Source organism: Flavobacterium saccharophilum, from assembly GCF_900142735.1.
GTDB classification, from domain to species: Bacteria; Bacteroidota; Bacteroidia; order Flavobacteriales; family Flavobacteriaceae; genus Flavobacterium; species Flavobacterium saccharophilum.
Map to the genome: position 1 here is coordinate 57,672 of NZ_FRBY01000004.1, position 230,686 is coordinate 288,357.

General features: G+C 34.9%; 169 protein-coding genes, 1 tRNA gene and 2 pseudogenes (1 of these 172 running past the window's edge). 75 read left to right on the forward strand and 97 right to left on the reverse strand.

All coding sequences use genetic code 11. The annotated features are described in order from the left end of the window. Positions 1-6: 6 nt before the first annotated feature. The 5 genes from BUA98_RS13595 to BUA98_RS13615 all read right to left on the reverse strand — a co-directional run bounded on the left by BUA98_RS13595 (position 7) and on the right by BUA98_RS13615 (position 5,028). Positions 7-366: a c-type cytochrome gene (locus BUA98_RS13595; RefSeq protein ID WP_072973408.1), complete on the reverse strand. Its 360-nt coding sequence runs from the start codon at positions 364-366 to the stop codon at positions 7-9. 18 nt (positions 367-384) lie between these two features. Further along, positions 385-1,437, reverse strand: coding sequence for a sugar phosphate isomerase/epimerase family protein (locus BUA98_RS13600; RefSeq protein WP_072973409.1), 1,053 nt, complete (start codon positions 1,435-1,437; stop codon positions 385-387). Between the two features lie 112 nt (positions 1,438-1,549). Continuing rightward, positions 1,550-2,704 (reverse strand): Gfo/Idh/MocA family protein, encoded by a 1,155-nt coding sequence (locus tag BUA98_RS13605; RefSeq protein ID WP_072973411.1) that lies wholly within the window; start codon positions 2,702-2,704, stop codon positions 1,550-1,552. Positions 2,705-2,722: 18 nt separating this feature from the next. Then, positions 2,723-4,426 (reverse strand): GMC oxidoreductase, encoded by a 1,704-nt coding sequence (locus BUA98_RS13610; RefSeq protein WP_072973413.1) that lies wholly within the window; start codon positions 4,424-4,426, stop codon positions 2,723-2,725. 41 nt (positions 4,427-4,467) lie between these two features. Then, positions 4,468-5,028 (reverse strand): gluconate 2-dehydrogenase subunit 3 family protein, encoded by a 561-nt coding sequence (locus BUA98_RS13615; protein ID WP_072973415.1) that lies wholly within the window; start codon positions 5,026-5,028, stop codon positions 4,468-4,470. 723 nt (positions 5,029-5,751) lie between these two features. On the opposite strand from BUA98_RS13615, the gene BUA98_RS13620 reads away from it, so the two are divergent. The 3 genes from BUA98_RS13620 (at position 5,752) to BUA98_RS13630 (ending at position 10,494) form a co-directional block, all read left to right on the forward strand. Next, on the forward strand, positions 5,752-6,894 hold the full coding sequence (locus BUA98_RS13620) for a glycoside hydrolase family 76 protein (RefSeq protein WP_086065308.1): 1,143 nt from the start codon (positions 5,752-5,754) through the stop codon (positions 6,892-6,894). 33 nt (positions 6,895-6,927) lie between these two features. Continuing rightward, positions 6,928-8,064 (forward strand): aldose epimerase family protein, encoded by a 1,137-nt coding sequence (locus BUA98_RS13625; protein WP_072974080.1) that lies wholly within the window; start codon positions 6,928-6,930, stop codon positions 8,062-8,064. Positions 8,065-8,142: 78 nt separating this feature from the next. Then, complete coding sequence (locus BUA98_RS13630) at positions 8,143-10,494, forward strand: GH92 family glycosyl hydrolase (RefSeq protein ID WP_072973417.1); 2,352 nt, start codon at positions 8,143-8,145, stop codon at positions 10,492-10,494. A 263-nt stretch (positions 10,495-10,757) separates the two neighbouring features. Here the strand turns inward: BUA98_RS13630 and BUA98_RS13635 are convergent, their stop codons facing one another. Together BUA98_RS13635 and BUA98_RS13640 are read right to left on the reverse strand one after the other, a co-directional pair. Continuing rightward, a complete protein-coding gene (locus BUA98_RS13635) occupies positions 10,758-11,633 on the reverse strand; it encodes a pirin family protein (protein WP_072973419.1) in 876 nt (291 codons plus the stop codon). An 83-nt stretch (positions 11,634-11,716) separates the two neighbouring features. Further along, positions 11,717-12,187, reverse strand: a complete 471-nt coding sequence (locus BUA98_RS13640) for a Crp/Fnr family transcriptional regulator (protein WP_244279207.1) — start codon at positions 12,185-12,187, stop codon at positions 11,717-11,719. Between the two features lie 424 nt (positions 12,188-12,611). On the opposite strand from BUA98_RS13640, the gene BUA98_RS13645 reads away from it, so the two are divergent. The 3 genes from BUA98_RS13645 (at position 12,612) to BUA98_RS13655 (ending at position 13,868) form a co-directional block, all read left to right on the forward strand. Further along, positions 12,612-12,845, forward strand: a complete 234-nt coding sequence (locus tag BUA98_RS13645) for a thioredoxin domain-containing protein (RefSeq protein WP_072973422.1) — start codon at positions 12,612-12,614, stop codon at positions 12,843-12,845. A 78-nt stretch (positions 12,846-12,923) separates the two neighbouring features. After that, positions 12,924-13,187, forward strand: a complete 264-nt coding sequence (locus BUA98_RS13650) for a DUF2024 family protein (protein WP_072973424.1) — start codon at positions 12,924-12,926, stop codon at positions 13,185-13,187. A gap of 75 nt (positions 13,188-13,262) precedes the next feature. Further along, a complete protein-coding gene (locus BUA98_RS13655; RefSeq protein WP_072973426.1) occupies positions 13,263-13,868 on the forward strand; it encodes a MarR family winged helix-turn-helix transcriptional regulator in 606 nt (201 codons plus the stop codon). Here BUA98_RS13655 and pdxR read toward each other — a convergent pair. The 3 genes from pdxR to BUA98_RS13670 all read right to left on the reverse strand — a co-directional run bounded on the left by pdxR (position 13,863) and on the right by BUA98_RS13670 (position 16,931). Beyond that, positions 13,863-15,275, reverse strand: coding sequence for a MocR-like pyridoxine biosynthesis transcription factor PdxR (gene pdxR, locus BUA98_RS13660; RefSeq protein WP_072973428.1), 1,413 nt, complete (start codon positions 15,273-15,275; stop codon positions 13,863-13,865). The two genes, BUA98_RS13655 and pdxR, sit on opposite strands and share 6 nt — an antisense overlap. Before the next feature lie 157 nt (positions 15,276-15,432). Next, positions 15,433-16,170, reverse strand: coding sequence for an AAA family ATPase (locus BUA98_RS13665; RefSeq protein WP_072973430.1), 738 nt, complete (start codon positions 16,168-16,170; stop codon positions 15,433-15,435). A 29-nt stretch (positions 16,171-16,199) separates the two neighbouring features. Continuing rightward, positions 16,200-16,931 carry a YggS family pyridoxal phosphate-dependent enzyme gene (locus BUA98_RS13670; RefSeq protein WP_072973432.1) on the reverse strand — a complete coding sequence of 244 codons (732 nt, stop codon included), beginning with the start codon at positions 16,929-16,931 and terminating at the stop codon, positions 16,200-16,202. 305 nt (positions 16,932-17,236) lie between these two features. On the opposite strand from BUA98_RS13670, the gene BUA98_RS13675 reads away from it, so the two are divergent. Beyond that, positions 17,237-17,854: a hypothetical protein gene (locus tag BUA98_RS13675; protein ID WP_072973433.1), complete on the forward strand. Its 618-nt coding sequence runs from the start codon at positions 17,237-17,239 to the stop codon at positions 17,852-17,854. Between the two features lie 172 nt (positions 17,855-18,026). On the opposite strand, the gene BUA98_RS22640 is transcribed toward BUA98_RS13675, so the two are convergent. After that, positions 18,027-18,323, reverse strand: a complete 297-nt coding sequence (locus BUA98_RS22640; RefSeq protein WP_086065310.1) for a sulfatase-like hydrolase/transferase — start codon at positions 18,321-18,323, stop codon at positions 18,027-18,029. 497 nt (positions 18,324-18,820) lie between these two features. On the opposite strand from BUA98_RS22640, the gene BUA98_RS13685 reads away from it, so the two are divergent. The 16 genes from BUA98_RS13685 (at position 18,821) to BUA98_RS13760 (ending at position 55,692) form a co-directional block, all read left to right on the forward strand. Then, positions 18,821-20,539 (forward strand): glycoside hydrolase family 43 protein, encoded by a 1,719-nt coding sequence (locus BUA98_RS13685; RefSeq protein ID WP_072973437.1) that lies wholly within the window; start codon positions 18,821-18,823, stop codon positions 20,537-20,539. Between the two features lie 23 nt (positions 20,540-20,562). Next, positions 20,563-23,280 carry an alpha/beta hydrolase-fold protein gene (locus tag BUA98_RS13690; RefSeq protein WP_072973438.1) on the forward strand — a complete coding sequence of 906 codons (2,718 nt, stop codon included), beginning with the start codon at positions 20,563-20,565 and terminating at the stop codon, positions 23,278-23,280. Positions 23,281-23,314: 34 nt separating this feature from the next. Further along, a complete protein-coding gene (locus BUA98_RS13695; RefSeq protein ID WP_072974082.1) occupies positions 23,315-25,777 on the forward strand; it encodes a glycoside hydrolase family 95 protein in 2,463 nt (820 codons plus the stop codon). A gap of 49 nt (positions 25,778-25,826) precedes the next feature. Continuing rightward, positions 25,827-28,418 carry a xylan 1,4-beta-xylosidase gene (gene xyl3A, locus BUA98_RS13700; RefSeq protein WP_072973440.1) on the forward strand — a complete coding sequence of 864 codons (2,592 nt, stop codon included), beginning with the start codon at positions 25,827-25,829 and terminating at the stop codon, positions 28,416-28,418. Between the two features lie 36 nt (positions 28,419-28,454). Then, positions 28,455-30,398: a glycoside hydrolase family 97 protein gene (locus BUA98_RS13705; protein ID WP_072973442.1), complete on the forward strand. Its 1,944-nt coding sequence runs from the start codon at positions 28,455-28,457 to the stop codon at positions 30,396-30,398. Positions 30,399-30,602: 204 nt separating this feature from the next. Then, on the forward strand, positions 30,603-34,721 hold the full coding sequence (locus tag BUA98_RS13710) for a hybrid sensor histidine kinase/response regulator (RefSeq protein WP_072973444.1): 4,119 nt from the start codon (positions 30,603-30,605) through the stop codon (positions 34,719-34,721). A 526-nt stretch (positions 34,722-35,247) separates the two neighbouring features. Then, on the forward strand, positions 35,248-38,256 hold the full coding sequence (locus BUA98_RS13715; RefSeq protein WP_072973445.1) for a SusC/RagA family TonB-linked outer membrane protein: 3,009 nt from the start codon (positions 35,248-35,250) through the stop codon (positions 38,254-38,256). Between the two features lie 12 nt (positions 38,257-38,268). Beyond that, on the forward strand, positions 38,269-39,756 hold the full coding sequence (locus BUA98_RS13720; RefSeq protein ID WP_072973447.1) for a RagB/SusD family nutrient uptake outer membrane protein: 1,488 nt from the start codon (positions 38,269-38,271) through the stop codon (positions 39,754-39,756). A gap of 237 nt (positions 39,757-39,993) precedes the next feature. Next, positions 39,994-40,536 carry a hypothetical protein gene (locus tag BUA98_RS13725; protein WP_072973449.1) on the forward strand — a complete coding sequence of 181 codons (543 nt, stop codon included), beginning with the start codon at positions 39,994-39,996 and terminating at the stop codon, positions 40,534-40,536. A gap of 168 nt (positions 40,537-40,704) precedes the next feature. Continuing rightward, positions 40,705-42,201, forward strand: coding sequence for a vanadium-dependent haloperoxidase (locus BUA98_RS13730; protein ID WP_072973450.1), 1,497 nt, complete (start codon positions 40,705-40,707; stop codon positions 42,199-42,201). 44 nt (positions 42,202-42,245) lie between these two features. After that, positions 42,246-44,453 (forward strand): CRTAC1 family protein, encoded by a 2,208-nt coding sequence (locus tag BUA98_RS13735; protein ID WP_086065312.1) that lies wholly within the window; start codon positions 42,246-42,248, stop codon positions 44,451-44,453. A 19-nt stretch (positions 44,454-44,472) separates the two neighbouring features. After that, entirely contained in the window at positions 44,473-47,766 is a 3,294-nt protein-coding gene (locus BUA98_RS13740) for a VCBS repeat-containing protein (RefSeq protein ID WP_072973454.1), read from the forward strand. 407 nt (positions 47,767-48,173) lie between these two features. Next, positions 48,174-51,323, forward strand: a complete 3,150-nt coding sequence (locus tag BUA98_RS13745; protein ID WP_072973456.1) for a SusC/RagA family TonB-linked outer membrane protein — start codon at positions 48,174-48,176, stop codon at positions 51,321-51,323. A gap of 15 nt (positions 51,324-51,338) precedes the next feature. Continuing rightward, positions 51,339-52,787, forward strand: a complete 1,449-nt coding sequence (locus tag BUA98_RS13750; RefSeq protein ID WP_072973458.1) for a RagB/SusD family nutrient uptake outer membrane protein — start codon at positions 51,339-51,341, stop codon at positions 52,785-52,787. A gap of 149 nt (positions 52,788-52,936) precedes the next feature. Further along, positions 52,937-55,102 carry a beta-glucosidase gene (locus tag BUA98_RS13755; protein ID WP_072973460.1) on the forward strand — a complete coding sequence of 722 codons (2,166 nt, stop codon included), beginning with the start codon at positions 52,937-52,939 and terminating at the stop codon, positions 55,100-55,102. Positions 55,103-55,173: 71 nt separating this feature from the next. Next, a complete protein-coding gene (locus BUA98_RS13760; protein ID WP_072973462.1) occupies positions 55,174-55,692 on the forward strand; it encodes a hypothetical protein in 519 nt (172 codons plus the stop codon). 142 nt (positions 55,693-55,834) lie between these two features. Here BUA98_RS13760 and BUA98_RS13765 read toward each other — a convergent pair whose 3' ends face one another. Then, positions 55,835-57,301: an MFS transporter gene (locus BUA98_RS13765; protein WP_072974084.1), complete on the reverse strand. Its 1,467-nt coding sequence runs from the start codon at positions 57,299-57,301 to the stop codon at positions 55,835-55,837. Positions 57,302-57,691: 390 nt separating this feature from the next. Here BUA98_RS13765 and BUA98_RS13770 point away from each other — a divergent pair, with 390 nt between their 5' ends. The 7 genes from BUA98_RS13770 to BUA98_RS13800 all read left to right on the forward strand — a co-directional run bounded on the left by BUA98_RS13770 (position 57,692) and on the right by BUA98_RS13800 (position 69,609). After that, positions 57,692-59,710, forward strand: a complete 2,019-nt coding sequence (locus BUA98_RS13770; RefSeq protein WP_244279208.1) for a thioredoxin domain-containing protein — start codon at positions 57,692-57,694, stop codon at positions 59,708-59,710. A 689-nt stretch (positions 59,711-60,399) separates the two neighbouring features. Further along, positions 60,400-61,362: a glycoside hydrolase family 43 protein gene (locus tag BUA98_RS13775; RefSeq protein ID WP_072973466.1), complete on the forward strand. Its 963-nt coding sequence runs from the start codon at positions 60,400-60,402 to the stop codon at positions 61,360-61,362. Between the two features lie 26 nt (positions 61,363-61,388). Further along, complete coding sequence (locus tag BUA98_RS13780; RefSeq protein ID WP_072973468.1) at positions 61,389-62,936, forward strand: glycoside hydrolase family 43 protein; 1,548 nt, start codon at positions 61,389-61,391, stop codon at positions 62,934-62,936. Positions 62,937-62,951: 15 nt separating this feature from the next. Beyond that, positions 62,952-64,247: a family 8 glycosyl hydrolase gene (locus BUA98_RS13785; protein WP_072973470.1), complete on the forward strand. Its 1,296-nt coding sequence runs from the start codon at positions 62,952-62,954 to the stop codon at positions 64,245-64,247. Between the two features lie 25 nt (positions 64,248-64,272). Then, complete coding sequence (locus BUA98_RS13790) at positions 64,273-65,397, forward strand: alpha/beta hydrolase-fold protein (protein WP_072973472.1); 1,125 nt, start codon at positions 64,273-64,275, stop codon at positions 65,395-65,397. Positions 65,398-65,535: 138 nt separating this feature from the next. Further along, on the forward strand, positions 65,536-68,109 hold the full coding sequence (locus tag BUA98_RS13795; RefSeq protein WP_208857991.1) for a glycoside hydrolase family 9 protein: 2,574 nt from the start codon (positions 65,536-65,538) through the stop codon (positions 68,107-68,109). Positions 68,110-68,442: 333 nt separating this feature from the next. Beyond that, positions 68,443-69,609 (forward strand): alpha/beta hydrolase-fold protein, encoded by a 1,167-nt coding sequence (locus tag BUA98_RS13800; protein ID WP_072973474.1) that lies wholly within the window; start codon positions 68,443-68,445, stop codon positions 69,607-69,609. Between the two features lie 80 nt (positions 69,610-69,689). Here the strand turns inward: BUA98_RS13800 and BUA98_RS13805 are convergent, their stop codons facing one another. Then, a complete protein-coding gene (locus tag BUA98_RS13805) occupies positions 69,690-72,143 on the reverse strand; it encodes a glycoside hydrolase family 9 protein (RefSeq protein ID WP_072973476.1) in 2,454 nt (817 codons plus the stop codon). 646 nt (positions 72,144-72,789) lie between these two features. Here BUA98_RS13805 and BUA98_RS13810 point away from each other — a divergent pair. Then, a complete protein-coding gene (locus BUA98_RS13810) occupies positions 72,790-76,227 on the forward strand; it encodes a pyruvate carboxylase (protein ID WP_072973477.1) in 3,438 nt (1,145 codons plus the stop codon). 107 nt (positions 76,228-76,334) lie between these two features. On the opposite strand, the gene BUA98_RS13815 is transcribed toward BUA98_RS13810, so the two are convergent. The 6 genes from BUA98_RS13815 to BUA98_RS13840 all read right to left on the reverse strand — a co-directional run bounded on the left by BUA98_RS13815 (position 76,335) and on the right by BUA98_RS13840 (position 83,564). Continuing rightward, a complete protein-coding gene (locus BUA98_RS13815; protein ID WP_072973478.1) occupies positions 76,335-77,117 on the reverse strand; it encodes a GLPGLI family protein in 783 nt (260 codons plus the stop codon). 4 nt (positions 77,118-77,121) lie between these two features. Then, positions 77,122-79,920 carry an outer membrane beta-barrel family protein gene (locus tag BUA98_RS13820; protein WP_072973479.1) on the reverse strand — a complete coding sequence of 933 codons (2,799 nt, stop codon included), beginning with the start codon at positions 79,918-79,920 and terminating at the stop codon, positions 77,122-77,124. A gap of 843 nt (positions 79,921-80,763) precedes the next feature. Beyond that, positions 80,764-81,948, reverse strand: a complete 1,185-nt coding sequence (locus tag BUA98_RS13825) for a DUF3570 domain-containing protein (RefSeq protein WP_072973480.1) — start codon at positions 81,946-81,948, stop codon at positions 80,764-80,766. A gap of 17 nt (positions 81,949-81,965) precedes the next feature. Then, complete coding sequence (locus BUA98_RS13830) at positions 81,966-82,199, reverse strand: DUF4266 domain-containing protein (protein WP_056191669.1); 234 nt, start codon at positions 82,197-82,199, stop codon at positions 81,966-81,968. Continuing rightward, positions 82,196-83,089, reverse strand: a complete 894-nt coding sequence (locus BUA98_RS13835) for an FAD:protein FMN transferase (RefSeq protein ID WP_072973481.1) — start codon at positions 83,087-83,089, stop codon at positions 82,196-82,198. The genes BUA98_RS13830 and BUA98_RS13835 overlap by 4 nt, the downstream gene beginning before the upstream one ends. Before the next feature lie 40 nt (positions 83,090-83,129). After that, entirely contained in the window at positions 83,130-83,564 is a 435-nt protein-coding gene (locus BUA98_RS13840) for a thioredoxin family protein (protein ID WP_072973482.1), read from the reverse strand. A 317-nt stretch (positions 83,565-83,881) separates the two neighbouring features. Here BUA98_RS13840 and BUA98_RS13845 point away from each other — a divergent pair, with 317 nt between their 5' ends. Both BUA98_RS13845 and BUA98_RS22290 read left to right on the forward strand, forming a co-directional pair. After that, entirely contained in the window at positions 83,882-84,541 is a 660-nt protein-coding gene (locus BUA98_RS13845; RefSeq protein WP_072973483.1) for a BON domain-containing protein, read from the forward strand. Between the two features lie 18 nt (positions 84,542-84,559). Further along, the gene (locus BUA98_RS22290) at positions 84,560-84,739 is read left to right on the forward strand and encodes a hypothetical protein (protein ID WP_139257018.1); all 180 of its coding nucleotides are present in this window, start codon (positions 84,560-84,562) and stop codon (positions 84,737-84,739) included. Positions 84,740-84,815: 76 nt separating this feature from the next. Here BUA98_RS22290 and BUA98_RS13850 read toward each other — a convergent pair whose 3' ends face one another. From BUA98_RS13850 to BUA98_RS13865, 5 genes are all read right to left on the reverse strand, one after another. Beyond that, the gene (locus tag BUA98_RS13850; RefSeq protein ID WP_072973484.1) at positions 84,816-85,646 is read right to left on the reverse strand and encodes a universal stress protein; all 831 of its coding nucleotides are present in this window, start codon (positions 85,644-85,646) and stop codon (positions 84,816-84,818) included. Positions 85,647-85,714: 68 nt separating this feature from the next. Continuing rightward, positions 85,715-86,194 (reverse strand): hypothetical protein, encoded by a 480-nt coding sequence (locus BUA98_RS13855; protein WP_072973485.1) that lies wholly within the window; start codon positions 86,192-86,194, stop codon positions 85,715-85,717. Positions 86,195-86,243: 49 nt separating this feature from the next. Continuing rightward, the gene (locus BUA98_RS22365; RefSeq protein WP_159433467.1) at positions 86,244-86,414 is read right to left on the reverse strand and encodes a hypothetical protein; all 171 of its coding nucleotides are present in this window, start codon (positions 86,412-86,414) and stop codon (positions 86,244-86,246) included. A 112-nt stretch (positions 86,415-86,526) separates the two neighbouring features. Then, on the reverse strand, positions 86,527-87,195 hold the full coding sequence (locus BUA98_RS13860) for a BON domain-containing protein (RefSeq protein ID WP_072974087.1): 669 nt from the start codon (positions 87,193-87,195) through the stop codon (positions 86,527-86,529). 54 nt (positions 87,196-87,249) lie between these two features. Next, positions 87,250-87,774, reverse strand: coding sequence for a general stress protein (locus BUA98_RS13865; RefSeq protein ID WP_072973487.1), 525 nt, complete (start codon positions 87,772-87,774; stop codon positions 87,250-87,252). Between the two features lie 539 nt (positions 87,775-88,313). On the opposite strand from BUA98_RS13865, the gene BUA98_RS13870 reads away from it, so the two are divergent. After that, the gene (locus BUA98_RS13870; RefSeq protein ID WP_072973489.1) at positions 88,314-90,818 is read left to right on the forward strand and encodes a cation-translocating P-type ATPase; all 2,505 of its coding nucleotides are present in this window, start codon (positions 88,314-88,316) and stop codon (positions 90,816-90,818) included. On the opposite strand, the gene BUA98_RS13875 is transcribed toward BUA98_RS13870, so the two are convergent. From BUA98_RS13875 to BUA98_RS13895, 5 genes are all read right to left on the reverse strand, one after another. Next, positions 90,815-92,170, reverse strand: coding sequence for an MBL fold metallo-hydrolase (locus BUA98_RS13875; RefSeq protein ID WP_072973491.1), 1,356 nt, complete (start codon positions 92,168-92,170; stop codon positions 90,815-90,817). The two genes, BUA98_RS13870 and BUA98_RS13875, sit on opposite strands and share 4 nt — an antisense overlap. A gap of 1 nt (position 92,171) precedes the next feature. Beyond that, a complete protein-coding gene (locus tag BUA98_RS13880) occupies positions 92,172-93,002 on the reverse strand; it encodes an ATP cone domain-containing protein (protein ID WP_072973493.1) in 831 nt (276 codons plus the stop codon). Positions 93,003-93,139: 137 nt separating this feature from the next. Then, on the reverse strand, positions 93,140-94,189 hold the full coding sequence (locus tag BUA98_RS13885; RefSeq protein WP_072973495.1) for a response regulator: 1,050 nt from the start codon (positions 94,187-94,189) through the stop codon (positions 93,140-93,142). Then, on the reverse strand, positions 94,186-95,373 hold the full coding sequence (locus BUA98_RS13890; protein ID WP_072973497.1) for a PAS domain-containing sensor histidine kinase: 1,188 nt from the start codon (positions 95,371-95,373) through the stop codon (positions 94,186-94,188). Before BUA98_RS13890 ends, BUA98_RS13885 begins: the two co-directional genes overlap by 4 nt. Before the next feature lie 206 nt (positions 95,374-95,579). Beyond that, positions 95,580-96,587 (reverse strand): PEP/pyruvate-binding domain-containing protein, encoded by a 1,008-nt coding sequence (locus tag BUA98_RS13895; RefSeq protein WP_072973499.1) that lies wholly within the window; start codon positions 96,585-96,587, stop codon positions 95,580-95,582. Positions 96,588-96,901: 314 nt separating this feature from the next. Here BUA98_RS13895 and BUA98_RS13900 point away from each other — a divergent pair, with 314 nt between their 5' ends. Then, positions 96,902-97,324, forward strand: coding sequence for an MgtC/SapB family protein (locus BUA98_RS13900; protein ID WP_072973501.1), 423 nt, complete (start codon positions 96,902-96,904; stop codon positions 97,322-97,324). 59 nt (positions 97,325-97,383) lie between these two features. Then, complete coding sequence (locus BUA98_RS13905) at positions 97,384-97,824, forward strand: aldo-keto reductase family protein (RefSeq protein ID WP_072973503.1); 441 nt, start codon at positions 97,384-97,386, stop codon at positions 97,822-97,824. Positions 97,825-98,124: 300 nt separating this feature from the next. Here the strand turns inward: BUA98_RS13905 and BUA98_RS13915 are convergent, their stop codons facing one another. The 19 genes from BUA98_RS13915 to BUA98_RS14005 all read right to left on the reverse strand — a co-directional run bounded on the left by BUA98_RS13915 (position 98,125) and on the right by BUA98_RS14005 (position 130,258). Next, the gene (locus BUA98_RS13915) at positions 98,125-98,643 is read right to left on the reverse strand and encodes a 4'-phosphopantetheinyl transferase family protein (RefSeq protein ID WP_072973507.1); all 519 of its coding nucleotides are present in this window, start codon (positions 98,641-98,643) and stop codon (positions 98,125-98,127) included. Next, a complete protein-coding gene (locus BUA98_RS13920; protein ID WP_072973509.1) occupies positions 98,640-98,894 on the reverse strand; it encodes an acyl carrier protein in 255 nt (84 codons plus the stop codon). Before BUA98_RS13920 ends, BUA98_RS13915 begins: the two co-directional genes overlap by 4 nt. Positions 98,895-98,898: 4 nt before the next feature. Beyond that, positions 98,899-100,173, reverse strand: a complete 1,275-nt coding sequence (locus BUA98_RS13925) for a beta-ketoacyl-[acyl-carrier-protein] synthase family protein (protein WP_072973511.1) — start codon at positions 100,171-100,173, stop codon at positions 98,899-98,901. Further along, positions 100,170-100,607 carry a 3-hydroxyacyl-ACP dehydratase FabZ family protein gene (locus BUA98_RS13930; RefSeq protein ID WP_072973513.1) on the reverse strand — a complete coding sequence of 146 codons (438 nt, stop codon included), beginning with the start codon at positions 100,605-100,607 and terminating at the stop codon, positions 100,170-100,172. Before BUA98_RS13930 ends, BUA98_RS13925 begins: the two co-directional genes overlap by 4 nt. Positions 100,608-100,625: 18 nt before the next feature. Continuing rightward, positions 100,626-101,678 carry a type III polyketide synthase gene (locus BUA98_RS13935; RefSeq protein ID WP_072973515.1) on the reverse strand — a complete coding sequence of 351 codons (1,053 nt, stop codon included), beginning with the start codon at positions 101,676-101,678 and terminating at the stop codon, positions 100,626-100,628. Then, a complete protein-coding gene (locus BUA98_RS13940; protein ID WP_072973517.1) occupies positions 101,675-102,388 on the reverse strand; it encodes a methyltransferase domain-containing protein in 714 nt (237 codons plus the stop codon). Before BUA98_RS13940 ends, BUA98_RS13935 begins: the two co-directional genes overlap by 4 nt. Next, the gene (locus BUA98_RS13945) at positions 102,389-103,519 is read right to left on the reverse strand and encodes an NAD(P)/FAD-dependent oxidoreductase (protein ID WP_072973519.1); all 1,131 of its coding nucleotides are present in this window, start codon (positions 103,517-103,519) and stop codon (positions 102,389-102,391) included. A 484-nt stretch (positions 103,520-104,003) separates the two neighbouring features. Further along, positions 104,004-105,932, reverse strand: a complete 1,929-nt coding sequence (gene nagB / locus BUA98_RS13950; protein ID WP_072973521.1) for a glucosamine-6-phosphate deaminase — start codon at positions 105,930-105,932, stop codon at positions 104,004-104,006. Positions 105,933-105,963: 31 nt separating this feature from the next. Further along, positions 105,964-106,758, reverse strand: a complete 795-nt coding sequence (locus BUA98_RS13955; protein ID WP_072973523.1) for a gluconate 5-dehydrogenase — start codon at positions 106,756-106,758, stop codon at positions 105,964-105,966. Positions 106,759-106,790: 32 nt separating this feature from the next. Further along, positions 106,791-107,921, reverse strand: a complete 1,131-nt coding sequence (locus BUA98_RS13960) for a DUF4861 family protein (protein ID WP_072973525.1) — start codon at positions 107,919-107,921, stop codon at positions 106,791-106,793. Positions 107,922-108,182: 261 nt separating this feature from the next. Further along, the gene (locus tag BUA98_RS13965) at positions 108,183-112,226 is read right to left on the reverse strand and encodes a hybrid sensor histidine kinase/response regulator transcription factor (RefSeq protein WP_072973527.1); all 4,044 of its coding nucleotides are present in this window, start codon (positions 112,224-112,226) and stop codon (positions 108,183-108,185) included. A gap of 92 nt (positions 112,227-112,318) precedes the next feature. After that, positions 112,319-115,003 carry a DUF4962 domain-containing protein gene (locus tag BUA98_RS13970; protein ID WP_072973529.1) on the reverse strand — a complete coding sequence of 895 codons (2,685 nt, stop codon included), beginning with the start codon at positions 115,001-115,003 and terminating at the stop codon, positions 112,319-112,321. 22 nt (positions 115,004-115,025) lie between these two features. After that, positions 115,026-116,408: a sulfatase family protein gene (locus tag BUA98_RS13975; protein ID WP_072973531.1), complete on the reverse strand. Its 1,383-nt coding sequence runs from the start codon at positions 116,406-116,408 to the stop codon at positions 115,026-115,028. 225 nt (positions 116,409-116,633) lie between these two features. Next, on the reverse strand, positions 116,634-117,557 hold the full coding sequence (locus tag BUA98_RS13980; protein WP_072973533.1) for an ROK family protein: 924 nt from the start codon (positions 117,555-117,557) through the stop codon (positions 116,634-116,636). Between the two features lie 123 nt (positions 117,558-117,680). Next, positions 117,681-119,567, reverse strand: coding sequence for a RagB/SusD family nutrient uptake outer membrane protein (locus BUA98_RS13985; protein ID WP_072973535.1), 1,887 nt, complete (start codon positions 119,565-119,567; stop codon positions 117,681-117,683). Between the two features lie 16 nt (positions 119,568-119,583). Next, on the reverse strand, positions 119,584-122,739 hold the full coding sequence (locus BUA98_RS13990; RefSeq protein ID WP_072973537.1) for a SusC/RagA family TonB-linked outer membrane protein: 3,156 nt from the start codon (positions 122,737-122,739) through the stop codon (positions 119,584-119,586). Positions 122,740-123,477: 738 nt separating this feature from the next. Beyond that, positions 123,478-125,454, reverse strand: a complete 1,977-nt coding sequence (hepC, locus tag BUA98_RS13995) for a heparin-sulfate lyase HepC (RefSeq protein ID WP_072973539.1) — start codon at positions 125,452-125,454, stop codon at positions 123,478-123,480. 110 nt (positions 125,455-125,564) lie between these two features. After that, positions 125,565-128,912, reverse strand: a complete 3,348-nt coding sequence (locus BUA98_RS14000) for a heparin lyase I family protein (RefSeq protein ID WP_072973541.1) — start codon at positions 128,910-128,912, stop codon at positions 125,565-125,567. Positions 128,913-129,055: 143 nt separating this feature from the next. Next, the gene (locus BUA98_RS14005) at positions 129,056-130,258 is read right to left on the reverse strand and encodes a glycoside hydrolase family 88 protein (protein ID WP_072973543.1); all 1,203 of its coding nucleotides are present in this window, start codon (positions 130,256-130,258) and stop codon (positions 129,056-129,058) included. 1,705 nt (positions 130,259-131,963) lie between these two features. Between BUA98_RS14005 and BUA98_RS14020 the strand changes: the two genes are divergently transcribed. The 12 genes and pseudogenes from BUA98_RS14020 to BUA98_RS14070 all read left to right on the forward strand — a co-directional run bounded on the left by BUA98_RS14020 (position 131,964) and on the right by BUA98_RS14070 (position 144,381). Beyond that, the gene (locus BUA98_RS14020) at positions 131,964-132,581 is read left to right on the forward strand and encodes a heavy metal-binding domain-containing protein (RefSeq protein ID WP_072973549.1); all 618 of its coding nucleotides are present in this window, start codon (positions 131,964-131,966) and stop codon (positions 132,579-132,581) included. Between the two features lie 38 nt (positions 132,582-132,619). Beyond that, entirely contained in the window at positions 132,620-133,186 is a 567-nt protein-coding gene (locus BUA98_RS14025; RefSeq protein ID WP_072974089.1) for a DUF3347 domain-containing protein, read from the forward strand. A 1-nt stretch (position 133,187) separates the two neighbouring features. Further along, a complete protein-coding gene (locus BUA98_RS14030) occupies positions 133,188-133,676 on the forward strand; it encodes a heme-binding domain-containing protein (protein ID WP_072973551.1) in 489 nt (162 codons plus the stop codon). 2 nt (positions 133,677-133,678) lie between these two features. Further along, a pseudogene (locus BUA98_RS22535) lies at positions 133,679-134,008 on the forward strand (MerC domain-containing protein); the annotation flags it as partial. 69 nt (positions 134,009-134,077) lie between these two features. Beyond that, positions 134,078-134,278, forward strand: coding sequence for a GDCCVxC domain-containing (seleno)protein (locus BUA98_RS22540; RefSeq protein WP_244279213.1), 201 nt, complete (start codon positions 134,078-134,080; stop codon positions 134,276-134,278). Positions 134,279-134,290: 12 nt separating this feature from the next. Beyond that, positions 134,291-135,580: an efflux RND transporter permease subunit gene (locus BUA98_RS22590; protein WP_072973555.1), complete on the forward strand. Its 1,290-nt coding sequence runs from the start codon at positions 134,291-134,293 to the stop codon at positions 135,578-135,580. A gap of 1 nt (position 135,581) precedes the next feature. Further along, a complete protein-coding gene (locus BUA98_RS22595) occupies positions 135,582-137,519 on the forward strand; it encodes an efflux RND transporter permease subunit (protein ID WP_072973557.1) in 1,938 nt (645 codons plus the stop codon). Beyond that, on the forward strand, positions 137,506-138,759 hold the full coding sequence (locus tag BUA98_RS14050; protein ID WP_072973560.1) for a TolC family protein: 1,254 nt from the start codon (positions 137,506-137,508) through the stop codon (positions 138,757-138,759). Before BUA98_RS22595 ends, BUA98_RS14050 begins: the two co-directional genes overlap by 14 nt. A 2-nt stretch (positions 138,760-138,761) precedes the next feature. Continuing rightward, entirely contained in the window at positions 138,762-140,009 is a 1,248-nt protein-coding gene (locus BUA98_RS14055; protein WP_072973562.1) for a heavy metal-binding domain-containing protein, read from the forward strand. A gap of 2 nt (positions 140,010-140,011) precedes the next feature. After that, positions 140,012-141,226: an efflux RND transporter periplasmic adaptor subunit gene (locus BUA98_RS14060; protein WP_072974091.1), complete on the forward strand. Its 1,215-nt coding sequence runs from the start codon at positions 140,012-140,014 to the stop codon at positions 141,224-141,226. A 73-nt stretch (positions 141,227-141,299) separates the two neighbouring features. Beyond that, positions 141,300-141,722 carry a hypothetical protein gene (locus tag BUA98_RS14065; protein WP_072973564.1) on the forward strand — a complete coding sequence of 141 codons (423 nt, stop codon included), beginning with the start codon at positions 141,300-141,302 and terminating at the stop codon, positions 141,720-141,722. 121 nt (positions 141,723-141,843) lie between these two features. Beyond that, positions 141,844-144,381, forward strand: a complete 2,538-nt coding sequence (locus BUA98_RS14070; protein ID WP_072973566.1) for a heavy metal translocating P-type ATPase — start codon at positions 141,844-141,846, stop codon at positions 144,379-144,381. A 641-nt stretch (positions 144,382-145,022) separates the two neighbouring features. Here BUA98_RS14070 and BUA98_RS14080 read toward each other — a convergent pair. The 9 genes from BUA98_RS14080 to BUA98_RS14125 all read right to left on the reverse strand — a co-directional run bounded on the left by BUA98_RS14080 (position 145,023) and on the right by BUA98_RS14125 (position 152,832). Continuing rightward, on the reverse strand, positions 145,023-147,191 hold the full coding sequence (locus BUA98_RS14080; protein ID WP_072973570.1) for a TonB-dependent receptor: 2,169 nt from the start codon (positions 147,189-147,191) through the stop codon (positions 145,023-145,025). Positions 147,192-147,711: 520 nt separating this feature from the next. Next, on the reverse strand, positions 147,712-148,272 hold the full coding sequence (locus tag BUA98_RS14090) for a hypothetical protein (RefSeq protein ID WP_072973573.1): 561 nt from the start codon (positions 148,270-148,272) through the stop codon (positions 147,712-147,714). A 72-nt stretch (positions 148,273-148,344) separates the two neighbouring features. After that, the gene (locus tag BUA98_RS14095) at positions 148,345-148,917 is read right to left on the reverse strand and encodes a Crp/Fnr family transcriptional regulator (protein WP_072973574.1); all 573 of its coding nucleotides are present in this window, start codon (positions 148,915-148,917) and stop codon (positions 148,345-148,347) included. 23 nt (positions 148,918-148,940) lie between these two features. Then, complete coding sequence (locus BUA98_RS14100; RefSeq protein ID WP_072973575.1) at positions 148,941-149,675, reverse strand: metallophosphoesterase family protein; 735 nt, start codon at positions 149,673-149,675, stop codon at positions 148,941-148,943. 23 nt (positions 149,676-149,698) lie between these two features. Beyond that, the gene (arsB, locus tag BUA98_RS14105) at positions 149,699-150,769 is read right to left on the reverse strand and encodes an ACR3 family arsenite efflux transporter (protein WP_072973576.1); all 1,071 of its coding nucleotides are present in this window, start codon (positions 150,767-150,769) and stop codon (positions 149,699-149,701) included. 2 nt (positions 150,770-150,771) lie between these two features. Next, entirely contained in the window at positions 150,772-151,386 is a 615-nt protein-coding gene (locus BUA98_RS14110) for an arsenate-mycothiol transferase ArsC (protein WP_072973577.1), read from the reverse strand. A gap of 46 nt (positions 151,387-151,432) precedes the next feature. After that, the gene (locus tag BUA98_RS14115) at positions 151,433-151,906 is read right to left on the reverse strand and encodes a DUF6428 family protein (RefSeq protein WP_072973578.1); all 474 of its coding nucleotides are present in this window, start codon (positions 151,904-151,906) and stop codon (positions 151,433-151,435) included. 97 nt (positions 151,907-152,003) lie between these two features. Beyond that, positions 152,004-152,489 carry a GNAT family N-acetyltransferase gene (locus tag BUA98_RS14120; protein ID WP_072973579.1) on the reverse strand — a complete coding sequence of 162 codons (486 nt, stop codon included), beginning with the start codon at positions 152,487-152,489 and terminating at the stop codon, positions 152,004-152,006. 10 nt (positions 152,490-152,499) lie between these two features. Beyond that, positions 152,500-152,832, reverse strand: coding sequence for an ArsR/SmtB family transcription factor (locus BUA98_RS14125; RefSeq protein ID WP_072973580.1), 333 nt, complete (start codon positions 152,830-152,832; stop codon positions 152,500-152,502). A gap of 1,030 nt (positions 152,833-153,862) precedes the next feature. On the opposite strand from BUA98_RS14125, the gene BUA98_RS14130 reads away from it, so the two are divergent. Continuing rightward, the gene (locus BUA98_RS14130; protein WP_139257019.1) at positions 153,863-157,546 is read left to right on the forward strand and encodes a hypothetical protein; all 3,684 of its coding nucleotides are present in this window, start codon (positions 153,863-153,865) and stop codon (positions 157,544-157,546) included. Between the two features lie 40 nt (positions 157,547-157,586). On the opposite strand, the gene BUA98_RS22370 is transcribed toward BUA98_RS14130, so the two are convergent. Both BUA98_RS22370 and BUA98_RS14135 read right to left on the reverse strand, forming a co-directional pair. After that, positions 157,587-157,757 carry a hypothetical protein gene (locus tag BUA98_RS22370; RefSeq protein WP_159433468.1) on the reverse strand — a complete coding sequence of 57 codons (171 nt, stop codon included), beginning with the start codon at positions 157,755-157,757 and terminating at the stop codon, positions 157,587-157,589. Positions 157,758-158,044: 287 nt separating this feature from the next. Further along, positions 158,045-158,344 carry a 3'-5' exonuclease gene (locus BUA98_RS14135; RefSeq protein WP_072973582.1) on the reverse strand — a complete coding sequence of 100 codons (300 nt, stop codon included), beginning with the start codon at positions 158,342-158,344 and terminating at the stop codon, positions 158,045-158,047. A gap of 24 nt (positions 158,345-158,368) precedes the next feature. On the opposite strand from BUA98_RS14135, the gene BUA98_RS14140 reads away from it, so the two are divergent. After that, complete coding sequence (locus BUA98_RS14140; RefSeq protein WP_012026320.1) at positions 158,369-158,644, forward strand: hypothetical protein; 276 nt, start codon at positions 158,369-158,371, stop codon at positions 158,642-158,644. 349 nt (positions 158,645-158,993) lie between these two features. On the opposite strand, the gene BUA98_RS14150 is transcribed toward BUA98_RS14140, so the two are convergent. From BUA98_RS14150 to BUA98_RS14170, 6 genes and pseudogenes are all read right to left on the reverse strand, one after another. After that, positions 158,994-160,301, reverse strand: a complete 1,308-nt coding sequence (locus tag BUA98_RS14150; protein WP_035688725.1) for a site-specific integrase — start codon at positions 160,299-160,301, stop codon at positions 158,994-158,996. A 291-nt stretch (positions 160,302-160,592) separates the two neighbouring features. Then, positions 160,593-160,673: transfer RNA gene (locus BUA98_RS14155), tRNA-Tyr, on the reverse strand. 549 nt (positions 160,674-161,222) lie between these two features. After that, positions 161,223-161,609, reverse strand: a pseudogene (locus BUA98_RS22375) (peroxiredoxin family protein); the annotation flags it as partial. Between the two features lie 18 nt (positions 161,610-161,627). Beyond that, positions 161,628-162,389: a DUF4369 domain-containing protein gene (locus tag BUA98_RS14160; RefSeq protein WP_086065323.1), complete on the reverse strand. Its 762-nt coding sequence runs from the start codon at positions 162,387-162,389 to the stop codon at positions 161,628-161,630. A 257-nt stretch (positions 162,390-162,646) separates the two neighbouring features. After that, positions 162,647-163,087 (reverse strand): KTSC domain-containing protein, encoded by a 441-nt coding sequence (locus BUA98_RS14165; RefSeq protein WP_072973585.1) that lies wholly within the window; start codon positions 163,085-163,087, stop codon positions 162,647-162,649. Between the two features lie 310 nt (positions 163,088-163,397). Continuing rightward, positions 163,398-163,649 (reverse strand): hypothetical protein, encoded by a 252-nt coding sequence (locus BUA98_RS14170; protein ID WP_072973587.1) that lies wholly within the window; start codon positions 163,647-163,649, stop codon positions 163,398-163,400. Positions 163,650-163,736: 87 nt separating this feature from the next. Here BUA98_RS14170 and BUA98_RS14175 point away from each other — a divergent pair, with 87 nt between their 5' ends. From BUA98_RS14175 to BUA98_RS14220, 11 genes are all read left to right on the forward strand, one after another. Next, the gene (locus BUA98_RS14175) at positions 163,737-164,276 is read left to right on the forward strand and encodes a hypothetical protein (protein WP_072973589.1); all 540 of its coding nucleotides are present in this window, start codon (positions 163,737-163,739) and stop codon (positions 164,274-164,276) included. Then, a complete protein-coding gene (locus tag BUA98_RS22480; protein ID WP_086065325.1) occupies positions 164,276-164,425 on the forward strand; it encodes a hypothetical protein in 150 nt (49 codons plus the stop codon). Before BUA98_RS14175 ends, BUA98_RS22480 begins: the two co-directional genes overlap by 1 nt. 97 nt (positions 164,426-164,522) lie before the next feature. Beyond that, positions 164,523-164,756 (forward strand): hypothetical protein, encoded by a 234-nt coding sequence (locus BUA98_RS14180; RefSeq protein ID WP_072973591.1) that lies wholly within the window; start codon positions 164,523-164,525, stop codon positions 164,754-164,756. Beyond that, on the forward strand, positions 164,746-165,126 hold the full coding sequence (locus BUA98_RS14185; RefSeq protein ID WP_072973592.1) for a YchJ family protein: 381 nt from the start codon (positions 164,746-164,748) through the stop codon (positions 165,124-165,126). The genes BUA98_RS14180 and BUA98_RS14185 overlap by 11 nt, the downstream gene beginning before the upstream one ends. A gap of 106 nt (positions 165,127-165,232) precedes the next feature. Then, positions 165,233-166,351, forward strand: a complete 1,119-nt coding sequence (locus BUA98_RS14190; protein WP_056192394.1) for a vWA domain-containing protein — start codon at positions 165,233-165,235, stop codon at positions 166,349-166,351. 125 nt (positions 166,352-166,476) lie between these two features. Continuing rightward, entirely contained in the window at positions 166,477-167,940 is a 1,464-nt protein-coding gene (locus BUA98_RS14195; RefSeq protein WP_072973594.1) for a sigma 54-interacting transcriptional regulator, read from the forward strand. Positions 167,941-168,293: 353 nt separating this feature from the next. Next, positions 168,294-168,887, forward strand: a complete 594-nt coding sequence (locus BUA98_RS14200; protein WP_072973596.1) for a 2OG-Fe(II) oxygenase — start codon at positions 168,294-168,296, stop codon at positions 168,885-168,887. A gap of 57 nt (positions 168,888-168,944) precedes the next feature. After that, complete coding sequence (locus BUA98_RS14205; RefSeq protein WP_072973597.1) at positions 168,945-169,325, forward strand: hypothetical protein; 381 nt, start codon at positions 168,945-168,947, stop codon at positions 169,323-169,325. A gap of 47 nt (positions 169,326-169,372) precedes the next feature. Beyond that, positions 169,373-170,227: a DMT family transporter gene (locus BUA98_RS14210; protein WP_072973599.1), complete on the forward strand. Its 855-nt coding sequence runs from the start codon at positions 169,373-169,375 to the stop codon at positions 170,225-170,227. Positions 170,228-170,691: 464 nt separating this feature from the next. Next, complete coding sequence (locus BUA98_RS14215) at positions 170,692-171,978, forward strand: Glu/Leu/Phe/Val family dehydrogenase (protein ID WP_244279209.1); 1,287 nt, start codon at positions 170,692-170,694, stop codon at positions 171,976-171,978. Positions 171,979-172,112: 134 nt separating this feature from the next. After that, positions 172,113-173,336, forward strand: a complete 1,224-nt coding sequence (locus BUA98_RS14220) for a sterol desaturase family protein (RefSeq protein ID WP_072973601.1) — start codon at positions 172,113-172,115, stop codon at positions 173,334-173,336. 216 nt (positions 173,337-173,552) lie between these two features. Here BUA98_RS14220 and BUA98_RS14225 read toward each other — a convergent pair whose 3' ends face one another. Beyond that, positions 173,553-175,151, reverse strand: coding sequence for a DUF6377 domain-containing protein (locus tag BUA98_RS14225; protein ID WP_072973603.1), 1,599 nt, complete (start codon positions 175,149-175,151; stop codon positions 173,553-173,555). A gap of 483 nt (positions 175,152-175,634) precedes the next feature. Here BUA98_RS14225 and BUA98_RS14230 point away from each other — a divergent pair, with 483 nt between their 5' ends. The 6 genes from BUA98_RS14230 to BUA98_RS14255 all read left to right on the forward strand — a co-directional run bounded on the left by BUA98_RS14230 (position 175,635) and on the right by BUA98_RS14255 (position 185,604). Further along, positions 175,635-176,156, forward strand: a complete 522-nt coding sequence (locus tag BUA98_RS14230; RefSeq protein WP_072973605.1) for a DUF5004 domain-containing protein — start codon at positions 175,635-175,637, stop codon at positions 176,154-176,156. 92 nt (positions 176,157-176,248) lie between these two features. Next, positions 176,249-177,331: a hypothetical protein gene (locus tag BUA98_RS14235; RefSeq protein WP_072973607.1), complete on the forward strand. Its 1,083-nt coding sequence runs from the start codon at positions 176,249-176,251 to the stop codon at positions 177,329-177,331. A 28-nt stretch (positions 177,332-177,359) separates the two neighbouring features. Next, positions 177,360-180,362, forward strand: a complete 3,003-nt coding sequence (locus tag BUA98_RS14240) for a SusC/RagA family TonB-linked outer membrane protein (protein ID WP_072973609.1) — start codon at positions 177,360-177,362, stop codon at positions 180,360-180,362. Between the two features lie 24 nt (positions 180,363-180,386). Beyond that, positions 180,387-181,901, forward strand: coding sequence for a RagB/SusD family nutrient uptake outer membrane protein (locus BUA98_RS14245; RefSeq protein ID WP_086065327.1), 1,515 nt, complete (start codon positions 180,387-180,389; stop codon positions 181,899-181,901). A gap of 408 nt (positions 181,902-182,309) precedes the next feature. Beyond that, positions 182,310-183,554, forward strand: a complete 1,245-nt coding sequence (locus BUA98_RS14250; RefSeq protein WP_072973611.1) for a glycoside hydrolase family 99 protein — start codon at positions 182,310-182,312, stop codon at positions 183,552-183,554. A 25-nt stretch (positions 183,555-183,579) separates the two neighbouring features. Beyond that, on the forward strand, positions 183,580-185,604 hold the full coding sequence (locus BUA98_RS14255) for a glycoside hydrolase family 97 protein (RefSeq protein WP_072973612.1): 2,025 nt from the start codon (positions 183,580-183,582) through the stop codon (positions 185,602-185,604). Between the two features lie 335 nt (positions 185,605-185,939). On the opposite strand, the gene BUA98_RS14260 is transcribed toward BUA98_RS14255, so the two are convergent. Continuing rightward, positions 185,940-186,854, reverse strand: coding sequence for a hypothetical protein (locus BUA98_RS14260; RefSeq protein ID WP_072973613.1), 915 nt, complete (start codon positions 186,852-186,854; stop codon positions 185,940-185,942). A 170-nt stretch (positions 186,855-187,024) separates the two neighbouring features. On the opposite strand from BUA98_RS14260, the gene BUA98_RS14265 reads away from it, so the two are divergent. Continuing rightward, positions 187,025-187,501 (forward strand): MarR family winged helix-turn-helix transcriptional regulator, encoded by a 477-nt coding sequence (locus BUA98_RS14265; RefSeq protein WP_072973614.1) that lies wholly within the window; start codon positions 187,025-187,027, stop codon positions 187,499-187,501. 161 nt (positions 187,502-187,662) lie between these two features. Beyond that, complete coding sequence (locus BUA98_RS14270) at positions 187,663-189,084, forward strand: MATE family efflux transporter (protein WP_072973615.1); 1,422 nt, start codon at positions 187,663-187,665, stop codon at positions 189,082-189,084. Between the two features lie 631 nt (positions 189,085-189,715). Here BUA98_RS14270 and BUA98_RS14275 read toward each other — a convergent pair. Then, positions 189,716-190,150 carry a DUF6526 family protein gene (locus tag BUA98_RS14275; protein ID WP_072973616.1) on the reverse strand — a complete coding sequence of 145 codons (435 nt, stop codon included), beginning with the start codon at positions 190,148-190,150 and terminating at the stop codon, positions 189,716-189,718. Between the two features lie 436 nt (positions 190,151-190,586). Beyond that, entirely contained in the window at positions 190,587-191,075 is a 489-nt protein-coding gene (locus tag BUA98_RS14280) for a DNA-deoxyinosine glycosylase (RefSeq protein ID WP_072973617.1), read from the reverse strand. 206 nt (positions 191,076-191,281) lie between these two features. Between BUA98_RS14280 and BUA98_RS14285 the strand changes: the two genes are divergently transcribed. Continuing rightward, positions 191,282-192,313 (forward strand): helix-turn-helix domain-containing protein, encoded by a 1,032-nt coding sequence (locus BUA98_RS14285; protein WP_072973618.1) that lies wholly within the window; start codon positions 191,282-191,284, stop codon positions 192,311-192,313. A 222-nt stretch (positions 192,314-192,535) separates the two neighbouring features. Here BUA98_RS14285 and BUA98_RS14290 read toward each other — a convergent pair whose 3' ends face one another. The 17 genes from BUA98_RS14290 to BUA98_RS14370 form a co-directional block, all read right to left on the reverse strand. After that, positions 192,536-193,735 (reverse strand): NAD(P)/FAD-dependent oxidoreductase, encoded by a 1,200-nt coding sequence (locus BUA98_RS14290; protein WP_072973619.1) that lies wholly within the window; start codon positions 193,733-193,735, stop codon positions 192,536-192,538. 32 nt (positions 193,736-193,767) lie between these two features. Continuing rightward, positions 193,768-196,578, reverse strand: a complete 2,811-nt coding sequence (locus BUA98_RS14295; protein WP_072973621.1) for an AsmA family protein — start codon at positions 196,576-196,578, stop codon at positions 193,768-193,770. A 17-nt stretch (positions 196,579-196,595) separates the two neighbouring features. Then, positions 196,596-197,450: an MlaD family protein gene (locus tag BUA98_RS14300; protein WP_072973623.1), complete on the reverse strand. Its 855-nt coding sequence runs from the start codon at positions 197,448-197,450 to the stop codon at positions 196,596-196,598. Positions 197,451-197,476: 26 nt separating this feature from the next. Further along, positions 197,477-198,265, reverse strand: coding sequence for an ABC transporter ATP-binding protein (locus tag BUA98_RS14305; protein WP_072973625.1), 789 nt, complete (start codon positions 198,263-198,265; stop codon positions 197,477-197,479). Then, on the reverse strand, positions 198,262-199,026 hold the full coding sequence (locus BUA98_RS14310) for an MlaE family ABC transporter permease (protein ID WP_072973628.1): 765 nt from the start codon (positions 199,024-199,026) through the stop codon (positions 198,262-198,264). Before BUA98_RS14310 ends, BUA98_RS14305 begins: the two co-directional genes overlap by 4 nt. Before the next feature lie 273 nt (positions 199,027-199,299). After that, the gene (locus BUA98_RS14315) at positions 199,300-201,570 is read right to left on the reverse strand and encodes a glycosyltransferase (RefSeq protein WP_072973629.1); all 2,271 of its coding nucleotides are present in this window, start codon (positions 201,568-201,570) and stop codon (positions 199,300-199,302) included. Then, the gene (locus BUA98_RS14320; RefSeq protein WP_072973631.1) at positions 201,551-202,630 is read right to left on the reverse strand and encodes a glycoside hydrolase family 130 protein; all 1,080 of its coding nucleotides are present in this window, start codon (positions 202,628-202,630) and stop codon (positions 201,551-201,553) included. The genes BUA98_RS14315 and BUA98_RS14320 overlap by 20 nt, the downstream gene beginning before the upstream one ends. A gap of 313 nt (positions 202,631-202,943) precedes the next feature. Continuing rightward, positions 202,944-203,411 (reverse strand): DUF1440 domain-containing protein, encoded by a 468-nt coding sequence (locus BUA98_RS14325; protein ID WP_072973633.1) that lies wholly within the window; start codon positions 203,409-203,411, stop codon positions 202,944-202,946. 37 nt (positions 203,412-203,448) lie between these two features. Then, a complete protein-coding gene (locus tag BUA98_RS14330) occupies positions 203,449-203,958 on the reverse strand; it encodes a DinB family protein (RefSeq protein ID WP_072973635.1) in 510 nt (169 codons plus the stop codon). Between the two features lie 9 nt (positions 203,959-203,967). Then, positions 203,968-204,354: a VOC family protein gene (locus tag BUA98_RS14335; RefSeq protein ID WP_072973637.1), complete on the reverse strand. Its 387-nt coding sequence runs from the start codon at positions 204,352-204,354 to the stop codon at positions 203,968-203,970. A gap of 291 nt (positions 204,355-204,645) precedes the next feature. Next, entirely contained in the window at positions 204,646-204,855 is a 210-nt protein-coding gene (locus BUA98_RS14340; protein ID WP_072973639.1) for a hypothetical protein, read from the reverse strand. A 13-nt stretch (positions 204,856-204,868) separates the two neighbouring features. Further along, on the reverse strand, positions 204,869-205,249 hold the full coding sequence (locus BUA98_RS14345; RefSeq protein WP_072973641.1) for a DoxX family protein: 381 nt from the start codon (positions 205,247-205,249) through the stop codon (positions 204,869-204,871). 813 nt (positions 205,250-206,062) lie between these two features. Continuing rightward, complete coding sequence (locus BUA98_RS14350) at positions 206,063-207,481, reverse strand: TolC family protein (RefSeq protein WP_072974095.1); 1,419 nt, start codon at positions 207,479-207,481, stop codon at positions 206,063-206,065. A 130-nt stretch (positions 207,482-207,611) separates the two neighbouring features. Then, on the reverse strand, positions 207,612-210,782 hold the full coding sequence (locus tag BUA98_RS14355) for an efflux RND transporter permease subunit (protein WP_072973644.1): 3,171 nt from the start codon (positions 210,780-210,782) through the stop codon (positions 207,612-207,614). Between the two features lie 11 nt (positions 210,783-210,793). Beyond that, positions 210,794-211,936, reverse strand: coding sequence for an efflux RND transporter periplasmic adaptor subunit (locus BUA98_RS14360; RefSeq protein WP_086065382.1), 1,143 nt, complete (start codon positions 211,934-211,936; stop codon positions 210,794-210,796). Between the two features lie 263 nt (positions 211,937-212,199). Beyond that, positions 212,200-212,793: a TetR/AcrR family transcriptional regulator gene (locus tag BUA98_RS14365; protein ID WP_026983299.1), complete on the reverse strand. Its 594-nt coding sequence runs from the start codon at positions 212,791-212,793 to the stop codon at positions 212,200-212,202. Positions 212,794-213,383: 590 nt separating this feature from the next. Then, the gene (locus BUA98_RS14370) at positions 213,384-214,310 is read right to left on the reverse strand and encodes a ketopantoate reductase family protein (protein ID WP_072973648.1); all 927 of its coding nucleotides are present in this window, start codon (positions 214,308-214,310) and stop codon (positions 213,384-213,386) included. A gap of 98 nt (positions 214,311-214,408) precedes the next feature. On the opposite strand from BUA98_RS14370, the gene BUA98_RS14375 reads away from it, so the two are divergent. Then, on the forward strand, positions 214,409-215,245 hold the full coding sequence (locus BUA98_RS14375; protein ID WP_072973649.1) for a helix-turn-helix domain-containing protein: 837 nt from the start codon (positions 214,409-214,411) through the stop codon (positions 215,243-215,245). A 36-nt stretch (positions 215,246-215,281) separates the two neighbouring features. Here BUA98_RS14375 and BUA98_RS22490 read toward each other — a convergent pair whose 3' ends face one another. Together BUA98_RS22490 and BUA98_RS14385 are read right to left on the reverse strand one after the other, a co-directional pair. Continuing rightward, positions 215,282-216,202, reverse strand: a complete 921-nt coding sequence (locus BUA98_RS22490; protein WP_072973651.1) for a bifunctional helix-turn-helix transcriptional regulator/GNAT family N-acetyltransferase — start codon at positions 216,200-216,202, stop codon at positions 215,282-215,284. Between the two features lie 365 nt (positions 216,203-216,567). Next, positions 216,568-217,488, reverse strand: a complete 921-nt coding sequence (locus BUA98_RS14385; protein ID WP_072973653.1) for an SMP-30/gluconolactonase/LRE family protein — start codon at positions 217,486-217,488, stop codon at positions 216,568-216,570. Between the two features lie 415 nt (positions 217,489-217,903). Between BUA98_RS14385 and BUA98_RS14390 the strand changes: the two genes are divergently transcribed. The 3 genes from BUA98_RS14390 to BUA98_RS14400 all read left to right on the forward strand — a co-directional run bounded on the left by BUA98_RS14390 (position 217,904) and on the right by BUA98_RS14400 (position 220,890). Continuing rightward, on the forward strand, positions 217,904-218,917 hold the full coding sequence (locus BUA98_RS14390) for a zinc-binding alcohol dehydrogenase family protein (RefSeq protein WP_072973655.1): 1,014 nt from the start codon (positions 217,904-217,906) through the stop codon (positions 218,915-218,917). Positions 218,918-219,014: 97 nt separating this feature from the next. After that, positions 219,015-219,458, forward strand: a complete 444-nt coding sequence (locus tag BUA98_RS14395) for a cupin domain-containing protein (protein ID WP_072973657.1) — start codon at positions 219,015-219,017, stop codon at positions 219,456-219,458. A 10-nt stretch (positions 219,459-219,468) separates the two neighbouring features. Further along, positions 219,469-220,890: a gluconokinase gene (locus BUA98_RS14400; RefSeq protein WP_072973658.1), complete on the forward strand. Its 1,422-nt coding sequence runs from the start codon at positions 219,469-219,471 to the stop codon at positions 220,888-220,890. Positions 220,891-221,189: 299 nt separating this feature from the next. Here BUA98_RS14400 and BUA98_RS14405 read toward each other — a convergent pair whose 3' ends face one another. From BUA98_RS14405 to BUA98_RS14415, 3 genes are read right to left on the reverse strand one after another with little or no spacing between them, the layout of a single operon-like run. Continuing rightward, positions 221,190-221,630, reverse strand: coding sequence for a VOC family protein (locus BUA98_RS14405; RefSeq protein WP_072973660.1), 441 nt, complete (start codon positions 221,628-221,630; stop codon positions 221,190-221,192). Between the two features lie 5 nt (positions 221,631-221,635). After that, positions 221,636-222,133, reverse strand: coding sequence for an SRPBCC family protein (locus BUA98_RS14410; RefSeq protein WP_072973662.1), 498 nt, complete (start codon positions 222,131-222,133; stop codon positions 221,636-221,638). Then, a complete protein-coding gene (locus tag BUA98_RS14415; RefSeq protein ID WP_072973664.1) occupies positions 222,130-222,450 on the reverse strand; it encodes an ArsR/SmtB family transcription factor in 321 nt (106 codons plus the stop codon). The genes BUA98_RS14410 and BUA98_RS14415 overlap by 4 nt, the downstream gene beginning before the upstream one ends. A 699-nt stretch (positions 222,451-223,149) precedes the next feature. On the opposite strand from BUA98_RS14415, the gene BUA98_RS14420 reads away from it, so the two are divergent. Further along, on the forward strand, positions 223,150-223,698 hold the full coding sequence (locus BUA98_RS14420; RefSeq protein WP_072973666.1) for a type 1 glutamine amidotransferase domain-containing protein: 549 nt from the start codon (positions 223,150-223,152) through the stop codon (positions 223,696-223,698). Positions 223,699-223,991: 293 nt separating this feature from the next. On the opposite strand, the gene BUA98_RS14430 is transcribed toward BUA98_RS14420, so the two are convergent. The 6 genes from BUA98_RS14430 to BUA98_RS14455 all read right to left on the reverse strand — a co-directional run. Continuing rightward, on the reverse strand, positions 223,992-224,402 hold the full coding sequence (locus BUA98_RS14430) for a hypothetical protein (protein ID WP_072973670.1): 411 nt from the start codon (positions 224,400-224,402) through the stop codon (positions 223,992-223,994). Positions 224,403-224,413: 11 nt separating this feature from the next. After that, positions 224,414-225,088, reverse strand: coding sequence for a hypothetical protein (locus tag BUA98_RS14435; RefSeq protein ID WP_072973671.1), 675 nt, complete (start codon positions 225,086-225,088; stop codon positions 224,414-224,416). Between the two features lie 108 nt (positions 225,089-225,196). Further along, a complete protein-coding gene (locus BUA98_RS14440) occupies positions 225,197-226,921 on the reverse strand; it encodes an ATP-binding protein (RefSeq protein WP_072973673.1) in 1,725 nt (574 codons plus the stop codon). Beyond that, on the reverse strand, positions 226,921-228,153 hold the full coding sequence (locus tag BUA98_RS14445; RefSeq protein WP_072973675.1) for an SIR2 family protein: 1,233 nt from the start codon (positions 228,151-228,153) through the stop codon (positions 226,921-226,923). The genes BUA98_RS14440 and BUA98_RS14445 overlap by 1 nt, the downstream gene beginning before the upstream one ends. A 1,287-nt stretch (positions 228,154-229,440) precedes the next feature. Further along, complete coding sequence (locus BUA98_RS14450; RefSeq protein WP_072973677.1) at positions 229,441-230,529, reverse strand: efflux RND transporter periplasmic adaptor subunit; 1,089 nt, start codon at positions 230,527-230,529, stop codon at positions 229,441-229,443. A gap of 113 nt (positions 230,530-230,642) precedes the next feature. After that, positions 230,643-230,686 carry the final stretch of an efflux RND transporter permease subunit gene (locus BUA98_RS14455; RefSeq protein WP_072973679.1) on the reverse strand. 3,238 nt of this gene lie beyond the right edge of the window, so only the last 44 of its 3,282 coding nucleotides appear in the window; the start codon falls outside the window, past its right edge; it ends in the stop codon at positions 230,643-230,645.

The window sequence follows — 230,686 nt, forward strand, 5'->3', positions numbered from 1 at the left end:
GGTTATTTATTTTTTCAATGATAGAATGTAAGTTGCGATCTTTTTGGCGTCGTCTTTTTTCATTGCAGTATGAGCAGACATGGGTACTGCACCCCAGACTCCTGAACCTCCTTTTGTAATTTTTTCAGATAAATATTTGATGTTTTTATCATTCATTGGATATTTTTTAGCAATATCCAGATAAGATGGTCCGACTACTTTTTTGTCTATTTTATGGCAGGTAGCGCAATCTTCTTTTTTTATTAGTGCCTCCCCTTCAGATGACTGGATTTCTTTTATGGCACTATATCCTGAAGCTGATTCATAGTTTGTAAATGAGCTTAAGCTAGCCAGGGTTATAATGGCGGTTAAAATTTTAATTTTCATTATCGTTATGTATTTGTCTTATATTCCTAAATTTTTTCTATTCAGCTGTGTGTTTGTTTCTACCGCTGCAAAATCATCAAAGGCCTTATCCGTCACTTTGATAATGTGTTTTTTTATAAATTCAGCACCTTCGCGAGCACCATCTTCCTGATTTTTCAAACAGCATTCCCATTCCATTACGGCCCAGCCTTTATAATCGTATTGTGCTAATTTGCTAAAAATGGTTTTAAAATCAATTTGGCCGTCACCTGGCGAACGATAGCGTCCTGCACGATTTACCCAACTTTGATACCCTCCAAAAGTGCCTTGTTTTCCTGTCGGATTAAACTCGGCATCCTTCACGTGGAAAGCTTTAATTCGTTCGTGATAAAAATCGATATACTGAATATAATCCAGCTGTTGCAAAACAAAATGGGAAGGATCATAAAGGATACAGGCACGTTGGTGATTGTTTACTGCTTTCAGAAACATTTCGTAGGTTTCGCCATCAAATAAATCTTCTCCCGGATGAATTTCGTAACAAACATCCACACCGTTTCGATCAAATTCATTCAGAATTGGGAGCCAGCGCTTAGCCAGTTCTTTGAAACCGTCTTCAATTAAGCCCGGTGGTCTTTGTGGCCACGGATGAAAATATTGCCATAATAAAGAGCCGCTAAAAGTAGCATGTGCATTAAGTCCTAAATTTTGAGAAGCTTTGGCTGCATAATGCAACTGCTGCACTGCCCATTCTTGTCTTGCTTTTGGATTGCCTCGCAAAGCCTGCGGAGCAAATCCGTCAAAAAAATCATCGTAAGCAGGATGAACAGCAACTAACTGACCTTGTAAATGCGTAGAAAGTTCAGATATTTTTAATCCGTAAGAAGCAACAATTCCGGTGAGTTCATCAGCGTAGGTTTTGCTTTCTGCGGCTTTTTGTAAATCAATAAAACGGGAATCCAGAGTAGGTATTTGTATTCCTTTAAAATCAAGATTGGCAGCCCATTGGCAAATTCCTTCCAAAGAATTAAAGGGAGCCTCATCAGAAATAAATTGTGCCAAAAAAACGGCAGGTCCTTGCATTGTGGTCATTTATTGTGATTTAAATTTTTAATTAAGTTTCTAAGATGCTAAGATCCTGAGCTTCTAAGTTTCTCAGTTTAGAAATCATCTTAGTATCTAAGCATCTCGGCAACTTTGTATCTTAGACACTAAATTCGGTCCATTTTTGAGATGATTTTCCGGAAGCGATTACATTTTCTATAAAAGCCATTCCGCGAACACCATCTTGCACGGTTGGGAAATCCAGCATTAGTGCTGTTGGTTCTTTACCCTCTAATTTTGATTGTAAAGTCAGCGCAAAATTTTTATATAAATTTCCAAATGCTTCTAAGTATCCTTCCGGATGTCCGCTCGGAATTCGGGTATTAAAAGCAGCTTCAGGTGACAAATAACCATTTCCGGTACGATACAATTGAGCAGGGGAGTCCAGCCACTTTACAATTAAAGTGTTAGGTTCCATTTGGTGCCATTCCAGACCGCCTTTTTCTCCATAAACTTTAATTTTTAAGCTGTTTTCTTCACCGGCAGCAATTTGGCTGGCCACTAAAATTCCGTTGGCTCCATTATCAAACTTTAGCAATACATTTCCGTCATCATCCAGTCTTCTGTTTGCGACAACAGTATTAATATCGGCACAAATTTGAGTGATTTTCAATCCTGAAATGTATTCCGCTAAATGGGCAGCATGCGTTCCAATGTCTCCCATACAACCGCTAATACCACTTTTAGATGGGTCAGTTCTCCAGGCGGCCTGCTTGTTTCCGTTGTTTTCAAAGTCAGTACTCAACCATCCCTGAGGATATTCGACCATTATTTTTCTAATTTTTCCTAAATGATTTTCAGCTACCAGGCTTCTGGCTTGCTTTACCATCGGATATCCGGCGTAAGTATGTGTTAAGCAGAGATATAATCCTGTTTCTTTTACTTTTTGTTCTAATAATTTTGCTTCAGCCAGGCTCAAAGTCATTGGCTTGTCTAAAACAACATGAAAACCATTTTCTAATGCCAGCATTGCAGGAGCAAAGTGGGCATGATTTGGGGTTACTATTGAAACGAAATCCATTCTTTGTTCAGGAGCGAGTTTTGCTTCCGTTTCTATCATTTGGGTATAAGACCCGTAGCATTTATCTTCCGATAAACCCAATTCTTTACCCGATTCTAGGGATACCTCAGGATTAGAACTAAAAGCACCGCAATGCAATTCGATTAACCCATCCATGTTGGCAGCGATGCGATGAACTGCTCCGATAAAAGCATTTTTGCCACCGCCAATCATTCCCATTTTTAATTTTCTCATAATTGAATATCCTTGGATCTAAATATTTTTCTTTTTCAATTCTTTTACAGCATAATCGCAAGCTCTGGCCGTTAACGCCATATAGGTTAACGAAGGATTCTGGCAGGCACTTGAAGGCATGCAGGAACCATCAGTAACAAATACATTGCTCACTTCATGCATTTGGTTCCATTTGTTCAGTACAGAATCTTTAGGATCATTCCCCATACGCGCTGTTCCCATTTCATGAATTGTCATTCCCGGATAACAGCCATTGTCGTAAGCTTTTACATTTTTGACACCTGCAGCTTCCAGCATTTCAGCCGCATCATACATCATATCCTCACGCATTTTAGCTTCATTCTCTTTGTATTCACAATCGATCGCCAATACAGGTTGTCCCCATTTGTCTTTTTTAGAATGATCGATATATACTTTGTTTTCGTAATACGGAAGCATTTCACCAAAACCACCTAGTCCCATTGTCCATGAATCAGCCGGTCTTGATAAAATTTCTTTGAAATCACCACCAAAGTCTAATTCAGCTACTTCTTTATGCCAGTTGCCTCTGCTTGCTGCACCCTGATATCCAAAACCACGTAAATAATCTCTTTTATCATCTTTAAAATTTTGGTATCTTGGAATGTAAATACCGTTGGCTCTTCGTCCATAAGTATATTTATCCTCAAACCCTTCAACAGTTCCTTCAGCACCACATCTAAAATGGTGATCCATTAAATTGTGTCCAAGTTGTCCGCTTCCATTACCCAAACCATTAGGATGAGCTTCAGAAGTTGAATTCAATAAAACAAATGTTGAACCCAGAGTGGAACCGTTTACAAAAACAATTTTTGCATAAAACTCCATGGTTTCATTAGTCTGAGAATCAATAACCATTACGCCCTTAGCTTTTTTTGTATCCTTATCATAAATGATATGATTGACAATTGAATAAGGTCGAACAGTCAGTTTTTTGGTAGCCATAGCAGCCGGTAATGTAGAAGACTGTGTACTGAAATAAGCTCCAAAAGGACAGCCTCTGCTGCATAAATTTCTGTATTGACAGCTTCCTCTGCCTTCATGAGGTACGGTCAGATTCGCAGTACGGCCAATAGTTAAAATACGAGATTTGTTATAGTGCTTTTCAATACGTTCTTTTACAGATTTTTCCACACAGTTCATATCCATTGGAGGTAAAAATTGACCGTCGGGTAGTAAATCCCAACCTTCATTTTGACCACTTATTCCAGCAAATTTTTCAACATAATCATACCAGGGAGCAATATCTTTGTATCGGATTGGCCAGTCATTTCCATGACCGTCTTTGAGGTTATCTTCAAAATTGTGATCACTAAAACGGTAGCTTTGGCGTCCCCACATTAAAGATTTTCCACCAACGTGAAAACCTCTGTACCAATCAAAACGTTTGTCTTCTGTATAAGGGCATTCCAAATCGTTTACCCACCAGCTTTCATTTGCCTGAGTATAAGGATAATCTCTGGTTTGGACGGGATGCGTTCTTTTTTGTTCTTCAGTTAATTTTCCGCAATAGGCAATTTCCCAGGGCGCTTTCATTGCAGAGTCGTAATCTTTAATGTGTTCGATGTTTTCCCCGCGCTCTAACATTAAGACTTTTAGGCCTTTTTGAGTCAATTCTTTGGCAGCCCATCCACCACTTATTCCTGAACCTATAACAATTGCGTCATAAGTATTTTGCTTTTTTAGATCAGTATTGATATTCACGAATGTCTTTTTAGTAATTAATAATTAAAAAGGGCTTGTCTTTATATTGCCCAGGCTTTTTGTCCCGGAACGTAATCGACATTACCATCATATTTACCCGGTATTGGTAAATACTCTCGGGCGATTGTACAGCCAATTTCTGAAGAGAAATAACCTAATAAAGTTAAATCTCTGGCAATCAAAAAGAATGAAGGTTCTTTATTGTTATCTATAGACTCTTGCCTTAAATCAGTCACTAATAATTTTTTTTCTTCGCTATTAAGGCTTAAGAATTCTTTGTTGAATTTAGTTTTACTTTTTGCCAGCATCTTTTCAAATCCATTTTTAAAGACTTGTTGTAAATCCGGAGGATAACAATCTTTTATAACTAATGGAATAAAGGCACCAACTCCAGCTGCTTTCGCTCCGGGAGAGTTTGTAGTTGTTGGTAAAATTATTTCTGAAAATTCAGCTAAGATTTCTTCATCAGTAGCTGAAAAAGAATACGTGTTGTTTAGGGGATCAAATACAGTAAAACTTTCAAATAAAACGCCCATTGTTGTGGCCGAAAGTGCTCCACCCAACAAATAAGCAAACTTTTTAAGTGCTTCTCTTCTTTCCATTACAAAATATTAAAAAGGATGATTAATTATTGAAGATAATTTAATTATCAATCAATTACAATAATAGTAAAAAAACTGTTGTATCAATATTGTATGTATTAAATAAATAGTAAAAATTTATAATTGTTATTTAATAAAACGTTTTAGTAAAGATTTTTTAATGCAAATTCAATCTGGTTGTAATAAGTTAGGAAAATGCAAAATTTTAAGAATTTATTTTTTAGACTAAATTTTTAAAGACTATATTTTAATCAAAAAATTCTGATTTTTTTAAATTAAATTAGACTGTTTGTGCTGTGTTTGAAGAAAAACAGTGCGATTACTCTTAAAGAATAGTTCAAAAATGGACCAAATTAAAACGTTCTGGCTTCAACTATTAATAGTGTAAAAAATATAGCTTAAAATGTTTTCCTAATTCCTTCTTTTCCATCTTGAATTAAAGAAAAAAAAGAAACTTGATTTAGTATTTATACTTCAAGGTTCAAATATCTTAATTCATTACAAAATATGTAATTATACTGTCTTAAAATATTGTTTAAGTATAAAATTATAGATAAAAATAAATTTATTTAAAATTTATAATAAAAATTATATCAAATATGTAATTTTAATTCTAATTAGTAAAACGTTTTAGTAAGTTTGTACAGCAACTTATAATTATAGGCGGACTATATATAAGTCAAAAAGAATAGTAACAAAAACGTAAATTAAAATATTTTACCGATGAATAAAATAAACAGGAATATAGTACTTATTGTGGCAGTGGCACTTTTTTCGAGTTTTGCAGTAATAAGAAGAAGTGATAATTCAAAGAATAATTATTATAAAAGTGAGATGGAAAAGCTCCATACTGCAATTGAAAATAATTTTCATGATAGCGTTTCTGGTTATTATTTCGTCGATTTAGATCCCGCAAAAAGAGAAACAAAATTTGGTCATAAAAGAGAGTATAGCTGGTTGTGGGCACTTTGCGCCATGTTTGAAGCCACAAATGAAATTGAAAAAATAGATAAAAAGGCGGATTTAGTTGACAATATTTTCAAAAGTATGCAGCCGTATTACGATCCGGCACCGCCAAAACCGGGATATGGTGAATACATCGTAAACCTGAGTAAAGGACAAAGATATTATGATGATAACCAATGGATTGGAATAACCAGTTTGGATATTTACGAAAGAACTGGAAATAAAGCTTATTTTGATTTAGGAAAGTCAATGTATGATTTTATGATGACAGCATCAGACAATGCGCTTGGAGGTGGTTTGTACTGGAGAGAAAATGATTTTGAAACGAAAAACACCTGTTCAAACGGGCCTGGAATTATTGTTGCGCTTAAAATGTACAAAGCAACAAAAGACAAAGTTTACCTTGAAAATGCTGTAAAAATATACGACTGGACGTATGAAAAACTACAAACACCTACAGGTTTATTTTACGATAATATAAAGGTTAAAGATGGTAGTATTGGCGAAGCTGTGTTTTCTTATAATTCAGGTACAATGCTTCAGTCAAATGTTTATTTATATGAAATCACAGGTGATAAAAAGTATTTGGAAAGAGCGAATAAAATAGCAGACAGTTCGTTGGCCTATTTTTATTCAGGTGATAAATTTAGAGACGGTTACTGGTTTAATGCCGTGTTATTGCGTGGTTATCAGCATCTTTTGAAATATAATAAGGATTTAAAATACATCTCCGGATTTAAAAAGTGTCTGGATAATGTATTGAAGGAAAATAAAAATGAAAAAGGATTGTTTACAGGAAATGATGGTGTATATAATTTAGTAGAACACGGTGGAATGCTTGAGATTTTGGCTCGATTCGCATATCTTCAAGACCACTATAATTTAGCTGCTAAAAAATAATTTTATAGACGTTCTATGCAAAATAAAAATATCATGAATAAATTGCAATTAATTGTTTGCCTGTCTTTTTTATCATTGACCTGTTTAGTAACCGAAAATGTATTTTCTCAAAATTCGAATGCCACTAAAAAATCTTTTTTGAGCAAAGAGAAAATCGGGCAGGTTCAGGGACAAGATGTTTTTCAATATACCTTGCAAAATAAAACGGGTATGCAGGTTCAGTTAATTACGTATGGAGCAGCAATAACCAACATTGTAACACCAGATAAAAATGGTAAAATGAGCAGTGTGGTACTTGGTTTTGATTCACTCTCTCAATACGCAGGTAATGATAATTCCCTGATGGGGTCAACTGTCGGCCGTGTTGCAAATCGAATTTCAAATAAGAAATTCACGCTTGACGGACAAGAATATACGTTGTCTTCTGATATTCACGGCGGTGTAAATGGTTTTGATAAACGTGTCTGGAAAGGCAAAGAAATATCAAAAAAGAATGAACCTGCTGTTGAAATGAGTTACTTAAGTAAAGATGGAGAGGAAGGCTTTCCTGGTAATTTATTAGTTACGGTGACTTTTACACTCAAAAATAATAATGATTTGGTTATTGATTACAAGGCAAGTACTGATAAAGCAACTCCGCTTGTGTTAACGAACCACACTTATTTCAATCTTTCTGGCGGACAAGACAGCAAAGCATTAGATACAGAATTAACCGTTCATGCGGATCAATTTTTAGAATACGGAGACGGTAGTATGCCAACCGGAAAGATTTTGGATGTGAAAAATACCCCATTTGATTTTACTTCAGCCAAAACGATCGGAAAAGAAATAGAAAAAGTACAGCAATATACGCATGGTTACGATGTGACATTTGCTTTACGAAACCAAACAGGTAAATTAGCTTTGGCAGCAAAAGCTTACGAACCAGTAAGCGGAAGAGAATTAGAAGTTTATACCACCGAGCCGGGCGTGGTGTTTTATTCTGGAAATTGGCTTAGTGAAAAAGTAAAAGGACGAAACGGTGTACCTTATACTAAAAATGGTGCATTCTGTCTCGAAACACAACATTATCCAAATTCCATTAATACACCAGCTTTTCCAAATACTGTCGTAAGACCTCAGGAAACTTTTACTTCTCAGACTATTTACAAATTTCTTGTTAGGAAGTAAGCAGGCGTTTAAAATCAGGCAGGTATAATAAAATTCTACCATTCGTATAAATAAAAATAAATCACTTAAATTTCTATTATGAAAAAGATTTTAAGCATATTAATTATAAGCTTAAGTTGTATATTCAATACAGTTTATTGTCAAAAAGAGCAAAAAAAATTATCCGATTATGTAAATCCAAATATAGGTACAGCTCATAGCCGATGGTTTTTTTATACCCCGGCTGCCGTGCCATTTGGATTAGCAAAATTAGGACCTTCTACCAATGCTCACTATGGTAATGAGCAAGGTTGGGAAGCGACAGGGTATGACGATCGTGATACTTCTATTGAGGGATTTGCCTGCCTGCATGAATTTCAGGTTGGAGGAATAGTCCTGGCGCCTTCTGTCGGTAAATTACAAACAATTCCCGGAAAGCTTGAAAATCCGGATGAAGGTTACCGTTCCCGATTTGATAGAAAAGATGAATACGCTACTTCCGGATATTATTCGGTTTTACTAAAAGATTATAAAATAAAAGCAGAACTGACTGCTACAAAAAGAGTAGGTTTTCAGCGTTATACTTTTCCAAAATCAAGTGAATCTCATATTATTTTTGATATAGGAAACAGGCAGGGAGAAAGCGGTGCAGTAAAAGAATCAAAAGTAATGATGACCGAAGACGGCCGCATTGAAGGCTATGTAATTACCAATCCCGAATATGTAAAAAAATATCAGGCTGGTGCCGAAGTTGCCATGTATTTTTCTGCCATACTGGATAAGAAACCGAAAGCTTTTGGAGTATTCAACAAGCAAGAGACACAAGCCGCTAAAAAAGAGATTTCCGGAATTGGAGCTGGTGTATATCTAACTTTTGATACTAAAGAAAATGAAACAATTACGGTAAAAGTTGGACTGTCTTATACTTCAATTGCTAATGCCCGCTTAAATTTAAATTCCGAGGCTAAAAACACCAATTTTGATCAGGCAAAAAAAGAAGCATTATCCACATGGAATGAATATTTAGGCAGAATAACTGTTGAAGGGAAAAATGAAACAGATAAAATTAAATTCTATACTGGCTTATATCATGCGCTTTTGGGAAGAGGATTATACAATGATGTCAATGGAGCTTACCCAATGAACAATGGAGCTATTGGACAAATACCATTAAATAGCAATGGAACTCCTAAGCATAATTGTTACAATACAGATGCAATTTGGGGAGGATTCTGGAATTTAACCCAATTATGGGCACTAGCATATCCAGATTATTATGCTGATTGGGTACAGGGTCAGCTGCTTGTTTATAAAGATGCGGGCTGGCTTGGTGATGGACTGGCAAACAGTAAATATGTTTCGGGTGTTGGTACAAATTTTACAGGATTAGCAATCGCTTCTGCTTATAATTCAGGTATTCAAAATTTTGATGTCGCGCTAGGTTATGAAGCGGCATTAAAAAATGAAATTACATGGAAAGACAGGATTGAAGGTGCTGGAAAAATGGATGTGAAGCAATTTATAGAACAGGGTTACTCACCGCAAATCGACGATATCGGTTTTAATACAATTACTGAAGGCTCTGGATTTTCAGCTTCACATACATTAGAATATTCCTATAGCGCTTTTGCAGTTGCTCAATTTGCAAAAGCATTAGGAAAAACGAAAGACTATGAGCAATTAATAAAATTGTCCAAAGGCTGGAAATTGTTGTATGATAAAGAAAGCAAATTTATACGTCCTAAATATGCCAACGGAAAATTTGTCGACAATTTTGATCCTGCGCAACCCTGGCGAGGTTTTCAGGAAGGAAATGCGTGGCAGTATACTTTTTACGTTCCTCACGATATAGAAGAATTAGTACAAACACTTGGCAAAGACACTTTTAATGACCGTTTGGAAAATATTTTTCAAGCCTCTCAAAAAAATGTATTCGGCGGCGGTACCAAGATTGATGCATTTGCAGGATTATCAGGACTCTATAATCATGGAAATCAGCCTAATTTGCATATTTCATGGTTATTCAATTTTTCGGGAAAACCCTACTTAACTCAAAAATGGGTACATGCTATTTGTGATGAGTTTTATGGAACCGAAGGAATTCATGGTTATGGTTACGGACAAGATGAGGATCAGGGACAATTAGGATCGTGGTACGTAATGTCGTCAATAGGTTTATTTGATGTAAAAGGCCTTACCGAGATAAATCCATCTTACCAGATAAGCAGTCCGCTGTTTGATAAAGTAACCATTAAATTACCAAAAACATTGAACAGAAAAGATTTTACAATTCAGGTAGCTAATAATTCTAAAAAGAATATTTATCTGCAAGAAGCAAAACTTAATAATGTAGAATTAAAGAATTTAAAAATAAGTCTGGAGGATATTAAAAAAGGAGGATTTATAAAAATGGTGGTAGACGAAAAGCCAAATCAAAAATGGTCTAACTAATCTTTAAAAAAGACAGGCATAATTATATTGTCAATTCCGGCGGTAATGATACTGAATAAATACAGAACAAAATGTTACCATTTCAAAGGTTTTGGAATTTTTAAAAATTTGAATTTTTAAAATAAAAAAAAGTCCTAATGAAAATTAGGACTTTTTTAGTAGGGAGAGCAGAATTTGAACCATAAGCTTAAAACCCGCTTATTTCCTGCATTTTATTTTTTATTCACTCCATTATTAGGCTGATATTTTTTTTGCCAATCTCGCTAAAGAGTCATAGGTACTTCCATTAATAATATTTCAGAATCATTTGCCTGAGAAGTAACATCCAGAGTCTTCAAATCCCAAATCCCTAAGCCATCTTTTTCATTGAGAAGAGAACCGTTTATTAAAAAACTTCCCTTTATTATAAAGGCATAGACACCATTTCCTGCTTTTTTGATAGTGTAATTGGCAGCAAATTGATTATCAAAAGTACCCAAATGAAACCAAGCCTGTTGATGAATCCAGACTCCTTCATCATTGGAGTTAGGAGATAAAATCTGCTGAAATCTATTATGACGGTCTTTTAGTTTTAAGCTGATCTGATCATATCTGGGAGTTACATTTTTTTTATTTGGGTATAGCCAAATCTGCAAAAACTTAACTTGCTTGTCTGTGTTATTGTTAAATTCACTGTGGTAAATTCCAGTACCGGCACTCATAACCTGAATATCACCCTTTTTAATGATCGCCACATTATTCATACTGTCTTTATGCTGAAGATCACCTTCCAGCGGTATCGAAATAATCTCCATATTGTCGTGAGGATGAGTTCCAAATCCTTTTGAGGGATCAACAATATCATCATTCAGTACCCTGAGAACACCAAAATGCATTCTTTCCGGATTATAATAGGATGCAAAACTAAAAGTCTGATGGGTATCTAGCCAGCCGTGATTTGCATGGCCTCGGGATTCGGCTTTATGCAATACTGAATTTTCTGTAACGGGTGTGTCAGAAGAGGGCAGGTGGTTAAATCCAACAGGGTCAAGCGGTTTTATCTCATCAATATCATTTTGCATAATATTGGCAACTGCCGCCGATGCTACAAACATTCCAGTTCCTAATAATCCTTTTTTGATAAAATCTTTTCTGTCCATGATAGTTAAAGTGATTAATTATTTAAGACAAATTACCTTTATAATTTATTACTGTGCATTGAACTGGAACAAGATTTTGATCTTTAAGGTTTTAATTTTCTGGTTCTGATTTTCGAAAGAAATTCAGGGGAAATACCAAGATAGGAAGCGATATAATGCTGGGCTATACGTTTTGGTATTGAAGGATAACTTTTTAGAAATTCATCATATTTTTGTTCTGCCGTAAGGGTTATATTCTGCAGTAGCCGTATTTGGGTTACAGCCAGATGGCGTTGCATTAAAATCCGGAACGCTCTTTCAAATCTTGGCGCCTTTTCGAAAAGCTGTTCTTTGGTCTCAGGACTGAACATCAAAAAATCGGAATCCTCCAGGGTTTCTATAAAAATTAGACTGGGATCAGTTTCATAAATACTAAATGATATATCACTTATCCATGAGTTTTCTACAGCAAATTGCAAAACCACTTCAAATCCTTTCTCATCGATATAATATTTCCTGACACATCCTTTAACAACAAAACCTTCAAAAGTGCATTTATCACCTCTATGAAGCATAATTGTTTTTTTTGGAATCTTCTTAAGTACCAGCAAAGAATTAAAAACATCAAGTTCTTGCTGCGTGAAGCTTACATACCGCGAGATGGAAGAATTGATTTGTGCAAACATTTGTTCGTAGCTATTAATCTGGTTCTATTAATTAAAATAGGTATAAAGTTAATCAGAATATTAGTTGTCACAAATAGGTAAATGAAAATTGAAGGTATTGGATGCTTGGAGAAGATAGTTTCAAAAGAGAATACTTAAAAGGGGATAAAAAAAAACCTCTGTAATTGATTGTAATTTCAAAAAAAAGTTGGGTCTAATTTAAAGATGAACTGGACCAGTAATCTCTCATAAATGATAAAACTGGATTACTTAGTAGTTAGGTATCCTAACTAATTTTGTCCTAACAATTAAGTCAAACTAAAAACAGATCAAAATGAGCAAATCAATTTTTTATCACGCAGGCTGTCCGGTATGTGTTAGCGCGGAGCAAGACATTTTAAATTTAATTAATCCTGCAGCTGTTGAGGTTGTAAATCTCGATGTGGAAAAATCAAGAATTCCGGAAGCCCAAAAAGCAGGACTGAAGTCGGTTCCTGCACTGGTAACTCCAAACGGAAATGTGCTTCATATTAATTTTGGAGCGTCAATGGCAGATGTTATCGGTTAAACTTAATAACCTCCTTGTTTTTTGCCGGGAGGTTATCAGTGTCTTTAAAATACAATATATAAAACAGAAATATAAATTATGAAAGTAGCTGTATGGGATACTTATGTAACCCGAAAAGATGGAAAAATTATGCACTTTGATATTCTTGTTGACGAGAATACAGTTGATACAGAAAAAATTTTTGAATATGGAAAAACCTACCTCAAATCAGTTGCGCAGGAAGGCCAGCCCCTTACTTCAGAGGAGTGCAGGTTCTGTCACATAGACAAAGCACCTGACGATGTAGAGAATCAAATACTAAAAAACGGTTTCTCTATCATTGAAATGGAAGGCTGTTACTGATAATTCATTCAAAAGGATTATTAATTGTATAGACTGAAAGTGTGGGGGCTTTCAGTCTATTTTATTTGACATAATATGAAAAATATTTTCGATTTAGAAACACAAAATGATAGCCTGGATGCCAAAATTACAGCAGGTTTTGAACGCCTGTCTCAGGTTTTCAGAGTTTTGCTTTGGGAAAAAGCAAAAAACAATGATTTGAGTCCGATTCAGATCCAGCTTTTGATTTTTATAAAATATCATTCTGCAAACAAAGCAACGGTGAGCTACCTTGCCAAGGAGTTCAACTTGGCAAAAGCCACGGTAAGTGACTCTATAAGGGTATTGGAGCAAAAAAAATACATTACCAAAGTGCCACACACAGAAGACTCAAGAAGCTCAACTATAGCACTTACTCCCGAGGGAATTCAGGTGGTGGATCTGACCGAAAATTTTACAGATCCGGTCTATGATATCATAGCTTCAACAGCAGAAAAGGATAAGATTATTTTATGGAGAAGTATCACTTCTTTTATCCAGCAGTTAAATCACATTCAGATCATAAGTGCACAGAATAGCTGCAGTACATGCGATTATTTTGAACAGGAAAATGGCAGCAATCACTGCAGGCTTTTGCAGATCAGATTAAAAACGGAAGATATTAAACTGGACTGTCAGGAGCATAAGCCTGCACGCTTATAGATATACGGATAGGGCTGTAATTCCTTCTTCCATCTGTTGTTCGGTCAATGAAGCATATCCCAGACGAAATCCGCAGACGATATTGTCAAAACTAAATTTTTCTGGATGCATTATTTTTATTCCTTTGCTCAAAAGTTCGTTGCAGAGAAAATCGACATTAATATTTTTATTAGGTACTAACCAAAATGCCAGGCCTCCTTCAGGCTTAACAAAAGTAGCTTTATCGCTTAGATGCAGTCTGCACAGGCTTTCAAAATAATCTCTTTTTGCTTTATAAATAAGATTTGTTTTTTTAAGATGTCTTTTAATTTTTCCTTCATTGATAAGGCTCAGGACGGCTTCTTCCATAATATTATCTCCTTGAACATCAATGATTTTTCGGTGTTTTGCGATTTTTTGAATGTTTTCAGGTGAACTTACAACATATCCGATACGCAGTGCGGGGGCAACAATTTTGCTCAAAGTTCCTATGTAAATAAAATGTCTGGCACTGTCATAGCTCGAGATGGGAAGGATAGGTCTTTGTCCGAAATGGAATTCATTGTCATAATCATCTTCAATTATGGTGAATCCATACTGATTAGACAATTCAATAAGTCTTAATCGTTTCTTTAGGCTCATTGTCACTGTAGTAGGAAATTGATGATGCGGTGTTACATAGATTGCTTTGATACCGCTATATGTTTTTAGATAATCTTCAACCTGATCCAGATCCAGTCCATCAGAGACAACGCTAACAGGAAGTAGTGATGCCCCGGCATTTTCAAAGGCTTCCCAGGCTGGTTTGTAACCTGGATTTTCAATAATGACAAAATCACCTTTGGAGAGCAGGCAGTGTGCCGCCAGATACATTGCCATTTGGCTGCCGCGCGTTATACAGATCTGCTCGAATGCTACATTCATTCCTCTTTTAAAATTTAGCATCTGTACAATGGCTTTTCTAAACTCTATGTTACCCAGTTCATTGCTGTAGCCCATAATCTGCCATCGCGATTTCCTGTTGAATATTTCCCTGTACGCCCTAGCCAGATCATTCATCGGGGCAAGCCGGCTGTCGGGAAAACCATCATCAAATACCAGATGTGGCTTCAGTTTTTCAGTTGCTTCGCTTATGTGGTTCAGCTTTTGTGCTTCTGAAATAATTTCGGGAAGCACATCGGCTATAAAAGTTCCTTTTCTATCAATTGTAACCAGCCAGCCTTCAGCAATAAGTACGTCCAGCGCTTCGATCACTGTATTGCGGTTTACATTTAATAGTCCCGCAAGCTGACGGCTTCCGGGCAGAGCGTTGCCCCTGGATAATTTCCCTGATTTTACTGCACTGATAATCGCATCAGCGATTTGCAGATACACTGCCTTGTCTGATTTTTTATCTAAATGAATTTCGAATTGCCATGGTCTGAGCATGTGGACTATCTGTTTTTATGAAAACGGCATTGCGCCGATAGACCAAATTTACAATAATTTTGTATGGCATTCCTGTTAAGTTACAAAAGAACACAATCAATTTGGACAGAATAATCATTTGTAGCTAAGATTATTGCTGTTTTACTAAAGATTTTTGTTAGTCTGCACTAATGTTATCACGCTGCTTGCTGTTTTTTAATTCCAGTTCGGCGAGAATGTATTTTTTCATTGTTGTATTACTGTAATCTCTCGCTTGAGCATATGAAATGGCATACTGTCTTGGAATCTGTTGAAGATGTGAAGGAAAAACGCTGAGGAATTTATCATAATAACGGTCCAGTTCATTTCGATCAGGCATTTCGAATTTTAGTTGTACCTGAAATCTCCTAAGAAGGGCAGAATCAATTATGTCATAAAAATTTGTAGCACAGATCAATATGCTATTCGTAGGGAAGTAATCAATAAGTTGAATTATGCTGTTGACTAGTCTTCTCATTTCAGCGACATCCTTATCATCACTCTCCCGGCTTCTTGCAATCTGATCAAATTCATCCAAAAACAACACTGCATTTTCTCTTGCTGCTTTATCAAATAACAACTTGACATTTTTTGAAGTTTCTCCAATTCTGGCATTAATCAATGTACTAAGATTGATGATGATAATATTTTTTTTCAATGCTGCCGCCATAGCTTTTGCAGTAGCCGTTTTACCACATCCGCTTGGGCCATGAAGGAGAATTTTATTATCTATAGGAAGGTTAAACTCCTGTAGTTCTTTAAAGTATTTATGTTCTTTAATGATTTGTAATAGAGCAGTTTTGTTGTGCTCGCTGAAAAAAAGATCATCCAGTTGTATTTTTTCAATATCATTTATAGTTAGCTCCTGTAAGTTCATGCGGTTTACTTTAATATTATGTTTTGCACTTATGAAATCAGATTTTCATTCCAGATTTCTTTTCCTAAAAAACGATTTCCAAATATGGATGTGCCAATTCTCACCATATTTGAACCTTCTTCGATGGCCAATTCAAGATCCTGCGACATTCCCATGGAAAGCTTTAGATCTTTTAGATTGTTGTTTTTCTGCGTATAAATAAGATCTCTGATTTCTCGGAGCAGGGTAAGGGAGGGCCTCATTTTTTCCTTTTCCACATCCAAAAGTCCAATGGTCATTAGTCCCTTAATTTTAAGGGTTTCATATTTTTTTATTTGTTCAATAAAGGGAAGTATCTGATCGGGTGTAATCCCAAATTTGCTTTCTTCAAAAGAAGTATTGATCTGAATAAAAACATCAATTGACCTGTTTTCCTTTTGTAGTTGCCTGTCGAGTTCCTGAGCAAGACCCAACCGGTCAAGTGACTGAATACATGTGACATATTTGAGGACCTCTTTTACTTTGTTGGTCTGCAAATGACCTATGAAATGTCGTTCTATAGTAAGATCCTTCAAAGCAGCATGCTTAGCACTAAATTCCTGTACTTTATTTTCACCGATAAGATTTTCACCGGCCTCAATTGCTATGCGAATCAAATCAGGCGTTACTGTTTTGACAGCAAGAAGCAGCGTTACATCGGAACGTTGACGTCCTGACATTTTACATGCGTCTTCAATTCTTTGGTGCACCTGCCTTAAATTGGAAATAATCTTCTCTTTCATACACGCAAAGTTAACAGCATAATGGCTCATATAGCAGATCCAGTTTTGATTATTTGATATAGTCCAGTTAATCTTTCCATATGAAGGTAAAATGATCCTGCCGAAAACTTTGATTGTTGATGGTGAAGTTAATTTTGGGTTGTTACTTTTGAAGTTGCATAAAGTATTTTTACAAAAGCAATTGAAAGAAGATAATTAAAAACCAGAAAATTTGAATTATTGTAAAAACTGGACTATTAACAAGTTAGTAATCCTAATTACTTTTGTGGTGTAATAATGTTTACAATAAATAATTAATTTCAGCGATGTCAAAATTTCATCTCAATATTCAAGAATTAGTTCAAGGGGAATTCGTAATGAATAAAGTAAATATAGCATTTGTATTTCAGGTAAATTGTCCCGGCTGCTTTATATATGGTATTCCCATTATGAATGAACTTTATAGATCATTTAAAGATAAGATTGGCTTTATTGGAGTAGCTACTGCTTTTGAAGACTTTGAATATAATAATAAAGCAAACTTAAAACTGTTATTAAATAACGGTACACTAGTTGGAGAAACCAAAAAATATTACACTACAAATTACGGACTTTCTAACTATTTAGATATTCCGAACTTTCCAACAGCTTTTGACAGAATTACATCTTCTGAACAATTTATAGATGAAAATAAGATTGAGTTAATTTGTAATGCCATTCCTAATTTTATAAATTTTTCCGAAAAAGAAAAAGAGATTTTAGTAACAAAAGTAAAACAGTACTATTCTCAGATACCTGTAATAGCAGAAACATTTACACTCAATCAATTAAAAGGTACTCCATCATTTATTATTTTCGATGACAAATACAATATTTTAGAGCAATATTTTGGTCATCAAAATGGGGATATTTTAAAAACCAGATTAGAATATTTGCTATCTTAATTTAAGATTTTTTCGTACTAGTAAGTTTTACCGTAATGTCGCAAATTACAATTTGAAAAAATAATTAGTAACTCAAATTTTAGGTATACATTGGATATAAAATGTGCCAATTTTAATTCTATTTTCGGTCGCCAATGGCTAGAACTTTATCTGACCTGGCAGGGGTAATTTGCTAAGATTTTACCAGTAAATTCAAGACAATAGTACAACTTTTTGATACGATATAGATATATCCTTCATACCCTGTAGCTAGTTCCGTTATGCCTGCAAAGACAGTTGAATGATGATTACGACCTTTTATTAATGCTACATGCGTTGGACTACATAAGGCAGTAGTGTGAAAACGATTATAAGGCAAACCTTCAGATGCATCCTTGTCTATTGTCAGGGATGGAACTCCTCCTCCAAAAGTACTGAACTGTTCAAAAACCGCATCATCAATTAGGATTATGACAATATGTTGTTCTATGTGATAGTTTTAAAACGTTAGACTATTCAATTAATTAAATTTTTAAACTTACTTCTTCAAATTTAGTTTAAAAATGATCACGCGAGGAATTGCATCTTCTCGTTTAAAATTTAGTTATAGTATTTGAGCAATTTTAATTCCTATCGCTTTAGTAAAGTTTTTCTTTAAAATAACAGGAAATCTGTCAGTTAAAAATCTTACCCCTTTATTTTTATTCTTTTGTATTTTTTAATAAAAAAGCGGTAAAACGGTATTTTCGCTAAAATTAAAGCTGATTAAAATTGATAAAATAATTATTTTTTATCAATTTTATTACACAGACTGTTTTTTATAATAAGTTTTTCTATGTATTTATTAAAAATTTAAATAAGCAACCGGTTGTGTATTGAAATGTTTTTTTATATTTGTAATAAATACACTTATTAGCTTTAGATTCAATTATTTTTTTATATAACCTAAACATTTCCGAGAGATGTTGTAATACAAGAACAATTAAAATGAAACAGCGACAGATATTTTTATCATTATCCTTATTATTTCTTTTCTCTTTTAATGGGGTAAACTTTGAAGCTACACTTGGCAAAGGGCCTATCTTTTCTAATGTGGTCTACACAGGCGACGATACTATTTATAAAAATTATCCATTGAAAGCAGATGAATTTTATTCGCCTATTTTACAAGGATGCTACCCTGATCCTGCAATTACCAGAAAAGGAGATGATTATTATATGGTTTGTTCTTCATTTGCTATGTTTCCGGGTGTTCCGATTTTCCATTCTAAAGATTTAGTGAATTGGACAGATTTGGGAGGTGTATTAAATAATGTTTCAGAATTTAATCCGCATGACACAGGTATTAGTCAAGGCGTATATGCGCCAGGTATTACGTACAATCCGCACAATGATACTTTCTATATGATTGTAACAGCATTTACAGGTAATATGGGGAATATCATAGTAAAAACAAAAGATCCTATGAAAGGTTGGGGAAGTCCGATAAAACTAGATTTTAACGGAATTGATCCTTGTATTTTTTTTGATGATAATGGAAAAGGTTATATCGTTCATAACGACGCTCCGGATAAAGGAAAGGAATTGTATGAAGGTCACCGTGTCATTAAAGTGTGGGAATATGATGTTGCAAATGATAAAGTAATTCCGGGCACAGACAAAATTATAGTTGACGGAGGTGTAGATCTTTCTAAAAAACCAATCTGGATCGAAGCGCCTCATTTGTATAAAAAAGACGGTCATTATTATTTAATGTGTGCTGAAGGAGGTACAGGTGATAATCATAGTGAAGTTATTTTTATAAGTGATAGTCCAAAAGGACCATTTAAACCAGCATCAAACAATCCAATTCTTACACAAAGATACTTTCCACAAGACAGGCCTGAAAAAGTAGACTGGGCAGGTCATGCTGATTTAGTTCAGGGACCGGATAATAAATATTATGGTGTGTTTCTGGGGATTCGGCCAAACGATAAAAACCGCGTAAATACTGGACGAGAAACTTTCATGTTGCCTGTAGACTGGTCTGGAGTTTTTCCTGTTTTTGAAAACGGATTAGTGCCTCTGGAACCAAAAATAAAAATGCCTAAAGGTGTTACTGAAAACAAAACAGGAAAAGACGGCTTTTTCCCGAATGGTAATTTCATGTTTACTGAAAACTTCACTTCTCAAAAATTAGATTACAGATGGATAGGTTTGAGAGGACCTCGCGAAAAATTTATTTCGGTAACTAAAAAAGGACTTGAGATTAAGCCTTTTGCAGTAAATATTAAAGAAGTAAAACCAACGTCTACATTATTTTACAGACAACAACACAATACTTTTTCTTTTGCAACTACAATAGATTTTAAACCGGCATCTGAAAAAGATCTTGCAGGAATTGTTTGTCTTCAGAATGAGCGTTTTAATTATGTTTTCGGTATAACAAAAAAAGGAAAAGATACTTATATTTTATTGGAAAGAACCGAAAAAGGTGTTTCAACAATTATGGCAAGTACAAAAATCGAAATCAGGAAAAATATCCGTTTGCAGGTAAAAGCAAATGGTGACAGCTACGAATTTAGTTATGCGTTAAATGGTACTGATTTTGAAAATTTAGGAGGAAGCGTTTCAGGTGATATTCTTTCAACCAATGTGGCCGGAGGTTTTACAGGAGCATTAGTAGGATTATATGCTACGGCTTCAAATGATGCTCAGGTAAAATAAACAAAGACTTTAAAACATATACAATGAAATCAATAATTAGATTTTTCGCATTTACAGTTCTTTTTTTAATAGCACAAAAAGGATATTCTCAGGATCCAAATTTTCATGTTTATTTGAGTTTCGGCCAATCTAACATGGAAGGTTATGCTAAAATAGAACCGCAGGATAAAGTTGGTGTTGATGATCGTTTTCAGGTTTTACAAGTCGTAAATTGCCCTGATCTTAATCGTACAAAAGGAAATTGGTACACAGCAATACCACCACTATGTCGCTGTAGCACCGGATTAACACCAGTGGATTATTTTGGGAGAAATATGGTTGCAAATCTGCCAAAAAATATAAAAGTAGGTGTTATTAATGTGGCTGTGGGAGGTTGCAAAATCGAGCTTTTTGATAAAGATAAGACAGCAGAATACGTTGCAACAGCACCGGACTGGATGAAAGGAATTCTTAAGGAATACAATGATAACCCTTATGCCCGACTTGTGGAGATGGCTAAAATTGCACAGAAAAAAGGCGTTATAAAAGGTATATTACTGCATCAGGGCGAATCTAATACGGGTGATACACTTTGGCCAAAAAAGGTAAAAATCGTGTATGATAATTTGATGAAAGATTTAAATCTGGATCCGAAAAAAGTGCCATTGCTTTCAGGAGAAACCGTAAATGAAGACCAGAATGGCAAATGCGGAAGCATGAACAAAATTATTGCGACGCTGCCAAAAACAATACCGAATTCTTATGTAATTTCATCCAAAGGATGTACTGCTGAGCCTGATTTTTTACACTTCAATGCCGCAGGTTATAGAGATTTAGGAAGACGTTATGCCGATAAAATGCTTTACTTATTGGGTTATAAGTTCTCAGAAGGTAAAGCGCCTTTAAGGGTGCAGGCGCCTGTTGGTTTTGACGAGTTAAATTCTAATATTCCTTCCGGAAAAATAGAAACTATCAGTTACGAATCAAAAACAGTAGGTTCGGTAAGAAAGGTTACGGTTTATACGCCACCGGGATTCAATAAAAAGAAAAAATATCCTGTTTTATATCTTTTGCACGGAATAGGCGGAGATGAAAAAGAATGGCTCAATGGAGGAAATCCACAGGTTATATTAGATAATTTGTATGCTGAAGGAAAAATAGAACCTATGATTGTTGTCATGCCAAACGGCAGAGCGATGAAAGACGATAGTGCGACCGGAAATATAATGGCTCCGGATAAAGTACAGGCATTTGCGGTTTTTGAAAAAGATCTGTTAAACGATTTAATTCCATTTATCGAAAAAAAATATCCTGTTTACAAAGACAGAGAACATCGTGCTATTGCCGGTTTGTCTATGGGAGGAGGACAATCATTGAATTTCGGATTAGGTAATCTGGATAAATTTGCTTGGGTTGGCGCATTCTCAGCAGCTCCAAATACTAAAAAGCCAGAAGAATTAGTTCCGAATCCTGAAGAAGCAAAAAAGAAATTAAAATTGCTGTGGATTTCCTGTGGCGATAACGATTGGCTTATCGAAAATAGTAGAAGAACCCATGATTATTTAGCTAAAAATAATGTACCTCATATCTATTATATCGAGCCGGGAGTTCATGATTTTAAAGTTTGGAAAAATGGTTTATACATGTATTCACAGTTTCTATTTAAGCCTGTCGATCAGTCTCTTTTTTCATCCTATACTATTTTAGGAGAGCCGGCAAAAACTAATATTCGTAATGCCAATTATCCGCAAATATTGCCGGACAATCGTGTAGTTTTTAAAGTTAAAGCTCCGGAAGCGTCAAAAGTACAAATTGACTTAGGCAGAAAGTACGACATGGTAAGAGATTCAGAAGGATTATGGACCGTTACTACCGATGTGATCAATAAAGGATTTAATTATTACTCCTTAGTTATTGATGGGGTTGCTGTGGCCGATCCGTCAAGTGAAACGTTTTATGGTATGGGACGTATGGCGAGCGGTATTGAAATTCCGAATAAGGAGGGAGATTTTTATACCTTAAAAACAGTGCCTCATGGTGACATCAGAATTACAAAATACTTTTCGAAAGTAACAAATTCCTGGCGTGAAATGTATGTTTACACACCACCGGGTTATGATAATTCTGCCGAAAAATATCCTGTTTTATATTTATTGCATGGAGGAGGCGAAGACCAAACCGGATGGGCAACCCAAGGTAAAGCCAATCTAATTTTAGACAATTTAATAGCTGAAAACAAAGCAAAACCAATGGTAATTGCAATGCTTGACGGCAATATGGGAAATACCGGAGGAGTACCCGGTTTTAATGAAAATGCATTGAAAGCTTTTGAAAATGAATTAAAAATGGGCGCAATCCCTTTTGTAGAAAGTAATTTTAAAGTAGCAACAGATGCTAAAAACAGAGCTTTAGCCGGTTTGTCAATGGGTGGATTACAGACACTTTATGCGGGTGTTAAAAATTCGGATCTATTTTCGAGTATAGGAGTTTTTAGTTCTGGTTGGTGGGCTAATAATTCAACATTGTCAGAACCACAATATGAGTTCATGAAAAATAATGCCACAGCTATTAATTCAAATATTAAAAACTTTTGGATTTCAATGGGAGGCAAGGAAGATATTGCTTTTGAAAATTGCAAAATAATGATGAGTAAGTTTGATCAAATGGGTATTAAATACCAATATAGTGAGTATCCTGGTGGTCATACATGGCCGGTTTGGAGACATGATTTATTTATGTTTGCTCCGTTGTTGTTTAATTAATTCCGAATCAAGAAACCCGGAAAACGAAAAGATTATGAAAGTATATTGGATTGGCATAGTGCTGTTTTTTGGAGTTTCATTATCTGCACAGCAGACTTATGATTTAAAGCTTTGGTATAAAAATCCTGCCGGTGCGGTTTGGGAAAATGCTCTTCCAATAGGAAATGGTTTTCAGGGTGCTATGGTTTATGGAAACATTGAGAAAGAAATTTTTCAACTAAACGAGTCAACCGTATGGAGCGGAAGTCCGAACAGGAATGACAATCCCGATGCAAAACAAGCTTTGGGAGAAATACGAAAACTTATTTTTCAGGGAGAATATAAAAAAGCTGAAAAGCTGATAAATGAAAACATAATTACTAAAAAGTCACACGGACAGATGTTTCAGCCTGTAGGAAATTTAGAATTGAGTTTTTCAGATCAGCAGGATTTCAAAGAGTATTATCGTGAACTTGATATTGAAAAAGCTGTTGCAAAAACACGTTATAAAGTAGGTGATGTAACCTACACCCGTGAAGCATTTACATCTTTTCCGGATCGTGTTTTAGTTATAAAACTTTCTGCCGATAAACCCGGAAAAGTATCATTTACAGCAGCTTTTTCCTCGGAAAATAAAAAACAGGAAATAGCCATTAATGGCAATAATGAACTTTTGCTATCAGGAATCACAAGTGATCATGAAGGTGTAGAAGGTAAGGTGAAATTTAATGCACTGGCCAAATTTAAAGTGAAGGGCGGAAGTATAAAATCATCCGGAAATTCTATTAAAATTGAAGGTGCAGACTCCGTTGTCATTTATGTTTCTATTGCAACCAACTTTATTAATTATAATGATATCAGCGGCAGTGAAAAGGAACTTGCAAAATCTTTTTTGGATAAAGCATTTGATAAGAATTATGATAAAATGAAGCAAGCTCATATTGCTTATTATCAAAACTATTTTAAAAGAGTTAAACTTGATTTGGGAACAACAACGGCGTCAAAATTTCCAACGAATGAACGATTGGCAAATTTTAGAAATGTTTTAGATCCCTCTTTTGTTGCTTTGTATTATCAATACGGACGCTATTTATTGATATCTTCTTCACAGCCCGGAGGTCAGCCGGCAAATCTTCAGGGTATCTGGAATAAAAGCATGACACCTCCATGGGATAGCAAGTATACGATCAATATCAATACAGAAATGAATTATTGGCCGGCTGAGAAAACAAACTTATCAGAAATGCATGAGCCGCTCTTAAAAATGATTCAGGAATTGGCGCAAACCGGAAAAGAAACGGCAAAAGTAATGTACGGTGCCCGTGGCTGGATGGCGCATCATAATACAGATATCTGGAGAATTAACGGTGCTGTCGACGGTGCTACCTGGGGAGTCTGGAATGCAGGCGGAGGATGGCTGAGTCAGCATTTATGGGAGCATTATTTGTATACCGGCGACAAGGCTTATCTCGAATCTGTATATGAAACGCTAAAAGGTGCTGCCGATTTTTATGCTGATTTTTTAGTAAAAGATCCGTCAAATGGCTGGTTGGTTGTAGTGCCTGGCAATTCTCCTGAAAATGCTCCCGCAGCACATCAGGGTTCAGCAGTTACAGCTGGCTCAACGATGGACAATCAAATTGTTTTTGATGTTTTTAGTTCAGTCATAAAAGCATCAGAAATACTAGGAAAAAATAAACAATATACAGATAGTCTAAAGACATTAAGAAATATGCTTCCGCCTATGCAAATTGGCAAATACAATCAATTACAAGAATGGCTCGACGATGTGGATGATCCTAAAGATAATCACCGTCATATTTCACATTTATACGGATTGTATCCTTCTAATCAGATTTCTGCCTACAAAACTCCGGAACTTTTTGCAGCAGCAAAGAATACGCTGCTTCAAAGAGGCGATATATCTACAGGATGGAGCATGGGCTGGAAAGTAAATTGGTGGGCAAAAATGCAGGACGGAAATCATGCTTACAGCTTAATTCAAAATCAATTAACGCCGCTTGGTGTAAACAATGATGGAGGCGGTACTTATAATAATCTTTTTGATGCTCATCCGCCTTTTCAAATAGATGGAAATTTTGGTTGTACATCAGGAATTACTGAAATGTTAATGCAAAGTTCAGACGATGCCATTCATTTACTTCCTGCTTTGCCGGATGCTTTAAAAAATTATGGAGAGATAACTGGTTTAAAAGCGCATGGAGGTTTTGGAATTAAGAATATGAAATGGAAAGAGGGTAAATTAATTGCAGTAAGTATCCAGTCCAATCTTGGAGGAAACCTTCGATTGAGAACTCCAAATGAGATTCTTTTAAAAGGGAATGCAAATTTCAAGATAGCTTCAGGCACTAATTCAAATGTTTTTTATCAGGCAGACGATGTGAAAAAACCTGTTATAGCTGCTGCGTCTACTATAACACCTTTGGATATTGCTCCAAGTTATCTCTATGATATTGAGACTGAAAAAGGAAAGATTTACAACTTTTCAATTAAATAAAATAATTAAGATCAATTAAAAAGCCATACATTAATTTCAACCCAAAACCATGAAAATTAATTATCTATATCTCTTAAGTTTAGTTGCTGTTTTTAGTGTAAATGCACAACAATATCGTTTTAAAGATGCATCTCTTAGTTCAAAAGAACGTGCAGAAGATTTAATTTCAAGACTAACCCTTGAAGAAAAGGCAGCGTTAATGTGTGACCAAAGTGATCCGATACCGAGACTTGGAATTAAAAAATTTAATTGGTGGAGTGAAGCCTTACACGGGTACGCCAATAACGATAATGTGACTGTTTTTCCGGAACCTATAGGTATGGCGGCCTCTTTTGACGATCAGTTTGTGTATACTGTTTTTAATGCTGTTTCTGATGAAGCCCGTGCCAAATACAATCAATGGATTCAGAATGGTAATGAAAACAAACGCTTTTTGAGTCTTTCAGTCTGGACACCTAATGTTAATATTTTTAGAGATCCACGTTGGGGCAGAGGGCAGGAAACGTATGGAGAAGATCCTTATTTAACATCGCGAATGGGAATATCCGTTGTTAAAGGATTGCAAGGCCCGGCAGATGCTAAATACCGTAAACTTTTAGCCTGTGCTAAACATTTTGCCGTTCATTCAGGCCCGGAATGGAGCCGACATGAATTGAATTTAAATAATGTAGACCCTCGTGAACTTTACGAAACCTATTTGCCGGCTTTTAAAGCGTTAGTCCAGGATGCCGATGTACGTCAGGTAATGTGTGCTTATCAGCGTTTGGATGACGAACCTTGCTGCAGTAATACACGTTTACTACAACGTATTTTACGTGATGAGTGGGGTTATAAATACATGGTAGTTTCAGATTGTGGAGCTGTTACTGATTTTTACACGACGCATAAAGTTTCGTCAGATGCAACACACGCCGCCTCAAAAGCCGTACTTGCCGGAACCGATGTAGAATGTGTTTGGGAAAAGTATCCTTTTAAAAATTTACCCGAAGCGGTCGAGAAAGATTTAATTAAAGAAGCTGATATTAATAAAAGCCTGCTTCGTGTTTTAATTGGCCGTTTTGATTTAGGCGAAATGGATGAGGATGCCATTGTGCCGTGGGCTCAAATTCCGGCATCTGTGCTTAACAGTAAAGAACACCAACAATTAGCGCTTGAAATGGCGCAAAAGTCAATGACACTTTTGCAGAATAAAAACAACATTTTGCCTTTAAATAAAACAAATACAGTTGCAGTTATAGGCCCAAATGCTGATAATGAACCAATGTTATGGGGAAATTATAATGGAACACCGGTAAAAACAATTACTATTAAAAGCGGCATAGAATCAAAAGTTACGGTAAACAAAATCGTATATGATAAAGCCTGTGATTTAGTGGAGGATAAAGTAAATGAAACTTATTTTGACCAGCTTTCATTTGAAGGAAAAAAAGGAATGAAAGCCACCTATTGGAATAATCCAAACAGAGAGGGAAATAGTGTGGCAACGCAGCAAATTTTAAATCCCATAAAAATGACCACTGCCGGTCAGCACGAATTTGCTTCGGGAGTTAAATTAGAAGGGTTTTCAGCCAAATATGAAACAGAATTTTCAGCTAAAGCAAATGATACTTTGGTCTTTAAGACGGGAGCGACCGGAGCTTTTGAATTACTGGTTGATGGAAAATCAATAGCAAAATATACCAACTGGCGTACGCTTCCTGGTAAAATTGCATTTCCAGTTGAAGCCGGAAAAAAATATAAAATCGAAATTTTGTATGCCCAGTCAAACAACTGGCAGGCCAATCTTGAATTCGATTTTGGAAAAGAACATGATATTGATTTTGCAGGATTAATTCAAAAATTAAAAGGTATCGATACTGTAATTTTTGTTGGCGGACTTTCAACTTTGCTTGAAGGGGAAGAAATGCCGGTTTCGTATCCCGGTTTTAAAGGGGGCGATCGTACTAATATTGAGCTTCCGGCCGTTCAAAGAAAATGTTTGCAAGAGCTTAAAGCTGCCGGTAAAAAAGTAGTTTTTGTAAATTGTTCCGGTTCTGCAATTGCCTTAACGCCGGAAACAGCCAGTTGTGATGCCATTTTACAAGCATGGTATCCAGGAGAATCCGGAGGTCAGGCTGTCGCCGATGTTCTTTTTGGAGATTATAATCCTTCAGGAAAATTGCCGGTTTCCTTTTATAAAAACTCAGATAAATTAGCTGACTTTGAAGATTATTCAATGAAAGGTCGTACGTACAGATATACAACAGATGTTTTGTTTCCGTTTGGTTTTGGTTTAAGCTATTCTAAATTCAATATTAGTTCAGCAAATCTGAATAAGTCAAAAATAAAATCAAATGAAAATGCGCAATTAAACTTTTCAATAAAAAACAGCAGTAAACGAGACGGAACAGAGATTGTTCAGGTGTATGTTCACAAAGTAAACGATACAGATGGTCCTTTAAAAACATTAAAAGCTTTTAAACGAATCGATTTAAAAGCTGGTGCGAGTCAAAATGTGGCGATCGATTTACCGGCCTCTTCATTTGAATTTTATGATTCAAAAACAAGAGCAATGAATGTAACCTCAGGTGAATATGAAGTTTATTATGGTACAAGTTCAGATGCTAAAGATTTAAAAATGATTAAAGTAGCAATTCAGTAAATTAGCTATTCTATTGCAAACAAAAATAAATACACTATGAGTTTTAAATATATTCTATGTTTATGTCTATGCGGTTTTTTCAAATTAAATGCACAATCTGTTGTAAAGAGTCCTGATGGAAAACTTAAAGTTTCTCTTTCTGTCTCTAATGGATTGCCTTTGTATAGTATTACATACAATGAAAAAACGTTCTTAGAAAATTCTCCACTGGGTTTGAAAACCAGTGTTGGTGATTTTTCAACAGAATTAGTTTTAAATACAGATGTAAATCAGAATAAAATTGATGAAACATATGAGCTGCCTAATATTAAGCAACACAATGTACATTATGAGGCTAATGAAGCCGTATTTTCTTTAACTAAAGAAAATAAACCGGCAATTGATATAATATTTCGAGTAAGCAATAACAACGTAGCTTTTAAATATAAAATATATCCGCAAAAGGATATCCTTTCTTGTATTGTAAAGGAAGAAGTGTCTGGTTTTATACTACCGGAAGGAACTACAACTTTTCTTTGTCCACAAAGTAAACCAATGACAGGGTATGCCAGAAGCGCCCCAAGTTATGAAACTTCGTATGCTTTAGATGACATTATGGGCAAAAACGGCATTGGAGAAGGTTATACATTTCCATGTCTTTTTAAAGTAAAAAATAATGGCTGGGTTTTAATTTCTGAGACTGGGGTTGACGGCAATTATTGCGGTAGCCGATTAATTGGCCACGATAACGGATTATATACTATCGGTTTTCCAATGACGGGAGAAAATAACGGTAATGGAACTACAGCACCAGGAATTTCGCTTACTGGTGAAACTCCCTGGAGAACTATTACTGTTGGAGAAACCCTTGCCCCAATTGTAGAAACTACGATTCCTTTTGATTTGGTTAAACCAAAATATAAAGCCTCAAAAGAATATAAATATACTAAAGGTTCCTGGAGCTGGATCATAAAAATGGATGGTAATACCACTTTTCCAGTACAAAAACAATACATAGATTTTAGTGCTGCAATGGGATATGAAACCATCTTAATTGATGCGCTTTGGGATACTCAGATAGGAAAAGATAAAATTGCTGAACTGGCAGAATATGGAGCAGGAAAAGGCGTTGGTTTGTATTTGTGGTATAACTCGAATGGCTATTGGAATGATGCACCTCAAAGTCCCAGAGGAATGATGGATAATTCAATTATTCGCCGTAAGGAAATGGCCTGGATGAAAAGCATAGGAGTAAAAGGAATTAAAGTTGATTTTTTTGGAGGCGACAAACAAGTCACCATGAAATTATATGAAGATATCCTGACAGATGCCAATGATTTTGGCTTAATGGTTATTTTTCACGGTTGTACCTTACCAAGAGGCTGGGAGCGAATGTATCCAAATTATGCCGCCAGCGAGGCTGTATTAGCGAGCGAGAATCTGCATTTTGGGCAGGCAAGCTGTGATAATGAAGCGACAAATGCTTCGATACATACTTTTATTCGAAATACGGTGGGAAGTATGGATTTTGGTGGAAGTGCCTTAAATGAATTTTACAATAGTGACAATATTCCCAAAAAAGGTTCCAAACGAATGACTTCTGATGTATTTGCTTTAGCGACAGCAGTGCTTTTTCAAAGTGGTGTTCAGCATTTTGCATTGGCACCAAACAATTTAACCGATGCTCCGGTTTGGGCGATCGATTTCATGAAAGAAGTTCCGACAACCTGGGATGAAGTTCTTTTTTTAGAAGGGTACCCGGGTAAATATGTAGTTTTTGCACGCCGAAAAGGAACTAATTGGTATATAGCAGGTATTAATGCCCAAAAGGAAACGCTGAAAATTAAACTAAAACTGTCAATGATGACTTCCGGTACAACAGTAAAGCACTATTTTGATGATGAAAATTTAAGTGGGAAATTAAAAATAGTAAAGCTTAAAAATAATAATGAGTTGGAAATAAAAATTCCAAGTAATGGAGGAGTACTGTTAGTAAATTAGTCAACACATTTTTAATACCAATTGAAAAATAGTAGCGCAAACAGAAACGGGAATCAGCCAATTTTAATTTTTCTTTTTGTTAAATTATAAAAGTTTTTAATAAAAATTTAGGCAAAAAAAAACATAATATATTTAATTGAGAAACAAATATTTGATTTTCGATAAAATAGTATATATTTATTTCAAATTACTAACCATTTTATAATGTCCAAAGAAAATTGTTTTAGAGTCATTTTATTTTTTCTGATAAATAACTTGTTTTCTCAAAATACATTTGAAAACTATCAATTTCGTTTAGTAAATAAAGAGTCATCAAAAAGTGGCATTTATACTATTGCACAGGATCAATTTGGGATCATGTGGATGGGAACAAATGGTGCTGGTCTGTATAAATTTGATGGAGTAAATTATGTTGCGTATGAGCAAAACTCCAACGTTAAAAATTCGATCAATAGCAATCTTATTTATGTAACTTATGTCGATGTTCGCAACCGGTTGTGGGTTGGTACTGATGAAGGATTATGTCTTTATAATCGGGATTTAAATAGTTTTGAAAGTATTGATATTCAAAAAAAAGTAAATAAAGAAACTGTGATTTCTGTTAAAAGCATTATTGAAGACAATAATGGGAATCTTTTTTTGGGAACTTTTAACGGTGGTTTGCTAAAATTAAATATTAAAACACGGGCAGTTACTTCTATTAAATTAGATGTTCCGAATCACTCAAATTTCCTGATTAATAGTCTGGTAAAGGATAAAAAAGGAGTGATTTATCTGGGAACTAATTTTGGTTTAAAAGTATTTGATCAGGTAAAAAATGAGGTTAAAAAAGTAATAGCCAATAACGACGGTCAAATTTTATCCGGAAATATAGTATCTATGTTTTTGGATAACAGGGAAAACTTGTGGATTGGCAATGGTTATAAAGGACTGGTTAAAGTAAATCTTACTTCTAAGCAGGCTTTTTCTTATCCCATTACCAAAAAAAGAATTATGTCAATATTGGCAACAGATTCTAAAACGATTCTTTGTGCAACAGAAAATGATGGATTAATTATTGTAAACGATCAGGGTGTCGTTCAGGAAAAATATGTAAACAGCAAATTTAATGTACGTAGTTTAAGTTCAAATTCGGTTTGGTCTTTATTTCTTGATAAAGAGCGTAGAATTTGGCTGGGTTATTATAACAAAGGATTAGGTGTTTTTGATAAAATAAACAGCAAGGTAAATATTATCGAAAGTTTACCCGGAAACCCGCAATCCCTACAAACTAATTGTGTTACCGGTATTGCAAAAGATCACGAAGGGCAGTTATGGATTTCTATGGAAGGCGGCGGAGTAGATGTATATAGTCCAGTAACTAAAAAGTTTAAACATATTAATAAATCTGACGCTAGCTTTTACTCTGGATTAACAAATGATAATATCACAAAAGTATTTATTGATAAAAAAGACAACATTTGGTTGGCCAGTTGGAATGAAGGGGTTTTTCTTTTAAAGAAAGGCAGCAGGAATTTTATAAATTACAATACAAAAAATACTCCTAATCTGGCCTCAGATAATATTATGAGTATTGCTGAAGATTCAAGAGGTGTAATTTGGATCGGAACCTTTGCAAAGGGTTTACATTATTACACTCCTTCAGATGGACAATTTCATTATTGTAATTCCAAACCATTTTATAATGTAATGAGTCGCGATATCAGAAGTGTGATGGTTGATTCTGATGATGCAGTTTGGGTAGGGTCAACAACGGGTTTGTATAAAGTTACTACAAAAGATTTCGTTACTTTTTCAGTGGTTTCTTTTCGTGATAAAATGTCTGAAAAGCTCAAAAACCATAAAAGTACACATACGATTAATACGTTATATGAGGCTAAAAATAAAGAAATTTGGATTGGTACCGACGGCGCTGGTTTATTTAGTTACAATAAAAAAACAGATAGTCTAAAATGGTTTATAAATTTCAAAGGTCTTCATGAAAAGTCAATTTCATCTATTGTAGAATCTAATGATGGAGGTATTTGGTTAAGTGGAAAAAAAGGAATTACAAGACTGGATTTAAAAAACGGGACTACTTTCAATTACTCTATTTATGACGGTTTATTAGGAAATGACTTTAATAACAATTCTGTTCTGAAAGATGAAAAAGGAGTATTGTATTTTGGTGGTTATGAAGGCTTAAATTACTTTAATCCAACGAATTTGGTAAGAAGTAAAAAGCAGCTTCCCATTTATTTTACTGATCTAAAACTTTTTAACAAATCAGTTGGACCACTAGAAAAAAACTCACCATTAGTAAAAGTAATATCCCAAACAAAAAAAATAATTCTGAGACATGATCAGTCTGTATTTACCATTGATTTTATTGCTGTAAATTATTCCTTTCCTGCCAGAAATGAATTTGCATACTATTTAGAAGGTTTTGAAGATTCATGGAATTATGTTGGCAATAAACGCTCGGCAACTTATACAAACTTAGCACCGGGTAACTATATTTTTAAAGTTAAGGCAGCAGAAAAAAACGGGGTTTGGAGTCATAAACTACTAGAATTAAAAATTGAAATCTTGCCACCATGGTGGAAAACATCTTTTGCTTATTTATTCTATACGTTATTGGTATTGGCAGCTATTTATTTTTCCAATCAATATTATCAGAATCGTTTTAAAGAAAAGCAAATAATAGAGTTTGAAAAGACAAAAGCGGTTCAAATTGAAAAATTAAATAATAAAAAACTACAATTCTTTACCAATATCTCGCATGAGTTTAGAACACCACTGACTTTAATCTTAAATCCCTTAGGAGATATTCTGAGGAATTATAGCTCAGATTTACCAGACAATGTGTTGAAAAAATTGCAGACAATTCAAAAAAGTTCGGACAGACTTTCAAGATTAATCAATGAGTTAATGGATTTTAATCAATTGCAGTTTAATAAAATGACATTGCAATTACAACTGATTGAAGTAGTAAGTTTTACAAGAGAAATTGTCAGTTATTTTGAAGAGGAAGCATTGAGTCGTGGCATTCAGTTGCAATTTGAATCTAATAAAACGGCTTTAAAAGATTGGATCGATCCAAAAATGTTCGAAAAAATTATTTTTAATGTGATTTCAAATGCTTTCAAGGTTACACCGGATAAAGGCAAAATAACTGTAAAAATAGCGGTTAACAATGAATTGATGCCTTTTCCATTGATAGACTCAGGTACTGATTATCCATCATTTGAAATTATTGTTGAGGACACCGGTGCGGGATTAGATAAAAAAGATATAAAGAAGATTTTTGACCGATTCTATCAGGTAAATAATTTAAATAAAGCCTATTACGGAAGTACCGGAATAGGATTGGAAGTAGTGCGCGGGTTTGTAGAATTACATAAGGGAATCATTGAAGTAGAAAGTGAATTGCGAGTTGGTACGACTTTTAAATTATTATTTCCTATTGGAAAGGAGTTCTTTAATGAGAGTGAAATACTGCTTGAGGAATTTAAGAAGGAGAAAAAAATGAGTTTCACACCAATTGTAGAAAAAGACGAAACGCAATCAGAGGAGAAGGAAGAAAAGCAAGATAGAACTTATACTATTCTGATTGTTGAAGATAATGTAGAACTGCGAAACTATTTAAAAAATGAGCTCAAAAAAGAATATAAGGTTTTAGTAGCTGAGAATGGACAGGTTGGTTTAGAATTAGCTTTTCAGAAATTGCCTGATTTGATTTTGACAGATGTAATTATGCCGGTTATGAATGGTTTAGAATTGTGTAAAAATATTAAAGCCGATCTGAAAACAAGCCATATTCCACTGATGATGTTGTCTGCAAAAGCATTAATTAAAGATAGATTAGAGGGAATTGATTCAGGTGCAGATATGTACTTGAGCAAACCTTTTGATATGGATATTTTACGATCTAGTTTGGTACAATTGATAAATAGCAGGCAAATTATGTTTAATAAATTCTATAACGGAATTACGCCAAAAGCTAAAGAAAAAACAACCACTTTAGATAATGATTTTATAAAAAATGTATTGACTTACATCAATGAAAACATTAGTGAACTCGAGCTAAGTGTTGAAGATTTGGCTTCGAAGGTATATTTGAGCAGAAGCCAATTGTATCGAAAAATTAAAACATTAACAGGCGTATCAGTAAATGAGTTTATTCGTAATGTTCGCTTAGAAAAAGCTCAGGAATTAATAGAATTAGGCAATGATAACATGACTGAAATTAGTTATAAGGTTGGCTTTAGCTCTCCTTCGTATTTTACAAAATGTTATAAAGACAAATACGGATATCTGCCCACGCACAATCACAAACGCTAATAATAAAAAGGCATTCTGTGTTTTTGATAATTATTAAATGAATATAAAATTCCATTTAATTTTTTAATACTGAAAAAATTATGCTTCATTATTATTAATATCAAAATTTTGTTTTCAATAGTGAATTAATGTAAAATACTGATTTTGCTCGTTTTTTTAACTCTTGTGCTACAAAATTGATAGTTTTTGCATCATATTTAGTATGTGAAATTTATGTTAACATTCTATTTTTGAATTAACTAATATCAAATAACCATAAAACCATTATTAACAATTTTAAACCAATTTAGAACATGAAATGAAACCAGCATTTGTGTATCAAACAGCTCTTTTTTTCCCAATCAAAATTTAAAACCAATATTTTATGATTTGAGAAAATAGAAAATTACAAGAAGATCGTATTCGTAATTTTCGAAAATTGGAAGGGTAGATAAAGAGTCTAAGCGCTAAATTATCTTAATACATAAATAACAAAAAAACTTTACAACCAATTAATTATTTAAACTAAACAAAAAAACCAATTAATATGATGTTAAAATTAAAATTTGCAATAATCGCATTGCTAATGATAAGCTATCAGAATGTGATGGCACAATCAAAGACCATACAGGGTGTGGTTGTGGATCCCTCAGGAGTTCCTTTGCCTGGAGCCAGTATTAATGTGGAAGGCTCAAAAAATAGCGCATCAACAGATTTTGATGGTAAATACATTTTAAGAGACGTTAATTCGAACGATAGAATTACATTTTCATTTGTTGGATTAGTTACTAAAACTATTACTGTAGGAACCAGTACTACAATTAATGTAACATTAGCAGAATCCACACAAACCTTACAGGAAGTTGTAGTGGCTTACGGTACTCAAAAAAGAACAAAAGTTACCGGAGCAATCTCTACAGTAACCTCAAAAGAAATTACAGCAGTACCTATAACTAATGCAGAGTCAGCCTTACAAGGTAGAGCGGCAGGTGTTACTGTTGTTAATGGTTCACCGGGTTCTAATCCGACAGTAAATATTCGTGGTTTGGGCACAATGAATAATACTAACCCCTTATATGTAGTAGATGGTGTTTTGGTAGGTAATTTATCAGGACTAAATCCAAGCGACATTGAATCTATGTCAGTTTTAAAAGATGCTTCAACAACGGCTTTATATGGTTCGAGAGCTTTTAACGGAGTAATTATGGTAACGACAAAAAAAGGAAAAAAGGGCCCTGGTCAATTAAATTTTAGTACTTACGCTGGTTTTCAAACCGTGACAAAAAGATTTGATGTTATGAATACACAACAATATCTTAACTATGCTAAGGATTTAGGAAGTGACTTAACGGCAAGAGCAGCAGAATTTGGTAATATCAATACAGATTGGCAAGACCAGGTTTTTCAGGATGGTTTAATGCAGGATTATAATCTGAGCTTCTCAAACGGAACTGAGAATTCTTCAAGCCGTTATTCCGCAGGATATTTAAAACAGGAAGGAGCACTTATAGGTACTGGTTTTGAGCGTTATTCTTTCAGAGCCAATAATTCACAAAATATAGGTAAGTTAACTATCGGAAGTAATATTGGAGTGTCTTTTAGTACTACTAACCCTGAGCGTGCCTCAGGAGGTAGAGCACTATTGGAACATGCGATCAAAATGGCGCCTTACTTACCGATTTACAATTCAGCTAATAATGGTGGATATCAGGGGCCTACTTCCGCTCTAGACGGGCAGGATGCTGAAAACCCTGTACGTATAGCAAATTTAGGATATCAGGAAGTTAAAGGATTATCTATTATAGGAAACATTTATGGTGAATTAGAAATTTATAAAGGTCTAAAATTCAGGTCACAGGTTTCGTTAGATTATTACACAACTGAAGATCATACCTTTATTCCAAGCTATGCTGATGGTGGTGCTCATCAACAGGCTTATGCTTCGATTGCAGAAACAAATACTCAGGGGCAAAGCATTGTTTTTGATAATAGTTTATCCTACAAAACAACTTTTGCAGAAAAACATAATCTTGAGGTATTAGGAGTTATAACTAAAATTGAAAATAAATTTCAGAACATAGTAGCAGGAAGCCGTAACAACATTACAGACGAAATAGATCAGTTAAGTAATAACCTTTCTAATTTGTCGTCTACTAGTGCAGAGACTAATAATTTAGGTTATATCGCACGTATCAATTATGATTACGACGATAAATACATATTTGCTATTTCAGGTCGTAGAGATGGTGGTTCTCGTTTTGGAAGTAATTTCCGTTATGGTAATTTTTATTCTATTGCTTTAGGATGGAATATTGCTAAAGAAAGTTTTATGACAGATTCTGTTTTTAGTACATTAAAACTTAGAGGAAGTATAGGAACAACGGGTAATGATGCCTTAGACAATTATCAATACAGCCCTACTTTGTCGTCCAATTATATATACCCTATTGACGGTGAACCAGAAATTGGTGTTACTCCGGGAGGTGCGGCTAATCCAAATTTGAGATGGGAATCTAAAAAAGACAGAAACATAGGTTTGGATTTTGGGTTATTTGATGAAGCATTCACTGGTTCTGTGGAGTATTTTAACAACATAAGTAGTGATATCCTTTTTAGAGTACCACTTCCGGCATCTGTAGGTGTTCCTGGTGGAACTCAATTTCAAAACGTTGCCGATATGAAGACACACGGGTTTGAAGTATCATTAGGTTACAACGACAGAAAAGGAGATTTTACCTGGTCTGCAACAGCTGCTCTAGGTACGAGTAAAAATGAAGTAACTGGTTTAGCTCCAGGTGTAACCAGCGTTGTAAGCGGACCATCAGGAAGATCAGGTATAGAGAATTTCTCAAGATTAGAAGTAGGCCAGCCAGTATTTTACTTTTGGGGGTATGAAACCAACGGAATCTATCAGAATCAGGCAGAAGTAGATGCTGCTCTTGCTCCGGGTCAGAGCACTTTTCAGCCAGGTGATATAAGATTTGTGGATCGCAATGGAGATAAAGTCATCAACTCAGATGATAAAACAAATATCGGAAATCCATATCCTGATTTTACATATGGTTTAAACCTTACCGCAGCTTATAAAAAATTCGACTTTAGTGCTTTTATTACAGGAGTATCAGGAAATGAGATTTTTAATGCAAATAAATTCGATTTAGAAGCTATGCCACGTTTGTTCAACGCTAGTACCGATGTTTTAGACCGATCTATTGTTGTAAACGGAGTAGTTACCAATCCTTCGGCAACATTGCCAAGAGCTCAGGGTGCTAGTCAAAATTATGCAAATGCGAGTCAGCGTTATATTGAAGATGGTTCTTTTACCAGATTAAAAAATGTTACTATTGGATATACTTTTTCAGATGATTCATTCGCTAAGTATTTTCAACGTTTAAGATTCTACGTAAGTGGTCAAAATCTTATTACTATTACTGATTACTCTGGGTTAGATCCTGAAATTGCACGTGTAGATACTACCTTAGGTTCTGCAGGAATTGATGTAGGAAGATATCCACAACCAAAATCAGTAATATTTGGCCTTGAAGTTACATTTTAATACAAAAAGACGATGAAAAAAATAAAATATATAGTTGTAGTATTGTTAGGGATTTTTGCAATAAATTCATGTAACGATAGTGATTTAGAATTAACTAATCCAAATCAATTGTCCCCTGAGACTTACTTTAAAAATGAAGTTCAGGTACAATCAGCCGTAAATGCAGCTTATGCCAACCTGCAAACAAGAGGGCTTTATGCAAGGCATATTTTCTTTGCCTTAGACAATATGTCACAGGAAAACAAAGGAAATCCACAATTAGAAGGAAATAAAGTACCTTTTTTAAATTTTTCTTTTGATGCCAGCAGTGATATAATCCAGTTTTACTGGGAAACCTGTTATTTAGGAATAGCAAAAGCAAATTTTGTACTGGATAATGAGGATAAAATTAATGCTTTATCAAATTCAGTATTAAGCCAGGAGAGAAAGAACAAATTTTTAGCAGAGGCGCATTTTCTAAGAGCGTATTACTATTTTCTTTTAGTACCTCGTTTTGGTAATTTGCCAATTTATACTAGTAGTACTACCGTGGTCGGTGCTGCAAGAAGCCCTAAAGAAGATGTTTATAAATTGATTGAAGCTGATTTTGATTTTGCTTCTAAAAACCTTTTAAGCAAAAGTACTGAACAAAAAGGAAGAGCTACCAAAGAAGCGGCGTATGCTTATTTAGGGAAAGCGTTATTGTATCAAAAAAAGTATGATGAAGCGTTAGCTGCTTTTAAGAATGTAACAGGATTTACCTTAGAGTCCAATTTCTACAATAACTTCATGGATGAAACCGAGCATGGCCCGGAATCAATTTTTGAAATTGAATACGATGAAAATTTAGGAGTAGCTGATAAATGGGGTAGTGATACAGCTGGAGATGGTGTTGCCGAATCAACTCTTAGAGGCCAGGAATATGGTAATTTAGGTTGGTATAATGTGTATCCATCTGATGATATTTTAGATGAGTATGAGCCTGGAGATAAACGTTTTGGAGATACTTTTTATGTTCCTGGATCAAAATACAACAATGGAGCTAATACCATGACAGCGGCTAATTTTTCATCATCTGCAGGTCTTAGAAGAGCAGGTTGGAAAAAATATCAAAACTATTACAAGCGTGTAGATGAAAATCTGGATTCAAGTATCAACTTCAAAGTGATGCGTTATTCAGATGTATTGCTTATGATGGCAGAATGTGAAAGCATGAGAGCCGGAGGTGTACAGGCAACTGCTATTGGTTACATTAATCAGGTTCGCGGCAGAGCAAATGTACCTTTATTGGCAACAACACTTACAAAAGAGCAGGTTTTTACAGCTCTTGTTCACGAACGTAAAGTGGAATTAGCAGGCGAACAAGTTCGTTTTGATGATATAATTAGATGGGGTATTGCAAGTACTGAATTGGCAGGAACTGGTTTCACAGCTGGTAAAAGTGAGTTATGGCCTATCCCAAATAGAGAAACATCTTCTAATCCAAATATAAAACCTAGTGATAACAATCCTGGCTACTAGGAAGGGATGATTGAAGTTTGTTAGTTTGAGTTAGTTAAGTTAGTATTTGGCAAACAGCGCACTTGCGTGCGCTGTTTATCAATACATTATGTTTTGTAAAGCAAATAACTTATTTAACTCTTTTTACCTCAATTTTAGTTAAACGCAAGAAATCTTGTAAAGCGAGATACTATTCTTTAAAAATTGTAGATTTTCAATACTTAAATAAGTATTAAGGCAGGCCGAATTTTATTCAATATGAAAAGAATTGCTTCACTTTTTTTAATCGTAACATTGTTTTACAATGTTTTGGGATTTTATATCATGTTTGCTGAACAACAAGAGCAAGTGTGGGTGACAGCTATGGAGAAAACCGACAATTCAAATTTTGAAATAATTGAAATTAAAATTACTCCTTATGCCTATGTAGTTGATTCTGGTATTGAAGATGCCAATGAAGACTTCGTAATTCATAATAAAACCTATCATGTTTTTAAGAAAAGAATTCAAAACAATGTTCTACAATTATATTGCCTAAAAAGCGCTCATAATGAAGCTTTAAATAAAGATTTAAAAAAAATTGTCGATAGTCAGCTATTTGATGATAATTCAAATAAAGAAAATCCAAGTAAAAAATTAATGAAATCCTTTATTCAGGATTACATTCAGGGTAACACAATAGTTTTTATAAGTACTTCTATAAAACTAGTTTCACCAGTTACTTTAAATTCATACCCTCCACAAAAAAATCTTCTTTCAGGATACTTTACTACTAATGATCCTCCTCCCGATATGGTGTAGCATTTCCTTGAATGTCAAAATGTATATAGCATTTGATTAGTATTCTTAGACGCTAAATTATTAGTTTGAGCTAAGGGTTAAATCTGCTTATTTACAATTTAGCATGCAACGTCAATTAAACTTAATTGAAAGAAAAAGCTATCTAACAACCATATAAACCAACCAAAAATGAAAATTTATAAATTTTTGTTTAAAGTGTTATTTTTTAGCATTTTAAGCGTAAATACTTTTGCACAAGTAAAAGGCAACAAAAATCAAATTAAAGAACCAACCGGAGAAAATAATATGGCCTATAAATGGTCGCAAATCGCAGTTGTTGCCACTGGTAATGATACTGATAGATTTAAACCAAGACCAACAGTGACTTCCCGTTTTTTAGGATTAACATTTGTTGCTGTTTTTGATGCCTGGAGCCGTTATGATCAAAAAGCAATTCCTGTATATTTAAAAAATATAGAAAGAAGACCTACTAAAGAACAGACACTTAAAAATAAGGAGATTGCTATCAGTTATGCTGCCTATAATGCATTATGTGAATATTATTTTTCAGACAAAGATTTGTTTGTCGCTTTTATGGTCAAATTAGGGTTAGATCCTAATGATAAATCACTAGATCCTAAAACACCGGTCGGAATAGGAAATTTAGCAGCAAAAGCAGTAATTGAGGCAAGAAAACATGATGGATCAAATCAATATGGAGAAGAAAATGGTTCAAACGGAACTCCTTATTTTAACTATGTAAATTATAATCCGGTCAATACTCCAGACGAAATGAAGGATGTAGCTCATTGGCAGCCAAAATATTTTTCAGATGGAAAAGGCGGTAAGTTTGCACCAGCCTGTGCTACTCCATTTTGGAACAAAGTAAAGCCTGTAGGATTAAAATCAGGAGATCAATTTCGTCCTATACCACCGCCTGCATTGGATTCAGAACAACTTAGAAATGAAGTTAAAGAACTACTTGATTTACAATATAATCTTACCAATGAACAAAAAGCATTGGTTGAGTTTATGCGTGACGGTCCAAAATCAGTACAACAGGCAGGACATTGGCTAAAATTTGCCGAGGATGTTTCCAGACGTGATAATCATACTTTAGATCAGGATGTAAAAATGTTTTTTTACAATCAGGTAACTGCTATGGATTGCTTTATAGCATGCTGGGATACAAAGATGTTTTATGACTTTGCCCGTCCTTATGCATTAGTACATTACTATTATAAAGATCAGACTATAAAAGCCTGGGGCGGACCAGGTTTTGGAAATATAGAAATGAAAGGTCAGGATTGGAGACCTTACTCGCCGGATATTTTTTTATGTCCCGCTTTTCCAGGTTATGTTTCCGGACACAGTACAATTAGTGGCGGTTGCGGTGAAGCATTAAAACTATGGACCGGAAGTGATACTTTTGGAGAATCTGCAATCTGTAGTACGCCAGGATCAATGACAGAACCAAACAACATCGGGAAACCTGTTGTGCTTAAATTCCCAACCTTTACAGAAACAGCAAATATGGCAGGAATTTCCAGAGTAATGGGAGGATATCATATTCAGGCAGATAATGTTCAAGGACTAAAGCTGGGCAGAAATGTGGCCCATGAAGTTTGGAAGTTCTATAATAAGCACATCGGAAATAAAACGATGGAGACAATAGCTGAAAATTGAATAAGGTACACAACAAAGTAGCCCAATCTGTAAATGCTTTAATTATGAAAATTAAACAAGTAACATTGCTCCTTATAGTCCTTATTATAACGCAGTCCTGCGATTATTTTTCTAATCCAAATGACAAGATGATTAATATTTTGGAGGCCAGAAAAAAAATGTATGATGTAAAAGATAATGCATTTGCTTCAAAAACGGAAGTTGCTTATTATGACTCCATAATCAACAGCTCAGATGAAGGTTTCTTTAAATTAACAAACGAGTTAAATAAAGGAAATGCATTACTAAAGCTGGGTAAAGAAGCAGAATCTATAGCCACTATCGAAAGCGCTATTAACAGAATGAAAAAGCTGGATGGCAAAGACGATGTGAAATCATTACAAGCTTTAGGTATTGCCTATATGAGGCTCGGTGAAAAACAAAATTGTGTGAATTACCATAATCCGGAATCCTGTATTATGCCGATACAAAAAAACGGGATTCATGCCATACGTGAGGGTTCTCAAAAAGCGATTGAAGTTTATAAAAAATTATTAGCGATAAACCCTAATGATTACGAATCAAGATGGTTGCTCAATATAGCGTATATGACGTTGGGCGAATATCCGTCCGAAGTTCCCAAACAATGGTTGATACCCAATCTAAATAAAGATTCAGGCTATAGTATAAAACCCTTTCTTGACGTAGCGGCAAACGCTGGCATAAAAGGAAGAAATATGTCGGGAGGTGTTATTGTGGATGATTTCAATAACGATAATTATCTGGATATTGTAACTTCTGACTGGAGCCTGGATGGGGTGATGCATTATTATCAAAACGATCAAAAAGGAAAATATATCGATAATTCTAAAGTTTCAGAAATAGGCCGTTTCAAAGGAGGATTAAGTATGGTACAGGCAGATTATGACAATGATGGAGATACTGATATTTTTGTTTTGAGAGGAGCCTGGATGCGTAAATATGGGCGTCAACCCAACTCATTGTTACGCAACAACGGCGATGGTACTTTTACAGATGTAACAATTAAGAGTGGCTTATATTCTGAATTTCCAACTCAGGCCGGAACCTGGAATGATTTTAATAATGACGGTTATCTGGACTTATTCATAGGCAATGAATCTTCTGATAATGAAGCGTATCCTTCAGAATTGTATCTAAATAATCAGGATGGAACATTTACTAATGTTGCCAAAGCCGCAAAGTGCGATGTTGTTTCTTATATAAAAGGAGTAACCGCTGCAGATTATGATAATGATGGTGATATTGATTTGTTTCTTTCCGGAATGAACAAGAAAAAAATTCTATTGAAAAATACCGGACTTAAAAATGGGATTCCGCAGTTTTCGGACGTTACAGATCAGGCAGGATTGGCGGGCATAAATGTCATGACATTTCCAACCTGGTTTTGGGATTATGATAACGATGGCTGGCAAGATATTTTTGTCTGCGGTTATCAATATAATGGTTCTATTGCAGGTGAAATTGCCATGGAAGCCCTTAATATTCCAAATGAAAGCAGTAAAATGTATTTGTATCATAATAATCATGATGGCACTTTTTCAGATGTTTCTAAAGAATCGGGACTAAGTAAAACCGTATTTGCAATGGGGTCTAATTTTGGAGATATTGATAATGATGGTTTTCTCGATATGTACCTCGGAACAGGAAATCCGGATTATAAATCACTCGCACCAAATCGATTATTTAGAAATATGGGCAATGGAAAATTTGCTGATGTTACGGTTTCCGGACGTGTAGGAAACTTGCAAAAAGGGCATGGCGTGGCTATTAATGATCTTGATAATGACGGAGATTCTGATATTTTTATTGAAGTTGGCGGTGCTTATTTTGGAGATTCTTTTAGCAATTCCTTATACATGAACCCGGGTCAAAATAACAATCGCTGGATAAAATTACAATTAGAAGGCACAGAAAGCAATCGTTCTGCCATTGGAGCCAAAGTAAAAGTTACTTTCAAAGAAAACGGTGTTTCCAGATCGGTTTACAGAGTTTTAAACTCAGGTGGTAGCTTTGGAGCGTCAGCCTTAAGGATGGAAATCGGAATTGGACAAGCGAAGGTAATTGATCAGATCGAAATTACCTGGCCGAAAGACCAAAAGAAAAAAGTCTTTAAAAACATAAAACCCAATCAGTACATTAAAATTATTGAAGGGGAAAATAACTTTTCAAAAATAGATATTAAAAGAACTATTTTTTCAACGGCCGGAGCACATTCTCCTGTTTGTATTTAAAAACATTACAATCATAAATATGAAAAATATAAAAATAAAAGTAACTTTTTTTAGCCTTTTGGGTTTACTACTGCTTGTTAGCTGTTCTAAAGAATCAGACGAGAAGATCTTTACTACCTTAGATCGTTCCGATACAGGAATTGATTTTAGCAATAACCTGAAAGAAAATGATTCACTTAATTACTTTACCTACAATTATATTTATTTGGGTGGAGGAGTGGCTACCGGAGACATTAATAATGATGGACTGGTAGATATTTTCTTTACAGGAAACCAGGTATCAAACAAACTATATCTGAACAAAGGAAAATTAAAATTCGAAGATATTACCAAAAAAGCCGGTGTAGGAGGTGATTCTCGCTGGTATACCGGAGTTGCGATGGCTGATGTAAACGGTGATGGTTTTCTAGATATTTATTGTAGTGTAGGCGGTAAATTCGGCCCTAAAAACAATGAATTATACATCAATAATGGCAACGGAACTTTTACAGAAAAAGCCAAAGAATACGGTATTGATGATATTGGAAATAGCGTTCAGGGAACCTTTTTTGACTACGATAAAGACGGTGATTTAGATTTATTTGTAGCCAATTATCCACCAACAAGATTCAATTCTGCGACAGGTGATTACGTGCAAATGATGCGCAATGTCAAAGACAATGAATCAGGACATTTATATCGAAACGATGGAAATCATTTTGCTAATGTTACCGAACAAGCAGGTGTAAAAAATTATGGCTTATCATTAAGCGCAACAGTTGGGGATCTAAACAACGACAGCTGGCCAGATATTTATGTTTCTAACGATTTCAATTCACCTGATTTTATGTATATCAACAATCAGGATGGTACTTTTAAGGAAGTGGTAAAAGAGGCAATGGCGCACAATTCTTTTTACGGAATGGGTGTAGATATTTCTGATTTCAACAACGATGGAAATTTAGATGTTTTTCAGGTGGATATGGATGCAAAAGACAATCGTCGTAAAAAAGCAAACATGTCAAGCATGAATCCGAAACTTTTTTGGGATGTTGTTGATGCTGGTTTTAACTACCAATACATGCATAATTGCATGCAATTAAATACAGGAGTTAATGAAAATGGTATTCCGCATTTTGGAAATGTATCGCGTATTACGGGAACCTCCTCTACAGATTGGAGCTGGGGGCCTTTATTTGCCGATTTTGATAATGACGGAAATAAAGATTTGTTTGTAACGAACGGAACCAGAAGAGAAATTAACAACAATGATTTCTTTCATAGTTTAGAAGCGCTCAACCTTCAGCCAAAAGATTTGTTGAAGAAATCCCAAGAAATTCCTTCTGAGAAAATCGACAATTTTATGTTTCAAAACAAAGGAAATTTAAATTTTGAGCAAGCCAATAAAAAATGGGGAATTGAATTTAAAGGTTTTTCAAATGGTGTTGCTTATGTCGATTTGGATAACGATGGTGATTTGGATTTGGTGGTCAATAATATCGATGATTATGCTTCTGTTTTTGAGAATTCAAGTTCTAAAATCAACAATTATATCAAAGTAAATTTTAAAGGAAATACTAAAAATACTTTTGGTTTAGGAAATCGTGTTTACATAAAAACGAAAAAAGGAACCCAGATGCAAGAGCTTACCTTAACGAGAGGATTTCAATCTTCTGTAGCTCCTGAATTGCATTTTGGTGTAGGAAAAGACAAAACCATAGATGAGGTAAAAGTAGTCTGGACAAACGGTAAAGTGCAAAAATTATCGAATGTTAAAGTCAACCAAACGTTAAGCTTTAAGGAGCAGGATGCCAAAGAAGAAGTAGTGGTAAAAACAGCTCCAAAAACCCATTTGTTTGCAACTGAAACCACCGTTTTTCCGGCTTTCAAACACGAAGAAAATAAATACGATGATTTTAAAGATCAGGTTTTATTGCCTCATAAAATGTCTAGTTTTGGTCCTGCCATTGCGGTTGGTGATTTAAATAAAGACGGTTTGGAGGATTATTTCATTGGAGGATCTGCAACCTATTCTGGAAAAATATTTATGCAGACAAAAAATGGTTTTACAGAAAAAAGTAGTCAGGCACTTGAAGCCGATAAAGCCAGTGAAGATACAGGAGCCTTAATTTTTGATGCAGATAATGACGGAGATAATGATTTATATGTAGTGAGTGGTGGTTACGAATTTTTGGTTAACGATCCTAAATTGCAAGACAGATTATATCTGAATGATGGTAAAGGCAATTTTACAAAAGCCCCAAAAGGTGTATTGCCAACGATGTTGACCAGTGGTTCAAAAGTATATCCTATTGATTATGATAAAGATGGAAAACAGGATCTTTTGGTTTTAGGAAGACAGGTTCCGGGGCAATATCCGTCGCCGGCAACAACTTATTTGTTGCATAATATAAGTTCGCCAACACAGCCTAAATTTGAAGTTTCTAAAAAATCGCCTAAAGAATTTACCAATTTAGGAATGGCAACAAGCGCTGTAATTACCGATTTTAATAATGACAAATTAGCCGATATCATAGTTGTGGGTGAATGGATGCCGATACGTATTTTTCAGAATACTACTTCAGGTTTCAAAGAAGTAACCAAAAATATGGGACTTAATGATGATACCACAGGTTGGTGGTGGAGTATTCAGCAAGGCGATTTTGATCATGATGGCGATATGGATTATATCGTAGGAAACAATGGTTTAAACTACAAATACAAAGCAACTCCAAACGAAACCTTTGATATTTATGTAAAAGATTTCGACAACAACAAACACAAAGATATCGTGTTGAGTTACTACAATGATGGAAAGCAATATCCGGTGCGTGGCCGTGGCTGTTCGTCTCAGCAAATTCCAAATATCAAGAAGAAATTCAAAGACTATGAAAGTTTTTCAGAAGCCACATTGGTTGATGTTTATACAGAGAAATCACTTAAAGAAGCCCTGCATTATAAAGTAAAATCATTTGCCAGTATTTATCTAGAAAATAAAAATGGCAAGTTTATCATTCACGAACTTCCGGTTGAAGCACAGCTTACCTGCATCAATCAGATAATGGTTGATGATTACGATAAAGACGGTAAATTGGATGTTTTAGTGACTGGTAATATGTACAACTCAGAAGTAGAAACTCCTCGAAACGATGCCGGTCACGGATTATTTTTAAAAGGAGATGGCAAAGGAAAATTCAAATCAATTTCAGCAATTGAAAGTGGATTTTTTACTCCAGGCGATGTAAAAAACATGGAAAAAATTCAGGTAAAAGGGAAAACGTATCTCCTGGTAACTAAGAATAATTCGTTTTTACAAAGTGTAAGGATTAATTAATTTAGGTTTCTGGCCAATCTAATGTTGTCCCTATGGGACAATATTGTGTTGCTAATTTATTTGCTACCAATATATAATCTCTACGAGATAATCTTTTAGGGCTCAATCTTTTATTAAAGAAGATTTTCCATACTTATGACTAAAAGTGATAATCCGTTAGGATTTAAATATTGGTAGCAAAATAGTGATCCATCAGATAAAATATCCCAGAGGGATTATACCTAATTATTCTTTTAAAACCAGCTGAAATTATTTAATTCTAAAACCAGCAGCTTGAATTAATTAAATGGTCGAGCAACTATATCTATTGATCAAACCAAAATCATGAAAAAATAGCATCATTTAAGAAGCTTTCTATTGAAGATTCCATTAATTAAATTTCAATATTTAAAAACAATACGAACAATATGTTACGAGAAAAATATATAAAATTATTATGCTGTTTTTTGTTTTTGCTTAGCGCACAAATATATGCGCAACAGCAAAATTTAAATGGGATAGTCGTAGATGGTAAAAACGATTTGCCATTGAGCGGCGTGATCATTCAGTCAGAAACGGAAGAAATTATAACCAATGAAAATGGCGAATTTGTTATTCCCAATCAAAAATTGCCAGTTACATTGACGGTAAGTTTTATAGGATATAAGACGCAGGAAATTGTAGTGAATTCGTTTGATTTTTTTAATATAAAATTAATCAAAGATTCCAATCAATTAGATGAAGTGCTGATTTCGAGTGGTTATTTATCCCAAAAAAAATCAGAGTTCTCCGGTTCTGTTGCTACGGTTTCAGCAAAGCAATTACAAAATCGTCCTTCGACCAGTTTTGACCAGCTATTAGGCGGTCAGGGAACAGGAATTGATGTAATACAGTCCACAAGTGTCTTAAACAATACACCAGTAATTAGGGTTCGTGGTTTAAATACGATTACATCCGGACTTTTCCCTTTAATTGTAGTAGATGGTGTGGCAGTTTTCACAGGCTCTTTGGGTGGATTTGTAGGTAACAATCCGCTTTCAGGAATTAATCCTAATGATATTGCGACAGTCGATGTATTGAAAGATGCTTCGGCGGCTGCAATTTATGGTTCCAGAGCAGCTAATGGTGTTATGGTTATTACCACTAAAAAAGGAAAAAAAGGAAAAACCAGATTCAATTACAATACCTGGTTTAGTCGAAGCACACCTTACAATCTACCTAAACTATTAAATGCAGAAGATTATACCATGATCAAAAACGAAGCTTTGGTCAATGCAGGTAAAGCACCGGGGTTTTTCTTATCAAAAAATCCAGATGGAAGTACAGTTGATACGAATTGGTATGATGTGGCTTATGAACCGGGAATTTCAAGCAACCAGAATCTTAATATTTCTGGAGGCAACGAAACAACTCAATATTATTTTTCAGTAGATTATACTAACCAAAATAGTTTTATTAAAAACAACACTTTTCAGAATTACATGACACGTTTAAATTTGAGTCATGAAGTCAATAAGTCTATTCGTGTTGGAATTAATCTCTCTTATAGCAGAGCCAAAAATGTAGGCCCGAATACCGGTGCTGTAGCAGGAAATACTTTATCATCCTCAACTTATAACACAGAATATATTACTAATGAGCCTTTAGGAAGAATGACCTATGTGTTGCCTCCTAATGTACCGGTCTATAATCCAGATGGTTCTTATAGCATTCAAAACGGAATAAGTGTGGGTTATGGCGCCAATATTCCGTCGATTATCGGAACAATTAATGCCTATAATCTGGCTATGGTACAAGAACTTGATTTAACCACTTCAATCAGTAAATCACTTTTAGGGAATATATACGGCGAGTTTGATATCACCAAAAAATTAATCTTTAGAACGAGTTATGGATTGAATACAATTGATTTGGAAAACAAATTATTTTTGAATCCAATTCACGGAGGAGGAGCTGCGTACAATGGTGTTGCAACCAATATAGCAACCGATTTAGAAAGAACCGATTGGGCAAATACGCTTACCTACAAAGATTCTTTTAATGAAAACAACCATTTCACTTTTATGTTAGGATACGAGCGAATTAAAACTACGCTGGATAGCTGGGGAGCCTCTCAAAGTAATGTCACCGATCCGTATTATAAGAATTATCAGGGAAGTTATGCGAACATTTCGCCTATCGGTAATGACCTTTCTGAAAATGCGTTACTATCTTATTTTTCGAATTTAAATTACAATTATAAAAACAAATATTTCCTGAGCTTAAATTATAGAATTGATGGTTTATCAGCTTTACCAGAGGGAAATAAATATGGTAGTTTTGGAGGAGGTTCTGTAAGCTGGAATCTGCTCGAAGAATCTTTTCTTAAAGATTCTAAAGTAAGAGGTTTTCTGGATAACTTAAGATTGAGAGCCAGTTACGGAATTGTCGGAAATAGCGAAATCGGAAATTATCCTGCTATAGGAACGTATAATTCATCTACTTATGGCGGTGCTCCAACCTTAGGATATTCGCAAACGGCTAACCCAAACCTGAAATGGGAAACAAGTTCAAAACTTGATTTAGGACTGAATTTTGCCATGCTGAACAATCGCATTTCAGTGGAGTTTGATTATTTCAATAATAAAATCAGAGATTTGATTCTGAAAACACCACAATCACTTTCAGCGGGAATTCCAAATAATTATATCAACGAAAATGTCGGTGGTATGTACAATACAGGCTATGAAATTGGTATTAATGCACTTGCTGTTACGAACCGAAATTTCAATTGGAACATAAGTCTGAATCTTTCTACCCTTGAAAATAAAGTAACGTCTTTATCAAGTGATGTCTTTGTTCCGAGTGTTTTTGGAGTACAAAATATGACCAGAGTAGGTTATTCTATCGGGTCTGTTTTTGCGGTGCCGACAAAAGGTGTAAATCCGGATAACGGACAAATGGTTTTTATAAACAGCGAAGGCAAAGAAGTGCAGTACAATCATATTGGTTCTCCAAAATGGACGTATCTCGATGGTACTGCAGCTCCGGCAATAGACAATTACAAAGATGGTGTGATACAAGGGCCTTCCTTGCCAAAATTGTTTGGAGGTTTAAACAACACTTTCAGTTACAAGAATTTTGTTTTGAACGTAAATCTGACTTTTGCTCAGGGAAATAAATTGTATAACGGAACACGTGCAACAAACTCTGATCAGCGTTATTTCAACAATGGAGAATTTATAAAAAACAGATGGACAACTCCAGGTCAGGTGACCGATATTCAAAAGTTGTATTATGGAGATAATGTTTCCGCCGGTTTTTCATTTTCAAGTACTTCAAAAGTAGAAGACGGCTCTTATATAAAATTTAAAAATGTGTCTTTAGGATATAATGTACCAATGGAACTTTCTTTTCTAAAAAACACTTTTAGCTCTATTTATGTGTATGTACAAGGAAACAATTTTTACACTTTTACCAAGTACAGAGGCTCTGATCCTGAGGTTTCGATCAACGGAAACTCTATTAATTCAGGAAAAGATCAAAATGTTCCGCCCAATGCCCAAGTGTATACTTTAGGTTTAAATATTGGATTTTAATTAAAAGCAAAGACGATGAAAAAATATATTTTAATGAGCTGTTTTATTCTAATGTTTGCGACAGCCTGCAATGACGATTTATTAGATACCCAGCCCGAAACAAGTATTCCCGAGTCAATAGCATTTAGTACGCCGGAAAAGATTTTGGCGCAGACCAATAACCTGTACAAACAATTACAAAATCAAAGTTTTTATGGCGGAAGATTTATTGTTTTTAATGAACAGCGGGCAGATCAGTTTGGGCAAAATGATGGAAACGCGGCAACAGGTTCTGCCGTGTGGAATCAGAATGTGGCATCAACAAATGATTTCGTAAACAACGTTTGGTCAGTTGGATATACCGCAATTAATGCTTCAAATATTCTAATCAGTAAAATGAATGAAACAACGGTCATTTCAAAAGAACTGGCTAAAAATTACATTGCTGAAGCTAAATTTGTTCGTGCTTTCTGTTATTTCAGTTTGGTTCAAACCTATGCCAAACCTTATAATCAGGACAAAAGCTCGTTAGGTCTCCCTTTGCGATTAACGCCAATTACAACTTCAGGAAATAATGATTTGGCTAGAAGTTCTGTTGAATTGGTTTATAATCAAATTCTGAAAGATTTAGATGAAGCCGAAATAGATTTACCGGTTACTTATGCAACTCCATTACTAAATACTTCAAGAGCTAAAAAAGTTACCGCAATTGCCTTAAAAACAAGAGTTTTATTGGTACAGAATAATTTTGATCAAGTAATTTCAGAAGCTAAAAAAATCGTGTCTGCGACCGCTCCTTTTCAATATACCGAAGGAACTTTAACACAAAAATTAGAACCGAATTATTCATCAATTTTTGGAGGAAGCTATACGGGAACGGAAGCTGTTTTTTCTATTCCTTTTGCCAATTCAACAACCGAGACGCCTTCTGCACAATACGCTCTGGCTTATAATTATTTAACGCAGCCTATTATCTTTTTAGCCGCTGCCGGAATTGTAAGTGATCCGGTTTTTAGTGCTGCTTCTGATGCGCGTTCAGGTCTTATCGGAACTAGTGCGGCCAATCAAAAAGTACTAAAAAAATTCAGTGTTACAACAGCACCTTTTAGAGATTATGTTCCTGTAATGCGTTATGCCGAAATACTATTAAATTATGCAGAAGCAGCTGCCAATACAAATGATTTAATACAAGCGGAGGCATTATTGAAAGCGGTTAGAAACCGTTCAGATCCTACTTATGTTTTTCCTGCAAATGACGTTGCAACAAAAGAGGCCTTAATTGCAACCATACAAAAAGAAAGAGATATTGAATTTTTAGGAGAAGGTTTCCGTTTAATGGATTTACAAAGAAAAGTACAAACCCTGCCAGCCAAAAAAGGTTCCATTGGAACAGCGCCTTTGGTCTTGCCAACGGCTAGTAATTATATTTGGCCAATTCCAAGCGGGGAAATTTCCACAAATAAATTAATGGTACCAAATCCTTAAATATATGCTTCATTTCTTATATAAAATGCTCGATTTGTAGGATTTATTTATTTCGCATTCTTCTATTTTTGAAAGATTGTTAATTAGGATAATTTTCTATTTAACAAGCAAATTTAATTTAACCCAAAAGGTTCTCTAAAACATATAAAATGAGATTACGATTTATAGCTGCGGCTTTGTTTTCAGTTTTTTTTCAAAGTTCTTTTTCGCAAACGAATGCTTCGACTGAAAAAAGAATTCAACAGTTAATTAAGAAAATGACTTTGAAGGAAAAGGTCGGCATGTTACACGGAAATTCTAAATTTTATACGGAAGAAATAAAACATCTCGGAATTCCGGAATGGGCTTTATCAGATGGTCCACATGGAGTCAGAGCAGAAATGAATCGTCATAATTGGCAATATGCTGGACTAACGGATGATGCTTCAACCTGTTTTCCTCCGGGTACCGCTATGGCTGCAAGCTGGAATTTAGAATTAGCGAAACAACGCGGTATCGTTTTAGGTGAAGAAGCACGTTTTCGTAAAAAAGATGTTTTGCTTGGACCGGGAATCAATATTATTCGATCGCCACTTTGCGGAAGAAATTTTGAATATTTGAGTGAAGATCCTTTTCTTATTTCACAGCTTTCCATCAATTATATCAAGGCTTTACAGACTCAGGATGTCGCAGCTTGTGTAAAACATTTTGTAGCCAATAATCAGGAACAAAATCGTTTTGTGGTTGATGTGACTATGAGCGAACGCGCTTTACGCGAAATTTATTTACCGGGTTTCAAAGCTTCTGTAGTTGATGCCGGTGTCTTAGGCGTTATGGGTGCTTATAATAAATTCAGAGGATCCTATTGTACTGAAAATGATTATTTGGGACGAACGCTTTTACGCGATGAGTTTAAATTTAAAGGTGTTTATATGTCGGATTGGGATGCCGTTCACAGTACTGAAAAAGCGGCTTTGGCAGGTTTGGACTTAGAAATGGGAACCGAAAAAGAAAATTATAACGACTGGTATTTCGCAGATCCTTTGATAAAGGCAGTTCAGGAAGGTCGAATAAAAGAAAGTTTAGTAAATGAAAAAGTAGCCAATATTCTAAGAGTCATGATCGAAACGAAAGTTTTAGATCCGAAAACACGAATAAAAGGTGCTATAAACACAAAAGAGCACCAACAAGCAGCGTATCGTTCTGCGGTGGAAGCAGTTGTTTTACTGAAAAACGAAAAGCAAATTTTGCCGTTGAATATGAGTACTATAAAATCAGTAGCAATTATTGGTGATAATGCAACACGTACACATTGCGGTGGTGGATTTAGTTCAGAAATAAAAACTTTATACGAGGTAACACCACTTCAGGCTATGACTACTAAATACGGAAAGTCAATGCAGATCAATTTTGCACAAGGCTATGAGAAACAATCTCATGTTGTGGAAAGAAGCAGCGACGGTCAATTAAACACCGACAAAGTAGATTGGAAATTAATAGAAGAAGCGGTGGCTCAGGCAAAAAAATCAGATGTAGCAATTGTTTTTGCAGGTTTGAACCATGACTTCGATTCCGAATCATTTGACAGATTACACATGCGTTTGCCTTACGGACAAGAAACTTTAATTCAGGAAGTAGCCAAGGCAAATCCTAAAACAATTGTAGTGATTATTGCAGGTTCTCCGCTTGAATTGGCGGGTATTGAATCTCGTGTACCAGCTTTAGTTTGGGGTTGGTATGGTGGAATGGAAGCAGGTAATGCTGTAGTTGACGTATTGAGCGGCAAAGAATTTCCTTCGGGAAAATTGCCCTTTACAATGCCTGTTACTTTGAGTCAATCTCCCGCACATGCTTTAGGTGCTTATCCGGGACATGATTTGAAAGTAAATTATGAGGAAGATATTTTGGTAGGATATCGTTGGTTTGACACCAAGGGAATTACACCTCAATATCCGTTTGGTTACGGTCTGTCTTATACTTCTTTTGATATTTCTAATGTTGCCACAGACAAGAAAGTTTATGGTGTCAATGATGAAATTACAGTTAAATTCAATATCAAAAATACCGGAAAAACAGAAGGGGCAGAAGTAGTTCAATTGTACGCTGGTCAAACAAAGTCATCCGTTTTAAGACCTAAAAAAGAATTAAAAGCATTCGATAAAATATTCCTGAAACCGGGAGAGCAAAAAACAATCGATTTAAAAGTAAAGGTAAAAGATTTGGCTTTTTACGACGAGAAAAGTGCTGACTGGAAAGTAGAACCGGGTGAATTTGTACTTTATACGGCTACATCAGCCGAGGATATCGTGAATACGCTTGCTATTACGGTACAATAAGAAAATAATATGTAGTTTTTTTTGCAGTAATATAGTTCGTTCTTCGAACTGTATTACTGTTTTTTTTTAGCATGTACTTTGCGTTAAATTTAACCGCAAGGCACGCAAAGGGATTACGCAAAGGTCGCAAAGTTTTGTTCGCAAAGCTTTGCGGACTTAATGAAGTTAATTACAAACACACCGAAAAAAAATACTTGGCACACTTTGCGTTAAATTTAACCGCATGGCACGCAAAGGGATTACGCAAAGGTCGCAAAGTTTTATTCGCAAAGCTTTGCGGACGTAATGAAGTTAATTACAAACACACCGAAAAAAAATACTTGGCGCACTTTGCGTTAAATTTAACCGCAAGGCACGCAAAGGGATTATGCAAAGGTCGCAAAGTTTTATTCGCAAAGCTTTGCGGACGTAATGAAGTTAATTACAAACACACCGAAAAAAAATACTTGGCGCACTTTGCGTTAAATTTAACCGCAAGGCACGCAAAGGGATTACGCAAAGGTCGCAAAGTTTTATTCGCAAAGCTTTGCGGACGTAATGAAGTTAATTACAAACACACCAAAAAAAATACTTGGCGCACTTTGCGTTAAATTTAACCACAAGGCACGCAAAGGGGATTATGTAAAGGTCGCAAAGTTTTGTTCGCAAAGCTTTGCGGACTTAATGAAGTTAATTACAAACACACCGAAAAAAATACTTGGCGCACTTTGCGTTAAATTAACCACAAGGCATTTAATTTCCTCTTCTTTCCTTAAGATCCTTTTCAATCCCGATTTCCATATTCCTATCAATTACATAAAAGCACAACAATACAGCGCTTATAATGAATATAAAGCCTGGATAAATGCTTACACACAATTTAATTCCCTCTACAGCTGCTGGTACCTGATTCACTTCTTCAGCGACATAACCATATTTTGATAAAAAAGCCGCACCAAGGGCACCGCCAATACTGATGCCTATTTTTAGCCCAAAAATCATAGCCGAAAAAACAGTAGCAGTCGCTCTTCGATTGTTTTTCCATTCGCTGTAATCGGCCACATCAGCAATCATGGCCCACAATAACGGGATTGTTACTCCATAAATAAACCCGTGTGCTAATTGAGTCAGAAAAACCATTGCAATAGCGGTTCTGCTGTAAAAATTAAAAAGCAACAAACTTAAAGCAGACAAAAAAATGAAAGTGATATAAATATTTCTTTTGCCAAATACGTCTGCGAGTGATTTTGAAAATAAAATTCCAAAAATCATAAACAGTATTCCACCAGCATTAAAAAGACTAAATGCAGAAGTAGGAACATCGCCCGGCCATTGAAAATCTACCAATCCCATTGCTCTTAACGAATTGTTCAGATCATGAATAAAGGCCGTAAAACCAATGTCATTCAGGAATACAGTTTGCGCGACAGGATCTAAATAATACTTAAAATAAAAAACATACATTCCGCCTTTTAAAGACAAGGTAACAAATACCAAAATAGTAACCAGCAACATGACCAGCCAGGGGCCATTTTTAGACAGATCGATAAAATCCTGTCGGACTGATGATTTCTGGTGCTTTGCGGGTATGATTCTTTCTTTTGTCGTAAAAAAAGTAATTAGGAAACAAATTACTCCAATAACAGCAAATAGAATCATTGTATTTTTAAAACCAATTGCCTTATCACCATGTCCTAAAATTAAGACCAATGGCAATAAAAGCGACTGAATTATAAATTGAGCTACCATTACCGCAACAAAACGATAAGAGGAAAGACTGTTTCTTTCTTTCATATCACCGGTTAAAACGCCACTTAAAGCAACATACGGCAGATTATTGGCCGAATAGATTATGACTAGAAAAAAGTAAGTAAGTAACGTATAGATAATCTTGCCATTTTCTCCAAAATTGGGAGTTAAAAAAGAAAGAACTGCGCCAATTCCAAAAGGCAGGGCAGTCCATAATATCCAGGGTCTGAATTTTCCCCAGCGGGTGTGAGTACGATCCGCAATAACGCCCATAATGATATTAAAAAAAGCGCCGACAAAACCTCCAATAAAAATAATAATACTTGCTGTTCCGGCAGGAATTTTATAAACATCGGTATAAAAGAAAGCAAGGAAGGTTAGTAAGGTTTGAAAAATCAAATTAGCAGCAAAATCTCCTAAACCGTAACCAATTTTTTCCAGTACAGAAAGTTTTTCTGATGTATCACTCATCAATATACTGGCTGACTTTTTTCTGCTTATCCCCATGTGTTGATTAAAAAATATTTTAGAGCGATATATCATTGAAATAGTACTTCGTTTTTTATTTAATTTTTATAAAATGGTAAATGTAAAAATAGCTCGAAAGTTGAAATAAGATTGTCAATTTTGAAGCCTTTAATAGCAGATTTGAAGCATTCTTTAGTTGTAGTAATTCTATTAAATTTAAATTGCTATTTTAGCTTCTGATTTACAGAAAACAACTGAAAGTCAACATTATTATTCACATTTTTTTTATTTACTTCTATGCGCATTTTCCATCTTTTGTTGATCGTTTCCTGTTTTTTTATTAGTTGTAATAAAAAACAGCATACTGAAGAGAATCACAAATATACCAATGATTTGATTAATGAAACTAGCCCGTATCTTTTGCAGCATGCGCACAATCCTGTAGATTGGAAAGCCTGGAATCAGGAAGCGTTGGACAAAGCAAAAGCAGAAAATAAACTTATTATTATTTCTGTAGGATATTCTGCGTGCCATTGGTGCCATGTTATGGAAGAAGAAAGTTTTGAAAACGAAGCTGTGGCTAAATTAATGAATGACAATTTTATCAGCATAAAAGTGGATAGGGAAGAGCGTCCGGATATTGACCAGATTTATATGAATGCTGTGCAATTAATGACAGGCAAAGGCGGATGGCCTTTAAACTGTATTGCACTTCCTGATGGGCGACCTATTTTTGGAGGTACCTATTTTACGAGAGAAGAATGGACAAAAGCTTTAACAGAGCTCTCTGATTTGTATAAAAACAATCCGAAGAAAGCCAGTGAATATGCTGATAAATTAGTAGCAGGTATTCAGAAGGCAGAATTAATTTCAGTTAATAATAGTCCGGCTGATTTTAAAAATTCAGCAATTTCTGATGCGGTAAAATTATGGCAGAAAGAATTAGATTATAAAGAAGGCGGGTTAGCTGGTGATACTAAATTTCCAATGCCAGGCGCGCTGAGTTTTCTTCTTCGTTACAGTATTCAGAATAATGACAAAGCAACGCAAAACTATGTACATACAACACTGGCAAAAATGGCGAATGGAGGAATTTACGACCCCATTGGAGGTGGTTTCTCCAGATATTCTGTAGATTCAAAATGGCATATTCCTCATTTTGAAAAAATGCTTTACGATAATGCACAATTAGTGAGTTTGTATTCTGATGCTTACTTGGCAACCAAAAATGAACTGTATAAGAAAACAGTAGTGGAAACACTAAATTTTGTAGAGAAAGAACTTATGGCTTCCAACGGTGCTTTTTATTCGTCTTTAGATGCCGACAGTAAAAACAGATCAAACAAACGGGAAGAAGGTGCGTATTATGTTTGGAAAAAAGAAGAGTTACAAACGCTGTTAAAATATGATTTTTCTCTCTTTCAGGAATACTTCAACATCAATGAAAATGGTTTGTGGGAAAATGGGAACTATGTTTTGTTTAAGACACAAGCAGATAAAGACTTTGCAATCAAAAATAAACTAACGGTAGCAGAACTGGATTCTAAAGTTAAAAATTGGAAACAAATCCTTTTAGCGGCCAGAAACAAAAGACCAAGACCTCATTTAGACAATAAAACTTTAACATCATGGAATGCTTTAATGATAAAGGGTTATGTTAGCGCTTACAGGGCATTTAAAAATCCGCATTATAAAGAAGTTGCTTTAAAAAACGCCAATTTTATTGTTAACAACCAGCTTCAAAAAGACGGAAGTTTAAATCACAGCTATAAAGAAGACAAAAGCAGTATTGTTGGTTTTTCAGAAGATTACGCCACAGTTATAGATGCGTTTATTTCTGTCTATCAGATTACTCTTGATGAAAAATGGCTCACTAAAGCGAAACAATTAACCGATTATACAATAACTCATTTTTGGGATAAAAAATCGAATCTGTTTTATTTTACCTCTAATACGTCAAAAGATTTAATTAGCAGGAAAATGGAAATCGTAGACAATGTAATTCCTGGTTCTAATTCTGTACTTGCTCATAATCTATTTTTATTAGGACATTATTATTCTAATGAAACTTATTCCAAAACTGCACAACAGATGTTGAATAATGTAAAAGAAGATGCCTTACAAGCACCAACGGAGTATTACAATTGGTTAAATTTAATGATGAATTACACCGATGATTATTTTGAGGTTGCTATTTCAGGAAAAGATGCTGTAGCTAAAACGAGCCAGCTTCAAAGTTATTATTTGCCAAATATTCTTATTGCCGGATCGACTGCAGCAAGTAAGCTTCCTATTTTAGAAAATCGTTTTGCAGACAATGAAACTTATATTTATGTCTGTGTGAACAAAGCTTGTAAAATGCCAGAAAAAGAAGTAAATGTGGCAGTTGGTAAAATAAAAAATGGTTTGTAGCAAAAAAAGAGACAAACTCGCGAAGCTCTTCATAAACTTACTTTAGCAAGATCTTAACTCATTAAGTATAATAAAGTCTTCTTTTATTTAACGAGTTAAGGTTTTTATATTGTCTCAATGCGCAACCAGTTGTTTTAAAACTTTTTCTTTTAAAAGTATAACTTCTGAAATATCGTTGATTTACAATTATTTGCTGAAATTTTAAGCTGCTTTTTACTTTTACGAGTTATGCAGTAAAAATGAATTATGTCTTTTAAATTGTTAAAATTTTCTTTTAAAAGAATCGTGTAAATAAATATAATTTACTTTTTTGGCTTTAAAATTAAACAGAATGTTTTTTATTATATCTTTTTTTAATAATTATGATGTTAAATTATTAAACAACCGGTTGTGTATTGATTGTTTTTGTATATATTTGTAATAAATACACTTATTAAAATTTATGAAAATATAATTTCTCTATAATTAAAGATTTTGAGTTTAGATTTAAAAATTAATGTTGGTTATAAGTGTTATTTTACAAAGTTGGTTTATAACTAAGGGTACGGTTAGTTTTTAAATTAAAAGCCGAAAGCTTAAACACTTTCGGCTTTTTCATTAAACCATAAATTTTAAGATTCAACGAGTAGACAGAAAAGATTATCATACAGCTAGTCATTAACTATAAGACCAAACCAAAAAACATTGAAATGAAAAACCACACCAAAATTTTATTTGCGCTACTATGTTGCTTGTCAGCAATTAAAACTACGGCACAAAATCCTATTATAAAAAACATCTTCACTGCAGATCCGGCACCTATCGTACATAAAGGTATCTTGTATTTATATACAGGGCACGATGTTGCAACCGAGCAGGATACTAATTACAAAATGGCCGATTGGCGTGTGTATTCGACAACAGATATGGCAACCTGGAAAGATCATGGAGCACCGCTTTCACCAAGCACATTTTCATGGGCGACCGGCGATGCTTACGCAGCGCAATGTATCGAGAGAAACGGAAAGTTTTATTGGTTTGTTTCTACATTTCATAAAAAAGATGAGGTAAGCGGAGGTGGTGCCGCTATTGGTGTAGCAGTTTCTGATAGTCCGACCGGTCCTTTTAAAGATGCGATTGGCAAAGCGCTTATCATTAATGAAATGACTACAGACATGACGTATGCCTGGGACGATATTGATCCGACAGTATTTGTTGATGATGATGGGCAAGCTTATATGTTTTGGGGAAATGGAAGCTGCAAATGGGTAAAGTTGAAAAAGAACATGATTGAAGTCGATGGGCCAATCACTACTTTCAAACCTAAAAATTATATTGAAGGTCCTTGGGTATACAAACGCAAAGGAATTTATTATTTAGTTTATGCCAGTGCTGGAACAAAGCCTGAAATGATTGAATATTGCACGGCCAAGAATCCAGCGGGTCCATGGACATATCAGGGAATCATTCAGGAAAATGTACCTAACAGTTTTACGACACATCCAGGTATTATTGATTACAAAGGCAAATCATACTTTTTTTATCACAACGGAAGTTTGCCTACGGGCGGAAGCTACAGACGTTCTGTTTGTGTAGACTATATGTATTATAATGAGGATGGAACCATTCAAAAGATAATACAAACTACTGAAGGCGTCAGCAAAATCAAATAGAGTCTCTTAATTTAATCTTTTGTCCCATGAAAAAAGGAATTAAGTTCATTTTCGTCTTCTCTATTTTGCTTATTCAGGCTTTTGCTTTCGCGCAAGCCCAGAACCCAATACTTTTTGCAGATGTGCCTGATCTGTCCATTATAAGAGTGGGTAAAAACTATTATATGAGCAGTACTACAATGCACATGAGTCCGGGTTTGCCTATTATGAAATCTACAGATCTTGTCAATTGGAAACTTATTAATTATGCCTATGATACTTTGGCAGACATGCCGGAACTAAATTTAACAGAAGGAAAAAGCACCTATGGAAGAGGTTCCTGGGCAAGCAGTCTGCGTTTTCATAACGGAATGTATTATGTGACCACTTTTGCACAGACCACAGGAGAAACCTATATTTTTAAAACGAATGATATAGAAAAAGGAAACTGGCAAAGAGTTTCTTTTAAACCGGATTATCACGACCATTCTTTGTTTTTTGATGATGATGGTAAGGCGTATTTAATCTACGGAGCAGGTAAAATCAAATTGGTTGAACTCAATGACGATTTGACCGGAATTAAACAAAATGTTCCGGAGAAAGTTATTATAGAAAATGCCAGTGCACCCGCAGGAAACAATATTATGTTAGGTGCAGAAGGTTCTCAGTTGTTTAAAATAAAAGGAAAATATTACCTGTTTAATATTTGCTGGCCTCAGGACGGAATGCGTACCGTAATCATTCATAGGGCAGATAATATTAATGGTCCTTGGGAAGGAAAAATAGGTTTGCAGGATTTGGGCGTTGCTCAGGGTGGACTGATAGATACTCCTGACGGTCAATGGTTCTCTTATCTTTTTCGCGACTTCGGAGCTGTTGGCAGAATTCCGTATCTGGTTCCGGTAAAATGGGAAGATGGCTGGCCAATATTAGGAGAAAATGGAAAAGTTCCAGAAAAATTAAACCTGCCAGCAAGTAAAGGCTTGACTCCGAATTTGGTTGCTTCTGATGAATTCAATAGCAAGAAAGATCAAGAAACATTGCCCTTAGTTTGGCAATGGAATCACAATCCGGATAATACGCTTTGGTCTTTAAGAGAAAGAAAAGGATTCCTTCGCCTTAAGACAGGAAGAATTGATACTGATTTTCTCTTAGCCAGAAACACATTGACACAACGCACAATTGGTCCAACAAGTTCAGCTTCTGTTTCTTTAGACATTTCGAAAATGAAAGAGGGTGATTTTACCGGATTATCAGCTTTACAAAAAGAATACGGATTGGTTGGAGTGAAAGTGGAGGAGGGCAAAAAATCAATAGTAATGGTAAATACAAATAAAGATAAAGCTGTTGAAGTACAGCGAATTCCTTTAGATCAAAATCAGGTTTATTTTAAAATTGATTGTGACTTCACAAACAAAAAAGATGAAGCCATTTTCTTTTACAGTTTAGATGGAAAAGTGTGGAACCCGATAGGAGACACTTTAAAAATGAAATATACCCTTCCGCACTTTATGGGATATCGTTTCGGTTTATTCAATTATGCAACAAAAAATACCGGAGGATATGTTGATTTTGATTGGTTTAGAATTAAATAGTAAAAAAGTTAAATTATGATAATAGATAAAAGTATTACAAATGAATTTCTAATTAGAATTCACGTTTTGGTATTGGTATTCGGATTGATTTTACCCGTTTTGGCAGTTGGTCAAATTAAAAAGAAAGCAGAAAAATCAGAATCAAAACCGCAATACCGTAACCTTTTTAAGGAAGCAGGTTACAGTCAAACAGATATTGACAAGAAATTAGCCAAAGCCTATTATGATGTTTTTGAGGGACCTAACAAAGTATATTTTGAAGAAGGAGATTCTTTAGGATATGTTTCGGATGTTAAAAATAAAGATGCCCGTACCGAAGGAATGTCGTATGGCATGATGGTCGCTGTCCAACTCAATAAAAAAGAGGTTTTTGACAGAATCTGGAGATGGTCAGTTAAATACATGCAACATCAGGAAGGACCAAGAGAAGCCTATTTTGCATGGAGCGTGAATCCTGAAACTAAAAAACAAAATTCGGCCGGCTCTGCTTCAGACGGAGAATTATACTATATCACCAGTTTGCTTTTTGCTTCTAACAGATGGGGAAATGATACCGGAATAAATTATTATAAGGAAGCCAGAAGAATATTGGATGCCATGTGGAAGAAAGATGGTACGGGTAATATTCATAATATAATCAATACCGAACATAAGCAAATATCTTTCGTGCCAGAAGGAGGGGGCTATAACTGGACAGATCCTTCTTACCATGTTCCGGCATTTTATGAAATATGGGCTTTGTATGCAAAAGATGGCCACGAGCAATTTTATGCAGCATGTGCCGATGTTTCTCGTAATTTTCTTCATAAAGCCACCCATCCGGTAACGGGACTAAACTCAGATTACACTGAATTTAACGGAGAACCTCATCCTACACCGTGGATGCCTCCCGGATTTCGTTATGATTCCTGGCGTGTTCCTATGAATATAGCGATGGATTATACCTGGTACGGAAAAGATAAAAAATGGCAGGAAGAATATGCCGGCAAATTTCAAAATTTTCTTAGATCCAAAGGATTGAACACTTTTGAAGATCAATTTAATCTGGATGGTTCTACTCCTGAATTTATTCTACAGGCTGGCCCGGTTAAAAAACTCAGACATTCAATAGGACTAGTAGGAACTTCAGCTACTGCATCACTCGTCAATCCTGATAAAGCAAGTATGGATTTTGTTCACGCTCTTTGGAAGGCTAAACTGGAACCATATGAAGACGGTTACTTTGATCCTTATTATGATGGGTTAATGTATCTCTTTAGTCTAATGCATCTTTCTGGAAACTATCAAATTATAAATCCGGCAGTTAAATAATTTTTTAAATCTAAAAAATAAAAATATGAAACAGTACACAGTTGTTATGTTATGGGCATTTATTTTATCAGGTTTTATTGGTTTTTCACAAACAAGTCAAACCGCTATTGCCGAAGATTTTAAACCTTCAACGGTTAATCAGCCTGGGCAGGAATATCCGCAAGTTAATTCTCAGGGTTATGCACGATTTCAAATTTTGGCTCCCGAAGCTAAATCTGTCGTAGTAAGCCTTGGATTGGGTGGAGCAAAAGGAGGAACCGTTCTTGCAAAAGGAGAAGATGGTATTTGGCGTGGAACCACAGCAGGCGCCATGGACGAAGGCTTTCATTATTATCATGTAACTATTGATGGAGGCGTTTTTAACGATCCTGGAGCTCTTAACTTTTATGGTTCTACACGTTGGGAAAGCGGAATCGAAATTCCGGCTCACGATCAGGATTTTTATGCCCTGAAAAATGTTCCACACGGAAATGTACAGCAAATTCTTTTCCCTTCAAAAAGCACCAATACTTCTCGCAGGGCTTTTGTTTATACGCCGCCGGGTTATCATAAAGATAAATCAAAGCAATATCCGGTTTTGTATTTACAGCACGGTTGGGGAGAAGATGAAACAGCCTGGAGCAATCAGGGACATGTCAATTTGATCATGGATAATATGATAGCAGAAGGCAAAATAAAGCCATTCCTTATTGTAATGACGTACGGAATGACCAATGAAATTAAATATGGTGGTTTGGCCAGTTTTAAAATAGAACCCTTTCAGACGGTTCTTACAGAGGAATTAATTCCGTATGTTGATTCCAATTTCCGAACGCTTGCTAATCAGACGAATCGTGCAATGGCGGGTTTATCAATGGGAGGTATGGAAACAAAATCGATAACGCTAAATAAGCCTGAAATTTTTTCTCACTATGCACTGTTAAGCGGGGGAACTTATAAACCGGAAGACATTAAAGACAAATCAAAAGTAAAATTGATCTTTTTAAGTTGTGGAAGCAAAGAGCGTCCTGATGGTATTAAAGATGCTGTATCAACGCTTAAAAATGCTGGTTTTAATGCTGTTCCTTATATTTCAGAAAACACAGGACATGAATTTCAAACCTGGCGCCGAAGCTTCAAAGAATTGGCACCACTTTTATTTAAAGAGTAGTGATTTTTTAAGATTACTAATCCATTCATTTTAATATACGGTATCTGGCGGTGAATTGTATTTGCCCCAAAACATGACATTCAAACTATTCATCTGTCCAGATACTTGTTGTTGGTTTTAATAATTAAATATAAAATTATGCGTAAACTTAATAATATGGTTGTGGTTATTTTCAATAAAGCTTTATTGAAAAAAGTACTTATATTTTTTTGTTTGTTTAGTCTTGCAAACAAATCATTTTCTCAGAATTTAGTATTAAACGAAAAAGAATATTTCGAAACTCCGGGACTTAATGTATGGGTTTTTAATAATGAATATAACGGAATGTTTTTTGACGAAAAAACAGCCGGAATAGAATTTATTCATCATGGTGTCAGAACGGTAACCGGTGGAGCAATCAGGCTTCAGAACACACCGGAACAATGGGATTTAATTCCAAAAATGCTTAGCCGAAAAGTAGATAAAGTAAACAATAGTATTGAAGTTGTACTTCGATATGAGGAATTTAATTTTGATTCCAAAATCATAGTTACTGCAAAGGGAAAAGGTTTTACAATCAATGTTGTATTAGATAAACCAGTTCCAAAAGAGCTGGAAGGAAGAGCGGGATTTAACATGGAATTTATCCCAACTTCTTATTTTGAAAGTAATTATGTTGTAGATGGAAAAGCGGGAACTTTCCCCCGATATCCAGCTAGCAATACTGAAATCCGACCTTTATCTCAAAAAATCCCTCAATTTGCAGGGCATACGACATTTGACGATCGTGGAAAAAATGAATTTATTGCAACCCTTCCTTTAGAATCAGGGAAGAATTTCATATTGGCTCCTGAAAATCCGGAACGTACAGTGAAAATTCAATCTGAAGATCAGGATGTAATGCTTTTTGATGGAAGAAATTTGGGGCAGAATGGCTGGTTTATAGCCAGAAGTATTCTTCCTTCAAATAAAACAGGTAAAGTACTAACCTGGTATGTAGAACCTAATGCAATACCCAATTGGAAAAGAGAACCCGTAATAGGATTTTCGCAGGTAGGTTATATGCCGAGCCAAAAGAAAGTTGCGGTTGTTGAACTTGATAAAAACGATAAAGCATTACCAACGGCATCGATTTTTAAACTAGGTGAAGACGGAAAATTTACCGAGAAACTAAAAACCAATGTTAAGGTTTGGGGAAATTATCTAAGATATAATTATGCACAGATTGATTTTAGCGCTATCAAAGAAAAAGGGCTTTATTATATTCAATATGGCGACCAAAAAACAAACACTTTTCAGATAGAAGATGATATTTATTCGAAGATATGGTATCCAACAATGGATGTGTGGTTTCCTGTACAAATGGATCATATGGAAGTGAATGAGGCTTATAGAGTTTGGCACGGAAAACCATTTTTAGATGATTGTCTTCAGGCTCCAATAAATCACGAACATTTTGATGGTTATAAGCAAGGCCCTACGACAGAGACTAAATACAAACCTTTAGAGCGCATTCCGGGAATGTCAGTAGGCGGTTGGTTTGATGCGGGAGATTTTGATATACAAACTTTTTCGCATGTGAGTGTCATTAATAGTTTTGTCGAATCATGGGAAGCTTTCAAAGTAAACAGAGACGAAACTTATATTGATCAAAAAACACAATTTGTAGATATTCACCGCCCTGATGGTCAGCCTGATTTATTGCAACAAATAGAACATGGCGTATTGAATCTTGTCGCACAAGTGGAGAACATTGGACATCCTGTAAGAGGGATCGTCGTACCCAATCTTCATCAGTATCATCATTTAGGCGATGCTTCTACCGAAACAGATAATCTGCCTTATAATCCATCTCTTAAGCCGTATGAGTCTAATGGCGTTTCAAGCGGTACAAAAGATGACCGATGGGCTTTTACCAACCGAAGTTCATTTCTTGATTTTAGAACAGCTGGTTCTTTAGCGGCAGCAAGCAGAGCTTTAAAAGGATATAATGATGCACTTTCTGCAAAATGTTTAACTCTTGCTATAAAGTTGACCAACGAAGCAACTGAAATAGAAAAAAAGGCAAAACCGGATAATAGCCCAATGTCAAGATGGGGGAAAGGAAGTGATATGATTGCGATATTGCAACTCTATTTAAGCACAAAAGACGAACAATATAAAAAAGGTTTTGAAGATAAAATATGGAAATTGCTAGATGAAAATCTAGAGTTTAATATGAACTCTGCACTATTGGCCGTTTCTTCGATGGATGCTGCTTACAAACAAAAATTGCGCGGATATGTAATTAAGTATAAAGAAAAAACGGATAAAGAAAATGCCGAAAATCCTTATGCTGTGCCGATAGCAAAAAGAGGTTGGGGAGGCAGTTCACAAGTGATCAATTGGGCAAGTACCAATTATTATATTCATAAAATTTATCCTGATATCATGGACAAAGAAAGTGTTTATCAGGGATTGAACTATATTTTAGGTTGTCATCCTTATTCTAATTTATCTTTTGTAAATGCCGTCGGAAACCGATCTAAAAAAGTAGCCTATGGAGGCAATCGCGCCGACTTTACCACAATTGCAGGAGGAGTAGTGCCAGGACTGATTTTTCTAAAACCCGATTATCTTGAGAATAAAGACGACTGGCCATTTTTTTGGGGAGAAAATGAATGTATTATCGATGGCGGGGCGTGGTATGTTTTCCTTGCGAATGCTGTAAATGATTTGGCTAAGGAGAAATAGTGAATCTTACCGCAATCCCGATAGCTATCGGAAGCAAAGAGATTACGCAAAGGCCGCAACGTATTGACCATAATTTTACCACAGAGATACACAGAGATTTACGCAGAGCTACACAGAAAAATTAAAAAAGCTTTGCGCCTTTGCGGCTTTGCGAGATTAAATAAAAACTTTGTGAATCTCTGCGAAAACTTTGCGTATCTCTGTGGTAGCTCACAAATGAAGTAAAGTTTAATTGACAAAGCTTAGCGAACTTAAAACACAACGTAAACACAACGACAAAAAAACCTTGCGGGCTTTGCGGTAAAATTAACCACAACATAAACAAATATAAAAATGAAACGATTTCTAAATATTACCCTATTAATTTCCTGCTTTTGTTTCGAGGCAGGCTGGAGTCAGGAAACACAAATAGTAGAAGATTTTAAACCTTCAACTATAAATCAGGCAGACAAACAATTTCCTCAGGTAAACTCACAACGACGCGTACGCGCTAGTATTGCTGCTCCCAATGCAAATAAAGTACAACTCGATCTTGGTGGAGTGAAATACGATATGCGGAAAGATGAAAATGGAGTATGGACCGGAGAATCGAATCCGCAAGATGAAGGATTTCATTATTATCAGTTAAACATTGATGGAGCTTCTGTTCCGGATCCGGGAAGTTTGTATTTCTATGGAGCAGGAAGATCGGGCAGCGGAATAGAAATTCCGGCCAGAGATCAGGAATTTTTTGCTCTAAAAGAAGTACCTCACGGTTTGGTTAGTGAAAATATTTACTTCTCAAAATTGACAAATTCTTTTAGACACTGTTTTATTTATACGCCTCCGGGTTATACTGACAACGAAAAAACACGATATCCTGTATTGTATTTACAACACGGAAGTTTTGAAGACGAATCAGGCTGGTCTGCACAAGGTAGAGCAAATTTAATTTTAGATAATCTGATTGCTTCAAAACAGGCAACTCCAATGATTATTGTAATGGATAATGGCTACGCTTATAAACCGCAAAACAAAGAATCTGCAGCTAAAAAAGAGCGTCCGGAATCTATTTTTGAAGAAGTACTTATTACAGAAATTATTCCGATGATCGATTCGAAGTTTCGTACCCTAGCCAATCGCGAACATAGAGCTATAGCAGGTCTTTCGATGGGTGCCAATCAAACGATGAGAATTATGATGAACCATGTGGATACTTTTTCCTATTACGGAGGATTTAGCGGTACGGCTAATTATCCGAGTGTAGATCCTATTGATGCTTCAACTTTTTTAGAAGGAAAATATAAAGATGGCAAAGCAGTAAACAAAAAAATCAAGCTTTTTTGGTTAGGTTTAGGTACTAAAGAACCTAGTCCGTTTCCTAAATCAATTGGTGCATTTAAAACCATGTTGGACCAGCAGGGAATCAAATATGTCTATTACGAATCACCTGAAACGGCTCATGAATGGCTTACATGGCGCAGATGTTTATATCAGTTTGCTTCTAAATTATTCAAATAGTATTAGAATAAATTAGGAGAAAAATAAAGGGATAAGAGTGTAGAGATAATCTTTACACTCTTATTTTTTTTCACCTAAATTTAATTCCCAAAATGTTTTTGGACTGCCAGAACTAAGAACATAAAATCTGTAGATCCGCCACCCATCACATATTCGGTTTGTTGCCAAAAGAAAGGCCATTTTTTAAGTTCGGGTAAGTTGGGTCTAATAAGCGCTGTACCAGAAGTAACTCCTCCCGGAATGTACGACCAATCGGCGCGGTTCATACCGTAGGCCACTAGCAATGAATTTGATCCAATACCCGAAGCAAAAGATGCTGTATTACTACCAGGATGAACTCCGAGTATAAAATTCAATGCATTACTGTACACTTCATAATTGGCAAATTCCGGCCACGATTTCGAAAAATAATATTGTTGAACACCAAACTCCTGCAAAGTCCATCCTGCTCCCCAAATATTAGGGGTATACGGAACCCCATATGGAGAATCGGTTAACGAATTGTTTTTAGTTTTAACACTCCATTTTTTTGCTTCAGCATTTAATTGATCCAGAAATAATTTATCCTTGATAAGGTGTTTTATCCTTCCTACTTTCCATCCTGATTTTTCAAAATTCTTCAATACATCTTCCTGCATACGGACGATTTCATTGGTGTAAATGGCTTCATTGGTTGCCAATGCCAATTCAACCAATACCATTATTTTGCTATCTGCTTTTTTTGATTTACTATAAGAAGTTTTATAAAGTGCTTTTGCAGTTTCTAAACATTCTGCCCCTAATTTTGGGTTGCTGTTTTTTAAGACCCGATACGAAGCAGCAAGGCCAGCAGCAACATACAATTCTCTTTCAGGATTGTCTTCTGTAAAAAACCAACGATCATCATCTTTTGCACTCGGATTAGCGTTCCATTTATTATCAGTAACGCCTCCAAAATCGCCAAGAAGTACATATTGTTTTAAATCATTGGTGATTATTCCCCTGTAAAGGCGACCCATAGAACGATAGGCTCCCAAAACCGAAGCAAGTCCGTGTTCCATTTGCTGCAAAGCATCTGATTTACCGTCTGGCTGGTGGATTTCTACTATTTTTTTATCATTATCAACGCTGGTTACATCGTACGATTCTATATTAAATTCTTCCAGCATTAATGCAAGATTCCAAATCGTACCAATTTGAGATTCTACTCTTAAATCATCATCTCCGGCATCATGCCATCCGCCCTGATTTAAATTCGGAACAACTTCGTGAGGTTTATATTTTGTAAGTGTTGAAGGACCCTGAACATAGCCATCAAAATGATTAATATTAAGCGGAGCCATCTGAGCATCGTCTAGATGACAGAAGTTATGCCAAATCCGATATTTCTCATTCACTCGAACGTGACACATTTGAACCGGCAAAAAGTATTCGAGAATGGGCTGCCAAACATTTCGATCGTATAATTTTTTGCTTATTTGAAAGGGAGATGTTTCATTTCCTCTATAACTCAACGTGTACATTCCTTCTTCTTTTACTTCAGAAAAGTCTAATTGAAAATAGTTGTATCTTAAAAAATTGCCCCATTTTTTAGGGTTTATGGTTTTGATGTTCTTTTTGCCGAACTCATCATGTTTTATCAAAATTACTTCAGAAGGTTCAGTATCATTAGGATCAGTTTCCAGAATAGCTACTTTTGACTGGGTTGGATAATAACCCACTTGTGAAACCTGAACTACCGGTTTGTATGTCCAGTTTGGAATAACATTTGGAGAAACAACAATATCGATAACCCTTTTACCGGAATTTTTAGAAATAGGAGCGCGGACAATAAACCAGCCGTTATTATGATTTATTCTACCGTCCCACAAAGCAATATCCTCTAAATTAGACTGAATAGTTATTCTTGACAAATCGCTTTCGGGTGCAATTGTAATTTTCTTTCCTTTACAAAGCGGCGTTCCGAGGTTCTGTCCATCAATTTGTGATGCGACTGGTCCATAAGGAGAATGCGTAAAAATGCCAAAATTCCCATCACAGATATATGATTTTCCAAACAAGTCGCCAGGAAACAATTCAATATTAAAACCAATTTTGCCTAACCATTTTGCATCAACCTCATTTTCCAGATCAACTGTAATCCGAAAATTATTCCCTTCAGTCGGCGTTACATTTACTTTGTATTTTAATTTCAAATCAGGATAATCGATTGGATTAAAACCAATATGATTTTTAGTTTCATCCGGATAAGATAAGGATTGCGAAATGGTTTGTGTAGCAGGATCTATTTTTTTCTCTGCTTCTTTTGGTACGGGAGACCATTGCCCAGGCGAAATTTCCAATCTCAAATCGCCATTAGCCATAACACGCTCGCCATGTTGAATCATAGTCACACCTGTTTGATGTCCATCAGGATAAATATCATCAAAAACGGTAACCTCTATTCCACGGGCAGAAAAATAACCTTTTGGATGGAGTTTCAAATTTTGAGCTTCCATCTTAATTTGCAACATTAGTGCTGCTATTACAAGAACAAAACCAATTTTATTTTTCATTTACTTGTTTTTTTTTTAAGTACAAGTAAATATAAATCAAATGATTAAGAATGTAATTGTGTATTATAACTACTAATAGCAAAAAAGTTAAAATTTATAATAATAGCATTAACTTTTTGTGGCAAATTAGTAGGCAGCACCACATCCAAATTTGCCAATCTTGATAAAATACTATCGGGTTAGAATAGTTTTTGTGTTTTCGTTATGTTCTGATTTTTTGGTTTAATTATTTTCAGAAGTTTTAATCAATCAAAAATGCAGTCAAGATTTTAAATCGTAGGAGAAAGGAAGTATTTATTTAATTATTAAAGATGAACTGAAAAGCGCTTTGGCAAGTTGAGATATTTTGAAAAAGAAAATAATTTAGATAGAAATTCCTGGTACTGGATTTTTCATGGCATTGGTCACAAACCGAAGTGTTGTATTATTTTTTTATTGCAAAAAAGGAATTGATTATTATATTTATAAAAAAAAGCTGTGAATTGAGTATGCTAAATTAATGGGATTAGTTTATTTATTATCCATTTTATTAAAAGTGAGTTTAAGAAGAATGGATTTTAGGAAGATAAATTAATAATCTAAAAGTTTGTAAGGTATTCAATAGCAGGCTTTTTTGTTTTTTGAGTAATTAACTTAATTTATTTAAATGAAACAAATTTCTAAATTACTAGTTGCAAATAGAGGAGAGATTGCAATTCGTATTTTTCGCGCTGCCGCGGAATTAAAAATTAAAACTGTTGCTATTTATACCTACGAGGATAGGTATTCATTACACAGGTACAAAGCCGATGAGGCTTATCAGATAGGTAAGGATACCGATCCTTTAAAGCCGTATCTTGATATTGATGAAATTATTAAGACAGCAAAAGCCCAGGGTGTGGATGCTATTCATCCCGGTTATGGTTTTTTATCTGAAAATGTACAGTTTGCCACTAAATGTGCTCAGAACGGTATTTTGTGGATTGGACCTGATGCTGAAATTATGAAGCAACTCGGCGATAAGGTTGCAGCCAAAAAGATTGCCCTTGCTGCCCATGTCCCTTTAATCGAAGATAGTAAAATTGACCTTTCTTCGTTTAGTATTGCCCAGGAAGAGGCAAATCGTATCGGATATCCTCTGATGCTTAAAGCAGCAGCAGGTGGAGGTGGCCGCGGAATGCGTGTGGTTCGAAAAGCCTCTGATTTGCAATCTTTGTTTAATGAAGCAAAAAGAGAAGCAAAAACAGCCTTTGGTGATGACACGATATTTATTGAAAAATTCATTGAAAGTCCTAAACATATTGAAGTACAGATATTAGGAGATAAACACGGCAATATTGTGCACTTATTTGAACGCGACTGTAGTGTTCAAAGGCGATTCCAAAAAGTAGTTGAGATCGCGCCTGCCCCTAATTTAAAGCAGCAAACCAAAGATAAATTGTACGAGTATGCCCTGAGTATCGCCCGTACGGTAAATTACAATAATGCCGGAACTGTTGAATTTTTAGTGGATGCCCAGGAGAATATTTATTTTATAGAGGTCAATCCCCGAATTCAGGTAGAACATACCATTACCGAGGAAGTTACCGGAATTGATATTGTAAGAAGCCAGATACTTATTGCCTGCGGGCACGAACTCTCTAGCCCTGGTATATATATCAAGGGTCAGGAAAGTTTAAAATGCAGCGGCTTTGCGATTCAATGCAGAATCACAACTGAAGATCCTGCCAATGATTTTACACCAGATTACGGGACCATCGTAGCCTATCGAAATGCTGGAGGATATGGTATTAGGATAGATGAAGGAAGTTCGTATTCAGGAGTTAAAATTTCACCTTTTTTCGACTCGATGCTGGTAAAGATTACCGCCCGAGGCAGAACACTTGAAGGTACCAGCCAGCGCCTTTTACGAACACTTAAGGAATTTACCATCGAAGGTGTTAAGACCAATATTCCCTTTTTAGAAAATTTGATTGTTCATCCTGATTTTCAGGCGGGAGGTATTACCGTGAATTTCATAGGAGATAATCCGTCTCTTATGCAGATCAAAAGAAAATCGGATTATGTAACTAAAAGTTTAGCCTATATAGGAAATACAATTGTAAACGGAAATCCGGATGTTAAATTTGTTTTACCAGAGAAAACATTCCTGACGCCAAAATTGCCAGTAGCTTCCAGTACAATTCATGCCGATGGAACCAAACAGCTGTTAGATAAGTTAAAGCCTAAGGCATTTGCAAAGTGGATTAGCGATCAAAATCAAATTTTATATACAGACTGTACCATGCGTGATGCACATCAGTCTTTACTGGCTACCCGCGTGCGTACGATAGATATGCTGCCTTACGGGGAATCATTCACAAAGGATTTTCCACAGATGTTTTCGATGGAAGTCTGGGGAGGAGCAACTTTTGATGTTGCAATGCGATTTTTGAACGAAAGTCCCTGGGACCGACTGGAACAAATGAGAAAAGCAATGCCCAATGTATTGCTTCAAATGCTTCTTAGAGGTTCGAATGGAGTGGGATATACGGCTTATCCAGACAATCTGGTAGAAAAATTCATCCAAGTTTCTGCTCAGAAGGGGATCGATGTTTTCAGGATTTTCGATTCGCTGAACAGTATAGCCAATATGAAAACCAGTATAAATGCAGTGCTCAGAGATACAGACTCTATCGCTGAGGTATGTATGGGCTATTCTGGTGATATACTCAATGGGGAACGCCCCAAGTTTAATCTTAATTATTATTTAGATCTAGCCAAAAGAATTGAAGATACCGGCGCTCATATTCTATGCATTAAAGATATGGCAGGATTATTAAAGCCCTATGCGGCGGAGAAACTAATAACCGAGCTTAAAAAGTCTATTGCCATTCCAATTCACCTGCATACCCATGATACAGCAGGTATTCAGTCGGCTACTTATCTTAAGGCCGTTGAGGCGGGTGTTGATATTATTGATGTCGCATTGGCCTCTATGTCGGGACTTACCTCACAGCCTAATTTTAATGTTTTTGCAGAGGCAATAAAAGGTACTGATCGAGATGCTGGTTTTGATGTTGAAAAATTAAATCAGTACAGCAATTATTGGGAAGATATCCGAGAGTATTATTATCCTTTTGAGTCGGATTTAAAATCTAGCACGGCAGAAGTTTACAAACATGAGATTCCGGGAGGACAGTATTCGAATTTAAAACCTCAGGCTTATTCATTAGGTCTGGAGAGCAGAATGACTGAGATCAAACAGGCATATGAGGATTCCAACAGTCTTTTGGGAGATATCATAAAAGTTACTCCTTCTTCAAAAGTAGTGGGTGATCTGGCTATGTTTATGGTCAGTGGTAATTTAAGCAAACAGGATGTTTTAGAAAGGGGAAATTCGCTATCTTTTCCTGATTCTGTCAAAGGAATGCTTAAAGGCGAACTCGGACAGCCTGATGGGGGATGGCCGGAAGATTTTCAAAAAATGGTGCTCAAGGGAGATAAACCTTTTACAGACCTGCCTAATGCACATTTAACGCCTATTGATTTTGATAAAGAGTTTGAAGTTTTTCAAAATAAGTTTTCGACCTCTTGTACACTGGCTGATTTTTTATCCTATAAGTTTTATCCAAAAGTTTTTGAACAATACTTTAAGACCTGTGAGAAGTATGGAGACGTAAGTGTTATTCCGTCAACTGTATTTTTCTATGGATTAAAACCCAATGAAGAAGTGATAGTGAATATCTCGCAGGGTAAATCTATTATCATAAAGTTTTTATATAAATCTGAACCAGATGTTCATGGAATGCGTACTGTTTATTTTAAGCTCAACGGACAAACTAAAGCGATTGAAATTAAAGATGAATCCATAAAAACGGAAGGGGTAAAAAACAAAAAGGCGGTAACTGATGCAGAGGTTGGTGCACCCTTGCCGGGACTACTGAGTAAAATATGGGTGAAGGACGGAGATGTACTTAAGCATGATCAGCCTTTATTTACAATTGAAGCCATGAAGATGGAAAACACAGTATTAGGAAAAGCAGGGGTTATAAAAAAAATCCATCTTACTGAAAACAGTCTGGTGGAGAAAGGAGATTTGCTTATTGAGTATTCGATTAGCTAAATAAAAATAACTTCACTTAAACGAAAAGGCTGGCATGTGCCAGCCTTTTTTATGAAATATACTTATTATATTTAGACTTTTTGTAAGAAACAAGTTTTAAGAGCTAGTTATAAAGAGTAGGCTTGTAATGTTTTTTTTGCCCATTTTCCCCAGTCTTTCAAAGCATCCAAAAGTATTTTGTTTAGTCCTTTATTGTCAGTAGGTTTGCCTTTAATTGGTGGAGCTAAATCTTTGTCAGAAACTGGAATTTCTGTAACTTTTGTAGCAAACCATGTCATATTTTCGTGTGGCATAGCCAATCCTAAAATTGTTCCGGGTAAGCCTGTAAAAGATTCAGGGCCGCCTGAGAATGGAATTTGAATTGTGTAATAGGCAACAACATAAACAGAATCGATAATTATAGCATTTGCTCTGCGGCATTCATAACCCGCAATCTCTCTGGTTTCATCGGTAATTTTCCAGTTAATTTTGCGTAAACTATCTTTAACTAAGTATAAATCATCGTAAACGTTTTTTTGGGTAATGCTGGTTTGGGTATCCAGATCTGTGGCGATAACATTTTTTAAATTAGCCATTGCATCGTCAGCAATCCAACTGTTGCTTGCTGATTGATTTGTTTCATCCCATTTGTATAAACTCTTGTTTTTCGAAAAACTGAGAATGCTTTTTGTAGTTTTAAATTGTGGATTGGTTTTTTTATAACTTTCAAAAGCAGCCTGATAATAACTATCAGTTTCTCCTTTTATTTTTTTTGTAATCAAAGCATACATATTCGATTTTTTTTCAAATTCGATTACGCCATTCTCTACAAAGTGGTCATTTTGTGCAAAAGTATTGCAGCTTGTCAATACAATTATTAAAATTAAGATGCGATTTATTATTGTTTTCATGGTTTTAGTTTTGTTTAATTTCTCCTCCGCCCATTTTGCTGAAATCCCAGCTTACAGAGAACATAAAGTATCTTTGGATAGTGGTATAAGTACTTTGATTGATATTTCCATTATAAGCCGAACGATTAAATCCTACATTTTGGTTCAAAAGATCTCTTCCCGTTATAGAAACTCTTAGATTATCGGTTTTTAAGAATTTTTTGGTGATAGATGCATTCCAAATAAAACGTTCAAAAGTTTCCTGAATCACTTGCGTTTTTCCATTATATTGATAATTACCATCTGTGCTAATTTCTAGTTTGAAAGGTAATTCTACACTGGTCCAGAAATTCCCATTAAAACCCCAACCATTACTATCACTATTTTCGTTGATGCTTGCATCAGCAACATTGTAAGTAGGTCCGAAGCTGGTATTAAAATTGTATTTTTTTTCTTTATACTTTGATAAGTTTAAATTAAAGGAATAAGTTGAATTTTTAGTTTGATTCAGTTTTGTATTGATGTAATTATAGTTTACATTTTTGTTGGCGCTTAAACCAATTCCTGCTGTCATTTCTATGGCTTTGATTGTTTTGCCAAAATTACCATTCAGGTAATAACTTGTTGCAGCTTTGTTTTTTAGGTTTACAAATTGTGATATACTTTCTCCTCTGTCATTTGTAACCACATTACTTATTATTGGATCTAGCGTAAAATTATACGATCCATTAACCGAAAAATATTGATTGCTAAGTACTTTATACGAATAATAACTTCCTCTAAAATTATTTCTAAAAGAAGGATCTAAATTTGGATTACCCAAAATCGTATTTAATTGGTTTAGATTATTTGGTATTGGTTGTATTTGTTCTAACGTTGGCTGATCGGTGTTTCCGTTATATGACAAACGCAATGATTCTCTTTGTTTAAAATTATATTGATAGTTTATTTGAGGCATGTAGTTTACAAATTTTTGTTTAAAAGAACTATCTGTATAAACATCATATTGTTTAAAGTTTACACCACTAAATTTTGAGCCAAAAGAAAAAACAGTTTTATTTTTTTTGTAATTAAAAATAGCTCCAAGTTGGTTTATCGTTTGGTCTAATTCATAATTATTACTAAAGATGGAATCCAAAACATTGTAATCGCCATTTGGAGATTGATTAAAAGACTTACGATCAGCTTTTCCGTTACTAATGTTGAAGCCATAATTAAGAATTACAGATAGACTTTTGGATATGGGTTCGGTATAGATTAAATTTGATTTAAAAGCTGTATTACTAATATTATTGACCTTATTTTGATCGACTACTTTGGTGCTATCTGGACTAATTACGGATGTTGTAAAAAATTCAGCTCTGGAATTTAAATAACCATCACTTTTACTATCTGTACTTGATTGGTTTAAATTTAGTGATATTGTTCGCCCCGTTTTTTTAAGTCTTTTGGTTAATAAAGTATTTATATTAAATGCTCTATCATCAACATCGTTTGTAGTGGTCTGCTTCAAATTATTCAATTGGTTACCTTGTTCGTCAGTACCCTTTCGCATTTCTGCTTCATTTGAATTACTGTTTTTAAATAACCCATCTACATTTAATTTTAAAGTTAAAGTAGTATCAATTTTAATTTCATAAGCTAGATCAAGTTTATTTTTGGTCATGTTTTTCTCAAAACTCTTGTCTGAAGTATTATAAATGCTGCTAGAAGTTAAATTTTGCTGGTTAATATCATTGCGATTCCCTGAAAGTTTGATATCGCCAATTTTATAATTTGCATTGATAGATTCTTTATCGTTGTTCCATTTATTGTCAAAATGTATTCCGCCCGTTTGAGCTACTGGAATTCCTTCACCATTAAATTGTCCATCCCAACTTTCAAATTCATCATTTCCATTGTTTGAAAAATTAATACCACCGTCATCAGTTACTTGATAACTGTTTTGGCCATATTTATCTTTATCTCCCCATCCTAATCCTACTTGTCCGGTGTTACCTAAAATGCCATAAGCTGCTAATTTTTTCTTATCCCAAAACTTATTAAACATGGCTTGGCCTTTGTAAAAATTATCAGTTCCTCCTCCGAGTTCTACTTTACCGAAATGACCATTTTTTTTGTCTTCTTTAAGTTTAACATTTAGAGTTTTGGTTTTCTGACCATCATCAATTCCTGTAAAAGCGGCTTGATCACTTTTTTTGTCGTACAATTGTACTTTATCAACCATGTCCGCACGTAGATTTTTTGTAACTAAAGTTGGATCGTCTCCAAAAAATTCTTCACCATCAACCAAAACTTTGGTTACAGTTTCGCCTTGAGCGGTAATTTTTCCATCCTTATCAATTTGTATTCCTGGGAATTGTTTTATCAGATCTTCCACTTTTGCATTAGGTTCTATTTTAAATGCTTTTGGATCAAATTCTAACGTATCTCCTTTGATTTTCATGGCGGCTCTATTGCCTTTGATAATTATTTCGGATAGTATTTTTCCTCTATCTTCTAAATTAATTTTGCCATAATCCTTGATTAACTTTGTGGAATCAACAGAAAATTGATCTACAAAATCAGCATATTTAGGATAAGAAACCAGTAAAATAAATTTACCGGCTTTAATATTATTCAACTCAAAATAACCATTTTCTTTGGCTCGGGTAAATTTTACTAAAATGGAATCTTGTGCTCTTAACAAAGAGACTGATGCTTTTGTTAATGTAGAATTGTTTATGGTATCTGTTATATATCCTTTAACTGTGCCTGATATTTGTGCTTGTAAAGTATTTGATAAAAAAAGAAAGCAACATAATAATAGAATTGTTTGTCTCATTAATTGTTTGTGGTTTTTTGAAAAATGGGCATTATTGTTCTATTCTATTTTTTGAAAAATAGAAATAAAATGCACTTGTTGTGTGATTTGTTTTTGGATTAAGCAAGATTGTAGATTCTAAAACAGAAATTGAAATAGCAACTTTTGATACAGGTTTACGGAAGTGTAGTGACTTGATTTTATGAAATTCATAATTTTTTTGTGAGGTTTTGGCCGTTAGTGGTTTGAATTTTAATGATTTTAATTAGTAATCGTTACTATAATAGTTAAATGTAAATATAGTTCAAAAGTAAATAAAAATACTACAATATTAAAAAAGACTTTAGTTTTACAAAACTGAGATGCATGAAATGTTTTTAAAAAACAGCCTTAGCTTTGTGTGGCAAAAAAAGTATCCCTTCCATCTAGATTTTGCCACAAAACATTTGAGTATTTTAAAATATTTAAAAGATACTTTTAAATAAAGGATTTATTAGAATTTGATTTTTGTTGAAAATTATCTTTTGAAGGGAAGTCTGAAATTTGAATTTTGAGCATAAAAAAAGCCCTAATTTTCATTAGGACTTTTAGTGGGGAGAGCAAGATTTGAACCTTAAGGTTGAAACCCGTATAGTTCCTGCATTTTTATTTTTATTAAATCTGTGTTGCCACGATATTGCCACGAAAATAAAAACGTCATTTTTGATCTGTCTTAAGACGTGTAACTCGCTATAATTGAGTATTTTAATTCGTTTTCAAAATCAGATAATTCTTTTGTTATAAAAAACCGAAATTGAGAATCTTAACTTTGTGTGATAAATTAGGCCAGTAACTCTATTAATTTTCAGACTCGGTTTGTATTAATTATTTATACTTTATGTTAATACTAATAATATCCGAAGTCATATTTGTCGTTCTTGTATAATGACCATAACGAAGTTCTAAAGTATTCCAGTGTTTAAGTCCGAAGATTCCATTTAACGGCGTAAACTTCATACCCATTCCAAAGAAACTACTGTCAAACTTTGATAAATCATAATTACTGGTGTAGTATTCATCGGCAGCAGTATGTTCACCATATGGTTTGAAATACTTCGTTCCGGTTTGAGTATAATATCTATAAAACGGACTCAGAGAGAATGCCTGTGTTAGTTTTACCGGAATTTCAAGATCAGCGGTATGGGCTTTTAAACTCCAGTCATCGGTATAATACCTGTAGTAAGCGCGGATAATTACATTGTCCCCTACGAAATAACTGGCACGGATTCCTAGTGGAATTTTCAGTCTGGTATCCGGCATTTTTTCCTGATGAACAGAACCATCTTCAAAATAAACCCTGTGAAATGGAAGGCTCAAATAACCATTTTGACTGATAACATCACCCAATATCATTATTTGCAGATTTTTGTTTACTACTTGAGCGTAACTTAGCGTTCCTGCAAAAGTATTTCTATTGGCACTGTCATAGCCTTCGCTTCCGGCCGGACGAAGTTCAACTGGTTCAATTAGTTTTAACTGATCGATAAAGGTTTGAAACTTAGCTGTAAATTCTCCGTTTTTGTCTTTTGTTTTTTGTGAGAAACTGATATTTCCTCCAAAAGACTGATAATCAAATTCGGTTGATGATGATACGCCAATTCCGATTGTTTGCCCTTTTTCTTCATTTTCTCTGAAATAAGTCAAAGAGGGATAAAAACGATTATCAGAAGATGAAGCCGATGAATTGGCACTCAAATCAATCATATCTGATGATGCAGAGGTATAGTGATCAATACCGGCTTCAATATCAAAGGTATGCTTGATACCCGTTTCTCCGTACTTGACTAATTTAACATCAATAGTATTGGCAATGTCAGTAAGATGTTCTGAGCCAATTCCTCCTGTAACGGCTGAATTATTGCCGTCCTGGCTATAATAACTCGAAACCAGATTTACTTCTTCTAATTTTAATTTTTTGCTTTTATAACTGGTAGAATCAGTAGGAACATTTTGCGCTCTTGATTGAAATAATGCCAATAAAGCAAATCCTGTTATGAATATTCTTTTCATTTTTAATTTTATGAAAATTAGTTACAACCGCAGCCGCCGCCGCTTTTTCCTGAATTTGCTCCGGAAGCTCCTTCACGGTAGGATTGAAAGCTGAGTTCTGTCTTTTCGATTTTCCTGTTAGAAAGTACCATTTCAGAATCGTTGATTTTTCCTTTTTGGTATTCTTTTACCGAAGTACAGGAGGTGAGTAGAATGCCTGTAAAAGCAATGCTACATAATAATACGAGCGCTTTTTGTTTTGGCTTTTTCATTTCAGATTGATGTTTTTTGAAGTGTAAATTTTATTGTTGTCGTCGATAATAATACAATATAGATCCGGAATCTGGTCAATTAGAAACAGTCCCGCTTTAATTCCCATAACGGCTATTGGAGTGGCCATTGCATCAGCAAATTCAGCATTTGAAGCGATAATGGTAACACTTTTTATTCCTGTTATTGGAAGTCCCGTTTTTGGATCAATGGTATGCGAATATTTTTTTCCTTTGATGGTTACGAATTTTTCATAATTTCCAGAAGTGGCAACTGCCTTGTTGGATATTTCCATATAAGAAAAAGCAGCATTCGGGGCGTCAGGATTGGCTACACCAATAGTCCATTTTTGACCGTTTGGCTGTAGTCCCCAGGCACAAAGATCTCCACTGGCATTAATAATACCACTCTGGATATTATTTTTAAGCAGTACTTGTTTTGCCATTTCTGCAGCATATCCTTTTCCGATACCACCAAAACCAATCCGCATTCCTTTTTCTTTTAGAAAAACGGTACAATTCTGTTTATCAAGAATAATATTTCGGTAATCAATAAGATGTACCATTTTTTTTGCTGTCTGAGGGTCAGGAAGACTGGTCATTGTTTTGTCAAAATTCCACAGACTTTTGTCCAAACTTCCATACGAAATATCAAAAGCTCCTTGTGTAATTTTCGAAATTCCCGCAGCTCTTTCAATAAGATTAAAGACCTCCTGATCTACTTTGACAGGTTTTATTCCTGCATTTTGATTTATGAGATTGGTTTGACTGTCCTCTTTATAAGTAGTGAACAGTTTTTCGATCCTTCTGATTTCTTCAATGGCAAGATTGATATTCTCATTTCCTGTTTTCTCATTTCCGGCTACAACTGTAATAGTAAAGTTGTTTCCCATGAGTTTAAGGGATTGCGAATATTTTTGATTTTTTAATATGTTATTTTTTGCTATCACAGATCGCTTTTATTTCTGCAGTCCATTGTTCAGGTGTAGTTTCAGGTTTGCCGTGCCAGGTTTTAAGTACTTTGCCATCAGCATCAAGAAGAAGAGTTAAGGGGAAACTACCTTCTTTATTATAAATTTCGGCTAAATCTTCGTTTCGTTTTACCTGTTCCGTTGTACCGATATTTTTCTTTTTTCTTGGAAAATCAGCATTTACCAATACTAAATTTGAGTTAGCCATGTCAGTAAATACCTGACTCTCTAAATAATCCCTGCGAAGAACAATACAAGGACCACACCAATCCGATCCGGAAAAATTGAGCAGAATCAGTTCGTGTTTTTCCTTTGCATTTTTTTTTGCATTATTAAAGTCAGGTTCCCAATTTATAGGAATTACTGTCAATAAAAGGAATAAGGTAATTAGTTTCATTTTAAAGTCTTGTTTTTAGGTATTTACGAAATAACGAATTGTTGTATATCTTATTTTTTTTATTTGCTTAAGATTAGATTAATTTTTTACTGGACGAGAAAACAAATCTTTTTTAGGTGTTCAATTCATTTTAATATTATCTTAATTCTTCGGGTAAATGTATTAGCTCTCTTAATTAAGAATAATGATTTGCATCACTTTTGAGACTGATGTGCATCATTTTTTTTTCAATCATTTTTTTTCAATTTTACTTTATTATAAGAGACTAAAATGCATTATGTGTTATCAGTCAATTTTAAAACAATAAAATTTTTGCCATGAAAAAAAGTGATACTATTTTAGAAAAAGAAGTAAGTGAAACAATCAAATGGGAACCTCTTTTACATTCAAATGATATTGATGTAAAGGCTCATGACGGTATTGTTACATTGGGAGGAACTGTGGATAATTATGCACAGAAAAAGGAGGCTGCAAAAGCTGTTAAAAACATTTCTGGAGTAAAGGCAGTTGTTGATGCTATTAAAGTTGATCTGTTTTTTTCAGCTATTAGGAGCGACCAGGAAATTACTTCTTCAGTAGCGCATGCTTTACAAGAAAACTGGGCAGTTCCAAATCATATGATAAAAGTGACTGTTAAAGACGGGTGGGTCACGCTTGATGGTATACTGCATTGGGATTTTCAAAGAAAAGCAGCAGAGAGCGCTATTCGTTATCTGGAGGGTGTACGGGGCGTAATTGACAACATAAAGATTGAGGCGGAAATAAAGAATGAATTGCAAAAGGAATTCGTTGAGAAAGCGCTTCGTCGCAGCTGGCTCCTTGATATTGACAATATCAGAGTTAGGGTTGATGAGAAGACTATAATTCTAAGTGGTATAGTCGAATCTCTTTTTCAAAAGGAAGAAGCAGAAAGAATTGCCTGGAACACACCGGGAGTATGTTATGTTGATAATGAACTATTGGTAGAATTGAATTGATGTACAACAGAAATAATTATGAGGGTAAAACTTAGCATACTAGTGATCATAACGGTGCTGTTGAATTCCTGTCAGAATAAATCTTCGACAATTGAAAATGGCACTGATTCAGATTCATTAATGGTATCTGAAAATATTGAACAGCAGACATTGAACGAATGGTTCGCTCTAAACAAAGAATCTGATAGTATTAAATAGAAAGCAGTTCACTCTAGGAAAAACTAAATAATAAATTGGCCGGAAAATCAGATTTTATTGATTTACCGGCCAATTATTACTTTCTAAATACAAGCATTGGTGTCCTGGTATTAAAACCTTTTTCAGCAGTTTTCAACGGTTCAAAAAGTTGCCCGAACCAATTTCGATTTTCCTTAGCAAACATAGTGATGATAGAAGGCTTGATTTTCATAAGATCTATCTGTAAATGTCGCAGCAAAGATGATTCTGGATTTAATTTTTTGAAATGAAAAGATAAGTTATCAGCTTTAAATTTATGTTCTATTTTATTTAACTTTTTATTGATTTCTTCCTCCTCTGTAAAATAATCATAATGGTATACTTCAATTGAGGCATTAAATGAAGCAGCAAATTTTTTAATAAGTGGTAGCTCAGTATCTATATTTTCTAGGTCAGATGGGTATAGCGTATTATTTAAATGTTTTATTCGATAATGTCTTGGTACAACAAATACCGGAACAGGTGAGTCATGTAAAATTCGGGTAGTATGACTGCCTAATATTTTGTTTACAAGACCGCCACCTCTTGTACTCATACAGATATAATCAGCTTTAATTCTTTTGGCACAATCTAAAATGGCTTCATTTACATCTAGTTTATTTTCGGCTATATAATTTATTTTACCAGGCTGTTTACTAGTTTGCCTGTATAAAGTATGTATAAATTTTATTAAGGCTTTTTCCTGTATTTTATTATCCGGTTCAGGAAGACCAACAAAAGTAACAGCTGAAAAGGGATCAATTATAATGGACGTATTTACATATATAAATGTAAGTTCGTAACCTGTCTGCGAGGCAAGCTGTATCGCAAATCGTACCGCCACTTTAGAGCTATGGGATAAGTCGGTTGTAACAAGTATTTTTTTCATGTTTTTAAGATTTTATATACTGCTTTGCGAGGCAGTTATTTTATTTTCGAATGAAAAGCCATTCAGTATTATTTAGAAGCAAACTTCATTTCATTGATATAAAGATTCATTTTTTTCCATTGTCTGTGATCGATAGTTGCGGTGTCAACATCTGTAGTCCAGTCAAATCCGGGTAGCAATTTTAATCTGTTTACAACACGTTTTTTGTATCCAAACGAAAAACGATCACCCCGCATTTGAAACTCTATATTTTTACGATCATTAGTCTGGTTTCGATACAGAATTGTTTGTGTTTTCCAGTCACCGCCCCAGCTTAAAAAAGAGTGTGTAAAGCAAATAATCCCAACAACTAGTACAATTAATAACCTTGATTTCAGGGTTTTTAACTTTCCGATAACCAATCCAATACTAAACGTAAACGTGACTGCTGAAATAAAAAGGATTATAAAATGAAGCAGTGAATTATTAATATAAAGCGGCGTATAACGATTTATTAGTAGCAGCACCGTAGTAATAAAAAACAGGATATAAATTGTGATAGTTTTCATTTTTATACTATTTGTAAATTGGTGTAAAAGAATACAAGCAAAGTACTTGCTAAAATTTATCTGTGTCGTTCACTTCAGATTTATCGTCGTACAGATTTGAAGGGGTGTTTAATTCCTTTTCGTATTCTTTTCTGTCTTTATTGTTTTGTATGAAAACATATATAAGCATAATTAAAACGATAATACCGCTAAAGATTAATATGATAAAACCTGGTGTCATAATATTTAGTTTTAAGTTACTTTTTAAACCATCGATTAGTAACCTATCGCGTTTACGTTAATTTAAACGCTATAGGTTTTTCTGTTTTTGTAATTAATCTCCCTCTTTCAATTTATAGTACAGGCGTATAGGTTTGTTCTACAACGAGTTGGTTGTCTACAAACCAAATACCAGGTGTTTTCCATACTATTTTTTCTGCCAGATCTTTTTGAAAAAGAGAGGATACAACGCCTGTTAAAGTAACTTTTGTTCCATCTACTTTTATGAAAATGTTCTCAGAATGTAACGTCCAGTTGCTGGCTAAAGCTCTTTGAACCATTTTTTTCTCAATCTCATTTTGTATTTCAGCTTTAATTTTGATATGATTTGTGACACCTTTTACTCCGATAAGATGCCCGATACACTTCTCGGCAGCTTCTTTTTGATAGTTCCAGGTAACTTGCCCATCAAGAGTGACCCATCCTTTCTCTACTTTCACTTGTATATTTTCCTGAGGAACATTCCAATTATCAATCAAAGCTATTAGAACATCATGTGCTATATCTTCATCGGACTTGGCACTGTTAGAATATCTCACCTCAATTTCTTCAACAACTGCTTTTACACCATCAACATTTTTAGCAGCATTTTCGGCTTCCGTTTTTTTGAAATACGCATCTACATTTCCCATCAGTGTTACGACGCCATCTTTTGCCGTTACACCAATCTCTGCGGCATGTAGCTTTGGTTCCCATTTTATAGCATTCTGTACATCTCTTTGTAACTCTTCATTTGTTTTCATTTTCATTTCATTTTGATAGTTAATAATAAAATTGACTGATTTTAAATAGTTTGGTTAATAGATTATTTCATTCCCAAATAAATGTTGGTTTTCTTTTTCTGCCTTAGAATTTTCTTTAGGGAGGTGTATTTGTAGTATGCTTTGTATCACTTCAATTTCAGCATTCGTTTCCTGAGCAAAAAGCACAAATTTTCGCGCTTTTACTTCTGTTTTATATTTAATGCTTTTTTCTCTAGAAAACCCCATGCCAATTAGCGGGAGCATAGCACCTAAGAGTATGGCCACACAAGCATATATAATGGGGATTCGAAAATAAGGAAGACTTGCTGTAAAATTAAAAATGAAAAGTAATCCAAGTAAAAGACCACATAAACCAATGGCAAATAACCCTGTAGTACTCCATTTTTCCATTTTATCATAAATATTAAAATATCCAAGTACACTTTGTTCCATATAACAATCTGTTCCTATTATTGATAATTTTGTAATGTTATAACCGCTTTTTTTTAGTTTTTTGATAGCATCTTCAGCCTGTTGCTGCGTTTTATAATTTGCTACAAGTAGTTTTTGATTTTCCATGGTTAGTTATTTTTAATTAGGATGAAATTTTAGGTTAAGTTTTATCTATGGTCTATAGTACTTCTATCTGAATTTCATGAATTGGATTAAAAAGTCAGTTTGATTTCTTTAGTAAATTTCCATTAAAACATAGAAAATAAAAATGATCTTAATCATTTATGAAAATGAATTTTGACACTTTTTCGAATTCAATTTTTTTTGATTATTAGTAAAATATATTATTTATAGCGTATGATGAAGGTCATTTAGTTGGACACCGATATGAATTAATTTAGCTCGTAATTAGTATTACTAATGACTTCCTTTAGTAGAAGCGATAGAGATTGTTTATAAAAAACGTTTTTACGGAAACTTCACAAGAATGTCAAGGAGATTTGCACGGGAAAGAAGGTTTGAAATTACGATCGCATATATTTTCAGCAGTTATCCCAGAGTAATGATAATCGTTCTGTTTCAATACCTTGCAGTAGCAGTCTAATAGAAAACTTATTTTGTATATTTAATGTATTATACTTTGACTTAATTTATCCATCTATCCTATGAATACGAATCTGCAAGAATTACAAGGACTTAGTTTTGATGAAGTAACGGATTTTAGAAAAAGATTTGGGATTAATAAGTATAACTATAAAAAGGAAAACAGGTTTATCGCTTTTCTCAAAAGCATATTTGCAGAACCAATGATTCTTTTATTGCTCGTTGCTGCGGGAATTTATTTTATCAATAGTCAATATAGTGATGCTATATTTCTAACCTTTTCAATTTTATTAATTGCAACAATATCACTTTATCAGGAAAAGAGGAGCCAAAATGCTTTGGCTAAATTACAGCAATTTACAGAGCCTTTATGCAAAGTTATTCGGGAAGGAAAGCAGCAAAATATTAAAACACAGGATATAGTTGTAGGCGACCTCGTTATTATTGAAGAAGGAGGATTGATTCCTGCTGACGGAATCATTGTGCGCTCTAATGATTTTTCGGTAAATGAATCGATACTTACCGGTGAATCGATGACTGTTTTTAAGGATAAAGAAAAAGAAGATAATAAAGTTTTTTCCGGAACTACCGTTGTCAGCGGATTAGCTATCATTAAAATTACAGAGATAGGAAATCAAACAAGATTAGGGAAAATAGGAAGCAGCCTTGGAGCTATTACTGAGGAAAAAACGCCATTAGAGCTTCAGATAGGAAATTTTATAAAAAAAATGGTTTTTGCCGGAGTCTTAGTTTTTATTTTGGTCTGGGCTATAAACTATTCAAGAATGGGGAATGTTTTAGGAAGTCTTATGGTAGCACTTACTCTGGCTATGAGTATATTGCCTGAAGAAATTCCGGTTGCATTTACAACCTTTATGGCATTAGGGGCGCGCCGGCTTATGAAGATGGGTATTGTGGTCAAACAGATGAAAACGGTGGAAACCTTGGGAAGTGCTACTATTATTTGTACAGATAAAACCGGTACAATAACGCAGAATAAAATGGAATTGGCAGGTCTTTACCTACCGTCAGGTTCAGAGGCAGAAGTAAATACTTTTAGAGAAATAAAAGAAACTGATGATCTTATCACTACCGCTATGTGGGCAAGCGAACCAATCGCTTTTGATCCTATGGAAATTGCCCTGCACAATGCCTATAAAAAATATACTGATACAGATCTGAGAGGTAATTTTAAAATGATTCATGAATATCCTTTATCAGGTAAGCCGCCTATGATGACTCATGTTTTTGTAGACGAAACAGGTAATCGTATAATTGCAGCAAAAGGAGCACCCGAGGCCATTTTAGAGGTTTGTGATTTTTCATCTGAGCAAAAAAATAATATAATAATTGCTGTGACCAAATTAGCAAGTAAAGGTTACAGGGTACTTGGTGTGGCAAAAGGAAATTTGCAAGGCGATAGTTATCCTGAAACACAACAGGAAATTTCTTTTGATTTTAAAGGATTATTGGCTTTTTATGACCCGCCTAAAGATAACATTGCGCAGGTGCTGGAATCTTTTTACAATGCCGGAATAGGAGTAAAGATCATTACAGGTGATAACGCCATTACAACAAATGCCATAGCTAAAGAAATAGGTTTTCAGGGTTCTGATAAATCGATTACGGGAGATGAACTTATGAAACTGAGCGATACAGAACTGCAAAGTAAAGTCATGGACATTAATGTATTTAGCCGAATGTTTCCTGATGCCAAATTAAGAATTGTCAACGCTTTGAAAGCAAATGGACAAATTGTAGCGATGACCGGTGATGGTGTAAATGATGGTCCATCGCTCAAGGCAGCGCATATCGGTATTGCGATGGGCAAAAAAGGCACAGCAATAGCAAAAGATGCCGCCTCATTAATTTTAGTAGAAGATGACCTTTCTAAAATGACTGAGGCTGTCGCTATAGGGAGAAAGATTTATGCGAATCTAAAAAAGGCAATTCAATATATTATCTCAATCCATATTCCAATCATTCTGATTGTTTTTATTCCATTGGCTTTAGGGTGGATTTATCCCAATATATTTAATCCGCTTCATGTGATTTTACTCGAACTTATCATGGGGCCGACTTGCTCGATTATATATGAAAACGAACCTGCTGAAGCAGATACGATGCAAAGAGGGCCAAGACAATTAACTGCTACATTTTTTAATGCAAAAGAACTTTTAATAAGTATTTTGCAAGGGGTTTTTATAACGGTAGGATTGTTATTTATTTATCAGTGGTCAGTACTGCATCAATTTGGAGAAGCTAAAACGCGAAGTATGGTTTTTTTGACTCTAATTACAGCCAATGTGATACTTACACTTGTAAACCGTTCTTTTAAATATCCTTTATGGGTTACACTTCGTTATAAAAACATTCTGGTTTCAATAATAATAGCTATTACCTTAGTTTTGAATATAGTACTCTTTGTAATTCCTTTTTTGCGTTCTCTCTTTAGTTTTGAAATTATCACATTCTCTGAATTGATGTTGTGCCTTTTTACAGGGGTATTATCTGTGTTATGGTTTGAGGTTGTAAAATATTTCAGAAGAAACAGAAAAGAAATCTAAATTTCAATTTCATTTCCCATCAAGGGAACACTGCATTTAAATCCATAACGCTCCTGAATTTTTATTCGTAATTCATCTGCAGGAATGTTTTCTCCATGCACTAAATAGATACATTTTGGGGTGTTATTTAGAGCGGAAAGCCAGTTGATAAGATCTTCCTGATCGCCATGAGCAGAGAGTCCTTCTATCAGCTGTATTTTAGCCTCAACGGTATAATATTTTCCATATATTTTAATTTCATCAGCACCATCAAGAAGTTTTCTTCCACGTGTGCCCTCAGCCTGGTAACCGACCATTATAACAGTTGTTTTTTCAAGGCCAATATAATGTTCAAAATAGGATAGTACCCGTCCTCCTGTAACCATTCCACTAGCAGCAAGGATTACTTTTGGCTGAGGATCTTCAATGATGCGTAAGGTCTGCTCAAATTCAGATACTATTTTAAACATCTTACTCATTTCACTACAATCATTTTGGGAGAGCTTATGCCATTTCATATTCTCCAGAAAAATATCCAGTACATTGGCGCCCATTGGAGTGTCAAGAATATATGGTATGTTTGGGATTCTGCCTTCTTTTTTAAGCTGCCATAAAAGATACATTATTGATTGTGCCCGCTCAACGGCAAAGCCCGGAATAATCACCGTTCCTTTTTGTTCTACAGTTGTATTAATATAGGTTTCCAGTTCTTTCTTTACATCAAGATCAGGATGAAGGCGATTGCCATAGGTACTTTCCAAAAACAGATAATCGGCATTTTCAGGTTTTGTTGGCGGAAACATTAGTACATCATCATCACGTCCTATGTCACCGGAAAAAACTAACGTTTTATCTTCGAGTGTGAGTGTGATGCTGCAAGCGCCTATTATGTGCCCTGCAACTGAAAAAACGGCAGCAATATTATTGTCTACAATTACCGATATTTTGGGTTGTATTATTTTAAAAAGAGGAAGCACAGCTTCTGCTTCCTTTACTGTGTAGAGAGGTTCAGCCTTTTCATGTTTTGAATAATGTTCTTTGTTTGCTTTATTGGCTTCTTCTTCCTGAATTTTAGCACTATCTAAAAGAACAAGTTTTGCCACGTCTCTGGTAGGAGAAGTACAATATATTTTGCCTGTAAATCCTTGTGCAACTAGTCTTGGAAGCCATCCGCAATGATCTAAATGGCCATGGGTAAGAAGCACATAATCTATGGTAGAAGGTAAAACAGGCAGAGGTTCCCAGTTATATTCCCGGAGTGATTTTAGCCCCTGAAACAGCCCACAATCAACCAATATCCTAATACCATTGCTTTCAATGAGTGTTTTTGAACCCGTTACAGTTCCGGCACCTCCTATAAATTTTATTTTCATTTTAAATAAGTTTACAAATTTGTGAAGCTTCTTTCAATACGTTTCTGATTCGATTATCACTAAGTCCTATTTTATGAAGACTTTTAGAATCATTAATAAGATCTTTTACAAGTATTTGATCCAGAATAAGTAGTTTTTCTTTTTCGGCTACAGTTAGTGTGGTGAGGCAGGTAAGTGGGTAAAGCGATCCGTGATCTATTTTATTTTTGATGCTGTTGTCTTTAGGATAATCCCAACTTAAAAGTTCAATTCCGCTGCAGCTGGCAAAATTTTCGGCATCTTTTGTAAATCTGTTATTGGTCACTATTTTGCAGGATACTATGCTTTCACTGCCGCTAAAAATAGTATGCTGTTTTACCTTGAGATCATTAAAACGGGAAAGAATATACATGGGAACTTTTACATCTGAAGCGCCTTCTCTGCTGCTGTGAAATTTACATTCTACCATCCAAATGCTGTTCTCTTTTTTCAGCGCAATATCTACTTCGTGCGAGACACATTTTCCCTGAAGGGTTAAATTTGTTCTGGTTTTAAATCCTTCTGCGGCATATAATCGTGAAATAAACTTTTCAAAGAAAAAACCAGCCGGACCAAGCATTTGTAGTGCGTAGCGAAGGTTGTAGCGCGCAGCATCTCCGTTTGATGCTTTTTTTAAGATCGCAAAGGCCAGTTTATAAATTTCTTTGGTTGTCATACCTTCATACATTTGCTTTTGAATTAGCTCCAGACATTCTTTGATGAGGTCAGGGGCCGCTCCAGATTTTTGCAGGGACCGTTTTAATTTTTCTATATCAAAAGGTACAACATGCCCAGAGTGCTTAATTACTTTCATGTTATTGAATTGTTTTACGGCTGATCCAGTAATTTTGATTAAACATTTATTGAATTGTTAATCAAAATTAGAACAGATTATTATGAGATGGCATGATGAGAGTCACTTAAGAAAGTGATCCTGATCACAATGAAGCATTAGTTCTTTAGTTTACGTAGTTTTTCTAAATTAAGTACCAGAATAGTACTGGCGGTTTTTTCAATTAATCCTTCTTCTTTAAAATCGCTTAAGGTGCGACTAACGGTTTCAGGAGAAGTGCCGGAAAATGCGGCAAGATCATCACGGCTGAATTTAATACTAGAGCCATCGGCACTGTGCTGCAGTACTAAATGTACAATACCCTGTGCTATTCTTTTTCGTACTGACATATAAGCAATTTGCAAAAGGCGGAGCTCCTTTTCCCGCATATCATTTGCAAGAATCTTGATGAATTTGGCACCGACATCAGGGTAAAGAAAAAGAAGTTTGTCGAGTTGTTCTGTTGGTAAAAAACTTAAAACGGTGTCTTCTAAGGCAATAGTGGTGTCGTTATAAGTGTCAGTAGAAAATAAGATGCTGATGTCGAGATAATCATTTTCTTTATAAATACCTGTAATGAGTTCACGGCCTTCTTCAGTCAGCTTAACGGTTTTAACTTTTCCACTAATGATGTAATAAATACCTATGACATGATCGCCTTCGTAATGAATGTATTGATTCTTTTTATACTGTCGGGTGCTGCGTTCCAGCATTATTTCTTTTAGTTTGATGAGCCCATCTTCTTTAGAGATAATAGTGTTGAGGTTTTCTGCAGTTTGTCCGTAAAATAATTGTTGTTGTTCTCTCTTTTTTAGTCTCGCTTCTATAGCACGCAAAAGTTCTGTGTCATCAAATGGTTTAGTCAGATAATCGTCGACTCCCAGCTCCATACCTTTTCGGATATCAGCTCTTTCTGCTTTTGCTGTTAAAAATATAACAGGAATGTTTTGTGTTTTCGGGTGCTTTTGTAGAATATGCAATACACCATAGCCATCAAGTTCAGGCATCATGATATCACATAATATAATATCCGGGAAAATTTTAAGCGCTATTTCAACTCCAATTTTCCCATTGTTTGCGGCAAGAGCCTCATATCCTGAAAGCTCGAGTATCTCGACGATATTTTCTCTGATATTGTCGTTGTCTTCAATTATAAGTATGGTAGTCATAAACGAGGTAATTCAATAGTAAACAAAGTTCCTTTATCAATAGCACTTTTAAAGGAAATTGAGCCGTTCATTAGTGATACATAACGAGACACAATATGTAGTCCAAGTCCTGTACCGGGAATATTTCCTGTGTTGTGTGCCCTAAAAAAGGCTTCAAATAAATGTTTCTGATCTTCCTCAGGTATGCCAATACCATTGTCCTTTACATTAATCGTTACTGTGGTACTATTAATTGAAGTCCAGAGCTCAATTTCAGTTTCTTCACCTGAATATTTGATTGCATTAGATACCAGGTTAATGATACAATTCTTGAGTAGATTTTTATCCAGATTAACCAGATTGTTGTCGGTATTTGGGATGTTAATTATTTTTTGTCTTTTCTTAGTAAGAAGCTTAAGCTCTCCTATAATTTCTCTTATAAAATCCTGTAGATCAAATAAGGATATTTGAAGAGCAATTTTATTGGATTCTGCTTTTTCAAGTAGTAGAAAATCATCCAGAATTGCAGTTAGATTAGCAATCGCACTTTTTATTTTAAGAATATGCGTTTCAATTTTTGGATTGTTTGTATTTTCTGAATATCGCTGAATCAAAGAAGTAGAAAGTTGAATAGTGCTCAGCGGTGTTCTAAATTCATGTGAAGCCATTGATAATAGTCGGCTTTTAATTTTATTGAGTTCTTTTTCTTTTTCCAGAGTGTTGTTAACTTCTTCTTGTGTGACGGTTAAGGCCTCAATGGTTTCATTTAACGTCTGTGTACGGTCTTTAACAAGTTCCTCTAAATGCTGTGTGTATTGCATTAGCCGGTTTTCGGCTTCTTTTTGGTTACTCATATCGTGAATAAAACCGGCAAAAATTCGTTCACCTTCAAATTTAACCTCGCTCACGCCAAGTCGGAAAGGAAATATATTACCATCTTTTTTTCTCCCCAGTACATCTCTGTCATGTCCTATGATATGAGGAATTCCTGAGGACTTATAACTTTCTATATAAGAATCGTGTTTTTCCCGATCAGGAGAGGGCATTAAAACGGAGATATTTTTACCAATAACTTCTTCCGGATTATACAAAAAAAGTCTGCATGCTGAAGGATTTATGGATTCTACAATTCCTTTTTCGTTTATCGTAATGATTCCATCGATCGCATTTTCAATTATTGCATTTAAAAGCGCCTGGTTTTTCATGTAACAATCGGTTTTTGGTATAACAAATATCGTGAAATGTTTTTGATAATCAGGGTATTATTTGTTTAATTAACGGACGAAAGACGATCCGTATTTATGTTAGAATTACCCAATGATATCTACCTTTAAGAGTTTAATGAAATACTATTTTATAGCGCCATAACTAAAATTTGGTGAAATTGAATAAGTTATATTGTAACTGTACCCTAAGATCTGTTTACAGGTCTTGCCTGAATGATGTAAAGTTCTCCGGTGAGACCGTCTTTGGCCCATTCGAAAGCTATTGGTTTATTATAATATGATTCTATTACAAGAGCCCAACGGGCGAGTTTTTCGATTTCAGAGTCTTCAAGGATAAATCTTTCATACCATTTTCTAGGTGTCATCTTTATAACAGTAGAATTAATGTCGATCAGATTATCATTGTAAACAAACATCTTTGTTTTAGAACCAAGCTTTTTTTGTATTATCACTTTTTCGTTGTTTTTAAGAGAACTCTTAAAAACAAAAAACGAATCAGGAGTTATATCGTTCTGTACAATTATTTCGCCCAAGCCCCAAGTTCCTGAAATATGAATTACATCCTGAATTCCCGTCTCGTGTTCAAGCGTAAATCCGATTCCGGAACAAGCTAAATCAGAGCGAACCATATGCTGGATACCTATAGAAAGAAATACGTTATTATGATCAAAACCCATATCTTCCCTATATTTTATGGCGCTGTCGTTATAAAATGATGCAAAGCAGCATTTAACGGCATATATTAGCGGCATGGCTCTCTTTATATTTAAAAATGAATCGTGCAGTCCAATAAAACTAGCATTGGGAAAATCTTCTGCTATAGCAATGCTTCGCACGGCAACTGCCAGGTCTTTATCTCCAAATAAACCCGTGTAAGCAGACGAAATATCTGTCTGAAGTTCCAGTGGGAATTTTGCATTTAACAACAGGTTTCTGGCTTTCAGGCCAATTTCTTTTAAGTTCGTGAATTTAGTTTTATCCAGGAGATCTATCAGCTGCCCTAATGATGGGCGTAGATCATTATAGTTAATGAAATCTTTATAAGAATTTATAGTGATAGCAAAGCCATTTGGAATGTTAATACCTAATGGAATAAGATTGTTATACATTGCAGCGAGTGAAGCATTTTTAGATCCGACTAAAGCAATATCATCTATACCAATTTCACTAAATTTTAAAATATATTTTTTCATTTCCCATCTCTTTAGATCATGCTTATTTACGCCTTTTATTTTTTCTAAAGATAGGTTTACGGTGAATTTCCAGAAATGATGTCTATCATAACGAAGACAGTTCTTTAAAATTTTTAATTTTTCTTAAGTGATAGAGATCATTTTTTAACCCCAAATAATAAATGATATTTGTTGTATTATCAATTTAGAAATCTGGCGGATAATTGATATAATCAGCTCAGGAGATAGGAATTAAAGAACAAAAAAAGCATTTAAATATTTACTAACTTTAAATTGAATAATTAAAGTATTTAGTAATATAAAAAATAACAGTTTTGAGTACACTAGAATTTTTAACACGATTGGCTGTAGCGTTAATTGCCGGACTGATAATAGGTTTTGAAAGACAATGGCATCATAAAGAAACAGGGTTAAAAACAAATATGCTCGTAGCAACCGGAGCAGCTGCCTTTGTATTGTTATCCATAAAAGTTGCTGCAAGTGCGTCCGGTATCGATGTTACACGAATTACAGCTCAGGTTGTCATGGGCGTTGGCTTTTTGGGAGCAGGAGTTATTTTTAGAGAAGGTCCAAATGTACATGGATTAAACTCTGCTGCAACCATATGGTGTAGTGCAGCTATTGGCTGTATTGCAGCTTCCGGTTATTTTATGGAAGCTTTGATCTGTACTTTTTTAGTCACAATTGTAAACACCGTTCTTGAACCCGTAGAGCAATGGTTAAGAAATAGAAAATAAAGTTTAGTGACTAATTTTCTAATTTATATTAGTGCAGCGGAAATTAAATAAATAATAATATGAAAACAAAATTCTGCTTACTAATTCCGATTGCAATACTGTTGTATTGTTGCCAGCAAAAAGACTGGGCAGGTTCAGATGAAAATGATATTGAAATAGATTCAGCTGAAATGTCCGGTATTAATGATAATTTGCTTAGAAAATGGTTCTCATTGAACAGAGAATCAGATAGTATAATTAAATCGTCCCAGTTGATTATTGATAAGCAAAGAGAGGAAGTTGAATCTTATCCCCAGGATGAGCGTGAGTACATAACCACTTGCATTGACGATGCTCAGAAGCAGCTTGATCTATTGAAGAAAAAAGTAAAATTTACTAAACAGTTTGCCGCTGATATTAAACATTATGATCCATCTCTGCAGTTTACAATTGATTCATTAGAAGAAGACTATGTTTTAGGGAAAAATAAACTGGAAGGTGCATTAAAACAATTAAAATAGTGTGATTATTACCATTACTTAAATTAGATTTGATTATAATGAAGCTAAACTTCTCATGCCTTGATTTAGCTGTCTTTCTAATTGTTGAAATATCCATGTTCCAAGATTTTGCCACAAAACTTTTGAGTGTTTTTATAAAGAACGAAAAGTGCAGTAAAAATAAAAACCTGCTAATCCTTTTATTTGCAGGTATTACCTCGTTTTTTATGGGTTTTTGAAAAGATTTAAAAGATGCTTTTTTACTTCTCCAAATAAAATATTCAGAGTAACTAAAACCTGTAATAATAGGAGGAGAATTTCTTAATTGCAGGTAGGAGAGCTGCTAATGGTTACCACTTTTTGAAACCGGCCATGATTGCTTACAGAAGCATACTGAATACTATTTTGAAAAGGATTGGATAAATACGGAAGGCCATTCTTATCTTTTGAGGTAACTTCTTTTTCAATTTCTATTATTTTATTCAAATCCTCAAAATTACTAACCGCAATAGTATGAATATAATCCTGAGATAGAATAGTGCTAGTGTGAAAGGTTTTACCGGAGCAAATGACACTTCCTTTAATGCTATTGTGGTTTTTCGATAGTAAAGAGCAAACCAGTTTTAGGGGGATATATTCCCTTATTTCTGTTTGTCGATTGTACACTTTATATGCAGCTTCTTTCATGCTCCAAAGTATCCAAACCATAATTTCCGGGTCTGCAGCGTTTGAAATAAGCAATTGTTCGTCAGGGGTATATATTTTTTCTATAAAACCCTTGCGCCGCCAATTGCTTTCTTTGCGGGATTGCAGAATATCAATCACGTCATTGCCAATCATTTTTGGGCTAGTTTAGTTTCAATAATTTCGACAGCCGTTTTAACATCAAGCATGCGTTCCATATCGGTATTGTCAATTACAACATCAAAAGCTTCTTCAATATCAAGAACAATGTCTACTAGGTTAGCCGAATTAATACTTAGATCATTAATAAAATCAGTTTCTTCGGTAAGGTTGTCATATGCTTCTGTATTAGTAGTGTAAGGCTTTATGATCAATTTTAATTTGGCAAGAAGTTCTTCTTTGTTCATACTATTATTTTTGAAATTTTTTAAAAATTATGCAGGCATTTACATCGCCAAAACCAAAACTTGCTTTGGCAATAATATTGGGGTTACTATCAATTGTTTTTAAAGGTACTTTTGAAGGATCTATAAGAGTGCTAATTTCCGGATGAAGATCTTGACAATTTGTATTTCCAAAAATAAAACTTTCATGAAGCTGCAATACGGTTGCTACACTTTCAATACTTCCGGCGGCGCTTAAGCAATGTCCGGTCATACTTTTTAAAGAATTAATTAGCGGAAAATCATTTCCTTTTCGATTCAGTGCTTTTGTCCAGTTTTCAATTTCAAGGCTGTCTTTTGTGGTTGCCGTAAGATGTCCGTTTATAGCATCAATTTCATCTGCTGAAATACCGGAATTAGAAATTGCATTTGTAATACAGCGTTGTACGGCTGTGCTGTTTGGTGCCGTCATACTGCCATTGCCGCGATGTCCGCCCGAGTTTATATTGCCACCCAAAATTTCAGCGTAAATAGTTGCGCCGCGTTCTAAAGCGCTTTCTAGATCTTCTATTACCAAACCTCCGGCACCGCTTCCGGGAACAAATCCTGCAGCTGATGCACTCATAGGTCTTGAACCTTGCTCCGGATTATCGTTGTATTTTGAACTGCAGACACGAAGCGCATCAAATCCTGCCCAAATATAAGGGCCGCTGTCACCTGTACTTCCTGCTAATATTCGTTTTGCCTGTCCCGTCTGTATGCGATCATAAGCCATCATAATAGCTTCGGTTCCCGTTGCGCAGGCAGACGAATTGGTGGTAACCTGATTACCGAGGCCTAATTTACCTCCCAGATAAGCGCTGACACCACTATTCATCGTTTGTGCCACAACAGTACTGCCTAATCTTCGGGTTTGTAATTCGTCAATTTTATAAATGCTTTCGCGGAATTTATCTATTCCGGATGTTCCCGATCCAAAAATAGTTCCACTATCCCAATCTGGTTCGTCATTTATTGCTATTGGTAATCCGGCATTTTTCCAGGCTTCTATTCCTGCAATAACGCCATACAAAATACCGGTACTATTAAAACCGCGAAGTTCCAGCTCAGTAAAATACTCCGCTTTAAGTTCTTCAGAAATTAAAGGTTTACCGGCTATCTGACAAGAAAACTGTAATTCCTGCAATTGTTCATCATGCCGAATTCCTGATATTCCGTTTTTTATGGCTTGACTAAAGGCTGCAATACCAACTCCGTTTGGAGCCACGACGCCCAATCCTGTTATTACAACTCGCTTACTCATAATTTATTGGTCATCATGCCAGCCAAAATACCTTTGCAAACTTCGTGTCCGGCTTCGTTTTTCATGATTACATCACACTTCAATTTTCCAAACCTGAAAAATGTTTTTTGAGAAATAACCGTTATTTTTTCATTAGGATATACGGGTTTTAAAAACTGCATATCGGCAGAGGTAAAAGCAATTACGGTATTCTTGGTAAAAGTATCACCAAGAAGATGGATACCAAGACATACCAGGCCAATCTGAGCCATCGTTTCGGTCAGGATTACGCCCGGAGTTACCGGATTATCTTTAAAATGACCTTTGTAGAAATCCAGCTCCTCGCTATACGTATAGGTGCCGCTAATACTATTTTCATCTACGTGAAGCAATTCATCTACAAACAAAAAAGGTTTACTGTAAGGCAGTTTTGCTAAAATATCAGTCAGTTTCATAATTTTTTTTCTAAATAATTACCATTGTAATAAAACTCTTTGTGCCGAAAATCCCGGGCCAAAACTCAGCATCAAACCCTTTTCTCCTTTTTTTGGATTTCTATCCATAATTTGTTCTAAAACATACAATACGGTGGCACTCGACATATTGCCGTATTCTTTCAACACTTCTTTCGTATCATCAATATTTTTTCCTAATCCTGAAAAAAGTGCTTCAACGGTAGTAATGATCTTTTTTCCGCCAGGATGAAAAATCATGTACTCAATATCTTTGATTTCTAAATTGTTCTTTTGCAGAAACGGATGTATGATATCTCCAAAATGAGAGGCGATCGTATCCGGAACTTCTATATCCAAAACCATTTGCAGTCCTTTGTTGGTAAGTTTAAAGCCCATCATGTGTTCTGCCTCATAAAAATGATACATTTCTTCATTTACTATTTCCGGGCCTTGATCTTCTTCGTGAGAAGACAACAAACAACAGGCGGCTCCATCTCCAAAAATAGCAGCGCTTACAATATTGGGCATCGAAAAATCATCCAGCTGAAATGTCGCCGTTGGAGACTCTACAGCGATAACCGCTGCACGTTTTCCGGGATTTGCTTTCAGAAAGTTTTTCGCGTATATAATGCCCGATATTCCGGCGGCACAGCCCATTTCGGTTACCGGAAGACGTACAATATCCTGCCTTAATTTCATTTTATTGATAAGGTAAGCGTCCAGGGACGGAATCATGATTCCGGTACAGCTTACTGTAATGATATAATCCAGAGTCTGCGGATCCCAATCTGCTTTTTCGAGAGCTTTTTGCAGCACCTGTTCGCCTAAAATAATGACTTCACGCGTATAAATATCGTTTTTCTCTTCAAATGATGTTGCGGTAAAAACTTCTTCGGGATCCATTATCGAATACCGTTTGTCTACTGCAGCGCCCTCAAAAATCTTTTTGACTTTTTTTATAAAACGATCATCTTGTCCCTGCAGCCATCCATCCAGCATTGGAAGTATATCAGCCGTTGCACGTGAATATTTTGGGAGTTGCCTGGCAACTGTTACTATTTTTACACTCATTTTTTTGTAATTATCCACTGGTAGCGAAAAGCCCATTTCCAGCTTATGGTATAGTTTTTAAAATTTAGTTTTTTAGAGAATTCAACGAGTTCTTTTTTTCTAAATCCTCTCAGTATAGAAATCAGCCCATCTTCCCGTGACATGCTGTTCAGATTAAAAACAATACAGATCAGTTCAAAAAGCCTGTAGGCAGTTTTACTTCGATGCAAATCGTTGATAATGACGCCGGTTTCAGCATTATTACTAAAGATACTAATTATTTTTAATATCTGCTCGTTGCTAAAATGATGAAGCGTCAGGGTACATAAAATAATATCATATTTCATGGTTGTAAAATCTTCGCTAAAAATATCCACACATTTGTATTCAATATTGGAATATTCTTTTGATAATTTTTTGGCGTAATTGATCGTAAACTCATTGGCATCTATACCGGTAAGCTGAAAAGTAAGTTTATTTTTTTTGCCAAATTTTGCCAGCATACGAAGCATATCTCCATTACCGCAGCCTATATCGACTATAGAAATAGCTTTCGCAGGATGAGCATGTTTTAGTAATTGTTTTATTCCCTGCAGAATTACCTTATTACCACCAAGCAATTGATTGATACGGGCAATTTGATCAAGTGCCTCTCTGAGTTCTTCTCCCTGCAGCGAAAAATCGTCCATTATCTCGGCTTCCTGTGTTCTGTATTTGGTGTTTACGGCCATTTAATTGATTGCTATAGGTTTACCGTGAGTTTGTTTAATTATCTCAGGAAGTATTTTAGGAAATGATGCTACTACTGAAACGAGCATATTGGTTATTGTTTTGTTGGTTAAGATTCGAGCCAGAATTCTGCCCATAAATATTCTTTTTCCAAAATGTTTATTCCATTCTTTTGTATAATTTCTTTCTAATTGATCTCTGGAAATACTCTTATCAGCATAAAACGCTAAGATTAATTCTGATGCAATTTTGGCACTATGTATTGCCATCGCCATTCCGTTGCCACAAAGCGGGTGTATAAGACCGGCTGTATCGCCAATCATTATCATATGATTTTCTACAGGTTGTTTTTTTTCAAACGAAATCTGACTTATGGTAAGCGGTTTATCAAAAAGAAGTGTACTGTTTTCAAAAACAGATTTAAGATGTTTGTTTTTATAAAGCACATTCTGCTGATAATCCTCAATATTTTTATATTGCTTAAAAGTAGCGTAATCGGCCAGATAACAAATATTTATAATGTTATTTTCGACCTTTGAAACGCCACAATAACCTCCGTTAAAATTGTGCAGTGCCACAAGATCATTATCTAAATCACCAGAATAATGGGCTTTAACTGCCAGCCATGGCGATTTTTTATGGAAGAAATTACGATCTAAAAGTTGATCGACATTGGAACGTTTCCCAAAAGCACCCAGTACTATTTTAGCCGTTACGATTTGAATTACAGTTGTAACACTGAAGATGTCATTGTTGAAAGATACATCAGTGACATTTTCTTTAATTATGGTGCAATTGCCCGATGATATTGCCTTTTGATACAAAAAATCATCAAGTGCATATCGACTGATACCAAATCCACCGAGCGGAAGTTGTGCCTTTGCCGTTTTTCCGCTATTGGTGCTAAATTCAAACTTAGAGATTTTTGTGGGATTAAGTTCAGAAACATTGATGCCAAGCGATCTGAGATAAGGTAAAATCTCATTCGAAATATATTCTCCACAAACTTTATGTCGCGGATAAGAAGATTTTTCGATTAGGATTACTTTCAAATTCTTTTGCGATAGATGAATAGCCGCTGTTAAACCAGCAAGTCCGCCACCAATAATCAAGACATCTGAATTTGTTTCCATATCACCAATTTAGTGATAAAATTTCAGCATTCCAATCAAGTTATTAATCTTTTCTTTCTCATCTTCTTATAAAACCACCTTAATTTTTTGAGTATTTTAAAATATTTAAAAGATACTTTTAAATAAAGGATATATTAGAATTTGATTTTTGTTGAAAATTATCTTTTGAAGGGAAGTCTGAAATTTGAATTTTGAGCATAAAAAAAGTCCTAATTTTCATTAGGACTTTTAGTGGGGAGAGCAGGATTCGAACCTTAAGTAGGAAACCCTTGCCTATACTGCATTTGTCATTTTTTTTAACCACTGTGCCACAATTTTGCCACGAAAATAAAAACGACAAGATTAAAAAAACAACAACGTAACTTGTTTAAAATGAATTGTACAATTCGTGTTTTGAAAATCAAAATTAAGTTTTTTTATCATAAATTAAAAAAATCAATCTAAATTTCTTAAAGCAAAAAATATAATTAATTGTAAAATATAATCAATATTCCCATCTCACAAAAGCTTCCATAGCTGCATAAGTTGCCAAACCTAATTGTTGGTACAAAGCTGCTGTTTCTGCATTTCTGTCTTCGGCTCTTTGCCAAAACTCTCTCGCATCAGTTCCCTGAAAAACAACTCCGTCTTTTTGAGACTGGTGTTTGAAGATTCCGTGACGTTTTGCCAAAACCTGATCCGGGCTCATTGGTACCGCCATTTCGACTTCGTCAATTCCCCATTCCTGCCAAGCTCCGCGGTACAACCATAACCAACAGTCATCCATAAACGATTTTGGTTTTAAAGCTTTTACCGCTTCAAAAATAGCATCCAAACATACTTTATGTGTTCCGTGTGGATCAGCTAAATCTCCTGCCGCGTAGATTTGGTGTGGTTTGATTTTTTCAATTAAATCCATTGTCAATTGAATATCTTCTTTCCCAAGTGGTTTTTTCTCGATTGTTCCGGTTTCATAAAATGGCAATTCCATGAAATGAATCTGATCATCGGTCAATCCAACAAAATGACTGGTTGCTCTGGCTTCTCCTTTTCTGATCAATCCTTTGATGTAACGCACTTCCGGAATATCAATTTCACTATTCTTTTTATTGATTAAGAAACTCGCAGCTTTTTGGTAAATATCATCTGCCTGCGCACTTTTGATTTCGAATTTCTCATTGTAATCAATCACGAATCTTGCAAAACGCAATGCTTCATCATCCGCGACAGCGATATTTCCAGAAGTTTGGTAGGCTACATGCACCTCATGTCCCTGTTCTTGTAAACGCATGAAAGTTCCTCCCATACTGATAATATCATCATCAGGGTGTGGACTGAAAATCAATACGCGTTTTTTAGAAGGTTCAGCTCTTTCCGGACGGTTGGAATCGTCGGCATTTGGTTTTCCGCCTGGCCAGCCAGTAATTGTATTTTGAAGTTTATTGAAGATTTTGATATTGATATCGTAAGCCGGACCTGAATCTGCCAATAAATCGCTCATTCCGTTTTCGATATAATCGGCATCAGTCAACATTAAAATAGGTTTTTTAAGCTGAAGTGCCAATCCTAAAACTGCTTTACGCGTTAATTTGTCTGTCCAGATTACTTTTTCAACAAGCCAGGGTTTGTTGATTCGGGTTAATTTTGAAGAGGCTTCTTTGTCTAAGACAAAAACCGCATTATTGTGTTCCTGCAAAAAAGAAGCTGGTACACGATTCGTAACTTCATCTTCTACCGATTTTTTTACAATATTCGCCTTTCCTTCTCCCCAAGCTAACAAAATAACCTGTTTAGCCTCCATGATTTTTTTTACTCCAAGGGTAATCGCTGTTCTTGGTGTATTACTCAATCCGAAGAAATCTTTACTTGCTGCAACCCTTGTAATATGGTCTAAAGCTACCAAACGTGTTTTAGAGTTTTGAAGCGAACCTGATTCGTTAAAACCAATATGTCCGTTTCCTCCAATTCCTAAAATCTGCAAGTCGATTCCGCCCAAAGCTTCAATTTTAGCTTCATAATCATGGCAATAATCGGCAATTTGTTCTTTTGTTAAAAGTCCGTCTGGAACGTGGGCATTTTCAGGTAAAATATCGACGTGATCAAACAGCAATTCTTTCATGAAACGAACATAACTGTTAATTGAATTGGGTTCCATCGGATAGTATTCATCCAAATTAAAACTGATTACGTTTTTAAAACTCAATCCTTCTTCTTTATGCAAACGAACTAGTTCAGCATACAATCCTTTTGGTGAAGAGCCAGTTGCTAATCCTAAAATACATGATTCGTTATTTTCCTGTTTTGATTTGATAAGTGTTGCGATTTCTCTAGCAACAGCTTTAGATGCGTCAATTGAGTTTTCGAAAACTATTGTATTAATGTTTTCGAATCGTTTTTCGAATCCTGTTGCCTTATCTATATTACTTTTTATCATTTTAATCTATTTTTTAATCTCTTAATTTAAACTAATCTTCATTAGATGGCTTTCCTATCGTAGCTAATATTCCGCCATCTACATAGACAATATGTCCGTTCACAAAATCACTTGCTTTTGAACTTAAAAAGATAGCTGCTCCCTGTAAATCATCAGGATCTCCCCAGCGTCCAGCCGGTGTTCTTCCCATAATAAATTCATTAAATGGATGGCCATTTACTCTAATTGGAGCAGTCTGACTTGTTGCAAAATATCCCGGACCAATTCCGTTGGTTTGAATATTAAATTTAGCCCATTCGGTTGCCATATTTTTAGTCAGCATTTTTAGTCCGCCTTTTGCTGAAGCGTAGGCGCTTACTGAATCTCTGCCTAATTCACTCATCATGGAGCACATGTTTATAATTTTTCCACCACCACGTTGAATCATTCCTTTGGCAACGTTTTTAGAAACGATAAAAGGTCCTGTTAAATCTACTTTTATCACGGCTTCAAAATCCGCGACTTCCATTTCTATGATTGGTGTTCTTTTGATGATTCCAGCATTGTTGATCAGAATATCTATCGGACCAACTTCAACTTCTATTTTGTTAATTGCGGCAATTACAGCACTTTCATCGGTCACATCAAATAGATAACCGTATGCTTCAATTCCTTCCGATTTATATTCTGCAATAGCATTATTTACTGCTTCCTGTGAGGAATGATCGTTGACTACAATTTTTGCTCCTGCATGTCCAAGTCCTTTAGCCATTGCCATTCCTAATCCATGAACTCCTCCTGTAATAAGAGCAGTTTTGCCTGTTAAATCAAATAAATTAATTGACATTTTTTTAGTTTATAGTTAATAATTGGTTGGTATTATTTTATGTTTACGATTAACTGATGGTTTATTTGCTGTTGAAAATTATTCAAATAGTCAAACCATTGTTTTGCATTGGTAATTTTTCCTGCTTTATCCCAGGCCGCGCCTGAATAATAGACAATAGGTTCGTTGGCTTTAATTGTAGTTTTGGCTAGTATTTGCTCTTTAGAAATCCACATACTGTTTACAGGGGTAGTTAAGATTGAACCCACGGCGGTCGTACCGTCATTGTCAAAAGTTGGTTCCCAATAGCCTAGAATACCTTGTTGTTCGTTTAGTGCTATCACTCCAGGTTTCTCCCTTCTGATGATTCCAACAACAACCTCCAGAGGGTTATTGCCGTCGAAACTATAAACGTTTTCAATGCGGTTAAGTTGAGAACCGGCATCTATAGAAATTGTTTTTACTGCTTTAATTTTTATTCCACCTGCATTCCAGGCATCAAATGTTAATTGAAAAGTAGAACGAAGAGGGCCATTGTCTAACACTTTCCATTGATGATAATTACCAGAATAACGAATAGTATCTTTCACAAAAGGAGCCATATTTCCGGCGCCCAATGTATAACCAACATGATAGTAATCTAATCCGTCGCCGTGATCTAAGTGATAGTCATTACGTTTATAGCGTTCATTCAACACCAATTTATTGGTTCGTTTTACCCATACATCAAAACCGTATGCATCACCTTCTGTTTTTTCTAAAGCTTTACCATAAGCCCTAAAAGCAATTTTATCGTTTTCCCAGGCAAAATCATCAAGGCGTTCCGGTACATAACGTGCATACGTTTTGACAGTAAATGTTTCCGGTTTCCCTTTTTGAATAAATAGGTTTAAAGACGATTTCGCCTTGATGTCTATCTGAACTAACAAGTTTTGAATAGCAAAGTTTCCATGATGTTCCAACTGATACGGGACTTGTTTTTTTGTATTGGCGTTGATTACTACAAAATTCAATGTATCTATATTTGAATAGGAGGAAAGTACAGTTGCCCATTTTATAGAAACAACAGTTTCCTTTCGGTCGAGGGCAGAATTATTCTGAATAGTTACTGTCGCTTTTGTTTGTGCATTAGTAAAAAGTGGTAAACTTAATGCAAGTAAAAAGAGGATTTTAAATATTTTCATAAGGTCTATTTTAAGTCGGAAATGTTGTACTGTTTGATTTTTATTTTAAAATAATCGTTCAATTAAGGCATGATTCGGGCTTCTCACTCCAAAATGAATATTTCATTTGGGTAAGACTATGGCTTTCAAAATTGAAATTTATAATTGATTTATAGCCTTACTAAAGGCTTCGTTTTAGCTGATTTCTAACTCGATAGAAATAGGATTGTAGTATTGTTATTCTTTTCTTTTTGCATTGTATATTAGTTTGTGTTGTTTCAGTTATTCTTTTGTTTCTTCTAGTTTGACTAAATATTCACTTGGCATACATCCATAATGTTGTTTGAATGCTGTCGAAAAATACGATGGTGAGTTAAATCCGCACATATAAGTGATTTGCGCAATGGTATAACGTTTACTTTGCATCAATTCGACGGCTTTTTTAAATCGGATTCTCTTTATAAAATCCATCGCAGATTCGCCTGTAATGGCTTTCAGTTTTAAATAAAGATTAGAACGGCTCATCCCGATTTCTCTACTAAATTGGTCCACTGAAAATTCAGAATCGGCCAGATGATCTTCGACAATTTGTATTGCTTGTTTTAAAAATTCTTCGTCAAGCGTATTAAAAGCAATATTTTCGGGTACCATTTCTTTACCAACCGAATAATATTCTTTTAGACGTTTACGGGAGCGCAACAAATTTGTGATTTTTGCCGCTAATAAAGGAGTCGAAAATGGTTTTGTAATATAATCGTCAGCACCCATTTCCAACCCTTTTATTTGCTGACTTGTTTCCGTTCTTGCTGTCAAAAGCATAAACGGAATATGTGATGTGTTGATATTTTGCTTCACACGTTTACAAAAATGAAGTCCGTCCAGTTCCGGCATCATCACATCGCTTATAATAAGATCAAAGGGCTGAATTTCTAAAAGATCCAAAGCCATCTGACCGTCAAAAGCCACCGTAACGTCATATATTTTATTGAAATAATCCTCTAAATAATCCAGAATTTCTTTATTATCATCTACAATTAAAAGCTTTATTGGCTGATCTCTTTCGATTACTTCATTTTCTTCCGGTAACAAAGCATCATCTGTTTCAAGTTCATTATCAGATATAATCGACAAATCGTAGGCTGATTCTTCAACATGCTGATCGTTTTTATAAACCTGATCTGCCATTGGAATTGTTACTGTAAAAATGCTTCCTTTCTGCATCGTACTTTCTGCAGTAATTTGGCCATGATGCAATTCGACCAAACGTTTTGTAAAGGCCAATCCAACACCGGAACCCAAATTCATCTCGCGATTATTTACCTGATAGAAACGGTCGAAAACCTTAGACAAATCTTCCTCGCTAATTCCAACTCCCGTGTCGGCTACCTTAATTTGTACTGTATCATTTTTCTTAATTAGTTCAACATGTATGTTCTGACCGGCCTTAGTGTATTTAAAAGCATTTGATAAAAGATTAAACAGAATTTTTTCCATTGCATCTTTATCAAAATAAAAAAACAACTGTGGTTCTTCAGCCTGATACGTATAATGAATGCTGTTTTTCTCTGAAAGTGGTTTAAATGATTCGAAAATTTCCTGCGTAAATCTTACAATGTCTCCTTTTCCAACTTTAAGCTGGCGCGTTCCCATTTCAGTTTTTCTAAACTCAAATAATTGATCAACTAAGTTGTATAGTCTTTTGGCATTAATAAACATTAGTTCGTGTTTCTTTTTGAATGTTTTGTCGATGAAAGGCATTTTTAATAACTCTTCTAAAGGGGCTAAAATCAGTGTTAAAGGAGTTCTTAATTCATGAGAAACATTGGTAAAAAAGTCCATTTTTACCTGATTAATATAACTCACTCTTTCTTTATCGATTCGTTCCAGTTTTAATTGTTGAACAGCTTTTATTCTTTCTTTAATGATTCTATAACCGATATAAGCAGCGGTACCTATAATTGTTAATAACAATAGGGAGAACCAGATTGTTTTGTACCAGGGCGCCAAAATGCTAATTTTTAAGGTTCGAACAGCACTCATTTCGCCGTTTGGACCAATGGCTTTGATCTGGAAATTGTATTTTCCTGCGGGTAAATTGCTATAACTAACTTTTAATTCGTCAGTTCGTTGCCAATCTTTGTCAATCCCTTCTAATTTGTAATAATAGTAGGTTCTGTTTGAAGAGATATAATTAAAAGTGTTGAAAAAGATACTGAATTGCTTATGCTCCGGACCAATTTCTAATTCATTAGTCTGGTCAATATGTTCTTCAAGAATGTCGGTCTCGTCTGCAACGGCAACATTTTTATTTAAAATTTCTAATGCTGTAAAACTCAATTTTAAAGGAAGAGGGCGTTGTTTTACCATCGAAGGATAGAAATACGAAATTCCTTTTATTCCGCCAAAAAGGAGCATACCGTCCTTCGCCTTATAAAAAGCATAATCATTGAATTGCTTGTTCTGCAAACCATCACTTTCGTCAAATGTTTGTACAGTGCCTTTGTCAGGGTTGAATTTAATTAAACCACTATTAGTAGAAATCCATAAGCTTCCGTCATCATCCGGAATAATTCCATAAATAGTTTCTTTGACGAAATCTTTTCTTGCATTAAAACTGATGAAAGATTCCTGAGTTTCATCATACAATCGTAAACCCTCTCTTGTTCCAATCCAGATTCTGTGTTTTTGATCTTCGGTGATACAATTTACGATATCGTCGCTTAGTTTTCCGTGTCCAACATTTCCAAATAAAAGTGTATCCGGATAAAAAAGCGTTACACCGTTTGTGGTTCCAATCCAGATTCTGTGTTTGCTATCTTCAAACAAAAATGTAATATCATCTGAAGTAAGACGCTTACCTGCTTTATCAAGATGGATATGGGTAAAGGTCTTTGTTTCAGGATGGAACTGATCTAATCCGGATCTTGTGCCAACCCAAATACGTCCTTTTGAATCTTTTAATAAACTATAAACCAAATCGCCGGCAATAGTGTTGGGATTATTCTCATTATGACGAAAACGCTGCACAGAACCCGTATTTGGATTGAGTAAATTAAGTCCGCCATTATGAGTTCCTATCAATACATTTCCGCTATCATCAAAAGCAATGGCTTTGATATTATTTGAACTTAAACTGTTAGGATTGTTTTCGCTATTCGAAAAATAGCTAATTGTGTTCGCGTTTTTGTTCCAGTAATTTATGCCTTTGTCATTGCTTCCAATCCAGAAATTACCTTTTGCATCTTGTTTGATAACGCCAATAACTTCATCATTTAAAGATGGTTTCCCTGAGTTCTGACTTAGAAGATTAAATTTAATATCACTTTTATGATAATAATTTAAACCTCCATAATAAGTTCCCAACCAAATTCCGTTTTGTTTGTCTTTAAAAAAGCAACGAACAGAATTTTGGCTAATTGTATAAGGCTGTGATATTTGATGGTAATAATTGCTGAAAGAATTTGTATTTGGGTTAAAAATACTAAGGCCTCTAAAAGTTCCAAGCCAAATATTTCCGTCGGTATCTTTGCCAACACATCTAATATTATTATCTGCAATACTATTTGTTCCTGAGCTATGTAACAGAGAAGTAGTTTGGCCATTTTTAGCATCAAAACGAATTACACCATACCCTTCAGTTGCAACCCAGAGTATTTTTCCATCTACATATACATCGTTGATATAAGGTTTTTTGGCACCCAAATCTATTTTAATTAATTGATGATTATCCGCTTTTAGTTTAAAAAGGCCAACATCTGTTCCTAAGATAATTTGTTTTTGCCAAATACCGATGTAAGCAATTTTCTTAATTTCATGAGAAGAAGCATTAAACTTAATTGAGGTGAAATTTTGAGCTTCGGGAGCAAGAACAAAAACTTCACCGGTAATAGAAGTCGCCCAGATTTTGTGTGTACTATCCTCTGTTATAGCCGAAATGTACCATTCACCAATACTTCTGGGAAGTTTGTAATTTGTAAAACTATCTGTATTGTAATTGTAGACACTAATTCCTTGATTTCCGCCTACCCATAATTGTCCTTTATGATCTGTAAATAAACTACGGATGTAATAGGATTGTAAGCTGTTTTTGATGTTTTTTATTGGTCTGTATACCTTGAAACCTTTACTATCATAACGATTTAGCCCGTCCTGAGTTCCAATCCAGATAAAACCCAGCGTATCTTGCTCAATCGCAAAAACCGAACTTTGTGACAAGCCTTTATCGACCGAGATATTGCGAAAATACCGGTCCTGAACCTGCGCATGGCTCTTCGTTGCGAAAAGAACTATGTAGAAAAGCGCTAAGAGAGCAATCGTTTTCTTCATAAAAGTTTAAATTATAATTGTTTTTGGTTGTTCTTTAATCTCTTTTTTTTCAGAGTAATTTAGCTCTAATTTAGAGAAAAAGTAAACATGTTTTAATTCTTATCGTATTTAGCAACATCCGGCAATTCATCAATAGCTTCTTGCTTGCTAACTGTTGAACCATCCATTTCTAATAATACTGAACTACTTTTAATTTTAGGTACATAATTTTTACCTTGAAAACTAATTGGTAAATCGCCATAACTAAATAGTGATTGAACTGTTTTATTTGAAACCTGTAAGGATACCGGTTTTTCTCCATCTAATTGTGCTTTTATTTCCCAATCTCCAACTTGTAACTGAGATAAACCTTTGTTGTTTGAAATCGTTTTAATCACTTCTGTTCTACCATCTTTGATTTGGATAATGGTTAAATACCTGAATTTCTGTTTTAGTTCAGAAGTGATTCCGGCATGCCATTGATCTTTAAATTCCTTAATTTGACCTTCGTCATTTGTTACCTTGTTCCAGTTTACGGCAGCTTCAAAAAACTTGTTATGAACCTTCATTTTTAATGGACTATTAGCAAAAACACTAGCAGTTACATTTCCTAAATCAGTTTTAACAATAAAGTTTTGCTGTTTAGCATTTGCCGAATTTTCTCCTTCAATTGTATAATACGGACAATGAAATTGGGTCGTCCATTTTACAGGATTTTTTGCTTCTAATTCATCATAAAGAACAATATAGCCACCATCTAATTGTAACATATGCCTGCGGTACAAAGTCACGTCTGAATCTCCGTATCCATTTTCTTTGCTTGGTACAATGTTGATCTGTTTGAATCTGTTCAGCCAGAAATCACTTTTAATTTCGCCATAAGCATTGCTAGCATCACCCAAAGCATATTGAATGTGTTTGCCTGAAATAGTTCTTGGAATCCAGCCATAACCTTCTTCTCCAATTTTTTGGTTTAAGCTATCGGCCAAAATAGTATTGTATGCTTTTGATGTTCTATAATACAAAAGATTGTGTTTGTCGCTAAAATTGCTGTAATAACCTGTTCCTCCAAAAATTACTTTTCCTTTAAAGTTTATGGTAAAAGCGTTTTGCGAAGCATGCCCGTGACCCGAAGAACCAAACGGACTACTAAACAAATAACTGCTTAAAGTTTTATTGGCATTTGCTAAATCTTCGTGCATGGCTACAACTCCTACATCTCCAAATTTGCGGGTTTTAGGCAGGTTTTCGGGTGAGGTTGAAGACAGTTTTCTATTTGGTTTATAGTTCAGTAATCTGAAAAATAAGAAATCGTCAGTACCGTGATAATAAGCTGGATAATCTCTTTTTATGCCGTCAACATACCAATTTAAATACGGATTGTTCATTTTGTAAGTAAGCGCGTCTGCAAACCAGGCTTCACCTTTTACGATGTACGGAATGTTTTCCCACATATCACCAATAGCAGTACTTGCAGCACCGTTTGGATGTGTGTACAACATATAATAGGGAAGGTTTTCCATCCATGGTAATTTGAAATAATCCACACCACTAAAATCACCAAACATTTGTGATAAGTATATAATTGATTTAAAATTTACCCTGAAATAACCATTACCTTCATGCCATCCACCGTCTGTTGTGCCTAATACCGGAAAGCGTGCTGACCAAACTTCATACATATAAGTTAACCATTCTTTGGCTTCAGGAACATCGTTAATTACCGCTACTGTAGCAATTGCCAGATTGCGTAAAGTGATTTGCCAAACGTGATTATCACTAACATGCAGCTCAAAACGATTTGGCAGATGATTATAGACTCTTCGGGCTCTAATAGTAATGATATTTTTGAATGCTTGTTTTTCCTCTGGCGTTAAAAAGTCATAACCCGCATCATAAAACCAGCCTAATGCTTCGAGTACCGCACCGCTTGTAAAATCATCACCAGTTGCTAATCCATCCGGATTCATGGTGGCAATGTTTAAGGCTCTGCGTTTTGCATCCAAAATAAAACGTTTGTCTTTTGTTAATTGATAGGCGATACACAAATTACGAACAGGATTACCTACAGCATCACCAAAACCGTGATACATTCTTTCTATAATTATTTTTTTCTCTAATTTATTCTTGCCTGTAGTATCAATTACTCTTTGTGGTTGTTCAGTTGGAAGAGGAGCCAGCATTAGTTTTTCCGCGAAAGCGATAAATTTTTTAGCTTCGGGATTTTCCAGATTATTGCGATAAAAATCTTCACCAATACGGTTCATGTCCCATAAAAGAGGATGTGAACCTTCGTTTCTTTTAAGAACTTCAGTTATGGGCGGAGATACTTTTTGATTAGCATATTTTGCATCGACCACAAAATCGTAAACAGTTGACCATGTCCATTGATTACTGCCTTTTAAAGCGTAAGCATATTTCCAGTACCATTTTCCCGATTTTAGTGCCTGATGTAACGGATAAACCGCCCAACGTTGTTCTGAACTAGTAAGCAAATCTTTTGTAAAATTGATGTCGCTTGCCAGCATTATTTTATAGCGCACATTGCCAATATTTGGATCTTCAGGAACTTCGCTGCCGCTTTCCATTGGTTTAACCATTTCTTTGCCATTTGTTGCCGGCCAAAGAAGGGCAGGAGCATTGGTTGGCACCGTAATTCCGTTTACCGGATAAGGCCATTCACGTACTCTTGAATGTAATTTTTCTGCCGTTAACTTAATTTCTGCCGATTGTTGCTGGCTGAAAGCAGAAAATGCAATGAATAATAAGGCTAGTGTAACGCTATTTTTTCTGGTCATAATATTTATACTTTAATCGGAATTACAATCCTGATCTAAAAGGATCTCCGTTCTCTTTGCACCATTGTTTTAAATAACGACGCATCGCTATTAATTCTTTTTTGTATGATTTATTTACTGCCAGATTGGTGATTTCACCGGGATCTGTTGTTAAATTGAAAAGTTGTTCTTTTAAATCACCTTTATTATAAACGATATATTTAAAATCTTTAGTGATGACAGCTCGTCCGCTAATACCAAGCAATTCTTCGTTATCGGCAAAATCAGTTTCTATTACTAAAGTATCTCTAAGTTTTTCAGCTGGATTTGCTATTTTTTTGCTGATATCAATTCCTTTTAAATAGGCTGGTTTTGATACTCCGGTGAAACCACAAATAGTTGGAATGATATCTGTTCCATTGCAAACCAACAAATCATCAGTTCTTGGTTTCCATTCGCCAATTTTCGAAATGATGAAAGGTATTCTGGCTGATTCTTCGTATAAAATTTGCTTCTGGTTCCAACTGTGTCCTGCATAACCATCACCATGATCTGCGGTAAAAATGATAATGGTATTTTTTTCGATACCATACTTTTTAAGCGATGCCAGTACCATTTCTATATAACTGTCAACTTTTTCAACTAATCGGTTATATGCCCAACGGTATTGACGCCATTTTTCCGGGGTATAATTGACTGAAGGATAAGTGCGCAGACCAACTGTTTTTTGTTGATCACGAACAATTTTAGGCTCGTGAGCAGGAATTTGCCAGTTTGCAGGCAGCGCAGGACATTGATCTGGTGGTGGTGCGTCTTTTAAGATATCCATTTTTAAATCTTCATCTCTGGCCCACTCGCAAATATCATGGGGATTTAAAAAAGAAGCTACAAGAAGAAAAGGAGTGTTTTTATTTTCTTTAATAAAACGGGCGCAAAAAGAAGGTGTAGCTGCATCATTGTAATCCAGAAAATTGGTGTTTTCAATAAATTCAAAACCATGTTGACTTTTCTTAGTTGTGGGAACAGGTAAATGCCATTTACCAACATAACCGGTTTTATAACCTCCGTTTTGAAAAATTTTCCCCATCATTAAGAGATCTTCTGGCCATTGACCGTCTTTTTCCGGCGCATTCCCAATAAAACCAGTGTCAAAAGGCATTTTACCGCTCATTATAGCAGAACGAGATGGCGAACATAACGGTTGCGCGCAATACGCTTTGGTAAAACGAACTCCGTTTTGCGCTAGTTTATCCATTGCTGGTGTATGCAAATCCTTGTTGCCGGCAATGCTCATGGCATCAGCAGTTTGCTGATCGGTCATGATGATCAGAATATTAGGACGAGCAGCTGTTTGAGCACTACTTAATAATGGCGTATTTAGTAATCCAAATAGCAACAAAATCAATATGTTTTTTTGAAACATCATATTTACCTAATTTTAATAGATTCCTTATTGTTTTACATACTCTTAAATACAAAAACGAATTTATAAATCAATATTCTATTGGGGTTTTGAATTTGTGTAAAATGATATTAATTTTAGCTAAAACCTTTAAATATGGTTGATTCGGGCGCTATTTATTCAAGTATTTAAAGCAATAGAATTAGAATTGATCAAATAATTCTTTCAAAGTTTAATTGTAGTGAAAATCTAAACTTCAAATTTTTGAAAAGCAATGGCGCAAGCACCTAACAATCCCGCTTTGTTACCTAAATCTGCTGCTACTATAGTACTGTGGGCAAATGCAACAGGAATAGCAAAGGTTTTTACTCTTTTTGTTAATTCATCAATATAAAATTGACCTGCTTCACTAATTCCTCCACCAATAATTACTTTTTCGGGACTAAATATATTTACAAAGTTTACAATACCGGCAGCTAAATAATCAAAATGATGTTGCATGGTTTTGATGGCATAATCTTCACCTGACAGATATTTTTCGATGATAGTTTTGCCGTCAATATTTTCTTCTGATGTAGGATTTTGAGTTTTGTAATAATTGATTAACGCTGTAACCGATGCATACGTTTCCAGACAACCACGCCCACCACAATTACACAATAGACCATTTTGTTGTATTACAGTATGACCCAATTCACCGCCACGATTTTTATAGCCGCTATAAAGCTGTTTGTTAATCATAATGGCACCGCCAATACCTGTTCCAATGGTTAGAAAAACAGCGTCAGTACTATCTTTCGCTGCACCGTAAATTAATTCGGCAAGTCCCATTAAGTTGGCATCGTTATCAATTACAACATTATATCCAGTTAAATCTTTTAGAATTTTACCTAAAGGTAGTTTTTCGAAACCAGGCAAATTAACTCCTCCACCAATAATAACATCCTCTTCAATAAGACCTGGAAAACCAATTCCGATACCTACAATAGGTTTTTTTAATTGATCTGTACATTCTTTTATCGCATTGACCATCAGGTCTATAATTTCTGTTTCGGTTTTTACATTTTTTAAGGATACTAAAAATGAAAATAAAATTTCTCCAAGTTCATTAACAACTCCACATTTTAGTGAAGTGCCACCAATATCGATCCCGATTGCGTATGATTTTGACATTTGTGTACTATTTGTAATTATAATGCTAATTTAGTTCATTATTTAAATAATTAATGCAGAACATAGTTCTGCATTAATGACCAAAAACTGATTTATTTTCTAAAAAATAATAGCAACTTTTCTTTAATATTTTGGATTTTGACGTGTAATCGACTTGTTTACATCTGTTTCATTTTGTGGAAAAGGATATAATTCATTCTTACCAGCAACAAAATTGATGATAGCCGGATAAAAATAATTAGAACGAATTGCTTTTACAGCCGTATTTGTTTCTGTTATTTTTTCTGCTAAGACGCCCCATCTAATTAAATCAGCCCTACGCATTCCTTCGCCAGATAGTTCCCAGGCTCTTTCTTGTTGTAATGCTTTAAAAAAGTCATTTTTATTTAATCCGGATGGAAGATTGATTGCAGTACTTGTTGGTTTTGTTACAAGTCGCGCGGTTGCTGTTGCACCTGAGCCTTTTCCGTCAACACTGGTAATTGTTACAGTTGGAACAGAAGTATAGCCATCACCAGAACGTAACATTGCAATTGTACCAATCGCGCCATTGTTTAACGTAACAACAGCTGCCGAAGCATCACTGCCGCCGCCGCCCGTAATTTGTATTAAAACATTTGCAGGACCTGTGTAACCTGTTCCTGCGTTGTTTATATTAATTGCAATTTGGCTTCCCTGAATATCTGCACCGAATCCTCTTCTTCTAACCTGATTAATTGCATCGTAAGCAATTGTATTTGGTCCTTCATTTAGTTCATTTTCAACTTCAGCACGCATTAAAAGTAAATCCGAATAACGCATAACTACCCAATTGATATGCGTGTAAACTCTTTCAGCTGTTGCATTTGTTTGGTACTCGCGACTCCATTTTGCAACTGTCCAACTTTCATCTTGTCTTGCTGTTAAAAGAGGAACTTTATTTCCTTTTGCATTAATTGAGTATGTTGCAATAGAAAAATCTCTTCTTTGATCTGCTGTATTAAAGCTACTATAAAATGGTTTTGGAACTAAACATCTTGCAATATTTGAAGGATAAAAGCCATTTGCAGTCGCAGGGCCATTGAAATTTCCAACCCATGATGCATTACCCAATGCTCCTGATGGATTGTAAAAAGCAACCTGAAAAATGTTTTCTGTAGGTTCTAAAACATGTTGACACTGGTTTTTAAAAACTTTAGAATATGATGGATTTAGCTTGTAAGGATTCTGGGCCATTACATCATTAATTTGCTGCTGTGCTAATTTGTAATATTCTTTATAATTAGCAGGACGTTTCATAGTTCCATCTGCTCCTAAAGAATATCCTCCTGCAAATAATGCTACTCTGGCTAACATCGATTTAGCTCCCCATTTATTGATACGCTCATCTGTTGGAGTTGCATCTGGAAGTAAAAGAGATGCTTCCTGCATATCCTTTATGATTTGAGTATATATTTCCTGACGGTCTATCAAACCACCTTTTAAGTCGTCTCCGGATTGTGAACTTTTTGTTTTAAAAGGAACATCACCCCATAAACGTACTAGTTCAGAATAATAAAAACCGCGTAAAAACTTGGCTTCACCTAAAAACTTATTCAGTTGGTCTTTTTGATTTTGACTTCCATCGGTAAAAAGAGCCATTTGTGGAACTTTTTCAATAACGACATTGGCTCTGTCAATTCCTTCATACAATTTGCTCCACACAGTGTAAAAAGTATTTGTTTGCGAAATTCCCTGATAATGTGCTATAGTCCTCCAGTCATCGGCACCTGTACCACTCATTTGCATAATATCAGTATCTGCATCAAAAATTAAGCTGATATTCCAACCATAACTATCCATAGAAGACATTGCTTCATAAACACCCAGGGTTGCCATATTGGCTTCATCTACATTAGAGAAGAAGTTATTGGTTGTGAAGTAGGAGTATGGCGTAACTTCTAATTCTTTATCACAGGAATTAAGAGGAAATAGGAGACAGGCAAAACTTGCTGCAATAATGGCTCTGCGGAAAAATATTTTGTTTTTCATTTTCTTAAACTTTAAATTATAGTGAAATATTTAAACCTGTAACAAAGGATTTGCTTCTTGGATAAGCACTAAAGTCAACTCCTCTGGTAATGGCGCTATTAATTACACTTACTTCAGGATCGTAACCTGAATATTTTGTAAATACATATAAATTATAGGCTGTAAAATAGATTCTCAAATTTGAAATTTTAGATTTTTTCAGCCACTCTTTAGGTAATGTATATCCCAGACTTACGTTGTTAATTCTTAAAAACGATCCGTCTTCAATAATATCATTATACAAACGTCCGGTTGCATTACCATTGTAGGCTGGATTTGTTTTGCCTACGTTTAATGCTGCCAATTCTGCAGGGTCAGTAACACGTTGTCCCGCTGCGTTCAGGGTAGTCCATCTGTCGGCATATATCGCCAATGAATTTAGGTTTTCAAAATTAAGCCTTGAGTTGTTAAGCACGTTTGCATTGTAAATATCGTTGCCCACTGTAAAATCAAGGAACACACTTAAATCAAGTCCTTTGTAGCTAAAAGTGTTATTAAAACCACCAGTATATTTAGGATTTCCATCACCGATTGCAGTTCTGTCCATGTCATTGATTACGCCGTCTGGCGTTCCGTTAGGTCCGTTGATATCTTTAAATTTAATAAATCCTGGCTGTACCACTACATTGTCGCTAACTACGCCTGATTTTAAAGTATAAGTTTTAAGTGTCGGATTATAATCAAAATCACTAACCTGATACAAACCATCACTAACATAACCATACATTACTCCAACTGGTTTCCCAACTTCCAGGATATAGTCATTTTTATCAGTGTAGCTATTGGTTATTAAAGATGTTTCACCCTCACTTAGACCTAGTACTTTCGTTTTATTAAAGGCTAAATTTAAGGTTGTGTTCCAGGTGAAATTATCATTTTTTATATTAACTGTATTTAAAGTAAACTCGATACCCTTGTTAGAAGTAGCTCCAATATTTTGAAATTGTTTTTTGAAGCCAGAACTCGAGGGAATACGTGTGTTGTATAGTAAATCTTTAGAGCGATTTTCGTATAATTCTGTTGTAAGTGATATTCTTTGTTTAAAGAACCCTAAATCTAAACCTATGTTGGTCGATTTTGTAGCTTCCCATTTCAGGAATGGGTTTGGCAGATTATTTTGAAAAGCTGTAATATTTACCTGATTGTTTAACGGATATGAACCAGAGTTAAAAATACCCAAAGCAGCGTAATTTGCAATTCGGTTATTTCCCGCTTCACCGTAACTTGCGCGAAGTTTCAAGTCGGAAAACACAGGTAGTTTTTGCATAAAATCTTCTTCGATGATACGCCAGGCTGCAGATGCTGATGGAAAATATCCCCATTGATTTTCGGTTCCAAATTTTGAAGAACCATCTGCTCTTATACTAGCTGAGAACAGGTATTTGTTTTTGTACGCATAATTTGTTTTGGCAAAAAAGGATAGTAATTTATCGTCTTCAGCAAACGAGGTGGGAATTCCGGCAATTGTTCCCAATTGTAATTTATCCCAATCTAAATTAACCCCCGGAAAAGCAGAAGCAGTAGCTGTAAGTCCTTCTGCATAATTATAAATATATTCCTGACCGGCTGTAACATCCAATTTGTGATCGTTGTTGAAAGTATTGCTGTACGTTAAAACGTTGTTGTAATTTAAACGAGTCGAAATATTGTGCGTAACACCACCATTGGCACCACCGCTTCTGATCGCCTGAATACCGTTTGAATCATTGAAATACTTGGTTTTCTCACTATTGTCAGTATAACTAACTAATCCGCGGTATACTAAACTTGGCGTAATGTTGTATTGAAGCTGTAAACTCATATTTATGGCTCTCATAACAGCTTCTCTCTTTTGACTTTCGATAGTAATAAGCGGGCTTTGAAATGTTGGTGATGACTGATTATCCAACGGGTCAATAATTAAATATTTAAGATCTTCATCAGATCCGTTTTTTCCAATTGTAGGACGGTATTGCAATAAATTTTGCAACATATTTAATCTGGCATTTCCCCCTTCCTGCGTAGACAATCCTGTTATCTTTTGATTGGAATAATTGACAATCGCATTTACAGTAAATTTTTTGCTAATACTGTTTGTAACTGCAAGTTTTGCAATGTTTTTTACAGATCCGGTTCCTAACATAATTCCTTCGTCATCACTAACAGAATAAAAGGCATTATACCTGGTATCATTTTCACCACCACTAATACTCAGTTTATGGTATTGATTTACCACTGCATTTCCAAAAACTTCATCTTGCCAGTTTACACCTGGTCTATTTTTATAAAGTCCTTCTAATTCATCAAATGTTCCATAATTATTCTCAAATTTCTCTAGTCTTGCAGAATCATCAGCCGCTCCTTCATACATTAACTGAACATATTGGTACGGATTCATTACCGGAAGCTCTTTAGCAATCATTTTTATTCCTCCGTAAGTATCGTAGCTTATTTTTAGTTTTCCTCCTTTAGCGGACTTGGTAGTTACCAAAACAACTCCATTGGCACCTTGGGCACCATAAATAGAAGTAGAAGCGGCATCTTTTAATACATCCATAGTTTCAATATCCATTGGGTCTAAAAAAGCTAACCCGCCAGTTTGGGCAACTCCGTCAACAACATACAAAGGCTCGTTGCTTTGTGTAATAGAAGTTCCACCTCTGATTCGAAGGGAAGGCTGAGCTCCCGGTGTTCCGTCAGCCATGGTAACCTGCATACCCGCAATACGGCCTTGCAAAGCCTGTGCAACGTTTTGTACCGGAACTTTGGCTAATTCTTCACCTTTGACTGATGAAACAGCGCCGGTTAAATTTTTTCTCGTTTTAGTTCCGTAACCTACTACAACTACCTCGTCAAGATTATTAGTATCGTCAAGTAATTTAGTGTTTATAAGTGTTCTGTTTTTTACTTGTTCTTCTTTTGATTTTGTTCCAATATAAGTAAAAACTAATGTTGCATTAGGTTTAACTTTAATTTGATAATCACCATCCATAGAAGTGGTGGTCGCATTTTTAGTTCCTTTCTCAGAAACTGTTGCTCCGGGCATTGGCATACTTTGCGCATCGGTAACAACACCTTTTACGGTAATTATATCTTGCCCATACATGACTTTACAAGTTGTAAGCAACAAAAATAAAAATATAGTCCTTTTCATAATTTTGTTTTAAACCGGAACAAGTTTTAACCTTAATTCCTTATTGATATTATTTAAGTTGATTTCTGGTGTTGCTAAATAATTAGCTGCTTTTTTCTTTAAATCAAAAGATGATTTTGAGTGAGCTTTACCGAAATCCCGAATTACTTTTTGTAATAGTTTGCGTCGACTTTGTTTTTATTATGATTTCACGAAATCGATTGAGAGTTTCAGCGACGAAAATTATAACAATTAATTAACTTCAGGAATTCGCAAGGGAATTTTTCTCTTGACAAATAATAATAAATTTTCCTGGGGTTGGTTCATTTTCTTTGGATTGGTCATGTTTTTTTGATTTAATAAAAACAAATATAGAAATCGACTATACACAGCAGTTTTGAATACGTCCAAAATACTATTGATTTTGATTAATCGTACTTTAAATATTGTGTATTGTTCAATAAAATCAGTATCTGAGCTGTGTTTTTGAACTTCCGTTTTAGAGAAAATAGTGAGGAAAAATGATCAATTTTGAAGGCTAACAGCTGTAAAAAAGTTAAATCAAATTTAAGTGAATGTTAATTGTCGGAATGCTCTGAAAAATAACAGGTTAATAAAAAATATGATTTCATGTTTTGATGCAAGCTTTACCTTTTGAAGAGAATTTTTGATTATTCTGAAATAGAAAAGTCCTAAAAAAGACATCTAAAATTACTCGTAGACATCTTTTTAAGGACTCTTAACCATCAATTGAAATTGTTATTTCAAGCTTGTTTTTATTTCGCTTTTTTTGCCATTAATGACAATGTTTACACTAATATTTCCTTTTTCATAATCATTATCAGCATTAGTTTGAATACTAATGTCAGGAACTGTATTTACATCATAAGGATATAATACAGTAATAAATTGTTGTGTTTTAGTATCGTTTTTAGTTTTTTCGAAAGAAAAGGCAGGTCTGGCTAATTCTTTTGCGTAGGCATACGATATCTTTCCTTCTTCTTCCTTCAATATTATCTTATCCGAATTTAAAGATTGAATCAAAAGATTATTGCCGTCTGTATAACTCGTGTAAACTTTGTTGTTTATTTTATCGAAAACCGGTTTACTATCTTCTTTCAATTGAAAATGAACACCAAGATTTCCAGTTGCTTTACCAATTGCTTTTTCGATGATTAAAAAGTATTTTTCATCTATAAACAGAACGCTGCGTTGATGGTTTAAATCTTTATAACTGGGATTTGTGTAGGTTACTATATCAAGATTTTTACTGGTTTTCCAATTGTTTTGCTCCGCTTGTGTAATAACCATATTCTGATTATCCAATGTCAGGGTGTTATGGACTCTGGTTTGGCGGAACCAGTTTCTCATTTTGGTAACTTCGGCATCACCACTGTAGATATAACAGCCTGTATCTGGTGTAAAGTTGCGTCCTTTTACCCAAAGTTCAAATGTCCCGTTATCAGGTTGTGCATGAAATTCACCCGGAGGGCTGGCTTTTAAAATCATTACAGTCGATTTATCATCCCATCCGTTGCGAAAAGTGTAGAATCCTGCGTCTGGCAATGCTGTTGATAAGAAATCAATTGTGCCTTGTTTACCGTCTGTAGCAAAATATTTTATAACCTGATTGTTAGGGAAAACAGTTGACCAGCTTTGAAACTGCTTTAATCTCGCCGACTTTTCCTGAACCCAGGAATCACCAAACATAGGGTTGTTGTAATCAGGAAAAGATATTTTTACTATGGCTACCATCATATTTTCGATAGTTTTAATGTAGCTGTCAGGAAATTCTTTTTCAACTCCAGCCAGTTTTGAAGAATTGTAGGCTTTTAAAAAAATATCAATGCTTGCCACGTGATATACGGGTGAAAGTTCAAACTGAACGCCATCAGGATAAACTTGTTTTTTTATTTCTCTAGTAAGTATTTCAATACCACTTTTACGCCACTTTTCGGACAGTTTAAACTCAGGGAAAATAGCTCCGGCACCCAAAACACGTTGTGCTTCGAATAATAAATGGTTACCGTCTTTGGTATAATGTTCTGTAACATAAGCTACCTGTTTGTTGTACAGGTTTAAAAATTGCATCAAAAATGCAGGAGTGAAATTGGGAGAATTCACAAATAAATTAAAAGTACCAGGAAGACTCTGTATACGATCAGAAACTTCTAATGGACGCCAGGCATAACGGTCGTTTTCTTTCGATTTTCCTAGCGGATTTTTGGTCGCCCAATCGTTAAATTGGAAAATCCATTCTTTTGCATATTTTTCGTCGCCCGTACTACGATAAGCCATTCCCATTGGTTGCCACCATGTTACACGGTGCAATTGCCAGCGCACTTCATTGTCTTTTACAGGCCAATATTCCCAGTTAATGTCTTTACCATAATCGTAAAAACCATAACCCTTTTGTGGCTGAAATTTATGTTCTAAAGCATTATCTGCTTTTTTCTGATTAACCTCGCCAATATCTTTTCCTTTAAATTCTGTTTCATTACCAATATTAAATTCTGGATGTTTAATGTTTTTTCTATTTCGATAATAGTCTAATAAAGCTTTTGCAGCATCATTGTAATTACCGGAAATATAAAGGTTGTTTATTTTTTCTAGACCGGGATAGTTAAGATTGATAGCTTCAAAACTTTCTTTGTTGATTTTTACTTCTTGTGCTTTGGTCAGATAAACTGTCATTAGCATAAAAAGAAATACTGAGGTTGTTTTTAGATTGATCATTAGATGTTAATTAAAATAATAGTACTTGTTTTTATAAACAAGAAGCTATTTTTGATATCAAAAATAGCTTCTTAAGTCTTTATGTGTTTATTAAGTCAGTAAAAATTACATTACTGTTTTATCAACTTAATTGTTTGTGTATTTGTTCCATTATGTATTTCGGCAAGATAAGTTCCCGGACTCAGATTACTGCCGAGTATTACAGATGATGTGTAATTCGATTTCACTGTGTTTATTTTTCTTCCTAAAAGATCAAAGACATTAATAAGAATGGCTTGGGTTTTGTCTCCTCCTGTAATGGTTATTTGGAATTCTGTTCTGGTAGGATTTGGCGCCACAATAGCTACAAAATCATCAGTTTGTTCTGAAATCATATTGCTTTTAGCAAATGTATTTTCGCAATCGCCTAGATAACAACCGTGAGCCAAATGTGCTGAAACGGCATTGGTAGAAATACAAAGACTTTTATTATTATGGCATACTGTTACTTTTGTAGCCGCACAAAAAATAGCAACAACTTTTATTTGTTTTGAAGTTGAAGCGGAACAGCCTAATGCATCAGTAATTACAACATTGTAATCGTGAATTCCAGCTATTGAAGGATTTACTAAAATAGTATTTGTTGTTGCTCCGTTGCTCCATAAATAAGTAAAAGGTGCTATTCCGTTTGAAGGTGTAGCGGTTAGCGTCAATGCTGAAGGGCCATACCCTAAATAAATCGTATTTGCATTTCCTCCAGGATTTACGGCATAAACATCGGGAATGTTGGCTGAGAATATGTTGTTGATTGTAACTGCAGTTGTAATGAAATTGCTATTTCCTGCGTCATCAGTAACGATCCATTTAATATTAGATATCCCCACATTGAAATTCCCACTTGCGTCCAATCCGGTTCCGCTTCTTGTGGTTGCACCTGTAATTTCATAAGTAATACTATTAACCGAGCAATTATCTGTTGCTGTCGCCAAAGGAATCGTGTAGTTACTGCTTGCGTCATAGCAAATGCTAAGAGAAGTACTTGAGTTTACTGCCGGAGTTTCTGCGTCAGTAACCGTTATGGTATAAGAAGTAGAACTACTATTACATCCATCGGTTGCTGTACAGTTGACAGTGGTAACACCTTTATTGAAAACTACATTTGCTAAAGAGCTGTTAACGGTAGTTGTAGTTGCTCCAGTAAGTGAATAGCTGTAAGTTATGGTTCCACAGTTGTTTAGTCCGGTTACATCAAATTCATAGGCCTGGACTGTGTAAGTACATAAACCAATATTAGTATTTTTGATGACATCTGATTTTACAGGTATATAAAATACGGGCTTAACCTGACCATTGAAAGAAAAATCATCGATGCCCACTAAAGGAGTTCCGGAGATTTTGTCAGACCCATACCAGTATAAACGAAATGTAATAGGAGCTTTGATATTAGATAGAGGACTTAGATCATAAGTAAGTAGTGTGGCTGCTGTTCCAGTAAAGTTTTGAGGTATTGTAATATCACTCGTAAAACCATCTGCACTAGATCTCATAACATAGGTACCCGGATCGGCTGTATTTCCTTTTCGGGCTGTAAATTTAAAATTAGAAAAATCTATTTTATAGCCACTCGCAGGCTGCAGTTTGAACTCAAAATATTGATTAGGGTTAAAAGAAGTAGCGGGATCCGAAGTCTGAATTTTGTTAGTCCATCCCTTTAATAAAACGCGACCGCTAATGATACCGGCGGTATTAAGCCCGTCACTAGTACCATAATAAAAAGCAGGTGTCGCATTTCCATCGCTGATAATGTGGGAATTGGTAACGTTTCCTGTGGTAATTGGAGAAGTAAAGTCAACATTACCTACAAAAGTGTTACCCCATATTTGTACTGGTGCGCTGTTGTTATTAAGTTCAAAAATCTTTACATCATCATGATAAATAATGCGTGTAGCTACATTGGGCGGGTCAGTTGTAATAGACTGTCCCGGACGGTACAATCCCCATTTTAGGTATCCTGACGGATTAGTCTCGGGAACATCCTGGTTGAAAGTTCTAAAATTACTTATTTGCCAAGCCAGAGTGTAATCAGTTTGGCCCGGTAATCTATAATAAACTTTGTAATAACCAGTGTTATCAGTGGTCATTTTTGCATCAACCCTGAAATCGATCCACTGATTGATATAGGGACGAAAATCGTCTATAATAGTTGGTTCAATATTATCATTGGGCACACGGAAAGTAATACTGTTGCGTTTGGCACTAAGGTACCAGGCAGGGTTTTCGCCTCCACTTTGTTTGCCTTGAAAAATAATATCGCCATTTTGTGCCATACCTGCAGTGTAAGGTTCCCAATCTTTCAGTAATAGACTAACTTCAAAGCGACGTTCATCTCCGGTATAGTATTTTCCGGTATCAAACATTTGAGCGGTGGCAGCTTCACTACGCCAGTGATTATCTGAAAAATAACCTGAGTCACCAATCGTTACACGATGTGCTATCGCATAATTCCCGGTTCGACCAGGGCTTACTAAATATTCGGCATCAGGAGCAGTGGCATTGGTTGTGTTTAAATTTGGAATACCAGAATTTTTTGCCCCACTCTCATAATCGACTGTAACAAGCGTATTGGTAATAGTTGCGGGAGGTGGTGGAGGTAAGGCTATCAAAAAATTAGAATAACTAATATCATCAATATATAGTACAGGTGCTGATAAACCTGGCCCGATATTCAGTAAATTCATTCCGTTAATATTAGTTCCCTGTGGTAGTAAACCTGTTCCGGGATCAGCATTAATAAGTACTTTTACATTGTCAATCCAGATATCAAAGGTTCCCGCCAGAAGATTATGTGTTGTTGCGGTTGTACCGCTTCCTGTTATATATGAGGCTGGACTGGAACTGTTGTTCATAAAAAACTTCAGCATATAAGCTTGGTTTTTATTAATTGTAGTCTGCAAAAGCCCGGCTGTTGTATAGTTTGGACTTGTTGCCGATGAAAGCCATTCTAGATTAACAGCAGTTGAAGCAGGGGATAGTCGTAATGCGGCAAATGTTTGTGGTAAACTTAATCCGCTGGCACTGGTAAAATTGCTGCCGTTACCAAAATACAATAAAAACCTGCCATTAGTTCCTGAACTGATATTCATCTTGCATTCAAAAGTGGCAACAGTTGTGGCGGTAAAAGGAGCAAGGCCAAATTTTGCACCAGATACGGTTGTACCGCCGGTCATTTTAAGTTCGGCTCCAGTACCGCCGGCAAAACTGGAAGAAATTAATTCAACAGGGCCTTCGGTGGTTGACGAAGCCCTAACACTCGCATTACCTCCGCCAGTGACAGGTGCGGGTAAATAAGTGGAACTATAATTATTGGATGTGTAGGGAGCTGCAGTGGCAGTGCCAAAGTCATATACCCAACTGGAATTTTGTGCTTTGGCTTCTAACAAAGCAAATACACAGAGCAAAGCAAGTAAACTTTTTTTCATAATTATAGAGGTTTTTTGGTTGCGTTAGTAAATCAGCAATTGTATAGCTGGATTATACTTGCCAGCTATACACAAGCTTCTGTTTTTTTTTCTATAGGTAATATGTTTTAATGTTTAGTATTAATTGAATTGTATTATTTTTTTTAAAGTTGAATTTTTTTGATTTCGGCATATCTCTTTAAGGCTTCCAAATAATAATAGTCTGCATAATCAAGTGGAGTATCAATTTCAGAATTGTATAAAAAAGCACCTACGCTGTGTTTTAATAAAAAGTAACTATTTTCATCGGGCTTAGCCAAATAGGCATCTGATGATAAAGATTTTAATATTTCTTCAGCGTAATCAATATACTTTTGACCGTCTTTTACTTGTGTGCTTAATTCCAATAAAGCAGATGCTATTACTGCAGCAGCCGAAGCATCTCTTGGCGCAAGTTCATCAGTTTCTAAGGCATTGTGTACATCATAATCCCATACTGGTATTTTATCTTTTGGTGTTCTGGGATTGTTCATAATGAATTTGGCAATATTTTCGGCCTGTTGTAAAAACTTTGGATTTTTGCTGTTTTCATAACATACCGTATATCCATATAAACCCCAAGCCTGACCACGTGCCCACGCTGATTCGTCTGTTAATCCCTGATGAGTGGCTTTACGTAAAACTTTTCCGGTTGCAGGGTCATAATCAACAACATGGTAAGAGCTAAAGTCTTTTCTGAAGTGATTTTTCAAGGTTGTTAAGGCATGGGTATCGGCAGCATTGGTGTATTCTGGTTTGTTGAATTGTTTCGCTCCCCAATACAGATATTCGAGATTCATCATATTATCAATAATCACAGGATAATTCCACCATGGAAAATCCCAGGAACGAATTACTCCAATTTTAGGATTAAATCGGGCGTATAGGTTTGCCGCTCCATCGCTCAATGCAGGTAAATAGGTTTTGTCTCCCGTAATTCTGTAGGCATTTCCATAAGAGCAGTACAACATAAAACCAACATCATGTGTGTTTTTTATATTACGGATAGAATCAAGAGCTAATGTGAATTTTTTAGCGTCTTCTGCTAATTTTTTGTCGCCTGTAAGTTCATATCCGTACCAAAGACTTCCGGGGAAAAAACCGGTTGTCCAGTCTGTCAAACCCGCTAATCGTACCGTTCCATTTGGATTTACAGAACGGGGATTTTTTCCCGGCTGATAGGTTTGGGCGGCTTTGTTTAATTGAAAATGAATTACTTCTGTGGTTTTCTTAAACCAATCATAAGTTGGGTCTTCTTGATTGGATTTTGCAAAAGAGCTTAAAGTAATAGCGGAAATAGCTAGAAATAGGCTGAAGGTTTTTTTCATAATTTAATCGTTTATATCCGTATTCAGTTTTGGTGAATATTTTATAAAGCGAAGTTAAACGTGAGGTTGAAAACGGTATTTCAAATTCTGTTATAAATGTTTTGAATTTGTGTAAAGGTGATATTTCACAAGTCAAAATAAGTTAAATTACAGAGCACAAGTATTTTCTAAAACTAATTTTTTTGTATTATTTATAGGGTAGTGTCATCCCGAACCCACCTATCAAATCTTTGATAATAGGCGCCTCACAAGTTATTGGTAAAGGGTAAACTATTGGTGTACGTGGAATCGTCTGATTTTAATGCATTAATTGTAATTCTTAAATTGTATCTTACCTGTACCTTCAGTATACTTAATATAGGTCAAAAGTGCCACGATTCTGCCATAGAAATTTCGGGCATTTTTATAAAGTTTGAAAAGTGCCTTAAATGCAAAAAACCTGCGAATCCTAGGATTTGCAGGTTTTACCACGTTTTTATGGGTTTTTGAAAAGATTGAAAAAGTGATCTTTTTACTTCTTTTACCCTTTTTGTGGGGAGAGCAGGATTCGAACTTTACGCCTGAAACCGCTGTATATGCCACTTTTATTTATGTCTCGAACCTCTGTGCACCGATTCTGCACCCAAAGTCAATTTTACTATTTCAATATTAAATCATTCACAAAAATTAAAATACTAACTAATTAATAGACAGTAGTATTATTCTTTTTGTTTTACAAATATATTATAAATATTTAAAATGCAGAGTTTCCGTGAATTTTGGCTTTTTTGCAAAATTTGAAAAGTTTCCTTTTACTCCATCCACGGAGAAAGAGGTATTCGAATTGTAAATCCAAGACCCCCTTTTTATACTGCAATTCTTAATATTTATGCCAGGTTCAAAATCTACTGCGCCAAGATTCTGCCACAAATTTAAAATTATCGATTTTTAAAGGTTTTTAACCTATTTTTTTGCGTTTTAACTTGTTAACATGAATGCTATAATTTTTAATTGTTTTTTAAAAAAAAATACAGTTTTGTAGTAAAAAAAAAATCACTTCCAAAATAATTTTTAACAAAAAATTTGTGACTAATGATTAGTTTTTAATTAATTTTGAATGAAATTTTTATGCAATGAAAAGTATTCACATTTTTTTAATTGTCTTATTTGGTATCTTGTTTGTACCAGGTAATGCTTTTGCATGTGAAAACAATTCAGCTAAGCATTCTTACAAGAAAGAAATTTCTTCCAAAACGTGTAATGACGATTGTTGTAAAAAGGATGATCATTCCAAAACTAAGAATCACAAAGGATGCAGTAGTAAATGCAATCATTCAAAATGCTGTTGTGTATCTTCTACCAATAATTCTATTTCGACTACTGAATGGAACAATAGTAGTAATCGTTTTAATTTCTCTTCAGAAAAGCAAAAATTTTACAATTTTGAAACCTCAATATCTTCCGGTTTCAATTCTCTTTGGCTTATACCTAAAATAGGCTAAATCAAATTTTGACAGCCATTAGTGTGTCAAATCCGAAGCAATTCTTGCTTTAAAATCATTTATAATATTTGCTAGTTGAATTTTATTAAATTTATAGTTAATTCTATTTATTTAATATTCAATTGCTTATTTAATTCTGAATTATTTAAACTTAAAACAAAACGGAAATTCATTAAATGTAATATTTTGATGAATTCAATTCTCTTGTTTAATAAAATCAAAAAATGAAAAATTTAATTATCGTATTAAGCGTTTTCTTAACAGCAATTACCGTAGCATCAGCTCAAACAGCTACAAATAAGGAAGAACAAAAAATAATTTATGTTTGTCCTACACATCCTGACAAAACAAATTCAAGTGCAGGTAAATGTCCAGAATGTGGAATGGACATGATTAAAACTATTGAGAAAATAGATACCCACGCTCAAAAAGGAAGCCAACCAATGAGCAAAACAGTAACAAAATATACTTGTCCTATGGATGGCTCTACTTCTGATAAACCAGGAAAATGTTCTAAATGCGCAATGGAAATGGTAAAAATTACGCAGAAAATAGATACCCATGCTCAAAAAGGAAGCCAACCGATGAGTAAAACTGTGACTAAATATGTTTGTCCAATGGATGGTTCCGTTTCTGAGAAATCTGGTCCATGTTCTAAATGTGGCATGGATATGATTAAAACTACTGAGAAAATAGATACCTACGCTCAAAAGGGAAGCCAACCGATGAGCAAAACTGTGACAAAATATGTTTGTCCAATGGATGGTTCTACTTCTGATGAACCGGGAAAATGTCCAAAATGCGGTATGGCAATGATCCTAAAAGAGGAGAAAAAAAAATAGCACAATTTTCAATATTTCAACAACTTAAAATTAATAAAATGAAAAATATAATTCTTTCAGCCATAGTAATGTCATTCGTATTGGTTTCTTGCAATCAAAAAAGCAAACAAGAAGAAACAGTTAATTCAACAACAAATACACCTGAAGCAGTAACTGTAAAAGTTAATCCTGGTTCTTTTTCAATTAAAGAAATTGTAACCAATTATTTGTCTTTAAAAAATGCTTTGACCAAAGATGATTCTAATGCTACTGCAGATGCAGGTAAAGCAATAGTAACAACTTTGGGTAAAATTGATATGAAAAAATTGTCTGACGAACAGATGAAAACCTATATGGACATTGCCGATGATCTTAAGGAACACGCTGAACACATTGGAGATAATGCAGGAAATATTGCGCACCAAAGGGAACATTTTGTTTTAATGAGCAAAGACATCAATGATTTGGTAGCCACATTTGGAACAGACCAAAAACTGTATCAGGATTTCTGTCCAATGGCTGATGAAGGGAAAGGAGCCATTTGGATAAGCGAGGTAAAAGACATCAAAAATCCATATTATGGTTCGGAAATGCTCACTTGTGGTTCCGTTAGAAAAGAATTCTAGAATGAAACAAATCTTCAAGAAGGTATTTATTATTGTGGTAATTTTTATTTTGCTGATGCAATTCTATCGTCCTGCTCGAAACATTATGTTAGAGCAGGATTATACTGCTGATTTTTCTAAAACATATCCGGTTCCTAAAAATGTAGAATCAATATTACGAACCTCTTGTTATGATTGTCACAGCAATAATACCCACTATCCTTGGTATTCAAACATTCAACCCGTTCGATTTTTTATAGATAGCCATATAAATCAAGGCAAAGAGGAATTGAACTTTAATGAATTTGGAAATTATTCAAAACGCAAACAAAACAGCAAATTGAAAGCTATTACTAAAGAAATCAAGGGAGATGATATGCCATTGGCTTCATACACTTTGATTCATAAAAACGCAATGCTTTCTAATAATCAAAAACAGGAAGTAATCAACTGGATAAATACACTTGAAAATAACGAATACCCTAACAACAAACAAATCTTACAGAATTAAAAATGAAGTTAAATAATAACATAGATAAATTAGGTACACTTGGACTTTTCTTCACAGCATTATTTTCTCCATGCTGTTTTCCCCTTTTTGCATTCGTAGCTTCTGCTTTCGGATTAGGGAGTTTCGAATTATTTGGTGGATGGACAATGTGGATATTTCAGGTAATGATTTTAATATCAATTGCAGGTTTGATTATTTCTTACAGAAAGCATCACAAACTTTATCCTCTATTGTTTGCCATCCCAAGCGGAGCAGTCATTTTATATGGATATTATTCCAGTAGTGATTTTCACCATATTTACATTGGTATGTTTGGACTACTAATAGCGACTGGAATTAATTATTACTGTAATAAAGTGGGAGGTAATTGTGAAACCTGCACCATATATAACGGAAAATCAGTGGAGCTAAAATCAACTTTAACGTGCCCAAACTGCGGACATGTAAAAGATGAAATGATGCCAACGGATGCTTGTCAATTTTTTTATGAATGTGAAAAGTGCAAAACAGTTTTAAGACCCAAACAAGGAGATTGTTGTGTTTTTTGTAGCTATGGAACTGTAAAATGCCCTCCTATACAAGCCGGAGACAAATGTTGTTAAAATTAAAATATTATGGTAGAAAAATTAATATCATTTTCATTAAAAAATAGATCTCTTGTCCTGTTGGTTTCAGCCTGTTTATTTGGTTGGGGAATTTATAGCGTACAGCAAAATCCTATTGATGCCATACCGGATTTATCCGAAAATCAAGTCATTGTATTTACGGAATGGATGGGCAGAAGCCCGCAGGTTATAGAATCGCAGGTGACTTATCCTTTGGTTTCAAATCTTCAGGGAATTCCAAAAGTAAAAAATATTCGTGGTGCTTCTATGTTTGGGATGAGCTTCGTGTACATCATTTTTGAAGATAACGTCGATGCCTATTGGGCAAGAACTCGTGTGTTGGAACGACTAAATTATGCCCAACGATTATTGCCTCAAAATGTCGTTCCAACATTAGGGCCTGACGGAACAGGTGTTGGACATGTTTTTTGGTATCATCTTGATGCCAAAGGAATGGACTTAGGAGAACAAAGAGCTTTGCAGGATTGGTACGTGAAGTTTGCCCTGCAAACTGTGCCTGGAGTTGCGGAAGTTGCCTCATTTGGAGGTTTTGAAAAACAATACCAATTGGTTTTAGATCCTTTAAAAATGCAATATTACAAAGTCAGTATGATGGAAGTGATGAACGCTGTCAAGGCCAATAATAACGACGTTGGAGGACGGAAGTTTGAAATGAGTGATATGTCATACATCGTTAGGGGTTTGGGTTATATCAAGAACATTCAAGATGTAGAAGAGATTGCAATTAAAAATTACAATTCTATTCCGGTACGGGTTAAAGATATTGGATCCATTCAAATGGGAGGTGATTTGCGCTTGGGTATTTTTGATGAAAACGGAACTGGAGAAGTAGTTGGTGGTATTGTGGTGATGCGATACGGTGAAAATGCCGACAATGTCATAAAAGCCGTTAAAGCCAAAATGAAAGAAGTGGAGAAAGGATTGCCAGAAGGCGTCACTTTCAAAACCTCTTATGACCGAAGCGATTTGATTGAAAAAGCAATCGAATCCGTCAAAGGAACACTATTCGAAGAAATGATAGCTGTTTCGATAGTCGTATTACTTTTTCTTTTCCATTGGAGAAGCGCCCTTATTATCCTAATACAAATACCAATTTCGGTGGCTGTTGCCTTTATCTTCCTGCAGGCTTTTGGGATATCTTCCAATATAATGTCACTTACGGGAATAGCTTTGGCAATTGGAGTTTTAGTAGATGACGGAATTGTGATGGTGGAAAACGCTTATAGGACAATTTCGGAGAAACAGGAAGAAATGGATAATAACCAACAAGCTACTTAAAATGACAAATAAGATAAAAAATATATTCAAAAAAGAAAAGGATCCGTTATCATCCGATGAAAAACTAAAACTAATTGAAGCTTCGTCCAAATTGGTCGGCCCAGGAGTGTTTTATTCGACGATAATTGTGATTGCATCATTCTTGCCAGTATTCTTGCTTACGGGAATGGAAGGCAAACTGTTTAGCCCATTGGCTTGGACAAAATCATTTATCCTAATTGTGGATGCTTTTTTTGCAATTACACTTACTCCTGTGTTGATTAGCTTTTTACTCAAAGGCAAACTTCGCACAGAAAACAAAAATCCAATAAACAGAAAATTAGAGAGTATTTATACACCAATTTTGGAGTTTTGTTTGAGATGGAGAAAAACAGTCTTGGCAATTAATATTGTGGCATTATTAGTAGGTGTATTGATGTTTACTCGTCTGGGATCGGAATTTATGCCTCCCTTGGATGAAGGCTCTGTTTTATTTATGCCTGTAACCTTGCCCGATGTTTCCAATTCTGAGGTAAAAAGGATTTTGCAGGTTCAGGACAAGCTGATAAAATCAATTCCCGAAGTTGCCCACGTTTTGGGAAAAGCGGGAAGAGCCAACACTGCAACCGATAATAGTCCAATCAGCATGATTGAAACAATTATTTTGCTAAAACCGCGCAGTGAATGGAGAGACGGCAAGAAGAAAGAAGATATTGTCAATGAAATCAATAATAAACTGCAAATACCAGGAGTGACAAATGGTTTTACCCAACCAATTATCAACCGTATCAATATGCTCTCAACGGGAATCAGAACCGATGTGGGAATAAAAATATATGGCGAAAGTCTAGACACCATTAATGCTTTAGCCCAAAAAATAAAAATGGCCTTGGACGGAACATCGGGGGTAAAAGATTTGTACGCTGAACCTATTACTGGAGGGAAATACATAGATATTAAAGCCAAACGGGAAGTAATTGGTCGATATGGACTAAGCATCGATGATATAAATAACGTGGTTGAGGCTTCTATCGGAGGAATGAAATTGACCACAACCATTGAGGGAAGACAGCGTTTCTCGGTAAATGCAAGGTATGCGCAAGAATACAGAAATAGTATTGACGCCCTGAAAAAGCTACAAGTACAGACAATGGATTTTGGACCAATTCCTTTGGAAACCGTTGCCGATGTAACTATCAGTGATGGCCCGCCAATGATAAACAGTGAAAATGCAATGCTCCGAGGGAGTGTTTTGTTCAATGTTCGTGACCGTGATTTAGGAAGCACAGTCAAAGAAGCACAGTCGAAACTTAATGAAATGATAACCAAAATGCCAAAAGGCTATTATGTGGAATGGAGTGGCCAATGGGAAAACCAAATCAGGGCAAACAAAACTTTGAGTTTAATTCTGCCAATTGTTGTTACTATTATTTTCCTCATCCTGTATTTTACTTATAATTCAATGAAAGAAGCATTGATTACGATGATAACGGTTCCGTTTGCGTTGATTGGAGGTGTTTTTATGGTCTATTTTTATGGAATTAATTTGTCTGTTGCCGTGGCCGTCGGCTTTATTGCTTTGTTTGGTTTGGCAATTGAAACCGCAATGCTAATTACCATTTATTTGAATGAAGCAATGAACAAAATGGTAGAAAAATATGGCAACAGCAAGGAAACATTGACAGAAGAAATAATTAGAGAATATATTATTGAGGGTTCAGCCAAGAGACTACGTCCCAAACTAATGACGGTTTCTGTTTCATTATTTGGTTTGATTCCGATACTTTGGGCTACAGGAACAGGTGCAGATGTGATGCTCCCAATTACCGTTCCGCTCATTGGAGGAACAATTACATCAACGATTTATGTATTACTGGTAACCCCTGTTGTTTTTGAGATGGTAAAACTTCATGAATTAAGAACAAAAGGAAAAATAACTCTTATAGATGCAAAACATTAAACTTTATTTCGTTTTAAGTTGTTTGATTTTAAGCGTTGCAAATAGTAAAGCGCAAACACTTACATTGGATAATGTCTTGAACACAATCAAAACAAACAATCCACAATTGAAAATGTATGATGCCGATATTCAAAGCATGGATGCTTCTGCCCAAGGCGCCAGAAGCTGGATGCCTCCACAAGTTGAAACAGGTTTCTTTATGACACCGTATAATTCCAATTTGTGGAAAGCCGATGAAATGGCTCCAGGGATGGGAAGTTATATGTTGGGAGTAACCCAAATGATTCCTAATGCTTCTAAGCTTAATGCCAATGAAAATTTGATGAAAGCAATGTCTTCTGTTGAAAGTGAAAATAAAAATTTCACCCTGAACCAACTCAATGCATCGGCCAAAACCAATTATTACCAGTGGATCATCAGCAAGAAAAAAATAAAAATTGCCCAAGACAATCTTTTGCTTCTTGATTATATGATTAAGAGTATGGAAATACGATATCAATACAATATGGATAAATTGCCATCGTATTACAAAGCCAAATCCCAATATTCCTCTTTGCAAAGTATGATTGTAATGTTAGAAAATGATGTGTCTCAACGAAAATATATGCTCAATACACTAATGGCTCGTGATAAAAACGAGAATTTGGAAATTGATTCCAGTTATGAAATTAAGGATTTCAATCTTTTTGAAACAGATTTATCTTCCTATATAAATAACCGCAGTGATATTAAGGCCATCGATAAAACTAAGGAAATCAACAATCTTAAAATTGAAGTAGAAAAAGTGGCAACCAGACCTGAATTTGGTGTTAAATACGACCATATGTTTGCTTTTGGAAATCAGCCTCAGCAATTCTCATTGATGGGTATGGTTACAATTCCGATGCCTTGGTCAAACAAAATGAATAAAGCCAATATGGAAAGCTATCGTATTAAAAACGAAAGTTTGGATTGGCAAAAGCAAATGATTGCCAATGAAACCACCGGAATGATAAAAGGGATGAATGCTGAGTTTTTGAATCTGAAAAAACAATATCAAATCAATCAAGACAATATTATTCCTGCTTTGAAACGAAATTATGACACCGCAATTTTAGCGTGGCAAAACAACACAGGAGAATTGTTCGTGGCGTTAGATGCTTGGGAAGCGATGAATATGACCCAAATCGATGCTTTGGACAAATTAAAAATGATTTTAACGACACAAACAGAAATCGAAAAACAACTTGAAACCAAATAATTATGAACCGATATATAAAATATATTGTTGCTTTTATAGTGATTTCTATTATTGGAATTGCAATTTATTTCGTTGCCATAAAATCGGGAAGTCATTCGGAAATGGAGCATCAAGAGGATGTTTACACCTGTTCGATGCATCCGCAAATAATTAGAGATAAACCAGGCAGTTGTCCTATTTGCGGGATGACATTAGTAAAAAAAATTACCGAAGACCATTTGGGAGACAGTCATTCGATTGATCATCTTTTGAAGCCAACGGATAATTTTGTTGTAGGCAATTATCAAACTGAGACTGTAAAAGAAACGGCTATAAGCAGTGAAGTCAATTTGCCGGGAACAGTAATTTATGACCCTAATTCATCTGTAAATATCTCAGCTAGAATTAGTGGTCGAATCGAGAAAATGTATGTCAATTATAAATACCAAAGGGTAGCCAAAGGACAGAAAATATTTGAATTGTACAGTCCTGAATTATTGACTGAACAGCAAAATTTTATCTATTTAATTACCAATGACAATCAAAACACATCGATAATTAATTCTGCTAAACAGAAATTATTGCTTTACGGAATGACAAATACTCAGATAAATGCATTGTCCTCCGCTAAAAAAACAAATCCAATAATTACAATTTACAGTCCTGCTAACGGAATCATTATCGGAACGGAAAAAATGGCTAGTACAAATACTTCTTCAATGTCAAGTGCAAGCAACAATACAGAAACCTTGGACATAAAAGAAGGTAATTATATCAAAAAAGGTGAAGGTGTTTTCAGGTTGGTAAATACGGATAAAGTTTGGGGTGTTTTCAATGTTTTGGAAGGATACAACAGCCTACTTAAAATCAATCAGGCTATAAATATTACTTCTGAATTGGATGAAAAAAACACTATTTACGGGAAAATAAATTTTGTGGAAACGCAATTAAACCCAGCTGATAAAACCAATAGAATTAGAGTTTATCTGAATAATGAAAAGCTGAAATTACCTATCGGCATAAGATTGCAAGGCGTTGTACAATTAAAATCAACAAAGGGAATCTGGTTGCATAAGCAGGCTTTGGTCAGCTTGGGAGAGACAAAAGTGGTTTTTCTAAAAAAGGAAAATGGCTTCAAAGCAACAGCGGTACATACAGGTATCGAAATGGCTGATTTTATTCAAATTGCAGATGGTATTTCTGTGGGAGACACCATTGCTCAAAACGGACAATATTTAATTGATAGCGAAAGCTTTATTAAAACCGAATAATGATGAAGACGATAAAAACAATAAGTTTACTGGCAATACTATTTACAGTAATAGCTTGTAATACTAAAAATAAGGAAGACCACAACAAACACAATAAGGGTAAAGAAACAACATATTACACTTGTTCAATGGATCCGCAGGTTAAGGAAGATAAGCCGGGCAAATGCCCTATTTGTCATATGCATTTAACTCCAATGAAAAAAAACGTTTCAGGAGCCAACGAAATAAGTTTGAGTAAACAGCAAATAAAACTAGGCAACATCTCCACACAGTCAATTGCTGAATCTCAAAATAGCATCGAACAAAATTATACGGGAGTTTTAACGATCAATCAGGAGAAAGCAAATACCCTTTCTGCGCGGGCGATGGGACGAATTGAAAAACTGTATTTTAAGACAGTTGGCGAATACGTCAAAAAAAACGATCCTATTTATACTTTGTACAGCGAGGACATTGCCATTGCAAAACAAGATTATTTAATGGCTTATAAGCAATTGTCTATGCCTGGAGATTTTGGCAAAAATGCTCAAAATATGCTCAAGGCTTCCAAACAAAAATTGTTGTTCTTTGGTTTGACCAATGCACAAATTGAAAATATAAAAACCAAATCGGATGCTTCTCCAAATACTACGTTTTACAGTACATCACGCGGTTATGTTTCGGAAATAGTCGCAACAGAAGGCAGTTATGCAATGGAAGGTTCGGCAATAATAAAATTAGCCGATTTGAACAGTCTTTGGCTCGAAACGCAAGTCAATGTCAATTATGCCAAAAATGTGCATCTTGGACAAAAGGCTAAAATCATCTTCACGGATTTTCCAAATAAAACAGTAGACGCAAAAGTTTCTTTCATTAATCCTGAAATCAATCCTGACACACGTTTACTCCTAATTCGATTGGAAATACCAAATCCAAATTTTCAATTAAAACCCGGAATGCAGGCTATTGCAAAAATAACCCAATCGAATGCGAAAGGATTGTTTATACCGATTGATGCCGTAATCTGGGAACAAAATGCAACCTATATCTGGATCGAAAAAAGCCCAGGTGTGTTTGAAAATGTTATGGTCAAAACGGGAGCAGAAATAAATGGGATGATTGAAATTAAATCTGAAATTGATCCCTCAAAAAAAGTGGTAATTACAGGAGCTTATGCCATAAACAGCGAATATAAATTCCGAAAAGGAAGCGACCCAATGGAAGGAATGAAAATGTAAAAATAGTATTGAGTATCCTAAATAACCAAGCCCTTTATAAATCAAAATTGAATCTTGAAAAAATACTAAATAAATGGAAAAACTAAAACCATATTCAGCATTAATACTTGCATTGGGAGGATTTATTCTTTTTGTAATGGGATTGTACTTTGTTTTTATCCGACCACCTTTATTGCCAGAAGATTTACGCTATATGCAAACTACTTCAATGGTTATTAATAATTCCGCTCCGGGTTTAGCAGTTTGGCTTCAAAAAGTATTTTGGGTAATGGGCAGTTACATTTTAACAACAGGATTGCTTACAATTTTTATAGCACTCACTTCCTTTCGGGAGCGTACACAAGGAGCTTTTCCCATAGTCGCTATAGCAGGAATGAGTTCAATTGGTTTTATGACCATTGTAAATTTTATTATTAATTCAGATTTCAAATGGATATTGTCGATTTTTACGCTTCCTTGGTTAATTGCATTAATACTTTATCGACTTCATAAATGAAAAATTCAGAAAAGAGTATCAATTTTCTCATCATATTAAGGAGAAAACGATGCACAATAAACAGCGAATATAAATTCCGTAAAGGGAGCGACCCGATGGAAGAAATGAAAATGTAAAAATCATGACACATACTTATACTATTGAAGGAATGACTTGCGATGGTTGTCGCTCTAAAGTCGAAAAAACATTGAATACAATTGATGGTATTGAAGCAAAAGTTTCATTAACTCCATCAATAGCAACCATCACTATGGATAAACACGTTCCAACATCTGTATTGCAAGAAGCTTTGACAACTGCTGGAATATACACTATTAAATTGAGTACTGATAAAATCGAGGAGCATTCATCAACAAACGAAGCTACTTCAAAATCCCATTCCTCGACGCATTCCCACAGTGATAAAAAAGAAATTAAAGTTCCTGTTAATGCTAATGGCCAATACTATTGTCCAATGCATTGTGAAGGCGAAAAAGTCTACGACAAAGCAGGCGACTGTCCTGTATGTGGAATGGATTTAGTCAAAGTACCAGAGTTAAAAGCTAGCAAAACGTTATACACGTGTCCGATGCATCCTGAAGTTATTCAAGAAGCTCCAGGCTCGTGTCCAATTTGCGGGATGGACTTAGTACCTATGGAACCCAATGACAGCGAAGACCAAAAGACGTACAAGGATTTGGCCAGGAAAATGAAAATAGCTTTAGTATTTACCGTACCCATTTTCGCCATTGCAATGATAGAAATGGCACACAACAATCCTTTATTAAAACTAATGGATGCCTCAAAATGGAATTGGGTGCAATTGTTGCTTTCGCTCCCTGTAGTTTTTTATGCGTGTTGGATGTTCTTTGTTCGTGCTTTTAAATCCATTATTACTTGGAATTTGAATATGTTTACCCTTATTGGTATAGGAACGGGAGTTGCCTTTTTGTTTAGTCTAGTTGGAATGTTTTTTCCTGATGTTTTCCCAAATGAATTTAAAACTGAACACGGAACAGTATTACTCTATTTTGAAGCTACAACAGTTATTCTAACTTTAGTTTTGTTAGGACAATTATTAGAAGCAAGGGCGCACAGTCAAACTAGTGGAGCTATAAAAGAATTATTAAAGCTTGCTCCTACAGAAGCAACTTTGGTAATTGATGGAAATGATAAAGTAATTTCAATCCACGACATTAAAAAAGGCGATCTATTGCGAGTAAAACCTGGAGACAAAATTCCTGTAGATGGAAAAATAAGCGATGGCGAGAGTAGTATTGATGAAGCAATGATTACTGGCGAACCTATTCCGGTTGACAAAAAGAAAGATGACAATGTAATTGCCGGAACAATCAACGGGAATAAATCCTTTGTTATGATTGCTGAAAAAGTGGGTTCAGAAACCTTGCTTTCACAAATTGTGCAAATGGTAAATGATGCCAGTCGTTCAAGAGCGCCAATTCAGAAATTAGCCGACAGTATTGCTAAATATTTTGTACCAATTGTAGTCATTATTTCGGTAATAACATTTTTCATTTGGGCAAAATTTGGTCCAGAACCTGCATTGGTTTATGGTTTTATAAATGCTATTGCTGTTTTAATTATCGCTTGCCCGTGCGCATTGGGTTTGGCTACGCCAATGTCGGTAATGGTTGGTGTTGGCAAAGGTGCACAATCGGGAGTTTTGATAAAAAATGCCGAAGCATTAGAAAATATGAATAAAATAAATGTTTTAATCACCGATAAAACAGGAACAATAACAGAAGGTAAACCATCGGTAGAAACCATTTTCGCATCAAACAATAATGAAAACGATTTGCTACAAAGCATCGCTTCTTTAAATCAATACAGCGAGCATCCATTAGCACAAGCGGTTGTTAATTATGCTAAATCAAAAACCGTTTCATTAATAGAAGTTAAAGATTTTGAAGCCGTTGCAGGAAAAGGAGTTACAGGAACGGTTACCAATAAAAAAGTAGCATTAGGCAATAAAAAATTAATGGAACTGGTCAAAGCCAATGTTTCTGATGATTTAGAAAATAAAATTATTGCTGAACAGAAACTAGGAAAAACTGTTTCATATATTGCTGTTGATAGTGTTGCTGTTGGTTTTGTATCAATTACCGATGCAATTAAAATATCTAGTAAAGAAGCCATAAAAGAATTATTGCGTCAAGGAATTGAAGTCATTATGCTTACTGGCGACAATGTAAATACAGCCAAAGCAGTTGCTGATGAATTAAACTTATCATCCTACAGAGCTAGTTGTTTACCCGAAGACAAATTGAACGAAATAAAACGTTTACAATCCGAAGGGAAAATTGTAGCAATGGCAGGCGATGGTATAAATGATGCGCCCGCTCTTGCACAAGCCGACATTGGAATTGCTATGGGAACAGGAACTGATGTGGCTATTGAAAGTGCAAAAATTACTTTGGTAAAAGGTGATTTACAAGGTATAGTAAAAGCCAAGAATTTGAGCCACTCTGTAATGCGAAATATCAAACAAAATTTGTTTTTTGCTTTCTTTTACAATGTTTTAGGAGTTCCCATTGCAGCAGGAGTTTTATATCCATTTTTTGGAATTTTATTATCGCCCATGATTGCAGCTTTAGCAATGAGTTTTAGTTCGGTTTCTGTAATTGTAAATGCTTTGCGATTAAGAAGTTTGAAATTGTAATAACAAATAAAAAATAAGTTATAGCTGTTTTAAAAACGAATAACTTTACTCAAATGATGCTATCTGTAAATTTGATTCTGATTATTCATTATGCAGAAATAGCAAAATCAGTGTAAATACATAAAGCATGGATAATGTATGGAAAAGCAATAAATAAGCTTTAGAAGCTAATGATGAACCTATCTTACATCATTAAGTTTTTAGTGCTAACTTTTTCAAATCCTGAAAAAAATGTTTCGTATACAGGTTCATAAGGACCTCATTAAAAGAGGATAAAAAGAATGATGCTTTAAATAGGAGAGCTATAGTCCAATTATTGAAATTGGTACCATTACAAAAAACATAATAAGTGTCCAACCTCCGAATAATTCAAAGCTACCCAAGCCTAAAGCAAAAGCTCCAAAAGCAAATAATGGAAAACAGCAAGGGGAAAAAATGCTGTTATAAATAATCCGGTTAATCCTAGCTTGTCTATATTATTCGTTATTTTCATTTTATGATATTTCAAAAATTTGATTGAAGTTGATTTTTTTAATTCAAATATATAGTTAAATTGTCTTTGCATTTTATTTGTTTAATTTAAATTGAAAAAAAAGCCTGTAGAAATATTCTCTACAGGCTTTTTATATTTATGGTAATATCTATAATTTTATTTTAATCCCAGCGTTTACGACAAATCCATCTAGGGGAGCATAAATATCCTTAAAAACAGGATTTGAAATTGGTCCTGTATAAATACTTCCAAATTTAGTTTGTCTCGTATCGGTAAAGTTTTCGAAATTGGCATAAAGAGAAAAGTTCTCCCATAGTTTTTCCACCATAAAACCAAAAATCCAATATTCCCTTCCGGTTGTTCCATCATTTAATTTTTGAGCACTGTAATAATACGCCTCTAATCCAGCTTTCCATTTGTCTTCTACTTCATACATCAAGACATTATTCAATCGATGTTTGGCTGTTAAAGGATTTTCAGATTTAATGCCATTATTATCTATTGACGCATCGGTGTAGGTATAACCTAAAAATAGTTTAAAATCCTTATATCCTAATTTTACATTAGTTTCAGCTCCCTTGGTATCTAAATAGCCATCAATATTAACAAACTGGTAAATAGCATTAGGAAGTGAAGTTAAGATCAGAGGATTATCTACATTAGTATAAAAGAACAACTGATTGAGCGATAAAGATATATCCTCAGTAATACTGGCCTTGTAATTAACATCAAAATTTACACCGTAGCTTTTTTCAAGTTTATTAAAATCACTATTGATAGGCAATACATTTTGATACTGAATACGCTCGCTTTCTTCGGTAAATATAGTTGGCGTTTTATACCCTAAGCCACCGCCGAGTCTTGAGGTAAGTTTAGGACTTATCTTAAATAGAGCAGAAATTCTTGGCAAAAATGAAAATCCATAATCAATAACATAATCACCTCTAAGACCTGTCTCAATATCAAGCCACTCTTTAGCTTTGAGAGTATTTTGAACAAAAGCCCCGTAGGTTATCTGATTATAATCTCTTAGAGGAAAAGCAGTAGTGCTGTTTTCTGTAAATTTATCAGTGTATAAATTGGCTCCTGTAACCCATTCGGAAATCTCGCCATTATGGGAATATGTAATTTCAGAAAAAGTACTGTTCTGAAGTCCATCAAAAGTATAATCGGGAATAGTTATTACACGACTAAAATTATTGAAGCTATTTTTGAATGTTAGAGATTCCTTTTCACTTAATTTATGGGTAAGGGTAAATTGAGTACTTATTCTCTGTGTTTTATTTTTTTCAAAATAACTATCAGGGTACTTACTTTTGTCTTTAATATAATCAATGTTTCCACCAATACGATTTTCGAAAACTGTATTTACACCAAAATTAAGTTTTGTCTTTTCATTAAAATAGACAAACAATTTGGGATTAAAATTAAAACGCTCAAACTTTGGAATAGCCGTAAGCTGAATATTGGCAGGGTCGTAGGGTGCATTGCGATCATGTGAGGCAAAAACAGTCAATCCAATTTTATTGAATCGCTGTGAGTAAAAGCCATTAATATCCAATCCAAGAGCGGAAGTTCCGTTTAATAAAAATCGCAATTCTCTTTCTTCGGTTGGGGTTTTAGAAACTAAATTCACCAAGCCTGCAATTGCTCCCCCGCCATATAGGGTAGAGGCAGATCCTTTAATGATCTCCACTTGTTTTAAATCCAGTGGTGGTGTCTGCAGTAATCCCAGTCCGCTGGAAGCTCCTGAATAAACGGGGAAACCATCTTTTAATATTTGGGTATACCTGCCGTCCAATCCCTGAATTCTGATAGAAGAATTCCCTGATGTTGCCGATGTCTGTTGGGTTTGTATACCCGTGCTTTCATTGAGCATCATACGGATATCGCCGGGTTTCATGTTGGCTTTTTCTTCGAGTTCTTCTCCGGCAATAAATTCTACGCGGGTGGGAATGTTACTTATCGTTCGTGTACCTCTGGTGGAAGTGACAACAATTTCATCCATCTTTTCTGCTTCACTCTCTAATGAAATTTCTAAAAATTCCCCTGTAAAAGGTATTGTAAAGGATGCCATGTTCGATTTATAGCCTTCCATAGAAAAAGAAACATTATAAACGCCCTGCTGAAGATTTTCAAAAACGATAAGCCCTTCTGCGTTTGATACAGATGATACATTAGTCTGCTCAATTTTAGCAGTTACACCATTAATAGGCACGCTTGTTTGGGCATCTTTAATGAGAACTTTAATTTTATTCTGTGCTTGTGCTGTGCCAATAGTTGTTATTGCCGCAATCAATAAAATATATTTAAACATTTATAATTTCTTAATATTAATACATAAATATGCTCATGATCTTGCAATCATAAGCGTAAAACTTTTTAAATAGTAAGAAATTTAGGGGGTTGCCAAATTTTACAAAAGAAGGAGGAATCAACAAACTTATCGTAGGATATAGGTTGTAGTATTTCGGTTGTTGTAAATTCTAATTTTTCTGAAATTAATAGTGAAGTTTGTGTAATTGTAAAGCCAACACAACTTCCACAAGCATAAAAGGGAGAACATTTTCCATTACAATCATTTCCACAGCTATGCGAATCATTTTTGCAATTTTTCTCGACATTACATTCTGAATGTTTAGAATATGCACTGCAAGGCACTGTTGAAAGAAACAGTACAATGATTGATAATAATGTTACCCAAATTTTCACATTGCGAATTTAGAGATAAAATATACGTTATCGAAATTTTCTTTGAATTATTAAAATAGATCTTTGATAGATTGGTAAAAACCGTGAGAGATTGAAGCTTCGTATGTTATTTAGGTTTGAAAGTTTTATTTTCTACTTGTCAAATTGTTCCAAAAAATACTTGTTTTTGAAAAACATAAAAAGAAGTGAAGAAGTCCAACTAAAACGGAACCTGGTAAAAGATTAATTAAGATAGTATGCAATAGCTCATAGTTTTGATTTTCAATAGTGGGTAAGATTATTATTTGGTTATTTTCAAATTGTAGTTTAATAGACAAGAAAACAGCTATCGAGGCAAAGTGAAATCCATTAACAAAAAGATGTAATATATATTCCCAACGAGGAAGTCCACCCATAAATTCCCTACTGTCTTTCTCTGTATAAGCATCAAGTGCTAAAACTAGAAGATCAAGTGCTACAACTACTAAGCCAATTATAAAACTAAGAGAACAGCTCTGTGATAGGAATAAGAAATATAAAATTGCAGGAAAGAAGATTGCTCTGATTGTATGGATATAATGTTCTGTTTTACTTTCTGGATGATTGTGCAATTTGTATTTGAAAATATGAAGATAAAATCCATCATACAGTGCGAGAATAGAAAAAAGAATAAGTAAAACTGAGGTGATTATAATAGCTGTTTCCATTTATTTTTGAATTTGTTATAAAGCAAAAATAATGGAAGGGGAGAATGTATTAAAGGACAAATGTCCTCGAAATTATTGTGTGATTTCTTTTCGAATCCTGCTAAGTGTTCGACGGGTTACTCCGAGATAGCTGGCGATATCATTTACTGAAGCTTTGTTTAGAATCGAAGGCTCTTCTTTTAATAAACGTAGGTATTTTTCTTTAGCTGTCTCATTGCAAAGAACATTGGCATACTGTTCCATTACCATGTATTGTCTTTCAGCAATTATCCTCCCGATATTCTGCCAAACTGAACTTTTTTGATAAAGATTTTGTAAATCACGGTAATCAATAACCAAAAGCTCAGTATCTTCAATAGCCTGAATAGATAGTTCTGAAGGCTGTTGGGAAACAAAACTTTTATAAGATGTTGTTAAGTTGTTTTCGGTACAGAAACAAGAAGTTACCTCCTCAGATTTTTCATTAAGATAATAAGTTCGGAGTGTTCCTTTTTTTATAAAAGCCACTTCTTGACATATTTTGCCCTGCACTGCAAAATAATTGTTTTTAGGTAAACTACGGTCTTTAAAATATTGGCTGTAATTTTCAAATTCCCCATCGCTGACAGGAGTAAGACTATTCAAAAATAATTTAAAATTTTCCATGAATGATTTTATTGCGGCAGTTCTTAATATGCTTTTCGAAGCATAAGTGCGTATACGTTTGGTAGCGGACTTTCTTCGATAGCCATCGCAGTCTTTTCAATATCATAGTCGACTCTTATGAATTCTACCTGTACACCTTCTTTTTTTGAGAGATTACTGCTTTTGTCCATAGTTAGTACTGCATAACAGCATTTGGGATTTCCGTCCTTTGGTTTTCCTACTGATCCTGCATTAATAGCATGGAAATAACCGCCTTTTTTATTCGGGTTTTCTAAAACTCTATGATAAGGCTTGTGTGAATGGCCACAAATAATAATGTCAGCGTTGGAGTCAAGAAAAATAGCAGTAAAATCATTTTCCTTTTTATCCTCAAGCAAATATTCGGTATTGCTGTAAGGACTGCCGTGTACCATTAAGATCTTGATTAGTTTATCCGTTGTCTGAAATTCTAGTTTAATATGAGCAGGAAGAGCAGAAAGATATTTAATCTGCTCTTTGCCCACTATTTGATATGCATAACTTTCTGAGTCATTAGAACCCTCATTATGTATTTGTACAGCTTTAACATCATGATTTCCTGCCAGAGTCGGAATATGTCTTTTACGAATTTCATTTATCACGGCGTTAGGACATAAATTATAACCTACCAAATCTCCCAGGCAGTAAACAGCGTCAATATTCTGCTGTTCGATACTTTTTAAGGTTTGTTCCAGTGCCGGAAAATTGGCATGTATATCCGATATTATTGCAATTCTCATCTTTTAGAAATTAGTATTGGAAACTATGCTGTTTTTAAATAATACTTCTTTCTGAACCAGAAAGCAACATTAACCAGTGCAATGAGCGCCGGTACTTCTACTAATGGCCCTATAACTCCTGCAAATGCCTGACCGCTGTTTATGCCAAAGACACCAATGGCTACTGCAATAGCAAGCTCAAAATTATTACCGGTAGCCGTAAAAGCTATAGCAGTCGCTTTCGAATAGTCAGCACCAAAATATTTTCCAACAAAGAAGCTGATGATAAACATGATGGTAAAATATATTACCAATGGAACTGCGATACGAACAACATCCATAGGAATCTGGACAATAAGCTCCCCTTTAAGGCTGAACATCACTATGATGGTAAAAAGCAACGATATAAGTGTAATAGGAGAAATAAATGGTACGTATTTAGTTTCAAACCACTCAGAACCTTTCAGGGCAATAAGAGCATAACGGCTTATGATTCCAAGAGCAAAAGGAATTCCTAAATATATCCCCACGCTTTCGGCGATCTGGCCAATACTGATGTTAACTTCAAATCCATTATAGCCAAAGTAGGGAGGAAGAACAGTTATGAAGATATAAGCATATACACTATAAAGCAGAACCTGAAAAATGCTGTTAAGTGCAATAAGGCCTGCAGCATATTCCCTGTTTCCATCTGCCAAATCATTCCAAACGACAACCATTGCAATACAACGGGCCAAACCTGTCAGAATGACACCGATCATATATTCAGGATAGCCATTTAAAAAAAGCAAGGCTAGTAAAAACATTAAAATTGGTCCAACAACCCAATTTAAAAATAAAGAGGCTCCCAGGATTTTTGTGTTTCTAAAAACTTGTCCCATTTGCTCGTATTTCACTTTGGCAAGAGGCGGGTACATCATAAGAATAAGTCCAATAGCCAAAGGAATATTAGTTGTCCCGCTTGAGAATGAATTTATAAAATTACCACTGGACGGAATGAAATATCCTATTGCTACGCCAAGAGCCATAGCCAGGAAAATCCAGAGGGTTAAAAATCTATCCAGGAAACCTATTTTTTTGCGTCCTGCGGCAGGCGCACAGTTATTTACTGACATTTTTATTGTTTGATTTGTGAGAATACATAAAACATTTCAGTCCCAATCTGAAGGCTTCGCTCCAGATATACTTCTTTTTGCTGTGCTGTGCCGTCTGAAACTTTTGGATCTTCAAAAGTAATCGGTATACGCTTTTCGGCACCTGCAATAAAAGGACAGCCTCCATCAGCCTGTGAACAGGTCATTATAGCAACAAATTCACTCTCGGGATTAAAATCATCATCATAGGTTTTAGAAAAACCGATAACGGGTAGTTCATTTGCTGAAAATTTTATAGAGTAAACCGGGTTTTGACTTTCAGAAATAGTTTTAACTTTAAATCCATTGCGTTGCAGGGTTTCGGCTACCATTGGGAAAAGTGCAGTAGCTTCTGTACCTCCTGAATAGCAGGAAACATTTTGTACATTATAATGTGCAGCAGCAGTCTGCGCCCAGACCTGTGACAAGTGACTTCTTCTGGAATTATGTGTGCAGATCAGATTAAGTCTAATCGGCAGTTTGTTGTCGACTTTATTTTGAATATAGTCCACTAATGGCTGAAGTATAGTTTTACGATCTTCTGAAATCTGATTAAAATCAAATGAGTTTAGGGTGTTTTTTATTTCAGTAAATAACATAGTTTTTGTCTGGTATTTATAATAGATGTTTAATTGTCATTAAAAATTAACAACAGCCTGATCCAGGTGCGCATGAACTTGCACTATCAGCATTTAATTGAGATAATTTTACTTTTGATTTGTCGGACGGGATTCCACATTGCTCCTGAGCCAAACATGCAGTCTGTTTATTTAATAGAATAAAGTTTTTGCCATTAAAATCAAGATCATATTTACCGATTGTGGTATCCTGATATTCAACTTCAATTTCATGATCTTCAATGCCTAAAACCTTTTCTGAAAGTTCAATTATATGAATCAATTTTTGTGGTTTAAGTCTGTGTTCATAATCATTAGCATCCCAAAGCTGAAAGTTTACAACAGTTTCTTTTCTTACTGTTCCGCCACAATCAATAAAGTTTTTAGTAATTAGACCAACTTCTGTTACATGGAAATACTCCGGAACAAAATTTCCGTTTGGCAATTCAAAATTTACAGCGTCAACTGTTTTTAATACTTCTTTAATTTCTGAAAGTTTCATAATTTATGTGTTTTAAAAATTTATAATATTTTTTTGCAGCGGTGGTAATAACTATGATTAAGCAATTATTGCTGCTATTGTATTTTTAAGTAAATATTTAATTAATTAATTTGCTTCTTCTTTCCAAAAGGACGTTATCTCTCCAGATTCCATTTTGCTTCCCGATCTTTTCGCGAATGCCTAAGATCCTGAATCCGGCTTTTTCATGAATACGCAGACTTGCTGTATTTTCAGGAAATATACCAGCCTGAAGCGTCCATATGCCTTCAGTTTCACTTAAATGAACAAGCTCGTTTAAAAGTATAAGACCAATTCCTTTGCCTGACTGCTGCGGATCAACATATACGCTGACTTCAGCTACGCCTGCATATACACACCGTGAAGAGACTGGTGTTAGTGCTGCCCAGCCTAGAAGCTGCCCATCTTTTTCTGCAACAACTCTGCAGGAGGCCAGATGTGATGCATTCCAATCTTCCCATGAAGGACTACTGGTCTGAAAAGTAGCATTACCAGTATTTATGCCTTTTTCATATATCAAGCTAACCTGTTCCCAATCAACTGCTAACAAATTTCTTATTTCCATCTTTATAAAATTAACAGCACTCGTTTCTCTTTTTTTCCAAATGAGTGGTGATATGTTCGAAAAAGCCTTTTATTTTTTCTAATCCAGGTTCATTAATGCAATAACAAATAGAGTTACCATCAATGCTTCCTTTTATTAAACCAGCATTTTTAAGTTCCTTAAGATGCTGGGATACTGTAGGCTGGGATAGTGGTAATTCATTAACTATATCTCCGCAGATACAAGTGTCTACTTTTAATAAATATTCCATAATAGCAATTCGGGCTGGATGTCCTAATGCTTTAGCCAAAACAGCAAGTTCGTTTTGACTGTCTGTAAAGTAATCTGTTTTTGTAGCTCCCATTGTTTTATATTTATATTGCAATATTACGATAATGTTTTGAATGAAAAAAGAAAAAATGCTATTTTTTATAATTTTAGAATTTCATAGAATAAAAAAAATTGAAAAGAAGAGATCGATTAGACTACAAAATACTTGTTGAAATCTTTGATGATGGGCTATCGAAGGATACTTATAAAACGAATAGAAATAAATGCAATAAGACAACTGATTTTAAGAACTGCTATTGTCGATTTGCAAATATTTTTTGAAAAGAAATTCGCTAGTAGCATCAAGCAGAAAATTGATTCTAAAAGTTTCGAACCTAATCTCGTTAGACCTTGATTTTGTTGAATTTCTAGATTACAAAATATCCATGTGCCACGATTTTACCACAAATCTCTGATTGCTCATTATCATAACAGTTTTTGAAGTTAGTAATGTTTCGAACTTAGGTCTATAAGTGACAGTTTTATAGTGTTTTGAACTGTCTCGTAAAAAAAGTGCACCGATTCTGCACCCAGAATCTAGTTGATCCATTTGAATATTTTATTATCCCAAATATCGTCCTCTAAAAGTTTCGAACCTAAACTTCTTAGACCTTGATTTTGCTGAGCTTCTAGTTTTCAAAAACTCCATGCGCCAGGATTCTACCACAAAACTTAGACTGGTGAAATATCTTTAAAAACCGCCTTAACTTTTTGTGGCAAAAAAGGTATCACTTCCATCTTTAATTGCTGTGATTTAGGATCTAAACTCATAGCGTTATTTTGATCGATGAATTATTAGAAGCGAATTTTTGGATACATAGAGATTTGCTGCAATAAAAAAAGAAGTTTCGGCTTTGAACCATAAAATCATTTAAGAGTTTGACATTAAAGTTGTTATATAAATTCAGGCTAATTTTCTCTCCACTTTTTGTTAGAAATCCATGATTAAATAGTTATTTAAATTGGTAAGATGATTTTACATTCCATGAATTCTTATATTTGACTGTGGCAGATGGGAGAGAACCATTGTTGGTCTTAATAATGAATTATATAAATAAGTAGAAATGAATTATAAGGTTTTCTTTGCATTCCAGATGGATGTAGAAGATAAATTCGGAAAAGGATTTATTCAATCTGCAATTGAGATTGCAATTGCCAAATTCAGGTCAGAAGGAACAAATGTATCATTAGATTTTGGTTTTAGAAAAACTCCTGGTACTCCATTGTTAATTGATGAAATGTTAAGGAAAAGTAATGAATCAGATATGGTTATTGTCGATTTAACATATACATCTGCAAAAGAATTTTTAGCTGCTGAAATAATTGGTGAAGATGCAGATTCTACTTCTATCAGAATACCAAAAGGAGATCGTAAACTTTCTCCAAACCCAAATGTTCTTTTAGAAACCGGCTATGCTTGGGCCAAAAAGGGAACTTACAGAACTTTAGCTGTAATGAATGAGGCATATGGAAGCCCTAGTGATTTGCCTGTTGATTTAAAAGGGTTTCGTTGGGGAATTACATATAATTTAAATGAATCAAATAATGAAAACAGAAAAGCTGTTAGAGCTGAGTTAGCTAAAGATTTTTATGATGCAATAAAAGCAGCAATTCATTCAGAGAGTGACTATCAAAGAGATAAATGGAAGCCACTAAGATTACACAAAGATTGGTCGCCGAAAGATTATCAGACAGTTTATTTACCAACTTCGAATATCAAAGAAAAAATTAAACAGCTTAGAATTGACTTAGAAAGAACAGATCGACCTCAAAGAATTGTCGGCCCTAAAAATTCTGGTAAAACAAGATTAGCTTATGAGCTATATAGAGAAATTGACAGCTCACTTCCTAAAGTTGATAATTTAGAGAAGATTTTATATTATGATATTGATGGAAGTGATTATAGATCGATTGAAAACAAATTATTGGATCTTCAAACACTTAATCAGCGAAAAATTGTCATACTTGATAATTGTCCTTTAAAAATTCATAAAAAAGTTTTTAATGAATATTTCTATGATTCGCATATAAGCTTATTAACAATCAGTAATGATGAAGACGGTGAGGGAGCAAGCCATTTCGTTGATCAAGATTTTGCCAATGAAATAATTGAAAAAATATCAAATGAGAATGGGAATCCTAGAAATACAAACTTCATTATTGAGAATGCTAAAGGGAATTTAAGGAATGCGCTTGCTATGATTGGAAAAATACCAGAAGGGTCCGAGGGGTTTTCAACTGATTATAACGAAAAATGGAATCAGCTTTTAGGTGCAGATTTAGGTGAACCCGAAGTATTAAATCTGTTAGAGGAGCTTTCTCTTTTTACGCATGTGGGGTATTATGACAGCTTCCAGCCGCAGTCTGAATTTTTATTGTCTCAAACGGGGATTGCCACAAGGGAAGATCTCGAACTTATTATCAATAAGTTAGAAGAAATAGGTATTGTTAAAATTGCTGGAGACTTTATTGTTTTAGAGGTCTTTGTTGAAGAATTAGCTTTTAACAGACTTGAGAAATTGGCAAACGAAGATGTAGAACAGTTTTTTACAAAAATCACCGAAATTGGTTTGTCAAAACAATTCAGTAAAAGATTAATCGAGCTGAACAAATTAAAAGGAGCACATCATTTAATAGAAATTCTGTCAGTAGAAGGTGGCTTACTGACTAAATATGAATTTGTTAACTCCGAGCAAGGTGCAAGAATAATAATGGGGCTTGCTGAATTGGAACCAGATAAAATTTTAAATGCTTTAGAATCATTTTTAAATACGAAATCAAACGAGGAACTTATAGAAATAAAAGAGGGCAGGCGTTATCTGGTTTGGGCATTGGAAAGATTAGTATTCAGAAAGCAAACTTTTAATGGTGCTGCAAAACTACTTTATAGATTGGCAGTAGCTGAAAATGAGAACATAGGGAATAATGCTAAATCGCAATTTATTCAATTGTTTCAATGTGTTTTACCGGCTACAGAAGCAACTTTAGATGATAGAATTGAACTTTTAAACGAATTAATTCAGAGTGAAAATGGCAGTTTTAATATAATTAATGCTGCATTAGATAGAGGTCTAATGGTGCATGGGTTTACCAGAATGGGAGGTGCTGACTTACAGGCTGGAGAAAAGCTGCAGGATTACAATCCTACTGGTGCGGAAATATTTAAGTATTGGGAAGATATAATTAATTATGTAATTCAGTTAGAAAGTTATGATGTATTAGTAAACAGACTCAATTCGCAGATATTTAGTGGAAACCAGAAAGCTATGGTGGATGCTGTTGAAAAAATGTTAGAGAAAAAATCTGAAATTGATAAAAATCTTCGCCAGCAGTTTGATTATATTTTAAGTGAAAAGAGAGAATTGCCTAAAGATATTTTTGACAAAATTCAAGAATTACTAAATAAGTACACCAAAAATACCATTCGTGAGAAATTGGAATTTATGGTAGCACTCGCTCCTTATTCTACCTATAAAGGCAAGGATGGGAATATTATTAATCGATCGGAAGTAAAGGCTAATGAATTTGCTAATGAATTTGCTGATTTAAAGGACAAAAGCTGGATGAATGACTTGGATGTCCTTCTTCAAGACGAACAGCGTTTAACTTTTGGTTTTGCAAAAAACATTGCAAATAATAATCCGGATTACAGTGAATTAATTGAAACTGCAATTCAGAAATTAGAGCAGATTCCTTTTGAAAAACAGAATATTAGTTTTATTGAGGGATACTTGGCGGGGATTTTAAATCAAGATTTCATAAGAGATACAATTAGCAGGTTTTTAAAAAATGATAAAGTAAATTATCATAGCATTAAATTGACAAGATATTTACTATTGGAAATTAATGACCTGGAAATTCTATATCCATTAATCGAGAAAAATCCAAACTATGCAATATCACTACAATATTTAAGTATAAAAACTTTATCAGAAGATGAAATTATAAATTTCATTGAATGGTTAAAAAATATCGAACCGTATGGCTGGTGGGTAGCTATTGATTTATGTGAATTTAATTTTAAAAAAGAATTGGATCTTACGGATAAAGTTTTAAACCTTTTTAAACAATTGCTTCAAAGGGAAGGTGTTTTAAAAGGAGAAGGAACATACAATGCATTCTCAATGCGTCAATATGTTGAGCTTTTAAGAAAACTAGAAGCAAAAGGTTTAGATGATTCGACAGTTCAATTTCTTGCTATTGAAGTTATAAGTGCAACAAAAGAATTATCCTTAAAACATGAAAATAGCATAGAAGATATTTTAGAAATTATTCTCAAGGATTATTGGAATATTTCATGGCCTATTATTGCGCTTGAAATGCAGCGAAATGACTTTTATGGTTGGTACAATCTTAAAAAGTTATTAAAGGCATATCATAATTTTGAGGAAAGCAAATTACTTGATTGGATGGATCAATATCCATTTGAATCACCGCAAAAAATTATCCAATTCATACAATTTTCCGTCAAAAATCAAGACGAAGAAGTTTGGTCAGCACTTGCAATGGAAATGTTCAAGAGATTTGCCGAAAATGACGTTTTTTTACAGAACCTAAGTAGTGTGCTTCACAGCTATTTTTGGTCAGGATCACTAGTACCTTTATTCGAATCTAGAATAAATTTATTGCAGCAGCTTTTAAATCATCCACAAGTTAAAATTCAAGAATTCGCTAAAGAAAATATAATTGATTTTGAAGAAAAGATCGAAAGAGAAAAACGTAAGGATGAAAATTACGGATTAGAATAAAAAATAATATTCGTTCCGTTTTATATGGAATCCGGCTCTTTTAGTCTGTACCGGGATAAAATTCCAAAGTAAATGTTGGATTCCAACCTTTGAATTGAAATAGGCTAGGGAGTGACCATGCAAAACCTTCGGATCTTTTATTAACACTAGATATTTCAATTGTATGCATTGCAGCTCTTGCGTTATCTAGTTGAAGAATTTCTTCAATCATTTAATTGCGGTTTTGATTCTAAAGCTTTTGCGGTTGAGTGATGTAGATAATACATTGGGTAAATTGTTTTTTCAGGGAAATCAGATAAATTTATTGGCATATTTTATATTTTTGGTTTTATTAAATATATGAAAATTCTTAAATTATCATTTGAATCTCTATTATTACTTCTCATTTTAAATATTATTTTGCTGAGAAAAAGATGTTTTTAAATTTCTGTTTTCACTATGTGCAAAGTAGATTGTATTTTTTCAGGCTTTCCATCTTTTATGGTTTTAACTTAGAATTCAATATAGCTTTACATCAAAAAAAATCTTTGACAATGCAGCTTTAAAATCGGTAACATCATCAAGATATAATATTCTCAGATCTTTAATAGCTCTGGAACATGCTACATATAAAAGGTTTTTTGTCTGCTCAAATTCTTCATTATCTTCCTCTGTGCCATTTTGTACTGCCATGAAAAAATTTTTGAAATACATTTTATTTTTTCCAAAAGCATTACCCATTAGTATTAAAACATTATCGAATTCAAGTCCTTTTGTCCCATGATAAGTGTGATAGACTATTTCAGTAAGGTTCTGCAATTAATAATTTTATGAAATTGTACTATGAATGAAATTGTAACCAAGGAAGATCTGAGACAGTTTGGTCTTCTTCTAGTAGATAAAATACAGGCTTTATTTAAAGATAAGGATTCTGGACGGAAAGAAACTTTGGAACCAGAGTGGATTAAAAGCAAGTCTGTGAGAAAACTGCTTGATATTTCAGCAGGTTCAGTACAGAATCTTAGAACAAGCCAAAAAGTCCGTTTCAAAAAAGTGCTTGGGTCGTACTACTATAATAAAGAAGATCTTCAAAAATTATTTGATGATGATAAACACTAGGAGATTAAAAGAAAGCTATATAATGAGTTATCTGTCAATGTATAGTAATGATCCTAAATTAAATGTCTGGCATCTATCAATTTTGACAGCAATACTAGGATTAGGCTATAGGCAAGGCCAAAGAAGAAGGATTAAAGTCAGCCGCAGTAAAATTATGGAGCTGTCACATGTGAATACGCTGCCGACTTATCATAAGTATTTTAAACAGCTTCAGGATTTAGGATACATTAAGTACACCCCATCTTATCATCCGGGATATAAAAGCGAAGTTAAGTTGTGTAAAAAGAGGCTATCTCAAAATATTTGAGATAGCCTCTTTTAATTTTAAATATATTTTGAAATTTATTGATCACGACGAAATGTTGTATTTCTTTTTGATTGCCTGAATTTCCTTTTCGAGCCTGCTGAGAACCGCCAAATCAGGTTTAGATATTTTGGATCCAGTTTTATTGAGTTTTTTATTGAGAATAGACATTTCACGACCGATTGTGGCCTGCTCAGTTATAGCATATGCCTCAGTCTGTTTTACCGATGCATGACCCAGCAGTTCTTTAACTACATTAATAGGGACGTTGTTATTTAATGTCACAGTGCTTCCAAAAGTACGGCGGGCCATATGCGTGTTTAATGTAAAAGGAAAGCCACACAAGACTGCCACCTCTTTTAGATACTCATTCATTTTCTGGTTGGATGAAACAGGAAGCACGGTTCCACGCTGGATACACAGCGGGTGCTCTTTATATTTTTCAACTATTTTCAGTGCTTGGGGAAGAAGAGGGACATTAAATGATGAGTTTGTTTTCTGCCTTTCGGACATAATCCATAGATTTCCATCAATGCCTTCTTTGATATCAGTTTTCTTTAATTGATAAGCGTCTATGTAAGCCAGACCAGTGTAGCATTGGAAGACAAATACATCCCTTACGACATTGAGCCTGTCAGTTGTGAAATAATGACTTTCAAGTTCGTACAATTCCTGTGCGGTGAGTGGTTTTTTCACCAGTTTTGTTTTTCGTCCCTTAAAGTTCTTAAATGGGTCCTTGGTGATTAACTCCTTATCAATGGCGCGGATTACAATCTTTTTGAAATTTGCAATATACTTTAGGGTGGTGTTGTTGCTGCAGTCGCGTACAGTTCTAAGGTAAAACTCGAAATCCTTTACAAACTCGAGATTCAAATCCGCAAATTCAAGATCGTGCTTTTTAAGCTTGAATTTTATAAACGCAGTCAAATGGTTTTTAGTAATGGTAAACCGGTCAAGAGTGCCTTTTGCATAGCCTTTTCCAAGAAGCGCCTCCATTTCATCATTATGCTTTTGAAATTCTTCCAGCACCTTAATCTTTGGCGCTGTCCTTCCCAGGACCTCGTCCATAATTTTCTCAGCGGTTATGGTTTTGCCGCTGTACATCATTTCGGTTTTGATTTCATTGATTTTTAAAGTCAGCGAATCCAAAAAGAAGTTTAGTGACTTTGCATCTTCCTTTGAGCCGACTGCTCTTTCGAACCTTTGATCCCATCGTGTATTATCCCATTTTCTTTTAGTTGAGCTTTCCTTACGGATACCGTCAACAGTTATTCTGAAATATACGATCCATTCTTTACTTTCTATTTTGGGTCTTTTTAAAAAGAATCCCAAACCAAAACTGCTTTCCAACATAATCCTACTTTTTAAGTTAATAAATGTAGAATAATATTACTGCCAAATCAAGTCGTTAATCTCGTTAACCCCTATGGTATAAGGGATTTTCACTGTTTCTGGTGCACTTTTCAGCGCGCCCGAAAGTGCACCGATTCTGCACCTTTAATTTTGTGAGGATTTATAAATATTGAAAATAGGCCTAAAATAAAAAAAACCTGCAAATCCTTGAATTTGCAGGTCTTCAGACATTTTTTGTGGCTTTTTAAAAAGAATGAAAACTTTAAGTTTTCCGCCTTTTAGGCCTTTCCGTGGGGAGAGCAGGATTCGAACCTGCGAAGTTCACACAGCAGATTTACAGTCTGCCCTCGTTGGCCGCTTGAGTATCTCCCCGATCTCAGCATTGATGCGCTTTGTTGTTCTAAGCGGTTGCAAATATATAAACGTTTTTGATGTTTACAAACTAAAATCGCACTTAATTTTAAGTTATTTTTCAATTAATTTTTAAGTTGTTGGTATTGAATAAAATAAAAAAGCCGCAATTCGAGTTTTTTTTTCGATTCACACGGAATGTTCTTTCTTTTTCGTGAAAAGCGGTCTCATTTGTCCCCTTAATTTGGGATTTCTTAAGTTTCATGTAATTGTTTTTTCCTGATTTATCAAGTAAAAAGATTGGCCGAATTAATTCAATCTGAAATTAAATAGGAATTTATTCTGCTCAAAATTGCGAAAAAACGCGTCCAGATTGAACAATCTTATGTAAAAGCTATTTGATGTGCTAGTTTGCTTATTTGGTCGTAGACGAACGTTATTTTATTCTTTAGGGTAGATTTATTCTAAAAGAAACAACATTCTTTTAGATGTTTTTAAATTCATTAATTTTTGCAAAAAAAAAAATCTCCACTAGGGAGATTTTTTTTTGTTTTATGTAGAGTATCGTTTTTATTTCGCTAGGAGCTCTAAAATTTTTGCTCTTAATTCAGGACCTCTCAAATCTTGGGCTACTACTTTTCCTGATGCATCAAGAATAAAAGTTGCCGGAATTGATTGAACTCCATATTGTGCAGCAATTGGTTCTTCCCAAAACTTTAGGTTCGAAACATGTGTCCAGGTTAAACCATCTTTTGCGATAGCTTCTTTCCACTTACCAGCTTCTTTATCCAAAGAAACTCCAACAATATTTAATCCTTTAGAATGTAGTTCTTTGTAAATAGCTACAACGTTCGGATTTTCTTTTCTGCATGGTCCACACCATGAAGCCCAGAAATCAACAATAGTTACTTTTCCTAAGCTTTCCTTAAGCGAAACTACTTTGCCTTCAGGATTTGGAGCAGAAAAGTCTGATCTTCATTTAGCGCTGCCAACCGGAGGAGCTGTTGCACCAACTGCAGGCATTTTTGCTTGACCTATTTTAGATTTTGCTTCTTTTCCAGGAGTAGTATTTTTTAACGACTCATCTAATGAGTTGTATAAACTTTCAATTTTTTTAGCATCCGCTGTTGGATCTTCAGACATTCCTTTAACGATCAATACAGAGATAAATGATTTTGGGTGACTTTCAGCGTAAGCAACATATTTCTTTTTAGAATCTGCCTGAACTTCAGTTTGAATAGTCATGTATTGTTTCATCAAACCGTTGATAGTTGCTGTATCTTGAGCTTGTTGAGCTTGTTGCATTTTCTGAGTGTTATTTTTTTGAAAATCAATTAATCTTTTTTGAGATTTTTTAAGATCCTCGTCAAATTTTACGTACTCATCATTGCTATAAGTACCACCAACTTTAGTTTTGTGAATACTGTCTTTATCAATTGCAACTGTAATTTCACCAGTTTCTAAGATAAAAGGGATTGGTCCGTTTGCATCCTGAAGAATTAAAGTATGAAAAGCTGGTTCAGTTACTTTTCCTTTTATTTCAAATTTTTCGTTTTCAACTTTTACTGTATCAAGAGCAACTGTCATTTTTGTTGTTGGATCCTGACCTTGAAGAATGATTGTTTTTCCGTTTGCAATTCCTTTTGCAGTTCCTGTAATAAGGTATTCTCCGTCTTTAACTTTGCTGCATGACATTATCGCAACTGAAGCGGTAAGTAAAAAAAATATTTTTTTCATTATAAAATTAATTAGTTAATTGATTTGTGCAACAAAAGTATCTAAAAATATAAAACATAAAGAATTTTGTAACCTAAAATTTTGTTATAGTTTTTTTTGTTTCAACTGTCATGTTTTCAGTGTCTTTCGTGTATTTAATTGATTTAAAACTCTTAATTAATTACTTATTTAAACTCAAACTAAGCAATTTTCTGATTTTTAAGCATAAAAAAAGCACGCTGTAGACAGAGTGCTTTTAGGTATATTCTAGCGTAAAACTATTCTTGATTTGTTTTCTTTCTCCATGTGAAAGAGTTCAAAATGTGTCTTTTTGCAAATCTTCCAGGAGAATCAGCGTTTACCATTTTCACGTAAGTTGCTTTAGGAACACTAATGTATTCGTAAACACTTCCGTTAGAGAAATCGATAATTAAACGACCTTCAACAAATTTATAATCTGTAATTGAACAAGTTGAAATCGTTTCAGTATATTCTGGTAAATTTGCTTTAATCGTCTCAGGATTAATACTTACCAAAAAGTGATAAGCCTCAATAATCGCTTTACTTTTTTCTTCTGCTGCTTTTAAACCAGCATCATCACCTTGAAATTTATCAGGATGAGCTTCCTTCATCGCATTACGATAAATGGTTTTCAAATCTTTTAACTCAGCAGTTTTGTCTACGTTTAGTAACTTGCGGTATTCAACTATTTTTTTCATAAATAAAAGGTAACTTATTGTCTATTAGTTTGAAATGAGTGTTTTTTACTTCAAAACGACAAATTTTTTGCAAAGGTACACTTTTTTTTAACTTTTTAGTTTTAAGGCAAAAAATATTCGAAAAAATAAAGCATGTGCGTTGATTTAACCGCAAAGTGCGCAAGGTTTTTTAACTAATCGGTATCTAAATAAACACAAAGTTCGCAAAGCTGTATGTCAGCTCTGCGAACTTTGCGTAACTCTTTGCGAACTTTGCGGTAAAATTTTTTCTCTCATTTCACAACTTGAAACAAAGAAAACCTGAAACAAATTATTTATTCTCAGGCTTATGATTCGCCTTATCAAAGTTTTTAGACTTCTTTGGATATTTATCGTAACTAATATCACTTGGGTTTTCAATCACCGATTTAATGGTAACCCAATCTCCAAGATTAAAATTTGAATGAGCAATTTTGTAATCTAAAAGATATTCACCACAAAAATAATTGTTGTTTTCATCTTTTTCGATGATACCGGTGTAGACTCCTTTTTGGGGCATTTTATCTTGTGAATCCTTAGACATAACTTTCTATATTTTAAATTGAGGTTACAAAGTTAAGCATTTAATGTTTGTTTTAGGGAGTTCGCGACAATCTCAGTATATTTGCATATGCAAAAAAACTTCAGGCCACATCCAAATTCGTTCAAAAACACCTTTTGTGTTTTTCATGAAGTGCTTCCGGAAGCAGTTGAAGGATTAAAAAAACAATTCGAAAGTAAGGCCGGCAGCACGTATTATTATACTGAAGCCGGAATGTATAGAGTTTCGAATCATTGGGGAAGATTGGCTAATAGTAAATGGCGTTTAATTGCAATGGAACCGGAAACGCCTTCGAAAACAAAAATAGGTTTCGCAGCCTGGAGCGAATTCCATCCGGATAATGCCGAAGAAAAACTATATTATATTGAAGCTGATTTTGATAAGAACACCGTAATCTATCAGCATAAAAATAATCCGGACTATGATAAAAAAGCGATTCTGAGAACAAGTTTTGAGACGACAAAACGGATCAAACAAATCAGAAACCTGCAGCAATTGACTTCCTGGGCAAAACATTTCGATGAAAATATTGATGTTTTGAGAGAAAGGATTATTACAGATTTGATTTATACCGAGAAAACTTTAGAAGAAATTAAAAGAGAAATATAATGGGACGCAACAACGAAAAGAACATCAAAGCGCACAACGACAAATTGCACAAAGCCCAGAACAAAAAGAAACAGGCTGAAGTTGCACGCAAGGAAAAGCTGAAAGAAATTGTGAAAAAGTTTAATGAAGATAAAAAGAACGAAGAGTAGAAAAAGTTTCAAGTTTTTTTAGTTTCAGGTTTCAGGTTACGTTACGCAACTTGAAACCTGAAACCTGAAACCTGAAACAAAAATAACAATAATAGATATGAATAGTAAATTCGACGATTTAAAAGTAAGTGTGCAGGAAATAATTGATTTGATTGCTGCAAAAAACGACAGAGAAGCCAATAATAAATTGCTTGAAGTAAATGAAACTTTAGATGAAATGCTGGATCATGCTGAAGAAGATGAAGAACTAAGAGAAATCAGCAGATATCAGGTTTTATTGAATCAGCTGCATGTAAAGCTTAATGGAGAAGAGGCGGTTGATGGAGAATAAAAAATGTTTTTGTGATACGGGTTTATTGTTTAATGAGTGTTGTGGATTATATCTTGACAACAATCAAAAAGCACCCAGTGCATTGGCTTTAATGCGTTCGAGATATTCGGCTTATGCAACTCATAACGCCGATTATCTTTTAGAGACTACCCATATTTCTGAAAGACAATATTATTCTAAAGACGAAATCTTAAAATGGGCAACGTCGAATAAATGGCAAAAATTGGAAATTTTAAGTTCTTCTGAAGAAACAGTTGAGTTTAAGGCTTATTTTATAGATTCAAATGGAAAACCTCAAACGCATTATGAATTTTCAACTTTTAAATTCGAAAACAATGCATGGTATTATGTTGACGGAAAGTTTGAATAATTGACAGAATTTGCCTTGGTTTCAACTGCTTTTAATGTAATATTTTAACTAAAAATTAATAAACGTTTCTTTTTTCGTAATTCTAAAAAGCTGTAATTTTAGAACTATGAAAAACGAATTTAAAAAAGGTTTTTATTTTAAGTCGTACGAAGCCCCATTTCAGTCTCCGTTTGAAAAACTTTTTGGCATTTTCAAAGAGCTTATCACCCATACTTCGGGGGATTTTGATGAAGCTATAGACTGGCTTCGGGAGTTAGATAAGGAATATAAACTGACGGACGAGAACTACAGTATCGATGATTTTATCGAAGATTTAAAAAAGAAAGGTTATATAAAAGACGAAGCAAAACCGGATGGAACGTCTGGCTTTGGAATTACTGCTAAAACAGAACGTGCTATCAGACAACAAGCCTTAGATCAGATTTTTGGCAACTTAAAGCGCTCCGGAAACGGAAATCATAAAACGAAACATGCCGGAAATGGCGATGAACATACCGGTGAATTCCGTGAATTTAATTTTGGGGATGGTTTAGAGCGAATTGCCTTAACCGAGAGTTTGCGTAACGCACAGATCAATAATGGTGTAGAAAGTTTCATGCTGACCGAAAATGATTTGGTTGTGGAAGAAACGCAATACAAAGCCCAAATGAGTACGGTTTTGATGATCGACATCAGTCACAGTATGATTTTGTACGGCGAAGACCGAATTACGCCTGCGAAAAAAGTGGCAATGGCTTTGGCTGAATTAATCACAACACGCTATCCAAAGGATACATTGGATATTTTGGTTTTCGGAAATGATGCCTGGACGATTCCAATTAAGGATTTGCCATATTTACAAGTTGGGCCATATCACACCAATACGGTTGCAGGACTTCAATTGGCAATGGATATTTTACGAAGAAAACGAAATACCAACAAACAAATTTTCATGATTACCGATGGAAAACCAAGCTGCGTTCGCGAACGTGACGGTTCCTATTATATGAACAGTAACGGACTTGACGAGTATATCGTCGATAAATGTTACACACAAGCGCAACAAGCCAGAAAACTTCATATTCCGATTACAACATTTATGATTGCAAATGATCCCTATTTACAGCGTTTTGTGAATCATTTTACAGAAGCAAACCAAGGAAAAGCATTTTATACCGGACTGAAAGGTTTGGGCGAAATGATTTTTGAAGATTATGAAACGAATAGGAAAAAACGAGTACGTTAATTTTAGTTTCTAAGATACTAAGATTCTAAGGTGCTAAGATTTTTATACACAACGCATATCGTAGAGACCTACAGCAGTGCGTCTAACACAATCAAAATAAAATAACAACAAGACATTTCAATAAAATGGAAATAGATAAGATAAAAACACTCGGTCAATTAAAGGCTTCAGGATATAAGAGCACAAGTATTAAAGATGAATTGCGAAATAATCTTCGTGAGAAAATCAAATCAGGAACACCCGTTTTTGAAGGCGTACATGGTTTTGAAAATACGGTAATTCCAGAGTTGGAACGCGCTATTTTATCCCGACACAATATCAATTTATTAGGACTTCGTGGTCAGGCGAAAACGCGTTTGGCTCGTAAAATGATTGAATTATTAGATGAATATATTCCGTTTGTAACCGGTTCAGAAATTAATGACGATCCGTTAAACCCGATTTCACGTTTTGCAAAAGATATTATTGCCGAAAAAGGGGATGAAACTCCAATTTCATGGCTACACAGAAGCGAGCGTTTCTTCGAAAAACTTGCCACGCCAGATGTAACGGTTGCCGATTTAATTGGAGACGTGGATCCGATAAAAGCAGCAAATTTAAAATTGTCTTATGCAGATGATCGTGTAATTCACTTCGGAATGATTCCGAGAGCGAATCGTTCTATTTTTGTTATCAACGAATTACCCGATTTACAAGCCAGAATTCAGGTAGCTTTATTTAATATTTTGCAGGAAGGCGATATCCAGATTAGAGGTTTTAAATTGAGAATGCCGTTGGATATGCAATTTGTATTTACGGCAAATCCGGAAGATTATACGAACAGAGGAAGCATTGTAACACCTCTTAAAGACAGAATTGGTTCTCAAATTCTGACACACTATCCGGAAAGTGTTGCCATTGCCAGAACGATTACGGAACAGGAAGCCAAACTAGACGAAACGCAAAGCGAAATCGTTTATGTGCCAAGTCTGGCTAAAGATATTTTAGAGCAAATTAGTTTTGAAGCGCGTGACAGCGAATACATTGATAATAAAAGCGGTGTAAGTGCGAGGATGAGCATAACAGCTTATGAGAATTTAATTAGTACAGCAGAGCGTCGTGCCTTAAAAGCCGGAGTTGATCATACCATTTTGCGTCTTTCTGATTTCATCGGAATTATCCCTGCAATTACTGGAAAGGTAGAGTTGGTTTACGAAGGAGAGCAGGAGGGAGCGGCTGCTGTAGCGCAGAATTTAATTGGCTCAGCTATACGAACTTTGTTTTCTGATTTCTTTCCTAAAATTGAAAAATTAGAAAAACCGGGAGAAAAAACACCATATTCAGATTTGATCGAATGGTTTTTTGCAGAAAGCGGTTTCGAATTGTTAGATGATGCTTCAGATGCTGAATATAAAAGTATTCTTGATGAAGTAACGCCTTTAGATACTTTATTGAAGAAATATCAGCCGCAGTTAGATAAAAAAGACCAATATTTCATGAAAGAATTTATTTTATGGGCTTTGGTAGAATATAAAAAACTAAGTAAAGATCGTTTTGCACAAGGACATCAGTTTAAAGATATGTACGGAAGTTATATTAGTAAATTATAAATTGTGAATTGTGAATTGTTAATTATGAATTACAACTTTGCGTAGAAGTAAACCCGATAGCTTTTGAAAAGCTGTCGGGTTTTTTATATTAAGTTTCGATTTTTCGTACAGTTTGTCATTTCGACGAAGGAGAAATCCCCGAAAGTAACTCCGCAACGATAGTCCCAATCTTTGGCGCGCTTCTCGCGAGGATTTGCTTCGCCAGTCGCTATCGCTCTAGTCTCCCTTCGGTCGAAATGACAAGATTGCACCGAACCTATCAGATTTTTATTTATTGAAAATAAACCCATTACCAGTTTTATTTCGGCTACCTTGCTCCGTTGGCTGCATTTGCAGTCTTTCCCAAAAACAAAATGGACGAAGGTTTTGAAGATTTGATTGCAAGTTACATCGAAAATAAAGTAGGTATTTCAGAGCATTTTTTAAGCAAAGAATTAGCAGATAATCTTAAACAAAATCTACTCGATTTAAATCAGAGAAGTTTGTTGTCTGAAGCCGGAATTGGGAACTCTGAGAAACTGTCATACGACGGCGCAATCCGAAGCGATTCTATTTATTGGTTGGATAAAAAGCATAATAATGTTTTTGAAAATGAATTCTTCGCACAAATTGAGGCTTTCATTATTTATTTAAATGAAAGCTGTTATACCGGAATCACAGGTTATGAATTCCATTATTCTTTATATGAAAAAGGTGATTTTTATCTGAAACATTTAGATCAATTCAAAAATAATCCGAGCCGAAAGTATTCTATGATCAGTTATCTTAATAGTAATTGGCTGGAAAGTGACGGCGGAGAATTGATGATTCACCAGGAAAATAACAATCAAAAAATTTCGCCTACTCAGGGCAAAACCGTTTTCTTCAAAAGTAATGAATTGGTTCATGAAGTTTTGGTTACCCAAAATACCAGAATGAGTATTACGGGTTGGCTGAAAAGTGATTAAATTTTAACCTAAAAATATATAAATAGTTACTTTTGGATTTTTGATAAAGAAATAAAGATGGCAAGTAAATATATTTTAGAACTCAATGGTATAAATATAGGTTATACAGAATTTGAATTTGCAGACCCGCCAATGGGAGTAGTGCATGGAAAAATAATATTTGATGGGATTGATTCTCCTTACGATTTGTTTCGAAATCATTGTAAAAAATATAAGATTCAGATTAATTCGGATTTTCCTAAAGAAAAGTTTATTGATACAATTGTAATCCCCGAATTAAAAATTCTTTTGCAAAATGGTAGTCAATTGCCAGGTTGGGGAGGTGCAATAACAGGAATGGATTCAGATCAATTTGAAATTCAATTTGGTGGCGTCACTTCTGAATTAATGCAAACTGAATTTAAGCATCATTATGTGAAATATTTTGGACATGAATAAAAAACAGAAGTTGTTTAGTCTTATTTTTGCATTCAAATTTCGATTCTATGTTATTCCTTATTCTTAGTATTCTTTGCAGCGTAATTGTTGGTGTTATTTTTAAATTCACCCGAAAATTTGATACTAATCCGGTTCAGATTGTAGCATTCAATTACGTAACAGCATTGGCACTTTGCTATTTTACTTTCAGTCCCAATTTACGTGAAGTTGATGCAAAAGCACCATGGAATATTTATATCGCCATTGGAATATTATTACCAGTCGTTTTTCTGTTTTTGATAGCTTCCATCAAACATATGGGAATCGTAAAAACAGATGCTGCACAGCGTTTATCTCTTTTTATTCCAATACTTGCAGCCTGGTTTATTTTTAAAGAAGAATTTAATTCCTATAAGGTCATCGGACTTGTGATTGGCTTTTTGGCACTTTTATTCATTCTAAAAAAACAATCTGAGAACGCAGAAAATAAATGGATTTATCCAGCCGTAGTTTTAATAGGTTTTGGGATAATCGATATTCTGTTCAAGCAAATTGCATTATACACAACATTACCTTATCCAACATCTCTATTTGTTGTTTTTGCAATCTCCTTACTAATTGCTATTGGGATTGTGCTGTTTGGAATGATCACAAAAAAGGAAAAACTCACCTTAAGAAACATTCTTTTCGGGGGGTTAGTTGGACTGTTTAATTTCGGAAATATATTGTTTTACCTAAAAGCACATAAAGCGTTTTCGGAAAATCCGTCAACTGTTTTTGCCGGAATGAATATGGGGGTTATTATTTTAGGAAGTCTTGTTGGTCTGCTTTTTTTCAAGGAAAAATTATCAAAAATTAACTTCATTGGTGTCTTTTTAGCCTTAATTGCGATAGTTTTTATTGTTATTTCGCAATTTAAGTAAAATTTTTATGTAGTCTAATTCGTTTATTTACAGCTCTTTCAAAGTTAAGTTTTAATTTATTTAAAATAAACTCGACTAATTCTATAGAATTTAAGAAATATATTTATAAATTTGCCTCAACAATGAAATACTCTAGTCAAAATATCATTCAGATCATGTGCAGCACCACGTTGTGTTGCATGGTGAACTATGCAGTGAAATGGCGTTAATAGAAAATCACTTGTTAGTTATTTTTTTTTTAGCCTTTCATGCACCAATGAAAGGCTTTTTTTAGAACTATTAAAAAATAAAGAAATGAGACCAAATAGAAATACGAATATTATGATGCAGTGTTGTCTGATCAAAATTCCATGTTGTCGAATGCGATGTTGGAGATAAAATTGACGTTTTTCTTGCTGTAAGTAAGAGCATCTTAAAAAACAGAAAAATACAAATCAAATATTCAAATTTAAAAGATATACACTATGAGCACAGAAATAATTAAACAGAACCCCTTTCAATCGATGATTGATCGTTTTAATATCGCAGCCGATATTCTTAATCTGGACGAATCAATCAGGCAAAAACTGCAGCGTCCGGAAAAACAAATCGTGGTTAATTTCCCGATTGTGTTAGATAACGGAAACGTTCAAAATTTTGAAGGATATCGTGTAATTCACAATACAGCTTTAGGGCCCTCAAAAGGAGGAATTCGTTACGATACAGCCGTAAATCTTGATGAAGTTAAAGCACTGGCAGCTTGGATGACCTGGAAATCTGCCGTAACCGGAATTCCTTTTGGAGGCGCAAAAGGCGGAATTATTTGTGATCCGAGAAAACATTCTAAAGCAGAATTAGAGAAAATTACGAGAGGATATACGAAAGCATTAGCCGATATTTTTGGACCTAACAAGGATGTTCCGGCACCAGACATGGGAACGGGACCAGACGAAATGGGCTGGTTGATGGATGAGTTTTCGTTACTTCATGGCAAGCCAATTCATGCTGTAGTAACTGGAAAACATTTGCATTCCGGAGGTTCATTAGGAAGGGTAGAAGCAACGGGAAGAGGTGTAAGTATTATTACATTATTAGCCCTTCAAAAATTGAAATTGAGACCAGCGAGATCTACTGCAGCTATTCAGGGCTTTGGAAATGTAGGATTACATTCGGCTTTATTTTTATACGAAAAAGGGTTGAAAATTGTCGCAGTAAGTGATGTTTCAGAAGCTTTTTATAATCCGGATGGGCTTAATATTCCAGAACTAATTTTGTATTATAATCTGAACAATAAAAATATTAAAGGTTATCCAAATTCGGTTGCCATCAAACATGAAGACTTGTTGTTATTAGATGTTGATGTATTGATTCCGGCAGCCAAGGAAGATGTTATTACACAGAAAAATGCTGCTGATATTAAAGCTAGAATTATTGTGGAAGGCGCTAACGGACCTGTTTCCTCTGATGCCGATAAGATATTACATGACAATAATGTTTTGGTTGTTCCTGATATTTTAGCGAATGCTGGCGGTGTAACAGTTTCTTATTTTGAATGGCTTCAGAATTCACTTCTAGAGTCATGGAGAATTCATCAGATTAACACCCGCTTAGAAGATATTTTGGAAAAAGGTTTTGAAACGGTTTTCAGAATTGCATTGAAGCACAATGTGACGCCAAGAATTGCAGCCTATATTATTGCATTGCAAAAAGTGGCCGATGTACAATTAGTGAAAGAGGTAGCATTGGATGCTCCGAAATTCAAGCAGAATTAAATATTGGTTTGGGAGAAAGATTTTTTATTTATTGAAATCGTTTTTGGTTAGTAAGCGAAATTAATTAAGTAAAAATATCTTTCTCTCTTGGTTTATAAATGACTTTCTTCTCTATTAAAAAGTAATTTTTAAAAATGAAAAATATTAATTTTCTTGCCTTTGCTATGCCTGCTTTTTTCTTGTTTTTATTTTTGGAATACAAGCTGGCAAAACGTAAAAAGAGACCGGAAATTTTCAATTATGAAAGTTCTGTTTCAAACATTAGCATTGGTATAGCCGAGAGATTAATTAATCTTTTTATCGCGGCCAGTTTTTATCAGCTGTATTATTTGATTTATGATAATTACAGGCTTTTTGATATTCCGGCTAATATTTTTGTTTGGTTTGCCTTAATTCTCGCTACCGATTTTGTTTGGTATTGGTACCATAGATTAGGACATGAAGTTAATTTTTTCTGGGCTGCACATATTGTACACCATCATAGTGAAGAATTTAATTTTACCGCTGCAGCCAGAATTACCACTTTTCAGGCTGTTATCCGAACGGGATTTTGGTGTGTATTGCCTTTTGTTGGTTTTCATCCAACAATGGTAATTACGATGTTGATTGTGCACGGAGCGTATTCGTTCTTTACACACACGCAACTTATTGGCAGCATAAAATGGCTGGAATATGTTTTTGTAACTCCTGCTGTACATGGTGTTCATCATGCCTCTGATGAAAAATACCTGGATAAAAATTACGGAGATATGTTTACTTTTTGGGATCGTCTTTTTGGAACTTTCCAGGAAGAAGAAGAAAAACCAAAATACGGACTGACACATCCCTTAAAAAGTTATAGTTTTCTATGGCAGCACTTTCATTACTATTTTGAGATTTATGAATTATGGAAACGGTCAAAAGGTTTTAAAGCCAGATGGAAAGCTGTTTTTGGAAGTCCCGCACATATGGATCAGGATATTCGGCCAACGTTAGAAAAGCGCTTTCTGCAAGACAAAGAGAATCCACACCAACGATTGAAATTTCGAAATTATCTCTATATTCAATTAGGAGTTTGTACTTTGTTTTTAACCGTTTTTACTTATTATTTTGATTATTTAAATGGCTTCGATAAAGCTTTTGTATTGGCTTTTATTCTGATAACCTTAATCAATTGCGGTGCTTTACTAGAACAGCGAAAATGGATTTATTATCTGGAATATGCTCGTCTTTTTATGATTACAACTTACTTTTTATATGAAGAAAATTTAACGGCATTTTTCTTTGTTCCTCTTGCCATAATGATTTTTGCCGAGCAGTTGTTTTCGTTAAGTAAACGCTATCAGAATGTGGTGTTGCAATTAGAGGTTTCAGAGTAGAGAATGTTTGCCACGAATTGCACGAATTTTCACGAATTACAGTCCCAGCTGGACGATATGTTTATAGCAATTAATACAAGTTGACAAGATAAGCTCCAGCGGAGCGAAATATATCACCCCGATGGGGCTCTTCCATATAATTTTAAATGTTTCTATAAATATATCGTCCCGCTGGGACTTACAATAATTCGTGAAAATTCGTGGCAAACCTTAAAATTAAATCGTCTTAATCGCCATGATCTTCTCTTCAAATGTATCTTTAAAATCAGATTTACTTTTGATTCTGGTTTTGTAGGTATAAATGGTAGCTACAGAAAGTTCCAGGAATTCTGCCATTTGACTACTATCCTGAATTCCTAATCTATACAAGGCAAAAATCCTGAGTTCTGTGTTTAAAAGTTCTCCTTTTTTAACGATACATTTATGATCATTCGGGAAAAGATTGTTAAAATCGGTCACAAAAGTGGGGAACAATTTTAGGAAGATTTCATCAAATTGATGGAAAAGATTCTCGCGTTCTTCCTTCACATTGTAGCGTTTCAAACTTGCAATAACTTCATCTGTTTTTTTTGTAATGATTTTATGAAGTGTACTTTTCTGAATATGATCTATTTTATTAATGAACGCCGATGTCGCCTTAATAAAATACGTAATATATTCTTCTTTAATGGCATTGGCCTCACTCAGACTAATATTCATTTCCTGAAGTTGTGCATACGAAGACGCCATTATTTTTCGTGCTTTATTTCTTTCTTTTAATTGTTTAAAAATGATTATCAGAAACAAAACAATAATCACAGTAAGAATTGTCAATAAAATAATGATTCTTTCCAGTTTATCATTTTTCTCTTTTACGTTATTCAATTGTGCTTTCTCAATAATCGGTAAGATCGTGGAAATCTCAATTTTTCGATGTCTGGCATTATAGAAAGTGGCATCGTCCATCGCGATATTGATGTATTCGTTGGCTTTATCCAAATAACCCATTTTAAAGAGTTCATTGGCTAAATTCCGAAGGGCAACCGTTTCTTTGGTGGCGTTTTTAACATCGGCAATAGCGGCAAGTGCCAGATAATAAATGGCTTTTTTGGTATAGCCCCTTTCTGAATAAATATAACCGAGACTTGAAGTTGCAATTCCGTAATAATCAGATGGTAATTTGTAATTGTTGATCCAGTAGCTGAAGGCGAATTCCGCACCACGCCAATCCTGTTGTTTTAATCTTTTTAAACTCTCGGCAGCCCAATATTCATTAGTATTGGTTCCTATTAATTCTAAAGCTTTTTTCAGAAAATGATTTCCTTGTTGTACATAATGAATATTAAAACGCTGATCTTTATTATAATCGGCTAAATCATAGTACGCACGTGCTTTTATGGAATAATATTCGAATTTGTTTTTTTGATCGAGCTTTTGATCATCAATGACATTCAATGTATCGATAGCTTCTTTAAAAAGTCCGGATGAAAGTAAAACAAAACCTTCTTTAATTCGGCTTTTAGCCAAATATTTAGGATCTTTTAAAACAATCGCCTTGACTTTTGCTTCTTCTAAATAATAATAAGCGGAGTCATATTTGAATGATTTGTATTCGTCAAACAACGACATATAAGTATTGTAAAGCTGTTCGTTGTTTTGACTTACGGTAAATTTTGATATGTCTTTTTTTAAGGCTTCAATTTTACGATACTTCTGTTTTAAGTAAACGTCTTTTTTAAGAAGCACTTTATCTAATTCTTCCAGAACAGGATTTGTCTCTTTCGCAGTTAGAGAAAAACCTGCAATAAAAAAAAATAGAATGAATATTCTTTGCATAATTTGTTTTGGTTAAGGGTAGAATTCTTTTTGGTTAGTTAAGTTAATTCGTTTTTTTAATTCAGGGTAAAATAATTGACTGTTGATGATTTAATAGCTTTTAGGATATGGTAATTCTCTTAATAACAAAGCTATATAATTTAGATCATCAAACAAAAATAAGATCTAAATGTTAAAAGTAGTCTAATAATTTGCAATTATACAATAAAAAGCAATAATATATATGTATAGTGAAAAAAATATAGACTTTAATTTACATATTGTCATAAATACCATTATTTATATGCTATTTTTCATCTAAACAACGTCTTGATTTTTGTAAATGCAAAAATATCATAAAATATTGATTTCCAGTTTGTTGAATAAAAAAATATTTGAATTACATCTTGATTTTTATCAGATTTTTTTTTTTAGGTTTTTTTAACATCTAGCTTCGTTCTGTCTTTAATGAGACAAAAAAACTAACAAACAAACCACAAATTTATGAGATGTAAAAGTATTTATTGGTTAGCTGTTATTATGTGTCTGTTTGCCATTGGCTGTGACAGTATTGATGACGGAAGCTATGTTGATCCAATTACCATTTATGAGAAAGTAAACGGAGATTGGGGATTAACAAATTTGAAAATGGTAGATGAAGCTGCGAAAGCAAATGCCATCGAGCCAAACGAAGAAAACTTGAGTACGTACTTTAACTACGAGGATTTTAAAATCAGATTCAGCGTAGACGAAAAGAACCAGCCAACAAGTTACGAGGTTATGGGTAATGTTCCTCCTTTATTCGCGCCAAAAGGATATTGGAAATTAAGCTCCGATTTTCAACAGACAAATGCCAGTGCAGTAAGAATTTATTTGTACAGCGACGCTCAAAAAACACAAAAAACAGATGAACTTCGATTAACATCAGTTCCGGGAAGCAACGACGAAATGGAATTTCAGTTGGTACATTCTTCAAACGGAACTCCTTTTGTGTCTTATGTATTTAAATTAAATGCTATTAATTAAGAAGTATTATGAAATCGCCATGATTCCAAATTACAAACTGGAACAAAGAATGGCGATACCATATTCCGACAAAAAACAAATATTACATACATATGAAAAAGTTTATATATACAATTTTACTTGCCCTTTTGATGGCGCCTAATTTTATTCAGGCACAAGAAGCTGCAGGAGCTGTTGGTTCAATCTCATCATATCCAGTAGTTTACAAATACGATGAACAGGTGACATGGTATTTTGATATGTCAGCATCCACTTTTGCAGAAAACGAAGATCTATATTTATGGATGTGGTCTCCATCAGAACCAGACGCAGGAAACTGGGAAAATTCTTCAGATTTTGCCAAACTGAAATATGAAGGAAATAAAGTTTGGAGTTTTACCTTGACGCCAACCGTTTATTTTTCTCAAACTCCAGATCAAATTGCAGCAAGCGCAGGATTTTGGTTTCGTTTAAAAAACAAAAACGGATCAAAGCAAAGTGATGTAGCCAATGTAGCTTATACTGATTTTTCTTCATTTTATACTGCTAATGAGTTAATCAGATCGTATCCAACAAAACCAACAATTGACAAACCGGTTAGTATTTTATTTAATTCAAACCTAAAAGACGGCTTTAATGGTGTTCCGAGTGTGCATTTTCATAGTGGATTAAACAATTGGGCCGTTTTACAGGAATATCAGGCCTGGATTCCGGAAGTATCTGAAAAAACAAAATTGAAAGATTTAGGAAATGGTTTTTACAGAATGGATTTGATTCCACAGGAATATTATAATACAGAACCGGGTTTTGTTATGGAAAACATTACTTTTCTGTTCGTAGCAAAAGACTGGACAACAAATTCTGGTGATCAGATAATTTACGCCGGAGAATATATTCCGCCACCGCCACCAGTATTTGGATTTTTCCCTTTACAAATCAGTCAAAGAGATTTCCTTGGAATGTCGCGTAAAAACAACGAGCCAGGTGTAAACAAACTAATTTATACAATTAATGCGGGCAGTAAAGTGATTTCAGGTGAATTTGCCGGAGGAACAGCTGAGATAAAAGGATTTGTCAATTTGGTTTCTGAGCTTAACGGAATTCCGGGCTTAACGGAAATTCATGTTTTGGTAAAAGATAACAAGGATAAAACAATTTCGGATACCACGATTCCTCTTAAAACTTTAGACAAATAATTCACTATCAAATTAAAACATCATTATAATGAATAGTAAAAATAAAAAAATAGTCCTGCAGGATCTGTGGACTACTAAAACTGTGGTATTCATGATTTTCATGCTTTTTCTTTCGGCAGGAATGTTTGCTCAGGAAAAAAAGCAGGTATCAGGTACCGTTTATGACAATACAGGAACTGTGTTGCCAGGCGCTTCGGTAATTGAGGTGGGTACTAAAAATGCCACCACAACAGATTTTGACGGAAGATTTACTTTGTCTGTAGCCGTAGGAGGTTCGATTGAAGTATCCTTTATAGGAACAACAACTCAGAAAGTACAAATTACATCAGCAACCAAGGCTAATATTGATGTTCGTTTACAAAACGATGGTTATCAGTTGGCAGAAGTACAAGTTGTTTCTGTCGGATACGGAACGCAAAAGAAATCAGATTTAACCGGAGCTATTTCAACCGTTAAAGCAGACGATTTAGTAAAAGGAACAATCTCTTCTACAGAGCAGGTTCTGCAAGGAAAAGTAGCGGGATTAAATGTTATTCGTCCTTCAGGAGATCCTGCAGCAGGTTCTACTTTGCGTTTGCGTGGAGGAACTTCATTAACAGCAAGCAACAGTCCGCTTATTGTGGTGGATGGAATTGCCGGTGTTGATATCAATGTGGTTCAGCCTTCTGATATTAAATCGGTAGACGTTTTAAAAGATGCTTCGGCGACAGCCATATACGGATCAAGAGGAGCAAATGGAGTTATCATCATTACTACAAAATCAGGAACAAAAGGTGTTTCTGTTACCTATAGCGGATTATCAAGTTTTGGTTATGTAAACGATAACTTAGATCTTTTATCAGCAAACCAATGGAGAGGTTATATACGCCAAACCGGAAATCAGGATGCAATTGATTATGGTGGAAATACAGATTGGCAAAAAGCAATCGAACAAACCGCTATTTCACAATCGCATACTTTAAGCATCAATTCAGGTAAGGCTGACAGCGGTTTCAGAATGTCTCTTTCGTACTTAAATAATGAAGGTGTTATCAAATCGACTGGATTGGAAAGATTGAGCGGAAACGTTAGCGGCTACCAATATCTTGGAGATAATAAAGACGTGAAATTTGATATGGGTTTATTCGCTAATATCGACAAATGGCACCCGTTAGATTACAGAATTTTTGAGCGTGCATACAATTTAAATCCAACGATTCCGGTTTATGATGCTAATGGAGAATTTACTTCAGTTGGAGGAACTATTTATGAAAATCCGGTTGAAATTTTGACCAACAGAACAGTGGATAATGAAAGACACAGACTTTTAGGATATTTTAAAACTGAAGTTAAGTTTTTAAATGATTTTACTGCTGTGGCAAATATTTCATTAGAACATAATGCAGTTCAGGGAAGTACTTACAAACCATCTTATGCTGTTATGGAAGGAAGAACAGAAGACGGTTATGCTCAAAAAACGTACGCAGAATACACTAACGCACAAGGAGAATTGTATGTGAATTACAATAAAACTTTTGGGAAACACACTATTAGTGCTTTAGGTGGATACTCTTATTTAGAGAATATTTATGAAGGTTTTGGAGCACAAAGAAGTGGTTTTGTATCAGATGCTTTTAGTTATAACAATTTAGGTGCCGGATATAATTATCGTTTGGGCGATGTGTATTCTTATAAAGGAAAATCAAATTTAGTTTCTTTTTATGCTCGTGCTAATTATAGTTTTGATAGCAAATATTTGTTTACTGCAACAGTAAGAAGAGACGGTTCAAGCCGTTTTGGAGAAAACAATAAATGGGGAACTTTTCCATCAGCTTCTGCAGCATGGAGAATTTCTAACGAAGAATTTATGAGTGGTACAAAAGACTGGTTAGGCAATTTAAAATTAAGAGTAGGTTACGGAGTTACAGGTAATCAGGACGGAATTGGCGAATATAAATCGCTTTCAATCTTAGGAGTTGGAAATGACAGTTATTACGATCCGGTTACACAAACCTGGAGTTTGGCTTATTCTCCAAAACAAAATCCAAATCCTGACTTAAAATGGGAATCTACTAAACAATTAAATATTGGTGTCGATTTTACCTTATTTGACCGAGTAACAGGATCATTCGAATATTATTCAAAAACAACAGACGATTTATTATACACTTATGAAGTTCCTCAGCCTCCTTATTTAGTAGGAACTATGTTGGCAAACGTTGGTGAAATGTCAAACAAAGGAGTGGAGCTTACGCTGAATGCAGACATCATAAAAGGAGATAAATTTTCATGGAATGCTAATTTAACGTTAGGACACAACGTTCAGAAAATCGAAAAACTGTCAAATACAACTTACGAAACAGATGTAATTTACAGCGGATCTTTACATGGATTAGCTGGTATGTCCGGACAATATTCTCAAATTATTGCTGAAGGATATCCGGTTGGAACCTTTTGGGGTTTCAAAAATGCAGGACTTGACGCTGATGGAAAAATTCAATACTACAATGCAGCTGGAGCTGTAGTGGCAGAAAGTGCTCTAACAGATGCTGATAAAACCGATTTAGGAAATATTCAGCCAGATTTGAGTTTAGGTATTGGTATGAATTTTACGTATGGAAATTTTGATTTAGGTGTTTCGGGTTACGGAATGTTTGGCCAAAAAGCATTAAATGCGACCAATATGATGTTGAATGATCCTAACAGATTACCAGCCTATAATGTGCCAGATGATTTCTTAAACAGCGGTCTTACTTCATCTCCAAAATATTCAGATTACTGGATCGAAGATGCTTCTTTCTTCAGACTTCAGACACTTTCAGTGGGTTATACTTTGCCTTTGAAATCGAAATCATCAAAATTCAGAGTTTATGCTATGGGAGAGAATCTGTTTGTAATTACAGGTTATAAAGGTGTAGATCCGGAGATTGGTTTAAATGCACAAGATGGTCAAGATCAAACGGGATTAGCAGCGCCTGGAATCGATAAGTACAACAATTATCCGCGACCAACTACAATTTCTGTTGGATTAAATTTTACGTTTAATAATTAAGCGATTAACTCAAAAATAGAACAAATGAAAATCAAAATAACAGCAGCATTATTAATAAGCATGCTCTTTACGATATCATCATGTACCGATTTAGATGAACAATTATATGATAGGGTAGAAGATGGGAATTTTGGAAATACTCCCAAAGAAATTGATGCATTAGTTGGAGGTGCGTATTCTTCGTTAAGAGGATTTGCAGATGCGATATCCAATAATTATCCAACCTGCGAGTATGTATTCTTTTTAAACGAAACGGTTTCTGATGAAGCGACAATTCCTACCAGAGGAACAAACTGGTACGATGGCGGACAATACCAGGATGCACAAAAACACACCTGGAAAGCAGATAATCGTATGATTCTTTCGGCCTGGCGTTACAATTACAGCGGAATTGCAAAAATCAATTCGATCATTTATCAAATCGATAAATCGTCTTTAACTGATGCAGCAAAAACGCCAATTTATGCCGAATTAAAAGCCTTAAGAGCATATTACTATTATAATCTTTTGGATTTATTCGGAAATGTGCCAATAGTAACCAATTTTGAAGATACAGCTTTACCATCGAATTCTACCCGTAAACAAGTGTATGATTTTGTGGAGAAAGAATTGCTGGATGCCATTCCGCATTTAACAGCAAACGTAGTCTATTCTAAGTTTACAAAAAATGTAGCCTATTCTCTTTTGGCGAGATTGTATTTAAATTCTGAAGCTTATATAGGTACAGCACGTTGGCAGGATTGCATCGATATGTGTCAGAAAGTTACAGGATATACTTTAGCACCTGATTTCTTTGCGAATTTTGCAACTGAAAATCAAAAGTCACCTGAAATTATTTTTGCTATTCCTTATGATTCAAAAGCAGGAACAGTTGGAAACTATATGTCATCAATGTCTTGTCATTACTTGCATAAACTGACACTTTCAGCAATTGGAGATTATCCTTGGAGTGCAAACGGAATGTGTGCACAACCAGGTGTTTATTCTGCTTTTGGAGATACAGACAAAAGAAAAAAATGTATGGTTGCCGGAGATCAGATCAATTTGGCAAACGGACAGGTTATCATTATGGATAACGGAGAACCTTTGACTTATACAGAAGAAGTAACAAGTGTTGCTGATGCTAAAGAAAATGAAGGTGTTCGTTTGGGTAAATATGAAATGAAAGCTGGAGAACAATGGGAACGCGATCATGATTTAGTTGTAATTCGTTATGCTGAAATCCTGATGATGCAGGCAGAATGTTACGTTCGCTTGGGATCTGCAGATTTGGCAAAACCATTTCTACAACAAGTTACAGCGCGTGCCGGAGAAGAAATGCCAGCAACAATCGATCTTCATTTTATCGATCAGGAATTGCTAAAGGAATTTACTTTTGAAGGAAGAAGAAGAACAGATAATATTCGTTTTGGAACTTTCTTCCTGCCATGGTGGGAGAAAGGAGCAACAGAAAAATACAGAGCAATTTTTCCTATTCCAAGTACTGTTTTAACTACAAATAAAAACCTGAAACAGAATCCTGGTTATCCTCTGAATTAGGTTATTGAATGTCAGTCTTCCATGTTGGTTAGTCGTGGAAGGCTGACATATTTTAAAAAAAGATTTTACGCCACTCCCGATAGCTATCGGGATAAAGGATTATTAGGATTGAAAAGTAATTTTTGTCTCTCGCAGATTCTGCAGATTCTGCAGATTTATTTTGATGAGTTTAAATAAATCTTTCAGAATCTGCTTAAATCATTTTAAATCTGCGTGAAATAATTTTAGCCAAAGATTATAAGGAGAAGAATGATTTAAAAAAAAATCAGCCAGATCTGCGAAATCTGCGAGAGAAAATTTTAGCCACAGATTAACGGATTAAAATGATTAAAAAATCTATGAAAATCTTTTAATCTGTGGCAAAAAAAATAACTACGACCAATCATAAAAACAAAAAAGTATTTCAATATGAAAAGATATATCACATTATTGTTTTTTGGTGTCATGAACATTTTAGTCGCCGCTGGATGCAGCAGTGATGACAAAGGTTCAGATAAACCCACAGAACCAGAAACAATTCAGCCTGTTGCGATTGAAAAAGCAAATAGCACCAAAATTTATGTGCATTACATGCCCTGGTTTGAAACCAATGAAAGTAGTGCCGATAAAAAATGGGGATATCACTGGACAATGGCCAACAAAAACCCGAATACGATAGGAGCAAATAATCGTAGAGAAATTGCATCTTATTATTATCCTCTAATTGGCCCGTATCATTCTGGTGATAAAAATGTGATTGAAAATCATTTATTACTGATGAAATATTCAGGAATTGATGGTGTTTTGATCGATTGGTATGGCACTTATGATGTTAATGATTACAGAATGGTAAAAGAAAATACAGAACAACTTATTGCCATGTTAGACAAAGTAGGACTGGAATATGCCATTGTTTATGAAGACAGAGTAACGACAAATGTTGTCAATGCCGGAAAAGCAATTTCGGTAACCAGCGCGGCCAAAACTGATTTAGCTTATATGGAGAAAAATTATTTTGATGATGCCAATTACATCAAAGTAAACGGGAAGCCATTGTTGTTGAACTTTGGACCTATTGTATTGCAAACACCTGCAGAATGGACCAATGTTTTTGGTACGCTGACTACAAAACCTACTTTTTTAACGCTGTGGGATCAATCTGTTGAAGCGGGTGCGAATGCCTCTGGCGAGTACGCCTGGGTATATAAAAATAGCACTTATTTGACTAATTTCTATACCAGCACAAAACCAAAACTTTCAGTTGCTATGGGAGGTGCTTATCCTGGTTTTAAAGATTTTTATGCCGAAGGTGGTGGTGGTTCCGCCATCGGTTGGACGATTGAACATAATAACGGAGCCACATTGGATGAAACGCTTGCATTAGCTAAAAATGCCAATTTAAATTACCTGCAACTGATTACATGGAATGACTTTGGAGAAGGAACCATGTTCGAACCAACAGTAGAATTTGGCTATACTTACATCGAAAAAGTGAAAACCTTTGCCGGTGTAAAAAATACCGAATCCTTTTTTGCAGATATAAGCAAATTGTATAACCTAAGAGTAGAAAAGAAAGGCAATGCCGATGCCCAGAAAAAATTAGATCAGGCTTTTAATTATTTTGTTTCGATGCAGCCAGCAAAAGCGAAACAGTTAATAAGCGAAATAAAATAAGAGTTGTAATTAATACAATTAAATAATGAAAAACATAACACATAGATACTGTTTAATTCTTTTTGCGTCAATTTTGATTTACGCTTGCAGTGCCAGTACTAAAAAAACATACAAAATCAGCTCTCCGGGAAAAAACACTGAATTAGTTTTTGAATTAACTGCTTCAGGTCAGCCTCAATACAGTTTTACATCCAGTGGAAAATCGGTTATTGAGCCTTCTTTAATGGGATTTGAGTTTCAGGGAATTCAAAAAATGACTGAAGGTTTTGAAGTGGTTTCCACCGAAGAAAAAACATCAGATGAAACCTGGGAACAACCTTGGGGAGAATTCAAAAAAGGGAGAGATCACCACAACGAATTGATTGTTCATTTGAAAGAAGCAAAAGGAGAAGAACGTTTGGTTGATATTATTTTCAGGGTTTTTGATGATGGAGTAGGTTTTAGATATTCTTTTCCGAAACAGCCTAATTTAGGGAAAGTGAAAATTTCGAATGAAGTTACAGAGTTCACTTTTAAGTCGGATAATGATGTTTGGTGGATTCCGGTGCACCGCGAAAATAGTTATTACGAAAGCACGTATCGCAAAACACTAATCAGTAAAACCGATACAATCAATACTCCGGCCACTTTTGAAACTAAGGAGAAATTGTACGTTGCGATTCACGAAGCTAATTTGACTGATTTTGCTTCGATGACACTCTTGAAAACAAGTGATAAACAATACAAAAGCGATTTGGTGCCTTGGGCAGATGGTGTAAAGGTTTATGCTGAAACGCCTTTTCAAACGCCTTGGAGAACTATTGTAGTTGGAAAAACACCAGGTGATGTTGCAACGTCAACTATAATGCTGAATCTGAATGAGCCTTCAAAAATTGATGATCTTTCATGGATTACACCTTCTAAATATATTGGAATTTGGTGGGGAATGCATTTGGAAAAATTCACCTGGGGGCAAGGGCCGAAACATGGGGCGACAACTAAGAATACAAAAGAATATATTGATTTTGCTGCGAAAAACAATTTTGACGGCGTTCTGGTAGAAGGCTGGAACGAGGGCTGGGATGGCGACTGGACAGCCGATGGATCTGCATTTAGTTTTGTAAAAGCGTATCCTGATTTTAATTTGGAAGAAATTACCAAATATGCGGCCATCAAAAATGTTCGTTTAATTGGGCATCACGAAACGGCAGGGGCTACCAAAAATTATGAAAGCCAATTGGAAGATGCTTTTAAACTGTATCAGAAAATGGGCGTGAATTCTGTTAAAACGGGTTATGTCAACAAATATTTAGATAAAAAAGAATGGCACGACAGCCAATACGGAGCACGTCATTACAGAAAAGTAATCGAAACGGCGGCTAAATATCATATTATGATTGACAACCATGAACCTATGAAAGGAACCGGAATTCAGCGTACATATCCAAATTTCATGTCTCAGGAAGGCGGAAGAGGTCAGGAATATAACGCCTGGTCTGTTGATGGAGGAAATACTCCCGAACACTTGACGACTTTACCTTTTACAAGAATGTTATCAGGACCGTTTGATTATACGCCGGGGAATTTCAATTTTGATTATAAAACACCTTCGGGAGCCAGAGTACAAACGACTTTAGCAAATCAACTGGCCTTGTATGTTATTATTTTCAGTCCGTTGCAAATGGCTTCAGATTTGCCTGAAAATTATGTTGGAAAACCGGAATTTCAATTCATAAAAGACGTTCCGTGTACCTGGTCGTATACCAAAGTTTTAGATTCTAAAATTGGAGAATATACAACTATTGTGCGTAAAGACTGGGACGAGAAAAACTGGTATTTAGGTTCTATTACAAACAAAGACGCTAGAGATCTTAAAGTGCAATTGTCATTTTTGGATGCAGGAAAAGAATACGAAGCCGAAATTTATGCCGATGGAGCAGGAGCGAATTATAAAACAAATCCGTATCCGGTAACCATTTCTAAGCAAAAAGTAAACAGTAAAACAGTATTAGATATTAAACTCGCAGCTGGCGGAGGAGCAGCTATAAAATTTTCTCCAATGCAGAAATAATTGAGTTAGTTTAAGTTTATTTAAGTTAAGTTTGAGTTTGGCAATGAACCCGATATCTTTTTAGAAGATGTCGGGTTTGTTATTTGTTCCAAGTTTCAGGTTTCAGGTTGCAAGCTAGACGGGTAATTTTATCGCAAAGTTCGCTAAGTTTTATTACTTCAATGGTTTTACAAAAAAGAAAGTTCGCAAAGCTTTGAGTTAATCTAGCTTTGCGAACTTTGTGTTTTCTAAACATACAGTTAGATAAAAAACTTAGCGAACTTTGCGGTAAAATTTATGCTCAAAGTCAAGCAACCTGAAACCTGAAACCTGAAACCTGAAACCTGAAACTAAAATTAGTGTTTATAAAGTTTAACATGATTTCCGAAAGAGTAGGTAGCGGTTAGGGTTGGACCATTGTATCCCCATTTAAAGTATCCGTTCAGTCTTTCTTTTTCGACATCAACTCTAATATTTAAACCAGTATAACCGGCAGTCAAACTAAAATTTTTGTAGACATTATATAAAACAGATAGGTTATAACTTAATATTCGGCCGTCGATATCGTTAATTTTTAGGGCGAAATAGTTCGTATTTACATAAAGTCCCCATTTTTTTGCTAAAACAACCTCTGCCCAAAGGCCCAAATCAGGCAGTGGCGCGGTAAAATCAAAATTATCTTTATATTCTGCTTGTGCATTTTCTCCTTCAACTTTTAAACCAACATCACCAAATAAAACGTGCGCTCCAATAAGAGCTCCAATTTCATATTTTGGCTTTGATATAAAGGCATAGCCATAATATATACGAGCGATTTGAGTGTCCTGAAATGATGAAACAGTTGTATTTATATTGTAGACATTATCACCAAATTCGATGTCTCTTTCCAATTTCTTGGTTGAGGTTCGTTTTAGATAGAAAAACTCACTTCCTAGTCTTGATCTTCTTGAAATTCTCCACTCAAAACTAGCGGCAAATGATGTAGAAGTTCTATTAAATCCCAAGTCTTTTTCAAAATCAATCAGACTTCCAGAATCGCCATTGTTTGTGCCTACTTGTACCTCTGCACTATTTGTGGGGAAAAAGAAACCGGCGTTAAACTTAAAGCGTCTTGCATGCCAAGGCAAATCTTCAGGATCATAATCCTGAGGGGTGTCGGAATTATCTTGTAAGGCAGGTAAAGTATTCTCGGTAGCGATTTCAGCAGTAGTCTGTGCATTTGCCGAAAACCAAAAAAAGGAAATAATCAATAAAGAAAATAATTTTTTCATGAGATTTATTTTTAAGTTTTGGTGGATAGTTTTAACAATTAAAGTTAACAAAAAAAATCATGCAATTCATTTTTTTGCTTTTATTATTTGATTAATTCCTTTGATAGTCAGTAAGCTATAGGTTTTGTTAAAATTAGTTGACATGTCACTCTTTTTTGTAATTTTGCATCATGACAGACACAAATACAAATTCAGAACCATTTGGTAAAGCTTTTAGTGCTGAAATTGCAGACAGTTTTTTATTTCAGATTCACCGAATTAAAAAGGCTCTTTTTCGTCGTACAAATGCTTTAATGAGCGAAGCCGGAATCACGCTGCAGTTAGAACAATTGCCGTTAATCATGATTTTACAACATAAAGATTTGTCTCAAAGAGAACTTTCAGATAAGACAATGCGTGACAAATCTTCTATTTTAAGAAGCATCAATGCCTTAGAAAAAAAGAATTTACTTGTGGTGCGAAAAGATAAAACTGACAAGCGTAAAAATGTGGTAAGCCTTACAGAAGAAGGTATTGCTTTAGCTAAAGTTATTCGTGCGTTAATGAAAAAATCAGAAGATGAGGTGCTTTCTGTATTTTCTGCAAAAGAAAGAATTGAAGCTTTGGAAACCATTAGAAATTATGCGGATAGATTAGATCAATCTTGATTTTTTTTAAGAATTAAAGGTTGATATGTCAACTTTTTGAGAATATAGAGTAAAGAGTAAAGAGTAAAGAAGAAAGAAGAAAGAAGAAAGAAGAAAGAGTGTCACTCTCAATGGCTATCAGGATAAAAATCAATTGGTAAAACAAATTGTAAAATAAGAAAATGAATAAAAAAGAATTATTAGAAGGGCCGATATTGTCTTCATTATTAAAATTGGCGGTGCCAATTATGATTGCCAATCTATTACAGGCCGCTTATCAATTGGTGGATGCTTTTTGGGTGGGGCGTTTGGGCGGAGATGCTGTTGCGGCGGTGTCTGTGAGTACGCCGGTTATATTTTTAACGATTGCTTTAGGAACGGGTCTTGCCATTGCAGGTTCGATTTTGATTGCGCAATATTTTGGAGCCGGACAGCAGGAAATGGTCAATCATGTCGCCGCGCAAACTTTGTTGATGGTGATTAGTGTTTCGGTAGTATTATCGATTATTGGATATTGGCTGAGTCCGTATTTTTTGGAGGTGCTGAATGTAACACCAGAGGTCTATAAAGACGCTTTGGGTTTTATGCGTGTCGCTTTTATTGGTCTTGTATTCAGTTTTAGTTTTATGATTTTCCAATCCGTGATGCGTGGGGTTGGTCGTGTGACTTTACCGGTTTATATTGTTTTGGGAACTGTAATTCTGAATTTTGCACTAGATCCTTTGTTTATTTTTGGATGGAATTTTATTCCGGCAATGGGTGTAAAAGGAGCTGCTTTGGCGACTTTATCAACTCAGAGTCTGGCGATTGTTATTGGTTTTTTCATTTTGTTCAGAGGAAAACATGGAATTCACCTCCAGTTGAAAGATTTTAAACCAGATTACAAACACATTAAAAAAGCGTTTAAAATTGGTTTTCCATCCTCAATTGAGCAATCGATGCGTGCGATCGGTATGATGGCAATTACGTTTTTGATTGTACATTTTGGTACGACAACGGTTGCTTCGTACGGAGCGGGTTCTAATTTAATTCAGCTGATTTTGATTCCGGCCTTAGGACTTTCTATGGCTATCGCAACCTTAGTTGGGCAGAATATTGGTGCGGGAAATATTGCGCGCGCCGCTCAGATTGGAAAATTAGGTGGTTATTTAGGTTTCGGTTTATTGAGCGGACTTGGGATTATCGCCTACGCTTTTGCGCCGTATTTTATTGCCTTTTTCGTTCCGAATGATCAGGCGGTAATCGAAGGCGGAACTCAGTTATTAAGAATTACTTGTCTTTCGTGGGGATTTCTTGGTTTGCAGCTTTGTTTAACCGGAGTTTTCAGAGCGGTTGGAAATACAACACTCCCAATGATTTTGACTTTAGTCTCACAATGGGTGATTCAGTTTCCACTGGCTTATATTTTATCGCATAATACTTCGCTTGGTAAAGTCGGAATTTGGTGGGCTTTCCCTATTTCATCTGTTGTAACGGGATTGATCACTTTAATTATTTATGCGAAAGGCGATTGGAAAAAAGAGCGTTTAACCGGAAAAACGAATAAATTGATTGATAAGGTGGAGAAGGAAATTGTGAAGGAGGGGTTTGAGAGTGTGAAATAAGATTCTAAGTTGCTAAGATACTAAGGTACTAAGTTTTTTTTTGAAAGGTTCAAAGGGGCAGAGGTTCTTAAAAGGTTCAGAGTTTTTTTTGAGAGGTTCAAAGGAGCAAAGGGGCAGAGGTTCAGAGCTTTTTTTGAAGGTTCTGAGAGACTGAGGTACTGAGGTACTGAGGTTTTTTGAATAGGCTCCAGCTTTAGCTGGAGTTTGTAATAGAGGATAGTGAAGGGCTTTAGCCAAAATAATTATAAGATATTCACGTAGAGGCGCACAGTAGTGCGCCTCTTTTTGTTTGTTAAAGTGTCTTGGAATTTTGTAAATCCATTAACTCTTCTTATGAAAACGGATTGCGTGAGGGATAGGAGCTAACTGCCGAAGTAGCGTGGATAGCCCGACAGCTTTTAAGAAAAGGCCCAATGAACGCAAAGTTGATTGGGCCTTTTTTTAAAAGGTGGCACGTCAAAAATATCAATATCAATGTCAATATCAATGTCAATATCAATGCCAATATCAATGCCAATATCAATGTCAAATTTCAATGAGGAAAATTAATGACAATAGCTAATTCAAATTACTCCTGAATGACTTTTTATTGAAATTGATTTTTGCAATTGTCATTGATTTTTGAAATTGTTTACACTCTATTATAATCGGCTTTCCAGTGGACTATGGCTTTTTTTATGGAGTCTCCGGGAAGGCTGTTTTTTATAGCGTCTTCGAGGAGCGGAATTAGTTCATTATCGGGTGCGAATCGTAGGGCAAATAATTGATCATCAGTTAGTTTATATTCGAATTCTTCTAGTCGTTTTCCGGTTAGGGTGAAATAACGGTAGCGCAGTTCTAATCTTACGATTCGGTTTTGCAAAATTAAGGCATAATGCTGGCGTAACATAAAGGCAAGGCAAAAAAGGAATATAAAAGCTACGCTTATAAAGGACCAAATTAACGGTTGATCTGTAGTAAATGCGAGGTAAATACTGGCAATGAGAAAGATTATTAAAACGGGATAATAAACAAAATGATGGGGAGTGTAAAAACGTATGTGGTTGTAATAGGTTTGAATTTTCATAGTTTTTGTTTTTAGGATTAAAGTTAAAAAAGAAAAGCTACCCTATGAATAGAATAGCTTTTTTTTCAAAATAAACTAACATAACCAATGTCTCTTATATATAAACCCGAAAGATTTGCTTTGGGGTTTTCTTATTGATATCTATATTTTAAAAAAAGCCTCAATTGCATTTTACTCAGTTTCAAATGGCTTTATTTCTTTGAAGTAAAATTAAATTAATCAGAGGTGTTTCTTGTTATATTTTAATTTGAGAATGTTATATGATTTCAACTTAATTATTAATTGTGAATGGTGAATTGTGAATTGTGACAAGTAAGATGTAAGAAAATAGAGTATAGAAAATAGATTTTAGAGGCAAGAGGAAAGATGCAAGATGCAAGAGAAAGCTTAGAGCCTAAAGCTTACAGCTTACTGCCTATAGCCTAAAGCTTATTGCTTACAGCCTGCGGCTTACAGCTTTTTCCCATTCTTCTAATTTTGACTGGAAAGATTTTCCTGCGTTGGCGGGGCTTGTGGATGGTAATGTTATCAGGTGATATTCTTTTTTTAGGGGAACGTATTTTTTGAAAAAGGCTGCGGCTTTTTGACCGTTGAAAAGGATGGTTTTGATGTTTGGATGTTCTGTAAGGAATGTTTCGAAATCATTGGCTATTTCGTTTTTTATGGCGCTGTCGAGACTTCCTACGCGATCGCAGAATTGTAATACATCCCATAAGGCAATGTTGTTTTTTTGTAAAATTGCTTTTCTGGTTTGGTAGTCGTTTGAGAAATCTTCTTTTAGAATATGGAACATAAATTTCCAGAAATTATTCTGATTGTGCCCGTAATATTGATTGAGTTCTAACGATTTTGTTCCGGGCATTGTACCTAGAATCAAAATGTTAGCGTCTTGTGAAGTGATTGGGGCGAATGAAAAGCTTTTCATGTTTATACTTAGAGATCTTAATATTATTATATGTTAAAATAATCATTTATAAGTAATTATAAAACAAATTACAAAAATTATATAACAATTTTAGGGGTTTGGTAAACGAACTTTGGCGTTATAGATTTTCTGGTCTTCAGCTACTTTATGAATTCCTTCTTTATTGAAAGCTATAACGTTGAATCTCAATTTTAATTACAAGCAAAATGAAAACAGTTACTATTAATACAGAAAAAATTGACGCTATTTTTGAACAGTTACACTCTAATTTTGGAGGAAAGGTAACTTCTGATTTAGATGAGTTTACTTTAGAAGTTAATAATAGTAGTGCCAAAGGATCTATAATTGGAGCTTCTTTCAATGACAATATTTCCTACGTGCAATTTGATATGAATTTTGCTGTTGATGTTCGAATCGATATCACAAATGTAAAAACGGCACCAATTTATTTTGCCTATTGTTCGCAGGGAAGCTTGTCGCATAGTTTTGGTGTTTTGGGTGAAGAAAGAAAGTTTAAAACCTTTCAGACTGCTATAACTACTTCTAAAGTAAATCAGGATAATGTTTTGTTTTTTGAGAAAGAAAAAAACACAAAATTTACTTTAATTATTGTAGGAACTGAAGCTGATAATCAACTTTATGCTTTGGACAATTCTTTGAGTGATAAAGTAAAAGAAACATTTTTTGAAAGTAGTAACGATGAGGATTTCTTTTATCTGGGTTCGTACAATCTTCAAATTGCTGAAAAAATAGAACAACTAAATGCTGTAACTCAAACCGGAATTGTAAGAAAATTGCTGAAAGAAGGTATTTTGAGAATTATTCTGGCAATGGAAATTCAGCAACATACTGACGATTTGAATGCTTTCTCAAAAGATGCAAATTGTTTGACTTTAAGAGAAATGGAGGAAATAAAAGAACTTTCAGAATTCATCAAAAATTCTCCGGAAGAGCCTTTTACCATTAAATCGTTAAGCAAAAAATCAGGTCTTTCTCCAAACAAATTACAGGAAGGTTTCAAAATGATTCATAACCGAACTGTTAATGATTATATCACGCATATGAGAGTTCTAAAAGCCGAACTTTTAATTAGAACCTCAGACTTAAATATCTCAGAAATAGTATATTGCATTGGTTTTACTAGTAGAAGTTACTTCTCAAAAATCTTCAAACAAAAATTTAATTGTAGTCCAAAAGAGTATAAATTTAATTTGAATCCTTTAGCTATTACTGCGTAATTACAGGTTCAAAGTTGCAGAGGTTCAAAGGGACAAAGGTTTACTTGTGAGTTATTAGTTTTTTTAGGAGCTGATACCTGCTATCCGCTTGTATCTTTTATGGTGAACCCCACCATAAAAGGATACCGCTCCTATCAGGGCTAGGGGATCTATTTTTACAAGAAGGAGCAAAGCGAAAAAAGACCTTTGTCACTTTGAACCTCTGCAACTTTGAACCTAAAATCAACGTCCAAACCGATAATACTCCAAATCCTTATTCTCTTTATCATTAATAGAATCCAAAATAGAATTCATTCCTAAAACACTGAAAGTAATTCCGTTTCCTCCAAAACCTAAGACGTAATGTTCGTTTTTGTCCGGATTTGGTTTTCCGAAATAGGGAAGTCCGTCTTTTGTTTCTCCAAAGGTTCCGGCCCAGGAATAATCAATTTTGAAATTGATATCAGGGAATCTTTTCTGGAATTGCCTTAAAAGAAACTGTTCTTTTTTAGGTAATAATTTGTCTCGCTTGATAGGATCTTTAAACTCTTCGTCGCCACCTCCCATTATAATTCGGTTATCTTCTGTGATGCGAAAATAAAAATACGGTGAGCCGGTATCCCAAAAAATAGCGTTTTTAAAAGAACTTGGTACTTCTGGCAAAGCTTCAGAAGCAATCACATACGTACTTTTAAGATCTACCACTTTTTCGGTAAGCGTTTCGGTGCTCTCGTAACCGCTGCAGTGAATAATGTGAGTTGCGGTTATAAGATGCCTGTTTTCCGTATGAGCAGTTAATTTTGTTTTTTGTTTATGAATAGAAGTTATATTAGTCCGATCGAAAATTTGCATACCTTTTTGCTGGCAATAATGCAGTAAATCATTCGCCAGTCGATACGGATCCATAACGGCTGCTGTATTCGATTCTATTGCGGCCATGGCGTGTAAACCCATTTTTTTTAAGTCTGATTCTTCAAGCCAATTAACATTAAAACCATTTTGTTTTCGGGTTTTGAATTCGTGCTTTAAAAACGGAATATCCTTTTTAAAAGAGCAATAGTAAATGCTCTTTTTGAATTCGAATTGGCAGTCGCTTTTTATCGTTTCAATTATGTTTCCCAAATCAAAAATGGCTTGTTTGCCATTTTTATAACTGTCAACTGCACATTCTAAACCTCTTAATTTGATAAGCTCATGCAACGAAACATCAATTTCGTACTGTAATAATGCGGTACTCGCAGCCGTACTTCCGTTGCAGATATCCCGACGGTCTACAAGTACCACTTTTTTTCCTTCATTGATTAATTTATACGCAATAAGAGCGCCTGTTATTCCGCCGCCAATAATTAAAATTTCAGTGTTTATATCCTCATCAATAGATGGATAACTGTATATTATGGCGCTTTTTAATGGCCAGAAAGTTTCTGTTGATCGAAGTTTCATTGGCCTTTTGGTTTTTTATTTTCCATTTTCGTTTAACTTTTTCGTTTACTTACTTTTTCTTCCCGAATGACTTTATTATTTTTTTCATCGTAAAGGGCATCGTATATTTTTTGACCGGTTTTACTAAAAATTTTGATTTTAGGATCTTCATGTGTTCCCGTGATAACAATCGGAAAACCAATAATTCCAAAAGGCGGTAATCCTAAACGCATTCTTAAATCTAATAATCCGTCAAAACTTGTTGTACCTTTTATGGTTGGTCGAAAACTCGCTACGCTAAAGGTAAAGGGCTCGATATGAATTAAGTTATTATCGATGGTTGATATAATTTCAATTCCTTTTAAATCAGGATTATTTAGACCTTTCTGTCCCGTTTGTGAACTAATTCCGTCAAATAATTTTAATCCTTTAACTTGAACATCACGCAAATTAATAGTTCCTCCTCCTTCAAGAGAAGCATAAATGGGTGCCATATTTCCGTCTAAATCTCCTTTAACAGTATAGTCAACAGAAATAATTCCCTGTGCTTTTTCCGCAGCTGTTACCATGTCATGAAACATCGGAATTTCTTTGTAAGCTCTTTGTATACTAAAATCTTTGGCTGTGAAATGGGCAGCAAAATGGGCCGTTGTTGGTGTTTCGTCTTTGTAAGTAGCATCAACGCCCAGAATACAATCAATGATATCAAAAGTGGTGTTTTCTAAAAAGAAACCACCTTTTGCAATTTCGACTTTACCCGCAAGTTTGTTTAAAACCAAACCCTTATATTCCACTTTATCAGCATTTGCTGTAAGCGCGACGTTTAAGTTTTTTGGAATAATAACAACACCGCTCATTTTTGGATGATCTTCTTTGGCATATTCTACTTCAAGGTTTCGATCTGTGTTTTCGCCTTTTTCAAGCGCCATAAATTCATCAATATTAATCCGTTTTGATTTCATGTTGAAACTTCCGTTCAAAGTTCCGTGCGACTCCAAAAAGTAATTTATGGTATTCAGAAGGTATCCGTTAATATCAAAATCAGATTTTCCATAAGACGCATAGAATTTTTCAAACCACATTTTCTCATTCTGAAAACGGAAATTTCCTTGTTTGATAAAGAAAGCTTTTGGAAATAATTCTGATGTGGCTTTAATGTTTCTCAACAAAAGAGTTCCGCGATTATCGAGTTTATCATATTGTCCCGTGGTTGCATAGCTTTGTTTTCCTTTAAGCGAAAGATCGGCTTTTGCATATCCGGTAACATCAAGTCCTTTTTGAGAGAAAACCTGATAGATGCGGCCCACATTCAATTCGCCTTTTATTTTGGCATTATAAGCAAGATCACCAAAATCAGAAAGTGTTGCATTTACATACATCGGATTTCCTTCAAAAACAAACGATGCAGGTGCTACGGCTACAATTAAATCCTGAAAAGTTCCGGCTTTATTCAACACGTTTGCAACAAAAGTAATATCGGTAATAGGGTTAGGATAGGATTCGGTTTTTAGCCAGCCCTCACGCAAAGAAATTCCTCCAATTGTTTTAGGAAACAGTTTTTTTGAAGTACTAAAAAGACCTTTGGCTTTGATGTCTGTTTTTAAAATCCCTCTCAAATCTATGGTGTTTAAACCTATTGCAGCATCAATAACTGCTAAATCTAATGCTCCTTTTACGCTGGCATCAACAGTCATTTCACTAAGTCCTTTGCTTCTTAAATAAGCGTTGAAATAATCTTTTTCGCCCACTTTAAATTGTAAAGCTCTCAAATTGATAATTAATTTTTCAGGATCCAGCTCTGGCAACAGCGCATTCAAATCCATATTAAAATCCGTCAATGGAACTGGTGCATTTTGATAATTGATGGCCCCTTTATCAATTTTAAGATTGAAGGCTAAATTGGGTTTTTGTTTTTTGGCCACATTGTAATTTCCTTTAAAAGTAAAAAGCAAATCACTTCGTCCTGAAATCTCCGTTTCGTCCAGCCACGTCAAATATTCTGGTGGCATTACGGAAAGTAGATCTTTTACAGTGGTATTTTCTGAAGCGGCTTTGATATTAATTTTATAACCATCTCTTAAAATCGTAAATAAACCGGTAAATTTTAGAGGTAATTTATTGATCTGCAATTCATTTTTTTGCAGGATAAACGAAAGCGCATTCGTATTGATTCTGGTAATTAAATCGGCGTGAACTCTTTTTCTTCTTACGTAACCAGTTCGGTCATAATAAAAATCAAGTTTATCAATATCAGCATCGGTACTTAAATCGAAAATATCTTCGCTTAGATTGCCTTTTCCAACATAATTGAAACCATTGGCATCGACCAGAATTTTAGCGGATCGATCGTTGTATTTTACATGACAATCTTCAAGATCAATACGTTCTAATCGAATCGCAGTTCCTTCTTCGGGTTGATCTTCTTTTTTTATGTTTTTAGGATCAGAAATATAAATATTGTAATTAGCTTGTCCTTTTTGATTAACCATTACATTAATCATCGCTTTTGAAACGTACAGTTTATTGATTTTAACTTCATTGTCAAAAATCAATCTTTTCAGGTTGATACCAAAAGCCACTTGTTCTGCTTTGATTAAAGTATCATTGCTAAAGGGCGCTGAGCCTGTCATGGACAAATCATCAAGCGAAACGGTTAATGATGGAAAATGAGTGAAGAATGACAATCTGGACTTAGAAAAATCCATTTTAGTATCTAGACGTTCATTGGCGATTTTCTTTACTTCGGCTGCGACTTGTCCTGGAAATAGTAACGGAATTAAAAACAATAATAGCAAGATACTTGCTATTACTATTCCCGTTATTTTCAGGATTTTAAGGCTTATATTTTTATAGGAGGCTTTCATGACATTTGATTCAAATTTTAAGATTTTGCTTTTTCAGCCGCTTTTTTAGCGTCTTCTTCTTTTTGCTTTTCTGCTTTAGCTTTTTCTTCCTTGGCTTTTTCCTCTTTTTCTTTTGCTTCTTTCTCTTTCGCTTCTTTTTCTTTAGCAGCTTTTTCAGCCTGCTCTTCTTTTTTCTCTTTGACTTCTTCGGCTGCTTTTTCTTTTTGTTTCTCTTTTTTCTTAAAGTAACCTTTAAATAAGAAATTGCTTTTTGCCGCCTCCATATTTTCACTAAATCCTTTTGTACCGGATTCTAAGTTAGAGAGTGTATTTGAAACGCTGGCTGCCATTTTATCATCACGAACCAATCTTGCCAAAGCGCCGTTTCCGTTATTCATACTATGACTAAAAATGGCTAATTCTTCAGAAATAACGCCTACGTTATCCATACTTTTTTTAACGCTTTTCATAATGTCATTCATTTCAATTCCTTGCATAGAAGCCAATTTTCCACCATTTTCAATCTCTTTTGTAGATTTTACTCCCGGGGAAATGGTTAATACTTTATCGCCCATTAATCCGTCAGAACCAATACTGGTTCGGGCATCCGTTTTGATGAATTCTTTAACTTCTTCTTTAATGACCATTGAAACCACAACCGAAGAGTCATTAATCAACCTGATTTCTTCGACCGTTCCGATATTGATTCCTGAAAAACGTACATTGTTTCCGACTTCTAAACCACTTACGGTTTTAAATTGTGATGTAATGTTGAATGTCGAGCCAAAAAGGTTTTTTTGTTTCCCAATAAAGTAAACTGCCAGTATAAAAAGCAGCGAGCCAATTGTTACAAACATTCCTAATTTCCAAGTATATCCAGATTGCTTCTCCATGATTTCTAATAATTTATTTTTTTGGTTTATTCAAAAAAAGAACGAACCCATTCGTCTTCGTCTTTTTCTAGTTCTTCGTATGTTCCTTCAGCGTGTATCTTTCCGTCTTTCAAAACCATAATTCGGTCTGCAGTAAGTTTTGCGCAGGCCATATCGTGCGTAATGATGATAGAGGTCGTTTTTTGCTTGTGTTTGATGTCTAATATTAATTCACTGATTTCTCTTGATGTTATCGTGTCTAAACCTGTTGTAGGCTCATCGTATAAAATGATTTCCGGCTTTAAAATTAAAGTTCTGGCCAAACCAATTCTTTTCTGCATTCCTCCAGATAATTCAGATGGCATTTTGTCAATTGCATCGGCTAAACCAACATTGTCTAATGCTTCTATTACTTCACTTTCAATTTCTTCTGCCGTCAATTCACTTTTGTGTTTTCTTAAAGTAAAGGCCAGATTTTCTCTAACCGACATGGAATCGTACAGCGCTCCACTTTGGAATAGAAAACCAATTCGGACTCTGATTTCATTTAAATCTTTCTTGCTCAGATTCAATACATTTTCATCAAACACTTTAATTTCGCCTTTATCAGGTTCAATTAAACCTACAATACATTTGATGGTAACGGATTTTCCTGAACCGGAACGTCCTAAAATCACTAAATCTTCGCCTTTGTTTACGGTTAGATTTACGCCTTGTAAGACCTTATTGTCTTTACCAAAAGTTTTGTGCAAATCCTTGATTACAATCATAGGAGTTTTGCTTTCTTCTTTTGTTTTCTTCGTTTTTGGCTCTATATTTTCTTTCTCTTTAATCATTGTACAAAGAATAAATCGGTTATTTGAACTGCGACCATATCAAGAATAAAAATGGCTAAAGATGCCGTTACCACAGCTGAATTTGCTGCTCTACCAACACTTTCTGTTCCATTTGCAGCATTAAATCCTTTATAACACCCAATCATTCCGATAAAAAATCCGAAGAAAAATGTTTTGATTGTAGCTGGAAATAAATCCAAAAATTCAAGTGATTGAAAAATTTGGGTCATATATCGGTAGAAATTTACATCGCCATGAATATTAACTCCAATATAACCTCCCAAAATTCCGATAGCATCCGCAAAAAATACTAATAACGGAACCATTAGAGTACAAGCTAAAATTCTGGTGACAACCAAATAATTATAAGGATTAATTGCTGACACTTCCATCGCATCAATTTGTTCTGTTACTTTCATGGAACCTAGTTCGGCACCAATTCCGGATGAAATTTTTCCTGCACATATTAATGCCGTAATTACCGGTGCAATTTCTCTTATCAGCGAAAGCGCAACCATTCCGGGCAACCAGGATTCAGCTCCAAATTTGACTAAGGTTGGTCTGGATTGTAGTGTAAGGACTAATCCCATAATAAAACCTGTTATGGCAACTAATGGTAATGATTTATAACCAATAATATAACATTGTTTCAAGAGTTCTTTGGCCTCATAAGGAGGAACAAAAACTTCCTTAAAAAACTGCTTTGCAAACAAAGTTGCATTTCCTATTTCGGTGAATGTATTTCGTAAAGTGAGAATCATAAATGTTCTAGTTTTTGTTTGAAACCCTTTATAAATCAACTTTTTATAAAATTGACTATGCCTTGATTTTCAAGTAATAAAGTTATTTTATAACGAACCAAAATACATTACAGAACTTTGTAGGAACTTTATATAATTAACATTGAAAAAACACAATAATTATAAGGAAACGACGTTAGGGGTCGATTATAAAAAACAAAAAATCCCTTCTTCGAAAAAAAGGGATTTCCTGGGTTTATAGCGTTTTGGCCAGTCTTATTATCGCTATTATATTTAAGAGTTAATTGCTACGCCTGAATTGGATTTCATCAATGGAATAACTTTGGTATCAGATGATTTCAGGTTTTCCATTATTAATCGGGATGTTAAATAACAAACTGTTGATTCTGCACCCTGATTTAAGTTTACGTTTTCTTTTTCAAGTCCGTCATAACCGCCACCGCTTACTGGATTGTACATAATTTGATTTAGGTGATTTTTTCCTAAAAACCAGTTAAAAGCCATCTTCATTTTATGTTTGTATTCTGGTGTTCCAAAAGCATCGTAAAACGAATTTAAGGTATGAATAGTGTAAGCAACATCAATTGGCTGTTCCCCGTATTCTTTTGGCTCTTCACCTTTGTGAAGCCATCCGTTGTTGGAAATAACTTTGAAACTTTTATTGATAAACATTTTCGACATTAGGAAGTCCAGTGAATCCATTGCTACTTTTTTGTAGATTGGTTTATTGGTTACTAAGTAAGCAAACAACATAGATTCCGGTAAAATTCCATTTCCGTATGTCATATAATTTTCAAACCACTTCCAATCGCTTGAAGCATGAATTTCATAGTTAGAAAGCAATTTTGCATTCAGTTTATTGATAATCGCCGCAACGTATAAATTTGGAACAGCAGTATGATACAAATAAAGCCCTTTTGTTGCAAAACCAATCGAACGTGGCGACTGAATGGTTTCTGCCCATTTTAAGGAATTCAATAAAACTTTTGAAGCTTTTTTAGAAATTGGTTCTGGTAAAATATCACTCATTGAAACTACAGTTCCCAGTGCCCATAAACCTCTTGCATTTGAATCTTCTAAATTAACCTCGGCATTTTGCTCAATATGTTCTCTATTTTCCTGATCGACATAATTGATAAAGTCACCTTTTGGTTTTTGACAACGCTCAATGAAATCCAAATAAATTAAAATATAGGCTAAATCTTCTTTGTCTTTTGTCAGTTTATAATGCATACACATAGCAATCAAAGCTCTGGCATTATCGTCTAAAGTATAACCTGATTCAAGATCCGGAATCGAGATTTTACTAAATTGGATGATTCCTAAATCTGTAGTTAATTTTTTGATGTGTTTTAACTGAATTGAAGGATAAGTGAATTTAATTTCATCTGTATTCTCCATTAAAGTTTTATACGTATTCATGTGCGTAATTGCTACATTTTCCCAAGATGAGGCACGCATTTTTGTAAACGCATTAATTCCCATCTCTTCTCTTAACTTATCGTCAGCAAGTAATTTTATTGTTTGCTCGGCAAATTGATTTACATCTCCGATATCAACTAAAATTCCACAGTCAGAAGTCAAAACTTCTAAAGTATGCGGGATTTTTGAAGCTACCATCGGACAAGCACAGCTCATTGCATAAGAGAAAGTGCCGCTTACCGCCTGATTTGGATCTTTTGAAGTAAACAAATAAACATCTGTTGCTTTCAGATAATCCAACAGTTCATTTGTGTCAAGATATTGATTTATAAAACGTACGTTGTCTTTTAGGTTTAAATCTTCTACAATTCCTTCCAGTTTATCGCGGTATGCATCAACACCATCCTTAATTAAATTTGGATGTGTTTTTCCGATTACTAAATACAAGACATTTGGTTCTTTTTCAATAATTTTTGGTAAAGCCTGAAGTCCGGTTTCAATGTTTTTTCCTTCACCCAAAAGTCCAAAAGTAGAAAGCACTTTTCTGTCCTGAAAACCGAATTTCTCTTTTGCCTGATGCGGCGCTTCGTATATCACAATGTGCGTTCCGTGTGGTACCAAGCTAATAATTTCGTCAGCTATATCGTAATCTCTCATCAAAATTTCTTTTGATTGATTGGTCATTACGAAAACAGAATTGCTGTAGCTCAACAATAATTTTACAAAGGTTTTCAATTCGTTATTCGGATTTTGAATAACAGAATGAAAAGTATAGGTAAGCGGTTTTTTAATTACGTTTAAAAAGTCTAACAAATAATCGCCATAATTTCCTCCAAACAAGCCAAATTCATGTTGAATGTGAACCAATTTTACCGATTTGTCATTATTGATTTGTTCGGCAACTTTAGCATATTCGGCTTTATCCTTTGTGTTTAAGGTAAACGCCTGCGTTGGTTTTGCTTTTGGTTCATTGACCAATTCACAAATTTCACAAGTTACTGATTTACCAAAAACATCTGTAATTCCTTTAATGGTATCCTGCGTATAAGTAGCTATTCCACATTGCGTTGGTGGAAACGTTGATAGAAAAACTATTTTCGATTTATTTGATATCGTTTTCATGGGGATTCTGTTTTAGTTCCGTTAATAAGTCGTTTAGGTTCAATGAAGCCACCGCAATCTTGTCATCGGCGGCACCGTAATAAATATATAAAAGGTCATCAAAAATGGCTGTTCCTGTTGGGAAAACCACATAATTTACATAACCGTGTCGTTCGTAATATTCTGCAGGTGTTATAATGGGTTTAGTCAATCGGCCTATAACTTTCTGTGGATTTTCAAGGTCTAATAATGCTGCAGAAGCATGATAAACCAATCCTTTTTCTCTTTTTTCTGCTGAGTGATAAATCACTAACCAGCCATCTTTGGTTTCGATAGGTGGAGCGCCCGGACCAATGTGACTTGTTTCATGATCGTATTCTGGTTCCATCACTATATGTTCTGGCAGATTTTTTAAATATTCTTTCCAATATTCTGGTGTCAAATCTTTCTTTTTTTCGAAAGTGAAAATTTGAATGGATGGAAATAAGCGATGTAAACCGACAAATTTCCCATTTATTTTCTTTGGAAAAAGCACTACATTTTTATCCCAAACCATTAAATGCTCTTTCATTGTAATTGTTAACGGATAATTTCTAGCGGTGTTAACGGCCAATATTTTTGCAACACCTGGATTTTGTAAATGATCCTGGATCAGATTACTGAAATCATGCAAGATGAACTTAGGCGTAATAATTCCTTTCTTTTTAAATTTTGTCAAATCCTTTGAAGTCGCCAAAGCGCCACTTGTATTTATACCATCATAGGTAACATAAGTCATATAAAAAGTATCATCAATTTTTGTGATACGCGGATCTTCGACACCGTGAATTTCATAAATGTATTCCGGTTCAAAAATAGGTTCAGCATGTCTTTCAACTAAAGTTGTCGGGCCTTCGAATCGACAATAACCAATGGTCGAAAAATTCCCTTTTTTAGCAGCTCTATAAAACATGTGTACTGTATTCCCATCTTGGTAGACCGCCGGATTTAAAACTCCTAGTTCTTCAAAAGCACGATCTGTTTTTTCTAAAATTACACCGTGTTTTGTAGCGATAAAGGTTTCCGTTGCTGCTAATTCCATATGTTTCCATTTTGTGAGATAAAATTACTTTACGAATAGAGGCATAATTGATCCAATCGATCAAAAAATTGACTCAAAAGGATAGATATGGGAATTATGTAATAAGAAGAGGGGGATTATAAAATTAATGTAAAAAACTGATTAATAATAGATTGTGATAAGAAATTAATGTTAATATTCAGCCGTTTTAAGCTATTCATAAAAAAAGCGAAACCAGATTATTAGTTTCGCTTTTTTTAGTCTAAAAATTTTTATTTATGTAAGTTTTAAGCTTCAGATTTCAAGTTTCAGGCTGAACGCGACTGAAAAACTTCTAACGGTGGAAAGAATAGTGCTTCTTTGTAATAAAGGCAATTGGAATTCCAATGCAAAAAATTAAAATCAAAATAGATAGAATCAAAGGGAAATCCAGATGTTTTTCCGGAAGGACTGGAAATACTGTTGGCAAGACTACCAGGTTCATAATGATCCAGACAAAAATTCCATATAGAATGCCCGATAATAAAGTATTTTTTTTAATAAAGATGAAATACGGATAAATGGTGAAGTAGAACCACGCAAAAGTCAGAGCAATAAAATAATGTAACAATAAACCATACAAAGCCATTTGCGAACCACCGGAATAGGCATCTTTTTTAAATAGTCCCGAAGCAATAGACTGCAGGATTTTAATGGCCGTTGTTTTTTGCAGGATAAAGGCATAAACTGTAATAGCAGCAAGCATATCAAGTGTGCCGGCAATTAGACCAGATAAAAAGATTGTTCCGCTTTTTGATTTCATATAATGGTTATGTGGTTTGGTTTGGAAAGTTTTTGCTTTATACTTTGTTCACTATTTCATAAATTTCATTCAATTGATGGGTATGTCTTTCTGTATGAATAAGCGTGAAAGAAATCCATTCCAGAATTGTAAAATTTTCAAATCCTGGAAGTTGAAAATCAAGACAAGTCAATGTGAGATCATGGATTGCTGATAATGTCAACAAATCAGCTTCTCTATTGAGTAGTTCTAAAGTTTGTTTCTCTTTGTCATAATCGATGATTTCCGGTAGTAGAAAATCCGGAGATTCCATTTTTATATCGTAGTTCAAGAATAGCGCTTTCAGATCTTTGATGTATAAGTCAGGTTCTCTATTCGTTTTCTCTGTTTTCCCCAGAAATAAGGCAGCATAACCAGAACTGGCCTTTAGAATATGTTGCGTGGTTTGTCCGGCTGTCCAGCTTCCTTCAAAGGGAACCGTATTTAGGGCAGTTTCAGAAAACTTAGAATGGATTTCGCTTAAATTTTTGAATGTTTCGACAATGTTGGTTTGAAGAGTTGTTTTCATCTTTTTGATTTAAATTGTGAATTCATTTACTGAGGTGATCCACCAGACATTTCCGAAAGGATCTGTTACGCCGCAAGTTCGGCCATATTCCTGATCGCTTAATCCCATTAATTCTGTTGCGCCTTCTTCCAGTGCTTTTTTAAAACTTTCATCGGCATTGGGTACATACACAAATAAATTTGCCGTTTGCGGTTTCCAGTCACTGGTCGTGTCGGCAAACATAATAGTACTTCCGTGGATGTTGATTTCAGCATGTAAGGCAGTTCCGTCGTCACGCAATTGAGGCGCGTGCAAAACAGTGGCATTAAAAACGTTTTTTGTGAAGTCGATAAACTTTAATGCACCATCTAAAATTAAATACGGCATTATGGTTTGATGATTTTTGGGAATATTCATTTGGTATGATTTGATGATTAGTGATTACCCAAATTTACAATTTTAAATTAAATAATTAAAAACCAAATGATTATGTTTTGTTGTGTTAAATGTAAAACTTAGAAAAATATCCAAACACATAGAAACATAGATTTAATTTTTTAAAAAAAGAGAATAAAAAGAAACTAGTTTCTAACACATAGTCCCGAAGCATCGGGATGTCTTTAAACTAGTGAAACGACTTTTTAAGATTCCTAAAAGCTATGTCCCTATGTGTTAAAATAATTTACAATCAAACGATTATGTCTTTTGTCACAAAAGCACTTCGCAATGAAATCCGTACGAATCAAGAAGTTCAATGATTTTATTATGTGAAATGGAAGCGCCATGAATGCGAAGGATTTTATCACAATCTTCCAAATCAAAATTGATAGCACTACTTGGAAAATGCTCAAGGAGTTTCCCCACAATCAAAATAGATTGCTCGACTTCCTGAACATTTGTTTTAAAAACTTCTATCATCGTAGTAAAAAGTTTATAACGCAATATTTTTATAGCGTTCGATTTTATGATAATAATGATAAGATATAGCCAGAATCACTAAAAAGATTAGTGGAAAGAAAGATTGAAAATTAATTCCGTCAACTGCAAAATGACTTATCGAAGCAAATATAAAATCGAATCCAAATCCGGCATAAGCCCATTCTTTTACATTCTTAGGAATTGATGGAATTACCAGAATTAAAACGCCTAATATTTTAAATACAACTAAAGCATTTCCAAAATATTCAGGATAGCCTAAATGTCTGATTCCTTCTTTGGCCAGTTCAGATTGAGAAGTCAAAGCCGGCATTACGCCCTCAAACAGGAAAATAATAGTCGTAGTAATCCAGAAAATAATCTTTGCTTTTTTCATGTGGTTTTTGTTTAAATAGTTATTAGTTAATTATTTACACAAATCTACTAATGTTATTTTTTTTACTGAATAGTTATTTACGACTATTTTAGGGGCATTTGAGACAGATTGAAGGATTTTAGAATTTAGAAGCAAGAAGCAAGAGGCAAGAGAATGGAATATAGAAAATAGAATATAGATTAAAGATGCACGAGGCAAGAAGCAAGAGACAAGAGAATAGAATATAGAGAATAGATTAAAGAAGCAAGAAGCAAGAAGCAAGAAGAAAGAAATCTGCTAAATCTGCAGAATCTGCGAGAGACTTTATCCACAAAGTATCCGCAATACTTGTCATCCCGAGGAACGAGGGATCCCCGCAAGAAACTCCACAATCAAAATCGCGAATCTTTGTCGAGCTACTCGCGGGGATCCCTCGTTCCTCGGGATGACAAAATGACGATAAATCTATGAGAGTAACAAATATAATTAAATAAAAATCCGTGACAATCCATTCAAATCCGCGTCATCCGTGTGCCATTTTCAACACAATCAAAATCGCCAATCTTTGACGAGCTACTAGTGTGACCCTTCGTTCCTCAGGGTGACAAAAATGCGGATAGAAAAATCCATAAAAAATAAAAATCCGCGACAATCCGCCAAAACCCGCGTCATCCGTGTGCCATTTTCAACACAATCAAAATCGCCAATCTTTGTCGAATCAGAGCCATCCGTTCAAAAACTTCGTGCCTTAGCGCCTTCGTGGCAAAACAACAAAAAAACGCTGCAAAACCGAAGTCTCACAGCGTCATCTCAAATAAATAATTAAAACGGGTATTATCTCCAACCACCGCCCAATGCACGATATAACTCGGTATTGGCAGAAAGTTGTGCTCTTTTTATATCAGCTAATTCCAATTCGCTTTGCAATAAAGTTGCTTGTGCAGTTAGAACTTCAAGGTATTCTGCCATTCCGTTTTTGAATAACAGATTGGCATTTTTAATCGCTTGTTGTAACGTTTTTACACGTTCTTGCAAGAAAGCTTCCTGTTGTTGTAATTTTTCAACAGCAACCAAAGCATCGGCAACTTCACTAACAGCTACCAAAACAGACTGTCTGAAATTGATAACGGCTTTTTCTCTTTCAACAACAGCAATATTATATTGTGTTTTTACTCTTTTATTATTCAATAAGGGCTGAGTTAAACCTCCGGCAACAGTACCGAATAATGAAGCCGGAATAGTAAACCAGTTGCTGGCTTCAAACGAATTTACTCCGCCTTGCGCTGTAATTCTCAAAGCTGGATAGAAATCGGCTTTTGTGATTCCGACATTCGCATTCGCAACTTTTAAAGCTAATTCAGCACTTTTCACATCTGGTCTTCTGCTTACTAATGAAGATGGAATTCCGACAGCGGCATTGTTTTTCACAGCAATAGTGCTCAAACGAATGGTTCTTTCTTTTGAATCCGGAAAAGATCCTGTCAAGACACTCAAAGCATTTTCCTGAATGGCAATGTTTTGTTCCAATAACGGAATCAGTTGCGCTGAGTTTAATTTCTGCGCTTCAGATTGTTGAATTGCTAATGAAGTAACTTGCCCTGCGTCATATTTTAATTTAATGATACTGGTTGTACTGTCATTCAGTTTCAGGGTTTGTTTGGCAATTTCCAATTGTGCATCCAACATTAAAAGATTATAATATCCTTTAGAAACATCGGCAACAATAGTGGTTTGCAACGCTTTTTTCACCTCTTCAGATTGAAGATATTCAGCATATGCGCCTTTTTTCTGATTTTTGATTTTACCCCAAATATCAGCTTCCCATGAAAGTGTTGCTCCGGCGGTGAAATCATTAATGTGGTTTTGACCTAAAGCCTGACCCAAATTTTTCCCCGTAAAACTATTGTCTGACGGATTGCTGGTACTGGCATTAACACCTAAATTCACCTGAGGAACATTATTCCATTTTGATTGGGTAAATCGGTATTGCGCGATTTCGATGTTTTTAGTAGCGATTTGTAAATCGTTATTTCTGATCACTGCCTCATCGATTAGCTTGATAATATCTTTTTCTGTAAAGAAGTTTTTCCACTCCAAATCGGCGATACTGGTTGTATCTTTTGAAACCGATGCATTCCTGAAATTTTCAGGAAGTGCATCTTTTGGAGTTTCAATATCCTTCGAAACAGAACAGGATATCAATGTGGTGATCAAAATAGCGACCATCACGATTTTGGTTATATACTTTTTCATTTTATATTTTGTCATTAAATTTCTGTACAAGTATCTTTTTTAGTTTCAAGATCTTTTGAGATTCTGTACGATATATAGCCGATGCCAAATATAATGGCCACCAGAATTGTCGTTATATAATTTTCCATATTTATTTTTCTTCTTCTTCGTTATGAACTACTGCTACCGGTTTTCCGGTAACTTTTTCTTGTAAATGTTGGAATACGATGAATAATACCGGGATGATCAACAACCCTAGAATTACTCCTGAAATCATACCCCCGGCGGCACCAATACTAATAGAGTGGTTCCCTTGTGCTGATGGTCCTTTGGCACTCATCATCGGAATTAATCCTACTACGAAAGCCAGTGACGTCATGATAATTGGACGTAAACGTAATTTGGCTGCGTCTATAGAAGCTTTAACCAAAGCCTGTCCGGATTTTCGTTTCTGGACGGCGAACTCGACAATCAGAATCGCATTCTTGGCGAGCAATCCAATTAACATTACCAAGGCAACTTGTACATAAATGTTATTTTCAATTCCTGTTAAACCAATCGCTACGAATACTCCAAAAATTCCTGCAGGTATAGATAAGATTACTGCTAAAGGCAAAATGTAACTTTCATACTGTGCAGCAAGTAAGAAATAGATGAATATCAAACACAGTAAGAAAATAGTTGCCGATTGACCTCCGGAAGAAATTTCTTCACGAGTTTGTCCTGACCATTCATAACTATATCCTGCAGGTAATTGTTGAGCTGCTACTTCTTCAATTGCTTTAATGGCATCTCCGGAACTAAATCCTGGTTTCGGAATCGCATTAATCGAAATCGAATTAAACAAGTTGTATCTCGAAGCGGTTTCAGAACCATAAATACGGCTTAGTTTTACTAAAGTATTTATCGGAACCATTTCGCCATTTTTGTTTTTCACAAAAACTCTGTCAATTGCTGACGGATCTGCTCTGTCGGCAATATCAGCCTGAACTACAACTCTGTAATATTTACCAAATCTATTGAAGTCAGAAGCTTGCGCACTACCAAAATAAGCCTGCATTGTTTGAAGGATATCTTTTACTTTAACACCTAACTGATCTGCTTTTTCGTCGTTGATATCCAATTGTAATTGAGGATAATCGGCTTTGAAAGAGGTAAAGGCTACAGCAATTTCAGGGCGTTTCATTACTTCACCAATAAAGTTTTGTGAGATTCCACTAAACTTATCCAGTTTACCTCCGGTTTTATCCTGAAGCACTAAATCCAATGCCTCAACGTTACTAAATCCGGGTACAGTTGGGAAACTAAATACGAAGAAGCTTCCTCCAGAAATCGCACCCAATTGGCCACGAACCTGATTCATGATTTCGTCAATATTTTTAACCTCGCCACGTTCTTCGTTTGGTTTAAGCAATACGAATACTACTGCTGATGAAGGGCTTGTAGAATTCGTCAATAAGTTGAAACCAGAAATAGCAGTTACAAATCGTGATGCATCCAATTTTTTCAAAGTGTTTTCTGCTTCTGTCATTACTTTCTGAGTTCCGTCTAAAGAGGTTCCAGAAGGCGTATTAACAGCAATCGCGATAAAACCTTGATCTTCAGTTGGGATAAATCCTGCAGGAGTAGTTTTAACCATTACAATCGTAGCGAAAGTAATTAAAGCCAATCCACCTAAACTAACCCATTTGTTGCGAATTAAGAATTTTAATCCACCAACATAACGGTTGGTTAATGATTCAAAACTATTGTTGAATCCAGTAAAGAATTTCTCTTTAAATCCTTGTTTTTTGTATGGCGCATCTCCTTCGTGTGCAGCGTGATTATCTTTTAAGAATAAAGCGGCAAGGGCAGGGGATAATGTCAAAGCATTTACGGCTGAAATTACAATTGCAATCGCCATCGTAAAGGCAAACTGACGATAGAAAACCCCGGTTGAACCTTCCATAAAACCGACCGGCAGGAATACAGCAGCCATTACCAGCGTAATCGAGATAATAGCACCCGTTATTTCGTGCATTGCTTCATGTGTGGCTACTTTTGGAGACAGATGTTTGTGCTCCATTTTCGCATGCACGGCTTCGACGACGACAATCGCATCATCCACCACAATACCAATCGCCAGAATTAAAGCGAAAAGCGTTAAAAGGTTGATCGAAAAGCCGAATAACTGCATGAAGAAGAACGTTCCTAAAATTGCTACAGGTACAGCAATGGCCGGAATTAATGTTGATCTGAAATCCTGTAAGAAGATGAAAACTACTATAAATACCAGTATAAAAGCTTCAATCAAAGTATGTTCAACCTGTTCGATAGATTGGTCAAGAGATACTTTTGTACTGTAGAAAATATTGTGTTTTATTCCTTGTGGGAAATCTTTTGAGGCTTTCACCATCAATTTATTAATCGCAATCTGAATTTCGTTTGAGTTAGAACCTGCCAACTGAATAACTCCAATTACAACTCCTTTTTTACCGTTCAAACGAGTTAAACTGTTATAAGAGTAAGCACCAAGCTCTACTCTGGCAACATCTTTTAAGCGAAGGATAGAACCATCTGCATTCGAACGAATGGCAATGTTTTGATAATCCTCCGGTTTAGTAAGTTTCCCTTTGTATTTAATTACGTATTCAAAAACTTCTTTACTTCTTTCTCCAAATTTACCCGGAGCAGCCTCTAAACTTTTGTCCTGAATCGCTGCCATAACTTCATTTGGCGTAACATTGTAAGTTGACATTTGAGTTGGGTTCAGCCAAACTCTCATCGAATAATCTTTAACTCCACCAAAAATACTGGCAGAACCTACACCCGGAATACGTTTAATCTCCGGAATAATATTAATTTGAGCGTAGTTGGCAACAAAAGTCTGATCGTATTTCGATTCATCTTCTGTGTACATACCAATCGCCATGATGAAACTGTTTTGTTGTTTCGCGGTAATTACACCTTGCTGGACAACCTCTGCAGGCAACTGACTCGTTGCCTGAGCAACTCTGTTCTGAACGTTAACTGCAGCCTGATCGGCATCTGTACCTAATTTAAAGAAAACAGTAATCGCTAGTGTACCATCGTTACTCGCTGTTGAACTCATGTACGTCATGTTTTCAACACCATTTATAGATTCTTCCAGAGAGGGCGCAACCGAACGTAAAACCGTTTCGGCATTTGCTCCCGGATAAACCGCCGTAACCAAAACCGAGGGAGGCGCAATATCAGGAAACTGTTGTAAAGGCAATTTTGTAAGTCCAAGTACACCCAGGATCACCAATAAAATGGAGATTACGGTTGCCAGTACAGGTCTTTGTATAAATATTTTGAACATTGTCGTAAAAATTATTTTTTGTTAATTATTTGGGCAACTTCAGAAGTCGATTTTTGAGGTTGGATCACTTGTCCTTCCTGAAGTTTGTCGATTCCGCTTAAAACAATTTGGTCGCCAGATTTTACACCTTCGCCAATAAGATAATTAGTTCCGCTTTTACCGATAATCGTGATAGGCATTTTGTTTACTTTATTTCCTTTGTTCAGGGTGTAAACAAACACTTTATCCTGCATCTCGATAGTAGCCGATTGTGGTACCAGAATCGCATCGTCGTGATTGATTCCTAAACGAATTTTTCCTGTGTTTCCAGAACGTAAAGTTCCGTTTGCATTTGGGAAAGTGGCTCTTAAAGTAATTGCACCGGTGTTTTTATCAAATTGACCATCAACCATATCAATTTTTCCTGATTGTGCATAAGCATTATTATCAGCCAAAATCAAAGTTACAGGAGGTAATTTTTTGATTTTATCACCCAATGTATTTCCAGCATATTGTGTTTTAAATTTGATGAAATCAGTTTCACCAAGAGAGAAGTAAACAAAAACTTCGTGTACATCTGAAAGTTTGGTTAACGGTTCAATATCAGTAGCCGAAACTAAACTTCCTTGTTTTTTAGGCAATCTTCCAATGTAACCACTAACAGGGGCTGTCACATTAGTATATCCTAAATTAATTCTTGCCGATGCTACCATTGCTCTTGCTTGCTCAATATTTGCAGCAGCAATTTTTTGAGAAGCTTTGGCTGTTTTTAATTGATAATCAGAAACTACTTTGTTTTGAACTAAGGGAGTTAATTTATCAACTTCTAACTGAGCGTTAATTAAAGCCGCTTCAGAAGCGTGAAGGCTGGCCAAAGCATTGTTTAATTGCTCACGGAAAGGGCGTTCGTTTATTTTGAATAAAGTTTGACCTTTATTTACATAAGCACCTTCGTCTACTAAAACGCGATCAAGGTTTCCACTTACTTGTGGACGAATCTCTACGTCTACAGTTCCTTGTATCGAAGCTGGATATTCAGCATCCGTAACAGCATCAGAGTTTTGAATCGCTAAAACTGGCAGGAGTGGAGCTGCCGGAGCAGGAGCCTGCGCTTTATCTGCACAACTGCTTAGTACAAGTGCCAGAATAAAACTGGTTATAATTACATTTTTCATTTTCATATTGGTTTTAATTTGTTGGACATTCATTTGAGTTAAAATCTTTTGTATTATGGTATTCCCGGTATTCATATTTAATTGAATTAAATTATCTAACGATGTTAAGTTAAAAGGCGCAAAATTCCGTATAGTGAGCCCATTGCGATTCCTTAAGAAATCGGTATTAAATTATTTATCACTGTTAAGTAAATAGTAAAAAAAGGTTACTATATTACGCTAATTAAATTTTCTAACACTGTTAAGTGGAATGGAAAATTTTTTTACTGTATTGATTTGATGATACCACCAATCGCATCTTTCAGAATTTGATTGTTGATCGTTTCCATTACTTCGCTTTTGTTAATGATGTTAATCGCAATTAAACCGTGAATAACAGAAAAGAAAGTAAAATATTTTTGTTTGATAACTTCAGGGCCCGGATTACTGTTTTTCATTATTTCAGCAATCACCGCAGTGAACAATTTATAAGGTGCTTCTGCAGCCGAACATTGTTGGGAACAACAATTCATTTGCACACCAAACATAACCTGATACATTTCAGTATCTGTAAAGGCAAAATCCCAATACGCCATCCACATGGCTTCTAATTGGTCTTCCGGTTTATCAAATTTAGCTCTGGCGTTTTGCAGCTCTTTCGATAATTTAATAAAACCTTTACCGGTTAATTCCGTTAAAATAGCTTCTTTGTTCGAGAAGTATTCGTAGATAATGGGAGCAGTATATTCAATTTTGTCAGCAATCTTTCGCATACTCAGACCTTGCCATCCTTCTTCTTTGACGATAGCATAAGCAGCTTCAAGAATGTTATTTCTTGTCTCTTCTTTTTGTCTTAATATACGATCTTTACTTGCCATTTTGATGAGTATTAAATAATCTAACACTGTTAGGCAAATGTAATACCGATTTTCTGATTATAATATAAATTCGTTATAATTTTTTCTTATCACGAGATAGACGCTGAAAAATAAGGCTTTCCCAAGGTTTTTAATTGTAAAATATTTTGTTTTTAATGAAATTAGAATTCTTTTTTAACATTTTTTAAGATTTACTAATTGCACAAAACGTCGTCAAAAGTAAAAAGGAGAAATAATTTGATTTAAACCTTATAAATTTTCAGGAGCAGATATTTCAATTTTCATAATACGTTTATTCCCGCTATCCACTATATTCCCGATTAACAAAAACTACGGCTAAAAAGCCTTGTTTTTCTAAATCGGGAGATACCGCTTCTATCGGGGCTAGACGAGAGGTTTAATTTTCATAAGACGATAATCAAAAAATGCAAAAACCATACGGGACTGGACTAAAGTCCAGCTCTACAATATTTGTGACTCCTCCGGAGTTTTTAAACTCCCTTGTATAAATGATTAAAAGATTTTAAAAGAGCCAGAGGCTCTAAAAATATTGTAGGGCTGGACTTCAGTCCAGTTTAGATATATATTTATTATAAACGATACAAAGTCTTTATTTTATCATTTACATCATTATAAAAAGGAGTTTCAATTCCGTGTTTTTTGGCGTTTTCAATAACATAATCAACCAAAAATTGTTTTTCAGTTTTATTGTTGTTTTCAAAATCCAATTGCAAAGACGACTTCGATTGAAAAGGAAATTTGGTCAATAAATCCTTAGCGGTTTCAATGTCTTTGTTAGTCAGAATAATATTGTTTTTCAGCGCAAGAGATTGAATCTCAATCATCATGTTTTCCAGAATATGCATTAAGTTTTGCTCTTCCAAAAGCTGACCAAAACTAACTTTATAGGCAGAAGTTATAGCTGCAACCGGTGCAACGAATAAATATTTCTTCCAAAGTGTTTCGTTAATATTTTCCAGATAGGTAATATCCAAACCTCCAGCTAATAATAAATCGATCAAAGCTTTATTCTCTTTTCCACCAACAAAAATCTTTCCTGGTCCGCCAACATGCTGTACATGTCCTGGCTTCTTTACATTCGAAGCAACATAAATACAACCTTCCATAATTTGACCAGCCAGCGGTAAAGTCTCACGGATAATTTCTTCGGCATTTACTACGTTTTGCAACGTGATTATAGCAGTGTCAGCATTGATACAATCTTTATAAGAAGACAGCACCTCTTTTATAGAATAAGATTTCGAAGTAAGAATCAAAACATCCAAAATCCCTATTTCTGCCGGATTATCAGATACTAAATCAGGAAATATGGTTTCTGCTTCGCCTTTAGATTCAAACAGTAAACCTTTATTTTGAATATTGTTTTTGGTTTCGCCTCTGCAAATAAAAATGATTTTAGTCGTACTGTCTTTGTATTTCTTTGCTAGCGGAGCACCAACAAATCCGCCGATTCCACCAATTCCAAGAATTCCTATTTTTATTGTTTCTGAGTTCATGTTGTCGTTTAAGGTTTTAATTATCGATGCAAAGTAAATGCGTTCGGTTTTATTATTTGATGTAATAATATAGGTTATATTTGTAAAAATTAAGGATTATGAAAGACACGTTTTTTATTTACAAGGATTTCGAAATTTATTCTGTCGAAGAATTAACGTGGAAAAAAGAAGTCCACCGACACAATTTTTTCGAATTACTTTATATTGAATACGGAACAGGAAATCACATCCTAAATTCAATTCCTCACCATTATAAGGAGCAGGATATTTATTTGCTTACGCCAAAAGATTATCATTCGTTCAAAACCTTAAAACCAACAAAGTTTCATTGCCTTCGTTTCTTGCCTAATTTCTTTTCAAACAAAAAGGAAATCGAAGAGATCGAAAAATTGTTTTATTACCACAATCAGACCAATGGAAATTTAATTTTCCTTGAAGATGATAAAGCGTTCTGCGAAACACTTATTGTAAAAATATTAGACGAAGTGGCGCAACCAAAAGGGCAAAATGAATTGATAATTAAAAGTTTAATGATGGCTCTGATTCAGATTATTCGCCGAAATGCCATTTTAAATGAAAACAATCTAAACTTACAAACAACTGAAATACTAAAGATTGACACGATTTTAAGTTACATCAGGTCGAATATTGCGAATCCGCATTTATTGAAGAAAAAAGAAATGGCCAGTCATTTTAATGTCTCGATCCATTACATTGGCGAGTATTTTAAGAACCATTTAAATATTACTTTACGAGATTATATTGTACAAACCAAGCTTAAAGTGGTAACCGAAAAATTGAGCAAAAGCAACTTAACTTTTTCAGAAATTAGTAACGATTTAGGTTTTATTGATAGCAGTCATTTTAATAAATTCATGATGAAAAGCACCGGAATCTCTCCGTCCGAATTTAAAAAATCATTAAGCATTTCTTAGCAGCTTTAATTTCTGCTAAGAAATGCCGTTCTATTTTTATTTAACCAAATCCATTTCGACATGCTCAATTCCGGCGTCGAGGAAATAATTATTGGTTTGCTTAAATCCGTTTTTAATATAAAACGGACTAGCATTAACCTGAGCATAAAGATAAATTTTCTTTTCCTGGCTTAAATCTTCCACAATTTTCTTCAGAATCGCTTCTCCTACTTTCTTACCGCGATATGAACTCAAAACTGCAATACGTTCAATTTTTGCTCCTTTCTCCATTATTCTGTAGCGCGCCGCTCCGGCAGGTAAACCATTCACGGTCGCCAGATAATGAATCGCCTCAGCATCATCCATCGATTCGCGTTCCTGCGATACATTTTGTTCTTCAACAAAAACTTGTCTTCTAATAGCAAATGCGATCGATTCTAATTTAGGATCTTCAATTTTTTCTACTTTAATATCGTTATCTACTGCTTTTGCAGGATTATTAAGGTTCATTTCTTTAATAGTTGTCATTCGGTCAAAAAGATTTTTAGTTTTTAAGTTTTGATTTACTTCGTTTATGGCTTTGTACAAATTATTTTCTGTGTCGGTCAATTCCACTAAAGCCTGCGTCATAACAGCCCACAACGGTTGTAGTTGTTGTATAAGTTCATTTGCTTTTTCCGTGAGCGTGATCAGGCGCTTTCTTTCGTCTTTAGTATCTTTAGCAGAACCAATCAGTTCCTTCTTTTCTAATTCCTTTAAAAGAGAAATTGTAGTAGGATGCGAGTACCCAATTTCCTGAGAAAGCTCCACCACACTAATGCCCTTTTTCTGCGAAAGCACATAAATAACCGGAAACCATTTGGGCTCAAAATCAATATTCTGACTTCTGTAAAACAGTTGTGCTTCTTTGCGCAAATTCTCCGTCAAACGCTGCAAAAGATTGCCTAATACCAATGATTTTGATTTTTCTAATACCATAACAAATAATTTGTACGCAAATTTACGTAGTTAACTACATATATTCAAAATCTAAAGAAAAATTTTAAGTTTTATTTATAAAATTTAGGATTTAATCTGGGTTTTAGCTTTTAGGAGCAGAGGAACGATGCTTTTAAGACGACTTGTCCCGCTATCCGCTATATTCCCGATTAACAAAAACTACGGCTAAAAAGCCTTGTTTTTCTAAATCGGTAGATACCGCTTCTATCGGGGCTAGGCTAGAGGTTTAGTTTTCATAAGATGCAATTAAAAAATGCAAATCATACGTTAGACTGGACTAAAGTCCAGCTCTACAATATCTGTCATTCCTTCGGAATTTTTAGAAATCAGAACGATTTCATTAATTATTTCATTCCCCGAACATTCATTTCCATCGTATAAACACTTTTACTGGCAGTAATAAACAATGTCTTACGTTTTTTTCCTCCAAAACAAACATTGGCTGTCCAAGGTTCAGGAACATCAATATGGGCTATTTTTTCTCCTTGTGGATTAAATATGGTAACGCCTTTTCCGGTTAAGTAAATGTTGCCGGCCTTATCTCTTGTCATTCCATCTGAACCTGATTCAGTAAACAGCGTTTTTTTGCCTAAAGAACCATCACTATTGATGGTATAAGAGTATGTTTTGCTGGCTCCTATATCCGCTACAAATAACATTTTTCCGTGCGAAGTTCCAATAATGCCATTGGGTTTTACAAGATCATTGGCGACGTTTGTAATTTTGGATTTATCCGGAGATAAATAGTAAACACATTCTTTTTCTATTTCTTTGGAGGTATGTTTCCAATAATCTCTCTTGTAAAAAGGATCTGTAAAATAGATACCGCCTTTTGGATCCACCCAAAGATCATTGGGACCATTCAGCCTTTTTCCTTCAAAGTCATTTACTAATACAGTATAATTTTTGTTTTGGTCTATTTTCCAAATTTCATTTTTTTCATCGGCGCAAGCCAAAAGATTACCTTCATGATCAAAATACAAACCGTTAGCTCGTCCCGCATTTTCCATAAAAACAGAAAGCTCACCATTAACCGACCATTTCATGATTCTGTTATTAGGCTGATCGGTAAAATAAATATTTCCTTTTTTATCTACGGCCGGTCCTTCTGTAAAGCTATATTGATCTGATAGCTTTGTGAGAACTGCGCCTTTTGCAATTAAGTTATGGTTTTTTTCTGATTTCTGAGGGTATATGAAATTTGTAAAAACAAAAGCAATAACAAATAGAAGGTGTGATTTTATTTTAAGTTGGAGTGGAGTCATATAGGTTGCTTTAAAAAAAATGAAAGGCTAATATACTATGATTTATATAGTTCTCAAGTTAATTTCTTTATGTTCATAAGTAAGATTCACTTGCTAGTATTGAGGATATTCTTTTTTAGGAGCGGAAGAGTTATTTTTTTAAGACGACCTGTCCCGCTATACGCTTGTATCTTTTATGGAGAACCCCTCCATAAAAGGATACCGCTTCTATCGGGGCTAAGAGAGAGGTTTAGTTTTTATAAGATGATAATCAAAAAAATGTAAACTACAGACTGTACTTCAATCCAGTTTAGGTTCAATATATTAATCAATCAAAAAAGATAAACATGTACCAATTCATAACGAATTTGTACAGTTCCCAAATCCTTCTTTGTGAGTATCTTTGTGTTATTAGTTTAAATCAAAAGATATAAAGATGAAAGCAATAGGATTTAAAACCTCATTACCAATAGATAAAGAAGATAGTTTCATTGAATTTGAAACACCAAAACCAATTCCGGGAGCACACGATTTATTAGTTAAGATTGAAGCCGTTTCTGTTAATCCGGTAGATTTTAAGATTCGCCAGAACAGTGCAAAAGAAACGGTTCTAGAAACCCCAAAAATTATAGGCTGGGATGCTGTTGGAATTGTAGAAGCCGTTGGTGATCAGGTTAGTTTGTTTAAAGTGGGAGACGAAGTTTATTATGCAGGCGATCTAACCAAACAAGGCAGTGATGCAGAATATCAAGTTGTTGACGAACGTATTGTGGGTAGAAAACCAAAATCTCTTTCTATAGAACAAGCTGCAGTAATGCCTTTAACCGGTTTAACAGCTTGGGAAATATTATTTGACCGAATTCGGATCAATCCGGAAAAAGACAAAGGCAAAACTATTTTAATCATTGGCGGAGCTGGTGGAGTAGGTTCAGTTGCGATTCAATTGGCCAAAAAATTTGCCGGATTAACCGTCATTGCTACAGCATCACGTCCTGAATCTATCGAATGGTGTAAACAACAAGGCGCCGACTTTGTAGTAAATCATAAAAATTTAGTTGAAGAAGTTCGCAATGCAGGTTTCCAACAAGTTGATTTTATTTTAGATTTTGTGGATGTCAACCAATATTGGAATGCATTTGTGGAACTGATAAAACCTCAGGGACATATTGGCTCCATTAGTGATCCTATCGAAAATGTAAATCTTCGTCAATTAAAAGGTAAAAGCGCCAGTTTTCACTGGGAATTGATGTTTACACGTTCCATGTTTCAAACAGAAGATATGATCGAACAGCATCATATTTTAAACGAATTAGCCAATTTATTAGATAATGGTACGATTCAGTCTACTTTAAAAACAACACTGGAAGGTTTAACAGTTTCCAATTTCAAAAAAGCGCACCAATTACTGGAATCAGGAACTACTATCGGAAAAATTGCAATTAAATTTTAAAGAAAATTAAAATACAAAAAACAGGCTAATACAGCTTGTTTTTTGTATTTAAGCGCTGCGTAAAAGCATTTTTTGTATTATTACAAAAAAAAAGGAAATGAAACTAGCGGCAACCATAACCATTACCATTCTTGGATTATTCGCTCAGCAAGCTGTGCAGGCACAAGAAGTAAAAAAAGAAACTGCTTCTACAGAACCAAAATATACGATTGAAAATTGTGTCAATCGCTTTGAGTTGGATAAAGCCACCAAAACAAAAGTGGGCTATCAATATTGGTTTGCTGATAAAAACTTCACTCAGGAAAATACCCTCAAAATGAGTATTGTAGAACCTGGGAAATCAACACACGCACCGCACCACCACGTTGAAGAAGAATTTTTCTATATCCTCGAAGGCACTGCTCAATTTTACCTTGACGGAAAAACCGTAACTGCTGGCCCAAATACCAGTTTTTATTGTCCATCCAATATGGAACATGGAATCAGTAATGTGGGAAAGACAGATTTAAAATATTTGGTGATTAAGAAAGATTTGAAATAGTAAAAAGAATATGGAATCATTTTATATAGGAATTGACATTGGAACTACGGCTACAAAAGCCATTTGTTTTGACCTGCACGGAAATGTAATCAGACAGGTTTCAAATGCCTATCCTATGTATCATCCAAAACCGGACTGGAGTGTGCAAAATCCACAGGAGATTTTACAAACAGTTCTGGATTGCATTGCGGAAATTACAAAAGGCATTCAGCCCGAGTTCATTAGTTTCAGTTCAGCTATGCAAAGTATTATTGCTATTGATGAAAGCGGTAAACCCTTAACGGATGCTATTTTATGGGCCGATAACAGGGCCAATGCCATTGCTGAAAAACTTAAGAATTCTGAAAAAGGAAAACATTTTTATCAAAAAACCGGAATCCCGATTCATCCTTTTTCCCCTATGACTAAGATTGCCTGGTTTAAAGAATTTGATTCCAATATTTTTTCTCAAACCTATAAATTCATCAGTATTAAAGAATATATATGGCATCACCTTACCAATGAATATTATACAGATACTTCAATGGCATCGGGAACCGGATTACTAAATATTCATACTTTACAATGGGATCCTGAAATTTTAGATTTCTTAAACCTGAAGCCGGAGCAATTATCAACAGTTTGTGAGGTAACACATCAATGCAAAGGAATTTCAGATGATTTTCTTTACGTAATAGGCGGTGGTGACGGCGCGTTGGCCAACCTGGGAACAGGAGCTATGAATGAAGGTTGTATTGCCCTAACTATTGGGACGAGCGGGGCCGTGCGATTACCAATCCATAAACCGTATGTCGACGAACGAATGCGAACCCAGTGTTATCATTTAATGAACGACCAATATCTTGTTTTAGGAGCTGTAAATAACGGTGCTATTATTTTGCAATGGCTCAGGGAAACCTTATTGAAAACCGATCAGTCTTTTGAAATCCTTTTTGAAGAAGCAGAAAAAATCCCGGCGGGTTCTGAGGGATTACTTTTTGTACCTTATTTACTGGGCGAAAGAGCACCAATTTGGGACGCAGCAGCGCAAGGAGCACTTTTAGGAATGCAGATTACCCATACTCAGGCACATTTGGTAAGGGCCACTTTAGAAGGGATTTTATTTGGACTTTTTCAAATTACCGAAATTTTGCTTCCGGATCCCGAAAAAAGAAAACAAACCAAAGTAATGGCCAGTGGAGGATTTGGAAAAAGTGAACTTTGGCTTCAAATGGTGGCCGATATATTTCAGATGACGGTAGAAACCTCACAAACTATTGAAGGTTCTGCCTGGGGCGCTGTCCTGATAGGCATGAAATCGATAGGGAAGGATATCAATAGTGAAAATAAAACCGGAAAGACTTTTTATCCCAATACAGCTTATAAAAGTGTTTATGAAGCTGCTTTCATTAAGTTCAAAAAAGTGTATCCGGTATTGAAAGATCTCGAATGATTTTTTCCACCATATAAGTCATGTAAGAAAATTTAAGCATTGGTGCGAAGGCTGGAATTTTAGGGCATATAAGGTTTTAATTTCTTTACGAAATACATCAAATATTCCCCACGGTTTTAACCGTTGGGACGCAATATATTTTTACAATACATTTCGCAATCCGTATCCCACGGTTGAAACCGTGGGCTATGATTAAAATTAGAAAAAAACTTTGCGAATCTCTGTGTCTCCTCTGAGCAACTTTGTGAAATTATAAAATTTTGAAACTGCGTATTAGCAAGATTATTTCTCAGCTATTATTATACTTCTCCGCTGAATTTAGGATTATAATTTATAATCCACTGAACGGCAAATTTATCTGCAAACATTCCGAAATAATTTCCTGAAGGACCATCAATTAACGGCATTTCAATTTTACCTCCTGCTGAAAGTCCGTTAAACAATTTATCGGCTTCTTCCTTGCTTTCCGCAATGATGGATACAGTGTATCTGTTATCTGTTTCGTTGACTTTTCCCATAGCCTGCATGACATCGCTTGCCATTAATACACCGGTTTTGCCAATAGGCAAGGCAATGTGCATAATGCTGTTTTGATCGTTCTCCGGTATTGGGTACTGCTCACTCGAGATGTCCCGATACCGACTGATATTGGCAAACTCACCGCCAAAAACAGATTTATAAAAGGTAAAAGCTTCTTCGGCATTTCCGTTGAAATGTATGTAAGGATTAATAGCTGCCATGATTTCTATTTTTTTAAAGATTCTAATAACTTTTCTAAATTATCAACAGACATTTTAAAGCCTTCTGTAAAGCCCATTTCAATCATCATCTCTAAACGTTCAAGGGATTCGTTATAAATACTAATATTCACTTTTGTGATGCCGTTTTGTTCGCTGAAATTATAATCCCAATCAGAACCCGGTAATACCCGGTTTTCATTTTCGTCTGAAAACGCGTTGTACATTTTAAAATTGGTTTTCGGACTAATAGAAGTAAACTCCTGAACTGCCCAGCGCTCCTGACCTTCCGGACTTACCATAGCGTAAAAGCGTCGTCCGCCAACTTCAAAATTCATATATTTTGTTCTGGCCGACCAGGGTTTTGGTGCAACCCATTGGTCTAAAAGTTCTGCTTTTGTAAAAGCATCCCAAACTAGCGGCAATTCTGCAGCAAATTCTCGTGTTATGTATACCGTTTTGGATGGTTTGTCAACGGTAAAATCAAATAGCAAATCTGTTTTCATTTTTTCTGGTTTTTTAGTGTTACTAATAGTTCATCGAGCTGATTAAACTTGGTTTTCCAAATTTCTCTAAATTGTTCAATCCATTTATCAATCTCTTTCATCTTTTCAATTTCAAGTGAATAGTAAATTTCCCTGCCACGCTGTTCCTGTTTTACTAAATCACATTCCGTAAGGATGCGAAGGTGTTTCGAAACAGACTGGCGTGTAGTATTAAAGTTCTCCGCAATGGCATTGGGTGTCATTGCCTGTAGCGCGATTAAGGTAAGAATAGACCTTCTTGTCGGATCGGCTATTGCCTGAAAAATGTCTCGTCTCATAGTATTCTATTTTAATTACGAAGCCAATCAGTTGCAAATATAAGTGCAACTATTCGGTTTCGCAAATTTTTTTTTTTTTTTTTACCATATAAGTGATATAAGGTTATTTAAGTATTGGTATGGAGGTTTTACGTTAGAGCATATAAGATTTTTTGAGAGTGAAGTAAGGATTATTTCACAGAGTTGGGCGGAGGTTCGCTGAGTTTTGATTTAAAGCTTGTGAATTAATCGCGGAAAGGCGCAAAGGCGCAAAGCTTTTACCCACATTTTTTGTCATCTTGAAGAAAAAAGGATCACACTAGAAGCTCGACAAAGATTGGCAAATCACGATGCTTTTAAGTATAGTTTGTCATTTCGACGAAGGAGACTCGAGCGATAGCGACTGGCGAAGCAAATCCCCGCAAGTAGCTCGACAAAGATTTGCGATTTTGATTGAATTTTGGGAAGCGCTTAGGTAAAGAAAATTAATTTAAGTATTCAATTATAATATATACAATTATTACCGGTTTTCATCCTATAAAATAGTGGACTAAAATTACACGAATCTTATATAATTCCAATTTAATTTTCAATAATAATCTGAATTACAATTAATTAACTTTTATTAAAGAAAGGTTTAACACGCTCTGTTTTCGCTGGCTATCTGAAATAACTAATTTTAGCTAAATCAAATTAATAAAGTTTTAAATATTTGAAATTATGAAAAAGAATATAGCCATATTAGCAACAAACGGTTTTGAAGAATCAGAATTAGCATCGCCTAAAGCCTATCTCGAAGAGCAAGGTTGGAATGCAGATATCATCAGTTTGAAATCAGGAACGATTAAAGCCTGGAAAGACGGTAATTGGAGCAAGGAATATAATGTTGATGTAGTATTAGATCAGGCAAATGAAGCCGATTACGATGCTTTGGTTCTTCCGGGAGGCGTTATAAACCCTGATTTATTGAGAAGAGAAGAAGCTGCAGTAAATTTTGTACGTTCCTTTTTTGAAAGTAAAAAGCCAGTAGCGGCTATTTGTCATGGCCCTCAAATTCTGGTAGATGCTGATGTTTTAGAAGGTCGAAAAGTAACTTCGTTCTTCTCTATTAAAAACGATTTAATAAATGCCGGAGCACAATGGGAAGACTCAGAAGTAGTCGTAGACAACGGATTAGTAACCAGCCGTAACCCGAACGATTTGCCCGCTTTTAATAAAAAAATGGTGGAAGAAATTAAAGAAGGAAAACACGAACGTCAGACAGTGTAAAAAGGTGTTTTTATGTTACAAAAAATGCAAGATCAATTTTGGTCTTGCATTTTTTTTTAATTTCAATTTTAATAAGGAGCTAATCCCGCTATCCGTTCCAATCTTTTGTGGTGAACCCCACCACAAAAGGATTTCCACTTCTATCGGGGCTAGTGCACTCGGTTTCATAAGAATATTTTCCGTTAGTTTGTCATTTCGAGGAAGGAGAAATCCTCGCAAGTAGCTCGACAAAAATTTGCGATTTTGATTGTGGGTTTATAGAAGCTATCAAGTACAATATTGAGAGAAGAATATTAATTAAAATATTCAATTAATACTTGATCCTCCTCAACAATATGATCTGTGATGTGAAATACTTCATCAATCCAAGGATGATCTAATGCTTCTTTTCTATCTAAAATATTTCCAAGTAAATCTTGTTTCCAAGGGGAATCTTCTTTGTCCATTAAACCAACCTGAAAATTATCTTCATTAGTCCAAATTCGAAAGGGAAATGCAAATCTATTTTTTGGTTCATCAGTGTCCCAATCGCCAATACTAATTATTCCGAGTGCATGTTTGTCTTCATGTCCTTTTGTGAATTTTAAATAGTAAATAGCAAATGCGTCTTCGTCTTTATAAACAAATCTAGTAAGTTTTACAATTTCATTGTTGCAACAATTACAGATTTCTATATTGGGTTCTTCGAATTCGATTCTGATCATTTGGTTTTATTTTAGATTCTGAATTTATAATGATATTCTTTTTCTAATATTTTTTGCTCAGCTTCTGTTAATCTCATAAAAGAAACACATTGACCATATCCATATTTACTTTCTCCAAGGCATTCTACGATTCGAATATTTTTTATTTTAATTTGATTTATACAGATATCAAATATTTTAACGTCTAACCAATCATCAGAATATGCAGGTTCAAATTTTATAATTTCATTATTAGATTTAAATTGAATTGTAATGGGGCCAGATTCGCTTTGCCATTTTTCTTCAATATTTTCAGGATTGAATGTGCCTTTTGATATTACAGAAAACATATTAATTACGTCTCTATAAACTTTATTCTGTGCGCAAACATCAGACTCTAAATCAATGTGAATCATTTTATGTTTATCAAGACACGCCAAATCAAATTCATCTATGTTCATGCCTGGATCATATGGCTTTTTAAACATTTCTGAATATTCTTTTATTCTGTTTGAATGAAGTTTATTATACACTTCAGTATCTGTCAGGTTTTGAAATTCCTTATAGAAACCACATTTCCTCAAAACAGCTATATTCTCAATGACTTTTTCTTTTGAAATTTTCTTTTCAACATTTACTTTTGTGTCTCTTCTTGGATTGTTGCACGAAATAAATATAAGGAAAACTAGAATTGTGATTTTTTTCATGGGATAAAAATATCATAAAAAAATTATAAGTGGACTTTTTATTTAAATTAGTACCAATATTTCGCGTTCACGAGCGGGACGCTAGCGCTAGCGGGGGGTATCAAAATTTTAAAAAACACTTGGAGTATTCGAATCAGGTTTTACGTTAGGTTCAGTTATTTTTAAAATCATCGGCATGGGAAAATCAACACCAGTTAACATTGCTTCACCAGAACTCAAAATAGGTAAAAATGATAAAGCACTTTTATTAGCATCAGAGCAAGCAAATTCAATCGCTTCTCTATCTTGTTGATTAATTAATCTATGTACAATAAAAGTTCCCATCTGACTTAAAACCCCTCTAGGAATATCCCTTGGCATTTGTGTTGATATAACTAGGAATAAGCCAAATTTTCTACATTCTTTGGCGATTCTATCAAAAGCATCTAGTTCAACTTCTATTGAGTATTCGTCTTTAACTTTCTTATTTAAAAATAAATGAGCTTCATCTAAAAATAGTAAAAGACTTTTTTTGCTTGCCGCTTTAAAAGCTTCGCTAAGAGCTTTTTCTAATAAATAACGTCCAATTGAATTAACTAAAATTTCACGTAGTTTGTTTTCAGTAGAAACATTAGAAACCGAAAGAATTAAAACATTTGATTTACCTTTTAAAAAATTCTCAAATATACTTTCAAATTCATTTTTACATAAAAGATCAAGTTCATTCTTGAAATCAAAAACATTTAAGAATGATCGATCATTTGTCGTTAACAATATCCTTGAAATTAATGACTGACAATTATTTCTTGCCGGATTGTCTGGGCTTCCATTATCGTATACACATTCACTTAATATTTGAGCTGCCAAGGCAGTCATTTCAAAAGTACAGTGATTTGAATAAACACTTGTATTATTTTTACATGCTGATATATATTTAAAATTTTCCGTTGTATCTTTTTTCTTTAGTGTTGTATATCCATGTTCTCTACTGGTAGTAAAAGCTTCGTTTTTGATTAAACTATCAGTTATATCAAGGGGTGTGTTTTTATTATTTATGATTTCGATTAATCGCAAACTCTTCATTGCTTCTTGAAGCTTTGGTAATTGAGATTGTTGTGAAGGCCTGAATAATGCAAACAAATCAGTTTCTCTTAATTTTTTATAATTAAAATAAATACCTTCTTGTGATATTTCATTAAATTTATAATATTCAATTTCGTTTGATTTTAAAGTCTCATATTCTCCAGTGGCATCAATCAAAATTGCCTTGCCATTTTGTGCAACAACTTGCTCAATTAATTTGGCAACGGTCCAGCTTTTTCCTCCTCCAGTTGTTCCAACTATTGCGCAATGTCTTCCAAACAAAGCTTGAGAAGATACATCAATTTTATGATTTTCGTTATCGGGCAAAGTTGCTAAAGGAAGAGTTTTTGGTAAAATGCCGTCTTTCACTCCAAATTGAGTGAGTAATGAACCTAAAAAAGTGTCTGAACATAAATAAACTTTTGCACTAACCGGAGGCAATTGATCTAAGCCTTTTTTTGCTTTAAGTTTATAATTATCAAAACACAATAATATTTCTACTTTTCCTGTCGGATGAAAAACATCTTTTTCAAATTTTGATTCAGTAAGTTCTAATCTTTCTTTTTCAGGCAATGCTATTTCTGTTATTTTACCTAAAAAGCCACATCCTGTTCCTTCGATTACGATATACTTACCAGTAATAGCATGATAGCCATCATCTGCATTGAAAAATTTTTTCAACAATATTGACGAAGGGAAATGAACTCTTGTTTGTAATGGAGAAACCATTGTAACAAATCCTATAAATCTACTTTCTGAATATGGATCCATTATTTTTTATTTATAAGTTGAGACAATTCTTCAAGAATATCGTTTCTTTTGTAAGAAATGTTTTCTGGATATTCGTCAGCTAATTTTTCAAATGTTTCAGCAACTAGAGTTATTCGACTTTGTTGAGTTGCTCTATGCAAATCCTTTTGGTATTCATTATCTTGTAAAATTACTTCAGGGTATCCAAAAGCAATCAGATTAAGCGCCGGATTTTGTTTCAAAGATTCTAGTATAACAGATGAAATATGTTTATCTACAAAACTGAATCCGATAGTTATTAATAATGTGTTTTCAGTGCGTAATGACTGCTGAAAACGTGCCATCATTTCAAAGTAAGGTTGTTCATAAGAGTGTTCATATTTACTATCCTGTGGAAAAATCATAACTCTATCATTGATAATAATGCTTTTGCTATCAGCTTGTACTATTTTTTTATCCTTTTTTTGCCAATTCAAAGAGCCATGCATTTTGAAAAGATAAAATAGTTTTGATATTGTGCTATCTTTTTTATCCTGTCTATTATGACGAGTTTCTATAATGTCGTAGTCGAAATACTTGCCATTAAATTCTCTGGGATTTGAAAAAGTAAAACCATCTATAACAGTTAACATTTCTTCGCTGGCAGCTTGTTCAAATAGTGTGTCATAATTTAATGTAAACAGCTTTATTCTTGGATATTTTTGAGGCCTTAATGTAATTTTATTTAGAAATTTTTCATGAGGCGAGTTGGAAGGCAAATCTAGGGAGCAATTGAACACTATAAATTCTTTAACTTTAATAATTTCTTTCTCTATTGTTCCTTTGTTTACAACGTTATAAATTCCTGCTAAAGATAAAAGAGCTTCTAAATCTTTGACTTTTTTATCATGGCCAGTTTTAGTTAGCAATACATTTAAAGTTGTACTGTCTTCTTTTTCAAACAATTCCCATAAACCGGACATAGCTAAGCCTTTTTTTGTTTTACCAATGGTAACAGAAGAACCTGCACCAGATAGAATTATAATGTTTTCAATTTCATTATATTTATTTTGGATAAGGTTTTTATAGAAACTTCTTTTTTCGTCTTCAATATAATCTTTCAAAGAAATTGTTTTTCCCTCATACTCAAAGTTTCCATCTTGGTCGGATGTAAATTCAAATATATCTTTATCAGTAATAATTTTTGCTGAAGTAAAAATTTTATTGTCCTGTTCAATTTCAATTGTTTTTTTCTTGTTTTTTAATATAATCATGATAATTGAGTATTATTTCGGATGAGTTTTTTAGATAACTTAAAAAAGTATTTTAAAGATATTGTTTTTGATTAGTTAAAGATATATGCTATTTTATATAGATGATTACGTGACACCATAAAGTGTCTATTTATAATCATTGTAATTGTAATGTGTTTTTACTTCAATGAATTTAATGAATGGTCTACATTAGGGTGTAAAAGTTCATCAAAATTATCAATTTAACAATCTAACTAACCACGTACTTATACCTGATTCTTCCTTATGAAAATGAGTGCCTAGCCCCGATGGGAGGGAAAATCCTTTTGTGCCGGGGTTCGGCACAAAAGATTGGAAGGAACAGCGGGAAATAGCTTCTAATTAAAATTTTAATAAATAAATTTTAAATTCTAATTTTTTACTGAAAACTACCAATCTTTGTAGAGCTACTTGCGGGGATTTCTCCTTCGTCGAAATGACAAACTTTGCGTGTACAGCATGCTTAACGGGTTTTCGCGAGCAGTTCCGGAGGAACAAAAGATATTGTAGGGATGGATTTCAATCCATTCTACGCATAGTGATTTGCCAATCTTTGAGGAGCTTCTAGTGTGATTTGCTTCGCCAGTCGCTATCGCTCGAGTCTCCTTCGTCGAAATGACAAAAATGAGAAAACTTTGCACGCTTAATTCTTAAGTTTGAAGTGAAAACTTTGCGGCTTTGCGACTCTGCGCGATTATTTCTTCGGCATTAAATAAAAAACTTAGCCAATCTTTGTCGAGCTACTTGCGGGGATTTCTCCTTCGTCGAAATGACAAACTGTACCTGTAAGCCGTACTGATGGAATTTTTGTGAGCAGTTCCGGAGGAACAAATGATATTGTAGGGATGGATTTCAATCCATTCTATGCATAGTGATTTGCCAATCTTTGTCGAGCTTCTAACGGGGATTCCTCGTTCCTCGGAATGACAAACTATGTGTTTAGATGATGCTTGCGGAATTTTTTCATCTATTCTTTGCATAGTAATTTACCAATCTTCGTCGAGCTTCTAGTGTGATTTCTCGTGCCTCGAAATGACAAAAAATGAGAATACATTGCGAGCTTAATACACAAGTCTGGAAAAAAAACTTTGCGACTTGGCGCCTTTGCGAGATTAACTCACAAGCCATAAACAAAAAAAGGACGGTACCTATAGCACCGCCCTTTTAGGCAAATTTTAATTTACATTTTAAAACCAAATCTAATTTTAAAATGCCGCAATGAATTGCGTACAGTTTTTGGTAATCACTAAACAGAAAGCAAAACGCAGGTTATTCGTTTATGATGTCGCCTTCCTTAGTTTCTTCGCTGGCAATTTTTACCAGTTTGTCTTTGCGATTTAAGTCGCCAAATATTTCAATTTTATCGTCGATTTCTCTTCCTCTTTTTACATTCACTCTTGTGGCTTTGTGATCGATTACTTTGATTACAAAAGTACCTTCAGCAGAACTCACCAAAGCCGTTTTCGGAATTACGAAGGTGCTGTCTTTCGCGTTAAGCGGTAATAAAACTTCGGCTACCATTCCTGGTAATAAATCTTTTTTAGTATTTTGAACATCCATTTCTACACGTTCAGAACGCAATTTTAAATCTAAAGCTCCGGACATTCTTGTGATTTTTGCTGTAAAAGGTTCCGGCAATGATTTAACGTTAAAAGTCATTTCGTCGCCGGTGTGTAAATATCCCGTGTACAATTCCGGAACAGAAACCGCCAAACGCAATTTATCCTGCTGCTGAATCGTTAATAAAGGCAAATCGGAGCCTTTTCCTGCCGGACCAACAAATGTTCCTAAATTGACATTTCTTGCTGCTACAACACCATCAAAAGGAGCGCGGATTTCAAGATAACCTCTCATAATCGAAACTTCTTTGTGTCCTGCAACTGCTGCCTGATATTGTGCGTAATCAGAATTTTTCTTTCCGCTGGCCATTTCTAAATCATTTTTAGAAATCGTTCCTTCGACTTTGCTTGTTTCGTACAAACGGTTGTAGGTACTTTTGCTGGTAGCGTAAATGGCTTCCATCGATTTCAGTCTTGATTCGGCTGCAGCCAGTTGCGAACTGATTTCAGGCGCTTCTAAAACGATCAAAAGCTGTCCTTTTTTTACTTTGGTACCAATATCAACTTTAAGCACTTTTACGAAACTGCTTACTTTAGCATACAAATCGACTTGTTGAAAACCGGTTAATTCGGCTGGCAAACGCAATTCGGTTGTTAGTTTTTCTTTTTCTAACAGAAACGTTTCTGTTTTAGGTTCCAATTCTGCAACAGGCGCTTCTTCTTTTTTAGAATTACAGCTGTTCAGGAAAAATAGTGCTGCAAAAAACAGCGCGCTCGATTGTAATATTTTAGTCTTCATTTTTTGATTTTATATGATAGAATATAATGTAATGTCTTGTTCAATAAATAAACGGAAAGGCTAGAAGTGTTTCAAAATATTTCTATCACCTTTGAATTTCAGCTTTATGACTTTCAAACTTTCGGCTTATTTAATGATGAGATATAATGGATGCTTT

What these genes read in the sequence shown, in the direction of transcription:
- BUA98_RS13595 (WP_072973408.1), bottom strand. Translation starts at nt 366, where the DNA reads ATGAAAATTAAAATTTTAACCGCCATTATAACCCTGGCTAGCTTAAGC.
- BUA98_RS13600 (WP_072973409.1), bottom strand. Translation starts at nt 1,437, where the DNA reads ATGACCACAATGCAAGGACCTGCCGTTTTTTTGGCACAATTTATTTCT.
- BUA98_RS13605 (WP_072973411.1), bottom strand. Translation starts at nt 2,704, where the DNA reads ATGAGAAAATTAAAAATGGGAATGATTGGCGGTGGCAAAAATGCTTTT.
- BUA98_RS13615 (WP_072973415.1), bottom strand. Translation starts at nt 5,028, where the DNA reads ATGGAAAGAAGAGAAGCACTTAAAAAGTTTGCTTATTTGTTGGGTGGA.
- BUA98_RS13620 (WP_086065308.1), top strand. Translation starts at nt 5,752, where the DNA reads ATGAATAAAATAAACAGGAATATAGTACTTATTGTGGCAGTGGCACTT.
- BUA98_RS13625 (WP_072974080.1), top strand. Translation starts at nt 6,928, where the DNA reads ATGAATAAATTGCAATTAATTGTTTGCCTGTCTTTTTTATCATTGACC.
- BUA98_RS13630 (WP_072973417.1), top strand. Translation starts at nt 8,143, where the DNA reads ATGAAAAAGATTTTAAGCATATTAATTATAAGCTTAAGTTGTATATTC.
- BUA98_RS13635 (WP_072973419.1), bottom strand. Translation starts at nt 11,633, where the DNA reads ATGGACAGAAAAGATTTTATCAAAAAAGGATTATTAGGAACTGGAATG.
- BUA98_RS13640 (WP_244279207.1), bottom strand. Translation starts at nt 12,187, where the DNA reads ATGCTTCATAGAGGTGATAAATGCACTTTTGAAGGTTTTGTTGTTAAA.
- BUA98_RS13645 (WP_072973422.1), top strand. Translation starts at nt 12,612, where the DNA reads ATGAGCAAATCAATTTTTTATCACGCAGGCTGTCCGGTATGTGTTAGC.
- BUA98_RS13650 (WP_072973424.1), top strand. Translation starts at nt 12,924, where the DNA reads ATGAAAGTAGCTGTATGGGATACTTATGTAACCCGAAAAGATGGAAAA.
- BUA98_RS13655 (WP_072973426.1), top strand. Translation starts at nt 13,263, where the DNA reads ATGAAAAATATTTTCGATTTAGAAACACAAAATGATAGCCTGGATGCC.
- pdxR (WP_072973428.1), bottom strand. Translation starts at nt 15,275, where the DNA reads ATGCTCAGACCATGGCAATTCGAAATTCATTTAGATAAAAAATCAGAC.
- BUA98_RS13665 (WP_072973430.1), bottom strand. Translation starts at nt 16,170, where the DNA reads ATGAACTTACAGGAGCTAACTATAAATGATATTGAAAAAATACAACTG.
- BUA98_RS13670 (WP_072973432.1), bottom strand. Translation starts at nt 16,931, where the DNA reads ATGAAAGAGAAGATTATTTCCAATTTAAGGCAGGTGCACCAAAGAATT.
- BUA98_RS13675 (WP_072973433.1), top strand. Translation starts at nt 17,237, where the DNA reads ATGTCAAAATTTCATCTCAATATTCAAGAATTAGTTCAAGGGGAATTC.
- BUA98_RS13685 (WP_072973437.1), top strand. Translation starts at nt 18,821, where the DNA reads ATGAAACAGCGACAGATATTTTTATCATTATCCTTATTATTTCTTTTC.
- BUA98_RS13690 (WP_072973438.1), top strand. Translation starts at nt 20,563, where the DNA reads ATGAAATCAATAATTAGATTTTTCGCATTTACAGTTCTTTTTTTAATA.
- BUA98_RS13695 (WP_072974082.1), top strand. Translation starts at nt 23,315, where the DNA reads ATGAAAGTATATTGGATTGGCATAGTGCTGTTTTTTGGAGTTTCATTA.
- xyl3A (WP_072973440.1), top strand. Translation starts at nt 25,827, where the DNA reads ATGAAAATTAATTATCTATATCTCTTAAGTTTAGTTGCTGTTTTTAGT.
- BUA98_RS13705 (WP_072973442.1), top strand. Translation starts at nt 28,455, where the DNA reads ATGAGTTTTAAATATATTCTATGTTTATGTCTATGCGGTTTTTTCAAA.
- BUA98_RS13710 (WP_072973444.1), top strand. Translation starts at nt 30,603, where the DNA reads ATGTCCAAAGAAAATTGTTTTAGAGTCATTTTATTTTTTCTGATAAAT.
- BUA98_RS13715 (WP_072973445.1), top strand. Translation starts at nt 35,248, where the DNA reads ATGATGTTAAAATTAAAATTTGCAATAATCGCATTGCTAATGATAAGC.
- BUA98_RS13720 (WP_072973447.1), top strand. Translation starts at nt 38,269, where the DNA reads ATGAAAAAAATAAAATATATAGTTGTAGTATTGTTAGGGATTTTTGCA.
- BUA98_RS13725 (WP_072973449.1), top strand. Translation starts at nt 39,994, where the DNA reads ATGAAAAGAATTGCTTCACTTTTTTTAATCGTAACATTGTTTTACAAT.
- BUA98_RS13730 (WP_072973450.1), top strand. Translation starts at nt 40,705, where the DNA reads ATGAAAATTTATAAATTTTTGTTTAAAGTGTTATTTTTTAGCATTTTA.
- BUA98_RS13735 (WP_086065312.1), top strand. Translation starts at nt 42,246, where the DNA reads ATGAAAATTAAACAAGTAACATTGCTCCTTATAGTCCTTATTATAACG.
- BUA98_RS13740 (WP_072973454.1), top strand. Translation starts at nt 44,473, where the DNA reads ATGAAAAATATAAAAATAAAAGTAACTTTTTTTAGCCTTTTGGGTTTA.
- BUA98_RS13745 (WP_072973456.1), top strand. Translation starts at nt 48,174, where the DNA reads ATGTTACGAGAAAAATATATAAAATTATTATGCTGTTTTTTGTTTTTG.
- BUA98_RS13750 (WP_072973458.1), top strand. Translation starts at nt 51,339, where the DNA reads ATGAAAAAATATATTTTAATGAGCTGTTTTATTCTAATGTTTGCGACA.
- BUA98_RS13755 (WP_072973460.1), top strand. Translation starts at nt 52,937, where the DNA reads ATGAGATTACGATTTATAGCTGCGGCTTTGTTTTCAGTTTTTTTTCAA.
- BUA98_RS13760 (WP_072973462.1), top strand. Translation starts at nt 55,174, where the DNA reads ATGTACTTTGCGTTAAATTTAACCGCAAGGCACGCAAAGGGATTACGC.
- BUA98_RS13765 (WP_072974084.1), bottom strand. Translation starts at nt 57,301, where the DNA reads ATGAGTGATACATCAGAAAAACTTTCTGTACTGGAAAAAATTGGTTAC.
- BUA98_RS13775 (WP_072973466.1), top strand. Translation starts at nt 60,400, where the DNA reads ATGAAAAACCACACCAAAATTTTATTTGCGCTACTATGTTGCTTGTCA.
- BUA98_RS13780 (WP_072973468.1), top strand. Translation starts at nt 61,389, where the DNA reads ATGAAAAAAGGAATTAAGTTCATTTTCGTCTTCTCTATTTTGCTTATT.
- BUA98_RS13785 (WP_072973470.1), top strand. Translation starts at nt 62,952, where the DNA reads ATGATAATAGATAAAAGTATTACAAATGAATTTCTAATTAGAATTCAC.
- BUA98_RS13790 (WP_072973472.1), top strand. Translation starts at nt 64,273, where the DNA reads ATGAAACAGTACACAGTTGTTATGTTATGGGCATTTATTTTATCAGGT.
- BUA98_RS13795 (WP_208857991.1), top strand. Translation starts at nt 65,536, where the DNA reads ATGCGTAAACTTAATAATATGGTTGTGGTTATTTTCAATAAAGCTTTA.
- BUA98_RS13800 (WP_072973474.1), top strand. Translation starts at nt 68,443, where the DNA reads ATGAAACGATTTCTAAATATTACCCTATTAATTTCCTGCTTTTGTTTC.
- BUA98_RS13805 (WP_072973476.1), bottom strand. Translation starts at nt 72,143, where the DNA reads ATGAAAAATAAAATTGGTTTTGTTCTTGTAATAGCAGCACTAATGTTG.
- BUA98_RS13810 (WP_072973477.1), top strand. Translation starts at nt 72,790, where the DNA reads ATGAAACAAATTTCTAAATTACTAGTTGCAAATAGAGGAGAGATTGCA.
- BUA98_RS13815 (WP_072973478.1), bottom strand. Translation starts at nt 77,117, where the DNA reads ATGAAAACAATAATAAATCGCATCTTAATTTTAATAATTGTATTGACA.
- BUA98_RS13820 (WP_072973479.1), bottom strand. Translation starts at nt 79,920, where the DNA reads ATGAGACAAACAATTCTATTATTATGTTGCTTTCTTTTTTTATCAAAT.
- BUA98_RS13825 (WP_072973480.1), bottom strand. Translation starts at nt 81,948, where the DNA reads ATGAAAAGAATATTCATAACAGGATTTGCTTTATTGGCATTATTTCAA.
- BUA98_RS13830 (WP_056191669.1), bottom strand. Translation starts at nt 82,199, where the DNA reads ATGAAAAAGCCAAAACAAAAAGCGCTCGTATTATTATGTAGCATTGCT.
- BUA98_RS13835 (WP_072973481.1), bottom strand. Translation starts at nt 83,089, where the DNA reads ATGGGAAACAACTTTACTATTACAGTTGTAGCCGGAAATGAGAAAACA.
- BUA98_RS13840 (WP_072973482.1), bottom strand. Translation starts at nt 83,564, where the DNA reads ATGAAACTAATTACCTTATTCCTTTTATTGACAGTAATTCCTATAAAT.
- BUA98_RS13845 (WP_072973483.1), top strand. Translation starts at nt 83,882, where the DNA reads ATGAAAAAAAGTGATACTATTTTAGAAAAAGAAGTAAGTGAAACAATC.
- BUA98_RS22290 (WP_139257018.1), top strand. Translation starts at nt 84,560, where the DNA reads ATGAGGGTAAAACTTAGCATACTAGTGATCATAACGGTGCTGTTGAAT.
- BUA98_RS13850 (WP_072973484.1), bottom strand. Translation starts at nt 85,646, where the DNA reads ATGAAAAAAATACTTGTTACAACCGACTTATCCCATAGCTCTAAAGTG.
- BUA98_RS13855 (WP_072973485.1), bottom strand. Translation starts at nt 86,194, where the DNA reads ATGAAAACTATCACAATTTATATCCTGTTTTTTATTACTACGGTGCTG.
- BUA98_RS22365 (WP_159433467.1), bottom strand. Translation starts at nt 86,414, where the DNA reads ATGACACCAGGTTTTATCATATTAATCTTTAGCGGTATTATCGTTTTA.
- BUA98_RS13860 (WP_072974087.1), bottom strand. Translation starts at nt 87,195, where the DNA reads ATGAAAACAAATGAAGAGTTACAAAGAGATGTACAGAATGCTATAAAA.
- BUA98_RS13865 (WP_072973487.1), bottom strand. Translation starts at nt 87,774, where the DNA reads ATGGAAAATCAAAAACTACTTGTAGCAAATTATAAAACGCAGCAACAG.
- BUA98_RS13870 (WP_072973489.1), top strand. Translation starts at nt 88,314, where the DNA reads ATGAATACGAATCTGCAAGAATTACAAGGACTTAGTTTTGATGAAGTA.
- BUA98_RS13875 (WP_072973491.1), bottom strand. Translation starts at nt 92,170, where the DNA reads ATGAAAATAAAATTTATAGGAGGTGCCGGAACTGTAACGGGTTCAAAA.
- BUA98_RS13880 (WP_072973493.1), bottom strand. Translation starts at nt 93,002, where the DNA reads ATGAAAGTAATTAAGCACTCTGGGCATGTTGTACCTTTTGATATAGAA.
- BUA98_RS13885 (WP_072973495.1), bottom strand. Translation starts at nt 94,189, where the DNA reads ATGACTACCATACTTATAATTGAAGACAACGACAATATCAGAGAAAAT.
- BUA98_RS13890 (WP_072973497.1), bottom strand. Translation starts at nt 95,373, where the DNA reads ATGAAAAACCAGGCGCTTTTAAATGCAATAATTGAAAATGCGATCGAT.
- BUA98_RS13895 (WP_072973499.1), bottom strand. Translation starts at nt 96,587, where the DNA reads ATGAAAAAATATATTTTAAAATTTAGTGAAATTGGTATAGATGATATT.
- BUA98_RS13905 (WP_072973503.1), top strand. Translation starts at nt 97,384, where the DNA reads ATGAAAACAAAATTCTGCTTACTAATTCCGATTGCAATACTGTTGTAT.
- BUA98_RS13915 (WP_072973507.1), bottom strand. Translation starts at nt 98,643, where the DNA reads ATGATTGGCAATGACGTGATTGATATTCTGCAATCCCGCAAAGAAAGC.
- BUA98_RS13920 (WP_072973509.1), bottom strand. Translation starts at nt 98,894, where the DNA reads ATGAACAAAGAAGAACTTCTTGCCAAATTAAAATTGATCATAAAGCCT.
- BUA98_RS13925 (WP_072973511.1), bottom strand. Translation starts at nt 100,173, where the DNA reads ATGAGTAAGCGAGTTGTAATAACAGGATTGGGCGTCGTGGCTCCAAAC.
- BUA98_RS13930 (WP_072973513.1), bottom strand. Translation starts at nt 100,607, where the DNA reads ATGAAACTGACTGATATTTTAGCAAAACTGCCTTACAGTAAACCTTTT.
- BUA98_RS13935 (WP_072973515.1), bottom strand. Translation starts at nt 101,678, where the DNA reads ATGAGTGTAAAAATAGTAACAGTTGCCAGGCAACTCCCAAAATATTCA.
- BUA98_RS13940 (WP_072973517.1), bottom strand. Translation starts at nt 102,388, where the DNA reads ATGGCCGTAAACACCAAATACAGAACACAGGAAGCCGAGATAATGGAC.
- BUA98_RS13945 (WP_072973519.1), bottom strand. Translation starts at nt 103,519, where the DNA reads ATGGAAACAAATTCAGATGTCTTGATTATTGGTGGCGGACTTGCTGGT.
- nagB (WP_072973521.1), bottom strand. Translation starts at nt 105,932, where the DNA reads ATGATAAAAAGTAATATAGATAAGGCAACAGGATTCGAAAAACGATTC.
- BUA98_RS13955 (WP_072973523.1), bottom strand. Translation starts at nt 106,758, where the DNA reads ATGTCAATTAATTTATTTGATTTAACAGGCAAAACTGCTCTTATTACA.
- BUA98_RS13960 (WP_072973525.1), bottom strand. Translation starts at nt 107,921, where the DNA reads ATGAAAATATTTAAAATCCTCTTTTTACTTGCATTAAGTTTACCACTT.
- BUA98_RS13965 (WP_072973527.1), bottom strand. Translation starts at nt 112,226, where the DNA reads ATGAAGAAAACGATTGCTCTCTTAGCGCTTTTCTACATAGTTCTTTTC.
- BUA98_RS13970 (WP_072973529.1), bottom strand. Translation starts at nt 115,003, where the DNA reads ATGACCAGAAAAAATAGCGTTACACTAGCCTTATTATTCATTGCATTT.
- BUA98_RS13975 (WP_072973531.1), bottom strand. Translation starts at nt 116,408, where the DNA reads ATGATGTTTCAAAAAAACATATTGATTTTGTTGCTATTTGGATTACTA.
- BUA98_RS13980 (WP_072973533.1), bottom strand. Translation starts at nt 117,557, where the DNA reads ATGTCAAAATCATACGCAATCGGGATCGATATTGGTGGCACTTCACTA.
- BUA98_RS13985 (WP_072973535.1), bottom strand. Translation starts at nt 119,567, where the DNA reads ATGAAAAACAAAATATTTTTCCGCAGAGCCATTATTGCAGCAAGTTTT.
- BUA98_RS13990 (WP_072973537.1), bottom strand. Translation starts at nt 122,739, where the DNA reads ATGAAAAGGACTATATTTTTATTTTTGTTGCTTACAACTTGTAAAGTC.
- hepC (WP_072973539.1), bottom strand. Translation starts at nt 125,454, where the DNA reads ATGATCAATCTAAAAACAACCTCAGTATTTCTTTTTATGCTAATGACA.
- BUA98_RS14000 (WP_072973541.1), bottom strand. Translation starts at nt 128,912, where the DNA reads ATGAAAAAAAGTTTACTTGCTTTGCTCTGTGTATTTGCTTTGTTAGAA.
- BUA98_RS14005 (WP_072973543.1), bottom strand. Translation starts at nt 130,258, where the DNA reads ATGAAAAAAACCTTCAGCCTATTTCTAGCTATTTCCGCTATTACTTTA.
- BUA98_RS14020 (WP_072973549.1), top strand. Translation starts at nt 131,964, where the DNA reads ATGAAAAATTTAATTATCGTATTAAGCGTTTTCTTAACAGCAATTACC.
- BUA98_RS14025 (WP_072974089.1), top strand. Translation starts at nt 132,620, where the DNA reads ATGAAAAATATAATTCTTTCAGCCATAGTAATGTCATTCGTATTGGTT.
- BUA98_RS14030 (WP_072973551.1), top strand. Translation starts at nt 133,188, where the DNA reads ATGAAACAAATCTTCAAGAAGGTATTTATTATTGTGGTAATTTTTATT.
- BUA98_RS22590 (WP_072973555.1), top strand. Translation starts at nt 134,291, where the DNA reads ATGGTAGAAAAATTAATATCATTTTCATTAAAAAATAGATCTCTTGTC.
- BUA98_RS22595 (WP_072973557.1), top strand. Translation starts at nt 135,582, where the DNA reads ATGACAAATAAGATAAAAAATATATTCAAAAAAGAAAAGGATCCGTTA.
- BUA98_RS14050 (WP_072973560.1), top strand. Translation starts at nt 137,506, where the DNA reads ATGCAAAACATTAAACTTTATTTCGTTTTAAGTTGTTTGATTTTAAGC.
- BUA98_RS14055 (WP_072973562.1), top strand. Translation starts at nt 138,762, where the DNA reads ATGAACCGATATATAAAATATATTGTTGCTTTTATAGTGATTTCTATT.
- BUA98_RS14060 (WP_072974091.1), top strand. Translation starts at nt 140,012, where the DNA reads ATGAAGACGATAAAAACAATAAGTTTACTGGCAATACTATTTACAGTA.
- BUA98_RS14065 (WP_072973564.1), top strand. Translation starts at nt 141,300, where the DNA reads ATGGAAAAACTAAAACCATATTCAGCATTAATACTTGCATTGGGAGGA.
- BUA98_RS14070 (WP_072973566.1), top strand. Translation starts at nt 141,844, where the DNA reads ATGACACATACTTATACTATTGAAGGAATGACTTGCGATGGTTGTCGC.
- BUA98_RS14080 (WP_072973570.1), bottom strand. Translation starts at nt 147,191, where the DNA reads ATGTTTAAATATATTTTATTGATTGCGGCAATAACAACTATTGGCACA.
- BUA98_RS14090 (WP_072973573.1), bottom strand. Translation starts at nt 148,272, where the DNA reads ATGGAAACAGCTATTATAATCACCTCAGTTTTACTTATTCTTTTTTCT.
- BUA98_RS14095 (WP_072973574.1), bottom strand. Translation starts at nt 148,917, where the DNA reads ATGGAAAATTTTAAATTATTTTTGAATAGTCTTACTCCTGTCAGCGAT.
- BUA98_RS14100 (WP_072973575.1), bottom strand. Translation starts at nt 149,675, where the DNA reads ATGAGAATTGCAATAATATCGGATATACATGCCAATTTTCCGGCACTG.
- arsB (WP_072973576.1), bottom strand. Translation starts at nt 150,769, where the DNA reads ATGTCAGTAAATAACTGTGCGCCTGCCGCAGGACGCAAAAAAATAGGT.
- BUA98_RS14110 (WP_072973577.1), bottom strand. Translation starts at nt 151,386, where the DNA reads ATGTTATTTACTGAAATAAAAAACACCCTAAACTCATTTGATTTTAAT.
- BUA98_RS14115 (WP_072973578.1), bottom strand. Translation starts at nt 151,906, where the DNA reads ATGAAACTTTCAGAAATTAAAGAAGTATTAAAAACAGTTGACGCTGTA.
- BUA98_RS14120 (WP_072973579.1), bottom strand. Translation starts at nt 152,489, where the DNA reads ATGGAAATAAGAAATTTGTTAGCAGTTGATTGGGAACAGGTTAGCTTG.
- BUA98_RS14125 (WP_072973580.1), bottom strand. Translation starts at nt 152,832, where the DNA reads ATGGGAGCTACAAAAACAGATTACTTTACAGACAGTCAAAACGAACTT.
- BUA98_RS14130 (WP_139257019.1), top strand. Translation starts at nt 153,863, where the DNA reads ATGAATTATAAGGTTTTCTTTGCATTCCAGATGGATGTAGAAGATAAA.
- BUA98_RS22370 (WP_159433468.1), bottom strand. Translation starts at nt 157,757, where the DNA reads ATGATTGAAGAAATTCTTCAACTAGATAACGCAAGAGCTGCAATGCAT.
- BUA98_RS14140 (WP_012026320.1), top strand. Translation starts at nt 158,369, where the DNA reads ATGAATGAAATTGTAACCAAGGAAGATCTGAGACAGTTTGGTCTTCTT.
- BUA98_RS14150 (WP_035688725.1), bottom strand. Translation starts at nt 160,301, where the DNA reads ATGTTGGAAAGCAGTTTTGGTTTGGGATTCTTTTTAAAAAGACCCAAA.
- BUA98_RS14160 (WP_086065323.1), bottom strand. Translation starts at nt 162,389, where the DNA reads ATGAAAAAAATATTTTTTTTACTTACCGCTTCAGTTGCGATAATGTCA.
- BUA98_RS14165 (WP_072973585.1), bottom strand. Translation starts at nt 163,087, where the DNA reads ATGAAAAAAATAGTTGAATACCGCAAGTTACTAAACGTAGACAAAACT.
- BUA98_RS14170 (WP_072973587.1), bottom strand. Translation starts at nt 163,649, where the DNA reads ATGTCTAAGGATTCACAAGATAAAATGCCCCAAAAAGGAGTCTACACC.
- BUA98_RS14175 (WP_072973589.1), top strand. Translation starts at nt 163,737, where the DNA reads ATGCAAAAAAACTTCAGGCCACATCCAAATTCGTTCAAAAACACCTTT.
- BUA98_RS22480 (WP_086065325.1), top strand. Translation starts at nt 164,276, where the DNA reads ATGGGACGCAACAACGAAAAGAACATCAAAGCGCACAACGACAAATTG.
- BUA98_RS14180 (WP_072973591.1), top strand. Translation starts at nt 164,523, where the DNA reads ATGAATAGTAAATTCGACGATTTAAAAGTAAGTGTGCAGGAAATAATT.
- BUA98_RS14185 (WP_072973592.1), top strand. Translation starts at nt 164,746, where the DNA reads ATGGAGAATAAAAAATGTTTTTGTGATACGGGTTTATTGTTTAATGAG.
- BUA98_RS14190 (WP_056192394.1), top strand. Translation starts at nt 165,233, where the DNA reads ATGAAAAACGAATTTAAAAAAGGTTTTTATTTTAAGTCGTACGAAGCC.
- BUA98_RS14195 (WP_072973594.1), top strand. Translation starts at nt 166,477, where the DNA reads ATGGAAATAGATAAGATAAAAACACTCGGTCAATTAAAGGCTTCAGGA.
- BUA98_RS14200 (WP_072973596.1), top strand. Translation starts at nt 168,294, where the DNA reads ATGGACGAAGGTTTTGAAGATTTGATTGCAAGTTACATCGAAAATAAA.
- BUA98_RS14205 (WP_072973597.1), top strand. Translation starts at nt 168,945, where the DNA reads ATGGCAAGTAAATATATTTTAGAACTCAATGGTATAAATATAGGTTAT.
- BUA98_RS14210 (WP_072973599.1), top strand. Translation starts at nt 169,373, where the DNA reads ATGTTATTCCTTATTCTTAGTATTCTTTGCAGCGTAATTGTTGGTGTT.
- BUA98_RS14215 (WP_244279209.1), top strand. Translation starts at nt 170,692, where the DNA reads ATGAGCACAGAAATAATTAAACAGAACCCCTTTCAATCGATGATTGAT.
- BUA98_RS14220 (WP_072973601.1), top strand. Translation starts at nt 172,113, where the DNA reads ATGAAAAATATTAATTTTCTTGCCTTTGCTATGCCTGCTTTTTTCTTG.
- BUA98_RS14225 (WP_072973603.1), bottom strand. Translation starts at nt 175,151, where the DNA reads ATGCAAAGAATATTCATTCTATTTTTTTTTATTGCAGGTTTTTCTCTA.
- BUA98_RS14230 (WP_072973605.1), top strand. Translation starts at nt 175,635, where the DNA reads ATGAGATGTAAAAGTATTTATTGGTTAGCTGTTATTATGTGTCTGTTT.
- BUA98_RS14235 (WP_072973607.1), top strand. Translation starts at nt 176,249, where the DNA reads ATGAAAAAGTTTATATATACAATTTTACTTGCCCTTTTGATGGCGCCT.
- BUA98_RS14240 (WP_072973609.1), top strand. Translation starts at nt 177,360, where the DNA reads ATGAATAGTAAAAATAAAAAAATAGTCCTGCAGGATCTGTGGACTACT.
- BUA98_RS14245 (WP_086065327.1), top strand. Translation starts at nt 180,387, where the DNA reads ATGAAAATCAAAATAACAGCAGCATTATTAATAAGCATGCTCTTTACG.
- BUA98_RS14250 (WP_072973611.1), top strand. Translation starts at nt 182,310, where the DNA reads ATGAAAAGATATATCACATTATTGTTTTTTGGTGTCATGAACATTTTA.
- BUA98_RS14255 (WP_072973612.1), top strand. Translation starts at nt 183,580, where the DNA reads ATGAAAAACATAACACATAGATACTGTTTAATTCTTTTTGCGTCAATT.
- BUA98_RS14260 (WP_072973613.1), bottom strand. Translation starts at nt 186,854, where the DNA reads ATGAAAAAATTATTTTCTTTATTGATTATTTCCTTTTTTTGGTTTTCG.
- BUA98_RS14265 (WP_072973614.1), top strand. Translation starts at nt 187,025, where the DNA reads ATGACAGACACAAATACAAATTCAGAACCATTTGGTAAAGCTTTTAGT.
- BUA98_RS14270 (WP_072973615.1), top strand. Translation starts at nt 187,663, where the DNA reads ATGAATAAAAAAGAATTATTAGAAGGGCCGATATTGTCTTCATTATTA.
- BUA98_RS14275 (WP_072973616.1), bottom strand. Translation starts at nt 190,150, where the DNA reads ATGAAAATTCAAACCTATTACAACCACATACGTTTTTACACTCCCCAT.
- BUA98_RS14280 (WP_072973617.1), bottom strand. Translation starts at nt 191,075, where the DNA reads ATGAAAAGCTTTTCATTCGCCCCAATCACTTCACAAGACGCTAACATT.
- BUA98_RS14285 (WP_072973618.1), top strand. Translation starts at nt 191,282, where the DNA reads ATGAAAACAGTTACTATTAATACAGAAAAAATTGACGCTATTTTTGAA.
- BUA98_RS14290 (WP_072973619.1), bottom strand. Translation starts at nt 193,735, where the DNA reads ATGAAACTTCGATCAACAGAAACTTTCTGGCCATTAAAAAGCGCCATA.
- BUA98_RS14295 (WP_072973621.1), bottom strand. Translation starts at nt 196,578, where the DNA reads ATGAAAGCCTCCTATAAAAATATAAGCCTTAAAATCCTGAAAATAACG.
- BUA98_RS14300 (WP_072973623.1), bottom strand. Translation starts at nt 197,450, where the DNA reads ATGGAGAAGCAATCTGGATATACTTGGAAATTAGGAATGTTTGTAACA.
- BUA98_RS14305 (WP_072973625.1), bottom strand. Translation starts at nt 198,265, where the DNA reads ATGATTAAAGAGAAAGAAAATATAGAGCCAAAAACGAAGAAAACAAAA.
- BUA98_RS14310 (WP_072973628.1), bottom strand. Translation starts at nt 199,026, where the DNA reads ATGATTCTCACTTTACGAAATACATTCACCGAAATAGGAAATGCAACT.
- BUA98_RS14315 (WP_072973629.1), bottom strand. Translation starts at nt 201,570, where the DNA reads ATGAAAACGATATCAAATAAATCGAAAATAGTTTTTCTATCAACGTTT.
- BUA98_RS14320 (WP_072973631.1), bottom strand. Translation starts at nt 202,630, where the DNA reads ATGGAATTAGCAGCAACGGAAACCTTTATCGCTACAAAACACGGTGTA.
- BUA98_RS14325 (WP_072973633.1), bottom strand. Translation starts at nt 203,411, where the DNA reads ATGAAATCAAAAAGCGGAACAATCTTTTTATCTGGTCTAATTGCCGGC.
- BUA98_RS14330 (WP_072973635.1), bottom strand. Translation starts at nt 203,958, where the DNA reads ATGAAAACAACTCTTCAAACCAACATTGTCGAAACATTCAAAAATTTA.
- BUA98_RS14335 (WP_072973637.1), bottom strand. Translation starts at nt 204,354, where the DNA reads ATGAATATTCCCAAAAATCATCAAACCATAATGCCGTATTTAATTTTA.
- BUA98_RS14340 (WP_072973639.1), bottom strand. Translation starts at nt 204,855, where the DNA reads ATGATAGAAGTTTTTAAAACAAATGTTCAGGAAGTCGAGCAATCTATT.
- BUA98_RS14345 (WP_072973641.1), bottom strand. Translation starts at nt 205,249, where the DNA reads ATGAAAAAAGCAAAGATTATTTTCTGGATTACTACGACTATTATTTTC.
- BUA98_RS14350 (WP_072974095.1), bottom strand. Translation starts at nt 207,481, where the DNA reads ATGAAAAAGTATATAACCAAAATCGTGATGGTCGCTATTTTGATCACC.
- BUA98_RS14355 (WP_072973644.1), bottom strand. Translation starts at nt 210,782, where the DNA reads ATGTTCAAAATATTTATACAAAGACCTGTACTGGCAACCGTAATCTCC.
- BUA98_RS14360 (WP_086065382.1), bottom strand. Translation starts at nt 211,936, where the DNA reads ATGAAAAATGTAATTATAACCAGTTTTATTCTGGCACTTGTACTAAGC.
- BUA98_RS14365 (WP_026983299.1), bottom strand. Translation starts at nt 212,793, where the DNA reads ATGGCAAGTAAAGATCGTATATTAAGACAAAAAGAAGAGACAAGAAAT.
- BUA98_RS14370 (WP_072973648.1), bottom strand. Translation starts at nt 214,310, where the DNA reads ATGAACTCAGAAACAATAAAAATAGGAATTCTTGGAATTGGTGGAATC.
- BUA98_RS14375 (WP_072973649.1), top strand. Translation starts at nt 214,409, where the DNA reads ATGAAAGACACGTTTTTTATTTACAAGGATTTCGAAATTTATTCTGTC.
- BUA98_RS22490 (WP_072973651.1), bottom strand. Translation starts at nt 216,202, where the DNA reads ATGGTATTAGAAAAATCAAAATCATTGGTATTAGGCAATCTTTTGCAG.
- BUA98_RS14385 (WP_072973653.1), bottom strand. Translation starts at nt 217,488, where the DNA reads ATGACTCCACTCCAACTTAAAATAAAATCACACCTTCTATTTGTTATT.
- BUA98_RS14390 (WP_072973655.1), top strand. Translation starts at nt 217,904, where the DNA reads ATGAAAGCAATAGGATTTAAAACCTCATTACCAATAGATAAAGAAGAT.
- BUA98_RS14395 (WP_072973657.1), top strand. Translation starts at nt 219,015, where the DNA reads ATGAAACTAGCGGCAACCATAACCATTACCATTCTTGGATTATTCGCT.
- BUA98_RS14400 (WP_072973658.1), top strand. Translation starts at nt 219,469, where the DNA reads ATGGAATCATTTTATATAGGAATTGACATTGGAACTACGGCTACAAAA.
- BUA98_RS14405 (WP_072973660.1), bottom strand. Translation starts at nt 221,630, where the DNA reads ATGGCAGCTATTAATCCTTACATACATTTCAACGGAAATGCCGAAGAA.
- BUA98_RS14410 (WP_072973662.1), bottom strand. Translation starts at nt 222,133, where the DNA reads ATGAAAACAGATTTGCTATTTGATTTTACCGTTGACAAACCATCCAAA.
- BUA98_RS14415 (WP_072973664.1), bottom strand. Translation starts at nt 222,450, where the DNA reads ATGAGACGAGACATTTTTCAGGCAATAGCCGATCCGACAAGAAGGTCT.
- BUA98_RS14420 (WP_072973666.1), top strand. Translation starts at nt 223,150, where the DNA reads ATGAAAAAGAATATAGCCATATTAGCAACAAACGGTTTTGAAGAATCA.
- BUA98_RS14430 (WP_072973670.1), bottom strand. Translation starts at nt 224,402, where the DNA reads ATGATCAGAATCGAATTCGAAGAACCCAATATAGAAATCTGTAATTGT.
- BUA98_RS14435 (WP_072973671.1), bottom strand. Translation starts at nt 225,088, where the DNA reads ATGAAAAAAATCACAATTCTAGTTTTCCTTATATTTATTTCGTGCAAC.
- BUA98_RS14440 (WP_072973673.1), bottom strand. Translation starts at nt 226,921, where the DNA reads ATGGATCCATATTCAGAAAGTAGATTTATAGGATTTGTTACAATGGTT.
- BUA98_RS14445 (WP_072973675.1), bottom strand. Translation starts at nt 228,153, where the DNA reads ATGATTATATTAAAAAACAAGAAAAAAACAATTGAAATTGAACAGGAC.
- BUA98_RS14450 (WP_072973677.1), bottom strand. Translation starts at nt 230,529, where the DNA reads ATGAAGACTAAAATATTACAATCGAGCGCGCTGTTTTTTGCAGCACTA.